The following is a 230,686-nucleotide window of genomic DNA, read 5'->3' as shown; positions in this document are numbered from 1 at the left end:
CGTGGTCAGCCGCGCCTCGGTGGGACCTGCTCCCACGCGCTGACCCCGGCGTCGCCCTCGACCAGCAGTTCGGCGGCGTCGCCCGGCCGGCGGTAGACCCGTTCGGTCACCGTCGCCCGGTCCGCCACGAACAGTTCGAGCAGCGAGCCGTCGGCGAGGACGCGCACGGGGAGGTCCGGCCCCGGCGGCACCGCCACCGTCACCGGTTCCGCTCCCCCGGCACCCTCGCGGGGCCACCCGGAGCGGTCCAGGACGGCGGTGCCGGCGTCCGGGTCCAGCCGGAGCGTCAGCGCCCGGTCCGCCGACCGCAGCAGGGTGACGGTGGTGACGCCGTGCGCCGTCACCGTCAGGTCGTACGCCGGCGGAAGCGGCACCGCCCGGCCCGGCCCGGTAGCGAACGGGGCGCCGGCGCGCAGGAGTTCCAGCTCCGGGGCCGGTGCGACCCGCAGGGTGCCGTCGGGGCCGGCGTCGACGACCCGGGGAGCGGTGAGCGTGCCCGCCCAGCCGGCCGCCAGCACCGCCGTCTCGTCCCGCGCCTCCCAGGACCAGCCCCACATCAGGGCCCGGCCCGGCTCCTGCAGGACGGCGGGGGCGTAGAAGTCCCGTCCGTGGTCGAGCCGGCCGCCGGCGCGGGGCACGAACCGGGGCTGCGCTCCCGGCGTCAGCCGGCCCGTCAGATAGCCGGTGGTCCGGGGGTTGCCGTCCCACAGGGACACCACCAGGACGTGGTCGCCGGCGGACGTCCCGAACAGCTGCGGGCACTCCCAGCCGACCGCCTTGTCGCCGAACGCGCCGGCCGCGACGGGGTCGTGGCCGTCCAGCAGGACACCCGCGAACCGCCAGTCGGTCAGCTCGTCGCAGCCGTACAGCAGCACCGACGCGGTCCCGTCGGCGTGGCCCGCTCCGACCAGGGCCCAGCGGTGGCCGGCGTGCCGGAAGACGAACGGGTCGCGGAACATCACCACGTCGAGCCCCGGGGGCGGCCCCGGGACCACCGGGACGGGCAGCGGCCGCCAGGCCAGCAGCCGGTCGTCGGCCGGGTCGGCCGCGCGCGCCAGACAGATGGTGCCCAGCCCGGTGTGGGCGTGGTCCACACCGGTGTACACCGCCGTGGGCACACCTCCGTCGTCCACCACGCAGCCCGACCAGCAGCCGGCCTCGTCGGGGCCGCCGGGGGTCGGGGTGAGGGCGATCGGGTGGTGCTCCCAGCGGACCAGGTCGGGGCTGGAGGCGTGGCCCCAGTGGATGTCGGCGTGCACCGGGGCGGCCGGGTTGTACTGGTAGAAGAGGTGGTGACGGCCGCGCCAGCGGAAGGGGCCGTTGGGGTCGTTGATCCAGTGGGCGGGCGGGCGGACCCGGAAACGGGGGGCGTCCGGGTCCGGGGCGGGAGCGGCGGGGCTCAACGGTTGACTCCTGCGGAGGTGATGCCCTCGCGGAGAGGGCGCTGGCCGACGACGAACACGGCGACGGCGGGGATCATGGACAGGACGACACCCGCGAGGACCACCGAGACGGAACCGGTGCCGAGGTTGCCCTGGAGGGAGACCAATCCCAGCGGAAGGGTGTAGTTCTGGCCGGAGGTCTCCAGGATCAGCGGGCGGAAGAACTCGTTCCAGTGGTAGTTGAAGGCGAGCACCCCGACGATGGCGAGGCCCGGCCGGGCCAGCGGGGCGTACACGGAACGGAAGATCCGCCAGGGCCCGGCGCCGTCCAGCATCGCCGCCTCGCCCAGGTCCTTCGGCATGCCGAGGAAGTACTGGCGCATCAGGAAGGTGCCGAACGCCGTCGGGAACGCCGGAACGATCAGACCGAGCAGGGTGTCGGTCAGGCCCGTCGACTTGAGCACCAGGAACACCGGGACGATCGTGACCTGCAAGGGGACCATCATGGTCGCCAGGACCAGACCGAACAGCGGCTTCTTGAAACGGAAGTCGAGCCGGGCGAAGGCGTAACCGGCGAGCCCCGCGGTGATCATCTGGCCGACCGCGATCAACGCGGTCACGAGCGTCGAGTTCAGCGCGAGCAGCCACACGTCGATCTGCTCGAACACACCGTGGTAGGCGGCGGCGCTGGGATGCGCGGGAATGATCTGCGGCGGCAGGTCGAACGACTCCGCCGGAGTGCGCAGCGAGGTGGACACGGTCCACACGACCGGCCCGAGGGTCAGCAGCGCGCACACCGTCAGCCCGGCGATCCGCGCCCACGGTCCGAGCGCGTACCGGGCACGGCTGAGGGTCGGAACTGCTTGGCTCATGGGACTCACCCGGCTCACTGGTAGTGGACGAAACGCCGGCTGAGCCGGAACTGGAGGGCGGTGACCGCCATGATCAGCACGAACAGCAGCACGCCCACCGCGGACGCCTCGCCGAACCGCAGCTGCTCGAAGGCCTTCTCGTAGATGACCATCACGACCGTGCGGGTGGAGTCGCCGGGGCCGCCGTCGGTGAGGACGTACGGCTGCTCGAAGACCTGGAGCGCGTTGATGATGCCGACCACCGAGGCCACCAGCAGGGTGGGGGAGAGCAGCGGCAGCGTGATGGCGAGGTGCTTGCGCGGTCCGGTCGCGCCGTCGAGCGCGGCGGCCTCGTGGATCTCCTTGGGGATGTTGTTCAGTCCGCCCACGAACAGCAGGAACGAGAACCCGAACTGCTGCCACACGTAGACGATGACCACCGTGGCCATCGCGCCGTGCTCGGAGGTCAGCCAGGGCACGGGAGCGATCCCGAACAGGCCGATCAGCCAGTTGACCACTCCGAAGTCCTGGTTGAACAGGTACTTCATCACCACCGAGATGGACGCGGCGGACAGCACGAGCGGGAAGAAGAACGCCGAGCGGAACACCGACCGCAGCCACGTGGGCATCCGGCCGTTCAGCGTCAGCGCGAGCGCCAGCGCGATCAGGAGCTGCGCGGCGACCGCGAAGACCATGAAGACCAGGGTGTTGCGGAAGGACACCAGAACGGTCGTGTCGCCGAACACCTCCCGGTAGTTGGCCGTACCGGCGAAACCGGGCGAGTCGATCACGTTCCAGTGGAAGAGGCTCAGCACGGCCGAACCGACGATCGGTACGACCGTGAAGACCACGATCCCGACCACGGTCGGCGCCAGGAACACCGCCGCCAGCAGCCGCGTCCCCCGCTCACGCGCTCCCGGGCGCACGGCCCGCGCGGCCGGGCTCGCGGCCCGCGGCCGCACGGAGGAGATCCGGGTGTCCGTCATACGTCACGCTCCATGGCCTTCTCCAGATCGCCCTGCATCCGGCGCAGCGCCGGCCCGACCGAGCCCGGGCTCGACAGCGCCGTCCCGGTGTGCTTCAGCAGCACCTGGGTCACCTCGGCGACCTGCGGCGGGGCCGGGATGGGCCCGGTGTCGGGGAACCGGTCGAGGGTGTCGTAGAAGACCCGCCAGTGCGCCGGGCCGGTCTCCCGGTAGCGGTCCGCGGTCAGCATCGAACGGCGGGCCGGGGTGGTCTGGTTGGTGGTGAACAGCGTGCTCAGGGTGTCGCGGCGGGCCGAGTACTTGATGAACTCCCAGGCCGCGTCCTGCTTCTTCGAGGTGCGCAGCAGCGCGTAGCCGGCCGCGCCGAACTGGTGGCGCTGGGTGTGCCGGCGCGGGAAGTACTGCACGTCGAAGCCGTCGGCGCGCATCCCGGCCAGATGCAGACCGCCCGCCCAGAAGCCGCCGGCCGGGGTGACCCCGACCCGGCCGGTGGAGAACACGCCGATGAGGTTCTGGCCGTTGCCGCCCTCGGGCCGGGTGCACAGCCCGTCGTGGACCAGGGAGGCGAGGTAGTCGTACGCCTCCACCACCCGGTCGTCCGTCACCTGCGGCGTCGTCCAGCGGAAGCCGCCCCCGCGGCCCCGCCGCCGGTCCGCCGGGTAGAAGGCGTCCCAGAGCCAGGAGCCGCCCGGCGCCTTGGACTCGGCGAGCAGGTTGGTGCCGTTCGCGAACAGCCAGGGGACCACCCCGCCCCAGAGCCGGTTGGTCCAGAAGTACGGCGTGAAGTGCGAGTCGCTCGCCTTCTTCATCCGGCGCAGCAGCGCGGTGAAGTCGTCCCGCGTCCAGTCCCCGGCCGGGAACTCGGCGCCGGCCCGCCGCAGCACCCGGGTGTTGAGGTACATGTCGGCGGCGTTGAACTCGATCGGGAGCTGGTAGAGGCTGCCCTCGTACATCATCGACTCCACCAGTGAGGGGTGGACGTCGGCGAAGTACTCCCGCAGTTCGGCCGCGTCCCGCCGCACCCAGCGGTCCAGGGGCACCCCCAGGTGGCGGGCGAACAGCTGCACCCCCTCGGTGGCCACATAGACCAGGTCGGGCGCGGTGCCCGCCGCGATCTGCGTGAGGATCTTGGCGAAGAAGTCCGACCAGTCCACGGCCTGCACCGCGTTGACGCGGACCTTGATGTCGGGGTGCAGCCGGCGGAAGCCGTCGACCAGGGCGCGGACCCCGGCCGGGGAGAACGCGGAACCCAGGGTGGCGACGACCAGCGAGCCGTCGTCGCGGCCCGGGATGTCGGCTCCGGTGAGCCGGTCCCAGCTCGCGGCGGTGCCGGCGAGCGCGGCGGCTCCCGCGCCGTAGGCGCCGTACCGCAGCAGGGCGCGGCGGGAGTAGAGCGAGTCGGTCATCCAAGCGTGCCTAACTCGTGTTAGTCGAGGAGTGATGCCCACGATGATGAAAAGCGCGTCACATCCGTGTCAAGGCGCGGGAACACTTGACCTTTAACGAGTTAGGTCTACAGTCCCTTGAGCCGATGACCCGTCAGGAAGGGGACACCGAGAGATGCGTGGTCTGAGCAGAAGGGCCCTGTTCGCCTCCACGGCCGCAGGAGCGGGCGCGGCGCTGCTGCCCGCGGCGCCCGCCGGGGCGAGGCCGCGGCCCGGGGCGGCGGCCGGATGCGCGCGGTACCGCGCCGACTACCACTTCACCGTGCCCGACCAGTGGAAGAACGATCCGCAGCGCCCGGTCTGGATCGACGGCGAGTACCACTGCTACTACCTCTACAACGCCGACTACCTGGACGGCGTGGAGGGCACCGCGTGGCGGCTGGCCACCAGCACCGACCTCGTCTCCTTCACCGACCGGGGCATCGCCGTCCCCAAGGACACGACCGTCAACGGCGACGTGTGGTCGGGCTCGGCGGTGGTCGACACCACCGGCACGGCCGGCTTCGGCGCGGGCGCGGTCGTCGCCGTCGTCACCATGTCACCCGGCGGCGGCACCGACCACCAGGAGCAGTTCCTGTACTACTCGACGGACGGCGGCCGCACCTTCACCCCCCACGGCACCGACCCCGTTCTCCCCAACCCGGGGGTCCTCGACTTCCGCGACCCCAAGCTGATCCGTGACGACGACCACGACCGCTGGGTGATGGCCCTCGCCGAACGGAACAAGGTCGGCTTCTACCACTCGGCGGACCTCAGGTCCTGGACGTACGCGGGCGCTTTCGTCAAGGACGGCCTCGGCGTCCTGGAATGCCCCGACCTGTTCCGCATCACCGCCGACGACGGCGCCGTGAAGTGGGTGCTGGGCGTGAGCGCGGACGGCACCGGCTCCGGGCAGCCCTGTACCTACGCCTACTGGACGGGCTCGTTCGACGGCGCGGGGTTCACCGCCGACTCCGCCGACCCGCAGTGGCTCGACCACGGCTGGGACTGGTACGCGGCCGTCACCTTCGAGAAGCGGAACCCGGACGGCACGGTGGACCCGGCCACCCGCCACGCCCTGGCCTGGCTGAACAACTGGGCCTACGCGCACACCACCCCCACCATCGACGGCGACGGCTTCAACGGCACCGACTCGATCGTCCGCGAGATCACCCTGAGGAGGACCGCCTCCGGCGGCTACCACCTCGCCTCCCGCCCGGTCCCCGCGCTCGACGCCTACGTCTCCAGGACCGTGCGCCTCGGCGACCTGACGGTCGACGGCACCCGCACGCTCGACCACACCGGCATCTCCTACGAGCTGAGCACCGAGATCACCTGGTCCGAACTCACCGGCGCGGGCGTCCAGCTGCGCCGTTCCCGGGACGGTGTACGGCACATCGACGCCGGGGTGTACGGCGACTACGCCTTCCTCAACCGGCGCGGCACGGTCAACCCCGACCCCGGCGGCACCCGGCAGGAGAGCCGCACCCCGTTCGACCGGTCCGCCGGCCGGGTGCGGCTGCGGATCCTCGTGGACCGCACGTCCGTCGAGATGTTCGTGGACGACGGCCGGTACGTGCACTCCGCCGAGGTGTTCCCCTACCTGGTCGACGACCGTCTGGCCCTGTTCAGCGCCGGCGGCACGGCCGTGTTCCGGAACACGGTGATACGGGAGTTCGCCGTGCCGGGGCAGAGGGTGTCACGATCTCCCCGGTAGCGGACACGGACGAGCACCGGAGGGCGCATGACGACGGACAGGGCGGCCGCGGACGGAACGGGTCACGTCGCGGGCGTGGAGGTGCGGCCGGTCGCCGGGCACATCGGGGCCGAGATCACCGGCGTCGACCTCGCCGGGCCACTGGACGACGCGGTGACCGCGCTCATCAGGGACGCGGTGCTGCGCTGGAAGGTGGTGTTCTTCCGCGGCCAGCGGCTGGACCACGCCGGACACGTCGCCTTCGCGCGCCGCTTCGGCGAACCGGTGGTGCTCCCGCGCCGCGGACCGCACTCCCCGCCCGGCTTCCCCGAGATCGAGACCACCGCCGACCGGCTGGAACTGGGCGGACGGTACGGCATGGACCACGACGAGTGGCTGAGCCGGCGCCGGCACACCCTGCTGCGCGGCTGGCACTGCGACCACGGGGCCCGCGTCGACCCGCCGGCCGCGACCATCCTGCGCGCCGAGACCGTCCCGCCCTACGGCGGCGACACCACGTGGGCCAACCTGGCCGCCGCCTACGCCGGACTGTCCGCACCGGTCCGCGCCTTCGCCGACGGCCTGCGCGCCGAACACCGGCTCGGCGTCGGCTACCAGCCCCGGCCCGGCGACGACGCCTACCTCCGCCACCTGCTGGACCACCAGGTCGCCTCCGTGCACCCGCTGGTCCGGGTGCACCCGGAGACCGGGGAACGGGTGCTGTTCGTGAACGGCTACTACGTCGAGCAGATCGTGGACGTCTCCCGGCCGGAGAGCGCGGCACTGCTTCAGATGCTGCTGGAGCAGGCCGTGCGCCCCGAGTACACGGTCCGCTTCCGCTGGGAGCCCGGCAGTGTCGCCTTCTGGGACAACCGGGCCACGATGCACCTGGCGCCGAGCGACCATGTGCGTGTGGGCTCCCCGCGGGTCATGCACCGGGTGATGCTTCACGGTGAGGTGCCGGTCGGGGTGGACGGGCGGCCCTCCGCACCGGTCACCGGCACGGCAGCGGGCCGCTGGTGACTCAGGCGGCGGGCCGCCACCCCAGCGCCGGGCCCAGCCGCGTCGCCATGTCGGTCAGGATCTGCACGTAGTCCTCGTGCTCGAACGTGAACGGCAGCGCGAACGCCACCTCGTCCACCTCGCGGAACGCGGCGTGCGCGTGCAGCCGTTCGGCGAGCTCCGCGGAGGTGCCGACCAGGTCCGGCGCGAACAGCAGCCGGGCCGGGCCCTGCGGAGAGGCCGTACGGGGCAGGCGCCCGGCGGCGTAGGCCTCGTACTTGGCGCGCTGCTCCGGTGTCGCCGAGTCGGTGGGGATCACCACCAGCCCCTGGGAGACCCGGGCCGCCTCCCCGTCCGGGTGACGGGCGCGGAACGCGCGGATGTGGGACAGCTGGATCTCCGCGAAGTCCAGGGGCGCCTCGGGGTCCTCCGCCTTGACGACACTGCTGGTCAGGAAGTTCATGCCGTGCTCGCCGGCCCAGCGCGCCGAGCCGAGGCTGCCGCCGCCGTACCACAGCCGCCGGCCCAGCCCGGGGGAGTGCGGCTGGACGACGTCGCTGAAGACCTCGATGCCCTCCACCCCGCTGAAGTCGGTGGCGGGCTTGCCGCGCACCAGGTCGAGCAGCCGCCGCACGCGCTCGTAGGAGAAGTCCTCCGCGTCGGCGGTGCCCGGGTAGAGGGCGTCCTTGACCTGGTCGTAGTGCAGGGGCGGGCCCACGCTGACGCCCGGGTTCAGCCGGCCGCCGGACAGCACGTCCACCGTCGCCAGGTCCTCGGCGAGCCGCAGCGGGTTCTCCCAGCCGAGCGGTGTCACCGCGGTGCCCAGCTCGATCCGGCGGGTGCGCTGCGAGGCGGCGGCCAGCACGGCGACCGGGGACGATATGCCGTACTGGAGGTGCCGGTGACGGACCCAGGCGCTGTCGAAGCCGAGCCGCTCGCCCAGCTCGATGATCTCCAGGGTGGACTCGTGGCCCCGGCCCGGGTCCGCGGGGTCGAACAGGCCGATGGTGAGGAAGCCCAGCTTGCGCAGCGGGCGACGGGTGGACGGCACGGGCTCCTCCAGCGGTGGTACGTCGGCTCCGCACCGATTCTCGCAGGCGAGTGTGACAACCGTGTGATCGGTTCGGCCGGCGCCGTGATCACGCGGTCCGGGGCAGCGGGATGACCACCTCGTCCTCCACCGGCGGTTCGAGTTCCTGCGCGCGGTTGCCGGTCGCGGCGAAGCAGCGCAGCCGGACCGCGTCCGGAGCGACGTCCAGCCGCAGGAAGCACTTGAAGAAGGGCGGGCTGTAGGTGGCCGAGGACGGCGAGAACAGCTGGGTGTAGATCTTCCGGACGGGCAGCCGGAACCGGGCGGGACGGCCGGGGCGGCGGCCGGCCCCGAGGAGGCTCGCGACCAGGCGGGCACGGCGGGTGACCCGGACGTCCGGGCCGGGCGCGCGGGCCGGTTCGATGCCCAGCCGCTCGGCGATCACCGCCGTCGCCTCCTGCTCGGTGAGGGTGAAGAAGCGGCGCAGCCGGAGCCTGCGGCCGTACAGACGGCTGTAGAAGGCGAGCGAGTCGCCGCGCAGCGGGTAGCAGCGGAACGCGCCCTCGGTGACCCCGCCGACCGCGACCGGCGGGATGGTGTGCGTGGCGTGCATGAACGCCCCGCCGCCGCCCGCGACGACGTACTGGATCGTGCGCCCGTCCACGTCGACCGGGTACCGCTGGTAGTTGTGGATGTCGCCGCCGATCGCGGCCACGTAGTGGTGCTCGGGGGCCCGGACGATCTCGTCCACCGTGCCGCCGCCCTCGATGGGGCAGGGGTGGTGCTCCCCGTCGACGTACAGCGGCGATCCGGTGACGAGGATCTTCGGGCGGGACCCCTTCGATATCTCCCGCAGCCAGGCGCCCTGTTCGGCGTCGACCGTGCCCAGCAGACCGGTGTCGATCCCGACGATCCGCACCGGCCCCGCGTCGATCGCCCAGTACGGGCCCGGCTGCGCCGCCTGTTGGCCCGGCGCCGCGCGCAATTCCCGTGCCCTGGCCAGCCGTTGCTCGTCGACGGGGCGCGCCCGGTGCCACAGCAGGGAGCGCCACCAGGCGCGGGTGAGCGGGCGGGGCCGGGGCTCAGGGGCGGGCGGTGGGGGGTCGGCGCAGAAGACGCGCATGAAGGCGCCGAGGTCCTCGTACCAGTCGTGGTTGCCGGGGATCGCGTAGATCGGCGCGGGATAGTCCTGGTACGGCCTGAAGAACTTGTCGCCGTAGTCGTCGGCGCTGCCGACGGGATAGATCACGTCGCTGGCGATGACCGCGAAGTCGGTGTCCCGGCCCACTTCGAGGAAGCCGGGCACGACGGCGTACTGGGAGTCGTCCCCCTCACCCGTGTCCCCGATGACCATGAAGGAGAACCGTTCCGGTACGTCCCGGCGGACCACCTTGTCCGCGGGCGCTCCCGCGGCCGCCCGGGACGCCACCCAGCGGCTGCGGGTACGGCCGGTCGGGTCGCCGAACCAGGACGCCAGCACGCCGTTGCGGGCGGCCCACAGGACGCGCGGGTTCAGCCACGACAGCTTCTCGACGTGGTCCGGCATCAGCCGTCCGTAGGTGCCGGGTTCGGCCGCGCCCCAGCCGGCGCCCTGTGCGGTATCGCGTGAGGAGTCAGACACGCGGTGCACGGTAACAACGCGCCGGTCAGCGGCGGAATGCCGGGGTCACGCCCAACGCGCCCAGGCGCACGGTGGGTTAGGGCACGCTACCCTCTGCGGGACGGGGCACCCCTCCTCCGCACGGGAACGGATCGCATGGAACTCTCCTTCTCCGGCCGGGTCGTCGAGTGGCGGGGACCGTCGCCGTACTACTTCGTCGCCGTGCCCGGACAGGAGTCCGCGGACATCGGCGAGGTGGCCGCCCAGGCCACCTACGGCTGGGGCGCGGTCCCCGTCACGGCCAGGATCGGCGCGACCGGCTTCGCCACCTCGCTCTTCCCGAAGGACGGCGCGTACCTGCTCCCGCTGAAGAGGGCCGTGCGGGCGCCGGAAGGGCTGGCGGTGGGCGACGAGGTGACCGTGGAGCTGACCGTGCGCCTGTGACGCCCACGGCACGCGCGCGCGGCGGTCACGGCTTGCGGGCGAGCCCTCCGTGTTCCGCGACGGCCCGCGGGACCGGGGAGCCGGGCTCCGGGCGCCAAGGGGTGACCGGTACGGCGCCGGGGCGATGAGATCAGACCGTCGCAGGCCTCCCGGGCCCGATCGAGGACTCCCGCGAGGGGGCGACCGCCTCCGTCGACGCCGACGCCAGGGACCCGGACCGCATCCTCGCGGCGGCCGGGACGCCGGACCCGAGAAGGCGAGCGGCGTCCGGGCGTGCGCCAGGGCCGGCGGTCGGCAGACCGGTGCCGACGTACCGGAACTGCCGGATGCCCGCCTCGCGGACCGGGTGGGTGACGTCGGTGCCGCACTCGGCCCGCATCTGGAGCCACCGGCTGGGCGGCGAGGACGACCACCCGGTCGACCAGCAGGCCCGCGACGCGTGTCGATCCGCCGCTGCGCCGCCGGCGTGGGCGGCGTGGCGGGACCGGTCATGGGTCGTGCCCCCTCCTCGGCCGGGACGTGGTTCCGCCACCGCCCGACCTACGGCCCTGGACGCCGCCCGTCCCGCCTCCCTTGTTCGCGCTCGGGGCGATAGGGAAAACCCTCGATTGACCCGCCGTTGGGTGACATGGCTCGGTCAATGCTGTCATTCTCCCTCAGCACGCTGATCCACCCCACACGTTCATGGATCACGGTCCCGCACAGCTCAGCTCACCCCGGGCAGCAGTCCCGTCTGCCCGTCTGTCACCGGCCGCAGACCCGCGGTCGCAGCAGGAGGAGTACGAGTGAGACCCCACAGACCCCTTCCCCACAAGCGGGCCACGGTAGGAGCCGCCCTGGTCTCCACCGCGGCCTTCCTCGCCGTCGGCCTCCAGGCGGTCCCGGCCACCGCCGCACCGGCCGCCCCCCACCCCGGCCCGCTGCGCACCGGCGGCCTGGAGGCCAGGCTCAGCCCGGCCCAGCACCAGGCGCTGGTCAAGAGCGCCCGGCAGCAGACCTCCACGACCGCGCGCACCCTCGGCCTCGGCGCCCAGGAGAAGCTGGTCGTCAAGGACGTCGTCAAGGACAACGACGGCACCCTGCACACGCGGTACGAGCGCACGTACGCCGGACTGCCCGTCCTCGGCGGCGACCTCGTCGTGCACACCCCGCCCGCCTCCCTGGCCAAGGGCACGGTGAGCGCCACCTTCAACAACAAGCGCACGATCAAGGTGCGTTCCACCACCGCGACCGTCAGCAAGGCCGCCGCCGCGACCACGGCCCTGAAGGCCGCGAAGACCCTGCGTGCCGAGAAGCCCACCACCGACAGCGCCCGCAAGGTGATCTGGGCCGGCAACGGCACCCCGAAGCTCGCCTGGGAGACGGTGGTCGGCGGCTTGCAGGACGACGGCACGCCCAGCCAGTTGCACGTCATCACCGACGCCACCACCGGCAAGGAGCTGTACCGGTACCAGGCGGTCAAGACCGGCACCGGCAACACCCAGTACAGCGGCAGCGTCACCCTGAACACCACGCTGTCGGGCTCGACGTACCAGCTCAACGACACCACGCGCGGCGGGCACAAGACGTACAACCTCAACCGGGGCACCTCCGGCACCGGTACTCTGATGACCGACGCCGACGACGTCTGGGGCGACGGGACCGGCTCCAACACCCAGACCGCCGGCGCCGACGCCGCCTACGGCGCGCAGGAGACCTGGGACTTCTACAAGAACACCTTCGGGCGCAGCGGCATCCGCAACGACGGCGTCGCCGCCTACAGCCGCGTCCACTACAGCAGCGGCTACGTCAACGCGTTCTGGGACGACAGCTGCTTCTGCATGACCTACGGCGACGGCTCGGGCAACACCCACGCCCTGACCTCGCTGGACGTGGCCGGCCACGAGATGAGCCACGGCGTCACCTCCAACACCGCCGGCCTGGAGTACAGCGGTGAGTCGGGCGGCCTGAACGAGGCGACCTCCGACATCTTCGGCACCGGCGTGGAGTTCTACGCGAACAACTCCAAGGACGTCGGCGACTACCTCATCGGCGAGAAGATCGACATCAACGGCGACGGCTCGCCGCTGCGGTACATGGACAAGCCGAGCAAGGACGGCGGTTCGGCGGACAGCTGGTACTCCGGGGTCGGCAACCTGGACGTGCACTACTCCTCGGGCCCGGCGAACCACATGTTCTACCTGCTGTCCGAGGGCAGCGGCAGCAAGGTCATCAACGGCGTGACCTACAACAGCCCGACCTCCGACGGCGTCGCCGTCACCGGCATCGGCCGCGACGCCGCGCTGAAGATCTGGTACAAGGCGCTGACGACGTACATGACGTCCAGCACCAACTACGCCGGCGCCCGTACCGCCGCCCTCAACGCCGCCGCGGCGCTGTACGGCACCAACTCCACGCAGTACGCGGGGGTGGGCAACGCCTTCGCCGGTATCAACGTGGGCGGCCACATCAACCCGCCGAGCAGTGGGGTGACGGTCACCAACCCGGGCAGCCAGTCCTCCACCGTCGGCACCGCCGTGAGCCTGCAGATCCAGGCGAGCAGCACCAACAGCGGCGCCCTGACGTACAGCGCCTCCGGTCTGCCGGCCGGCCTGTCGATCAACGGCTCGACCGGTCTGATCTCGGGTACGCCCACCGCGGCGGGCACCTCCAGCACCACCGTCACGGTCAAGGACTCCACCGGCGCGACCGGCACCGCCACCTTCAGCTGGACGGTCAGCACGACCGGCGGCGGCTGCACCTCCACCCAGCTGCTGAGCAACCCCGGCTTCGAGTCGGGCAGCACCGGCTGGACCGCGACCAGCGGCGTCATCACCACGGACAGCGGTGAGGCGGCCCACAGCGGCTCCTACAAGGCCTGGCTGGACGGGTACGGCTCCTCGCACACCGACAGCGTCTCCCAGTCGGTGACGATCCCCGCGGGCTGCAAGGCGACCCTGACCTTCTACCTGCACGTCGACACCGCGGAGTCCGGCAGCACCGCCTACGACAAGCTGACGGTGACCGCCGGTTCGAAGACCCTCGCGACCTACTCGAACCTCAACGCGGCCTCCGGCTACACCCAGAAGACCTTCGACCTGTCCTCGCTGGCGGGCTCGACGGTCACGCTGAAGTTCAACGGCGTGGAGGACTCCTCGCTGCAGACCAGCTTCGTCGTGGACGACACGGCCCTGACGACCGGCTGATCCGGCACTGACGACAGCGGTCCCGCACCCGGCCGTCCGGGTGCGGGACCGCTCGCGTGTCAGCTCAGCGGATCGAGCGTCAGATACGCCTGCTGCGGATTGCCGTCGTGCACCAGCGACTCCTGGTTGCCGACGTCGTCGAAGGCGAACGCGTACGCCTTCCCGTCGGCCGTCTGCGCGTGGATCGCGCGCGCGTAGTGGTTGGTCACCGCGTCCCGGTAGAAGTTCGCCGTCGTCGTGTCCGGCTGGCTGGGGTTCACCAGCAGCGTCGAACGGTTGAAACCGGCGCACAGCGTGCGGGAGATGGGCCCGCGGACGGTGTCGTTGGGTGCGTCCAGCAGCTTGTGGCAGCCGAAGATGCTGGCCGCGTCGGGCTTCTGGAAGCTGGTGACGACCGCGCCGGAGGAGTTGGTGAAGTTCATGACGTTCCCGGAGACACGGCCGTAGTACTTGATGTCCGGCTGGTCGGCGAACGGCGTGACGGTCAGCGTGGAGGTCGCGTACTTCTGCCAGACCCGGCCGACGTAGTCGTCCATCACGTTCGCCGGCAGGGCGCCGGTCTCCACCCCGTACAGCGGGGACAGTGCGCGCAGCACGGTGCCGTCGGGACGGGTCTGGATCAGCTCCGCCCAGCCGCCCGGCTGCGCGCGGAGCGTGCTGAAGAAGCCGTTCCAGCCGCCGGACTTCAGGTGCCCGGTGCTGCCGACGCTGCCGTCGGCCCGCTGCACCCCGACCGCGTACGGCGCCGAGAACATGTCCACCTGGGTGCTGTTGAGCCACAGCCCGGAGTCGTTGAGCGTGTACTCCGACCAGTTGAAGAGGATGTTCCGGTTGGGGTCGGACGGGTTCTGGACGGCCGGCTGCACCAGTCCGCCGGTGGTGAGCCTGAAGTCGAGCTTCTGGCCGTACGAGAAGTAGATGCGGCCGGAGAACTTGGGGATGCGGATGGTCGTGGACTGCCCGGCGGCCGGGCCGGGTATCGCCGCGTCCGGTGCGGGGGTCGGCGGATTGCCGCCCGCCGGCCAGGCGTGGAAGGCGCCGCTCGCGTCGGCCCAGCCCTGCCGTCCCGAGGACAGCTGGGTGCCGAGGTCGTAGAGGTACACCGGCTCGGAACGACCCGAGTTGTTCGTGATCTTCAGCGGGATGGTGTCGGGGACGGCGGCGTCGGCGCGCTGGGGTGCGCCGAGGCCGAGCAGTCCGCCGAGCAGCGCCGCGGCGGCGGCCAGGGGGAGCGCGCGACGGGGAAGCGCGCGGCGGTTGGACCTGTGGGGCACTCTCCACCTCCGTGTGGGGTCGGGGTCGTACGGAATTGGTCCGTACCTGCTTGAGAGCGCTCTCAGGTTGAGGCTGAGACGAGTGCATGTCAATGACATGGACAAGATCGGCCCCGGCGCCCGCCGTCGGGGAGGGCGCCGGGCCCGGCGTCGGGACGTGCCCGAACAGGGTCGGAACGGTGCCCGAACGGGGTCAGAACGTGCGCTTGAGCAGACCGAGCAGCGCGGCCCAGTGCCGCTCGTCGGCCTCCCGGTCGTAGGCCGGGGTGTCCGCCTGGGTGTAGCCGTGGTGGGCACCGCTGTACACCTCGCAGGTGTGCCGCACCCCGGCGGCGGTCAACGCCTCCTCGAAGCGGGCCACCTGCTCCGGCGGCAGCGACGGGTCCTCGTCGGCGTGCCCGAAGTAGAGCTCGGCGGTGATGGCCGGAGCCTGCAGGTGCGGGCTGTCCGGGTCGTCGGTGGCGAGGCGCCCGCCGTGGAAGCCGGCCCCCGCCGCGATCCGGTCCGGGTGGGCGCCCGCGGTCCACAGCACGAGCCGGGCGCCCATGCAGTAGCCGGTCAGCGCGGCCGGGCCGTCGGCCGCGACCGGGCTGTCGGCCAGCCACCGCAGGTAGGCGTCCGCGTCCCGCCTCACCTGGTCCGGCGTCAGCCCGGCCACGATCGGACCGAGCCGCTCCCAGAGGGTCGGGTCGGCGCCCGGGTCGATGAACTCGGGCAGCCGGAGGACCGGTGCCCGGCCCAGACGGTAGAACACGTTCGGCACCAGCACCGTGTAACCGGCGCCGGCGAGCCGGTCGGCCATCGACCGCAGGTACGGCCGCAGACCGTAGGCGTCCTGGTAGAAGAGGACGGCCGGGCGGGGCCGGCCGTCGGCCGGATGGACGAGATAGGCGTCGGCGACGCCGTCCTCGGTGGGGATGTCGACGGCGGTCGCCTGGACATCGGTCATGGTGAGAAGGCCCTCCCTCGGGAACGGGCGCGGGCGGCGGATGCCCGCCCGGCGCCGCGGCTACGGCCATGCTGCCACGCAAGATCCGGTCCGGCGCACCCGGTGCCCCGGGCGCTCACGCGCGGGGCTTGAGTGGGGGCGGGCCCACGCGTGGCCTGGCCGCCGGTGCCGGGGCGCTCGCACGCGGTGGGCAGCGGCTCGGGTGGCTCGCCCGGTGCCGAGGGTGGTGCCGGTGGCGCTGCGTGCGCGGCGGGCGCGGCCGGGTCCGTGCGATGCCGTTGGCGTCCGTGTCGAGCGGCCGGGGTGCTCACCCGGCGGGCCGGTCGCCCCCGGTGCTCACGTGCGTCGGCCGGGGTGCCCGGCCGGTGGGAACCGGCCTCCCCGGCGTTCGCCCGGTGGGTGCCGGTGCCCCCGGCGCTCACTCGAAGCGGCTGGTGTCCCCGGCGCCCCGCCGGACGATCTCCGCCTCGCCGCTGGAGAAGTCGACCACCGTCGTCGGTTCGGTGCCGCAGTCGCCCGAGTCGACCACGGCGTCCACCACGTGGTCGAGCCGGTCCTTGATCTCCCAGCCCTGGGTCAGCGGCTCCTCCTCGTCCGGCAGCAGCAGCGTGCTGGACAGCAGCGGCTCACCCAGCTCCGCCAGCAACGCCTGGGTGACCACATGGTCGGGGATGCGCACGCCCACGGTCTTCTTCTTCGGGTGCTGGAGCATGCGCGGCACCTCGCGGGTGGCTGGCAGGATGAACGTGTAGCTGCCCGGTGTCGACGCCTTCACGGCCCGGAACACGTCGTTGTCGACCCGGACGAACTGGCCGAGCTGCGCGAAGTCCCGGCACATCAGGGTGAAGTGGTGCCGGTGGTCCAGCCGGCGGATGGAGCGGATCCGGTCCGTCCCGTCCCGGCTGCCCAGCCGGCAGCCGAGGGCGTAGCAGGAGTCGGTCGGGTATGCGATGAGCGCGCCCGAGCGGACCGCGTCGGCGACCTGGCCGATGCTGCGCGGCTGCGGGTTCTCGGGGTGCACGTCGAAGTACTTCGCCATCTGCCGAGCTTATGCGGTCCCGGGGCGCGGGACGGACACCTGTGGCCTCATACCTTGGCTTGACCGGCCATCCGGCTTGACCGGCCCGCCGGGTCCGGCCCGGCCCCACCGGCCGTAGCGTTCCCACCGGTCTGACGGGCCCACCGGGCCGGGCCCCACCGGCCTGACGGGCCCCGCTGGCCTGACGGGTCCGCCCGGCCTGACCGGCCGTACTGGCCTGTCCCACCAGGCCGAACCCCACTGGCCTGACCGGCTCGGCCGGCCCGACCGTCCGACCGGGACCGCACCGGCTGGCGGACTCGGCCTGCGGCCTGCCCGCTTGTCGGTCTGTCGGCCTGCGGACACAGCGGGCCCGGTCGGCATTCCGGCCGCCCCGGCGGTGGCTGTCCGGTCGGGCCTGCCCGCCTGGGGCATACCCCAGGGGGCGAAGAGCCGGGCGTGCGGGGTGCGGCTCGCGCCGTCGCGCCAGGCGCGGACGACCGGCGCCGGGCGGCACCGCCATCGTGCCCTCCCGTTGCCGGAAGTCGTGCGCGTACTTCCCGGATTCCCGGGCATCCGACCTCTGAGTCGCCCAGGGCCTTCCCCCCGCCCGGGGCGCGGCGTCTCCGCCGGCGGCCACCCCCCCAGGCCGCCGGCGGAGCCATGTCCGCCGGGACCGGCCCGTGGCCCGTCACGTCTCCAGGGGCCTCGGGCTCGCCGGCCGCGCGTCAGGGACGAGCGGGCCGGGAACCGGCCGGGTTCGCCCTGTCCGGCCGCCGGCGCGGTCGGCAGGTCGCACACGTGCCGTGGGGAGGTGCCCACGGCCACGCCCGGCACGTTCGCCTCGCGCATGATCCACCGTACGGGCGCGTCGAGCCGGCGCCTCACGGCGGGGGAGAGGACGCGGACGTCCGGTTTCGAGACCGACGGACACGGCCGGGCGGCGGCCGGTGCGGGCTCTGCCGTGAGCGGCGCGCGCAGCGCTCCCGCCGGTACGGCGACCCCGGCCACCCGGCGCAGGCGTACGGACGTGAGCTGCATGGGCTGACTCCAGGCACCTGAGAGGCGACCGTGCGCGGGGCGGACGTGGGAGCCCGGACCAGCTCGGCATAGGAGCGCCCCGGCGCGAGCCGGGAGGCTCCCGACCGACGTAATGCTTGTCCGACGGGCGGAAGGTCTCGTTCGGGCGATGGAGTCACCCGACCCGGTGAGCGCGCGGTCCGGGGCGTACCGGTGGCGGGTTCCGGGCGTTGCCCCGGCATGAACCGCTTGGACTGGATGGACCGGATGGAGCGCATGGACCGGATCCGCCGGCTGCGCCAGATGGACCGTACCGGGGAGCCGATCTACGCCGGGCTCGTCGCGGAGTGGCGGGCGCAGGGGCGGACCGTCCCCGCCGAGCCGGACGCGCTGTGGGCCGCCCTCTCCGGCCGCACCCGCGGCGCCCGGCGCGAGGCCAGGCACCTGTGAACCGTCACCGGTACGGCGCGCACAGCGGGGCGAGCACCGCCAGCGTGCCGTTGGCCTGTTGCAGCGCCTCCTCCAGGGCGCCGGGCGCGTGCAGCGTGCCGGTGCCGTCGGGTGGCACGAGCCACTCCAGGGAGCGCGCCGGCCGGTAGGGCGGCGGTACGGTCACCCAGGACCCTTTGGTCGCGTACCGCAGCCCGGCGCCGATCCAGCCGTCGGACGGGTCCGGCGGCAGGAAGAACCCCACCCTGCCCGCCGCCGTGTCCACCAGCGTCGGCCCCGGCACCGGCAGGCCGGGCCGCCACAGCAGGTCCAGGGCGAGCAGTCCCAGCCGGTCCGGGACGCTCAGCACGTCCCAGAAGCGGCCCGCCTCCAGCAGTGCGACGCCCTCGCCGTGGTCCCACTCCCATTTGCAGGCGCGCGGGTCGGCCGACGCCGCCGCCAGCCACTCCACGCCCCGCATCCACATCGTGTTCGTCATGCACTGCTCCGGATGTCCTCGCTCGCCTGCCCGGGCGCAGGGAACGGCCGTGTCCGGGCACTTCGTGCGTCCGCACGCCAACCCGGCATATGCATGGTTGTAGATATTTCTATGTGGCGGAAGGGGTGGCGCGCCCTGGCGTTTGAGTGGGGACGTTCGAACTCCGCGCGGGGGTTCGTCAGTTGGGGTACGGGGATGCGTCACTCGTCCGAGGGGGGAGGCATCCGCGGGACACGTGATTCGAGCGTCCACACAATCGATTCGAGCGTCATCCCTTGAGATACTCGTCGTTTCCGTCGTACGCTCACGGCATTCCCTCCCCGTCTCTGCCGAGGTGTCCCATGGACCGCACGCGTCTGCCCGCCCTTCTGGCCCGCGAGAGCGCCGAGGCCGAACGCCGCAACCCGCGCTCCCGGGCGGCGTACGCGCGCGCCGACCACCTCTTCGGCCGGGTGCCGATGACCTGGATGAACAAGACCGCCGGTGCCTTTCCGCGCTACCTGGCAGGGGCGCGCGGCGCCCGGGTCACCGACGTCGACGGTCACGCGTACATCGACTTCTGCCTCGGTGACACCGGCGCGATGGCCGGCCACTCACCCGCGCCCGTCACCGAGGCGGTGCACCGCCGCTACGCCGAACTGGGCGGGGCCACCGCCATGCTGCCCACCGAGGACGCCGAGTGGGTCGGCGCCGAACTGACCCGCCGCTTCGGCCTGGCCCGCTGGAGCTTCTCGCTCACCGCCACCGACGCCAACCGCTGGGCGATCCGGCTGGCCCGTGCCGTCACCGGCCGGCCGAAGATCCTCGTCAACAGCTACTGCTACCACGGCAGCGTGGACGAGTCGCTGATCGTCACCGGCCCGGACGGCACCGGCACCGCCCGCCCCGGCAACGTCGGCGCGCCCTGCGATGTGACGCTGACCAGCAGGGTCGCCGAGTTCAACGACCTCGCCGGGCTGGAGCGGGAGCTGGCCCACGGCGACATCGCCGCCGTACTGATGGAGCCCGCCCTCACCAACATCGGCATCGTGCTGCCCGAACCCGGCTACCTCGCCGGCGTCCGCGAGCTGACCCGGCGCTACGGCGCCCTGCTCATCAACGACGAGACGCACACCTTCTCCGCCGGGCCCGGCGGCTGCACGGCCGCCTGGGACCTGGAACCCGACCTGCTCACCATCGGCAAGGCGATCGGCGGCGGCATCCCGGCCGGTGCCTACGGGCTCTCCGCCGAACTCGCCGACCGGCTGCTCGGCCGCACCGACCTGGACCTCGTCGACATGGGCGGCGTCGGCGGCACCCTCGCGGGCAACGCGCTGTCGGTCGCGGCCACCCGCGCCACCCTGGAGCACGTGCTGACCGACGAGGCGTTCGCCCGGATGGCGAGCCTCGCCGAGCGCTTCGAGGCGGGGGTCCGGGCCGGCATCGAGGCCCACCGGCTGCCCTGGTCGGTCAGCCGGCTCGGCGCCCGTACCGAGTACCGCTTCACCTTCCCGGCCCCGCGCACCGGCACCGAGTCCGCGGCGGCCTCCGACCCGGAGCTGGAGGACTACCTGCACCTCTACCTCGCCAACCGGGGCATCCTGCTGACCCCGTTCCACAACATGGCGCTGATGTGCCCGGACACCACCGAACGGGACGTCGACACCCACACCGAGGTGTTCGCCGCCGCGCTCGCCGAACTGGCCGCCTGAGGCAGGGGAGCCGGACGGGATGAAGGACATGGACGAGATCGACCGGGCCATCCTGCGCGAGCTGCAGACCGACGGCCGTATCGCCTACGCCGACCTCGGCCCCAAGGTCGGGCTGTCCGCGTCGGCGGCCCGGCAGCGGCTCCAGCGGCTGCTGGACTCCAAAGCGGTCCAGGTGGTCGGCGTCACCGACCCGATGGCCATGGGCGGACAGGCCATGGCCCTGCTCGGCATCGGCGTCGACGGCGACCCCCGGACCGTCGCCGACACCCTCGCCGAGCGCCCCGAGGTCGTCTACTCGGTGCTCACCTCGGGCGGCTTCGACCTCTTCGCCGAGGTGGTCGCGCCCGGCCCGAAGGCGCTGCTCGACTTCGTCAACGACGTGGTGCGGCCCGTCGAGGGCGTCCGCGAGGTGCGGTCCTTCCCGTACTTCGGCATCCACACCCACCGCTTCCTGTGGGACGTGGGCTGACCGGAGGGGACGACGGGGTCAGTCGGCGGACGGCACGGGCGTCAGCACCAGCATGGTGACGTCGTCACGGATCACGTAACGCCGCCGGGCCACATCCGCCCACACCGCACCGGGCAGCTCGGCGGACGGGGCGCCGGACAGGGCGGCCAGCCGCTCCGGCAGCGGGTAGAAGGCGCCGGTGCCGTCCCGCGCCTCCCACACGCCGTCGGACGCCACGAACAGCCGGTCGCCCGGTCCCAGCGTCACGGTGGCCTCCTTCGGCGGATCGACCCCCACCAGCCCGATGCCGAGCGGCGGGCCCGGCGCGACCGTCACCTCCCGGGCCTGTCCCTCGTGCAGCAGGACCGGCACCGGATGACCGCAGGCCACGAGCCGGACCGCGGCCGTGTCCGCCGCGAACTCCAGCAGCAGGGCCGTCGCGAACAGCTCACCGTCCCGGACGCCCGCCGAGTCCACCGCGAGCCGGCGGTCCAGCCGGGCGGCCACCGACTCCAGGTCCGGCTGGTCCAGGGCGGCCTCCCGGAACGCACCCAGCAGTGACACCACCGTCGCGACCGCCGCCAGCCCGTGCCCCCGCACATCACCCATCACCGCGCGCACGCCGTACGGCCCCTTGCGCACGTCGAAGAAGTCGCCGCCCACCAGCGTTCCGTCCTGCGCGGCCCGGTAGAAGGACGCGCACCCCACCCGCCCGACCCGGTCCGGCAGCGGCGGCAGCACGGCCCGCTGCACCGCCTCCCCGATCGCCCGTTCGGTGTCGAGCTGGGCGTCCCGGTGGCTGCGCACATAGGACACGAACACGCTCAGCGCGGCCACGAACACGATGGTGAGCACGTCCGTGTTGCCGGGGAGGTTCAGATGGGTGACCGGGAGGTTCAGCACCACGATCACGCCCACACCGAGCAGGCCGGTCATCAGCGGGCCGTAGGACAGGACCGCCAGCGGCGGGATGGAACCCAGCAGGAAGCCGAGGTCGCGCGCGTGCGACGTGACCATCGTGGCCGAGCCGACGGCCGCGAGCAGCAGCACGGGGAGCACGCGGATCCACCACGGCGGCGGCGCGCCCCGCAGCCACCCGCGACTCTCCCGGTCCCCGCGCGACGACCGGCCGCGCACCGATTCCACATCCCCAAGTTACGCCGCTCCCGGCGGAGCGCGCGGTCCGCCGGGAGCGGTGCGGGAACCGCCCCCGGGAAAACCGGTGGACCCTGGCCGGGCCGAACCCCTAGCCTGTGATCACCACGCCCGAGACGGACGGAAGAAGGAGGCGAGTGTCATGTGGATCACCACCATCCAGCGCTCCCCCCTCCCCGTGCCGCGGGCGTGTCACGTCTGATCAGACCGGGAGCGCACACACCGTACGCATCCCGGAGGACTCCTTGACCGACGTGGTCATCCGCACGCTCGACGAGAGCAGTGCGCACCTTTTCCGCACCATGCCCGACCCGCTCGCGCTGAGCGACAAGCACCGCGACACCCGCTACCGCCCCGACTGGCAGCGCATCGCCCAGCGCGACGGCCGCACCGTGGCCCGCGCCGCCTGGTGGGGCCGCCCCGAGGACCCCGAGCCGCTCGTGATCAACTGGTTCGACGTCGCCGAGGGCGAGGAGGAGGCGGGCGCCGAGCTGCTGCGGACGGCACCCTGGCAGACACCCGAACTCGAGCTCGACCTGCCCACCGGCTGGCGCGACGACCCGCCGCGCCGGGACGCGGTGGCCGTCCGGGAGAGTGCCGCCCGCCAGGCCGGCTACACCCCCCTGGTGCAGCGCTTCCTGTACCGCTGGACCCCGGACAGGGGACTGCCCGAGCGGCCCGGACGGCTGCTGTTCACCCCCGAACCGGACGACGACGTGTTCCTCGGCCTGCTGCGCCGCATCGCCTCCGGCACCCTCGACGCCCACGCCCGCCGGGCCATCGAGCAGGGAGGCGTGGACCAGGCGGCCCGGGAGGACCTGGAGATCCTGCGCTGGTTCCCGTCACCGCGCGAGTGGTGGCAGATCGCGCGCACGCCGCAGGGCGACCCGGTCGGCATCCACATCCCGGCGCGCAACCCCGGCGGGCCGTGCGTCGCCTTCGTCGGCGTGGTGCCGGAGCACCGGGGCCACGGCTACGCCTACGACCTGCTCGCCGAGTGCACCCACTTCCTGGTCGGACAGGGCGCCGAGTTCATCGCCGCCGCCACCGACCAGGGCAACGTCCCGATGGCCGCGCACTTCACCAGGGCCGGCTATCCCGTCGTACGGGAACGCGTCAACTACTGGAGCGACCACGAGGCCACGGCCGGGTGACGCGCTGAGGGCGCGGTGACCGCCCGGCGCCGGGGAGCGGGACCGGTCCCCTCCCCGGCGCCGCGGGCGGTCACTCCCTGCCGTCCGCCAGCCGTGCCTCCGCCGTGGCCAGGATCTCGGTGACGCGGAGGCCGAACGCGGCGTCGCAGGTGTGCGGACGGCCCGTGCGGGCCGCCCGCACCAGCGCGTCGGCGGCCCGGGCGAGCGCGGGTACCGCTCCCTCGGAACTCCCCGGCAGGACCGTCACACCCGCCTCGCCGCGCAGTTCGACGTCGGCCCCGGCCGCCGCCGGCGGGGCGGTCAGGCTCAGCGTGAGGGTGCTCGACGCGCCGGTGGAGTGGTCGAGCACCAGGTGCACGGTGTCCGCCGGACCGTGCGCCGCCGCCACGACCTGCCGTACGTCGCCGAGGACCGGCAGCAGCACCGACAGGGCGTGCGGGCCGACGTCCCACAGCGCACCCTTCTCCCGCCGCCACGGCGAGGCCGCGAACGGGCTGTCGCTCGTGAACACCGCCCCCAGCCACTGCGCCCGCGCCGTGAACCAGCCCGCCACGGCGGCCTGTTCCTCGATCCAGGCCTCCGGCTCCTTCTGGAAGCGCGCGGTGAAGAACACCACCGACGCCACCCCGGCCTTCTCCACCGCCTCCACGACGGCCCGCCCCTGCGCGGCCGTCACCGCCAGCGGCTTGTCCAGCAGCAGATGGCGGCCCGCCCGGGCCGCCCGCACCGCCAACTCGGCCTGCACGGAAGGCGGCAGGGCCACCGCCACCGCGTCCACGTCGGCCAGCAGCGCGTCCACGTCGGCGTACGCGGCGACGCCGTACTGCTCCGCGAGCCCCGTGGCCGCCTCCGGTCGGCGCCCCCACACCCCGGCGAACTCCAGGCCGGTGTGCCCGGCGAGGGCGGGGGCGTACGCCGCCTTGGCCCAGGGGCCCGTTCCCAGCAGTCCTATGCGCATGTCGCGTTCCTTCCTCGAAGCCGACGCCGGCACCCTCACGATGCCGCGCTCCGGTCGCCGTCCGCACACCCGCGGCCGGCACCACTCTCTTCCGCGAGCCACCGGGCGATGGCCGCGGCGATCGGCTGGCCGGTGTCCATCTCCACGAAGCCGAACTGGCCGGACTGGTTGCACTCCAGGAACCACCAGATCCCGTCGGCGTCCTCCGCGAAGTCGAAGGCACCGTAGGCCAGTTCGGCGCCCGCCATGTAGCGCCGCACGCCCTCGGCGACGCGCGGCGGCACGTCCTCGGGCAGCCAGGGGGAGACCGACGGGGCGAAGCGGACGTCCACGTCGTCCGGGTGGGCGTCCGGGTCGGCGGGCTTGCGCGCGGCCAGCAGCGTGCCGCCGACGACGGTGAGCCGGATGTCGGCCCGCTTGGCGATCCGCCGTTGCAGCAGGGTCGGGCCGAAGGCGACCGCCGTGAAGTCGGCGTCCGGCGCGACCCTGCTGGTCGGCACCGCCCGGGGCGGCTCCTGCGGGTGCGCCCCGGAGACCGGCTTGACCACCAGGTCCGGGAAGCGCTCCGCGAACTCCCGCGCCGCCTGCGGGAACGTCGTGATGAGGGTGGCCGGCACCGCGAGGCCGCTGCGCTGGGCCAGGTGCAGCTGCCAGGGCTTGTGCCGGGCCCGGCGCGCGGCGTCCGGGTGGTTCATCCAGCGGGCGTCGGTGCAGCGCAGCATGCCGTACAGCGCCTGCGCGGACTCCTCGGTGAGCCAGGCGGACGGCTGGGCGGCGCGGGCGGCCGGCTCGCCCGGTCTGCGCACCCAGACGGAGCGCAGGCCGTTCATGCTCACCAGGCGCCCGCCGACGGACAGATGCCCCCGGCAGGCGCCTCGCACGTACTCGCCCGACAGCGCCACCCCGTTCGTGAGATCGGCGGGGTCGAGCCGGACGACGGGCACGCCCGCCTCGCCCAGCCGGAGGACCACCATGTCCGCCGTCACGTCCTCTTCGCTTGTCAGGATGAGCACGGTCATCTGTGGGAGCCCGCGGGTCAGTCGTCGAAGTGCGTCTTGGAACCGGCGGTCGAGGTCGTGGTCCCGAGTGCTCTGAGGGTCGCGTGGTCGGTGGCGGCGATCCGCCCGTCCGGGAGGACGTTCAACTGCAGTCCGGAGTCGTACGCATACGGAGCGGTGACGTCCAACTGCACTGCGGGCCGCGCGTAGTTGAGCGTGAACGGTTGCATGGTCTCTCCCTGATTCGGCTTTCACGTCCTTATACGAGTCGAACGGGTGATTGGTTTCCTCACGCTGCGTGAGCACGCTTCGGAGGGATTCCTTCCGGGTCATCGCGCGAGCGCGTCCCGTGCCGCCGCCAGCGCCTGTTCGGCGTATCCCCGCCCGAACAGCACCGCGTGCACCAGCAGCGGGAACAGCTGGTGCAGCCCCACCCGGTCCCGCCAGCCGTCGGCCAGGGGCGCCGCCTGCCGGTAGCCGTCGAGGACGTGGTCCAGATGGGGGCAGCCGAACAGCAGGAGCATCGCCAGGTCGGTCTCCCGGTGTCCGCCGTGCGCGGCCGGGTCGATCAGCCGGACCTCGCCGTCCGCGCCCCACAGCACGTTGCCGTTCCACAGGTCGCCGTGCAGCCGGGCGGGCGGCTCGGCCGGCCCCGCCAGCTCGGGCAGGCGCGCGCAGACCTGGTCGAACACCGCCGCCTCGCCCGGTCGCAGCGTGCCCCGGTCGACCGCGCCGCGCACGTACGGCAGCACACGGTGCTCGGCGTACCAGCGGGGCCAGTCGGTGCCCGGTGCGTTGCGCATGGGGGCGAGGCCGATGAAGGCGTCCTCGGGACCGTCGGGCGGCGGTGCGCCGAAGCGGGGTGCGCCGGCCGCGTGCAGCGCGGCCAGGGCCCGGCCGAAGCGCAGTGCCGCCGCGGGGTCCGGGGAGCCGGTGGGAACCCGCTCGGTCACCATCCAGTGCTCGTCGTGTCCGAGCACCGCCGGTACCCGGACCGCGTCCGCCGCCGCCAGCCAGCGCAGTCCCGCCACCTCGGCGCGGACCGCCCCGGGGCCGTCGCCACGCTTGACCATCACCGGTGTCCCGCCGTCCAGCAGCACTTCGGCGGGCGAGCCCGAAGACCGCCGGGCCCCGCTGACCGGGCGCCCGGTGAGCCGGGCCGCCACCTGTCCTGGATCCTCGTCTCGGTTGACCACGGCCCCAGCGTACGGCCCGCGACCGAGGCCGCTCACCAGGCGTTTCACGCAGCGGTACGGCTGTTCTCGGCCAAGGCCGGCCGCGTACGGCCGGTGCGAGGGCGCCGCGTCGCCGCACCGGGTGCCCTGGGCGCCGGTGCCGTACCCGCGCCCGCGTTGCCCCGCGGTGCCCCGCCCGGCTGCCGGCCCTCGCCCACGCCGTCCCGCCGGGGCGCGACTCCGGCCCGGAGCGCCCTCAGTGGCCGGCGGGGTACGTCATCCGGGTCAGCCCCACCGGGTTCGCGGGCGGCAGCAGGCCCGACTCGCCGACCGTGCGGGCCAGCGGCTCCAGCAGCCCGGCCAGCCGCCCCGTCCGCTCGGTGCCCAGCGCGGTCCACGGTCCCTCGGCCGCCGCGTCGGTGAGCGCCTCGGCCTCCGCGCGCAGGGCCGCGCCCGCCGGCGTCGGCGTGCCGTCCGCCGTCAGCCGGCCGTCCGCGCGGAGCCGGGCCACGGCCGCCGCCCACTCGTCCCGCGGCCACTTCCGGGTCTCGCGCAGGAAGGCCTCGTCGGACTCGCCGGCCGCCGCCTTGAGCACCATGGCCTCCACCGGTCCGAGGCCCAGGCCGACCAGCACCGCCACATGGGAGTCGCCCCGCTGCTCGCGCAGGGTCGTCAGGGCCTGCCACAGGCGGGCGGCCGGTTCCCGCGGCCGTTCCAGCGCCTGGTTGGCGGCGCCGAGCACCCGGCCCGCGGTGTCCGCGCCCGCGGCGGCCTCCCAGGCGAGGTCCGCGGCCTCCGCGAACGCGGCGGAACCGACGGTGTCCGCCCCGAACAGGCGGGTCATCGCCGCGTCCATCGCCGCCAGCCGGGCCGACAGCGCCTCCGCCGGGGTGGCGTACGACCAGGCGTCCGGCAGTGCCCGCTCGACCCGGGCCCGGTGAAAGACGTAGAAGCAGCTCGTCACCACGGCCGGGGGCACGGTGCCGAGCGGGGCGGCGCGCAGCGCGAAGTAGCCCATCCAGAACCCCCGCAGCCCCAGCCCGTCCGCGGCCCGGCGCGCCTCCGGTGCGAAGTACACGAGGCTGTGCACCGGCTCGTACCGCTCCCACAGGGCCCGCGCCATCCCGTCCGCCACTGCTTCCTCCCGCCGCTCCGTCCTCGGTCTGCTGTCGGCACCAGCCTGCGTTATGACAGGCGTCATAACAAGGGGTGGCACCCGGGAGAGGACCGGAGGCTCACCGGGCGGGGACGCGGATCCGGCCGACGGCGTTGCCGAGCAGTTCCGTGAACCACACGGTTCCGCCGGGCCCCGACGCGAGCCGCAGCGGCACCTTCTCGCCGCCGTCCGGCACCGGGAAGGTGGTGATGGCGCCGGTCGCGGTGATCCGGCCGACGCGGCCGGCCTGGTCGGCGTACCAGACCAGGCCGTCGGGCCCGCGCGCGATGCCGCCGGGCAGGCTGTCCGCACCGGGCAGCGGGAACCGGGTGACGTGCCCGGTGTAGTCGACGCGCAGCACCGCACGCCCGCCGGACGCGGTGAGCCACATGCCGCCCGGCCCGGCGACGATGCCGCCAGGGAAGCCGGAGGCCCCGCCGGGCAGCGGGAACTCCGTGAGCTGCCCGGCGGGGGTGATCCGCCCGACCTTGCCGCCGCTCAGTTCGGTGAACCACAGCGCGCCGTCGTCGCCCGCCGCGATGGAGTGGGGAGTGGCGTCCGGCGTGGGCACCGGGTACTCGGTGATCCGGCCCGCGGTCGTGATGCGGCCGATCCGGTTCCCGGTCGCCTCGGTGAACCACAGCGCCCCGTCCGGGCCGGGCGCGATCCCGTCCGGGCCGCTGCCGGCCGCCGGCAGCGGGAACTCGGTGAGCGGCCCGGCGGGAGCGACACGCCCGATCCGCCCGGCGGTCGTCTCCGTGAACCACAGGGCCCGGTCCGGACCTCGGACGATCTCCGACGGACCGGTGTCCGGGCCGGAGGTCGGGACGTCGGTGACCGTGCCGTCGGCCGCCATCCGCCCGATCCGCCCGGCGCCGTGTTCCGCGAACCACAGCGCGCCGTCCGGACCGGCGGTGATGCCGACGGGTTCGGCACCGGCCGCCGTGGTCACCGGATACTCCGTCACCGTGTCCGCCCCGGCGCGGGCGGGAGCGGCTCCGGTGGTGAGGGCGGTGACGGCGAGCAGGGCACCGGCCCACCCGGCGGCCGGCCGCCGGCCCCCTCGCCCGCGGCGGGCGTTCACGGGCATGGGGTGCCTCCTTCGGGCGTACGACCGCGTCGGCGGTTGAGCCGGACGAGGGGCCCAGGAGCCGGTGCGCTGGGGCAGACGGGTGGCGCGGTGACCCGGCTGGGCGGCTCGGATGGTGGGAGTCAGGGGCCTCACTGACGGTGGTTCATGTCGGGGCCGGGTCCATCCAGCTGATGAGGTATCCGCTGCCCGGTCACGTCGGAAGGACATCACTATGCGCTCTGCCCGCATGCTCCTGGCAACGGCGGCTGCCGCCGCCGCCCTATCCTTCGCCGCACCCGGCGCCGCGTTCGCCGTGGCGGCCGGACACGACGGCGGCGGCCGGGACGGCTCCTCGTACAGCAAGGAGAACGACAACGACTCCGGCGAGGACGAGGGGTCCGACAACGGCCAGGACAAGGAGTACGGCAACAAGCGCGGCGGCGGCGGGGAACACGAGGGGCCGCGCGGCGGAATGCACACGGGTGGCGGAGCGCTCGCCACGGTGCGCAGCGAGGACTGGGGTTCCGGCGGCGACAGCCGGTTCGACCCCGAGAGCTACCGCGACAAGGACGAGGGCGGGGGCGAGAAGGGCGACAAGGGCGACAAGAGCGACCGCGGTGAGAAGGGCGACCGCGGCGACAAGGGGGACAAGGGTGACAAGGGCGACTGGGGCGACGACCACGACAAGCCGCGTGGTGGCATGCACACCGGTGGCGGCGCGCTCGCCGCGCCCGGTGTCACCGCGGGCGGTCTCGCCGTCCTGGCCGTAGGCGCCACCGGTGCCCTGGCGCTGCGCCGCAGGAAGGCCCCCCAGCCGGCGTCCTGACGGGCCGTACGTCCCAGGGGCTGCGGACGCCGCCGGCGCGCCCCCGCGCCGGCGGCCCGCGCCCCCTGCGCCCCGCCCCGGACGCCGGTCCCGGCGCCGTCTTCCCCGCCCTGATCCCCGTGCTGCCGTGCCCGAGTGAGGTGGTGTCCGATGGCAGCAGATCCCTCTTCCCCGACCCCGTCAGGACCGGCGACGCACGAGCAGCGCGCCGGCTACGGCGGGCGGCTGACGCTGTGGGGTGTGGCGGCCGTCTTCCTCGCCGTCAGCATGTTCGGCGGTCACCAGCAGCCGGACGACAGACCGGAGGCGCACCGGGCCTCGGGCACCGGCGCCCCGCCCGCGGCCGACTCCCGGCAGCCCGACGAGGCGCTGCCGAGGTCCGCACCGACCCGGCTGCGCATCCCGAAGATCTCCGTGGACGCCCCCTTCACCACCCTCGAGCTCGGCGACTCGGGCCAGTTGCAGCCGCCGCCCGCCGCCGACACCAATCTCGTCGGCTGGTACGCCGACGGGGTCGCGCCCGGTGAGCGGGGCACCGCGATCATCGCCGGGCACGTCGACACGGTGACCTCGGCGGCCGTCTTCGCCAACCTCGACCGGCTGGAGCCCGGCGACCGCTTCTCGGTGCAGCGGGCCGACGGGCGGACGGCGGAGTTCGTCGTGGACAGTGCCGAGACCTTCGCCAAGGACGACTTCCCCAGCGAACGGGTGTACGAGGACGCGTCGCGCCCCGAGGTCCGGCTCATCACCTGCGCCGGGGACTACGACCACACGGTGCGGGACTACACCGACAACCTGGTGGTCTTCGCGCACCTGGTGTGAGGGGGCTGCGGCGCGCGCCGTGGCGCCGGTCACCTCCGGTCAGGCGGCGCGGTCCGCGAAGGGCCCGTCCCCGGCGAACGCCAGCGCCGCGAACCGCTCGCCGATGCGACGGTGCCCGGCGGCGTCCGGGTGGAGGCCGTCGGGCAGCGGCAGCTCGGCGAAGTCGGCCTCCCCGTACAGCTCGCGGCCGTCCGCGTAGTGCAGGGCCGGGTCCCCGGCCGCCCGCTCGCGCACGATCCGGGCCAGCTCCTGCCGGACGACCTCCAGGGTGAGCTTCCCGGCCGCCCGCTCGGCCGGATCGCCGGTGGCCCGGTACCGCAGGCGCCCCTCGCCGAGGGCGGCCAGGTCCATGGCGGTGGGACCGGGCGTGTCCTCGTGCAGCGGGCACAGGACCGGCGAGACGACGAGCAGCGGGGTGTGGGGGTGCCCCTCGCGGACGGTGTCGAGGAAGCCGTGCACGGCGGGGCCGAAGGCGCGCAGCCGCATCAGGTCGGTGTTGACCAGGTTGATGCCCAGTTTGACGCTGATCAGATCGGCGGGCGTGTCACGCAGCGCCCGCGCGGTGAACGGGTCGAGCAGCGCGCTGCCGCCCAGCCCGAGGTTGACCAGCTCCACCCCGCCCAGGGACGCGGCGAGTGCCGGCCAGGTGGTGGCGGGGCTCGCCGCGTCCGAGCCGTGGCTGATCGAGCTGCCGTGGTGCAGCCACACCCGGCGGCCCCGGTCCGGTACGGGTGCGACGGGGGCGTCGGTGCGCAGCGCCACCAGTTCGGTCGTCTCGTTGTGCGGCAGCCAGATCTCCACGTCCTTGACGGTGTCCGGCAGGCCCGTGAAGCGCACGGTGCCCACCGGGCCGGGCCGGTGCTCGGCGGAGCCGGTGCCCAGGTCGATGGTGAGGGTGTCGCCCTCCGTGAGGGAGGCGCTGCCGGCCGGCCGTCCGTCGACGAGCAGGTCGTACACGCCGTCCGGGCGCGGCGGTGCGCCGACGTACACCCGCTTGGTCGGCAGGGTGTCCAGCTCCACGGTGGTGGCGCGGGTGCGCAGCGCCAGCCGTACGCCGGAGGGCTGGGACTCCGCCAGGGCCAGCTGCGGATCGGCGCACTGGGCGCGGGCCCGGGCGGGCAGCCGGTGCGGCAGCAGGCCGCGCGGGGTGCGCTCGAGTTCGAGGGCACCGCGTACCAGGTCGGCGGTGAGGGGAATGGTGAGCATCGTGTCTGCCTGCGTTTCGAGGGGGCGCCGTGGCGGAGCCGTGCGGTCAGGGCTGGGCGGGCCAGTCGCGCAGCAGGGAGTCGAGGGCGTCCAGGATCCGGGTCCAGGACTCCTGCGGGTCCGGCGCGCTGTGGCTGAAGCCGCCGGCCGCCTCCAGGCTGACGTAGCCGTGGAAGACGCTGCCGAGGAGGCGGACCGCGTGGGTCTGGTCCGGCTCGGTCAGGTCGTAACCGCGCAGGATCGCCCGGGTGAGCTGCGCGATCCGCACGCCCGCGCTGCCGGCCGCCGTCTCGGCGTCCAGCGGGTGCCGGGCCGCCGTGTAACGGCCGGGGTGCGCGCGGGCGTAGTCGCGGTAGACGTTCGCGAAGGCGCCGAGCGCGTCCTTGCCGGACCGGCCGGCCAGGGCCTCGGCGGCTCGGTCGGCCAGCTCCCCGAGGGCGAGCAGCGCGATCCGCGTCTTGAGGTCCTGCGAGTTCCTCAGGTGCGAGTACAGGCTCGCTACCTTGACGTCGAACCGCCGGGCCACCGCGGACACCGTCACCTGGTCGAAGCCGACCTCGTCGGCCAGTTCCGCGCCCGCCCGCACCAGGCGTTCGGTGGTCAGCCCCGCACGCGCCATCACTGTCTCTCCCGTCTGTCGGAAAGCCATTGTGCGGCTTCCTAAAGCTTTTAGGCAAACAGGATTGCCGCTTAGGCCGACTCAGCGGCCCACGAACCCCCGGAGGAGGGGGCACGGTGACGACCTGCGGCTTGTGTCCGGGAGGGCACAATGGAACGCTGCGGTCCGCCGGTCGTGCGTGTGGCCGGGGCGGACCGGCGTGACCGGCGACCGGTGCGCGGGCGCACAGGGAACCGGCGGGGAGTGGAGCGATGGAGTTGGAGCTGCGGCACCTGCGGGTGCTGTGCGCGATCGCCGACGCGGGCAGCGTGGGCCGTGCCGCCGCGCAGCTGGGCTACTCGCAGCCGGCCGTCAGCACCCAGCTGCGGCGCATCGAACGCCACCTCGGCGAGCCGCTCTTCGAGCGCGGGCCCGGCGGTGTCCGGCCGACCCGGTACGGCGCCGAGGTCGTCGAGCAGGCCCGGGACGTCCTCGCGCGGGCCGCGGCGATCGGACACCGTCCGCCCGCCGCCCGCCCCGGCCGCACCCTGCGCGTGGCCGCGACGAACTCGCCCATGCTGTCCGGCACGGTCTCCCGGGTCCGCACGCGGCTGCCGGAGCTCTCCCTGGCGGTCACCAGCGTCTACGCGTCCTCGCGGATCGTCGAGCTGCTGGAGGAGGGCGCGGTGGACGCGGCCATCGCCGCCGACTACCCGGGCATGGAACTGCGGCACTCGGCCGCCGTCCGGCACCGCGGCATCGTCACCGAGCCCACCTTCGTCGCCCTGCCCGCCCGCCACCGGCTGCGGCTGAGCGCCCAGGTCCAGCTCGCCGACCTCGCCGAGGACGCCTGGTTCGTGACCCCGGACGACGGGGCCGGCTGGCCGGGGGTGTTCTACGACGCCTGTGCCGCGGCCGGGTTCACGCCGGTGACCGTGCACGAGTGGCTCGGTGACCAGACCCAGTTGCAGAGCATGATCGCCGATGGTCTCGGGGTGTCCCTGGTGCAGCCGACGCTGCGGCCGATCCCGCACGTCACGGTCAAACCGCTGGCGGGCACCCCGCTGTGGTGCCGCTACGTGCTGGCCTGGCGGCCGGACACCGTCACCGACGACGTCGTGGAGACGGTGTTCCGGTCCGCCACGGACGCGTACCGCGACCTCGTCGCGCAGGCCCCGCACCTGCGCACCTGGGCCTCGCGGACCTGGAACGCCACCGGGGCGTGACGGCGGGTCACGGGCGCGCCGCGATGTTATGAGCGGCCAGTGCCATGTGCTATGTCACACGGCATTGTTGGCGGGTGCGGCGCGCTGAGACAGTCCCTCACACGCCTCGACACCCCACAGAGGCGCATCCCTTCGTGGAGGAATCCCGATGCGCTATCGCTTCGCGCTGCCCGGACGCGCGCCGAGGGGCACGGCCGGCCGCATCGCCGGCGCCGCCGCCGTCTGCGTCACCCTGGCCGGCCTGCTCTCCACGCCGGCCCTCGCCGCGCCCCGCCCGCACACCGCCACGGCCACCGCACCCCGGGCGGACCTCTCCGTGCCGTCGCCCGCCGCCGCGTCCACCGGCGCGACCGAGCGCCCCGCGACCCAGGCCCGGCGGCTCGGTCCGGCCCAGCTCCCGCCGCAGCAGCCCGCGTCGACGAAGGACGCAGGGCCGCACGCGGCGACGGCGGCCTCCTGCGCCCCGGCCGACTTCGGCAGCCGCACCGGCTCCGCCCTGGTCGCCTACGTCAGGGCGGCGACCCCGGACTGCGTCGACACCCTCTTCTCGGTCACCGGCACGGACGCGCGCGCCGTCTTCCGCCAGACCCAGATGCTGACCGTCGCCCAGGCGTTCACCCGCACCGCCGGGCAGTACCGGGGCGACAACTCCGGCGGCCTGCTGCAACTGGTCCTCTTCCTGCGCGCCGGCTACTACGCGCAGTTCAACCACCCCGGGGACGTGGGCCCGTACACCTCCCGTCTCACCACCGCCGTCACCGGCGGCATGGACACCTTCTTCGCCCGTCCCCACTCCCGTGACGTCACGGCGGCCAACGGCGACATCCTCGGCGAGACCGTCATCCTGACCGACAGCGCCGACCAGCAAGGCCGCTACCTGGACGTCTACCAGCGGCTGCTGAACGACTACGACAGCTCCTACGACTCGGTCGACAGCATGATCAGGGCCGTCAACGACGTCTACACCCCGCTGTGGCGCGGCAACTGGAACCCGGCGTACGTGCGGGCGGTCGAGAGCGACCCGCGCATCGCCGGAACCCTGTACGACTTCGCGCTCGCCAACACCGACCAGCTCGGCACCGGTCTGGCCTTCCTGGACTCCAACGCCGGGATGAACCTGGCCCGTTACACCGAGCACCCCGGACTGCGGGACACCGTACGCCCGTTGGCCAAGGACCTGCTGGACCGGACGGCGATCACCGGCCCGACGGCCGCGCTCTGGGTGGCCGTGGCCACCCAGGCGGAGCACTACGACGCGGCCGACTGCGACTACTACGACGTCTGCGGCCTGCCGGGGAAGCTCGACAGGGCCGTCCTGCCCGTCACCCGGCACTGCGACGCCGACGTGACCCTCCGCGCCCAGGCGCTCACCGCCGCCGACCTCGACGCCGCCTGCGCCAGCGTGCTCCGCCAGGACGCCTGGTTCCGCTCGGTCGTGGGGGCCGACGGCGCGATACCCGGCCAGTACGCCTCCACGGTCCGGCTCGTGGTGTTCGCCGGCCGCGCCGACTACCGGACGTACGCCGGCGCGATGTACGGCATCAGCACCGACAACGGCGGCATGACGCTGGGCGGCGACCCGGCGGACCCGGCCAACCAGCCGATGTCGATCATGTACCAGAAGGACTACGACGACGGCTTCCCGGCCCGGATCTGGAACCTCAACCACGAGTACACGCACTTCCTGGACGCCCGCGACGACATGCAGGGCGACTTCGCGCGGCAGATCTCCGTACCGGACGTGTGGTGGATCGAGGGCATCGCCGAGTACGTCTCCTACGGCTACCGCGGACTCGCCGACGACCAGGCGGTCCAGGAGGCGGGCAGGCACACGTACCGGCTGAGCACCCTGTTCGAGAGCACCTACGACAACAGCGACGTGACCCGCACCTACCCGTGGGGCTACCTCGCCGTGCGCTACATGGCCGAGCGGCACCCCGACGACGTCCGGCGTATGCTCGCCCGCTTCCGCGTCGGTGACTACGCCGGCGGGTACGCCGTCTACCACGACGGCATCGGCACCCGCTACGACGCCGACTTCGACCAGTGGCTCACGGCGTGCGCCGCGGGCGCGTGCGCGAGGCCCGTCCCGGCCTGAGCGCACCCGCCCGACGCAACGGCCGCCGACCGGAGAACCCGGTCGGCGGCCGTACGCGTCACCAGGGCCGGGGAATCAGACCGCCGGCGCCGGGTACGTCGGGTACTCCACGCCCGACACGTGCTGGACGACGCGGACGACCTGGCAGGAGTAGCCGAACTCGTTGTCGTACCAGAGGTAGAGGATCGCGTTGTCCCCGTCCACCTTCAGCGCGCCGGCGTCAACGATCGAGGCGTGGCGGGAGCCGATGAAGTCGCTGGAGACCGCGTCGGGCGCCGTGATGAAGTCGATCTGGCGCTTCAGCGGAGAGGTCAGAGACACCTCGCGCAGGTAGTCGTGGACCTCCTCGCGGGTGGTCTCGCGGGCCAGCTGGAGGTTGAGGATCGCGATCGACACGTCCGGTACGGGCACGCGGATCGAACTGCCGCTGATCTTCGCCTTGAGGTCGGGCAGCGCCTTGGCGACGGCGGAGGCGGCACCGGTCTCGGTGATGACCATGTTGAGCGGCGCGGAGCGGCCCCGGCGCTCGGACTTGTGGTAGTTGTCCAGCAGGTTCTGGTCGTTGGTGAACGAGTGGACGGTCTCCACGTGGCCGCGCAGCACGCCGTACTCGTCGTCCATCGCCTTCAGCGGCGGGACGATCGCGTTGGTGGTGCAGGAGGCGCAGGACAGGATCTGCTCGTCCGGCTTGACGGTGTCGTGGTTGACGCCGTGCACGATGTTGGGGACGTCGCCCTTGCCCGGCGCGGTCAGCACGACCTTCTCGATGCCGGGGCGCAGGTGCTTGGACAGTCCCTCGCGGTCGCGCCACTTGCCGGTGTTGTCGATGAGGATGGCGTCCCTGATGCCGTACTCGGTGTAGTCCACGTGCGACGGGTCGTCGGCGTAGATCACCTTGATGGCGTTGCCGTTGGCGACGATCGTGCTGCTGTCCTCGTCCACGGTGATGGTGCCCTGGAACTGGCCGTGGATGGAGTCGCGGCGCAGCAGCGAGGCGCGCTTGACGAGGTCTTCGGCCGCCCGGCCGCCGCCGCGCACGACGATGGCGCGCAGCCTGAGGCCGTTGCCCGAGCCGGCCTTCTCGATGAGCAGGCGGGCGACGAGCCGGCCGATGCGGCCGAAGCCGTACAGCACGACGTCGCGCGGCTCGCGGCGCTCGATCTTGTTCGCGCCGGTGGCTCCGGCGACCGCCTCGGCGGTGAACTCCGCCACGCTCAGGCCGCGCTCGTCGGCCTTGTAGGTGGTGGCCAGCATGCCGAGGTCGATCTGTGACGGACCGAGGTCGAGGGCGGTCAGGGCCTGGAGGAACGGCATGGTCTCGGTGACCGACAGCTCGGCGCCGGCGATCTGCCGGGCGAAGCGGTGCGTCTTCAGGATGCTGACCACCGACCTGTTCACCAGGGAGCGGCTGTGCAGCAGGACGGTCACGTCCCGCTCGCGGTGCAGCTTCCCGATGAGCGGGATCATCGACTCCGCGATCTCCTCGCGGATCTTCCAGTTGGTGAACGAGTCGTCGTTGACAGTCACAGATCCATCTTTCGAGCTAGGCAGCGCTCACATGATAACCACACCTCTTGAGGGGCCCTTTTGTGGGGGTGAGCGGTGCCGGAGACGCGTCCGGACGCGTGAAAACCGGGGGAGGGGCGGCCGAAACCCGGGTCGCGCGTTGCACGTCCCCGCGGCTGTGCCCAAGGTCGACGCCGTGAGCACCTCCTCCGTCCCCCGGCCCGAACCGACGGCACCCTCCGGGCCCCTCGGACGCCTCCGGCCGCCCCGGCCGGCCGGTCCCGGCCGGCCGCAGGGCGTCCTGCCGGCGCTCGCCCTGTTCGCGGCCGTCCGGCTCGCCGGGATCCTCACGGTGGTCCTCACCAACGCGCTCCGGGGACACCCGCCGGCCAGGAACCTGGCCCACTCCTGGGACTCCCGCTGGTACCTGCACATCGCCACCCACGGCTACGGCCGCCTCGTGTGGATCTCCCCGGAGGGCGCCGTCCAGACCGACTGGGCGTTCTTCCCCCTGTATCCGGAGCTCATCCGGGCGCTGACCGCCGTCCTGCCGCTCACCCCGGGCCGGTCCGCCCTCCTCATCGCCTGGACGGCCGCGGTCGTGGCCGCGTACGGCGTCTACCTCGTCGGCCACCACCTGTACGGCAGGGGCGTCGCCACCACACTGGTCGCCCTGTGGGCCGTCCTGCCGCACGCCGTCGAACTGACCATCGCCTACACGGAGTCGCTGTTCGCCGCGCTCGCCGCGTGGGCGCTGTACTGCGTGCTCAGGGGCCGCTGGCTGTGGGCCGGAGCCCTGGCCGCGCTCGCGGGCCTGACGCGGCCCAGCGGGTTCGCGGTGGCGGTGGCCGTCGTCCTGGCCGCCGGGCACCAGGTGCTGCGGCAGCGCGGCCGGGCCCCGGTGCGGCTGTGGGCCGGGGCGCTCCTGGCCCCCGTGGGCTGGCCGGCCTTCGTGCTGTGGGTGGGGAGCCGTACGGGAGACCTCCTGGGCGGCTACTTCACGGTCCAGCGCGCCTGGGACTCCCGCTTCGACTTCGGCGCCGGCTCGGTGCGCTTCCTCAGGGCCCTGTTCCTGCACGGCGGGGGCGTCGTCTACCCGGTGGCCCTGCTGATCGTGGCATCGGGCGTCCTGCTGTTCGTCCTGCTCTGCCTGGACCGCCCCCCGCTCGCCCTGGTCGCCTTCTCCGGCGTCCTGGTCCTGCTCGCGGTCGGCGGCTCCGGCTCCTTCTCCTCCAAGCCGCGGTTCCTGCTGCCGGCCTTCCCGCTGCTCGTTCCGGTGGCCCGCGCACTCGCCCGTACGTGGTGGCTGCGCCCGCCGGCGGCGATGGTCGTCTACGGCGCCCTGACCCTGGTCTCCCTGCTGTTCGGCGCCTATGTGACGGCGGTGGCGCACTCCCCGCTGTGAGCCGCCCCGTGCGGCCGGTGTGCGCGGTTCCCGCCGGGACCGTGTCTCAGCACCGCGGGGTCCGGCGGCATCCGATCCCCTGCGCGTGGCCCTGGGAGGACATGGTGCCTGGTGACGGTTCCGGTTTCGGCGAGGGGACGGCGGCCGGCCCGGGGTGACGCACCTCCATGCGGGGCGGGTCCGGCGGCGTGAACAGCTCCTGGGCTCCGAGGAGGCCGAGCAGCCTGTCGGTCATCGGGCTGCCGACACGGATGACGACCGTCTTGCCCTGGCTGCCGGCCAGCTGCCGCAGCTCCATCAGGACGCCCAGGCCGGAGCAGTCGCAGAAGTCGAGGCCGCCCAGGTCCAGGTCGAGGCCGCGCTTCGACGTGGCGAGTGCTTCGCGCAGGCCGGGGCGGAGCCGGCTCGCGGAGTCGCGGTCCAGCTCACCCATGATCCGCACGCGGATCCGGTCCCCGCTCGGTGTGCAGGAGGCGGTGGCCAGGCCGGTCGGCAGGGTGCCGTCCGGCGCCCCACGCGGGCAGGGCAGGTCGGCTCCGCCGGCGAGCTGGGCCCGGTGGACGCGGTTGTACATGGCTTGCTCCCGCTTGTGTGTGCAGGGACTGGGGTCAACGTTGCCCCCTCACCCTGATGTACGTCAACTAATACACGAATAGCAATACGTGTTTTTGGGTGCATGAATGTTCTGTCGGTAGACTCCGGGGCATGGATGGAGTGCCTGAGTCGCACAGCGGGTGGACCTTCCTGACGAACCATGCCCGCGTACTTGCGGCCATCGCGGACAACCCACACGCGCGCATACGGGACATCGCCGCGCGCTGTCGGCTCACCGAGCGCGCTGTGCAGAAGATCATCGCGGACCTGGAGCAGGATGGTTACCTGTCTCACACCCGAGAGGGACGCGGCAACACCTACCGGATCGATCCCAGCAAGACCCTGCGGCATCCGGCCGAGGCGGGAATCGGCCTGACGGTGGCGTCGCTGCTCTCGATGCTCGTCCAGGACGAGGCGGAACGTTCGGGTCAAGGCGATTCGACCAGTGTGATGACCGTCTGAGCGCGGCCACCGCGCTTCGGCCGGGACACGCCGGGACCGGGCCGGCCGAAGCCGGGCCCGGCCGTACCCGCGGTCCGGCGTGCCACGGTGGGCGTGGCCGGGGAGCAGGGCGGGGCTCCGAGCCGCCGTGCGGTCAGCTCCTCGTGCCCTGACGTACTCCGGCGGACGCCGCCCGGACGCCCCTGGCTGGCATCCCGGTACGCCGACGTGCCGACACGGGCGCGCGCCACCAGGATTTCCGCGTCGCGCGCGGGACGATGGACGCCGGCCGGCCACCGGTACGGCGTGAATCCGGCACCGGCCGTGATGACATGACCGGCCGGAGGACGACGGGGAGGCGGCGTCGATGAGGCTGCACACGCACGAGTGGGGGACCGGCGACCGGATCGCCGTCCTCGTGCACGGAATCATGTCCGACCACCGCACCTGGCACCGGGTCGCACCGGTCCTCGCCGGCAAGGGGTACCGGGTCGTCGGCGTGGACCTGCGCGGGCACGGCGCGAGCGGCCGGGGCGAGTACAGCCCCGAGGCCTGGGCGGGTGACCTCGTCGAAACCCTCCCCGAGCGGCCGGAACTGGTGATCGGCCACTCGCTCGGGGCCATGGCCCTGGCCGGCGCCGTCGAACGGCTGGTGCCCGCCCGGGCCGTCTACTGCGACCCCGCCTGGGACATACGCCCCAGAGTGGTCGAGGCGTCCGCGTACTTCGCCGTCTTCAAGTCCGCCAACCGCGCGATGGTCAAGAGCCTCAACCCACGCTGGGACGAAGCCGACGTGGACGTGGAACTGGCCACGCTCGCCGACTGGGACCCCGCCTCGGCCCGAGTCCTCCCCGGCATCTACGCGGTCAGCCGGACACCGGCGCGCCCGGTGGTGCCCTCCCTGGTGGTCCTGGCCGGCGCCGGCGAACTCCTGCGGCCCGGCCAGGGCGAGGAGCTGGTGCGGCGGGGCTTCGAGGTCCGGACGGTCGAGGGAGCCGGGCACTGCGTCTACCGTGACGACTTCGACGGCTTCATGGGCGCGCTCGACGGCTGGATCTGAGAGGACACCCCCCGGGGGGTGTGCGGCACGGTCAGCGCGGGTTGAACACCACGCTGGCGAACCGGGCGTTCGCGGGCGCCGACCGGCCGGGGGCGAGCCGCAGCGCCGGCCCCCGGCACCCCTTCTTCGGGTAGACGACGAGCGGCTTCCTCGTGCCGTTGCGGGCGCCGCGCGCCTCCTGGGCCATGTCGAGGCACGTGTGGTCCGGGGGGTTGTCGATGGCGTACGCCTTGCCGTGGGGCCCGACCCAGACGAACGTGCCCTCGGCGGCGAGCGCGGAACCCGTGGCGGACAGAGCGAGGGCGACACCGCCGAGTACGGCGGCGAGCTGACGGCGCAGGCGCATGGGCGTGGCCTTCCTTGGCATGGCGGGTCCTTAGTCGAGCGGGGCGGGCGGGAGGCGGACCGAGGGGCCGCAGCCGTAATCTCCCACCCCCGCCGCACCGGGGCCCGGAGCCGCCACGGGCACGTCCACCGTCCGGGCGACGCCGGCGGACCCGGGACGACGCGCCCGCGCCGCCCGCTGTGCGAAGTCCGCGAATCGGGGTAGACGGGCGTACGCCCGAGGAAAGGACCGTCTCATGACGACCTACGTGATCAGCGTCCCCGGCACCTTCACCACCGGGATCGAGGCCGACACCCGCACCCGGCTGGCCCAGGCGCTCCGGCCCGCCGATCCGCACGGCACGCACATGGGCAGCGCCGAGGACCTGGACGCGCTCAGCGTCAACGACGACAACACCTTCACCCTGCGCCTGACCGTGGACGCGGACACCGGCCGGCACGCCGAGGAGGAGGCCCGCAGGCTCGCGGACTCCGCGCTCCAGCAGGCGGGGCTGGACGAGCGGACGGCACCGCTCGGACCCGCGGTGATCACCGGCATCGACTCCGAGGTCCGCTGACGGCGAGCCCGTCCGGGACACCGGAGGGCCGGGGGGCCGGGAGCTGCCCGGCCATCCCCGAGGCACGATCACCCTCTTCAGGTAAAATCTAGACGTTTGCCGCGAATCCAGGCGATCGGCCCTCCCAGGGTCACCGTCCCGCCGGAAGTGATCGATGCCCCGCAGACGCACCACGGACGAAGGCGACGAGCTGCTGGCCAGACTCGGCTCGCTCACCGCCCAGGCGCGCCGGCGCGCGGAGCTGCAACGCACCCAGGTCGAGCTGGCCATCGCCCTGCAGCGCGGCATGCTCCCCCGGGACCTGCCGGCCGCGCCCGGGCTCCACCTCGCGGTGCGGTACACCCCCGCCAACCTCGGTCTCAACGTGGGCGGCGACTGGTACGACGCCTTCACCCTGCCCGACGGCCGGATCGGGCTGGCCATCGGCGACGTACAGGGCCACAACATCGAGGCCGCGGCCTTCATGGGCCAGGTCAGGGCCGGACTGCGGGCGCTCGCCTCGGTCACCGGCGATCCCGGGGAACTGCTGGCCCGCACCAACGACCTGCTGCTCTCGCTGGGCAGCGATCTCTTCGCCACCTGCACCTTCATGCGGCTCGACCCGGCCACCGGGGTGCTGGAGAGCGCCCGGGCCGGTCACATCCCCTTCGTCTGGGCCACGGCGGACGGCAAGTCCGGCGTCGTCGATGACGAGGGCGGACCGCCGCTCGGCATCCAGCAGGGATTCGAGTTCCCGGTCGCCCGGCACCGGCTCACCACCGGCGGGGTCTTCGTCCTGCTCACCGACGGCGTGGTGGAGGGGCCGTCGCTGCCCATCGAGGACGGCCTCGACCAGGTGATACGGCTGGCAGGCATCGCCTCCGTGGCCGGCCTGGAGGTGCGCGCGCTCGCCGCGGCCGTGATCAAGGGCGCCGAGAGCGTCGGGCACGAGGACGACGCCGCGGTACTGGTCGTGGGCCTGGACGGCCCGGCGGCCCTGGCCTGACGTCCGGTGCCCGGGGCTTGAGCGGTCTGTTCCGGGGGGCCTGAACTTTTTGGCGCCCCGGGGTCTGAGTGGTCTGCCTCGGGGCGGCGGGCGGTCCGGCTCTCGGGGTCTGAGCAGTCTGTTTCCGGCACGCGTCCGCGATCCGGCACCCGGTTCTGGGCGCGGCCCGGTGTGCGGGGCTGAGCGGTCCGGCGTCGGCACCTGTGCGGAATCCCGCACCCGGCCCTGATCGCTCGGCGCCCGAGGCCGAGCGCGCCCGGGGTTCGGCCGGCCCGCGGCCCGAGCCTCAGGTGCCCGGGGACCCCGCGCGGCATGCTGCGCCCGGGCTTCGAGCCCCGCCCGGCGCCCGGCCCGGTGTCCCGTGCCGGGCCGGTCCGTACCCGCCGGCAGCCGCCATGGGGCCGGGCCGCCGCGCGGCTCGCCTCGCCGACCGGTGGCCGGCGGTGTGAGATTGCTGCTGTGGTGGGTTTCGAGGAGCTGCGCCGGCCGGGCGGCCGTGCCGTCCAGATGCTGGCCGTCGCCGCCTGCTACTACGCGGCGGCCCGGCTCGGCCTGCTGCGCCAGCTGACCGTCGAGGGGGCCGTCGTCACCCCGATCTGGCCGCCGACCGGCGTCGCCGTCGCCGCGCTGCTCATCCTCGGCCTGGGCTGCTGGCCCGGCATCACGGTCGGCGCCTTCTTCTCCGTCCTGTCCCTGACCACACCCGGACCCGATGTGCTCGGCATCCTCCTCGGCAACACCGCCGCACCCCTGTGCGCGGCGCTGCTGCTGCGCCGGGCCGGCTTCCGCACCGACCTCAGCCGGCTGCGCGACGGCCTCGCCCTGGTGTTCCTGGGCGCGCTGGGCGCCATGCTGGTCAGCGCGACCGTCGGCGTCGGCGTCCTCGTCCTCACGGGCAGCGTGCCCCCGCACAGCTTCTGGCCCGTCTGGCTCGCCTGGTGGGTGGGCGATGCGATGGGGGTCCTGCTCGTCACCCCGCTGCTGCTGTTGCTGCGCGGCGCCCGCAGGCCGCTGCCCCTGCGCCGCTGGAAGGAGGCGACCGCGCTGGCCGTCGTCGCCTGCGTCCTCGTCCCGCTGGCCGCCCACAGCTCGCTCAGCCTGCTCTTCCTCGTCTCCCCGCTCATCATCTGGGCGGCCCTGCGGTTCCAGCTGCTGGGCAGTGTGCTCTGCGCGCTGCTGACGTCCGTGGTGGCGACCGTCGCCGCCACGGACGGCGTCGGCGCGTTCGCCGGGCTGAGCCGGATCGAGGTCATGGTGAAGCTGCAGGCCTTCAACGGCGCCATGGCCCTGACCGCGCTGCTGCTGTCGGCCGTGATCATCGAGCAGCGCAACACCCGGGACTCGGTGGAGAAGGCCTGCCAGGAACTGATGGAGGTGCTGCAGCACCTCACCGCGGGCGAGGCACCGTCGCCCCGGCCGCAGCCGGAGGCCGACGACACCGACGACCGGCCGTGGCCCACCGGGGCGCCGTGAGCCTCCCGCGGACGCCGTGGCTCATCCGCAGGCTCCTCTTCACCGCCGCCCGTCAGCGTTCGGAGCGGTTCACCGGCCCCTCGTCGTCACTGCCCGGCTCCGCGGCCGGCGTCCCCGCCGACGTGCTGCGGTGCTCGGGGGACGGCGGGTGGGCGGCACCGGTGGCGCCGGGCTGGCCGCCACCCGTCGTGCCGTAGCCGCCGGGAATCCCCGGCGGTGTGTCCGCGGCGGCCTGCGCCTCGCTGATGTGCCGCCGGGCCCGGACGTTCGCCCGGCGCTCCGGGTACGGGTAGTCGAACGGCTGGGACGCGGCGCGCTCGCGGTCCGCGTCGCGCTGCCGGCGCGCGGCCCGCTCGGCCGCCGTCGCGTTCTCGTCCTGTCGCTTGTCCTCATGGTCCTTCATGCGGCGCCGAGTACCCGGGCGACGGCCACCGCCAACGTACGTTCCGGCGTGTCGGACGGCCCGCCGGGGGCACTGGGAGACGATGGGCCGAGTCCGTACGGGCACAGGGCCGGACCGGGAGGACAGGGGCGGCATGGAACAGCGGCCGGTACCAGGAGGGACAGCCGAGGACGGCACGCGCGGCGCGCCCGTGACCACGGACCCGCCCCGGCAGCGGGACGCGGCCGGCGACGCACGCCGCCGCATCCCGCGCACCGACACCCTCCTGCGCGACCCCCGGCTCGCCGAGGCGGTGGAACGGCTCGGCGCGCACCGGGTGAAGGCCGCCGTACGGCAGGCGCAGGACCGGGCCCGCGCGGGCGGCATCCCACCGGAACAGGTCCCGCGGACGGCCCTGGACCTGCTGCCCGGCACCGCGAGCGGCCTGCGCCCGGTGCTCAACGCCACCGGCGTGCTGCTGCACACCAATCTCGGCCGGGCCCCGTTGTCCGCCGCGGCCCGGCGGGCCGTCCAGGAAGCTGCCGGTCCCACGGACGTCGAACTGGACCTGACGACCGGTGTCCGCGCCCGCAGAGGGCGCTCCGCGCTCGCCGCCCTGCGCGACGCGGTGCCGGCCGCCGGCGCCGTCCACGTCGTCAACAACGGCGCCGCCGCCCTCGTCCTCGCCGCCACCGCCTTCGCGGCCGGCAAGGAGATCGTCGTCAGCCGGGGCGAGATGGTGGAGATCGGCGACGGCTTCCGCCTGCCCGACCTGCTCGTCTCCACCGGCGCACGGCTCCGCGAGGTCGGTACGACCAACCGCACGGTCCCCGCCGACTACGCGGCCGCCATCGGGCCGGACACCGGGTTCGTGCTGAAGGTCCACCCGTCCAACTTCCGGATCACCGGCTTCACCCGGTCCGCCGAGGTCGCCGACCTCACCGGCCTCGGTGTGCCGGTCGTCGTCGACATCGGCTCCGGGCTGCTCGCCCCCCACCCGGCCCTGCCCGAGGAGCCCGACGCCCACACCCAGCTGCGCGCCGGCGCCGCGCTCGTCACCGCGAGCGGCGACAAACTGCTCGGCGGACCCCAGTGCGGGCTGCTGCTCGGCCGGGAGGACCTGGTCCGCGCCCTGGCCCGGCACCCGCTGGCCCGCGCCCTGCGCGTCGACAAGCTGACCCTGGCCGCCCTGGAGGCCACCCTCACCGGCCCGCCCACCCCGACCGCGCTCGCCCTCACCGCCGACCCGGCCCTGCTGCGGGCCCGCGCCGACCGGCTGGCCGCCGGGCTGGCCGCCGACGGGATCGACGTCCTGGCCGTCGGGAGCGCCGCGACGGTCGGCGGCGGGGGCGCCCCCGGCGTCACCCTGCCCAGCGCCGCCCTGTCCCTGCCCGAACCGTACGCCGCCGCGCTGCGCACCGGCCGTGTCCCGGTCGTCGGCCGCCTGGAGACGGGGCGCTGCCTGCTGGACCTGAGGGCGGTGCCACCGCAGGACGACGACCGGCTGGCCGAGGCCGTACGGGCGGCGCGGCCCGCCGCGGAAGGGCGGGGAAGGTGATCCGTGCGCCGCGGGGGATACGCGTGGAGGGGCGGGGGGCGCCCGGGGTCCCCGTGGAAGCGTGGACGGTGTGATGCTGGTCGTCATGGGGCGCGGAAGGCCGGCCCGCTCCGGCGCCCGCGTGCGGTGAACGGCGCGAGGGCGAGCGTCCGGGGTGTGACGCCGGCCCCCTGTGAAAGGGAGGTGTGATGCGCGTTCTCGCCACCGCCGGGCACGTCGATCACGGTAAGTCCGCGCTGGTCCGCGCCCTCACCGGGATGGAGCCCGACCGGTACGAGGAGGAGCGGCGCCGCGGGCTCACCCTGGACCTGGGCTTCGTGTGGACCCGGCTCGGCACGGACCACCTCGCGTTCGTGGACGTACCCGGTCACGAGCGGTTCGTGCCGACCATGCTGGCCGGCGTCGGCCCCGTACCCGCCGTGCTGTTCGTGGTCGCCGCCGACCAGGGCTGGCAGCCCCAGTCGCAGGAGCACCTCGCCGTCCTGGACGCGCTCGGCGTCCGGCACGGGGTCCTCGCGGTGACCCGCAGCGACCTCGCCGACCCCGAGCCGGTCCGCGCCGACGCCGCCGAACGGCTGGCCGGCACCTCCCTGGGCAAGGTGCCGCAGGTCGCGGTCAGCGCGGTCACCGGCGCGGGACTGGACGACCTGCGCGCCGAACTGGCCCGGACGGCCGCCGAGTTGCCCGCACCCGACACCGACGCCGACGTACGCCTGTGGCTCGACCGGGCGTTCACCGTCCGGGGTCACGGGACCGTGGTGACCGGCACCCTCGGCGCGGGCACCCTGCGCGTCGGCGACCGGCTGGTCACCCCGGACGGATCGGCCGTGCGGGTGCGCGGCCTGCAGAGCCTGCACGAGGAGCGGACGGCCGTCGGCGCGGTGGCCCGCGTCGCCGTGAACGTCCACGGTCAGGGGGACACCGCCCTGGGCCGCGGCCAGGTCCTGCTCGCCCCGGACCGCTGGCTGAGCACCGAGGTGGCCGACGTACGGGTCACCGGGGAGCCGGTGGCCGACCTGCCCCGGAACGTCACCCTGCACATCGGGACGGCCGCCGTGCCGGTGACCGTCCGCCCGCTCGGCCCGGACACCGCCCGGCTCACCCTGCGCCGCGGGCTGCCCCTGCGGGTCGGCGACCGCGCGGTGCTGCGCGAACCCGGCGGCACCCGCCCGCCCTGCGGCGTCACCGTCCTCGACGTACGGCCGCCCCGGCTGGCCCGGCGCGGCGCCGGCCGGGCCCGCGCGGCCGAGCTGGAGACGATGACCGGCCGTCCGGACGGCGCCGCCGAACTGCGCCGCCGCAAGCTCGTCCGCCGCGCCGACCTGGAGGCGATGGGCGTCCCGGCGCCCGCCGACCCCGTCGCCGGGGACTGGCTCGCCGACGCGGCGCACTGGAGCCTGCTGAAGGACCGGCTGGCCGGCCATGTCCTGGAGCACGCCCGCGCCCACTCGCTGGACCCGGGCCTGCCCACCGAGGCGGCCCGCCGGCTGCTCGGACTGCCCGACCGCGCCCTGGTCGACGCGCTGGCGGCCGCACAGCCCCGGCTCCGGGCGGGGCAGGGCCGTCTTCACCCCGCCGACAGCTCCGGACCGGCCCTGCCCGCAGCCGTCCGCGCCGCCGTGGACGCCCTGCGCCGGGACCTCGCCCGCACCCCGTTCCGCGCTCCCGAGGCCGGGCGGCTCGCCGAACTGGGTCTCGACCGCCGGGCGTCGGCCGCCGCCGCGGCGGCGGGAGCCCTGCTCCGGATCGCCGACGGGATCGTGCTGCTGCCCGGGGCGGACGCCGACGCCGCCGCCGTCCTGCGCGCCCTGCCCCAGCCGTTCACGCTCAGCGAGGCCCGGCGCGCGCTCGACACCACCCGCCGGGTGGCCGTACCGCTGCTGGAGTTCCTGGACGCCCGCGGGTACACGGAGCGCGTCGACGACCAGCGCCGGCGCTGCCGAACGGTGCCGGGGGAGCAGAACGGAGGCGGACGGGAATCGAACCCGCCTGCCCGAGATCCTCGGGCACCTCGGTTTTGAAGACCGGGAGGGCCACCAGGCACCCACACGCCTCCACCGCCCGTCAGGCTAATGCCCCAGGAGACCACAGGTATGACAACGACACCGGCCCGTCAGGCGCCCGTACGGCTCACGCAGTTCGCCCACGGCGGCGGCTGCGCCTGCAAGATCCCGCCCGGGGAGCTGGAGGAGGTGGTCGCCGGGCTGACCGCGCCGCCGCTCGCCGGCGGCGACACCCCGCTGCTCGTCGGCCTCGCCACCGGCGACGACGCGGCCGTCGTCACGCACCGGGGGACCGCCCTGGTGTCCACGGCCGACTTCTTCACCCCGGTCGTGGACGACCCCTACGACTGGGGCCGGATCGCCGCCGCCAACGCCCTGTCCGACGTGTACGCGATGGGCGGCCGGCCGGTGCTGGCCGTCAACCTGCTCGCCTGGCCGCGCGACCGGCTCCCGTTCGACCTCGCCCGTGAGGTGCTGCGCGGCGGCCTGGACATCGCCACCGAGGCGGGCTGCCACGTCGGTGGCGGGCACAGCGTCGACGACCCCGAGCCCAAGTACGGCATGGCCGTCACCGGCATCGCCGATCCGGCGCGGCTGCTGCGCAACGACGCCGGCCGGCCCGGGCTGCCGCTGTCGCTGACCAAGCCGCTCGGCATCGGCGTCCTGAACAACCGGCACAAGGCCACCGGCGAGCGGTTCGCGCACGCCGTCGCCACGATGGCGGCCCTCAACCGCGACGCGTCCGAGGCGGCGCTGGCCGCCGGCGCCGAGTGCGCCACCGACGTCACCGGGTTCGGCTTCCTCGGCCATCTGCACAAGCTGGCCCGCGCCTCGGGCGTCACGGCCGTCGTCGACACCGCCGCCGTGCCGTACCTGGAGGGCGCCCGGGAGGCCGTACGCGACGGGTACGTCAGCGGCGGCACCCGGCGGAACCTGGAATGGGTGGCGCCGCACACCGACTTCGGGGACACCGACGCGGACACCCGGCTGCTGCTCGCCGACGCCCAGACCTCCGGCGGGCTGCTGGTCGCCGGGGAGGTGCCCGGGGCGCCGGTGGTCGGGGAGCTGGTGCCGCGCGGGGCCCACTCCGTCGTGCTCAGGTAGGACCCGCTCAGCCGCTCACCTCGGCCGCACCGTCCACCCGGCTCACGGTTCCGTGCCGGTGTGCTCGTCGATGCCCGCCCGGATGCGGTAGGCCCGCACCAGCGTCAGGGCCGCCGGACCCCGGGGCCGCCGGCCCGGGCGGATGTCGACGGCGAACGCCTTCGTCTCCTGGATGTGCGTGTTCGGGTCCAGGGACAGGTGCAGCAGCTCGTTGGCCGCGTCCCCGGTGCTGTAGCCGTTCGGACCCCAGTGGTACGGCAGCCCCACCTGGTGCAGCCGGCGGCCGTGCACCGTCAGCGGGGACATCCGGTCGGTGACCAGCACCCGCGCCTCGATCACACCCCGCGCGCTGACGATCGTCGCCCAGCCGGTGTGCGCCAGGCCCCGCTCGGCGGCCAGCTCCGGGGAGACCTCGCAGAAGAACTCCGGCTGGAGTTCCGCGAGGTACGGCTGCCAGCGGGACATCCCGCCCGCCGTGTGGTGCTCGGTGAGCCGGTAGGTGGTGGCCACGTACGGGAACACCCCGGCGCCGGGCTCGTCGCCGCTCGGCTGGTAGCGGTTGTCCGGGTGCGACGGCAGCAACTGCCGTACCGGATTGCGCTGCTGGTCGTAGAGCAGGTTCGGGAACGGGGAGTCCTGCGGTTCGTAGTGCGCCGGCAGCGGCCCGTCGGTGAGCCCGGACGGTACGTACAGCCACGCCTTGCCGTCGGCCTGCATGATGAACGGGTCCGTGCCGGACAGGGCCTCCGGCCCGGACGCGTCCTCGGGCGGCTCGTGGTCCGGCGCCTTGTCCTTCTTGAAGTCGGGCACGTCGTGCCCGGTCCACTCGCCCCGCTCGCCCTTGTCCGGGTCCCACCACACCAGCGCCTTGCGCTCGCTCCACGGCCTGCCCTCGGGGTCGGCGGAGGCCCGGTTGTACAGGATCCGCCGGTTGGCCGGCCAGGCCCACGCCCACTCGGCCGCCACCCAGTCCTGCTCCCGGCCCGGCTTGCGGCGGGCCGCCTGGTTCACGCCGTCGGCGTACACACCGCAGTAGATCCAGCAGCCGCAGGCGGTGGAGCCGTCGGGCTTCAGCTGCTCGTACGACGACAGCGGGTTGCCCTCGGCGTCATGGCCGTTGACCTCGGCGAGGACGGCCTCCGCGTCCGGCTCGGCGTGCCGGCCCCTCGTCGGGTAGTCCCAGGCGAGGTCGAGCACCGGCCGGTCCATCTCGTCGGCGGACCCGGCGAGCTTGTGCCGGATGATCCGCCCGAGGTGGTAGGCGAACCACAGGTCGCTGCGCGCCTCGCCGGGCGGCTCGACCGCCTGGTGGTGCCACTGGAGCAGCCGCTGGGTGTTGGTGAAGCTGCCGTCCTTCTCGGTGTGCGCGGCGGCCGGCAGGAAGAACACCTCGGTGCCGATGTCCTCCGTGCGCAGTTCCCCGGTCTCGATCTCCGGGCCGTCCTTCCACCAGGTCGCCGACTCGATCAGCGAGAAGTCCCGGACGACCAGCCAGTCCAGGTTGGCCATGCCGAGCCGCATCAGCTTGGAGTTGGCGTTGCCCACGGCCGGGTTCTCGCCGACGAGGAAGTAGCCCTTGCAGACGCCCTCCAGCTGGGCCATCGTCGTCTCGTACGTCGAGTGCGAGCCGGTGAGCCGCGGCAGGTAGTCGAAGCAGAAGTCGTTCTCCGCCGTCGCGGCGTCACCCCAGTACGCCTTGAGCAGGCTCACCAGGTAGGAGCGCATGTTGCCCCAGTAGCCCTTGTGCGTGGCCTCGGCCTCGACGAAGGCGTCCAGGTCCTGGTTCTGGTGGGCGTGCGGCATCGGGATGTAACCGGGCAGCAGGTTGAACAGGGTCGGGATGTCCGTGGACCCCTGGATGGAGGCGTGCCCGCGCAGCGCGAGGATGCCGCCGCCGGGCCGGCCGATGTTGCCGAGCAGGGTCTGCAGCACGGAGGCCGCCCGGATGTACTGCACGCCCACCGTGTGCTGGGTCCACCCGACCGCGTAGGCGAACGCGGTCGTGCGCTTGCGCCCGGAGTTCTCCGTGACCAGTTCGCACACCTGCCGGAACACGTCCTGCGGCACCCCGCAGATCTGCTCCACCATCTTCGGCGTGTAGCGGGCGTAGTGCCGCTTCAGCACCTGGAACACGCACCGCGGGTGGGTCAGCGTCTCGTCGCGCTCCGGCTCGCCCTCGCCGATCACCGCGCCACCGGAGCCGTGCGCCTCACCACGGGCCGCCTCGGTCACCGAACTGCCGGCGTCGCCGCGCTCGTCGTGTTCCTGGTCGCGCTCGCCGGAGGGCGCCTGGACCTCGGAACCCTCGTACTGCCAGGTGTGGTTGTCGTACGAGCGGCTGTCGGTGTCCAGGCCGGAGAAGACGCCGGCCAGGTCCTCGGTGTCCCGGAAGTCCTCCCGCAGGATTATCGGGGCGTTGCTGTACGCCACGATGTAGTCACGGAAGTACTTCTCGTGCCGGAGCACGTAGTTGATGATCCCGCCGAGGAAGGCGATGTCCGTGCCCGCGCGCAGCGGCACGTGCAGGTCGGCGAGCGCGCTGGTGCGGGTGAAACGCGGATCGACGTGGATCAGCTTCGCGCCCCGCGCCTTGGCCTCCATCACCCACTGGAACCCGACCGGATGGCACTCGGCCATGTTCGAGCCCTCGATGACGATGCAGTCGGCGTTCTGCAGGTCCTGCTGGAAGGTGGTCGCGCCGCCGCGTCCGAACGAGGTTCCCAGACTGGGAACGGTGGAGGAGTGTCAAACGCGCGCCTGGTTCTCGATCTGGATCGCTCCGAGCGCGGTGAACAACTTCTTGATCAGGTAGTTCTCTTCGTTGTCGAGCGTCGCCCCGCCCAGGCTCGCGATGCCCAGGGTGCGCCGGGTGCGGGTCCCGTCGACCTCCCACTGCCAGCCGTCCCGGCGGGCCGCGATCACCCGGTCGGCGATCATGTCCATCGCCGTGTCCAGGTCCAGCCGCTCCCACTCGGTGCCGTGCGGACGCCGGTACAGGACCTGGTACTCGCGGGCGTCCCCGGTGGTCAGCTGGAGGCTCGCCGCGCCCTTGGGGCACAGCCGGCCGCGCGAGATCGGGGAGTCCGGGTCGCCCTCGATCTGGGTGACCTTCTCGTCCTGCACGTACACGTTCTGGCCGCAGCCGACGGCGCAGTACGGGCAGACGGACTTCACCACCCGGTCGGCCGAGGCGACCCGGGGCGTGAGCCGTGCGCTGTGCCCGCTCTTCGCGGCGGCGCCGCGGCCGAGCGGATCCGTGCCGGTGAGCTGGCGGTAGACAGGCCAGGAGTCGATCCAGGTACGCACGCCCACGACTCCTCCTCCCGCTCGGTGCCCCGATTCTCCCGCACTCCTGCGGTCACGGCATCTCCGGCCGTGACCGACGACGAGGTACCCCCGCCGGGCCCGGCCAAACGGATCCGGCAGGTGTGAGTGAGACGTCCCGGGGGACTCCGCCGCTTGCGGTGTGTCGGCGGAAGGACCGGACGGGGTGCCCGTAATGTCCGGGTGGTCACGGTCCCGAACGAGTGACGGGAGCGATCGCGATGACGATCAGGCGCAGCGGGGCGACGGCGGTCGCACGGTGAGGCAGCGGCACGTCTTCGGGACCGTCTTCACACTGGAAGCCGTCATCGCGGGCGGTGTGTTCCTCGTCGTCCTCGCCGTGCTGGCCTGGTCGCTGGTGCGGCGGCGGACCAGGACGACCGAGCGCTCGGAACGACCGCGCGTGGAGGCGTTCTACGTCGGCGCCCTCGCCGCCTTCGCCGTCTTCCTGGTCGCCTGGACGGCCTGGCAGAACCACGAGGAACACCGCGCCGCCGCCCAGCAGCCCCTGCGCGTCGACGTCACCGGCTTCCAGTGGTGCTGGGACTTCCGCTATCCGCGGTCCGCGGACCACCGCCGGGTCACCGGCACCTGCAAGGGCAGGGACATGCCCACCCTCGTCGTCCCGACCGGCCGCACCGTACAGCTCCGGCTCACCTCACGGGACGTCATCCACTCCCTCTGGATGCCCGGCCTGCGCTACAAGATGGACGCCTTCCCCGACCACGTGAACACCTTCACGCTCACCCTGGACCGGACGGGCCGCTGGCGCGGCCGGTGCGCCGAGTTCTGCGGACAGCGGCACTGGAGCATGGACTTCTGGATCAAGGCGGTCTCCCCCCGCGAGTACGACCGCTGGGCGCACGGCGGGACGGCGACGGCATGACGCTCGCTGCGGACACCGACACCCAGCGCGACGACGCCGGCCGTCCCGTCCCGCCCGGCAGCTGGCTCGGCTGGATCTCCACCACCGACCACAAGCGCATCGGCCTGCTCACCGTCGGCACCTCCCTGGTGCTCCTGCTGGTCGACGGTGTCTTCGCGCTGCTCATGCGCGCCCAGCTCGCGCAGCCCGAGGAGACCTTCCTCGGCGCCCACCTGTACGACCAGCTGTTCACCATGCACGGCTCGGGCATGATCTACACGGTCATGACGCCGTTCGCCATCGGCCTGGGCGTCTACCTGGTGCCCCTGCAGATCGGCGCCCCCGGCATCGCCCTGCCCCGGCTGACCCTGCTCGGCTACTGGCTGTACGTGCTCGGCGCGCTCACCATGCTGGCCGGCTTCGCCACGCCCACCGGAGCGCACGCCGACGGCTGGTTCTCGTACCCGCCCATGGCCGACAGCGTGCACTCGCCGGGTACCGGCCCCGACCTGTGGATCGTGGGCGTCAGCCTCGCCGTGACCGGCAGCATGCTGATGGGCTGGGCGGTGCTGTGGACCGTACTGCGCCGCCGCACCCGCGGCATGACCATGCTGCGCCTGCCCGTCTTCTGCTGGTCGATGATCGCCACCTGCCTGATGGTGATCGGTTCCTTCCCGGCGCTGCTGGCCGCGATGGTGCTGCTCGGGGTGGGCCGCGCCGACCCGGACGTCTTCGCGTCCAACGTCTGGAACATCGGCTACCAGCACATCTTCTGGTTCTACGGCCATCCCGTCGTGTACGTGATGTTCTTCCCGTACCTCGCGGCCGTCGCCGAGGTGCTGGCGGTGTTCTCCGGCCGCCGCTTCTTCGGCTACCGGGGCACGGCCCTGTCCCTGCTGGTGTTCGCCGCCCTGTCGATGAGCGTGTGGGGCCACCACATGTTCGCCACCGGTCAGGCCGCCAACGACTACTACTCCCTGACCTCCATCGCCCTGCTGGTGCCCGCGGGTGTGGAGTACTTCGGCATGCTGGGCACGATCCTGGGCGGCCGGCTGCGGCTGCGCGTCCCCATGCTGTTCGCGCTCGCCTTCGTCCCGCAGTTCCTGATCGGCGGCCTCACCGGCATCATGGTCGGCACCCCGGTGATCGACTACCACGTCACCGACAGCTACTTCGTGGTGGCCCACCTGCACTACGTGCTGTTCGCGGGCAGCGCCTTCGGCCTGTTCGCGGCCGTCTACTACTGGTTCCCGAAGGTCACCGGCACCCTGCTGGACGAACGCATGGGACGCCTGCACTTCTGGCTGCTCGTCATCGGCACCAACCTCACCTTCCTGCCGATGTTCGCCCTCGGCTACCTCGGCATGCCGCGCCGGGTCGTCACCTACGCCACGTTCGACGGCTTCGGCCTGCTGAACCTGCTGGCCGGCATCGGCGCGGCCTTCCTCGCCGCGGGCATGACGGCGTTCGTCGTCAATGTGCTGTGGACGCTGCGCCGCCGCCACCTGGGCCGTGCCGAGCCGGCCGGCGACGACCCGTGGGAGGGCCATACCCTGGAGTGGGCCACCACCTCGCCGCCGCCGCGCCTCAACTTCCCCGCGGACCGCCCGCTGCCACCCGTCACGAGCTTCGCCCCGCTGCTGGACCGCGGGACGGGAGGGGGTACCGCATGAGACGGCACCTGCCCGCCGTCCTGGTCGCCGGCTGGGGCGTGCTCAACGGCCTGCTCCTCGTGGTGCTGGCGATCTACCGCGAGAACGCGATGACGTACTGGCTGTGGGGCGGCGTCGTCCTCGTCCTGGAGCTGTTCGCCCTCGCCGTCCTCGTGTCCTCCCGGGCGAGGGCCGACCAGCACGTCCGCTACCGGGTGCCCGACAGGGGCGCGGGGGGCGTGCTCCCCGGCGCGATCGGCCTGCTGCTGGTCGGGCTCTGCCTGGTCTACGGCCGCTGGCTGCTCGTCGTGGCCGTGCCGCTGCTGATGCTGTCCGTCGCCCTCGTGGTGCACGGGACGACGGCGCGGGAGAAGTGAGGCGCCATGGAGCACCCGGCGCACGCGTCCGTGGCGGCGATGGCCTCGTCGGCCGTCCTCCTCGCCGCGGTCGTCCCGGCGGCCGTCCGGTGCCTTTGGCCCTCTCCGCTGTGGGAGCGGATCAGCGTCCCGGCGGGCGTGGCCCTGCCCCTGCTGGTCCTCACGCACGCCTGGGCCGTCCTCGGCGATGTCGTGGGCCTCGCACCGCCCGGCGGCGCGCGGGTCGCCGAACCCGTCCTGCTCGCGACCGCGGTCCTGTTCTGGCTGCCGGCCGTCGCGCGCACCCGGCACCGGCTGGACGACCCGGGCCGCTGCCTGTACCTCTTCCTCGCCGCGCCGCTGCTCGACCTCCCTGCGGTGGGCATGGTCGCCGCCGGCCACAGCGCGGCCGGGCTCGCCATGATCGTCGGCATGCTGCCGGTCGGCGTCGCGGCCGCGGCGGTCACCTGGTCGTGGGTGAACCGCGAGGAACGAGAAGCGCTGGCCGACCCGGCCCGCCATCCGGGAGGAGGCGATCGCGTTGTCCGGTGACGGACGCCCCCGCGTCCTCGTGTTCGACGTCAACGAGACGCTCACCGACCTGTCCCCGCTCGCGGCCCTGATGGAGCGGGCCGGGCTGCCGCACCAGTCGCTCCCGGCCTGGTTCGCCGGTGTGCTGCGGGACGGGATCGCCCTGAGCCTGGCCGGCGGCCACGCGTCCTTCGGCGACGTGGCCCGTGACGGACTGCGGACGCTCGCGGCCTCGGCGCGGGGCGTGGCCGACCCCGAGGCGGCGGCGGAGCACGTCCTCGCCGCGCTGCCGCGGCTGCCCCTGCACGCGGACGTCCCCGACGGCGTCCGGGCCCTGCGCGCCGCCGGGTACCGCCTGGTCACCCTCACCAACGGCTCCGCCGGCACCACCCGCGCGGTCCTCGAACGGGGAGGACTGACCGACTGTTTCGAGACCCACCTCGACGTCGGGGCGGTGGGCCGCTGGAAGCCCGCCCGGGAGGCCTACGCCCACGCCGTGGCCGCCGTGGGCGTCCCGGCCGACGAGGTCGTGCTGGTGTCGGTGCACCCCTGGGACGTCGACGGCGCGGCCCGCGCCGGCCTCGCCACCGCCTGGCTGCGGCGCACCCCCCAGCCCTACCCGGCCACCTGCCTCCCGGCGGCCATCGAGGCCACCGGCCTGCCCGACCTGGCCGCACGACTCGTCGCCCAGGGGCAGCTGATCGACGGGGAGGACATCGGCTGAGGGATCGGCCCGTGCGCCTGCGCGTGCCGTCAGCCGTTCGCCGCCCGGAGCCTCTCCCGCTGGGGGACGACCGTGTAGCGGGGGTCCTCGGCGGAGGCCACCCCGGCGTGGAAGACGCCGAAGCGCAGCGCTGCCGAGCCGCCCAGGAGGGCCGCTCCCGCCGCGATGGCCGGACGCCGGTCCCGTACCCGGGCCGACAGCAGGGCGAGGGCGGCTCCGCCCGCCGTCAGGACCTCCGCCGCGCGCAGCAGCCGATGCGGCTTCCCCTGCTCGAAGGGCTCCGCGGTGAGCCCCATCCGCTGCTTCATCACCTGGAAGGCGCCCAGTTCCAGCACGGCCCCCAGCGCCGCCATCCGCCGTGCCGGCCCGGCCTGTGCGGGGGGCGCCGCTGCCAGGGCGAGGCCGGCGGCCGACGAGGCCGCCGAACCCGCGAACACGAAGGGCAGCTGCCGGTAGCCCTCGTGCCAGGACGGCACCGCCGTGTCCGACAGCAGCACCGCGGTGTACGTCGCCACGGCCGGGCCGAGAACGGCGGCGCCCGCCGTGGCGGCCGAGCCCACCAGCCGGTACCGGCCCGCCACCTCGGTCGCCGCGGCCGCCAGGGCCAGCGGCGCGTACCCGCTCAGGATCCAGGAGCCGACGCTCATCGGCGAGGTGGGCTTGAACACCCGGAGCATGTTCAGGAACCGGGCCGGGCGCCCCAGGTCGTGCACCAGTGCCGCCAGCGACAACGTGATGCCGCCGGCCGCGCCCAGCCTGGCCACCCTGCCGAGTGCCGGCCGCCCCGTGGCCCCGGCTCCCGCCGCGAGCAGCGAGGAGGCCCCGGCCAGCCCGCCCAGGTACAGATAGCCGGCGATGTCCAGCGGTTCCCAGGTCGGCTTGTTGAGGACGGGCTTGCCGTAGTACGACGAGAACTCGGCCTCCGGCACCATCGGCTGCTCGCCCCGCCCGCGCCGGCGCCGCCGGCGCCCCGCGTGCACCCCCGTCGGCGCCTCCCGGTCGGGCCGCGCGTGCCGCACCCCGTCCCGTGTCACATCGGATTCGCTCATCGCGGCCTCCGCACGAAGCTCCCGGCGGCGAGCGCGACCAGCGAGACGGCGGCCAGCGCCGCGTGCCGCCACATGTCGGGCAGGTCCCTGGTGGTGACCACCGGGTCCGGGGGCAGGCCGTACACCTCCGGCTCGTCCAGCAGGAGGAAGAACGCGCCGTCGCCGCCCACCCCGTCGTCCGGGCTCTCGCCGTACAGGCGGGCGTCGGTCACACCGGCCGCGTGCAGCTGGGCCACCCGGGCCCGCGCACGCTCCCGCAACTCCTCCAGCGGGCCGAACTGGATGGATTCCGTCGGGCAGGACTTCGCACAGGCCGGTTCCATGCCGACGCCGAGCCGGTCGTAGCACAGGGTGCACTTCCACGCCCGGCCGTCGTCCTTGCGCTGGTCGATCACGCCGTACGGACACGCCGGCACGCAGTAGCCGCAGCCGTTGCAGATGTCCTCCTGGACGACGACCGTGCCGAACTCGGTGCGGAACAGCGAACCCGTCGGGCACACGTCCAGGCAGGCGGCGTGCGTGCAGTGCTTGCACACGTCGGACGCCATCAGCCAGCGCAGCTCCGTCCGCCCGTCGGGGGAGACGGGCGAGATCTCCCCGGCGGGCGCGCCGGCGGGAGCCCGCTCCGGCGGGGGAGTGGTGGCGCCCGGCCCCGGGGAGGCGGGGCCGGTGCCGAGCCGGGACGCGGCGGCGAAGACGTCGACGTCCTCGTGGTCGTCGTGCGCGACCCCCGGTTCCTGTCCGGCGAGCGGCTTGCGCTGCTCGATGAAGGCCACGTGCCGCCAGGTGTCGGCGCCGAGGCCCTGGGTGTTGTCGTAGGACATGCCGGTCAGCAGGAGTCCGTCCTCCGGGACGGCGTTCCACTCCTTGCACGCGACCTCGCAGGCCTTGCAGCCGATGCACACCGAGGTGTCGGTGAAGAAGCCCACCCGCGGCGGGGCGTCCGGATAACCGGCCGCCCCGGCCACGTCCGGCTCCGGCCCGTACAGGAGGTTCCGGTGGCCCTCAGCGCCGTCGCTCATGCGGTGCCTCCTCGTTCACGACTCGTCCCCTTGCCCGGGCGCCTCGCCCGGAGCGGCCCGTACGACCTGGATCCGGCGCCTCTCCCAGGCGGTGACCGGCATCTCCACGCTCTTGGCGAAGTACCAGCGGCTGAGGGCGTTGCGCAGCCGGTGCCGGCGGAACCAGCGCCAGGCCTCCGCGCCCTCGGCGCGCGGCCGGGGTGTGTCCCGCACGAGGATGCGGTAGGCCTCCTCGCGGGACAGCAGCGTGTGCGCCTCCTCGTAGCCGCCGCCCGCCGTGCGCCGCACCTCGCCGGTCGCCCCACCCTCCAGGATCCTGCGCCGGTCGGCCGCCTGCAGCCCGAGGCAGGCCCGCTTGGTGACGTGGTAGGTCACGAACGGCACCGCGAACAGCGCGGTGCGGAAGGTCCGGGCCAGCAGGTCCACGTCCAGGGAGAACCGGTAGGCCAGCACGTCCTGCCCGCCCGCCAGCAGCAGCACGCCGTACGCCGAGACGGCGGCCGCGCCCAGGGCGGTGCGCGTGGGCTGGTTCCGCGGCCGGTCGCACGGGTGCTGCTCGGGCCGTGGCCCGGTGAGCCAGCGCTCGAAGAACGGGTAGCCGTACAGGGCCAGGAACAGCACCGCGGGCAGCGCCACACCGGGCAGCAGCACGTCCCAGGCGATCGTGTGCCCGGCGAAGTCCGTCTCCCACCCCGGCATCAGCCGCAGCGCGCCCTCCAGATAACCCACGTACCAGTCGGGCTGCGCGTCCAGGGAGACGTGGTCGGCGCGGTACGGACCGAAGCTCCACACCGGGTTGATCTGGAACAGCGCCGCCATCGCCGCCAGCACACCCGACAGGACGAAGAACAGGCCCACGGACTTGGCCGTGTACTGCGGGACCAGGGGCTTGCCGATCACGTTGCGGTTGGTGCGGCCGGGCCGCGCCCACTGGGTGTGCTTGTGGTAGACGACGAAGGTCAGGTGCGCGGCGACCAGCGCCAGCAGCAGCCCGGGCACCAGCAGGATGTGGGTCACGTAGAGCCGCGGGATGATCTCGTGCCCGGGGAACTGGCCGCCGAAGACGAGGAACGACAGGTACGTGCCGATGACGGGGATCGACAGCACGATGCCCTGCGAGGTGCGCAGACCGGTGCCGGACAGCAGGTCGTCGGGGAGCGAGTAGCCGCAGAACCCCTCCAGCAGGGCGAGCAGGAACAGCGTCACCCCGATGGTCCAGTTGACCTCCCGGGGCCGCCGGAACGCCCCGGTGAAGAAGACGCGCAGCAGGTGCACGCCGATCGCCGCGACGAACACCAGCGCCGCCCAGTGGTGCAGTTGGCGGACCAGCAGCCCGCCGCGCACGTCGAAGCTGATGTGCAGCACCGACGCGTACGCCTCGCTGGTGAGGGTGCCGCGCAACGGCAGGTACGAGCCGGTGTACGGCAGTTCCGTCATGCCGGGATGGAAGAAGAACGTCAGCCAGACTCCCGTCAGCACCAGCAGCAGCAGGCTGTACAGCGCCAACTCGCCCAGCAGGAACGACCAGTGGTCGGGGAACGCCTTGCGCAGGAACTCCTTGCCGGCCGACGCGACCGGCAGCCGGCGGTCCAGCGCGGTCACCAACCGCTCGCCTCGCCCCGCCTGCCGCTGCTCGGACACCGCCACCGCGCGCTCGCCTTCCGCCCGTGCTGGAACCCTCACTCCCGGTGCTCTGCTCCGAGCCTGGCACGGGTGCCCCCGCTCCGCGCGTTCGAAACGGTCCGGCCGGCGCGCGGCCCGGTTTGCGGGGGCCGGCGCGCGGCTACCCGGTGGCGCGGACGAGTGGGCGCCGTGTCCCCGGGGAGGCCTTCGTGGTGAACGTGTCCGAGGTGGTCGCCGCCCGGCTGCGGCACATGGGTGTGGACCGGGTGTACGGCACACCGGGGCTCGCGGTGGACCCGCTGGTCGGTGCCCTGCGCGGCGCGCCCGCGGCCCCCTGGTTCGTGCAGGCGCGCGGTGCGGAGTCCGCCGCGCTCATGGCCTGCGCGCAGGCCAAGCTCACCGGCGGCGTCGGCTGCTGCCTCGCCCCGCCCGGCGCGGGAGTGCTGCGGCTGCTGGGCGGGCTGTACGACGCGGCGGCCGACCGCGCCCCCGTGCTGGCCCTCGTCGGCGCCGACCCGGCCGCGCGGCACATCGGCGGCCGGGCGGTGCGCCATCTGGCGGAGGTCTCCGTGTACTGCGAGGAGGTGTCCGCGCCGGAGCTGATGGACGACGCCCTGTACCGGGCGGCGCGGGCCGCGCTCACCGACCGGGGAGTGGCGAGCCTCGTCGTGCCCCGTCCTGTCCTCGCCGCCCCGGCGCCCGGAACACCGCCCGCCGCCCCGCCCGGTCCACCGCACCCGCGACCGCCCGCCGAGGAGGACCTGCGCCGCGCCGCCGACGTGCTGGACGGCGCCCGGAAGCCCGTCGTCGTGGGGAACGCGGGCCGACAGGCGTCCGGCCAGGTGGCCGAAGTGGTACGGCTGCTGGGTGCCGGCGTCGTCACGACGGCCCTGGCCCGGGACGCGCTGCCCGACGACCTGCCGTACCTGGCCGGTGTGGCGGGCCCGCTCGGCAGCGAGGCCGCCGCGACCCTGCTGCGGGAGTGCGACACGCTGCTGCTCGCCGGCGCCGAGGACCTGGACCCCGCCCTGCTGCCCCGCCCCGGCCGGTGCCGGATCGTCGCCGTGGACCCGGAGCCCGGCGACTGCCCGCTGCCGGGCGGGGCCCCGGCCGTCCGGGTGACCGGCGACGTCACGGCCTGCCTGGAAGCACTCGCCCCGCTCCTGCGCCTCGCCACCGACCGCTCCTGGCGCGGCCGGGTCGAGCAGCTCGTCGGCGCCTGGCGCGACGAGGGGGCGGCCAGGTCCCGCCGCTACTTCGGCACGTCGGTCAATCCGCGTTCGGTCGTCGCCGAGCTGTCGGAGCGGCTGCCCGACCGGGCCGTCGTCGTCACCGACTCCGGCACCTCACTGGACTGGTGGACCCGCCACCTCCGGCTCCGGGCCGGCATGCGGTCCCTGCTCTCGGCCCACCTCGGCCTGCCCGGCGCGGCCGTCCCCTACGCCGTGGCCGCCCGGTTCGCCGCCCCCGACCGGCCGGTGATCGCCCTGGTCGGCGACGGCGCCCTCCAGGGCGGCGGCCTGAACGAACTGCTCACCGTGCGCCGCCACCTCGAACAGCTGGCCGGGCTGCCCCCGCTGGTGTTCTGCGTCTTCAACAACGGCGACCTGAACCGGCTGACCTGGCAGCGCCGGGCCGCCGCCGGCGACCCGCTCATCCCGCTCTCCGCAGAGGTCCCCGCCCTGCCGTACGCCGAGTGGGCGCGCCTCGCCGGACTGCCCGCCGTCCGCTGCGACCGGCCCCGGCACGTCGGCTCGGTCTGGGCGGACGTGCTCGCCGGGCGCGGGCCGCTGCTGCTGGAGTTCGTGGTGGACGGCGAGACGCCACCGGACTGGGCGTCCGCGGTGGGCCGGGCGGACGAACCCCGCCCGGCAACGCCCGGCACGCCCCTGACGAGATTCCTGCGCGTGTCCGGCTGACCGCGCCCTTGGGCAAAACCCATGCGCGTACCCGCTCGACGCGCCTTCACACCTGTGTGGAGCCGGTGAATTCCATGGGTGCCGAGGGTTGGCCGGATGCTTTGTCCGAGGCCGTGATGGTGGGTTAGCCTGCGACGTATTTTTCTCATCATGCAAATCCGTGAACTGCGGAAATGCACACACCACCGGCCGGGCCGCGCTGTGCTCCCGGCCGCGGTTCCGAGCCCTCGCCGCGGGGGCTCTAGGGGAGCGGATCGAGGGTGCGCATGGCCGGCAAGGCGACCGGGACGACCGAGGCTGTCCCGGGTGACCACGAACTGAGAATGCTGCTCGCGGGACTGACCGCGGTGCGCGACGGGGACTTCGGCACCCGGCTGCCGGACGACTCCACCGGGCTCATGGGCGACATCGCCACCGTCTTCAACGGCATGGTCGACCAGCTGTCCGTGTTCACCTCCGAAGTCACCCGGGTGGCCCGCGAGGTGGGCACCGAGGGCACCCTCGGCGGGCAGGCGCAGGTGCCGGGCGTCTCCGGGACCTGGGCCGACCTCACCGACTCCGTGAACGCGATGGCGGGCAACCTCACCACGCAGGTCCGCGACATCGCGCAGGTCGCCACGGCCGTGGCCAAGGGCGACCTGTCCCAGAAGATCGACGTGCCCGCACGCGGTGAGATCCTGCAGCTGAAGGAAACCGTCAACACGATGGTGGACCAGCTGTCCGCCTTCGCCGACGAGGTCACCCGGGTCGCCAAGGAGGTCGGCACCGAGGGCCGGCTGGGCGGCCAGGCCCAGGTCCCCGGCGTCGCCGGCGTGTGGCGGGACCTGACGGACTCGGTCAACTTCATGGCCGGGAACCTGACGGCGCAGGTGCGCAACGTGGCGCAGGTCACCACCGCGGTGGCGCAGGGTGATCTGTCGCAGAAGATCACGGTGGACGCGCGGGGCGAGATCCTGGAGCTCAAGAGCACCATCAACACGATGGTGGACCAGCTCTCCGCGTTCGCCGACGAGGTGACCCGGGTGGCCCGCGAGGTGGGCACCGAGGGCAGACTCGGCGGTCAGGCGGACGTCAAGGGGGTCAAGGGCACCTGGCGGGACCTGACGGACTCGGTCAACTTCATGGCCGGGAACCTGACGGCGCAGGTGCGCAACGTGGCCCAGGTGGCCACCGCGGTGGCGCAGGGTGATCTGTCGCAGAAGATCACGGTGGACGCGCGGGGCGAGATCCTGGAGCTGAAGAACACCATCAACACGATGGTGGACCAGCTCTCCGCGTTCGCCGACGAGGTGACCCGGGTGGCCCGCGAGGTGGGCACCGAGGGCAGACTCGGCGGTCAGGCGCAGGTGCGCGGGGTCGCCGGCACCTGGAAGGACCTCACCGACAATGTCAACGTGATGGCCTCCAACCTCACCGGCCAGGTCCGCTCCATCGCCCAGGTCGCCACCGCCGTCGCCAAGGGCGACCTCTCCCAGAAGATCACCGTGGAGGCCAAGGGCGAGGTCGCCGCCCTCGCCGATGTGATCAACACCATGGTCGACACCCTGTCGGCGTTCGCCGACGAGGTGACCCGCGTGGCCCGCGAGGTGGGCACCGAAGGCCGGCTCGGCGGACAGGCGCACGTGCCCCACGTGGCCGGCACCTGGAAGGACCTCACCGACAACGTCAACTCCATGGCCAACAACCTCACCGGCCAGGTCCGCAACATCGCGCTGGTCACCACGGCCGTGGCCAAGGGCGACCTGTCGAAGAAGATCGACGTCGACGCCCGCGGCGAGATCCTCGAACTGAAGACCACCATCAACACGATGGTGGACCAGCTCTCCGCGTTCGCGGACGAGGTGACCCGGGTCGCCCGGGAGGTGGGCACCGAGGGCCGGCTCGGCGGGCAGGCCGAGGTCGAGGGCGTCTCCGGCACCTGGAAGCGGCTCACCGAGAACGTCAACGAACTCGCCGGCAACCTCACCCGTCAGGTTCGCGCCATCGCCGACGTCGCCAGCGCCGTCGCCGAGGGCGACCTGACCCGCTCCATCACCGTCGACGCCTCCGGTGAGGTCGCCGACCTCAAGGACAACATCAACTCCATGGTGGAGTCCCTGCGCGAGACCACCCGGGCCAACCAGGAACAGGACTGGCTCAAGACCAACCTCGCCCGGATCTCCGGCCTCATGCAGGGCCACCGCGACCTGCCGGTCGTCGCCGAGCTCATCATGGACGAGCTGGTGCCGCAGGTGTCCGCCCAGTACGGCGCCTTCTACCTCGCCGAGGAGCACGAGTCCGGGCCCGAGCTGCGGCTCGTCGGCTCCTACGGCCGGCCCGAGGAGGACACCCGGCCCGTCCGCATCGCGTTCGGCCGCTCCCTGGTCGGCCAGGCCGCGCGCAGCCGCCGCACCATCGCCGTGAACGAGCTGCCGCCCGGGTACGTCACCATCTCCTCCGGGCTCGGACAGGTCGAGCCGACCGCGCTGCTGCTGCTGCCGATCGTCTTCGAGGAGCAGGTCCTCGGCGTCATCGAGCTGGCCGCCGTCACCCCGTTCACCACCGTCCAGCGGGACTTCCTCCAGCAGCTGGTGGACACCATCGGGATCAACGTCAACACCATCGTCGCCAACGCCCGCACCGACGAACTGCTCGAGGAGTCGCAGCGGCTGACCAGCGAACTGCAGTTCCGCTCGGAGGAGTTGCAGGCCCGGCAGGAGGAGCTGCAGCGCTCCAACGCCGAACTGGAGGAGAAGGCCTCGCTGCTGGCGGAGCAGAACCGGGACATCGAGGCCAAGAACCTCCAGATCGAACAGGCCCGGCAGGAACTGGAGGCGCGCGCCCAGCAGCTGTCGCTCGCCTCCAAGTACAAGTCCGAGTTCCTCGCCAACATGAGCCACGAGCTGCGCACACCGCTCAACAGCCTGCTCATCCTGGCCCAGCTGCTCGCCCAGAACCCCTCCCGCAACCTCACCCCGAAGCAGGTCGAGTACGCGGGCATCATCCACTCGGCCGGCTCCGACCTGCTCCAGCTCATCAACGACATCCTGGACCTGTCCAAGGTCGAGGCCGGCAAGATGGACGTCAGCCCCGAACGGGTCCCGCTGCGGCAGCTGATCGACTACGTCGAGGCCACCTTCCGCCCGATGACCTCGCAGAAGAGCCTGGACTTCACCGTCACCACGGCCCCCGGCGCCCCCGCCGACCTGCTCACCGACGACTCCCGGCTCCGGCAGATCCTGCGCAACCTGCTGTCCAACGCGGTGAAGTTCACCGAGCAGGGCAGCGTCGAACTGCGCGTCGAACCCGCCGGCGACGACGAGGTGCCCGGCGGCGTGGTACGCGGCGGAGCGGTCGTCGCCTTCCGGGTGAAGGACACCGGCATCGGCATCCCCGAACAGCAGCTGGAGACCATCTTCGGCGCGTTCCAGCAGGCGGACGGCACCACGAGCCGCAAGTACGGCGGCACCGGGCTCGGTCTGTCCATCACCCGGGAGATCGCCCACCTGCTCGGCGGCGCCGTCACCGTGGACAGCACCCCCGGCCGGGGCAGCACCTTCACCCTCTTCCTCCCCGTGGCCCGGCCGGACTTCGACGAACTCCTGCGCAACGGCCGCGCCGTCCCGAAGGCCGAGCACGGGGCCACGGACGCACCGGACGGCGGTCCCGTCCAGCAGCGGCCGCCGGTCCTCGCGCGGCGGGAGCGGCCACGCCGGCTGCTCGTCGTCGAGGAGCGTCCGCGCGGACTGCTGACGCTCGTCGCCGAGAGCGTGGTCCGGGACCTGGAGACCGGCCGCGCCGACGGCGACGGCGCGCCCGTCGACATCATCACCGCGGTCGGCGCCCAGGAGGCGGCCGGTGCCCTCGCCGCCGAACCCTGCCACTGCGTCGTCGTGGAACTCGGCGTGCCCGACGGGGAGTCGGCCCGGTTCCTTGAGGCGCTGCGCGCCGACTCGGCCCTGACCGGCGTCCCCGTGCTGGTGCACGGCTCGCACCGCACCGAGCCCCCCGTGGAGGACACCGCGGGCGGTTCGCTGGAGTACCTGTTCAGCCTGGACGAGCTGCGCGAACGGATCGCGCTGCACCTGTCCGCCGAGGAACCCGGTGAGGTGCTCACCCTGGTCCGCGGGGACGAGACCCAGCACACCGCACCCCAACCGGTCGACGAGCACACCCGCGGCCGTACCGTCCTCGTCGTCGACGACGACGCCCGGAACCTGTTCGCGCTCAGCGGCATCCTCGAACTGCACGGCTTCCGCGTCCTGCACGCGGAGAACGGCCGCAAGGGCATCGAGACGCTGCTGCACAACCCGGACGTCGAACTCGTCCTGATGGACGTCATGATGCCCGAGATGGACGGCTACACCGCCACGGCCGAGATCCGCAAGATGCCGCAGTACGCCGACCTGCCGGTCATCGCCGTGACCGCCAAGGCCATGCAGGGCGACCGGGAGAAGAGCCTCGCCTCCGGCGCCAGCGACTACGTCACGAAACCGGTCGACACCCATGACCTCATCGCCTGTGTCCGACGCTGGCTCCCCGCATGATCACGGCCACGAGCACGGTACAGTGCGCCCGCCCCACCGCAGGCCGAGGAGTACCGATCCGGTGAACGCGTACGAACCGGGCACGCCGGCAGACGTGCCCGCCCAGCTCCCCGCCGCCGACGCGCCGTCGTCCGGCGTGCCCGCCACCACCCCGGTCGGCCGGCTCGCCGCCACCGTGGAGCGGCTGCGCCACGAGGTACGGACGGCGCAGGCCGAGGCGGAGGGCCGGGCGCTGATCGAACTGGCCAAGGGCATCCTGATCGAACGCCTCGGCTGCGGCCCCGCCCAGGCCGCCCGCCAGCTCGCCGAACTCACCGAGCAGGCACAGGTGACCCCGCTGGAGTTCGCGGTGGACGTCATCAACCAGGCGGCCCGGGACCGCGTCGCGGAGGTCACCGAGGCGTTCCTGTCCGCCGCCGCGGACCCGTCCGGGCCCGTGGAGGGGTCCGCCGCCGTACGGCTGCGCGCCGCCGAGAGCGGTGTCCTGGCCGCGCACGACACCCAGGCGATGGCAGATTCCCTGCTCGACCACGCCCTGCGCCCGCTGGGCGCGGTCGCCGTCGCCATCTGGTCGGCCGGCTCCGACGGCTCGCTGACCCTCGCGGGCAGCGCCGGTTTCCCGCCGGGCGAGGCGGCCCGCTGGCACTACGTCCCGCCCGACGTGGCCACCGTGGCCCGGCGGGGCCTGACCGAGCCCGACGGGCAGTGGCTGCCGTCGCTCGCCGGGTCCGGGCTGCCCACGATCGGCCGCCGCGAGTACGCCGACGGCGCCCGGATCGCCGTACCCGCGGGGGCGGGCGGCCGGATCCACGGCGTCCTGGAGATCGCCTGGCCCAAGCCGGAGGAGCCGCTGCCGCGCCCCGTCGTCCGGCAGGTCGAAGCCCTCGCCGAGCTGTGCGCGCACTCCCTGGAGAGCTTCGTGCCGCCGCCCGGCACCTCCCCGGAACCCGGGCTGCTGCCCGACGTGGTCGAGCTGATGGACCTCGCCGACGGGCTGCACGACCCGGCCCTGGTGCTCGTGCCGCACCTCGACGACACCGGACAGCTGGTCGACTTCCGCATCCAGCACGTCAACAGCCGCTTCCTGGACCCGGCGGGCCGGCCCCGGGCGGTGGTGGGCGGCGCCCTGCTGCTGGAGGCCTACCCGATGGCCGCCGGTGACAGCGAGCTGTTCCAGCGGGTCGAACGGGTCTACGCCACCGGCGAGCCGTTCCGCGCCCGCCGGATGCGGCTGACCGCGCTGGTCGACCAGGTGCCGCTGTCCGCCGTCGCCGACATAAGCATCAGCCGGCACGGCACCAGCCTGCTGCTGATCTGGCGCATCGAGGACGAGACCGCGCGGCTCGCCAGTCTGCTCCAGCACGCCCAGCGGCTCGGCCGGATCGGCGGTTTCGAGGAGAACCTGCTCACCGGCGAGATCACCTGGAACGGCCAGCTGTTCAGCCTGTACGGCCGCCCGCCCACGAGCCCGCCGGTCGCGCTCCAGGACCTGCCGGCCCACGCCCACCCCGACGACGCCGTCGTGCTGCGCCGCTTCCTGCGCACCGTGATGCACCACCGCAGGCCCGCCTCCGCCGCCTTCCGGCTGCTGCGCCCGGACGGCGTGACCCGGCACATCCGGGTGGTCGCCGAGCCCGTCCTCGACACCGCCGGCCAGCTCTTCGGCCTCCGCGGCGCCTACCAGGACATCTCCGCCCAGCACTGGACCGAGGTCGCCCTCGCCGCGACCCGCGACCAGCTGGCCCACACCGAGCAGCAGGCCCTGGAGCGCAACCGGCTCACCCTCCAGCTCCAGCACGCCATCATGCCCCCGGCCCAGGCCCCGCTGCAGGTGTCCGGCCTCCAGGTGGCGGTGCGCTACCGGCCCGCGGAGACCGAGCACCTGGTCGGTGGCGACTGGTACGACGCCGTGGTGCTGCCCTCCGGGCTGGTCCTGCTGTGCGTCGGCGACGTCGCCGGGCACGGCATCGAGGCCGCGACCAGCATGGTCGTCCTGCGCAACGCGCTGCGCGGCCTCGCGGTGACCGGCGCCGGCCCGGCGCAGCTGCTGTCCTGGCTGAACATCGTCGCGCACCATCTGACGGGGGCCGTCACCGCGACCGCCGTGTGCGGCCTGTACGACGGCGAGCGGCGCACCCTGCGCTGGGCGCGGGCGGGCCATCTGCCGCCGGTGCTGGTCCGGGAGTCGGACGCCACCGCGCTGCCTCCGGTCAAGGGCCTGCTGCTGGGTGCCGTCCCGGAGGCGCGCTACGAGGAGACGGAACTGCAGCTGGCCGCCGGGGACACCCTGCTGATGTACACCGACGGCCTGATCGAGCGCCGGGACCGCTCGGTGGAGGAGTCGGTGTCGCACCTGCTGGAGACGGCGCGCGCGGCGCCCAGCACCCTGGACCAGCAGCTGGACCGGCTGCTGACCTACAGCAGGTCGGACACCGACGACGACACCTGCATCGTCGGCATCAGGGTCGCCTGACGGCCCGGCGACCGCCGGCCGTCAGGCGGTCGCCGGACCGAGCGGCACGGTCGCGGTGACCCGCTTCCCGCGGGTCAGCCAGGTCACGTCCAGGCCGCGGGAGATCATCGCCACCAGGTGCAGGCCGTGGCCGCCGACCCGCCGGGGATCGGGGGGACGCCGCCGCGGCGGTTCCCCGGAGGTGTCCGTGACGGTGATGCGCAGCGCGGTGGCGTCGGGCAGCAGCTCCAGGCCCAGTGCGCACGGGCCGGGCGCGTGCTTGGCCGCGTTGGTGACGAGTTCGCTGACGACGAGCTGGGCATCCTGCAGAGGGCGGCGCCCGGGTGCCGGCCGCGCCCGCGCCAGCAGCGCCGCGACGGCGTCTCTCGCCTCGGCGATGCTGGAGATGCCGGTGTCCCAGGTGCGGCTGTAGCGCAGCGGCCTGGGGCGGTCCTGCGTCGTCACGTGGGTCCTGAGCGGGATGTCCATACCTCGTTGCCCTTTTCCTCTGGGGTCAGGGGCCCTTCCTGTGCACAGGGGGGTCGTGCCGTCCCTGGTCGGTTACCCCCTGGGCCGCCGGTCAAGGGGACGTCGCCCAGGAATCCTCCGGATGCTCACGAACGCCTGGTGGGGGCGGCGCGGGCGCACAGCGCAACGGGCCCGGAGGCCCGCTCGCGCGGGATCTCCGGGCCCGTGGCGCCGCCGGACCGCTTGTCAGTGCTTGAAGACGTCCTTGATCTTCTCCTTGGCCTGCCGGGCGTCGCCCTTGGCGCCCGTCGCGCGGCCCTCGGCCTCGACGCTCTCGTTGCCCACGGCGCGGCCCGCGGCCTCCTTGGCCTTGCCCTTCGCCTGCTCCGCCTTGGCCTTCGCCTTCTGGTTGCCGGCCATCACGTGTCACATCCCCACATAGACGTGGTCTTCGGTCGCCATTCGAATTGCCGCTGTGCCGTCGTCCAAACCACTGTCCGGATCAGGTCTCGCGGCGCCGCCGCACGACGTGCCGCAGGACGAACGCCGCGACGAGGACGGCGACGGCGATGAGGACGTACAGCTGGTACCGCCGGATCTCGTCGTAGATCGCGGTGATGTGGCTGCCCGCGAGATAGGCCAGGGTCGTCCACAGGCCGACCCACAGGGCCGCGCCGAGGGCGTTGAAGGCGAGGAAGCGGCGCCAGCGCATGCCGGTCGTGCCCGCGATGACGCCGTTGGCCTGGCGCAGGCCCTCGACGAACCGGGCCACCGTCACGATCTTGCCGCCGTGCCGGGTGAAGAACGCCTCGGCGGCCTCGAACCGCTTGGGCGTCAGGAAGACGTACCTGCCCCAGCGGTGCACGAAGGGCCGCCCGCCGACCCGGCCGATCAGATAGCCGAGGTTGTCCCCGGCGACGGCCGCGACGAACGCGATGACCGCCACGGCCACCACGTTGAGCCGCCCGGTGCCCGCGTACACGCCGGCCGCGAGCAGGATGGTCTCACCCGGGGCGGGGACGCCGAAGTCCTCGACGAAGACCACCGCTCCCACGGCCCAGTAGCCGTAGTGGCCGAGCAGCGGCTCCAGGTGGGCCAGCGGACCCGGAAGCGGAGGCGACATGCCTCAACGGTACGTCGGTGCGGAAGTGCGGCGATCAGGGCCGGCTGACGGAGGCTTCCTGGTCGTGCTGGTCGTGACGGTCCGGCGCGGCGGTGTCCGGGCCGGCTTCGGCCTCCGGTGCCGCGGGCCGGTCCCGGCGGCCGGTCAGGCGCCGGGCGAGCGGTTCGGTGTACCGGGCGGTGAGGGGGCCGAGCACGACCAGGAGCAGCACGTAGGCGGTGGCCAGCGGGCCGAGGTCGGAGTCGATGCCGGAGGTGACGGCGAGCCCCGCGATGACGATGGAGAACTCGCCGCGGGCGACCAGGGTGCCGCCGGCCCGCCACCGGCCGCGCGCCGAGATGCCCGCGCGGCGGGCCGCCCAGTAACCGGTGGTGATCTTCGTGAGGCTGGTGACGATCGCCAGGGCGAGTGCGGGCAGCAGCACCGGCGGGATGCTCGCCGGGTCGGTGTGCAGGCCGAAGAAGACGAAGAACACCGCCGCGAACAGGTCCCGCAGCGGGGCGAGGAGGTGGTGGGCGCCCTCGGCGACCTCCCCGGACAGGGCGATGCCCACGAGGAACGCGCCGACCGCCGCCGAGACCTGGAGCTGCTGGGCGACACCGGCCACCACCAGCGTCAGCCCGAGCACGACCAGGAGCAGCTTCTCGGGGTCGTCGGTGGAGACGAACCGGGAGATGTGCCGCCCGTAGCGGAGCGCGACGAGCAGCACCAGGCCCGCCACGCCGAGCGCGATGGCCAGCGTGACGCTGCCGGCCGCGAAGCCGGTCCCGGCCAGCAGGGCCGTCACGACGGGCAGGTAGACCGCCATGGACAGGTCCTCCAGGACCAGGATGCTGAGGATCACCGGTGTCTCCCTGTTGCCGATCCGGCCGAGGTCGCCGAGGACCTTGGCGATGACACCGGAGGAGGAGATCCAGGTGATGCCGGCCAGGACGACGGCGGCGATCGGACCCCAGCCCAGCAGCAGGGCCATGGCGGCGCCGGGGAGCGCGTTGAGGGTCGCGTCGACGATCCCGGCCGGGTACTGGGTCTTCAGGTTGGAGACCAGATCGCCGGCCGTGTATTCGAGGCCCAGCATGAGCAGCAGCAGGACCACGCCGATCTCGGCGCCGATCGCCACGAACTCCTCGCTGGTGCCGAGCGGCAGCAGACCGCCCTCGCCGAAGGCGAGTCCGGCCAGCAGATACAGCGGGATGGGCGAGAACCGGAGGCGGGCGGCGAGCCGGCCCAGCAGCCCGAGGCCCAGGATGATCGCGCCGAACTCGATGAGGAAGACCGCGGAGGAGTGCATCCGGATCACTCCCGCCCGAGTATCGCGGCGGCGGCGTCGACACCCTCGCGGGTGCCGATGACGATCAGCGTGTCCCCGCCGGCCAGCCGGAAGCCGGGGCCGGGGGAGGGGATCGCCTCGGCGCGGCGCAGGACGGCCACGATCGACACGCCGGTGTCGGTGCGCATCCGGGTCTCGCCGAGCAGCCGTCCGTTCCAGTGCGAGGTCCCGGACAGCTCGATCCGCTCGGCCACCAGGCCCAGCTCCGTGGTGGACAGGAGCGTGGGGCTGTGGTGGGTCGGCTTGAGGGCGTCGACCAGCGCCTCCGCCTCCTGGCCCGTGAGGTGGACCGACAGGGCGCAGGCGTCCGGATCGTCGCGCCGGTAGGCACTGAGGGTGCGCGAACCGTCCCGGTGGGCCACCACCGACACGTGGCGGTGTTCGCGTGTCGTCAGGTCGTACCGGACCCCTATACCCGGCAGCGGAGTCCTGCTGGTGCGTGCGGCGCTCATGGTGCCCCCCAGTCCGGCTTGAATGTTTCTTGGTGAAACTTTTAGCCGAACCCTACCCCGGAGTCTGATCGTCCGGGGGAGGAGGCCCGAGCGGGCGGGGGGCGGAGCGTCAGGATCCGGAGGCCGCCGCCCCCTGGTCGCCGGAGGGATCGGGCTGGCACGAGTGGCACAGTTCGTGGTCCCCGTCGCGGGTGACGACGGTCCCCCACCCGAGGCACTGCTCGCAGTCGCGGGCGAGGGTCAGGTCGGGGTGGGGAGGCAGGAGGGGGTTGCGGTGGGCTCCGTGCGCCATACGGGGAGCGGCTCCTTGCGGTCGCGGGGCGTGGTGCGCGGGGGCGGTGGACTGGGGGGCGGAGTGGACTGTGGGGAACGACGTCCATTATGTCCTATTTATTCCTCCATGTCAGTGAAAAATGTCATGGAGTGCCACCGCGTTGTCATCCAGTGCCCCCGCGCGATCCCGTCGGGCGCGAGCGCGGACCGCCCCCGGCGCCTCAGTCGAGGTTCCCCAGCCGGGCGTCGCGCCACAGGTCCACGCCGCCCTCGGTCGCGTACCGGTCGATCTCGGCCAGCTCCTCGTCGCTGAAGGACGGGTTCTCCAGCGCGGCGACGTTCTGCTCCAGCTGTTCGACCCGCGAGGCGCCGATGACGAGCGAGGTCACCCGCTCGTCCCGCAGGGCCCAGGCGAGCGCCAGCTGGGCCAGGGTCTGCCCGCGCCGGGCCGCGATGTCGTTCAGGGCACGCAGCCGGCCGCGCAGGTCCTCCGTCAGCCAGGCGGCGTCCAGGGACGTGCCCCGCGCTGCCCGGGAGTCCGCCGGTACGCCGTCCAGGTAGCGGCCGGTGAGCAGGCCCTGGGCGAGCGCCGTGAAACCGATGACCCCGAAGCCCTCCTCCTCGGCCGCGTCGAGCAGGCCGTCGGTCTCGATCCAGCGGTTGAGCATGCTGTACGACGGCTGGTGGATCAGCAGCGGGGTGCCGAGCTCGCGCAGGATCGCGGCGGCCTGCCGGGTGCGTTCGGCGTCGTAGGAGGAGATGCCGACGTACAGGGCCTTGCCCTGGCGGACGGCGGTGTCGAGCGCACCCATGGTCTCCTCCAGCGGCGTGCTCGCGTCCAGCCGGTGGGAGTAGAAGATGTCGACGTAGTCCAGGCCCGTCCGGGACAGCGACTGGTCCAGCGAGGCCAGCAGGTACTTCCGGGAGCCGCCGCCCTGCCCGTAGGGGCCGGGCCACATGTCCCAGCCGGCCTTGGTGGAGATCACCAGCTCGTCCCGGTACGGCGCCAGGTCCTCGCGCAGCAGCCGTCCGAAGTTCAGCTCCGCCGCGCCGTACGGCGGGCCGTAGTTGTTGGCGAGGTCGTGGTGGGTGATCCCCAGGTCGAAGGCGCGCAGCGCGATCTCGCGCTGGGTCTCGAAGGGGCGGTCGTCGCCGAAGTTGTGCCAGTAGCCGAGGGACAGGACCGGCAGGTCCAGTCCGGAACGGCCGGTGCGCCGGTAGCGCATGGTGCCGTCGTAGCGAGCGGGGTCCGCGACGTACGTCATCGGGTCTTCTCCGGGTGGTGCCGTAGGGGGTGTCCCGCGTGGGCGTGCGGGCCCTCCACCCTGCTCCGCGGCGCCGCGCAAGTCCAACCGCCGTCCCGGATGGGATTGAGCGGTTCCGTTTCTGAATCGGCCACAGGGGCAGGCGGTGATCAACGGAGAGCGGAGCAAGGAGGCGCTCATGAGCGATGCGCGGACCGGTGGGGAACGGGAGGACCGGGACAGGCGGCGGGTGACCGGGGCGGTGGCGCGGCTGCCGCGCCAGGTCCGCGAGGAGCTGACCCACAGGCTCCGCCGCAACCGGGGGGCCTTCCGCGCGGACGACGTCCAGGTCGTCGAGCGCCCGCTGCTCCGGCGCGCCGTCGGTGCCTCCGCGCTCGGCAACTGCATGGAGTGGTTCGACTTCGGTGTCTACAGCTACCTCGCCGCCACCATCGGCAAGGTCTTCTTCCCCGGCGCCTCCCCGGCCGCCCAGGTCATCTCCTCGTTCGCGACCTTCGCCGCCGCCTTCGTCGTACGGCCGCTCGGCGGACTGGTCTTCGGGCCGCTCGGCGACCGGATCGGGCGGCAGAAGGTGCTCGCCACCACCATGATCATGATGGCGGCCGGCACCTTCGCCATCGGCCTGATCCCCGGCTACGCCACCATCGGCATCGCCGCGCCCGCGCTGCTCCTGCTGGCCCGCATGGTCCAGGGATTCTCGACCGGCGGCGAGTACGGCGGGGCCACCACCTTCGTCGCCGAGTACTCCCCGGACCGCCGGCGCGGCTTCCTCTCCAGCTGGCTCGACTTCGGCACCTTCACCGGCTACGCCCTCGGCTCGGCCCTGGTCACCCTGCTCAACCTGTCCCTGACGGACGAGCAGATGCTCTCCTGGGGCTGGCGCGTGCCGTTCCTGATCGCCGGGCCGCTCGGCGTGATCGGCCTCTACATGCGGCTGAAGCTGGAGGAGTCCCCGGCCTTCCAGCAGCAACTGGACGAACACGAGAAGGCGCTGGCGCAGGAGTCGGCGGGCAGCGAGTTCAAGGACATCATCGGCAACCACTGGCGGGCCCTGCTCGTCTGCATGGGCCTGGTGCTGCTCTACAACGTCACGAACTACATGGTCACCGGCTATCTGCCGACCTACCAGACCGAGACCCTGCACCGCTCCAGCGGTTCCGCCGACGTCCTGGTGCTCGTCGGGATGGTGTGGATCGTCGTGCTGATCACCTTCCTCGGGCGGCTCAGCGACCGGGTCGGCCGACGCCCGCTCTACGCCGTCGCCGCGGCCGCGATGATCGTGCTCGCCGTCCCCGCCTTCCTGCTCATCAAGGCGCACGGCACCTGGCCGCCGGTCCTCGGGGTGCTGCTCCTGGCCACGCTGCTGGCCTGCTTCGCCGCCCCCAGCGCGGCCACCCTGCCCGCCCTGTTCCCGACCGCCGTCCGCTACGCGGCCATGGGCATCGGCTTCAACATCGCCGTCGCCGCGTTCGGCGGCACCACCCCGCTGGTCACCGCCGCGCTGGTCGACATCACCGGCGACGACCTCATGCCCGCCTACTACCTGATGCTGGCCGGCGCGATCGGCCTGCTCACCGTCCGGTTCCTCCCCGAGAGCGCCCAGGTCCCGCTCAAGGGCTCGCAGCCGATGGTCGGATCGCGGGAGGAGAGGCGCGAACTCATCACGACCTCACGGGAGTTGTACGCCCTCGCGCAGGAGCGGGGGAAGGCGCGGCACGGCTGAGTCATGGCCGCGTCGGCCGGCTTGTCCGATCCTACGAACTTCTCGTCTGCCGGGTTACCGGCCCGCACCGGGTTTGATAGGAAACTTTCCTACCAGTACCGGTACGGACCAACCTCCCACCCCCCACTCCCTCTTGGAGTCCCTGTGGTGTACGCAGACCGCGAAGCGGCAGCCCCCGCGAGCCCCGCCGGCCCCACCCGTCTCTCCCGCCGGACCGTCGTCGCCGCCCTCGGCGCCGTCGCCTCCGGCGCCCTGCTCGGAGTCTCCCGCGCCGGCACGGCCTCGGCCGCGGCGCCGGGGCTGGACGACCCGGCGAAGAAGGAGATCGCCATGAAGCTGGTGTCGAGCGCGGAGAACTCCTCGCTCGACTGGAAGGCCCAGTACAAGTACATCGAGGACATCGGCGACGGGCGCGGCTACACGGCCGGCATCATCGGCTTCTGTTCCGGGACCGGCGACATGCTCGACCTCGTCCAGCTCTACGCCGACCGCAAGCCCGGCAACGTCCTGGCCAAGTACCTGCCCGCCCTGCGGAAGGTCAACGGCACCGACTCGCACCAGGGCCTGGACCCCGACTACCCCAAGGACTGGCGCAAGGCCGCCCAGGACACCGCCTTCCAGCAGGCCCAGAACGACGAACGCGACCGCGTCTACTTCAACCCCGCCGTCGCCCAGGGCAAGACCGACGGGCTGCGCGCGCTCGGCCAGTTCGCCTACTACGACGCCATCGTCATGCACGGCGACGGCGACGCCCCGACCAGCTTCCGCAACATCCGCAAGCGCGCCCTGCGCAGCGCCAAGCCGCCGGCCCAGGGCGGCGACGAGACGGCGTACCTGAACGCCTTCCTGGACGCCCGGGTGTGGGCCATGAAGCAGGAGGAGGCCCACAGCGACACCAGCCGCGTCGACACCGCGCAGCGGGTCTTCCTGCGCAAGGGCAACCTCGACCTGAACACCCCGCTCGACTGGAAGGTCTACGGCGACAGCTACCACATCGGCTGACCTCCGCCAGGATCACGGCAGGCCGGCGGGCACGGACTCCGGTGCCGGAGCACCGTCCCGCGGCCTGCCGTGCCGCGCCGGCCGCCGCGGCGGTCACCAGGACCGGAGCACAGGCCCGGCGGGCCGGATGTGTCCCGGTCGACGGGGGCGCACTCGCATGGCACGCCCCTGACAGGAAAGATGGGCGGTGAGCGAACTACCCCATCGAGGAGGAACCGACTCATGGCGCACGAGCGCGCCGGCCGGCCGGCCGGTCCCGAGGACCTTGTCGACGTGGCCCGGCTGGTCACGGCGTACTACACGCTGCACCCCGACCCGGCCGACCCGGGACAGCGGGTGGCGTTCGGCACCTCGGGCCACCGCGGCTCGTCCCTGGCGAGCGCCTTCAACGAGGACCACATCGCCGCCACCAGCCAGGCCATCTGCGAGTACCGGGCCGCCCAGGGCACCGACGGGCCGCTCTTCCTCGGCGCCGACACCCACGCCCTGTCCGAGCCGGCCAAGGCCACCGCGCTGGAGGTGTTCGCCGCCAACGAGGTGACCGTCCTCGTCGACAGCGCGGACGGCTACACGCCCACCCCCGCCGTCTCGCACGCGATCCTGACGTACAACCGGGGCCGCACCACGGGCCTGGCCGACGGTGTGGTCGTCACCCCGTCGCACAACCCGCCCGCCGACGGCGGCTTCAAGTACAACCCGCCGAGCGGCGGCCCCGCGGCCTCCGACGCCACCTCCTGGATCCAGGACCGCGCCAACCAGATCATCACGGGCGGCATGAAGGACGTGCGCCGCCTGCCGTACGCCCGCGCGCTCGCCGCGGACACCACCCAGCGGTACGACTTCCTCGGCACGTACGTCACCGACCTGCCCAGTGTCCTGGACCTGGACGCCGTCCGCGCCTCCGGCGTGCGCATCGGCGCAGACCCGCTCGGCGGCGCCTCCGTCGCCTACTGGGGGCGGATCGCGGAACAGCACGGCATCGACCTGACGGTGGTCAACCCGCACACCGACCCCACCTGGCGGTTCATGACGCTGGACTGGGACGGCCAGATCCGCATGGACTGCTCCTCGCCGTACGCCATGGCCTCCCTCATCGAGCAGCGCGACCGCTTCCGCATCGCCACCGGCAACGACGCCGACGCCGACCGGCACGGCATCGTCACCCCGGACGCGGGCCTGATGAACCCCAACCACTACCTCGCCGTCGCCATCTCCTACCTCTACCGGCACCGCGACCAGTGGCCGGCCGCCGCGGGCATCGGCAAGACCCTCGTCTCCTCCACCATGATCGACCGGGTCGCCGGCGACCTCGGCCGCCGGCTCGTCGAGGTGCCCGTCGGCTTCAAGTGGTTCGTGGACGGACTGGCCGGCGGCGACCTCGGGTTCGGCGGCGAGGAGTCGGCCGGCGCGTCCTTCCTGCGCCGGGACGGCTCGGTGTGGACCACCGACAAGGACGGCATCATCCTCGCCCTGCTCGCCTCGGAGATCACGGCCGTCACCGACAGGACCCCCTCGGAGCACTACGCCGACCTGACCGCCCGCTTCGGCGCACCCGCCTACGCCCGCATCGACGCCCCCGCGACCCGCGAACAGAAGGCGCTGCTCGGCAAGTTGTCGCCGGCGCAGGTCACCGCGGACACGCTGGCCGGGGAGCCGGTCACCGCCGTCCTCACCGAGGCGCCCGGCAACGGCGCCAAGATCGGCGGGATCAAGGTCACCACGGAGAACGCCTGGTTCGCCGCCCGGCCCTCGGGCACCGAGGACGTCTACAAGGTGTACGCCGAGTCCTTCCTCGGTGCCGACCACCTCGCCCGGGTGCAGGAGGAGGCCCAGGCCGTGGTGCTGGGAGCGCTCGGCGGCTGAGCGGACGGTGGGGCGGCCTCCCGGTCCGGAAGACCGCCCCGCCGCCCCGGCCCGGTTCCGTCCGCCTCCCGGGCTCGGTGCTGTCCGCGTCCCCGGCTCAGTTCCGTCCGCGTCCCCGGTCCAGGCGGTCCAGCACGGCCTCGGCCATGGCGGCCTCGCCCTTGGCGTTGGGGTGTGCCGGGGCGGCGGGGGAGGCCGGCTGAAGGGGCTCGATCCAGCGGTCCGCCGGCGCCTTGCACATGTCGTGGCCGACGGTGGGGCCGTAGGTGTCCGCGTACTCGGCCCGGTTCACGCCCGCCACCAGCCGCAGCATGAGGTTCAGCCGCTTCTCGGTGTCCCGCAGATAGGCGAAGTCCTGCTGGGCGAAGGGGACCTGCGGGAAGCAGCCGCTGCCGTCGTCGGGCAGGAGGTCCGGGTAGCCGACGACGACCACCCTGGCGTGCGGCGCCCGGGCGTGCACCGCCCGCAGCACCCGGTCGACCTTCGGCGCGGTCCGCACGATGGTGAGCGCCAGCTGGTCGAGGCCGGAGGCCGTGTAGGAGCGCTCGCAGGGGTTGCCCGCCGGGTCCTGGACGGCCAGGCGGGCGCAGGTGGCGATGATGGAACCGAAGCCGACGTCGTTGCCGCCGATCTGCACCGTCACCAGGTCCGTGTGCCGGTCCAGGGCGTCGAGCTGGGGCGGGTTGGTGCCCTGCGCCTGCCACATCTCGGCGGTCGTCGCCCCGCCGCAGCTCACGTCCGTGAAGGCGGCCACCTGCCGGCGACCGGCCACGATCGAGGGGTAGTTGTGGTCCGAGCGCGCGCAGCCGGCGTCCACCTGCCGGGGGATGCCCGGACCCGAGGTGTAGGAATCGCCGAGCGCGACATAGGCGCTCGCGCGGCCGGGTCCGTCCGGGTGCGCCGCGGCCGGTGCCGTGCCGGCGGCGACGAGGGCGCAGCCGCCCAGCACCGCTGCGAGCACGGCGCCGCGCCGCCGGCCTCTCGCCCCGCCCGCCGGACGCGTCCCGTTCGTCATGAGTCCTCCCCCTGAGCCCGCTGCGGCGCGCGGCGGCTCCGCCGGAGAGCGGCCCGCGCGCGTTCGACCGGGCCTGTATACCGTCCGGTAGGTCCCGCCGACCAGAAGCGGGACGCGACGAGTTCAGGGGGAGCGGCGGCGACAGCCCCGGGGGAGGGGCCGGTTCAGACCGCGGACACCTCTTCCGTGCGGGCGGACGTACGGAGCGTGGACGCCGGCTCGGACGGGGGCGACGTCTGGAGCAGGGAGTCGTCCTCCGGGCGGGCGCCGGAGAGGCGGTGGCGCGCGGCGATGAGGGCCATGTCCACGTCCCGGGTACCGGTGGCCACGCACAGCGTGTAGGAGATGTCCGCCAGCCGCTGCCGGGCCTCCGGTGTGCTCTCCTCGGCGCCGAGCAGTGTGAGGGCCTCGTACTGGGCGATGAGGTCCTGCAGTACTGCGGGGTGGGCCATGAGCATGCGATCCGCCTCCCTGAATGGGTCGCCGATGTACGAAGTCGGAGCGCGAATACCCCCGCATCCGTCACGCATTCCACCCGGTCCCGGGCGAGCGGTGCGGCTGGAGCCCCTCCGCCGGTATCCCGCACGGCCGGAACGACGCCCAGTCCGCCCGGATCGGGATCACGCCGGCGGTCACGGCACCGTCACGTACGGCCGGCGGCGCCCGGCTGTGCGGCGGAGCCGTCTTCGGGCCCGCCGCGCGGCTCCGCCGAGGACAACGGCCGCCTCTTCACTGGCGTGCCCGACTTCGTCGGTCTGTCCCGCCGGGTGCCGGCCGGTCTTCGCGTCTCCTGGATCCCGGACGGCGTGTTCCCGGGGAGCACGGAAGGGGACGCCGCGCGGATCGGGATCACGCCGGCGGTCACGGGTCCGTCACGTACGGCCGGCGGTGCCCGGCTGTGCGGCGGAGCCGTCTTCGTGCCCGCCGCGCGGCTCCGCCGAGGACGACGGTTGCCTCTTCACCGTCGTTCCCGACTTCGTCGGTCTGTCCCGCCGGGTGCCGGCCGGTCTTCGCGTCTCCTGGATGCCGGACGGCGTGTTCCCCGGGGAGCACGGAAGGGGACGCCGCGCGGATCGGGATCACGCCGGTGGTCACGGGTCCGTCACGTATGGCCGGCGGCGCCCGGCTGTGTGGCGGAGCCGTCTTCGTGCCCGCCGCGCGGCTCCGCCGAGGACGACGGTTGCCTCCTCAGCGTCGTCCCCGACCTAGTCGGCCTGTCCCGCGCCGGGTGCCGGCCGGTCTTCGGGCAGCGCGCTCCCCGGGGAGCACGGGAAGGGACGCCCGGACGGTCCGCGGCGCCGGCCGGCGGATGCCTGGCGGTGCGTCACCCGGTCGGGTGCTCTCCGCCCCGGATGTCCCGGATCAGGGCACGTTGCCGTGATCTTTCCGTGATCATGCCCCCTGTGAGTCTGCAACGTCGAAGTGCCCTGGGCCGGCGGGTCGTTCCGGCCGTACTCGGCACCCTCAGTGTCCTGTCCCTGCTGTCCGCCCTGCCGGCCGCGGCCCAGCCGGCACCGCCGGACCGCCGGTCCGCCGCACCGCCGCCGCGGCAGGTCACCGCCGCGGAGGCGCGCACGGACGCCCGTCTCCGCTCCCTCCACGACCGGCCCGCGGCCCTGCGGGAGTTCTTCCGGCAGCTCCCCAAGGGCGGAGACCTGCACAACCACCTCTCCGGCGCGGTGTCCACGGAGTACCTGATCGAGCTGGCCGGCGAGGACGGGCTGTGCGTCGACACCGCGACGCTGACCGCGGTCACCCCGCCCTGCGGCGCCGGAACCCGGCCCGCCGCCGACGCGCGGACCGACCGTGCCTTCCACGACGCGCTGGTGCGCGCCTGGTCCATGGAGGACTTCCCGCCCGGCGGGAGCGGGCACGACCACTTCTTCGACACCTTCGGCAGGTTCGGCGAGGTCACCTGGCGGCACCGGGGCAAGCTGCTCGCGGAGGTCGCCGACACCGTTGTCCGCAACAACCAGTCCTACCTGGAGACGATGGTCACCCCGGCCTCCGACGGCGCGAAGAAGCTCGCCGCCGAGGTCGGCTGGGACGACGACCTCGCCGCCCTGCACCGCAGGCTGGTCGCGGGCGGCAAGCTGGACAAGCTGGTCGCCCAGGCCCGCGCGGAGGCGGACGACGGCGACGCCGAGTTCCGCGCCACCGAGCGGTGCGGCACCCCGCGGGCGCGGCCCGGGTGCGGTCTCACCGTCCGCTGGATCTCCCAGGCGTCCCGGGGCAGTGCGCCGGAGCGGGTCTTCACCCAGCTCGCCCTCGGGCTGCGGCTGGCCGAGGCCGACCCGCGGTTCGTCGCCGTGAACCTCGTCCAGCCCGAGGACTCGGAGACCTCCCTGCGCGACTACGGCCTGCAGATGCGCATGGTCGGTTACCTGCGCACCCAGTACCCGAAGGCGCACGTCACCCTGCACGCGGGCGAGCTGTGGCCCGGGCTGGTCAAGCCGGAGGACCTGAGGTTCCACATCCGTCGGGCCGTGGAGGTCGCCGGCACCGAACGGGTCGGGCACGGCGTCGACCTGGTCCACGAGGACGACTGGCGGCGCACCGCCCGCACGATGGCGGACCGTCAGGTGGCGGTGGAGGTCCCGTTCTCCAGCAACGCCCAGATCCTCGGCGTCAAGGGAGCCGACCACCCCTTCGGCACCTACCGCCGCTACGGCGTCCCGGTCGTCCTCGCCACCGACGACCCCGGGGTGTCCCGGACCGACATCAGCCACGAGTACCAGTACGCCGCCGCCACCTACGGCCTGCGCTACCCCGAGCTGAAGGACCTCGCCCGCGCCTCCCTGGAGTACGCCTTCCTGCCGGGCGCGAGCCTGTGGCAGGGCGACCCCACCGCCAAGGGCTACCGGCCGGTCCAGGCGTGCCGTGCCGAGCGCCCCGGCCTGCCCGTGCGCGGCGCGGCCTGCCGGCACCTGCTCGCCGACAGCGCCAAGGCCCGCCTCGAATGGCGTCAGGAGGCCGCCTTCGCCGCCTTCGAGAGGACGCACGGGGGCTGACGCACGGGGGCCGGCCCCACCCGCCCGGCACCCTCCCCGATCCGGTGAACCCTCCGGTCCCCAGGGCCGGTTGGGTCCGGCGGTGTCCGGCGGGGAGGGTGTGGAAGGCTGGGCGGGTCAGCGTCCGCGCAACGGGAGGCAACGACCCGCATGGCCGTCATCCACCGCACCACCCTCAAGCCCGGCAAGACCGAACTGCTCGCCGACTGGCTGCCCGGCCGCCCCTGGTACCGCGGCGGCCCGGACGCTCCCGTGCTGGAGAAGTCCGGCGGCTTCCGGCTGGACGACCCCGAGGGCGAGGTCGGGATCGAGTTCATGGTGGTCACCGACACGTCGAGCCCCGGCCGTACGGCCTATCTGGCACCGCTCACCTACCGGGGGGCGCCCCTGGAGGGCGCCGAGCACGCGCTCGTCGGCACGGCGGAGCACGGGGTGCTGGGCACGCGCTGGGTGTACGACGGCTGCCACGACCCGGTGCTGGTCACCGAACTGCTGGCGCTGATCGAGGGCAGGGCGCAGGCGATGGCCCAGAGCGTCACGGACACCCCGGACCACGAGGTGACCCGCTCCTACGACGGCGCGCCCCTCGTCCCGGACGGCTTCCGGCCCGAACCGTCCGACGGCGAGGACGGCACCCGCCTCCCGGTACCCGGGGACCTGACCCTGCTCGTCCACCGTGTCCTCACCCCCGTCCCCGGGAACCCGCCGCTGCCGCCGCAGGACGCCCTCGGCCATGTGGCGACCGGCTGGCCGGGTCCGGACGGCACCCGTCTGCGGGCCGTCTTCATGACGCTTCGCGCCCGCTGATCCCGGCCGGCGCCGCCGGGGGACCGGCGGCGCCGCGCCTGCGACGGCCCACCCAGGGCCCCGTCGTCCGCCGGTCTGGCATGGCCCGGTCAAATCTGTCACGCTTTCGGCAGCCCGCGCCCCGACCCACAGGGGCGCGCGCCGCACCGGTGCACAGCGATCGCGCACAACCCCACCCGGACCGCCCCGGCGCACCCCGGCCGGGCGGTCCTTCGAGCAGGCCGGACCCCGGCCGCCGCAAAGGAGCAGCGTGTGAGACCGACCCCCCACAGGACCCTCGGCGTCGGCGCGGTCACCGCCGCCGCGCTGGCCGCCCTCTTCCTCCCCGGCACCCCCGCCGCCGCCCGGCCCGCCACGGCTCCCGTGGCCGCCGCCTGCACCCCGGCGCAGGTGGTCGCCAACGGCGGCTTCGAGAGCGGCACTTCGCCGTGGACACAGTCCGCGTCCACCGTGATCACCAGCCGCTCCGGGCAGACCCCCCACGGTGGCGGTTCCTACGCCTGGCTGGACGGCGTCGGCAGCACCCACACCGACACCCTCGGCCAGAGCGTGACCGTCCCGTCCGGATGCGGCGCCGCCACCCTCACCTTCTGGCTGCACATCGACACCGCCGAGACGACCTCGTCCACCGCCTACGACAAACTCACGGCAAAGCTCGGCGGCACCACGCTGGCCACCTACTCGAACCTGGACGAGAACACCGGCTACGTGAAGAAGTCGATCGACGTGTCCGCGTTCGCCGGCCAGACCGTGAACCTGTCCTTCACCGGCACCGAGGACTCCAGCCTCCAGACGAGCTTCGTCCTGGACGACATCGCCCTCGACACCTCGGACGGCACCACACCACCGCCGGCCGACTCCGCACGGACCCCGGCGGCCCCGTCGTACACCGTGAACCTGAGCAGCGACACCAGCGGCACCGTCTGGACCGGACGCGAGAGCGTGACCTTCACCAACGCCTCGCCCACCGCGCTCGGCGAGGTCTACCTCAGGCTGTGGGACAACTACCACGGCAGCTGCGACGCGATGCCCGTCAAGGTCGGCAACGTCACCGGCGGCACCGCCGGCGCCCTCTCCGTCGCCTGCACCGCCCTGAAGATCGACCTGCCGAGCCCGCTCGCCCAGGGGCAGAGCGCCACCATCGGCTTCGACCTCGGCATCACCGTGCCCAGCGGCGCCGACCGCTTCGGCCACGACGGCGCGTTCAGCTTCGTCGGCAACGCCCTGCCCGTCCTCGCCGTCCGCGACAGCGCCGGCTGGCACCTGGACCCGTACACGAACAACGGCGAGTCCTTCTACTCCCTGGCCGCCGACTTCCGGGTCACCCTGGACCACCCCAGCACCCTGCTGGTCCCGGCCACCGGTACCTCCACGGACACGCCCGGCTCCAGCGGCCGTACCGTCACCACGGCCACCGCCTCCAAGGTCCGTGACTTCGCCTGGGCGGCGGGCCCCTTCACCAAGATCTCCGGCACCTCGGCCGCCGGCGTCCCGGTGAACGTCTACTCCGTCTCGGGGATCAGCTCCACCAGCGCCCAGTCGATGCTCAGCACCGCCAGGAGCGCGGTCGACGCCCACGCCTCCCGGTTCGGCGCCTACCCGTACGGCGAGCTGGACGCCGTCATCGACAACAACTACTGGTTCGGCGGCATGGAGTACCCCGGCTTCGTCCTCGACGTGGTCAGTACCACCGCGCTCACCCACGAGATCGCCCACCAGTGGTGGTACGGCATCGTCGGCGACGACGAGTACACCAGCCCCTGGCTGGACGAGTCGTTCACCGACTACGCCACCGACCTCGCCCAGGGCAAGACCGGGACCAACTGCTGGAGCGGCGTCTCCTGGGCCTCCAGTGCCGAGAAGATCACCAACTCGATGGCGTACTGGGACGCGCACTCCTCCCGGTACTCCACGGTCGTCTACGGCTACGGCAAATGCGCCCTGCACGACCTGCGCCGCGTCCTCGGGGACACCGCCATGGCCAAGCTGCTGAAGGACTACGCGACCGCGCACTGGTACGGCGTGTCCACCACGGCCGAGTTCAAGGCGGCGGCCCAGGCGGCCACCAGCACGGACCTGACCTCCTTCTGGACGCAGCACCGCATCGAGGGGTGACGGACACCCACACGGGTTGAAACCGGCCGCGGACGGCCTCGTTGGGCGCAGTCCGGAGTGCGCGAGGACCCGGCCCCGGGTCGGATGGATCGCGTGCGAACCCCTATATTCCGCTTCCGCGGCCGGTCCCGCCCGTGCCTGACCGGGGCCCTGACCTGCCTGCTGCTGTTCCTGTCCGGCCCCCCGGCCGCGTCCGACGCGACCGGGGGCGCACCCGAGCGCGGCAGCGCCTACATGGGCATCGGCGTCCTCGCCCACGACGGCGAGTCCGGCGCCCCGCCCCCGGACCCCCGCGCCTCCCAGACCGAGGGAGTGGACGTCTCCAGCCACCAACGCGACGTCGACTGGCCGACGCTGTGGAACAGCGGCACCAAGTGGGCGTACACCAAGGCCACCGAGGGCACGTCCTACACCAACCCCTACTTCACCCAGCAGTACGACGGCTCGTTCGACGTCGGCATGGTGCGCGGCGCCTACCACTTCGCCACCCCGGACACGGCCGGCGGTGCCGCCCAGGCCGACTGGTTCGTGCAGCACGGCGGCGGCTGGTCCAACGACGCCCAGACGCTGCCCGGCGCTCTCGACATGGAGTGGAACCCGTACGGCGACTCCTGCTACGGCAAGTCCAAGAGCGGCATGGTCGGCTGGATCCGGGACTTCCTGGAGCGCTACAAGGCCCGCACCGGCCGGGACGCGGTCATCTACACGGCGACCAACTGGTGGATCGAGTGCACCGGCGACTACGCCGGCTTCGGCGCGACCAACCCGCTGTGGATCGCGCGCTACGCCTCGACGGTCGGGCCGCTGCCGGCCGGGTGGACGTCGTACACGATGTGGCAGTACACCTCCAGCGGCCCGACGGTCGGCGACCACGACCGCTTCAACGGCTCCCAGGACGGGCTGCGGAAGTTCGCCACCGGTGACGCACCGGACGCGGAGGCGCTGCGCGCACCCGGCTCCGGGCCGGCGTCACGGACCTGACCTCCGCGTCAGGGCCGGATGACAGGGCGCCGGGGACCGGGCACGCGCCGGCGCTGGTTAGGCTCGGAGCGTGCCGCATGTCGAGATAGTCCAGCTGCTGGTGTCCCCGGTGCACCGCCTCGCGGGCCGGCCGGGCGACGGCCCGCCCGAGCTGCCGCCCGGCGAACTCGTGACGAGCGCCGAGGTCCGCGCGGGCCTCGGCATCGTCGGGGACCGGTACTTCAACCACCCCGCCCACCGCAACGCGTCGATCACCCTCATGGCCGCCGAGCGGCTGCCGCAGCCGTACCCGGCCGACCTGCTGCGGACCCGGCGCAACGTCCTGCTGCGCGGGGTCGACATCGACGCCTACATCGGCAGGACCGTCTTCCTCGACTCCGGTTCCGGACCGGTCGAACTGGAGGTGCGCAGCGCCGCCCGGCCCTGCGCCTGGATGGACACCACCCTCGGCCCCGGTGCCCAGCGCGCCCTGCGCGGCGGCGGCGGAGTGCGCTGCCGGCCGCTGACCGACGGCGTCCTCACCGTGGGCCGCGCCGAGTTCGGGGTCCGCGAACCGGGGGACACGGCGCCCGGCACGTGAGCAGCCGCGCTCACCCGGCCGAGGCGGCCAGCTGGCCGGCCAGCCGGTGGGCCTGGGCCAGCAGCGCCCCGTAGGTGGCGACCTCGTCGGGGTCGTCCGTCGTGGAGCGGACCAGGTCCCGGCGCAGCTCGCCGAGGGTGTCCCGCAGCCGCGTCACCGCCTCGCGCAGCTCGTCCTCGCACTCGTCGCCGAACCGGCTGTGACTGTAGAGCCGCAGCGCGCGGGCGGTCTCGTACAGGAACTCCGCGTACCGCTTGGCGAGTCCCGGGTTCGGCCGGGGCGCCGAGCGGTCCTCGGCGGCGGCCTCCAGCACCGTGCGGGTCACCCCCGCGGTGTGCACGGCCGCGTAGTCGAGCACCACCAGCGCGTCGTCGTACCCCTTCCCGGGCAGCGGCAGGGCCGGCCTGCGGCGCCCGCGCAGGTTGGCGCGCAGGCTCTCCCGGCTCCATTCGACCGTCGAGCGGGCCTCCTCCACGAGCCCGTGCAGCCGCAGCGCGCGCTGGTGCCAGGCGTCGGCCTCCTCCGCGTCCCAGCGGCTGTCGGCCAGTCCGTCGGCCACGTCCCGCAGGATGTCGTGGGCCTCCTCGGTCGCGTCCCGCAGGACGGCGCGGGTGTCGCGCAGATACAGCGGCGGCCGGACCAGCGCGTTCACGGCGATGCCGACCACCGCCCCGAACAGGGCCTCGGCGAGCCGGGCCGCGGAGGTGGCGACGGCGACCGACCCGTTGGTCAGGACGAACAGGGCGCCCGTGGCCGCGTAGATGCCCTGACTGCCCAGGCGGCGCCACTGGCCCAGCAGCATCGCCAGGGGGAGCACCACCGCCATCGCGGCCACCGTGCTGGGCATCAGCAGTCCGACCGCGGTCGCCGCGACGGTGCCGGCCGCGATCGCCGCGAGCTGTTGCAGACCGTGCGCGATCGAGCGGTACACGGTCGACTCCACCAGGACGACCGCCACCCACGGCGCGACGAACGCGACCGGCGCCCGCAGCCACCAGCCCGCGACGGCCCACGCCACCCACGCGGCCAGCGCCGCCTTCGCCGCCTGGACGGCCAGGTCCCGTTCCCGGCACGGTCCCGCCCAGGCCCGCCGCACCGCACCCACGGCGCCCGCCACGTCACTCCGTACTCCTTGCCAGGTCAGTCGTATCCCACGCACGGCGCCCCGGGTGCCACCGTTGGCACGACCTCATGCCTCCGGGGCGCTGTCGATGTGACGGGGCCGGACGGGTGTGTGCCGCGCGAGCGGCCGTCGGCGCGGGCGTTGCACGGGGCGGTGGGTCAGGCGGGGGCCGTGTCCGTCCGCGCCGCCCTCCTCCAGGCGGTCTCGCGCAGCAGGCGCAGACCGTTCAGGCCGACGAGGACCGTGGAACCCTCGTGGCCGAGGACGCCCAGCGGCAGCGGCAGCGTGCCCGCGAGGTCCCAGACGACCAGGCCGGAGATGAACGCCGCCGCGATGACGAGGTTCTGCACGACCAGGCGGCGGGCGCGGCGGGAGAGGGCGACGACAGCGGGCACCGCGGCCAGCTCGTCGCGCACGATCACCGCGTCGGCGGTCTCCAGCGCCAGATCGGAACCGGCGCGGCCCATCGCGACGCCGGTGTGCGCGGCGGCGAGCGCGGGCGCGTCGTTGACGCCGTCCCCGACGACCAGTACCCGGCGGCCGGCGTCCTGCCGCTCCCGCACGGCGGCCACCTTGTCCTCGGGCAGCAATCCGGCCCGGACGTCCCGGATGCCGACCTCGCCGGCCAGCCGGGCGGCGGCGCGCGCGTTGTCCCCGGTCAGCAGCGTCGGACGGGTCCCGGTCAGCGCGGTGAGCGCGGAGACGGTGACGGCCGCGTCCGGCCGCAGCCGGTCCGCGATCCCGAGCACCCCGGCCGGAACGCCGTCCACCACCACCAGCACGGCGGTACGGCCACCGGCTTCGAGGCGTGCGACGAGGGACGCGGCGGCGCGGCCGGCCGCCTGCCGGGTGGTGACCGGGGAAGCGGCGACGGGGGAGCCGTGCCGGTCCGTGCGCGCCGGGCCGGTCGCCGCGCCGTCGTCCGGCGTCCCGGTCAGCAGACGGGCCGGCGTGCCCACCGCGACCACGTGCTCCCCGACCGTGGCGGTGACGCCGACGCCCGGTGCGGAGCGGAAGCCGCGGGCGGTCGGAACGGCGAGGTCACGGGCGCGCGCGGCCTCCACCACGGCCCGGGCGAGCGGGTGCTCGCTCGGATGCTCGGCCGCCGCCGCGAGCGTGAGCAGCTCGCGCTCGCCGGGGCCGGTTCCGGGCAGCGGTACCACGTCCGTCACCCGTGGCGTGCCCTCGGTCAGGGTGCCCGTCTTGTCCAGCGCTACCGCGTCGACCTGCCCGAGGCGTTCCATCACCACCGCCGACTTGACCAGCACCCCGTGCCGGCCGGCGTTGGCGATCGCCGACAGCAGCGGCGGCATGGTCGCGAGCACCACCGCGCACGGCGAGGCGACGATCATGAAGGTCATGGCCCGCAACAGCGATCCGGTCAGGGCGGCGCCGAAGGCGAGCGGCACCGCGAACACGGCGAGCGTCGCGGCGACCATGCCCAGCGAGTAGCGCTGTTCGACCTTCTCGATGAACAGCTGGGTCGGGGCCTTGGTCCCGGACGCCTCCTGCACCATGCGCACGATCCGGGCGATCACCGAGTCGGCGGCGTCCCTGCCGACCCGCACCCGCAGCGCGCCGGTGCCGTTGAGGGTGCCGGCGAAGACCTCGTCGCCGGGCTCCTTGGCGACGGGCAGCGGTTCACCGGTGATGGTGGCCTGGTCGACCTCGCTCGTCCCGTCCAGCACCCGGCCGTCGGCGCCGATCCGCTCGCCGGGCCGCACCAGGACGGTGTCGCCGACGGTGAGGTCCGCCGGCGTGACCGTCTCCTCGGTGCCGTCCGCGCGCAGCCGGGTGGCGGTGACGGGGGCGAGGTCGAGCAGGCCCCGCACCGAGTCGGCGGTCCGGGCGGTGGCGAGCGCCTCCAGTGCCCCGGAGGTGGCGAAGATGACGATCAGCAGGGCGCCGTCCATCACCTGGCCGACGGCCGCCGCGCCCAGCGCCGCCACGACCATCAGCAGGTCCACGTCCAGGGTCCGGTCGGCCAGCGCCCGCAGCCCCGCCCACGCGGGCTCCCAGCCGCCGGCCGCGTAGGCGAGCGCGTACGGCACGCCCCAGGCCCAGCCGGGCGCGCCGGTGAGCTGGAGGGGGAGGGCGAGCAGGAACAGCACCGTGGCCGCCGCCGCCCAGCGGGCCTCGGGCAGCGCGAGGACCCGGGTGCGGCGCCGGGGCGCGGCGGGCTCGGCGCGGGCCGCCCCGGTGGGGAGGGGGCGGCGGTCGGTGAGGACGGAGGGCATGGCGAGGGAACCCTTCGGCAGGGTGGACGACAGGGCAGCATGGCCCACCATACAGGTACATATGAAGAACCTTTCAAGTGTCGTCTGTATGATGGCCGGTATGGGCCATGGAGCAACTCCCGCGCGGACGGCGGTTCCCCGTACGCGCCTGGACGCGGACAGCGCCACGCGCGTGGCGACCACGCTGCAGGCCCTCGCCACTCCGTCCCGGCTGCTGATCCTGTCCCGGCTGCGGGAGGGGCCGTGCGCGGCCACCGAACTCGCCGCCGAGGTCGGCATGGAGCAGTCGGCGTGCTCGCACCAGTTGCGGCTGCTGCGCAACCTCGGCCTGGTGGTCGGCCGCCGCCAGGGCCGCTCGGTGATCTACGCCCTGTACGACGGCCATGTCGCCGAACTCCTCGACCAGGCCGTCTATCACATCGAGCACCTGCGCCTCGGCCTGAGCGACGGCGCGGACGCCGGTCCGCCGGAGGAGGCGCCGTCCGGCGCCGCGCGTTAGGGGTTCACCGGAGGCACTTCGCGGGAGGGGGATGCGGACGATGGGCTGGGGGACACGGCGCGCCGAAGCGGACGAGGAGGCGCTGCGCAGGGCGGAACAGGCCGCCGCCGCCCACGGGTTGGGCGAGCGGACGCACACACAGCGCATCGGGAGCCGGCTCACCGGCCTGGGGTGCGCGTCGCTGATGCCGGCGCTGCTCTGTCTGATCTTCGGTGCCGGCATGGTGGCCGGCCCCTACGGCCTCGGGGTGAAGACCGTCGCCGTCGGCCTCCTCGTCCTGGCGGTCGTCCTCCCCGTGGCCGGCTTCGTCGTCGAGGGCCGGCTCACCCACCGGGACACCCGTCTCCACGTGTTCGCCGGGGGCGTCGTCGTGACCGCGGGCGTGACCCGCACCCACGCCCTCTCCTGGCCCGAACTGTCCGTCACCGAGCGGACGGAGACGACCTCCTACGGCCAGAACAGCCACGGTCCCACCATCCACTGGCTGTACCTGGCCGACCCGGACGGCACCCCGCTGGCCCGGATCAGCACCCGCTACCCCGCCGGCGTGGCCGTCGCCCGCGCGAAGGCCGAGCGGACCGGAACCTGATCGGTCGCACCGGCGCGGGGGCGGCCGTGCGGGGCCCGTCGGCTCTCCGGCCCGGCACGAGGCGGCTGTCCGTCACCCCAGGCGCGGCGGCGTCCAGTCGGCGTGGCGCAGGATCGCCCGTATCGTCACGCGGGACGGGGCCAGGCGCAGCCCGGTGTTGCGCAGGGCCACGGCCAGCGGCCGGGACAGTTGCTGGCCCAGCCGGCCCGCCTGCCGGGCCGCGCGGGCGACCGCCTGGGCGCGGGGGCGGCGCTCGGCGTCGTACCGGGCCAGGGCCGCGCCGACCGAGCCCTCCGCGGCCAGCGCGGCGGCCAGGGCGACCGCGTCCTCCAGGGCCTGGCAGGCGCCCTGGCCGAGGTGCGGTGTCATGGCGTGCGCGGCGTCGCCCAGCAACGCCACCCGGCCCGCCGCGAACGACGGCAAGGGCGTGGCCAGTTCGTGGATGTCGTGGTGCAGCACCGCCTCGGGCCGGGTGGCGGCCAGCAGCGCCGGGACCGGGTCGTGCCAGTCGCGGAAGCGACGGCGGAGCATGCCGAGCGGGTCGGCGTGGCGGACGCCGGGCGGCGCGTTGAGCACCGCGTGCCACTCGGCGCGGCCGTCGGTGAACGCGATGTGCCCGAACTCGGCCCCCGCGCCCCAGGTCAGCTCGAAGTCGGTGGCCACCTCCAGCGGGCCTTCGGTCAGGGCCCGCAGCACCGTGGAACCGGCGTACACCGGGCCGGGATGTTCCGGGAACAGCTGCCCGCGCAGCCGGCTGTGCACACCGTCCGCCGCGACGACCAGGTCGGCCTCCAGGACGCCGTCCCCGACCGGCACGCCCAACCGGCCGGGCGCCGAGAGGTCCAGCGTGTCCACGGTCGCGCCGACGAGCAGGCACTCCTCGGGCAGTGCCGCGCGCAGCAGACGGTGCAGGACCGCGCGCGGGATGCCGACGATGGGGGAGCCCAGCTCGCGCTCCAGCAGCGTCCCGTCCATGCGGGACAGCCACCGGCCCGCCGGGGTGCGCGTACCCCCGGTGTACTGCGGGCGCGCCGCCGCCCGGACCGCCGCGCCGACGCCCACCGCGTCCAGCGCGCGCAGCCCGTTGGCGTGCAGCGAGATGCCCGCGCCCGCGTCGGCGAGGACGGCGGCCCGCTCCACCACCCGGACCTCCCAGCCGATCCGGCGCAGGCCCAGTGCCGCGGCGAGCCCGCCGATGCCGCCCCCGACCACCACCGCCGTACCGCCCATGCCGGCCCCCTCCCGTGGGTTTCTACATCTGTAGAAGCTGTGGGAGCACCCTAGCGTGCCGTTCTACAGACGTAGAAGGCCGGTGTAGAAAGAGGGGTGGCCACAGACCGACGTACCCTCCTCGCCGACACGGCGATCACCGTGCTCGCCGACAGCGGCATGCGCGGCCTGACGCACCGCGCCGTGGACCGCGCGGCCCGGCTGCCGCCCGGCACCACCTCCGCGTACTACCGCACCCGCCAGGCCCTCCTCACCGCGCTGGTCCGGCGACTGGTGGCACTGGACCAGGCGGAGCTGGAGGAGAGGGGCGCCGCCGTCCCCGTGCCGCGGACCGCAGGCGAGCTGACGGCCGGCATCGCCGCGCTGGTCGAGGCGCGGCTCACCGGAGAGGGGCGCCGGCGGTCCCTCGCCCGCTACGCCTGCGCCGTCGAGAGCGCGCACCACCCCGAACTGCGCGAGATCCTCGTGCCGCGCGAGAACCAGGGGCGACGGGTCGTGCGCGCGTTCCTCGCCGCGCAGGGCGTCGCCGACCCGGAGGAGCGCACGCTGACCCTGCTGACCTGCGTGGACGGGCTGGTATTCGACCGCCTGGTGAACGGCGGCAGCGTCCGGGAGGAGGAGATCGGCGGCCTCGTCACGGCAGCGCTCCGCTGAGCCGGGGGTGCCAGGGGCCCGGCCCCATCGCGTGCGGGGTCGGCGAGGGTGAGCAGCGGTAGTGGGTTGGGCGGCCCCCGGGGGCTCCGGCACTCGCCGCGCCGCCGGGGCCGTCAGGGTGGGACCGCGCGCAGTGCCCGCAGGACCGCCCAGACGACGGAGACCAGGGGGACCGCGACGACGGCGCCGATCACCCCGGCGACGATGCTGCCCGCGATGACCGACACGGCCACGACGAGCGGGTGCAGCCGGACCGCCCAGCTCATCACCAGCGGATGCAGCACGTGCCCCTCCAGCTGGCCGATCACCACGATCAGCACCAGCACGCCGACTGCCGTCAGCGGACCCCGGCCGGCGAGCGCGACGATCGTGGCGACCCCGAGCGCCACCGGTGAGCCCACCAGCGGCACGAACGCCGCGAAGAACTCCAGCAGGGTCAGCGGCAGCGCGAGCGGTACCCGCAGCACCAGCAGGACCACTCCCACCAGGACGGCGTTGGTGGCGGCCACGATGATGATGCCGCGCGTGTACCCCGCGAAGGTCCGCCAGGCCGCCCGCCCCGCCCGGTCCCACACCGGGCGGGCAGCGCTCGGCAGCAACTGGTCCCGCGCCCAGCTCCACAGGCGCTCGCCCGAGTGCAGGAAGAACACCGAGGCGAACAGCGCGAGCGCGACGCCGGTGATCAGCTCCACCACCCGGCCCAGCTCGTCGACCGCGCTGCTGAGCAGAGCCGCCCGGTGCGTGGAGACGTAGTGCGTCACCTGGCGCTGCAGCCCGGCGAGCGCGTCGGAACTGAGCCGGAACGGCGGCCGGCGCAGCCACAGCTCGATACGGTGGACCCCGCCCCTGAACTCGTCCGCCAGCCGCGCGGACTCACCCGCCACCGCGCTGCCCACCAGCGCGAACAGGCCCAGCAGCAGCACCAGACTGCCCACCAGCGCGATCGCCACGCCGAGCGGCCTCGGAAGGAACCGGCTCAGCAGATCGGTCAGCGGGTGCAGTACGGACGTCACGACCAGCGCCAGGAACAGCGCGACGGCGATGAGCTGGAAGCTGCCGAGGACGCTGAAGACGCCGTAGACGACGATGCCGACGAGGATCAGCCGCCAGGCGTAGGCCGCGGCGACCCGGAGCCACTTCACCGTGCGCTCGGCCGGCGCCGCCCGCTGCTCCGGGCGGGTCACGGACGGCAGCCGCACGGAGTGCGCCGGCCGGCTGCCGAGCACCGTGCGCCCGGCCCGGCGTCCGCCGCTCCGCCCGGCCGCCCGTCGGTGCGCACCCTCCACCACCGCTCCCGCCTCCTCTCCGCACCGAGAGGCGTCCCCGCCGACAGCCGGTCACCTCCACAGCACCGTAAGCACACGACGCGGAAGGGGCGCGCGGAACGCACCCGCGGGTCGGGCCGGCGGTGGGAGCGGGTGCCCTCGGGGCGCGGTCGCCGGGGCGATCAGGGCGGGACGCGGCGGACACCGGGTTCCCGGCGACCAGCGGGGGGCCGCCCGAGGGGTCGCCGGCAGGGGCGGGGTGCCTCCAGGCCCTGTCGTCCCCAGCATGACCTGAGGCCGCGCGGCCCGCCCTCCGGGCCGGACGACGGGAGTTCGACGGCAGGGCCTAGCGGGCGCTCCCGTCACCGTCGGCCGACGCGTGCAGGCCCTCGCCGAGCACCGCGGGCTCCTCGCAGCGGCGGTAGCGGACGATCGCCTTCCCGAGCTCGATCCGTTCCGGATCGGGAAGCGTGCCCCCTTGGGCGTAGGCCAGGATGTGCTCGGCGACCGTGCGCAGCTTGACGTTCGTGCGCTGGGAGACGTCCCGCAGCGCACGCCATGCCTCCTCCGGGGCCATCCGCCCGAGGACGACGACGGCGCCGATCGCCTGGTCGATCACGGCGTGCGAGGTCACGGCGCGCTGGAGCTGCCGGTTCTCTTCCTGCAACCGGTGGTACTCCGACGCCAGATCGGTGGCCGAGAGCAGGACCAGCGGCTGATGCCGGGAGAGGGCGAAGAAGGCCATGGAGCACCTTTTCGGGTGGGGGGCGTCACTGCTACGCCTGCCCCCAGCGGGCGTTTGCACACGAATTGAAGCAGTGTCGCCCACCCCGGTCACGGTGTGCGGCCCGCGCGGTGCGGCGCACCCCGCCCAGGACGCCTTCTCCCGGCGCCGGCCAGTGGGGAGCCGGGCATCGTGTCAGTCCGGCCGCCCCGTGTCCTGGACCGCGCGCTCCACCGGCAGCAGTTCGCGGATGTCGGCCGGCAGCGCCCCGTCCATCCGCTCGGTCAGCTCCGGGGCGAGGGCCGCGTCCAGCACCTCCATCACGGCGGCGGCCTCCCGCAGCGCCGTCTCCTCGTCGGTTCCGGCCCGGACGGCGATGCGTCCGGCGAACGCCGTCAGCCCGAACGGCTCGGCCGCCGTGCCGGAGTCCGGCCCGGCGGACGCGTCGGCCGCCTCCCGCATCGCCGCCGCCATGTCCGGCGGCAGCTGGGCGGCCACGTGCCGGGCCAGCCCGGCCGGCAACCGTTCCGCCAGGGTGCTCACGACCGCGTGCGCGGCCCGCTCGGCCGTCCCGCGGTCGGGCAGCTGGGCCAGTGCCTGCACCTTCCCGATCATCTCGTCGTGCCGCATGAGACCGGTCCCTTCCGCACGAAGTGCCGACGGTACGCCCGCCCGTCCCCCGGCGTAGCGGCACCGGGCGAGTACCCCGTGCCCGCCGGACTACGAACGCCCGGCACCGCCGACCGGCCTCAGCTCTCCGCCGTCTGCTGGGTCCACGTCCACGCGTACTGGAGCCAGTCCGCCACGGTCAGCGCGCCGAAGCCCCCGCACACCAGCCGGGTGAAGCGGGGCGCCGCCGCGTAGGAGCAGACCAGGGCGCCGGTGGTCCAGGCGGCGACGCAGAACGGGCAGGACACCAGGTCGCCGACGGCGCGCCGGAGCCCGTCGCCGCGGGGCTCGTCCATGACCTCGCTCGCCTCGCCCTCGTCCGCGCGGCGGGTGAACGGTGCCCGAAGGAAGCTGGTGATCTTGTCCTTGGCCAGGACCCGCGACGTCTTGTACGCGGCGGCGCCCAGCAGCGCGACATCCCAGGGCGGCACCTGCTGCGGCAGGCGCACACCCCGGCGCCGGGCCAGCAGCGCGAAGGCGCCGGTGCCCGCCAGGAACACGGAGGCGAGGACGGCGTAACCTCCCAGCGGTACCTCGCCCTGGTCGTCGTAGCGTGCGGCGTCCGTGGCCATGCGACCTCCCAGCCTCCCGGTGCGTCTCCAGCCCTGCTCAGGGCGCGCAACGGGTTCCCCCGTCCACCACGGCGACACGTGACGTTCCGGTCCGCGGGGGAGTACCCTATTCATCAGTCGATGAATTAATGAGCCGGTCACTGCTCTCGTACTGCTCTCGAGAGGAAGGGCGGACCGCCATGGAGAAGACCACCTGCTGTGTCGTCGGCGGCGGCCCCGCGGGCATGGTGCTCGCCCTGCTCCTGGCCCGGGCCGGGATCGCGGTGACCGTGCTGGAGAAGCACGCCGACTTCCTGCGCGACTTCCGCGGCGACACCGTCCACCCGTCGACCCTGGGGCTGCTGGACGACCTCGGCCTGGCCGGTGAGTTCGCCCGGCTCCCGCAGCGCCGGGTCCGCACCCTCCAGCTCCCGCTGGGCGCCGGCCGCTCGCCGGTCACCGTGGCGGACCTCTCCGCACTGCCCGGTCCCCACAACTACGTGGCGATGGTGCCCCAGTGGGACCTGCTCGACCTCCTCGCCGACCAGGCCCGCCGTGAGCCGTCCTTCGAACTGAGGATGAACACGGAGGCCACGTCCCTCGTCGTCGAGTCCGGCCGGGTCACCGGGGTGCGCTACCGCGGCTCCGACGGCCGCACCGGTGAACTGCGCGCCCTCCTCACCGTCGCCTGCGACGGCCGCGGATCACTGGCCCGCGCCCTCCCCGAACTGGGCCTGCGCCACTTCGCCTGCCCGATGGACGCCTGGTGGTTCCGCCTGCCGCGGCGCGAGGACGACCCGAGCGGGCTCGTCGGCGGCGCCGGCGAGGGCTTCCTCACCGCGATGATCGACCGCGGTGACTACTGGCAGTGCGCCGCGCTCATCCCCAAGGGCACCGACGCCGAGCGCCGCGCCGCCGGCCTGGACCGCTTCCTGGCCGCCTTCGCCGACGCCGCCCCCTGGATCGCCGACCGCACACACGCCCTGCGCTCCTGGGACGACGTCAAGCTCCTCGACGTCCACCTGGACCGGCTGCGCCGCTGGCACCGCCCCGGTCTGCTGTGCATCGGCGACGCCGCGCACGCCATGTCCCCGGTCTTCGGCATCGGGATCAACCTCGCCGTGCAGGACGCCGTGGCCACCGCGCGCCACCTGGCCGGGCCGCTGCGCCGCGGCACCGTGGGGCTGCGTGACGTACGCGCCGTGCAGCGCCGCCGCCGTCCCACCACGGTCGTCACCCAGGCGCTTCAACGGGCGGCCCACGCCCGCGTCATCGAACCGGTCCTGCACGGCCGGCCGCCCCTGGGCGGCGCGGAGCGCGCCCAGCGCCTCGCGGCCCTGCTCGGCGAGGCGCCGTGGCTGCGCCGCGTCCCCGCCTACTTCATCGCCTACGGCGCCCTCCGGGAACGCCCACCGAAGGAGGCGACGCGCCGACACCCGGCGTCCGCACCGACGCGCGGGCCCTCCCGGTGAGCGGCCGCACCGGGGCGCGGGTGCTCCGGGTGAGCGGGTGGGGCAGGTGCTCCCGGCGCGTGGGCGAGGCGGGGGGCGGGCCCTGCCGGTGAGTGGCTGTACCGGCGCGCGGGCCCTCCTGGTGAGTGCGCCGGGTGGGGGCGGGGCCTTCCGGTGAGGGGGCGCACCGGGGCGCGGGTTCCGCCGGTGAGCGTGTGGGGCGCGGGCGGGTGCTCCCCGCGTTTGCGCGAGGCGGGGGCTGCCGGTCGGTGCGTGGGCCGTGGGTGGGTGCTGCTGGCGTGTGGGCGGGGTGGGGGCGGGGCCCTGCCGGTGAGTGGCTGTACCGGCGCGCGCCCCCCTGGTGAATGCGTGGTGAGGGGGCGCACCGGAGCGCGGGTTCCGCCGGTGAGCGCGTGAGGCGCGGGCGAGCGCTCCCCGTGAGTGGGTCAGGTCACATATGACCTGGTACGCACCCCCTCCCGGCCGTGACCGGCGCCGGGCTACCGTGGCGTGGAGCCCTGTACCCCTTCGCACCTCGGACGGCCCGGCTGTGCTCACTGATCTGTCCCCCCTGATAGCCGCGACGGCACGATGGCTGACGGTCGCCTACCCGCCGTGCGGCGGCGCGCTGGCCTCCGCGCTGTGCGAGGCGCAGGCCCGGCAGGCGGTGACGGTCGCCGCCTGGCTGCGGTACCCCACGGCGATCGACGCCGGCCTGGTCACCATGGCGGGCCCCGGAGGCGCGGCCCGCCTCGACTGGATCGCCGGCGCCGAGCGGACCGGCGAGCACCCGGCCGAGGACTGGGCCTGGCGCACCTGGGTGGACGAGGTCGTGGCCAGCTGGGCCGCCGCCCTGCTGACCGACCCCGAGCTGGCCGTCCTGGCCGTCGCCGCACTCGCCGGGAGCGAGCACGCGGCGACGCCGATGGAGTTCCGCCGGCTGCTCGCCCCCGACGACGGCGACCGCGGCGCGGCGGCCCTGCTCCGCCACCCCGACCTGGTGTGGCCGGTGGCCGAGCTGCACCACGACCAGCTCGTGGACCGTCTGGCGCCCGGGGAGACCCTCGCGGCCTGAGACGGCGCGACCGCTCCGCGGGTACGGCACGACCCCCGGCCGGGCGCCGGTGTCGTAGGCCCCCACAGGGGTACTGCGGAGCCGGCGCGTCAGCCGCCCTTCGCGGGAAAGGCTCGGCCATGACGTTCAAGAACCCCGTTCACCGCGGCGGCCCGCGCCGCGGCCGTTTCGAGCAGCTCGCCGAATACGCCTCGAACTTCACCAGCTCACCGCTGTTCTTCCTGTTCTGCCTGGGCCTGGTCAGCTTCTTCGTCGCCTCCCACGTCACCCATCTGCCGCTTGAGGTGCTGCTCCTCGCGGGCGAGTCCATGACGGCCGTCACCCTGCTGCTCCTGGCCCTGCTGAAGAACTCCGAGATGCGCGCCGAACACGCGATCCAGCGCAAGCTCGACGCGATCGCCGCCGCGTTGCTGGAGGCGCACCAGGACGACCGCAGCCAGGCCTTCGAGGACCTGCGGAACGCGATCCGGATGGAGGAAGAGACCTGAGCCGGGCCGGCGAATCGCCGCAGCGGTACTTCCCGGCACCCCGGCGAGCGGCGAGCATGCCGTGGCATGGACATCCTGCTCGTCGCCAGCGCGTTCAACAGCCTCTCCCAGCGCCTGTACGCCGAACTGTCGGACCTCGGGCACCGGCTGGACGTCGTGCTCGCCGCGCACGGCCCCGACCCGGTCCGGGCCGCCGTGCGCGAGCTGCGCCCCGACCTGATCATCGCGCCGATGCTCCGGACGGCCCTGCCCGAGGACGTCTGGCGGGAGCACACCTGCCTGATCGTGCACCCCGGCCCGCCGGGTGACCGGGGCCCGTCCTCGCTGGACTGGGCCATCGCCGAAGGGGCCGGGCAGTGGGGCGTGACCGTGCTCCAGGCCGAGGCGGCGATGGACGCGGGCCCGGTCTGGGCGGCCGAGCCGTTCCCCGTGCCCCCCGTCGGCAAGAGCGACCTGTACCGCAACGAGGCCTCCGACGCCGCCGTCACCGCCGTCCTGACGGCCGTACGGCGCTACGCCGACGGCGGGTACAAGCCGCAGCCGCAGACCGACGAGTCGGTCACCGTCGTCTGGCGGGACACCTTCCGGCAGCAACGGCGGCGGATCGACTGGGAGCGCGACGACACCGCCACGGTCCTGCGCAAGCTGCGCGGCGCCGACTCCCAGCCCGGCGTCCTGGACGAACTCCTCGGCCACGAGGTGTTCCTGCACGGCGGACACCCCGAGGACGAACTGCGCGGCAGCCCCGGCACCCTGCTGGCCCAGCGCGCGGGCGCCGTCTGCCGGGCCACCCGCGACGGCGCGGTCTGGATCCCGGAACTGCGCCCCCGCAAGAGCTCCGGCGACCCGGCGCCCTTCCGCCGCCCGGCCGCCTCCGTCCTCGCCGGGTACCGGCCCGGCCCCGCCCTCCCGGAGGTCCCCGCCCCGCTGGAGCTCCCGCCCGGGCGGCGCACCTGGACCGACATCCGCTACCGGCAGCGCGGTGACACCGGCTTCCTCGCCTTCTCCTTCCCGGGCGGCGCGATGAGCACCGACCAGTGCCGCAGACTGCTCGCCGCCTACACCGAGGCGCTCACCCGCCCCACCCGCGTCCTCGTCCTCGGCGGCACCCGCGACTTCTTCTCCAACGGCATCCACCTGAACGTCATCGAGGCGGCCCCCGACCCGGCCCAGGAGTCCTGGACCAACCTCAACGCCATGGACGACCTCGTGGAGGCCGTGCTGCGCACCACCGACCGCCTGGTGGTCGCCGCGCTCGGCGGCAACGCGGCGGCCGGCGGCGCCATGCTGGCCCTCGCCGCCGACGAGGTGTGGTGCCGCACCGGCGTCGTCCTCAACCCGCACTACCGGCGCATGGGCCTGTACGGCTCCGAGTTCTGGACGTACACCCTGCCGCGCCGTGTCGGCCCGGAGCAGGCCGGGCGGCTGACGTCGCGGGCCCTGCCGGTCAGCGCCGCCACCGCCGCACGGCTCGGCCTCGTGGACCGGCTGGTGCCGGCCGCGCCGCGGGACTTCGCCGCCGAGGCCGGGCGACTGGCGACGGCGCTCGCCGCCGCCGGGGACCTGGACCGGCGGATCGCCGCCAAGGCGGCGGCCCGCGCCGCCGACGAGCGGGACCGGCCCCTCGCCCGGTACCGGGAGGCGGAGCTGGCCCGCATGCACGCCCTCTTCTTCGACCCCGCGGCCCCGTACCACGCCCTGCGCTCGGCCTTCGTCCGCAAGACACCGGGCGGCTCCGCCCGGCCCCTCGCCCCGGCCGCCGAGGGCACCCGGTGACGGCGCGCCTGCTGGTGGCCGGCGTCGGCAACATCTTCCTCGGCGACGACGCCTTCGGCCCCGAGGTGATCCGCGCACTGGAGCAGCGCCCGCTGCCCGCCGGGGCACGGGTCCACGACTACGGCATCCGCGGCCTGGACCTCGCCTACGACCTGCTGTCCGGCTGCGCCACCGCCGTCCTTGTCGACGCGGCCCCCCGCGGACACCACCCCGGCACCCTCTCCCTCATCGAGGCCGAACCCCCCGACGGGACCGTCGCGCCCGAGGCCCACGGCATGGACCCGGCGAAGGTGCTGGCCCTGGCCGCCCACCTGGGTGACGAGCCCCTGCCCCGGGTCCTCGTCCTCGCCTGCGAACCCGGCGTGCTGCCGGACGACGACGACCTGCTGCCCGGGCTGAGCGCGCCGGTGCGCGAGGCCGTCGACCGGGCCGTCGACGCGCTGCACGCGTTCGTCCCCGCCCTCCTCGCCGACCCCGCCGGTCCCCTGCCCCCGTTGGGCTGCCCGGTGGAATCCGGGACCCCGCACTCGGCTGCGCTGCCCGGTACGGCGCCCGCCGCGGCCCAAGATCGGTGACACCCCCGGGCCGCACCGCACGCGGCCCGGGCACCACCGCACCCGAGGAGCAGCGCCCATGTGCCGGTCCGACGTCAAACAGGCCGTGCTGGCGAAGAACGACGGCCTGGCCGCGAGCCTGCGCGAGGACCTCGCCCGGCAGGGCGTCACCCTCGTCAACCTGCTGTCCAGCCCGGGCAGCGGCAAGACCGAACTCCTCGCGCGGGTCCTGGCCCGCGCCGGGGAGCGGGGCGTCCCGGTGGCCGCGCTCACCGCCGACCTCGCGACCGAGAACGACGCCGTCCGGCTCGCCCGGTCCGGCGCGCCCGTCCAGCAGCTGCTCACCGACGGCCTGTGCCACCTGGAGGCCCGCCAGGTCGGCGCCCGGCTCACCGGCTGGCTGCCGCCGGACACCTCCGTGCTCTTCGTGGAGAACGTCGGCAACCTGGTCTGCCCGGCCGCCTACGACCTCGGGGAGACCCTGCGGATCGTGCTGATGGCGGTCACCGAGGGCGAGGACAAGCCGCTGAAGTACCCGACCGCGTTCGGCTCCGCGCACCTCGTCGTGATCACCAAGACCGACCTGGCCGGACCGGCCGGCTTCGACGAGAGCCTCTTCCACGAGAACGTGCACCAGGTCAACCCGGGCGTGGAGATCATCCGGTCCTGCGCCCGCACCGGCACCGGCGTCGGCGCCCTCCTCGACCGCGCCCTCGCCGCCCGCGACGGCGCCGTGCCGCACCGCCCCCCGCTCGCCCCGCACCCGCACCACCACCCCGCCTCCGCCCCCGTCTCGTGACCGCACCCGTCACCCGCCCGGTCCGCCGCCGGATCACGGTGCGCGGCACGGTCCAGGGCGTCGGCTTCCGGCCGTACGTGCACCGGCTGGCCGCCGGGCTCGCGCTGACCGGGTTCGTGAGCAACACCGCGGACGGCGTCCTCATCGAGGTCGAGGGCCCGCCGGACGACGTGGACCGGTTCGCCCTCCGGCTGACCGAGCAGCCGCCCCCGCTCGCGACCGTCACCGGCGTCGGCAGTGAGGACGTCCCCGCCACCGGCGCCACCGGCCCCTTCACCATCCGCCCCACCGAACGCACCGCGGGCCGCACCCAGCTCCCGCCCGACACCGCGACCTGCGCCGACTGCCTGCGCGAACTCGCCGCCCCGGGCGACCGACGGCACCGCCACCCCTTCGTCACCTGCACCCACTGCGGCCCCCGCTTCACCATCGCCACCGGGATGCCGTACGACCGGCCGGTCACCACCATGGCCGGCTTCCCGATGTGCCCCGCCTGCGCCCGCGAGTACGGCGACCCGGCCGACCGGCGCTTCCACGCCCAGCCCGTCGCCTGCCCCGACTGCGGCCCGCGGCTCTCCCTCGTCCCGGCCGCGGGCCTCGGCGTCCGCCCGGCCCGGGACGCGGAGGCCCTCGCGACGGCACGGGCTCTGCTCGCCGCCGGGCGCGTCGTCGCCGTCAAGGGCGTCGGCGGCTACCACCTGGCCTGCGACGCGACCGACGCCCGGGCCGTCGCCACCCTGCGCCGCCGCAAGGAGCGGGGCGGGAAGGCGTTCGCCGTGATGTGCGCCGACCTGGCGACGGCGCAACGCGTCGCGGTGCTCTCCGCCGCCGAACGGGCCGCGCTGACCAGTGCCCGCCGCCCCATCGTCCTGCTGCGCCGCCGCACACCCCCGGACGGCCTCCGCCTCGCCGACCAGGTCTGCCCGGGCAGCCCGCACGTGGGCCTGCTGCTGCCCTACACGCCCGTGCACACCCTCCTCCTCGGCCTGCCCGGCGACCCGCCCGGCCCCCGGGCCCTGGTCATGACCAGCGGCAACCGCTCCGGCGAGCCCATCGTCACCGACGACGCCGAGGCGCTGACCCGGCTGGCCGGACTCGCCGACGCCTGGCTCACCCACGACCGGCCCATCGCCTCCCCCTGTGACGACTCCCTGCTGCGCGTCCGCCCCGACGGCACCGAACAGGTCCTGCGGCGCTCCCGCGGCTACGTCCCCCGCCCGCTGCGCCTCCCGCTCCCGGTCCGCCCCACGCTCGCCACCGGCGGCGACCTGAAGAACGCGCTGTGCCTGGGGGAGGGCGACCAGGCCTGGTTCGGGCCGCACATCGGCGACCTCGGGGACCTGGCCGGCCTCGCCGCCGCGGAACGCGCCGAACGGCACCTCACCGTCCTCACCGGAGTCACCCCCCGGCTGGCGGCCGCCGACCGCCACCCCGGCTACCACTCGACCCGCCGGGCCGCCCGCCTCGGCCTCGGCGAACCGGTGCTGGTCCAGCACCACCACGCCCACATCGCCTCGGCGATGGCCGAACACGGCCTCGACGGCCGCACCCCCGTGATCGGCGTAGCCTTCGACGGCACCGGGTACGGCGACGACGGCACGGTGTGGGGCGGCGAGATCCTGCTCGCCGACTACAGCGGCTACCGCCGCCTCGCCCGTCTCACCCCCGCCCCGCTGCCCGGCGGTGACACCGGCGTCGCCAACCCCTGCCGGCTGGCCCTGGCCAGGCTGTGGGCGGCGGGACTGCCGTGGGACCCCGCACTGCCGAGCGTCCAGGCGTGCACCGCGACCGAACTCGCCGTGCTGCGGCAGCAGTTGGGGCGCGGACTCGCGTGTGTGCCGACCTCCGGCATGGGGCGGCTCTTCGATGCCGTGTCGTCCCTCGTGGGGCTGTGCCACCGCGCCGGCTACGAGGCGCAGGCGGCGCTGGAACTGGAGGCGGCGGCGCTGCGGGCCTGGGACGCGGACACCGGCGCCTACCCGTTCGGCCTCACCCCGCTCCCCGGCAGCGGGACCGGCACCCCGTGGCGCCGGTCGCCCGGCCGGCGGATCACCGCCCCCGCCTGGGAGATGGACCCGGCCCCCGCTCTCCGCGCCCTGCTGCACGACCGGACCCGCCACACGCCCGTACCCGTCCTGGCCGCCCGCTTCCACCGGGGCGTCGCCCGGGCGGTGGCACGGCTCTGCCGCCGGGCCCGGGCGGAGACCGGCCTCACCACCGTCGCCCTGACCGGCGGTGTCTTCGCCAACGCCCTGCTGGAGGAGGAGACCGCCGCGCTGCTCGGCACGGCCGGTCTCACCGTCCTCCGGCACGGGGAAGTCCCCCCGAACGACGGCGGTCTGGCGCTCGGCCAGCTGATGGTCGCGGGAACAGCAGTCCACGACGAGACGGAGTGACCCATGTGTCTGGCAGTGCCCGGCAAGGTCGTGTCCATCGACCACCGCGCCGACCCGCTCACCGGCCTGATCGACTTCGGCGGCGTACAGAAACAGGCCTGTCTGGAGTACCTGCCCGACATCCAGGTGGGGGAGTACGTCATCGTCCACGTCGGCTTCGCGCTCCAGCGCCTCGACGAGGAGTCGGCCCGCGCGTCCCTGGAGCTGTTCGGCCAGCTGGGACTGCTGGAGGAGGAGTTCGGTGACGCCTGGGAGCAGGCGGCACGGCAGGAGAGCGGGACGGAGGCCCGGTGAAGTACATCGACGAGTTCAACGACCCCGCTCTGGCGCGGCGGCTGCTGGACGAGATCCACGCCACGGTCACCCGGCCCTGGGCCCTGATGGAGGTCTGCGGCGGCCAGACCCACTCCATCATCCGCCACGGCATCGATCAACTCCTGCCCGAGAAGGTCGAGTTGATCCACGGTCCCGGCTGCCCGGTGTGCGTGACCCCTCTCGACGTCATCGACAAGGCCCTGGAGATCGCCGCGCGCCCCGACGTCGTCTTCTGCTCCTTCGGGGACATGCTGCGCGTGCCCGGCACCGGCCGGGACCTGTTCCGGGTCAAGGGCGAGGGAGGCGACGTACGGGTCGTCTACTCGCCGCTGGACGCCGTGGAGCTGGCCCGCAGACACCCCGACCGGCAGGTCGTGTTCTTCGCCATCGGCTTCGAGACGACCGCCCCGGCCAACGCCATGGCCGTCCACCAGGCCCGCCGCCTGGGCCTGGCCAACTTCAGCCTGCTGGTGTCCCACGTCCGGGTCCCCCCGGCGATCGAGGCCATCATGGCCGCCCCCGTCTGCCGGGTGCAGGGCTTCCTCGCCGCCGGGCACGTGTGCAGCGTGATGGGCACCGCCGAGTACCCGGACCTCGCCGAGCGGCACCGCGTCCCGATCGTCGTCACCGGCTTCGAACCACTCGACATCCTCGAAGGCGTCCGGCGCGCCGTCCACCAGCTGGAGCGCGGTGAGCACCGGGTGGAGAACGCCTACCCCCGCGCCGTGCGCGACCAGGGCAACCCGGCCGCCGTCCGCATGATCGAGGAGGTCTTCGAGGTCACCGACCGCAACTGGCGGGGCATCGGCCGCATCCCGGCCAGCGGCTGGCGGCTGTCCGACGCCTTCCGCGCCTACGACGCCGAACACCGCTTCGACGTCACCGGCATCCGCACCGAGGAACCAGCCGTGTGCCGCGCCGGCGACGTCCTGCAAGGGCTCATCAAGCCCACCGAGTGCGCCGCGTTCGGCACGACCTGCACCCCGCGCACCCCGCTCGGCGCCACCATGGTCTCCAACGAGGGCGCCTGCGCGGCCTACTACCTGTACCGCAGGATGACCGACAGCCCGGCACCACAGGGATCCCGCATCCCGCGCGAGGAGATGAACCCCGTTGGCTGACCTCGCCACCCCGGACACCGCCCCCGTCGACCCCGCGAACTGGACCTGCCCCGCACCCCTGCGCGACCAGCCGGTCGTCGTCATGGGCCACGGGGGAGGCGGCGCCCTGTCGGCGGAACTGATGGAGCAGGTCTTCGCCCCCGCCTACGGCAACCCCATGCTCGCGGCGCTCACCGACTCGGCCGTCCTCGGCCTCGGCGGCGCCCGCCTGGCCTTCTCCACCGACTCCCACGTCGTGCGCCCGCTGTTCTTCCCCGGCGGCTGCCTCGGCGACCTCGCCGTCAACGGCACGGTCAACGACCTGGCGATGAGCGGCGCCCGGCCCACCCACCTCTCCGCGGCCTTCATCCTGGAGGAGGGCGTGGAACTGGCCGTGGTCGAGCGCGTCGCCCGCGCCATGGGCGACGCGGCCCGGGCCGCCGGGGTCACCATCGCCACCGGCGACACCAAGGTGGTCGAGTCCGGGCACGGCGACGGCGTCTACGTCACCACCGCCGGCGTCGGCCTCGTCCCCGAGGGAGTCGACATCCGCCCGCAGCGCGCCCGGCCCGGTGACGCCGTCCTCGTCAGCGGACCGATCGGCCTGCACGGGGTGGCCGTCCTGAGCGTCCGCGAGGGCCTGGAGTTCGGCGTCGAGATCACCTCCGACACCGCACCGCTCGCGGACCTGGTGGCGGCCATGCTGGCGGTCACCCCGGACCTCCACGTGCTGCGCGACCCCACCCGGGGCGGGCTGGGCGCGTCCCTCAACGAGATCGCCCGCGCCTCCGGCACCGGCGTACGGCTGTGGGAGCGGGCCGTGCCGGTCCCGGACGAGGTCGCGAACGCCTGCGGCTTCCTGGGCCTCGACCCGCTGTACGTCGCCAACGAGGGCCGGCTCGTCGCCTTCGTCCCCGCCGAGCACGCCGAGGCCGTCCTGGCGGCCATGCGCGCCCACCCGCGGGGCACCGGCGCCGCCCGCATCGGCGAGTGCGTCGCGGAGCACCCCGGCATGGTCGTCGTCGCCACCGGCCTCGGCGGCACCCGCGTGCTGGACCTGCCGCTGGGTGAGCAGCTGCCCCGGATCTGCTGAGAGAGCCCCCGGCCCCGCCGTCAGGCCGGGGCCGGGACCGCCTCCACGTCCGTGATCTCCAGCTCCCGTCCGCCGCGCAGCTCCTGCGAGGGCCGGTCGCAGCGCGGGCACCAGAAGAACGGCGGCATGCCGAGCGCGAACTCCTCGGCACACCCGCCGCACCATGCCCGCGCCGTCACCTGCTCCACGATCAGCCGGGCCCCGGCGAGCGCCGTGCCGTCGCGGGCCACCTCGAACGCGAAGTGCAGCGCGTCCGGCACGACTCCGGCCAGCTCCCCGACCCGGACGGTCACCGAGGCCACACCGGCCACACCGTCCGCGCGGGCGATCTCCGCCGCCTGTTCCACGATCGCGGTCGCGATCGACAGTTCGTGCACGGCCGGCTCAGCGCGGACGCTTGGCGCCGGACCGCAGGTTGACCATGCGCCAGATGCGCACCTCGCGGACGATGCCGGGGAGTTCGATGACGAGCAGCCCGAGCGTGAGAGCGCCGAGCGCGACTCCCTGTGCGATCAGCACGCGCCGTGCCGTCGTTCCCGTCCGCACCGGGCCGGCCGCCATGCCGGCCGGCCGCCTCCTCGTCGCGATGCCCTTGTGCTGTCTCATCCTGTCCTCATCCCGGGGAGATGTTCGGCATGATCTTCATGATGGCGTCGTGCCGCTTCCAGTGGATCCCGGTGGAACGGCGCGCGTCGGACGTGCCGTCCCGGTGGTGTCCGGTCTGGTGCCGGTACGGCCCCTTGTTGCCCTGGTGCAGCCCGCGCACATGGACCGGTGTGTCGGGCTTCGCCTGGGGGCGGCCCACTCGGATGGCGCTCATCGGTGTTCTCCTCTCCTGCCGGGTCCTCACGGCCGCTCGGTGAGCTCCGCGAAGAACCGCTCCACGGCCGGCCAGACCCGGCCGCCTCCGGCGAGGCCGCGCCACTCGCGGCGGACCAGCGCGACCATCCGGAAGCAGTCGTCCACCGGCACGATCCAGTGGTGGTCCATGCCCCGCACGGTGTTCACCAACAGAGCCTCCACCTCGGGTGCCATGGTCGCCAGCGGAGGACACGCGGCGCACATCTCCGTCCACCGGTCCGCCTCCACCTCCCAGCGCATCGCCCCGGCCGGGCTCGGTCCCTGCGCGGTGACCGTGCCGTCGGCGCGCGGCACGAAGAACACCAGCCCGACCGGCACCCCGAGCGGCCCGGTGTCCACCGGGGACAGCCGCACCCGGCGGCCCGGCACCAGCAGGTACCGGCCGCCGCCCGCACCGTCGCCGGCGAACAGCACCGCACACGCCCCGCAGGCGCACAGCAGCTCCTCGCGGTCGGCGGCGTACAGATGGCGGTGCTCCTCCGGCACGGCCTGTGCGCACAGGTCGCACCGCTCGGGGCCGTCCCGTTCGGCGGCCGAGCGGATGACCCGGGCCAGCGCACCGTCCGCCCTCACCGCGCCTCCCGTACCAGCAGCGAGTCCAGCGGTACGAAGGCGGGCGCGGCCGGCGCGGTCAGCTGCTCGACCGCCGTCAGCTCGGGGGCGGCCGTCAGCACGGCCTCCCGTACGGCGTCGGCGATCGTGGGCCCGCCGCCGCAGCCGGACCCGCAGCCACCCGCCTCGGTGACCCGCACCCGGGCCACCTGCCCGTCCACGCCGACCAGTTCGACGTCGCCGCCGCGCGCGCGCACCGCCGGCCGGAGCCGGTCCACGGCGCGCTCGGCCCGCCGCGCGGGCGGCTCGGGGTGCAGCCCGTGCAGCACCAGCAGATGCCCCAGCAGCTCGTCCTCGGCCAGCCGCCCGGCCGGCTGTCCACCGGTCACGTCGAGCACCCGGGCCAGGGCCTCGCCGTACACCTCGGTCAGCAGGCGCACGGCCTCGACGGCGTTGCCCGCCGCGGGGCCGGGCGCGGACTCCAGCCCGGCCAGCAGCTCGTCCAGCCGGGCCAGCCGCGCCTCGACCGCCGCGTCCGCGAGCCGGCCGGCGTCAGCCATGGTTCGCCCCGTACGTCGGCGAGTGCACGGTGGTGAGCGTCCTGCCCTTGCCCATGTACATGTGCACTCCGCACGGCAGACAGGGGTCGAAGCTGCGCACGGTGCGCATGATGTCGACGCCCTTGAAGTCGTCGGGACCGTTCTCCTCGAAGATCGGCTGGCCCTGGACGGCGTCCTCGTACGGTCCCGGGGTGCCGTAGATGTCACGCGGGCTGGCGTTCCACGGGGTGGGCGGGTACGGGTGGTAGTTGGCGATCTTCTGGTCCCTGATCACCAGGTGGTGCGAGAGGACACCGCGCACCGCCTCGTGGAAGCCGCAGCCGATCGCCTCGTCCGGCACCTCGTAGTTCTGGAAGATCTTCGTCTCGCCGGCCCGCAGCAGCTCCATCGACTCCTCCAGGAACTGCAGGGCCATGGCGGCGGCGTAGGCGACGAAGTAGGGGCGGGCGCGGTCCCGTTCGATGGTGTTGCTCCACTGGGGGATGCGCCACTCCAGGGTGGTCTCGGGCAGTTCCTGCCCCCGGGGCAGGGAGATGCGCACGCTGTCGCCGGTGGCCTTGACGTACGGGGTGTCGACCAGGGCGCTCAGCGCGGTCGACCACAGCCGGGCGAGCGGGCCGCCGCCGGTGTCCAGCGCCAGGTGCTGACCGGTCTCGGGGTGGTACCAGCGCGGGCTCATCACCCAGCTGTAGTTGCCGGCGAAGTCCCGTTTCTGCGGCACCGGGACCGTGGTCTGGTTCCAGGGGTGCCGCATGTCGACGGGGTTGCCGAGCGGGTCGTGGGTGACGAACGGCTGCTCGTTGACCCAGTCGTCGTAGAAGGAGCTGCCCAGCAGGACGCGCAGGCCGAGGTTGATGTCGATCAGGTTGTTGGTGACGAGCTTGCCGTCCACGATGATGCCCGGGGTGACGTACATCGCCTTGCCCCAGCGGTTCATGTTCTCGTACCGGTAGTCGACCACGTCCGGGTTCTGCCACGCGCCCCAGCAGCCCAGCATGATGCGGCGCCTGCCGACCTCCTCGTAGCCCGGCAGGGCCTCGTAGAAGAAGTCGAAGACGTCGTCGTTCATCGCCACCGCCTTCTTCACGAAGTCGATGACGCGCATCAGCCGGGCGAGGTAGTCGGTGAAGGTGTTCGGCTGCGGCATCGTGCCGACGCCCCCCGGGTACAGCGTGGAGGGGTGGACGTGCCGCCCCTCCATCAGGCAGAACATCTCCCGGGTGACCCGGCTGACCTTCAGTGCCTCCTTGTAGACCTCGCCCTCGAAGGGGTTGAAGGCCCGCATGATGTCGGCGATGGTCCGGTAGCCGTGGATGTTCCCGCGGGGTGCGTCGGTGCGCTCGGCGCGGGCCAGCACACCGGGGTTGGTCGCCTTGACCATCGCCTCGCAGAAGTCCACGAAGACCAGGTTGTCCTGGAAGAGCGTGTGGTCGAACATGTACTCGGCCGCTTCGCCCAGGTTGGTGATCTGCTCGGCCATCCGCGGCGGCTTGACGCCGTAGGCCATCTGCTGGGCGTAGTTGGAGCACGTGGTGTGGTTGTCGCCGCAGATGCCGCAGATCCGGGAGGTGATGAACCCGGCGTCGCGCGGGTCCTTGCCCTTCATGAACACCGAGTAGCCCCGGAAGAGCGACGAGGTGCTGTGGCACTCCACGACTTCCTGGTTGGCGAAGTCGATCTTGGTGTAGATGCCGAGGTTGCCGATGATCCGGGTGATCGGGTCCCAGGACATGTCCACGATCTGCGCGGGCTTGCGCCCCGTGACCCGGGTCGGGTCCTCGGTGGTCGTCATGTCGCTTCCTGCCCCTCGTTCGTCGTAGGCGTGGGTGGGCGCCGGCGCTCAGGCACGCCAGTGCGGGTCGTAACCGGTGGTCAGTTCCGGTCCGTTGTGGTGCCACTTGGGTTCGCGGTTCACCGCCATGCTGGTCAGGCCGCGCAGCCGGCGGACGACGGCGCCGTACGGCTTGAGCAGCGCGGACGACAGGGCGCCGCCGGTCGGCTCGTCCATGAACGGCATGAACGCGTCCGGGAAGCTCGGCATGGTGCAGCCGATGCAGATGCCGCCGACGTTCGGGCAGCCGCCGATGCCGGCCATCCAGCCGCGCTTGGGCACGTTGCAGTTCACGACCGGACCCCAGCAGCCGGTCTTCACCAGGCACTTGGGGGAGTTGTAGTCCTTCGCGAAGTCCGCCTGCTCGTAGTACGCGGCCCGGTCGCAGCCCTCGTGCACCGTCTTGCCGAACAGCCACTGCGGACGCAGCATGTGGTCCAGCGGGGGAGGCGGGGCGGCACCGGCCGCGTGGTAGAGCACCCAGATGAGGGTCTCCATGAAGTTCTCCGGCTGGATCGGGCAGCCCGGTACGTTCACCACCGGCAGCGCGCCCTGTGACCTGAAGTCCCAGCCCAGGTAGTCCGCGAGGCCCATGCAGCCGGTGGGGTTGCCCGCCATGGCGTGGATGCCGCCGTACGTGGCGCAGGTGCCGGCGGCCACCACCGCCCAGGCCTTGGGTGCCAGTTGGTCGATCCACCAGTTGAGGGTCTGCGGTTCGCCCGTGTCCGGGTCGTTGCCGAACGACGTCCAGTAGCCGTCGCCCTCGATGATGTTCTGGTTCGGGACCGACCCCTCGATGACCAGGATGAACGGGGCCAGCTCCCCGCGTGCCGCCGCCCGGTAGGGAGCGAGGAAGTCCTCGCCGCCCAGGCTGGGGGAGAGCACCTTGTTGACCAGGTTCACCTTCGGCAGGCCCGGGATGAGCCCGGCGACCAGGTCCTCGATGCCGGGCTGTCCGGCGGCCGTCATGGACACCGTGTCGCCGTCGCAGCTCATGCCCTCGGAGATCCAGAGGATGTAGATCTCGTCGAACCCGTTCCCGCGCGCCTCGGACCGGCTGGGTTCACGCGTCACTTCGGTGGTGCCGCTCTGCGTGGTCATGTCGTCGGCCTCCGCTGCAGTCGGTCTCGGAGTCGGTCGTAGGCCGCGGCCAGGGGGGCCGCGAGGGTCAGGGCGGGCGGCTGGTCGGGGGCGTGCGGGTGCGGGCGGGTCGGCGCGCCGGCCTTGGCCTGCCCGATCAGCTCGCCCAGCCGGTCCAGCTCCTGCTGGGAGACGGCCTCCCGCAGCCGGGGCATCAGGGTGCCCTCCTCCTCCCGGATGTGCTCCGCCAGGTCACGGCGCAACTGAGCCACCAGCTCGCCGGTCCGCTGGTCGCCCTCGCCGAGCCGGTCGAGCGCGAGGAGGGTCTGCTTCACCCCCATGTGCTCGCTCAAGTGCTCGTCGACCTCCCGGTCGCCGTCCGGCAGCACCTTCCTGGCCAGCGGATACAGGAGCATCTCCTCCACAGCCGCGTGCCTGGACAGCTCGCGCACCAACAGCTCCACGACACCGCGCCGCTGCCGGTCGGAGGCCGCGGCCTCGTAGTCGCGGAACAACTGCTCGACCATCCGGTGGTCGTGCATGAGGACGTCAAGGGCGTCCATCGAACCGTCCCTCCTCCGGCCCGCCGGCCGGACGCTCGGGTGGCCGCGGGGACTGCGGCCGGGTCGGCCGGCCCGGACCCGGTGGGGCGTCGGGGCCGAGCGTTTCGACCTCGTCGGGCCGGAAGTAGTGGAAGCGGCCGTACCAGCCGTGGAGTTCGGCGGCCGGATCGTCGTCGACCGTGACCGCCAGGTGCGTGCTGCCGTCCACGTCGTGGAAGACGGCGGCCACCCGCGCGGTGCGCCCGGCCAGGAACATGTCCTGGGCGTCGGCACCCCGGCCGCGCGGACACAGCCGCACCCGGCTGCCGCCGCCCACGGGCACGCCGCCCACCAGCACGGTGTCCGTCGACGGGGACAGCCCGTCGTCGCCGCCCTCCTGCCACCAGGCGGGCCGCCCGGCCGAGGGGGCCGGGCTCGGTCCGGTGGCGGGGGTGCGCGGGGTCAGGGAACGGATGGCGCCGTGCAGCCGGGAGAAGACCTCCCGGGGCATGGTGTCCACCCGGTCGAGGATGCGCGCGGCCCGCGGGTCGGTGGCCCGGGCCTCCGCCTTCTCCTCGTCGGTCAGCAGCATCGTGCGCAGCGTCAGGATCTCGTCGATCTCCGCCGCGTCGTGCAGGTCGCCCGGGCTCTCCGGCGCCACCTGGGGGTGGTCGGGGAGGATGATCGGCGCGGAGAGCAGCAGCGTGCCGGTCGCCCCGTCACCGTTCGTGGACCGGGGCGGGGCCCCGCCCAGCACCGGGAACGTGAACGCGTTGCGGCAGCCGCGGACCTGCTCCGCGTAAGCGGCCGGCGGATCGATCAGCGACACGAACTCCACGCCCTCGCCGGTGAGGAGGGTGTGGGTGGCGAGCAGGGCCTGTCCCAGCACCGCGTTCCGGGACGCCCGCGGGTCCGGCGCGTCACCGGTGTTCTCGGTGCGCACCCGCAGCCGGTACAGCCCGGGCCCGAGCGGCTCGGCCGTGACCGTGGTCGCGGCGCGCACCTCCCGGCGCCGGCGCACCGTCCGCCCCGCCCCCGCCGGCAACGGCTCGTACTCCGTCCCGGCCGGCGCCCCCACGGCGACGGTGCGGCCGCCCGGCGGCGACTCCTCCAGCGGCAGCACCAGTTCCGTCTCGCGGGGTACGGCCTCCTCGAACGACAGGTGGGCGGTCCCGTCGGCCGTCCGCAACGACTCGACCGGGCGGTGCGCCCCGTCCCCGTCGGCCGCCTCCACCTGCTTGTGCTGGAGCTGCAGGTACCGCACCCGCACCCGGACGGCCGCGCCGGCGCGCCGTACCCGCAGCAGACACTCGGTGTGCTGGTACCAGGAGTCGGCGGAGCCGGAGACACCGGGCGTCACCGGCCCCTCCCGCTCCACCCAGTCGCGGGGCAGCAGCACGCCGAACTGCCAGCGGACCCGGTTCTTCGCCGAGGACCGGCGGTAGGGGTAGAGCAGATACCCCTCGTACAGCACGGCGTCCGCGACGGCACTCAGCTGCGCACAGGCCCCGCCGGTTCCGTTCGCCATGCCCTCTCCTCGCCACTGGTGCGTCCGTGCACTCCACCCCCCACGGTCACACCGGTCACGCGCGCCCGCCCCTCCGGCGCACCGTCATTGCGCCGGACAGGGGAGGACACACGTCCGTCACGTGGTGCGGGCCAGGTCCAGGCAGCAGCCGACGAAGTCCCGGACGACCGGGTTGCGGTCGTCGGCCGGTGCCCAGGCCACGGCGACCCGGGTGGGGCTCACCCCGGTGACCGGGCGGTAGACCACACCGGGGCGGGCGTAGAACCGGGCGGCGGACGCGGGCGCGAGGGCGACGCCGTACCCGCTGGCGATGGCGCTCAGCCAGTCGTCGGGCTGCTCGGTGACCGCCCCGATGCGGACCGGACGGCCCTCGCGCTCACCGGCGGCCAGCCAGTGGTCGCGCCAGGCGCCGGTCTCGGGCGGGGCGGCCGCGAACGGCTCGTCCCACAGCTCCCGGAAGGCGATCTCCGCGCGTTCCGCGAGCCGGTGCGTGCTCGGCAGCGCCACCCAGCGCTCCTCGCTGAACAGCACCTCGCACCGCAGCGCGTCCTGTCCCGGGAACGGCAGCCGCAGCAGCGCCGCGTCCACCTCGCCGTCGGCCAGGCCCGCGCTCGGGTTCGTCCAGGCCGCCTGCCGCAGCTCGGCACGCCATCCGGGCCGCCGCCGGGCGAACTCGGCGACGATCCCCGGCGTCGCCTCGTTGGCCGCGCTGGCGACGAAGCCCACGCGCAGCACCCGGGCCGTGCGCCGGCCGGCGGCCCGCGCGGCGCGCAGGGCGTCGTCCCAGGCCGCGAGGACGTCCGGGGCGCGGCGCGCGAGTTCCCGGCCCGCGTCCGTCAGCGCCATGCCGGCGCGCGAGCGGTCGAAGAGGCGTACCCCGAGCCGGCTCTCCAGCTGCCGGATCTGCTTGGTCAGCGCCGGCTGGGACACGTACACCCGCTCGGCGGCGCGGACGAGGCTGCCCTCCTCGGCGACGGCCAGGAAGGAGCGCAGCAGACGCGAGTCGACGTCCATTCCAGAAGGTTATGGACGCCGGTATTGGACGTCGCGGCGACCCTCCGGCGAGCGTGGACGGCATGAACCTCGCCTGTCTCACCGTCACCTGTGCGACCGTCCTGGCCAACGCGGGCATCGCGGCGGCCGACCTGGCGAAGGCGCCGTTCGTCCTCGCCAACGCGGCCCGGGTCGGCGTGCCGCCGCGCGGGCTCCCGGTGCTGGCGCTGCTGAAGGCCGCCGGAGCCTTCGGGCTGCTCCTCGGGCTGCTGGGCGTACGCCCCCTGGGCATCGCCGCCGGCACCGGCCTGGTGCTGTTCTACGTCGGCGCGGTGGCCGCCCATGTACGGGCCCGGGCGCTGCGCACCATCGCCTTCCCGGGCGTGTTCCTGGCCCTGGCGACCGGGTCGCTGGCCCTGGCTGCGGCCCGGTGAAAGGGCGGGCGTTCGACCCTCTGTCCGGTATGCGCCCGCGCCCGTACACTGCGAATCCACAGACATGCGGGCGGAGTTGACCGGGGGGAGCCATCATGTCCGGAGGTCCGTACGGTCCGGGTCAGGGTTTCGGCGGGCCACCGTTGCCGCCCATGCCGCCGGGTCCGCCATCCGTACCGGCGGGCCCGCCGCCCGCGCCGCCGGACGTCTGGCGGGCCGTCGCGGTCGCCCTGCTCAACCTGAGCGGACTCGGCCTCGGTTACGCGCTTCTGCGCCGCTGGGTGGCGACGGCCGCCTGCTGGGTCGCGACCGGCCTGCTCCTGCTCTTCGCGCTGCCCGCCGACGCCGACGGCCTGCCCGGAGCCGTGCTCGCCTGCTACGCCGCGGTGCTGCTGGTGGCGGCCGTCCACGGCGGCATCGCCGGACTGCGCACCCGGCTCGCCCGGCCGCACAGGGCGCCGCCGGCGCTCCTGCTCGGCGTGGTGCTGCTCGCCGTTCCGGCCGGCGGCGCCCTCTGGTACGAGGACGCCCACGACGAGGCCGTGGAGCAGGCACTCCTCGGCCGCCTGGAGCGCGCCGACGACCTGGTGGCCGAGAGCGGCCGCCAGTCCTTCAGCGCCGCCCGGCCCGGCTACGGGACGGCCCTCGGGGTCTACCGCGACATCGCCGTGCACCACGCCGGTTCCCGCGCGGCGCGGCAGGTCCCCGACCGGCTGCGGACCTACTACGCGACGGTCGGCGCGGCCTACGGCCACCAGCAGTACTGCGACGCCGTGGAGCCGCTGAAGTACCTCCGCACCGTGCCGGACACGATGCCGGAGGACCAGCTCGGCTCGCTGGCACGGTGGCCCGACGACCGGCTCGCGAACGCCCTGTACGAGTGCGGTGCGCGGCACCTGGCAAGCGGCGACACGGACTGGGTGGACCGCTTCGGGGACCTGCTCGGCACCTTTCCGCGGTCCGGGGCGGCGGCCAAGGTGGTACCCGCCGTGGACGCGGCGGTGACGAGGACGGAGAAGGCCGTCGGCGGGGACGAGCCCTGCACGGCCGTCGAGAGGCTGCGCGACCTCGACACCCGGATCGCCGACCTGTCCCGGTCGGCAGGTGACGCGGACGGCCGGCTGGCGAAGGCCGCGGGCCGGGCCGGCCGCGGCGGCGACGCCGGCGCGTACGCCTGCGGTGTCGACCAGTACCGGGACGGGGACTTCGACGCCGCGCAGAAGACCATGGAGCAGTTCGCCGCCGGCCACCCGCACGACAGGAACCGCGCCCGCGCCCGGAAGATCGCCATCGCCGCCGAGGTCGCCCAGACCCTCCCGGCGGCCGGCAGGAAGCTGCCCACCCTGGCCTCCGGCGGCAGCATCTCCGTCACGGTCAAGAACGACAGCCCGGACGACATCACGGTCCTCTACACCGGCCCGGTCACCGGCAGCTTCACCCTCAAGGGCTGCGGCGGCTGCAAGGCGTACTCGCTCGTCGACACGGCGTTCTCCACCTTCAAACCCTGCAACGACAGCGGCAGGAACTACCCGCAGCGCACCATCAGCCTGCCCGTCGGCACCACGTACTTCGTGCACAAGCCACACGGCGGCAGCACCGCGACCCCGGCCTCGGACACCGCCAGGCTCCGTTCGGGCTACATCTACACGGAGTGCGCGTACTCGACCCAGCGGCTGGGCTCCGGCTACTGACCGGCGGGCCGCAAGGCCGGCGTGCCCGGGGTTCTTCGTCCGGATCGGGCGTGATCCGGACGAAGAACCCTAGAGCCCCTCGCCGAGGGCGGCGATCACGGCCGGTCCGTGGCCGGCGGCCGTCAGCGGGGCCCGGATGTCGTCGTCCAGGTCGGGCACGTAGCCGAACAGGACGTCGGCGGGTCCGCTCACCCGCACCCGCCCGAGCGCGGCGGGCAGCAGCAGGGTCCTGGCCCGGCCGAGCCGGCCGGTCCAGCCGCCGCAGGTGACGGTCACGGGGGCGCCCGCGTTGCTGAGGACCTGCGCGGTCGCGAACGTCCGGACGAGGGGGGCGGTGCCGCCGGCCGTCCAGCGTTCCAGCGCGAAGTACGGCCCCGCGCACAGCACCGTCCGCTCCACCGAGTCGTCCACCGGCACGCCGAGACCCGGCTGGAACCGCGGCCGGGGCTCCGGACGCCACTCGTCCAGCAGCCGCTCGATGTTCGCCTCCCGCTCCTCCTCGGCGAGCGGTGCGCCGTCCTCCATCCGCCAGGGCATGGCGTGCTGCTGGATGTCGGAGGTCTGCTCGATCTCGTACACCAGGGTGCCCGGCCCGAAACTGTGCAGGGTCCCGCCCGGCACGTACACGGTCTGCCCGGCGCGCACCGGCAGGCGGCGCATCACCGCGTCGAAGTCCTGCGCGAGCAGCGCCCGGCGCAGCCGCTCCCGGTCCACCCCGGGCCGCACGCCGACCAGGGCGCTCGCGCCGGGTACGGCGTCCAGCACGTGCCACGCCTCGGTCTTGCCGTTCGGCTCGCCCTCCAGGCGGCGGGCGGCGGCGTCGTCGGCGTGCAGGTGCACGGGCAGCGCGCCGGTGCCGTCGATGAACTTGGTGAGCAGCGGGAAGCGCGGACCGTGGGGGCGGTCGCCCAGCAGTCCGCCGGGGTCCCGCGCCATCAGCTCCCGCAGCGACCGCCCGGCCAGCGGCCCCTCGGTCACCGTGGCGCCCTCCCCGTCGACGTCGCTGACCTCCCAGGTCTCGGCGACCGGGCCGTCCGGCAGATCCGTCCGGCCCAGCCGGTCGGCGAGGGCCCGGCCGCCGAAGACATGCTGCTTGACGGGCGTGCTGAGGCGCAGCGGGTACCAGCTCACCGGGTGCGCCATGTCAGCCGGCCGCGTTGTCGACCCGCATCCGCACCTGTTCCTCCAGCCGGCGCAGGCTGCCGTCCAGGGCGTCGCAGACCGCCCGCTCGCCCGGATCGTGGCCCTCCTCGAAGAAGGACAGGTGCACGGTCACCTCGCTGGCCCCGCTGCCGATGCCGGCCACCTGGAGCCAGCCGGCGTAACTGCCCTGCTCGCGGGTGCCCCACTCCAGGCGCATCTGGTCCGGTTCGGACCGCAGCAGGGCGGGCGTGTCCTCGCCGGACCGGTCCTCGTGGACGGTCACGGCGGGCGGTTCCTGTACGTCCACGTGCAGCTCGCCCGGGAGCCAGGCGTCGAGCTGGGCGGTATTGGCCGCCTGGTCGAAGACCTGCTCGGGCTGTGCGGGCATCGTGCGGGAACGTTCGTACTCGGCCATCGTGGTCTCGCCCCTCCGGTCGGAAGTCGTACCCCGACCGCGTGCCCCTTCCACGGCTGCCGAAAAGCCCCGGCGGCACCTTGCCTCCCCGGACGCCCGGCTGATCACCGGTGCGGGCGGGGGCCGCGCGGCGGTCGCTCACCCCACGGCCGCGCGCGCCGTCCGTTCCACCAGGGACACGCCGTCGCTCATGGAGGCGCTGCCGTCCGACAGGACCGCGACGAGGTACCGGTGACCCTTCACGGTGATCTGGCCGACGCTGTTGACGTCCCACAGGCCCGTCGTGTCGCGCTGGAGCCAGCCGTTCTTCAGGGCCTTGCGGGAGCCGCCGGTGCCGGCCGCCGGGACACCCCAGGTCTGTCCGGGCACGACCCGGCTCATCAGGGTGCGGATGTAGGCGCGGGAGTCCGCGTCGAGTCCGCCGGAGCCCGCGCGGACCGCTCCGCCGGTGTCGAACACGGCCCGCAGGAGCCGGATCTGGTCGCGCACGGTCGTCCGGGTCAGGCCCCACTTGGCGCCGGGCCCGCCCGTCGTCGAGGTCAGGCCGAGGCGCTTGTTGGCCGCCGCCAGCCCGGGGGCCCGGCCGATCTGCCGCCACAGGGCGTTGGCCGCCGCGTTGTCGCTGCGCCGGATCATCGGCTCGGCGCGCTCCCGTTCTTTCGCGGTGAGGTGCCGTCCGGCGTCCTGCGCCTGGAGCAGCAGGGCCGCGAGGATGTCGACCTTGACGATGCTCGCGGTGTCGTACGCCCGGTCCTCGCCGTGGACCGCGGGCGTGCGGCCGGTGCCGTCCAGGTCGAGCACGGCAGCCGTGGCCTGGGCCGAGGCGGCCGCGGCCGGGGTGGGGTGCAGGAGCCCGGTGGCGAGGAGGGCGGTCGCCGAGGCCACGAGGGCGCAGGCCTTGGCGCGTGCTGTGCGGGAGAGGCGGGACGACATGGGTCACGAACGTAGACAACTACGGCGCCCGGCGACGTGGCGCCCGTCACCTCAAGGCCCTGTTCGGCCCGGATTGTGAGAAGAGCCACCGATGGGGCGCATTGTCCCGGCCGGTTCGCCGGGGCGCGGCGTGTGCGCGCGGCCCGGGCGTGCTCCTCGCTTATCGTCGGCCAGACACCGACATCCGGAGTGAAAATGGATAAATCGGATGAGCTGGTTGGTGTGACGGAGGGTGTGGCGGTCGTGCCCCACCCCGGCCCGTCCGCGCGCCGGGTCCGGCCGTGGCCACCGGGCGCCGGCCCCAGGCCCTGGCCGCCCGGCACCGTCCCCCGGCAATGGCCCCGCGGTGTCGCCCTCGCGCTCGCGGCCGCGCTCCTGCTGGCCGGCACGCCCTGGCTGGACCATCCCGCCGTCCAGGCCTGGCGCACCGTCTGCCTGGCCATCACCGTCCAGGCACTCCCCTTCCTGCTCCTCGGCACCGCCCTGTCCGGCGCCATCAACGCCTTCGTGCCGGCCGACCTGTTCACCCGGGTGCTGCCGAAGCGGCCGGCCCTCGCCGTCCCGGTCGCCGGCGTGGCCGGCGCGGTCCTGCCGGGCTGCGAGTGCGCCTCCGTACCCGTCGCGAGCAGCCTGATCCGCCGGGGCGTCACCCCGGCCGCCGCCTTCGCCTTCCTGCTCTCAGCGCCCGCGATCAACCCCGTCGTCCTCACGGCCACCGCCGTCGCCTTCCCGGGCGACCCCGCGATGGTCGCCGCCCGGCTGCTCGCCTCCCTCGCCACGGCGGCCGTCATGGGCTGGCTGTGGCTGTGGCTCGGCAAGGAGGAGTGGCTGCGGCCGCTCCTGCGCCACCGGCACACCGGCCACCGGCACGGCCACAGCCGCTGGACCGAGTTCCGGCTCGGCTTCCAGCATGACTTCCTGCACGCCGGCGGCTTCCTCGTCCTCGGCGCCATGGCCGCCGCCACCTTCGACGTCACCGTGCCGGGCTCCGTCCTCGACGCCTTCTCCGGCACGCCCTGGCTCTCGGTGCTCTTCCTGGCCGTCCTCGCCGTACTGCTGGCCGTCTGCTCGGAGGCCGACGCGTTCGTCGCGGCCTCGCTCACCGGCTTCCCGCCGACCGCCCGGCTCGCGTTCCTGGTGGTCGGCCCGATGGTCGACCTGAAGCTGATCGCCCTCCAGGCGGGCACCTTCGGCCGCGCCTTCGCCTGGCGGTTCTCCACGGCGACCACCGTCGTGGCCGTCACCGCGAGCGTCCTCATCGGAGGCGCGCTGCTGTGAAACGCCCCCTCCAGGCCCTGCTCCTGGCCCTGACCGGCACCGGCCTGCTGCACACGGCCCTCCTCACCGACACCTACCTGCGCTACGTCAAGGCCGGACTGCGCCCGGCGCTGATCGTCTCCGGCGCCGTCCTGCTGCTGCTCGGTCTGGCCGGAGCGCTCACCCGGGACCGCGGGCACACGGCCGGCGGAACCGGGCACGGCCACGACCACAGCGGCATGCCGCGCGTCGCCTGGCTGCTGTCCCTGCCCGCGCTCAGCCTGCTCCTGCTGCCCCCGCCGGCGCTCGGCGCGTACACCGCGGCCCGCGCCGACACCAGGCCCGTCGCCGTGCAGAAGGGGTTCGGGCCACTGCCCGCGACCTCGCCGCTGCCGCTGACCCTCACCGACTTCACCAAGCGGGTCCAGCAGGACCGCGGCCGGGCCATCGAGCACCGCACCGTCCGGCTGACCGGCTTCGTCACCCCCGCCCGCGAAGGCACCGGCTGGTACCTGACCCGGATCGTCTTCTCCTGCTGCGCGGCGGACTCCCAGACGGTCAAGGTGCGCGTCTACGGCGGTGAGGCACCGCCCGCCGACGCCTGGGTGGAGGTGACCGGCACCTGGCACCCGCGTGGCACGCTCGGCACGAAGACGGCGGAGGCGGCGCTCGACGTCAGAGGCGTGCGCCCTGTCGCCCGGCCCGTGAACGCCTACACCGACGACCTGCCGCTCACGCCTTCCTAGGCCCGGCCGTCGAACCGCCGTGTCCGGGGAGTGCCGGGCCCGGCCCCGCGGCGGACTCCCAGACGGTCAAGGTGCGCGTCTACGGCGGTGAGGCACCGCCCGCCGACGCCTGGGTGGAGGTGACCGGCACCTGGCACCCGCGTGGCACGCTCGGCACGAAGACGGCGGAGGCGGCGCTCGACGTCAGGGGCGTGCGCCCTGTCGCCCGGCCCGTGAACGCCTACACCGACGACCTGCCGCTCACGCCCTCCTAGGGCCGGCCGTCGAACCCCCGTCGTCCGCCAGGGGCGCGGGCCGCGCTGCGTCAGGTGCGTGCTCTGGGGGAGTGCCGGGCCCCTGCCTCGCACTGGCCGGGGCCCGGCGCGGCGAGGGCCGCCGGGCGGCAGTGGTCCGCCACGGCCGGCTCGCAACGCGGCCACCCGCCGTTCGCGGGGTCCCGCGAGCCGGTCGGGCCTGTCGCGCCCGCTCGGCGTCGCAGGCCCGGCTCCCGGCGGACGACCGGCCAGGAGAGGTGCAGGATGGTGTCATGACCCGCGCCCGGGCGACCGGGTCCGGGAGACCGCGGGGGCCACCACGGTCCCGGCCGCCGGTGGGCGAGAGGAGGCGGTGACGATGACACGGACACCTCCCGCGACGGTCACCCCGGTACGGCTGTGGCGCTGGCGGCGCAACCCGCTGCGGCGGCACAGCGATGTCGTCGAGGCCTGGATCGTCCTCGCCGGCTGGGTGCTGGCCCTGGCGGTCGGGGTCTTCGCGGGCCTGTGGGCGGCCCAGGCCTCCGAGTCCGCGTTCGCGGCACGGCTGGCCCACGTGCACCCCGTGTCCGCGGTGCTCACCGACGACGCGGCGCGGACCCCCGCCGCGGGCAGCGGCTACGACGACGGACGGGTCTGGGTCGCCGTGCGCTGGACGGAACCGGACGGCTCGGCGCACACCGACCGGGCGAAGGTCTTCCCCGGCGCCCCCGCCGGTACCCGGGTGACGGTGTGGACGAACCAGGCGGACCGGATCGTGCCCGCCCCCCTCACCGGAACGACGGCCGACCTCCAGTCGGCGCTCACCGGCGTCCTCGTCGCCCCTGCGGCCGGCGCGCTGGTCTGGGGCGCGGGCCGGCTGGTCCGGGGCCGGCTCATCCGGCGGCGCCTGGCCGAGTGGGACGCGGAGTGGAGGCAGATCGGACCCCGGTGGGGGAACCTCAGCGGAGGGCGGGGCTGACGGCGCCCGCGCCCGGCGCGCGCGCCCCGTGTGCCTACCCCGCAGGTTGTACACCGGTCCGGCCCTACCGCGGCCGTTGGAGCCGGGCGTCAACTCCCGGGTTGGCGACGTGCGCACCCCCGGCACGTAGCTTTGGGTGCCGTGCCGAGAGGCACTCGTCAACCAGGGGGAAACACATGCGGACGAACATCTTCACCAGGACACTCCTCGCCACCGCGACCACGGTGGCGCTGGCCGCGGGCAGCCTCGCCGCCGCGGGCACCAGCTTCGCGGCACCCGCGGCCCACCCGGCGGCGGCCACCGAGGCCGTCACCCCGCAGGCGGTGAACAACCTCGGCCTGAGCGCCACCCAGGCGAAGAAGGTCCAGCGCTGGCTGAAGACGTACTGGAACTACCGGAACTCCATCGACGGCAAGCTCGGCACCAACAGCTGGAAGGCCTTCCAGCGCTGCCTGAAGAAGTACTGGGGCTACACCGGCCCGATCGACGGGATCGTCGGCAAGGGCACGATCAAGGCGCTCCAGCGGCTCCTGAAGGACAGCTACGGCTACCGCGGCCCCATCGACGGCATCGCCGGCTCCGGCACCAAGGCCGCCTTCAAGCGGTTCGCCGACGCGCACTGAGCCCCGGCACCGCGGCCCGGCCGCACGCCCTCCGTCCCGCCTCCGGGGCGGAGGGCGCCGGGCGAGGAGGACCGGGACGAGGAGACCGACGGGTGAACCGGGGGCGTGATCACGCCCCGCGGGGTTACCCGACGGGCATGGCGAAGCTGCACGTACCACGGATGCACCACAAGCAGGCCGCAGACGAGACCCCGGCGCCGCGCATCCCCGCGCCGGACGAGGCAGGACCCGGCGAGGACGTCGAGCGACGGGCACCGGACACCCCCGTGCAGCTGCCCCGGCGCGCATGGCCGGCGGTGTTCAAGGGCGCCCTGCGCGAGTTCCGCGACGACGAGCTCACCGACCGGGCCGCGGCGCTCACGTACTACGCCGTCCTGTCCCTGTTCCCGGCCCTGCTGGTACTGGTCTCGCTGCTGGCCGTCGCCGGCCGGTCGGTCACGGACAAGGTCCTGGCCAATCTGCGCAACCTCGCCCCCGGCCCCGCCCGCGACATCATCACCCGGGCGGTGGAACAGCTCCAGCACGGCGCCGGGACCGGCTCCCTCGTGGCCATCCTCGGCCTCGTGCTGGCCGTGTGGTCGGCCTCCGGCTACGTGGCCGCGTTCATCCGCGCCGCCAACGCCGTCTACGACATGCCCGAGGGGCGCCCCATCTGGAAGCTCCTGCCCGTGCGCGTCGGCGTCACCGTCGTCCTGATGGTCCTCGCCGTGGCCAGCGCGCTCATCGTGGTCTTCACCGGCGGCCTGGCCCGCCGGGCCGGGGACGCGCTCGGGGTCGGCGGCACGGCGCTGACCGCGTGGTCCATCGCCAAGTGGCCCGTGCTGGTCCTGCTCGTCACCGTGATGATCGCCATCCTGTACTGGGCGACCCCGAACGCCAAGGTCAAGGGGTTCAGGTGGATCACCCCCGGCAGCGTCCTCGCCCTGCTGATCTGGATGGCCGCCTCCGCCGGATTCGCGTTCTACGTCGCCAACTTCGCGTCCTACAACAAGACCTACGGCACCATGGCCGGCGTCATCGTCTTCCTGGTGTGGCTGTGGATCACCAACCTGGCCGTCCTGCTGGGGCTGGAGTTCGACGCGGAGACCGTGCGGCAGCGGGCCATCGCCGGCGGACACCCGCCGCGGGCCGAGCCGTACACCCAGCCCCGGGACACCAGGAAGTGGGACGAGGAGGACGTACGCCGCCTGGACGAGACCTGACGCGCCCGCCCTCCCCGCTCCGTCAGGCCGCGTAACCACCGTCCACCGAGAACTCCGCGCCCGTCACGTACGCCGCCCCCGGCCCCGCCAGGAACGCCACCATGGCCGCGACCTCCTCGGCCGTACCGAACCGGCCGAGGGCGGTCGCGGCCGCCTGACCGGAGGCGTACGGGCCGTCCGCGGGGTTCATGTCCGTGTCCGTCGGCCCCGGATGCACGACGTTCGCCGTGATCCCGCGCCCGGCCAGCTCCCGCGCCAGAGCCTTCGTCAGCCCCACCACCGCCGCCTTGCTCATCGCGTACAGCGTGGCCCCCGGCCCCGGCACCCGCGCGGTGACACAACTGCCGACCGTGATGATCCGCCCGCCCTCGCCCATGACCGCGGCGGCGGACCGGGCGGCCAGGAACAGCCCGCGCACGTTCACCGCGAGGAGCCGGTCGACGTCGGCGGCGGACAGGCTCTCCAGCGGTCCCATCAGCCCGACGGCCGCGTTGCCCACCAGCACGTCCAGCCGGCCCAGTTCCTGCGCCGCGCGCCGCACCGCGTCCGCCGCCTCCGCCGCGTCCCCCGAGTCCGCGCGCAGGGCCACCGCCCGCCGCCCCAGCGCCTCGATGTCCCGCACGACCTCCTCGGCCGCCTCCTTGCCCCGCACATAGGTCACGGCCACGTCCGCGCCCTCCCGCGCCAGTCGCCGTGCCGTCGCCGCGCCGATGCCCCGGCTGCCACCGGTCACCAGTGCCGTCCTGCCCCGCAGATCCGTTCCCGAAGTCATGTGTCCATCCCAGCCGACGGCCCCCGGGAGCACCGGCGGCGAACGGACACCGACCTCGGCGTGCGGCCCGCGGCCGGCCCGGCGGGTCACACCGGCCGGTCCTGCCGTAAGCCGATGGCGCGTCCAGGTGTCCTTCGGCAGGCTGACGGCATGACACAGCCACAGCCACTGCTGCCGCCCCCTGCCCCGGCGCAGGCCACCGAGCAGCTCCCGTACCACCGTCTGGCCCGCCTCTCACCGCGCTACCGGTGGTGGCGTCCCCTCCTCGGGACCCTGGTCGCGGCCGTGGCGTACATGATCACCGTGGTCGTCCTCATGGTCGTGCTCGCGGCCCTGGGCTCGGGCCTGGGCTACCCCCAGGACGACGACGGCTGGCCGGAGTTCGGCCCCGTCTCCGGCACCGCCGTGGACCTGCTCTGCATCGCGGTCGGCATACCCGTGGTGCTGCTGGTCGCGCGCTGGATCGGACGACGCCCGGCCGGCACGGTGTCGTCCGTGACGGGCCGGCTGAGATGGCGCTGGCTGCTGCTGTGCGTGCTGACCGCCGTGCCGGTCCAGGGGCTCGCGATGGGCTGCGTGTTCCTGCTCCCCGCGGACGGCGGGCCGGAGAGCCAGTGGGCGGGCTGGCCGGCCTTCGCACGGGCCCTGATCATGCTGGTGCTGCTGGTGCCGGTGCAGGCCGCCGCCGAGGAGTACGTGTTCCGCGGCTGGCTGACGCAGACCGCCGGGGCCTTCCTGCGCTCGCCGTGGGCCGCTCTGCTGCCCCAGGCGGTCCTGTTCGCCGCCGCCCACGGCTGGGGCACGCCCTGGGGTTTCGCCGACCTCGTGGTGTTCGGCATGGCCGCGGGCTGGCTCACCTGGCGCACCGGCGGACTGGAGGCGTCCATCGCCCTGCACACCGTCAACAACCTGGTGGCCTTCGGCATCTCGGCCGCCGTCGTGGACGGGCTCACCAGCGACGACACAGCGGCGGACGCGGGGTGGCAGCTCGTGGTGTTCGACGTGCTGAGCATGGCGCTGTACACGGCGGCCGTGGCGTGGTGGCTGCGCCGCCGCCGACTGGACCGCACGGCTCCGGCCCCGGCCCCACAGCCACCGGCTCCCCTGCCGTGGCCCCCGTACGGCACCGCTGTTCCGGTGCCGCGGCAGTGGGCGGGGCAGCCGGGGCCGGGGGTGGCGGGTGCGCCGTGGGCGGGGCAGCCGGGGCCCGGTACGGCCGGTGCCGGGCCGTGGGCCGGTCAGGCCGGACCGGGGGCGGGTGTTTCCCCGACGGCACCTGACGGGGCCGCCCCGCCGCCACCGGCCTCGGCCGGTCGGCCGGAGGCCGGTACGGCCTTTCCGCCCGCCTCTCCGGGCACCGGGGGAGACGGCACGGACCGTCCGTAGACCGCGGCCGGCTCGGGCGCCCGGGCGGGCTCGGCAGTGTGCCTGCCGCGCAGAGCGCTGAGCGTCACGGAGCCGCTTGTCGGCGTACGCCTCGCCCCGCACGGCCCTCGGCGGGGGCGGTGCGGGCCGCGGGCCCGGCCAGGGCGCGGTCGGCCTGGGGAGGCTGCGGCTCCGCCCCCGTCACGGCCCCGTGTCTTCGGCGAGGTCGGCGGCCAGGGCGGCCAGCGGGAAATCCCTGCGGGTCGCCGCACGCGCCGCGACGAGGGCCAGGGCGGACGGCAGCCGGCCGCACCTGCGAAGGATCTCCGTCACGGCCTCCGGCTCGGCGGCCAGCCGCGCCGCGCCGATCCGCCGGGCGAGCAGCTCACGGGCGTCTTCTGCGGAGGGCAGCCCCAGACGGAGCGTACGAAGGCCCGCGGCGGCCCGCTCAAGGGGCGGGGGCAGCCCGAGGTGCCCTGCCGGCCCGGCGGGGTCGCTCACGGTGGCCGTGGCGGGCGCGACGGCGACGGCGGGTGTGGTCGGTCCGGTGGGTCCGGTCGCCCCCGTGGCTTCCTCCGCCCCGGTCTCCCCAGCGGCCCCGGTGCCTGCGGTCACCGCGCCCGGTCCGGTCGAGCCGCCCCGGCTCGTGACCACCGTCAGGCAGCCCGGCACCTCCGGCAGCAGCGGACGGATCTGGCCGAGGCAGGCGGCGTCGTCCAGCAGGACCAGCAGGCGGCGCCCCGCCAGCGCACCGCGGTACCGCGCGGCGAGGGCGGTCACGCCCGCGTGCAAGTCCCGCGCCGGCGCACCGAGGGCCGCGAGCAGCCGGCGCAGCGCCTCGGCCGGCTCCAACGCGGCCTGATCGAGGGCCGATCCGCCCAGCTCCAGGTGGAGCCGGCCGTCCGGAAAACGGTCGGTGACCCGGTGCGCCCAGTGGACCGCCAGCGCGGTCTTGCCGACCCCGGCCGGACCACTGATCAGCACGGCCGACGCGGGGCGGGCACCGGTCGACGCGTCCGCGTCGCCCAGGGCATCCGGCGTTGCCCGTGCGGACGCCCCGTCACTTCGGGACCCCGGCGGTGAGCCCACGGGCGCCCCGCCCAACAGCCTGTCCAGCGCGGCCAGTTCTCGGCCACGGCCGATGAAGACGGGGAGGTCCGGGGGGAGTTGGGCCGGGCGGACGAAGGGCCGGGCGGGGGACGGTGGGACGGTGGGGAGCCGGTGACGGGCGGGGCGTATCTGCTGGCGCAGGACCCGGGCGTGCGCCGCGGCCAGTTCGGCGCCGGGCGCGGCCCCCAGCTGTGCGGCGAGGCCGCGGCGCGCGTCCTCGTAGGCGGCCAGCGCGTCCGCCTGCAGCCCGCACGCCGCCAGCGACAGGATCAGGCGGGCCAGCAGCGGCTCGTCGAGCGGGTTCAGGGCGACGGCCCGGCGCAGGCTCGGCAGCACCTGGTCCGCGCGCCCGCACAGCAGCGCGGCGTCCGCCGCCATCCGCGCCGTGCGGAGGACCTCCCGGTCCACGGCCGCGAAGTGCGGATGCGCGCGCACCGGCCCCGGCAGGTCGGCCACCACTGGGCCGCGCCACAGCCGCAGGGCCGAGACGAAGTGCCGTACCGCCTGCTCGGGGCGCGCGGTGGCGGCGGCCCGCATGCCCCGCCGGCTGAAGGCGCGGAACCGCAGCAGGTCGGCCTCGTCGGCCGCCGCCTCCAGCAGATAGCCGCCGGTTCGGCCGAGCAGGCGCCGCCCGGGTGAGCGCGGCGGCAGCCCGGGCTCCAGCAGCCTGCGGAGCGTGCCGACGTGGCGCCGTACCGCGTTCCGCGCGCTGACGGGTGGCCGGCCCGGCCAGAGCACGTCGACGATCGTGCCGGTCCGCACGGTCCGGCCCGGCCACACCACGAGCACACCGAGCAGGGTCCGGGCCTGCGGATACCCGAGATCCAGCTCGGTTCCCGCGCGCAGCACCCGCAGCGGGCCGAGCACCTCGAACCGCAGCGTCCCGGACCGCGTCCCGTCACCGGGTCCGTCGGGCAGCGACGCCATCCCGTCGCCGGTCAGTGGACGTGGGCCGCGATGGTCCGCGCGCACATCAGGGACTCGGTGTGGGTGGTGTCCACCTCCAGGTCGTACGACACCCCGTCGTGGACCACGTCGGCCTGGGCCGCCGCCATGCCGCGGGGCCGGTCTCCCCGGGCGATCTCCCGGGCCTCGGCGACCTCGGCGTCGCACCGCACCCCCACCCACAGGACGTCCAGTCCGGCGAGGGCCGTGCGCCACCGCTGCTGGGAGGCCGCCCCGCCGAGGAAGACGTCGTCCACGACGACCCTGGCGCCGGCGCGGGCCGTCGCCGCGATGCCCTCCATCCAGGCCGCCTCCAGCGCCCGGAAACCCGCACCGACCCGCACCTCGCCGTCCTCGGCGAACTCGATGCCCCCGTCGTCCCCTTGGAGCCCCGGGGGCAGCGCGTCGACCAGCGAGTCGATGCCGAACACCAGCCAGGGGTCGGGCAGTACGGCTTGCAGGCACCGCCCGATCCCGGACTTGCCCGCGCTGGAACCACCGTTGAGAAGGATCACCCGAGTCGTCACCGTGCCACCTTACGGAGCCGCCCGGCCGCGCGGCCAGCCGGTTCCGCGCGCCGGGCCCGGGCGCCGTCATCCCGCACCGGACCGCTCCTCCCGCCCGGCGAGCCGTTCCCGGACCCGCTCCGCGTCCGGATGACCGAGCCGGGTGAGCAGGGCGAGGGCCTGTTCCCAGGCGGCCCGCGCACCCTCCCGGTCACCGGTGGCCAGGTGTGTGTCGCCCATGCGGACCAGCGTGTCGGCCTCCGGGTACGGCGCCCCGAGCGCCCGGTACAGCGTGAGCGCGTTGCGGTAGCCGAGCAGGGCGTGCGGGTGGCGGCCGAGGCAGTGGTAGGCGTAGGCGATGCTGTCCCAGGCCGCCGCCTGGCCGTACCGGTCGCCCAGGTCCTGGAGCAGGGCCAGGGCCTCGAAACAGCGCGCGAGGGCCGGCCGGTACTCACCGCGCAGCGCGTGGTACCAGCCCACGGAGTTGAGGACGCTGGCCTGCGCCGGCCGGGACCCGGCGGTGCGGTACAGCTCCAGCGCGAGCTGGTTGTGCCGCAGGGCCCCCGCCAGGTCGCCCTCCTGCTCGCACGCCCAGCCCAGACTGCGGTGGGTGCCCGCCAGGCCGACGGTGTCCGCGGCGAGGGTGAAAAGCGTGAGCGCCCGCCGGAGACGGGCCCGGCTCTCGTCGGACAGGCCCAGCCTGCCCTCCGCCCGGCCGAGCCCGCGCAGCGCGCGCGCCTCCAGGACGGGATCGCCGAGCCGCAGCGCGGAGTCGAGCGCGGTGCGCTGGGCGGCCAGCCCGTCGTGCCAGTGACCGCGCCGCTCGAAGTACGGCTCCAGGGCCCAGGCCAGCAGGCACGCGTACCGGTCGTGACCGGTCGTGGCCGCCGCCTGGACGACGGCCGGCAGCGCCGGGTGTTCGGCGGTGAGCCAGGCCAGGGCCGCGCTGTCGTCGGCGAACGGCGGGGCCCCCGTGTCCGGCGGCGCCGGGGCGTCTCCGCTGGGGTCGAGCAGCGCGCCGGCGGCGTGGGCGCGCTCCGCGTAGTGCCGGAACAGCCGGTCGCGGGCCTCGTCCCGCTCGGCCTCGGTGTGGTGCTCGGCGAGGAGGCCGCCGGCGTGGGCGCGGAGCAGGTCGTGCAAGCCGTAGCGTCCGGGCGCCGGTTCGGTGACGAGGTGGACGGCGGCGAGTTCGCCGAGCAGCGAGCGTGCCCGGTGCCGCGGCAGCCCGGCGAGCGCGGCGGCGGTGGGCGCCGACACCTCCGGGCCGGGGTGCAGCGCGAGCAGCCGGAACAGCCGGGCGGCGGCGGACGACACGGCCCGGGCGGACCAGGAGAAGACGGTGGCGACGTCCACCGGGGTGCCGGGCCGGGTGAACCCGTCGAGGGTGCCGCGGGCCTCGCGCAGTTCGGCGGCCACGGCCGTCAGCGGGAAGTCCGGGCGCAGGGCGGCGCGGGCGGCCACGCAGGCCAGGGCGAGGGGCAGCCCGGCACACCGGGCGATGATCTCGTCCACCGCCCGCGGCTCGGCGGCGATCCGGCCGGCGCCCAGCCGTCCGGCGAGGAGGTCCCGCGCCTGGCCGGCGTCGAACGGCCGCAGGGTCAGCGAGCGGGCGCCGTGCGCGGCCACCAGCCCGGTCAGGTCGTCCCGGCTGGTGACGATGGCGAGGCAGCCGGGCGTGCCGGGCAGCAGGGGCCGTACCTGCTCGGCGTCCCGGGCGTTGTCCAGCAGTACGAGCACCCGGCGCCCCGCCAGCACACTGCGGTACAGCGCGGCCTGCGCGGCCAGGCCCTGCGGGACGTGCTCGGGCGGCACCCCGAGCGCGTGCAGGAAACCGCGGACGGCCTCACCGGGGTCGGTGACCGTGCCCGAGGGGGCGAAGCCGCGCAGGTCGGCGTAGAGCTGCCCGTCCGGGTAACGGCCGGCGACGCGGTGGGCCCAGTGGACCGCCAGCGTGGTCTTGCCCACCCCGGCCATCCCGCCGAGCGCCGAGATCAGCACCGTGCCGACGGGCTCCCCAGCGGCGAACGGGTCCAGCAGCTCGGCCAGTTCGGCGTGCCGGCCGGTGAACGCGGGAAGGTCGTGCGGCAGTTGGGCGGGTACGACGGGACGCGCGGCGAGGGCGTGCGCGGGCGGCGGCTCCGCCGGGTCCCCGTCCCCCGTCGTGCCGAGCGCCGTCCGGTGGGCCTCCTGGAGCTCGGGCCCGGGGTCGATGCCCAGCTCCTCGGCGAGACGGCGGCGGGCGTCCCGGGAGGCGGCGAGCGCCTCGGCCCGCCGGCCGGTGGCCGCGAGGGCCTGGACCAGCCGGGCCAGCAGGGGCTCGTCCAGCGGGTGCGCGGTGGTGGCCTCCCGCAGCCGGGCCAGGACCGCGCCGGGCAGGCCCGCGTGCGCGGCCGCGTCGGCCGCCTCCCGCAGGACGGCGAGCCGCTCGCGCTCCAGTGCGTCCGCTCCGAGCCGTTCGCGCACGTCCGGGGCGACCGCGGAGGCGACGGGACCGGCCCACAGCGACAGGGCCCGTTCGAACAGTTCCACGGCCCGCCCGGGCGCACCCTCGGCGACGGCCCGCCGGGCCTCCTGCCGCAGCTCCCGGAACCGTACGAGGTCCACGTCGTCCCCGTCGGTGAGCAGCCGGTAGCCGCCCGCGCCGCGCACCAGCCGGTTCCCCGGCGTCCGCGCGGGCAGCCCCGGCTCCAGCAGCCGCCGCAGCGAGCCGACGTGCCGGCGCACCACGTTGACGGCGGTGGGCGGCGGGCCCGGTCCCCACAGCACGTCGACGATCTCGGACACGGGGACGGGCTGACCGGCCCGGAGCAGCAACAGGGCCAGCATCGTCCGCGCCTGCGGACCGCCGGCGTCCAGCTCCTCGGCCCCCCGCCAGACCCGCACCGGCCCCAGCACCGTGAACCGCACCGGCACCCGCTGTGGCATCCCGCCCCCTCCGCTCACTCCTCCGGTCCTCGACTGTACGTGTCCGGAGAAAACCGGCAGGAGCGGCGGACCGCGGGACAGCGGCGCGCTCCCGGTCCGGGGGTACGGCGGAGGGTCTCCCGGCCCCCGGCTCGCACCGGGGCCGGTCTCCGCGCCGGGGCGCCGCACCAGGAACACGGTGTTCCGCGGGGCCGCTTCCGGTTCGCGGAGCAGGGCCAGCCGGCGGTCCCGGGCCGGCTGCGGCTCGCGCGGGGACCGCCCGAGCCGTCGTCGGAGGAGATGCGGACCGGTCGGCGGCACAGGGCTCCGGGGCTCGGGCCGGAGCGCCGGGGGCGACGACCAGGTCGTGCAGACCCACGGCAACCGCGCCGGGCCGGCGAGACGCACGGCACGGCCCGCGGGGCCGGCGGGGCGGCGCCCTCCAGGGCGGCGGACGCGTCCGGCGGACCCGCGAGCCGGTGGGCGAACGGGGCGGGTTCCCCACCGCACGGCAGTCGCGGGCACCGGCCGGGGACGTGCCGGGCCGGCTGTCCTGGACGGGCCGGCAGGACGGCACGCCGGGGGAGCGCCTCGGCGTGCCGCACGCCTGGCTGGTGGAAGATCTCCCTGGCGGCCGGGCCCGTATCCTCACCCGGAGACGCAGACAGACCGGCCGGCCTGCCGCCGCACCGGCCCGGCAGACGCCGACCCGATGGCGAACGGTTGCCGGGCGTGGCCGGACGGGCCGGTCCGCGCCGCCAAAGCCGCACAGCCACCTGGGAGTTGACGTCATGACCGACAAGCTCACCGTGAGTGTCCTGGGCACCGGCATCATGGGTGCCGCGATGGCCCGCAACCTCGCGCGGGCCGGACACACCGTCCGCGCCTGGAACCGTACCCGCGCCAAAGCCGAACCGCTCGCCGCCGACGGCGCGCACGTCGCCGGCACGCCCGCCGAGGCCGTCGAGGGCGCCGATGTCGTCCTCACCATGCTCTACGACGGCCCGGCCACCCTCGACGTCATGCGCGAGGCGGCCCCCGCGCTTCGCTCCGGCACCGCGTGGGTGCAGTCCACCACCGCCGGTGTCGCCGCCGTCCGCGACCTGGCCGCCTTCGCCCGCGAACACGACCTCGTCTTCTTCGACGCGCCGGTGCTGGGCACCCGCGAGCCCGCGGAGGCCGGCCAGCTCCTCGTCCTCGCCGCGGGGCCGAGCGAGCACCGCGCGACGGTGGCCCCGGTGTTCGACGCGGTCGGCTCCCGCACCGTGTGGACCGGTGAGGACGGCGCGGCAGGCACGGCGAGCCGTCTGAAGCTCGTCGCCAACAGCTGGGTCCTCGCCATCACCGCGGCGACCGGTGAGGTGCTGGCCCTGGCCCGGGGGCTCGACGTGGACCCGCAGAACTTCTTCGACGCGATCGAGGGCGGCCCGCTGGACATGGGGTACCTGCGCGCCAAGTCGAAGCTCGTCCTCGAAGACCGGCTGACGCCGGCCCAGTTCGCGGTGGCGACCGCGGCCAAGGACGCCCGGCTCATCGTCCAGGCGGGTGAGGAGAGCGGTGTGCGCCTCGACGTGGCCGCCGCGAGCGCCGAGCGCATGGAGCGTGCCGCCGGACAGGGCCACGCCGACGAGGACATGGTCGCCGCCTACTTCGCCAGTTTCGGCTCCGCCGACCGGTGACGGCCGCCCCGCGTGCCGGTGGCGCACCGGTGTCCCCGGCGAGGCCGGGCGCCGGCGCGGCGGGGGCCCGCTGAAGGGCGGCGACGGGGTTTCCGCCTGGTAACCGGCGGTCCCGGCCGTGGAGGCCGGCCGAGGCGCGGATCTCCGCGTGGCCTTCCTCGGCCGCCGCCGGCCACTGCGCGTGGCGGGCGGTCACGCGCCCGTCTCGGCGCCCTCCGTCGTCTCCCGCGCCGCTTCGCCCGGCACGACGTAGAAGACGGACGTGCCCTGCTTGGTGCGCTGGGCGCCGTTCCTCGCCACGAGGTTCTCCAGCGTGGTGCGCACGACCTTCGCCTGGATCCCCCGGTCGGGGTACGCCTTGCCCAGGGCCTCGCTGATCTCCGCGGCGGAACGGGGCTCCGTCTGCTCCGACAGGTGCCGGCGGACGAGTTCGACCAGAGTGGGCTGAGCGGGCTCGGACGGCGCCGGCTTCGTGGCCGCGGGCTTCCCGGCGGCCGCCTTCTTCGTCGCCGCCTTCTTCGTCGCCGCTTTCTTCGGTGCCGTCTGTTTCGGTGCCGTCTTCCTGGCCGCCGTCTTCGTGGCCGCCGGCTTCTTGTCGTCGGCGGGGCGCGTGCCGCCGCTCTTCTCGCGCGGGGCGGGTACGACCGCCCGCGCGGCCGGTGCGGCGAGGCCGAGTGCCTGCCGCATGTTCAGCAGAATGGCGTGGTCGTGCTGCAGAGTGGCCAACTGCTCCTGGAGCACGGCGATTTCAGCCGTGATACGTTCCTGCTCCTTGAGGTTGTGTTCGAGGTCGTTGGTCACCTGGCTGACGTACTGAGAGGTCAATTCGGTGATGGGCCCGGCGCTTTCCGGCATCAGTTCCTCCGCTCCTGACGGTGCGACACCTGGATGATACGGGTGGGTCAACCCGTTTTCTCCGTCGGTGAGGCGGCAGCGGGTGACCGGCGACACGCTCCGGGCCGCTACCGGGCGCGCCAGCATACCGTCGCCGAGGCCGGGCGCGAGTCCGGCCGCGCAGGTGTGGCTGCCGGCGGCGCGGGGTTCGACGGTGACGGCGGTGTTCCGGCCCGCTTCCCGGCCGTCGGCGTACAGCACGGCGGTGCCGGAGCGTGCCGGTGTCGCTGAGCGGGCTCAGAGACATGTCGTCGCCGGCCCGGCCCGGAGGTCTCGTCGAAGCGGTGCTGGGCCGCCGACTCCGGTAGCCGAAGCGAAGGTTGACCCGTGAGTCAGTAGACGAACCGGTGGTGGACACGGGCGACCGGCAGCAGCGTGACCGGCTTCCCGTCGGCAGGCGCCGTGAACCGCGGCGGGTCCGCCAGGACCCCGACCCCGGGGCACACCCGGCCCGGTGACTACCATGCCTGCCCATGCCCGTGCGCGAACCCGCCGGTACCTCCCGGCCGAGACGGCTCACCCGTACGGCGTCGCTGCTGGCGGGTGGCCTGTTGCTCCTCGCCGGCGGCGAGGACCGCCTGGGCGAGCCCCCACCGCGCCCGACGGGTCCGCCCGCCGTCACCGCCTGCCTGACGCCGTCGGGCGACCTGATCGCCGACGTGGACAACGACGGTCTGCCGGACCGGATCACCGACCCGTCCCACCGGGGTGCCCGGCTGGCCATCACCTTCGGCATCGGCTCACCCCGCCAAACGACGGTCGGGGCACGGGGGTTGGCCGACCGTACCGCCGGCCGGCAGGAGTACGTGAGCGCCGCCGTGGCGGACTTCGACCGGGACGGGTGGACCGACCTGGTCGTCGTGGCGGGGCAGGAGCAGGGCGGCGACGACCCGGTGCAGCCCCGGGTGGCCGAACTGAGGCTCGGACCCTTCTCCGACACCGGCCGCAGCCGGCGGACCGTCCCCCTCGACCTGCGGGCCACGAAGGACATCGCGGTGGCCGACTACAACCACGACCGGTATCCCGACCTCACGGCGTACACGTACTCCGGTGACGGCACCTACGAGATCCAGGCCCGCCTGGGCGACCCGCACCGGGGCCTCGCGCCCGACACCCGCACCTACACGACGGACGTCCCGGCCACGGGCTACCACCCCCCGTCCCCGCTGCCCCACGCGGGCCTCAGCCCGTTCCACCCGCGCTGCGGGACACGGGCGCGGGCCGGCTGACACCTGTGCCGTGCGCTCATCCGAGGACGAAGGGGAGTTCCCCGGCCAGTGGACCCAGTCGGATGCGCTCGCCGGCGGTCAGGGGCCGGCGCCCCGTTCCGACGCGCAGGACGTCCTGATCGGACCATGACGGGGGGAAGGCCGACCCGGCGATCTCCTCCAGCATGGCGCGGGACCGGGCGAGACATTCGGCGGGGGGATCCGCCGCGCCCGTGAGGTGGGCGATCAGATCCAGGTGGTGCAGGGTCCACTCCAGGACGTACGCGGAGAGGTAGTCGCCCACGGTGAGGACCATGTCCTGCGTGTGCACCCGTCGCTCCGGGTCGGCGAGTCCGGCCGCGCGTCAGGCCGCCGAACCGACGTCGTCCAGGTGGAACTTCAGCAGCCGCGGCTCCTCGTACGCGGCGGCCAGCCGGACGGTCAGCGCGTCCAGCGGGTCGTCGCCGGCGGGCGGGGTGTCACCGACGTTCCAGTACGTCACCGCGTCGTGCGTCGGCTCCGCCGTGGTGGGCGTCGCCAGGGTGATCAGCACGTCCTGGGCGTCGATGACCAGATGGCACGCCAGGTCACGGACCAGCCAGCCGGTGCAGCCGGACGGCCGCGCGAAGTCCTCGTCGGCGAGGCCGGCGACCGCGGCGCGCAGGGCCGTCCACGAGCGCGAGAAGAGATCCACGGCCGCAAACTAGCAGCGGGCGGCCCGCCCTTCGAGCGGATTCCCGACCGGCCCGTCCGGGCGTGCCCTTGACGCCGGTCGCCGGACCGCCGGCCGTCCGCGCCGGCACCGGTACGCCGCACGCACCCTGCCCGATCCGGCAGCGCCAGTGGGGTGCGCCCCGGTGGTGGGGGCGCCCACGGCGGCCATGTCACATACCGGAGGGCCGTCCCGTCGTAGGGGGCGTGGAAGCGAGTACGAAGCCGACGACTCGCGCCGACCCGAGGAGCCGGCCCATGCCGACAGCCCAGGAAGCACGCAACAAGGCGACGTTCCGCCGCCTGCACGACGCCGTCCGCACCGGTGACCTGGAGGCCGTTTCGAAGGCGATCGACGAGGCCGTCGCGCCGGACCTGGTGTTCCACGCGCCGGTGCCTGCGGGGGTGACGGGCGGGCAGGCACTCAAACGGGTGTGGGAGGTGCTGCTGCGCGCGTTCCCCGACCTGCGTGTCGAGATCGAGGACGAGATCGCCGAGGGGGACAAGGTCGTCTTCCGGAACACGGTCACCGGTACGCACCTGGGGGAGTACCAGGGCCTCGAGGCCACCGGGAGGGCCGTCAGGTACAGCGAGATCTTCATCCTGCGGTTCGCGGACGACCGCGTCGCCGAGATCTGGGGTGTCGTCGACGTCCTCGCGCAGATGCGGCAACTGGGCACGGCCCCCGGCGGCCCGTCCTGAACCCGCGTCCGGGATCCGGCCCGGTCGCATAGGGTCGGCACCCATGGATCTGCTTCCCTGCGCTCCCGTGCACGCGGCACTCGTCGCCGGCTGGCCGACGTCGGCGGCGGAGGCCGTGATGTGGTGCGGGAGCCGGGAGTTCCCCGTGGCCGCGGAGACGGTCGCCGGATGGCAGCAGGCGGACGACGTCGAGGCCCACGTACTCGTGGACGGGCGGAGGGTGCTCGGCTACGGCGAGGTGTGGCGGGACGCCGAGGAGGACGAGGCCGAACTGGCGCGGATCATCGTGGCCCCCGGGGCTCGCGGGGCGGGACTGGGCCGCCTGCTCGTCCAGGGCCTGCTCGCGCGCGCCGTCCGGGCCGGGTTCACGGATGTCTCCCTGCGGGTGCACCCCGGCAACGACCGCGCGCTGCGGTGCTACCTGGGCGCCGGGTTCCGTCCGGTCTCCCCCGAACTCGCCGCGAGCTGGAACACCGCGCAGCCGGTCGACTACGTCTGGCTCCGGCACGACTCCGGCGCCCCGCACCACTGACTCCGTTCCCCGTTCACGCTGATGAACTCCGCACACATGGGTGTACACCGTCAAGTCCGGTGTGCAAGGCTCGGTCAACTTCTCTCGTTCACAGTGGAGTTGGAGGACGAGCATGAGCGTTTCCCGGCGTGCGTTGCTGGCGACGGCGGCCGGCGCGGCGGCTGCGGGGGCCTGCGCGGTACCGGCCGTCGCGGCGCCGGACCGGCAGCCGTCAGGAGCGACCTCGCGGACCCTGCGCGCCGCGGCGGACTACGCCGTGGAGAAGGTCCGTGCCGTCGCGCCCGGAGTGACGGGTTTCCCGGTCGGGACCAAGTTCGAGAAGTGGACGTACTCGCGCAACGGGGACTGGGTCGGCGGCTTCTGGCCCGGCACCCTGTGGATGGCCTGGCTGTACAGCGAGGACGACGCCTTCCGCACGTGGGCGGTCGAGTCGGCCCGGAACCTCGCCCCCCGGCAGTCGGATACGAGCACGCACGACCTGGGGTTCCTCTTCACCCCTTCCTGGGTCACCGCCTGGCGCCTGACCGGCGACGACGAGTGGCGTACGGGGGCGATCCGGGCCGCCGACTCCCTGATCCAGCGGTACAACCCGCGCGGGAAGTTCATCCGGGCCTGGGGCGCGCTGACGGACCGCGCCAACGCGGGTCGCGTCATCATGGACACGATGATGAACCTCGATCTGCTGGCGTTCGCGAGCCGGCAGACCGGCGACGACACCTACCTGGACATCGCCGTCGAGCACGCGAGGACCGCGCAGCGCGTCTTCCCCCGGCCCGACGGATCCACCCCGCACGTGTTCGACTTCGACCCCGACACCGGTGCCCCCCTCGGGCCCGGCACGGTGCAGGGCTACAGCCCCACCTCGTGCTGGTCGCGCGGGCAGGCCTGGGGCATCTACGGCTTCACCACCATGTACCGGCGGACCGGGCACACGGAGTTCAGGGACACCGCTCGCCGGCTCGCCGACTTCGCCATCGGAGCGCTGACCCCGGACCACGTGCCGGTGTGGGACTACCGCGCGCCGCAGCAGCCGCACGACATCAAGGACGCCTCCGCCGGCGCCATCATGGCGTGCGGCCTGCTCGACCTGCACGCGGCCACCGGCAGGCACACCTACCGGGAGGTGGCGCTGCGGCTGCTCACCGCGCTCGCGGACACCTGCCTGACGAGGAACTCGGCCCGCGCCGACGCGGTCGTGGCCCGCTGCACCCGCAACCGGCCGGCCGAGGACGGCATCGAGGTCTCCCTGCCCTACGCGGACTACTACCTCCTCGAAGGCATCCTGCGCGTGCTCCGGCCCGACGCCGTCGACCGGGCGATCGACCTGTCGCAACCGGCGTGAGCCGGCGACGCGGCGACCTCTGGACCACCCCGCCGACGATCCCCGTGCCGCCGCCGGCACCCCACCGGCGGCGGCTCGGCGGACACCCCGGTGCCCCGGCCAGGCCCTGGCGCGCCGGGCGGGCGTCAGCGCATGTCACCTACGGGAGCCGTGCCCGTACGCCCGTCTCCGGGTGAGCTCGAACCTCTGACGGGGCACCGGTGCCGGTGAGCGTCCCGCCGGCGGCCGGCTGCCCGGACCGCGCCTCCCGACCCCGAACGCCCGCCGGAGCGGGACCTGTTGTCATCATCACCGGGATTCCGGGTACGGCCGTCGGTATGGCCCTGTGCACCGCTGTCCCGCCGCCCCGGGAGGCCCTGCCGCCGTCGCCGGCGGGAGGCGCCCGTGGGTGAGGCGCTCGCGCTGGCCTCCGCGCTCTGCTTCGGTGTGACCCACTTCGTGAACGGCCTGGTCGCGCGCAGGAGCGACGGCATCACCGTGGCCCTCCACGCACAGCTCGCCGGGACCGCGGTCGCGGTGGTGGCGGCGCTCGCGTCCTCCTCCGGCGGCGGGACGGCGGGCGACTGCTGGTTCGGGGCACTGTCGGGCATCGGTACGGGCGTCGGGGTCGCGTTCCTGTACCGGGCGATGGCGCAGGGGCAGATGAGCGTCGTCGTCCCGGTCAGCGACGTGGGGGCCGTCGCCCTTCCCGTCCTGGTGGGCGTCGCCTTCCTCGGTGAACGGCCGGCCGCCGTCGCCTGGGCCGGGATCGCCGTCGCCGTACCGGCGCTGTGGCTCGTCGCCCAGGCCGCGGGGCCGGGTACGGACCGTCACGGCGCCGGACCGGTGACCGCCGGCGTGCCTGACGCGCTGGCCGCGAGTGCCGGCTTCGGGGTGCAGTTCCTGGCGATGGCCCAGGTGGGGGCGGACGGCGGCCTGTGGCCCGTCGTCGTCAGCCGGGTCGCGTCCGTGGTGGTGATCGCCGTGGTGCTCGCCCTGTACCGGTCCCCGGTGACGCTGCCCGGCACGCTCGCGGCGGTGGCCGGCGCGGGCGGTGCGGTCGGGACCGTGGCCATCCTCCTCTACCTCGCCGCGACGCGGCACCAGCTGATGGCCGTGGCCACCGTGCTGTCCGCGCTCTACCCGGCCGTCCCGGTGCTGCTGGCACTGGCCTTCCTGCACGAGCGGCTCACCCGCCGGCAGACCGCCGGGCTGGTGTGCGCGGCCGCCGCCATCGCGCTCATCGCCCTGCGCTGAGCACCGTGGCGGACGGCCCCGCCGCGAAGGACCGGCCCGGGAGATCCGCCGGTCGCCGGGGTGCGCGTGCCGTGGGACCCCTTAGTCGCCGCGGGGGCCCTGGGGGCTGTAGGGGTGTCCCGCGTCATCGGCGCCTGCCTAGCCTCCGACAGCGGAGGGGAAGCGGACCGGAAACCGTCCGGAGGCGATCCGCACGGCCGAGGCCCTCACTTCGATCTCGATCGGATGGCGCGCTGGTGAACAACGAAGAGCAACTGCTCGACTATCTCAGGCGGACGACCGCGGATCTGCGGGAGGCGCGGCGACGGCTGCGCGAGAACGAGCAACGCGCACACGGCCCCGTCGCCGTCGTCGGCATCGGCTGCCGCTACCCGGGCGGCGTCACCACCCCCGAGGAGCTGTGGGAGCTGGTCGCCACGGGCACCGACGCGGTGTCGGACTTCCCCGCCGACCGCGGCTGGGACGTGGACGCCCTGTACGACCCCGACCCGGCGCGGCCCGGCCGGACCTACGCCCGCACCGGCGGATTCCTGTACGACGCCGCCGACTTCGACCCGGACTTCTTCGGCATCAGCCCCCGCGAGGCCCTCGCCATGGATCCGCAGCAGCGGCTCCTGCTCGAGACCTCCTACGAGGCCTTCGAGCGGGCCGGTATCGTCCCGGCCTCCCTGCGCGGCAGCCGTACCGGCGTGTTCGCCGGCGTGATGTACAACGACTACGCCACCCGCCTCAGCTCCGTACCCGACGACCTCGACGGCTACCTCGCCAACGGAAGCGCCGCCAGCATCGCCTCCGGGCGCGTCGCCTACACCTTCGGCCTCGAAGGCCCGGTGGTCACCGTCGACACCGCCTGCTCCTCCTCCCTGGTCGCCCTGCACTGGGCGGTGCGGGCGCTGCAGTCGGGGGAGTGCTCGCTCGCCCTGGCCGGCGGTGTCACCGTGATGTCCACACCGGAGACGTTCATCGACTTCAGCCGGCAGCGCGGACTCGCGCCGGACGGCCGCTGCAAGGCGTTCGCGGCCGGGGCCGACGGCACCGGCTGGGGCGAGGGCGCCGGCATGCTGCTGCTGGAACGGCTCGCCGACGCCCAGCGCAACGGGCACCCGGTGCTCGCCGTGATCCGGGGCAGCGCGGTCAACTCCGACGGCGCCAGCAGCCGGCTGACCGCGCCCAACGGCCCGTCCCAGCAGCGGGTCATCCGGCAGGCGCTGGCCGGTGCGGGGCTCACCGCCGCCGACGTCGACGTGGTCGAGGCACACGGCACCGGCACCTCCCTCGGCGACCCCATCGAGGCGCAGGCGCTGCTCGCGACGTACGGCCGCGAACGCCCCGCCGACCGGCCGCTGCTGCTGGGCTCGGTGAAGTCCAACCTCGGGCACACCCAGGCCGCGGCCGGTGTCGCGGGCGTCATCAAGATGGTGCTGGCCATGCGGCACGGCGAGGTGCCGCCCACCCTCCACGTCGACGCCCCCACGGACCAGGTCGACTGGGAGGCGGGCGCCGTCGAACTGGCCCTGGAGCGGCGCCCGTGGCCCGTCACCGGACGGCCCCGCCGCGCCGCCGTCTCCTCCTTCGGCATCAGCGGCACCAACGCGCACGTGGTGCTGGAGGAGGCACCCGCCGAAGCTCCTTCCGGCGCCGTGGTTTCCGCCGACCCGGCTTCCAGCGACGCGGCCGCTGCCGAGGACGGTGCCAACTCCACAGCAGCAGAGGGCGGTTGCGTGCCCTGGATCGTCACCGGCCGCACCCGGCAGGCCCTCGCCGCCCAGCTCGCGCGCCTGCGCGACCACGTCGACGCGCGCCCCGGCCTGCGCCCGGCCGACCTCGGGCTGTCGCTGGCCACCACCCGTGCCCACTTCGAGCACCGCGCCGTCGCGGTCGGCCGGGACACCGGCGAACTGCTCACCGCGCTCGCCGCCGCGGCCCCGCTCACCCCCGTCGGCGGCAAGACGGCGTTCCTGTTCACCGGCCAGGGAGCGCAACGCCCCGGCATGGGCCGGGCCCTGTACCGGGCCTTCCCGGTGTACGCCGAGGCCTTCGACGCGGTGTGCGCGCTCGCCGACCGGGGCCTCCCCCGGCCACTCGCCGAAGTGATCGATACCGACGCCGAGTCGCTGACCCGGACCGACTACGCGCAGACCGCCCTGTTCGCCACCGAAGTGGCCCTGTACCGCCTCCTGGAGTCCTGGGGCGTGACCCCGGACTACGTCGCCGGGCACTCCGTCGGCGAACTCGCCGCCGCCCATGTCGCCGGGGTGCTGTCCCTGCCGGACGCCGTCCGGCTCGTGCTCGCGCGCGGCACCCTGATGGCCGCCCTGCCCCCGGGCGGCGCCATGGCCGTGCTGCGCGCCGGTGAGGACGAGGTCACCCCCCACCTGGACGACCGGGTCGGCCTCGCCGCCGTCAACGGCACCCGGTCGGTGGTCGTCTCCGGCACCGAGGAGGCCGTCGACGCCCTCGCCGCCCGCTTCGGGAAGGGCAAGCGGCTGACGGTGTCGCACGCGTTCCACTCGCCGCTGATGGAGCCGATGCTCGCCGACTTCGCCAGGGCCGCCGCCGCGTGCACCTACTCGGAGCCGCGCATCCCGGTCGTCTCCACGCTCACCGGTGCCCTCGCCGGACCCGGCCGGCTGACCACCCCGGACCACTGGGTGGACCACGTCCGCCGCACCGTCCGCTTCGCCCCCGCCCTGACCGCGCTGCACGAGCTGGGGGTGCGGACGTTCCTCGAAGTCGGCCCCGACGCGGCCCTGACCGCCCTGGCCGCGGACTGCCTGCCCGAGGACAGCGTGACCGTCGCCGGGCTGCGCCGCGACGGCGACGAGGAACGCGACCTGGTCACGGCCGTGGCCCGGCTGCACGCGGCCGGCACCGCCGTCGACTGGGCGGCGTTCTTCGCCCCGCACGGCGCCCGCCGCACCGAGCTGCCCACCTACGCCTTCCAGCGCGAACGCCTCTGGCTGGAGGCCGCCCCGAGCGGCAGCGGCGACGCCGACGGCCTCGGCCAGAGCGCCACCGGGCACCCGCTGCTGAGCGCCGCGACCGACCTGCCCGACACCGGGGGAGCGGTCCTCACCGGCCGGCTCTCCCTCGCCTCCCACCCGTGGCTGGCCGACCACGCCGTCCACGGAACCGTGCTGCTGCCCGGCACCGGCTTCGTGGAGATGGCCCTCCAGGCCGCGGAGCGCACCGGCTGCGCCACCGTCGAGGAACTCACCCTGCACGCCCCGCTGATCCTGCCCGAGCAGGGCGCGCTCGCCGTACAGGCCGCCGTCGGGCCCGAGCGGGACGGACGGCGGGAGCTGACCGTGTGGTCCCGCCGCGCCGACGGGCCCGACGCCCCGTGGACCCGCAACGCCGCCGGCGTCCTTTCCACCGCACCCGCCGACGCGGAGAGCCCGGCCGGCCTGCCCGACTGGCCGCCCCGGGACGCCGAACCCGTCGACCTGTACGGCCTCTACCCGGGGCTGGCGCGCACCGGTTACGGCTACGGCGAGGTCTTCCAGGGCCTGCGCGCCATGTGGCGCCGCGGTGACGAACTGTTCGCCGAGGCGGCACTGCCCGAGGGCGCCCGCGCCACCGCCGCCGCGTTCGCCGTCCACCCGGCGCTGCTGGACGCCGTCCTGCACGTCAACCTGCTGGACCTGCCCGGCGGCCAGGCGGTGCTGCCGTTCGCCTGGGGCGGTGTCACCCTGCACTCGGCGGGCACCGACACCCTGCGCCTGCACCTCGCCCCGTCCGGTCCCGAGGCCGTCACCCTCAGCCTCGCCGACGCCGCCGGGGCGCCCGTCGCCACCGTGCGCAGCCTCGTGGCCCGCCCCGTCTCCGCCGAACAGCTCGCCGGGGACGGCGACGACCCGCTGTACCGCGTCGACCTCGTCCCGGCACCGGCCCCGGCGGCCACCGAGATCCCGGCCCCGGCGGTGTGCGGCTTCGGCGGCACCGGCTCGGGCGACGCAGCCCTCGACGCCCCCCGCCACCCCGACCTGGCCGCCCTCACCGCCGCCGGTCCCGTGCCCGGCCTGGTCGTCCTGCCCGTACCGGCCGCCCCCGGCCCCGTGCCGGACCTCCCCGCCCTCGTCCGCGACCGCGTGAACGCCCTGCTGGACGCCCTCCGCGCCTGGCTCGCCGACGACCGCTGCGCCGGCAGCCGGCTCGCGGTGCTGCTGCGGACCGGCGACCTGACCCACGCCCCGCTGTACGGACTCGTACGCGCCGCCCAGGCCGAGAACCCCGGCCGGTTCCTGCTGGTCGACAGCGACGGCAGCGCCGCCCCGGGCCCCGCGCTCGCCACCGCGCTCGGCGCCGGTGAGCCGGAGGTCGCGGTGCGGGACGGCGAGGTGCGGGTGCCCCGGCTGGCCCGCGCCAAGGCCGGCGAACCGCTCGTCTGGGACCCGGACGGCACCGTCCTGATCACCGGTGGCACCGGTGGCCTCGGCGCGCTGATCGCCCGCCACCTGGTCACCGAGCACGGCGTACGGCACCTGGTGCTGGCCGGCCGGCGCGGCGCGGACGCCCCCGGCGCCGCCGGACTCCGGGACGAGCTCGCGCGGTCCGGCGCCGAGGTGACGCTCGCCCGGTGCGACGCCGCCGACCGGGACGACCTGGCCGCGCTGCTCGCCGCGTACGAGGTGCGGGCGGTGGTGCACGCCGCCGGTGTCGTCGACAACGGTGTGCTGGCCACCCTGGACGCGGACAAGGTCGACCGGGTGCTGCGGCCCAAGGTGGACGCCGCCTGGAACCTGCACGAACTGACCCGCGACACCGGCCTGTCGGCCTTCGTCCTGCTGTCGTCCACCGCCGGTCTGCTGGTCGGCGGCGGCCAGGCCAACTACGCCGCCGCCAACACCTTCCTCGACGGCCTCGCCGCCCACCGCCGTTCCCTGGGCCTGCCCGCCGTCTCCCTCGCCTACGGACTGTGGTCCGGCTCCGGCGGCATGAGCGCCGGCATCGACGCCGCCGACCTGGAGCGGCTGCGCCGGCTCGGCCTGCCGCCGCTCACCCCGGCCCAGGGACTGCGCACCTTCGACGCCGGCCCCGGCGCCGAGGACGCGGTCCTGGTGCCCGTACGCCTGGACGCCGCCGCCGTACGCGCCCGGCCGGACGGCGTCCCCGCGCTGCTGCGGGGCCTGGTCCGGCCGGCCCGGAGGCGCGGCACCGAACCCGCCGCGGGCACCCCCGCCGGCTCCTGGCGTGAGCGGCTGGCACCGCTGCCCGACGCCGACCGGGACCGCGTCCTGCTGGAGCTGGTCCGCACGCACGTCGCCGGCGTCCTCGGGCACCCCTCGCCGGAGTCGGTCGACCCGGGACGCGCCTTCCAGGAGATGGGCTTCGACTCGCTCGCCGCCGTCGAACTGCGCAACCTCCTCGCCGGCGCCACCGGCCTCACCCTCCCGGCGACGCTGGTGTTCGACCAGCCCACCCCGCACGCCCTCGCCGCCCACCTCAAGACCGCGCTCGTGCCGGGACCGGCCGACCAGGCCCGCTCCGCGCTGGCCGAGCTGGACCGTCTCGAAGCCGCCCTGCACGCCCTGCCCGACCAGGACGGCAGCCACGCCCGCGTCACCGCGCGCCTCGAAGCGCTGCTGCGCGGCTGGCAGGACGGCCACGCGCGCCCCACCGACCCCGGGTCGCCGGCCGACGTCCCCGACGTCCGCGACGCCAGCGACGAAGAACTCTTCGCCAGGATCGACAACGAACTGGGAGCCCTGTGATGGAAGACTCGGCCACGGCCGGCAAGCTCCGCGACTACCTCAAGCGGGCCACGACCGAGCTGGAGCGCAGCCGCCGCCGCGTACGGGAGCTGGAGGAGCAGGACCACGAGCCCGTCGCCATCATCGGCATGGGCTGCCGCTACCCCGGCGGCGTGCGCACCCCCGAGGACCTGTGGCGCGTCGTCGACGAGGGCATCGACGTCGTCACCGAGTTCCCGGCCGACCGCGGCTGGGACGTCGAGGCGATCTACGACCCCGAACCCGGCGCCCCCGGCAAGACCTACGTCCGCCACGGCGGCTTCCTGCACGACGCCGCCGAGTGCGACCCGGCCTTCTTCGGCATCAGCCCCAAGGACGCGCCCGGCACCGACCCGCAGCAGCGGCTGCTGCTGGAGGTCACCTGGGAGGCCTTCGAGCGGGCCGGCATCGACCCCACCACGGTGAAGGGCACCCCGACCGGCGTCTTCGTCGGCCTGATGCACCACGACTACATCGGCGGCACCATCTCGGGCAGCATCGTCTCCGGCCGCATCGCCTACACCCTCGGCCTGGAGGGGCCCGCGGTCACCATGGACACCGCCTGCTCCTCCTCCCTGGTCGCGCTGCACTCGGCGATCCAGTCGCTGCGCAAGGGCGAGTGCACGCTGGCGCTGGCCGGCGGTGCCGCCGTCATGGCCAGCCCCGAGATGTTCATCGAGTTCAGCGAGCGCCGCGCGCTGTCCCCCGACGGCCGCTGCCACTCCTTCTCCGACGATGCCGCCGGCGCCGCCTGGGCCGAGGGCGCCGGCATGCTGCTCGTGGAGCGCCTCTCGGACGCCCTGCGCAACGGCCACGAGGTGCTGGCCGTCGTCCGCGGCTCCGCCGTCAACCAGGACGGCGCCTCCAACGGCCTGACCGCGCCCAGCGGCCCGGCCCAGATCCGCGTCATCCGGCAGGCCCTCGCCGACGCCCAGCTCGCCCCGCACCACATCGACGCGGTCGAGGCGCACGGCACCGGCACCACGCTCGGCGACCCCATCGAGGCGCAGGCCGTCATCGCCGCCTACGGGCAGGACCGGCCGGAGGGCCGGCCCCTCTGGCTCGGCTCCATCAAGTCGAACATGGGCCACCCGCAGGCCGCCGCCGGCGTCGGCGCCGTCATCAAGATGGTCATGGCGATGCGCCACGGCACCCTGCCCCGCACCCTGCACGTGGAGAAACCGTCCACCGCCGTCGACTGGAACGCGGGCGACGTCCGCCTGCTCACCGAGCCCCGCCCCTGGCAGACCCCCGACGGCCGCCCGCGCCGCGCCGGTGTCTCCTCCTTCGGCATCTCCGGCACCAACGCCCACACCATCCTGGAGGAGGCGCCGCCCGCCGGGGCCGACGGGACGCCGGCGGAGCGGGCCGCGCTGCCCGTCGTGCCGTGGGTGCTGTCCGGCAAGGGCGCCGACGCCGTCCAGCGCCAGGCGGAGCGGCTGCTCGCCGTCGCCGGTGACCTCGAACCGTACGACGTCGGGTACTCGCTCGCCACCACGCGCACCGTGTTCACCCACCGGGCCGCCGTCACCGGCCGCGACCGGGACGAGCTGCTGGCCGCTCTGCGCGCCGTCGCCGACGGCAGCCAGGCCGCCGTCGTGGCCCCCGAACCCGGCCGGCTCGGCGTGCTGTTCTCCGGGCAGGGCTCCCAGCGGCCCGGCATGGGCCGCACCCTGCACGCCGCGTTCCCGGTGTTCGCCGCCGCCTTCGACGAGATCTGCGCCGCCTTCGACGCCCACCTGGACCGCCCCCTGCGCGAGGTGATGTCCGACGAGGACACCGACCCCGCCCCGCTGCACCGGACCGTCTACACACAGGCCGCGCTGTTCACCTTCGAGACCGCCTTGTACCGGCTGCTGGAGCACTGGGGCGTCCGCCCGGACCTGCTCGCCGGGCACTCCGTCGGCGAGGTCGTCGCCGCGCACGTCGCCGGCGTCCTGGACCTGCCCGACGCGGTCGCCCTCGTCGCCGCCCGTGGCCGGCTGATGCAGGAACTCCCGGCCGGCGGCGCGATGGTGTCCCTGCTGGCCGCCGAGGACGAGGTCACCCCGCTGCTCACCGACGGCGTCGACATCGCGGCCGTCAACGGCCCGCGCGCGGTGGTCGTCTCGGGTGACGAGGAGGCCGTGGCCGCCGTGGCCGCCCGCTTCGACAAGACCAAGCGGCTGACGGTGTCGCACGCCTTCCACTCCCACCGCATGGACCCGATGCTCGACGCGTTCCGCGAGGTGCTGGCGGGCCTCACCTTCCACGAGCCCCGCCTGCCGGTCGTCTCCAACGTCACCGGCCGCCTGGCCGACGAACTGACCTCGCCCGACTACTGGGTGCGGCACGTCCGCGCGGCCGTCCGCTTCCACGACGGCGTCACCGCGCTGGCCGCCGAGGGCGCCACCCGCTTCCTGGAGGTCGGCCCCGACGCGGTGCTCTCCACCATGGCGCAGGACGTCGTGCCGCACGTCATCGCCACCCAGCGCCGCGACCGCGCCGAGGACGCCGCCCTCGTCGACGCCCTGTGCCGGCTGCACCTGACCGGCACCGGCCCCGACTGGAGGGCCGTGTTCGCCGGGGGCCGCAAGGTCGGCCTGCCCACCTACCCGTTCCGCCGCGACCGGCACTGGGAGGACGCCCCCATCCTCCAGGCCGAGCGCGCCGCCGCGGCCCGCGCGGCCACGGACGCCGCCGACCCGTTCTGGGAGCTGGTCCGGGACCAGGACGTCAGCGCCGTCGCCGCCACGCTCGGCGTCGCCGACGAGCCCTCCGTCGCCGCCGTCGTACCCGCCCTGGCCGCCTGGCACGAGCAGCGGCAGGCCAACGCCGCCGCCGACGGCTGGCGTTACCGCGTCACCTGGGAACCCCTGGCCCCCGCCGCCACGCCCGCGCTCGGCGGCCACTGGCTGGCCGTCGTCCCGGAGGCCGACGACCCGTGGACCACGGCCGTCCTGACCGGGCTCGCCGACCAGGGGCTGCGCATCGACACCCTCACCGCACCCGAGACGGCCGGCCGGGCGGAGCTGGCCGCGCTGCTCGCCGGCCGGGGCGGCGTGGACGGCGTGCTGTCCCTGCTGGCACCGGCCGGCCCGCTCACCACGACGGCCGCCCTCGTGCAGGCCCTCGGCGACGCCGGGATCACCGCCCCGCTGTGGTGCGCCACCCGCGACGCCGTCGCCCACGGCACGGCCGCCACCGTCAGCGGCTTCGCCCAGGCCCCGGTGTGGGGCCTCGGCCGGGTCGCCGCCCTGGAACACCCCGACCGCTGGGGCGGACTGGTCGACCTGCCCGCCGAGACCGGCCCGCGGACCGCGGCCCGGCTGGCCGCGCTGCTCGCCGACGCCGGCGGCGAGGACCAGGTCGTCGTCCGCGAGTCCGGCGCCTACGGCCGCCGCCTGGAGCACGCCCCGGCCCGCGCGGGCGCCCCCTGGAAGCCGTCCGGCACGGTGCTGGTCACCGGGGCCACCGGCGCCGTCGGCGCGGCCGTCGCCCGCTGGCTCGCCGCCGAGGGCGCCGACCACCTGCTGCTGACCTCCCGCCGCGGCCCCGACGCACCCGGCGCCGCCGACCTCGTCCGCGAACTCACCGACGCCGGCACCCGGGTGACCCTCACCGCCTGCGACGTCGCCGACCGGACGGCACTGGCCGCGCTGCTGGACTCCGTACCGGAACAGCACCCCCTCACCGCCGTCGTGCACCTGGCCGGCGTCCTCGACGACGGCGTCCTGGACGCGCTCACCCCGGACCGGTTCGCCGGTGTGCTCGCCCCCAAGGCCGACGCCGCCCGCCACCTGCACGAACTCACCGCGGACCGGGACCTGTCGGCGTTCGTGCTGTTCTCCTCGCTGACCGCCACCGTCGGCGGCGCCGGACAGGCCAACTACGCCGCCGCCAACGCCTTCCTCGACGCCCTCGCCGAGCACCGGCGCGCCGCCGGACTGCCCGCCACCTCGATCGCCTGGGGACCGTGGGGCGGCGACGGCATGGCAGCCCACGGCACCGTCCGCTCGGCCGCCCGCGCGATGGGCATGTCCCTCCTCGACCCCGGTCGCGCGCTGACCGCGCTGCGCCGCGCCCTGGACGGCGGCGACACCACCGTCACCGTCGCCGACGTCGACTGGTCCGCGTTCGCGCCCGCGTTCACCGCGACCCGGCCCAGCGCCCTGCTGTCCGCGCTGCCCGAGGCGCGGCGCGGCACGGCCGGGCCCGCCGAGCCGGGCGCGGCCGACGGCTTCGCCGAGAAGCTGGCCGGACTCACCGGCGGCGAACGCGAACGCGCGCTCCAGGAGCTGGTGTGCGGCCAGGCCGCCGCGGTCCTCGGCTACGGCGGCGCCGACGCGGTCGAGCCCACCACCGCCTTCCGCGACCTCGGTTTCGACTCGCTCACCTCCGTCGACCTGCGCAACCGGATCAGCGGCGCCGCCGGGGTGCCGCTGCCGGCCACGCTGATCTTCGACTACGCCACCCCCGCCGCCCTCGCCAAGTACCTGGGCACCGAACTCGCGGGCGCCGACACCTCCGTCGACTCCGTCCTCGCCGACCTCGAACGGGTCGCGGCCCGGCTCGGCGACCTCACCGCCGAGGACATCGAGCAGGGACGGATCACCACCCGCCTCCAGGCGCTGCTGGGCGACCTGAACAAGACCCTCGGCCAGGACGCCGCCGACCTCGCCGGACGGCTGGAGGAGGCCTCCGCCGACGACGTCTTCGCCTTCATCGACAACGAACTCGGCTCGGCGTGACCCCACCCTCCCACGACACCCCGGCCCCACCGCAGTCCACCTCTTCGCACAGGAGTGGCGACACCCGATGACCAACGACGAAAAGCTGCTCTCCTACCTCAAGCGGGTCTCCGCCGACCTGGCCCAGACCCGGCAGCGGCTGCGCGAGGTGGAGACCCAGGACCGGGAACCCATCGCCATCGTCGGGATGAGCTGCCGCTTCCCCGGCGGCGTGACCACCCCGGAGGAGTTCTGGCGGCTCGTCCACGACGGCACCGACGCCATCGGTGACTTCCCCGACGACCGGGGCTGGGACATCGACGGGCTGTACGACCCCGACCCGGACGCCACCGGCAAGAGCTACGTCACGCGCGGCGGGTTCCTGTCCGACGCGGCCGGGTTCGAGCCGGACTTCTTCGGCATCAGCCCCCGTGAGGCGGTCGCGATGGACCCCCAGCAGCGGCTGCTGCTGGAGGTGTCGTGGGAGGCCCTGGAACGCGCCCGCATCGCCCCCGACTCGGCGCACGGCGCCCGGATCGGGGTGTTCGCCGGCACCAACGGCCAGGACTACAAGGACCTGCTGGCGAGGATGCCGGAGGACAGCGAGGCCGCGCTCGGCACCGGCGTGCTGGCCGCCGTGATCTCCGGCCGCATCTCCTACACCCTGGGCCTGGAGGGCCCGGCCGTCACCATCGACACCGCCTGCTCCTCGGCGCTCGTCGCCGTGCACCTGGCCGTGCAGGCGCTGCGCAACAAGGAGTGCACCCTCGCCCTCGCGGGCGGCGCCACCGTGATGGCCACACCGGGCAACTTCATCGCCTTCAGCCGGCAGCGCGGCCTCGCCGCCGACGGCCGCTGCAAGTCCTTCGCGGACGCGGCGGACGGCACCGGCTGGAGCGAGGGCGCGGGCATGCTGGTGCTGGAACGCCTCTCCGACGCCCGCCGCAACGGCCACGAGGTGCTGGCCGTCGTCCGCGGCTCCGCCGTCAACCAGGACGGCGCCTCCAACGGCCTGACCGCCCCCAACGGGCCCTCCCAGCAGCGCGTCATCCGCGCCGCGCTCGCCGGGGCACAGCTCACCACCGCCGACGTGGACCTGGTGGAGGCGCACGGCACCGGCACCACCCTCGGCGACCCGATCGAGGCGCAGGCGCTGCTGGCCACCTACGGCCAGGACCGGCCCGCCGACAGCCCGCTGTGGCTCGGGTCGGTGAAGTCCAACATCGGGCACACCCAGGCCGCGGCCGGTGTCGCCGGCATCATCAAGGCCGTCATGGCGATGCGGCACCGCGTCCTGCCGAAGACGCTGCACGCCGACGAGCCGTCCACCAAGGTCGACTGGGGCCAGGGCCGGGTACGGCTGCTGACGGAGAACCGGCCCTGGCCCGACCCCGGCCGCCCGCGCCGCGCCGCCGTCTCCTCCTTCGGCGCCAGCGGCACCAACGCGCACACCATCCTGGAAGAGGCCCCCGCCGGGGAACCGGCCGGGACCGAGCCGCGCACGGCACCACCGCTGGTGCCGTGGGTGCTCTCCGGCCGCACCGAACGCGCCCTGCGCGAACAGGCCGCCCGCCTGGTGGCCGCCGCCGGTGAGCCGGACCCGGTGGACGTGGCGCACTCCCTGGCCGCCACCCGCACCGCCCACCCCTACCGGACCGTCGTCCTCGGCGCCGACCGGGACGCGCTCCTGGCCGGTCTGGCCCGGGTCGCCGACGGCGGTCCGGGCGCCGCCTCGGGCCGGGTCCGCAAGGGACAGACCGCCTTCCTGTTCACCGGGCAGGGCGCCCAGCGCGCCGGCATGGGCCGGCAACTGCACGCGCACTTCCCCGTCTTCGCCCGCGCCTTCGACGAGATCTGCGCGCTCTTCGGCGACGACGACCTGCGCGACCTCGTCCTCGGTGACGACCCCGAGCCGCTGCACCGCACCGCCCGCACCCAGACGGCGCTGTTCGCCTTCGAGGTCGCGCTGTACCGGCTGGTGGAGTCCTGGGGGCTCACGCCCGACTATCTGGCCGGGCACTCCATCGGCGAGATCGCCGCCGCCCACGTCGCCGGCGTGCTGGACCTGAAGGACGCGACCACACTGGTGGCCGCGCGCGGCCGGCTCATGCAGGCGCTGCCCGAGGGCGGCGCGATGATCGCCGTACGCGCCACCGAGGAGGAGGTCCGCCCGCTGCTCACCGAGCGGGTCGGCATCGCCGCCGTCAACGGCCCCGAGTCCGTGGTGATCTCCGGGGACGCCGCCGAGGCCGAGGCGGTGGCCGCCCGCTTCGCCAAGAGCCGCCGCCTGACGGTCTCGCACGCCTTCCACTCGCCGCTCATGGAACCGATGCTGGACGGGTTCCGGGCGGTCGCCGAGTCCCTGACCTACCACCGCGCCACCGTCCCCGTCGTCTCCAACGTCACCGGCGCCCTCGCCACCCAGGACATCGCCGGCCCCGACTACTGGGTGCGGCACGTGCGCGAGGCGGTCCGCTTCCACGACGGGATACGCGCCCTCGCCGCCGAGGGCGTCACCCGCTTCCTCGAACTCGGCCCGGACGCCGTGCTGACGGCCATGGCCCGCGAGTGCCTGGCCACCGACGGCACCGGCACCGACGCCGTGCTCGCCGCCGCCACCCGCCGCGAACGCGACGAGACCGAGACCCTGCTCACCGCCGTGGCCCAGCTGTACACCGGCGGCGCCGCCGTGGACTGGACCGCGCTGTTCACCGGCGCCCGCACCGTCGACCTGCCCACCACCGCCTTCCAGCGCGAGCGGTTCTGGCCCGAGACCACCGCACCGGTCGGCGACGTCGGCTCCGCGGGCCTGGACCCCGCCGACCACCCGCTGCTCGGCGCGGCCACCGTGCTCGCCGACTCCGACGGCGCCGTGCTCACCGGCCGGCTGTCGGTGCGCACCCACGCCTGGCTCGCCGACCACGTCGTCGGCGGCACCGTCGTCGTCCCCGGCACCGCCATGGTCGAACTCGCCGTCCGCGCAGGCGACCAGGTCGGCTGCGGACGCCTGGACGAACTCACCCTCGAAGTACCGCTGGCGCTGCCCCCGGACGACGGCGTGCGCGTCCAGGTCGCCGTCGGGGCGCCCGACCCGTCCGGCGCCCGTACGGTCCAGGTGTACGCCCGCGCCGAGAGCCTGCCCGCCGACGCGCCGTGGACCCTGCACGCCTCCGGCCTCCTCACCGCCGACACCGGCACCCCCGGCAGCCGCCTGGACGTGTGGCCCCCCGAGGACGCCGAACCCCTCGACACCGACGGACTGTACGAGCGGCACGCCGCCGCCGGACTGGCGTACGGACCCGCCTTCCAGGCCCTGACCGCCGCCTGGCGGCGCGGCGAGGAACTGTACGCCGAGGTACGGCTGCCCGAGCGGCCCGCCGCCGACGCGCCCCGCTTCGGCCTGCACCCGGCCGCCTTCGACGCCGCCCTGCACGCCCTGGCCCTCCTCGGCGACGGATCGGCCGACGACACCGCCCGGCTGCCGTTCATGTTCGCCGGCGTCACCCTGCACGCCGTCGGCGCCTCCGTGCTGCGGGCCCGGCTGGTGCCCACGGGGAACCACGCCTTCGCCGTCGACCTGGCCGACGCCACCGGCGCCCCCGTCGCCACGGTCACCTCGCTCGCCTCGCGCCCGCTCACGAACCTGCGCGCCGACCGCGACACGACCGCCGACGCCCTGTTCGCCCTCGACTGGCAGCCGCTCCCGCTGGACACCGACGCCCCCGACGCCGCCCACCGGGTGCTGCACAGCACCCCTGGCACCGACGCCGCCGCCGTACGCGAGGCGCTGCGCACCGCGCTCGCCGCCCTCCAGGACGACGACCCCCGTCCGCTGGCCGTCGTCACCCGGGGCGCGGTCGGCGTCGCGGAGGAGGACGTGCCCGACCTGGCCGGCGCGGCCGTCTGGGGCCTGGTGCGGTCCGCGCAGTCGGAGAACCCGGACCGCTTCGTCCTACTCGACCTCGAACCCGGCGCGGACGCCGACGCCGTCCTGCCCGCCGTCCTCGCCTCCGGCGAACCACAGATCGCCGTGCGGGCCGGCACCGCCCACGCCGCCCGGCTGGTACGCGCCGCGGCGTCCCCGGAAGCGGCCGGGCCGGACCTCGGCCCCGACGGCACCGTCCTGATCACCGGCGCCACCGGCGGCCTCGGCCCGGTGATCGCCCGCCACCTGGTCACCGCCCACGGCGTCCGGCACCTCGCCCTGCTCAGCCGGTCGGGCCGCGCCGACGACCTGATCGCCGAACTCGCCGCCCTCGGCGCCACCGCGACCGCCCACGCCTGCGACGTCGCCGACCGCGACGCCCTCGCCGCCGTCCTCGCCGGCATCCCGGCCGAGCACCCGCTCACCGCGGTCGTCCACGCCGCCGGCGTCCTGGACGACGGTGTCGTCTCCTCGCTCACCCCCGAGCGGATCGACACCGTCCTCGCGCCGAAGGCGCTCGGTGCCCTCCACCTCCACGAACTCACCGGCGGCCTCGCCGCGTTCGTGCTGTTCTCCTCCGTCGCCGGCACCGTCGGCGCCCCCGGCCAGGGCAACTACGCCGCCGCCAACGCCCTCCTGGACGCCCTCGCCGCGCACCGCCATGCCCGGGGCCTGCCCGCGCTGTCCCTGGCGTGGGGGCCGTGGGCCCCGTCGGGCGGCATGACCAGCTCCCTGGACGAGGCGGACCGCGCCCGGATGGCGCGCGGCGGCATGACCGCCCTGTCGGCCGAGGAGGGCACCGCCCTGTTCGACCGGTCGCTGCGGGCCGGCCGTGCCGCCCTGGCGCCGGTGCGGATCGGCCTGCCCGCGCTGCGCGCCCAGGGCAGTGGCCTCGCCCCCGTCCTGCGCGCGCTGGCGGGCCGCCCGGTGCGCCGGGAGGCCGTCGCCGAAGGCGCCGACGCCGGCTTCGCCGAGCGCCTGGCCGGCCTCGGGGAGGAGGAGCGCGCCGAGGCGCTGCTGCACACGGTCCGCGCCCATGTCGCCGCCGTGCTCGGGCACGCGAACCCGCAGAGCGTGGAGACCGACCGGGCCTTCAAGGACCTCGGCTTCGACTCGCTCGCCGCGATCGAACTGCGCAACTCGCTCTCCGCCGAGCTGGGCCTGCGGCTCGCCGCCACCCTCGTCTTCGACCACCCGTCGCCCGAAGCGCTCGCCGCCCACCTCGGCACCCTGGTCGACGGCGGCACCCGGACCGGGACCCGCCGTGGCCGCCGTACCGTCACGGCCCGCGCGGACGAGCCGCTGGCGATCGTGGGGATGGCGTGCCGCTACCCGGGCGACGTCCGCACCCCGGAGGACCTGTGGCGGCTGGTCGCCGACGGCACCGACGCCATCAGCGCGTTCCCCGGCAACCGGGGCTGGGACGTGGACCGCGTCGTCGACCCCACCCGGCGGCGCCCCGACACCTCCTACGTCGGCGAGGGCGGCTTCCTGCACGACGCGGGCGCGTTCGACGCCGCGTTCTTCGGCATCAGCCCCAAGGAAGCCCTCGTCATGGACCCGCAGCAGCGGCTGCTGCTGGAGGCGTCCTGGGAGGCGCTGGAGAACGCGGGCATCGACCCGCACAGCCTCAAGGGCAGCCGCACCGGCGTGTTCGCCGGTGTCCAGTACCACGACTACTTCGGCAGCTTCGGCTCCGGCAGCATCATCTCCGGCCGCGTCGCCTACACCCTCGGCCTCGAGGGCCCGTCGCTGTCCGTCGACACCGCCTGCTCCTCCTCGCTGGTGGCACTGCACCTGGCCGCCCAGTCGCTCCGGCAGGGCGAGTCCGGCCTCGCCCTGGTCGGCGGCGTCGCCGTCATGGCCACCCCCGAGACGTTCATCGAGTTCAGCCGGCAGGGCGCGCTCGCCCCCGACGCCCGCACCCGCGCCTTCGCCGACGCGGCGGCCGGGACCGTGTGGGGCGAGGGCGTCGGCGTCCTCGTCGTGGAACGCCTCTCCGACGCCCGCCGCAACGGCCACGAGGTGCTGGCCGTCGTCCGCAGCACCGCCGTCAACCAGGACGGCGCCTCCAACGGACTCACCGCCCCCAACGGGCCCTCCCAGGAACGCGTCATCCTCGAAGCCCTGGAGAACGCCCGCCTCACCACCGCCGACGTCGACGTGGTGGAGGCGCACGGCACGGGCACGACGCTGGGCGACCCGATCGAGGCGCAGGCGCTGCTGGCCACCTACGGCCAGGACCGGCCCGCCGACAGCCCGCTGTGGCTGGGTTCGGTGAAGTCCAACATCGGGCACACCCAGGCCGCCGCCGGTGTCGCCGGAGTCATCAAGATGGTCATGGCGATGCGCAACGGGGTGCTGCCCAGGACCCTGCACGTGGACCAGCCGTCCACGAAGGTCGACTGGGACGCCGGACAGGTGCGGCTGCTGACCGAGCGGCGGGACTGGCCGCGGCACGGCCGTCCGCGCCGGGCCGGTGTGTCGTCCTTCGGCATCAGCGGCACCAACGCCCACGTCATCCTCGAACAGGCCCCGCCCGCCCCCGCCGCACCGGACCGCACCGGACCGCAGGACCTCGCCGTGCCGTGGCTGCTCACCGCCAAGACGCCCGCCGCGCTCGCCGGCCAGGCCGCCGCGCTCCTCGGCCACCTTGACACCCGTCCCGGGCTCGACCCGTCCGACGTCGGCTGGACCCTCGCCACCACCCGCGCCCGCTTCCCGTACCGGGCCTCGATCACCGGGACCGACACGGCGGAACTGCGCGGCGCCCTCGCCGCGCTGGCCGACGGCGGCACCGCCCGCACCCTCGCCGAGGGCACGGCGCCCGGCCGCGCCCGGCCCGTGTTCGTCTTCCCCGGCCAGGGTTCCCAGTGGTCCGGCATGGCCACCGAACTCCTCGAACAGTCGCCGGTGTTCGCCGCCCGCATGGCCGAGTGCGCCGCCGCGCTCGCGCCGTACACCGACTGGGACTTCGCCACCGAGCTGCGCGGCGGCCTGGACCGCGTGGACGTCGTCCAGCCGTTGCTGTGGGCCGTGATGGTGTCCCTCGCCCACACCTGGAGCGCCTACGGCGTCACACCCGCCGCCGTCATCGGCCACTCCCAGGGCGAGATCGCCGCCGCCTGTGCGGTCGGCGCGCTGTCCCTGGAGGACGGTGCCCGCGTCGTCGCCCTGCGGTCCCGGGCCATCGCCGAACTGCTGTCCGGCTCGGGCGGCATGATGTCCGTCGGCGAGGGCGCCGACGCCGTCCGCGCCCGGCTCGCCGCCTGGGACGGCCGGCTGTCCGTCGCCGCCGTCAACGGCACCGCCTCCACCGTGGTGTCCGGCGACGCCGACGCCCTCGACGAACTGCTCGCGCGGCTCAGGAAGGAGAAGGTCCGCGCCAAGCGCCTTCCCGTGGACTACGCCTCCCACAGCGCCCACGTCGAGACGCTGCGCGAGCGCCTCGCCGAGGTCCTCGACGGCATCGAGCCGCGCGCCACCCAGGTGCCGTTCTACTCGACGGTCACCGGCGGCCCGCTCGACACCACCGAACTCGGCGCCGGGTACTGGTACACCAACCTGCGCGGCACCGTGCTGTTCGAACAGGCCGTGCGCGCCGCCGTCGCCGACGGGCACCACCTGTTCATCGAGTCCAGCCCGCACCCGGTGCTCACCGTCGGCATCCAGGAGACCGACGACGCCGTGGCCGCCGTGGGCTCCCTGCGCCGCGACGAAGGCGGCCGGGCCCGGCTGCTGACCGCCCTGGGCGAGGCGTTCACGCACGGCGCCGGCGTCGACTGGACCGCCGTAGCCGAGGGCCGCCGGCCGCGCCGCGTCCCGCTGCCCGGCTACGCCTTCCAGCGCGAGTGGTACTGGCTGGACTCCACCGCGAGCGGCGCCGACGTCACCTCCGCCGGTCTCGCCCCCACCGACCACGCCCTGCTGGGCGCCGCGATGGTACGGGCCGACAGCGAGGGCGTCGTCCTCACCGGGCGGCTCTCCCCGGGCACCCAGCCCTGGCTGGAGGACCACCGGGTCGGCGGCCGGCTGCTCTTCCCCGGCACCGGGCACCTGGAACTCGCCCTGCGCGCCGGCGACCAGGTCGGCTGCGGCGACATCGCCGAACTCACCCTGCACGCACCGCTGGTCCTGCCCGACCACGGCGCCGTCCAGCTCCAGGTCACCGTCGGTGCGCCCGAGGGGGAGACCCGCCCGGTCACCATCTGGTCGCGGCCGGAGAACCCCGACGAGGACCTGCCCTGGACCCGGCACGCCGACGGCCTGCTCGCCCCCACCGGCACCCTGCCCGCCGCCCCCGCCCCGCTCGCCGCCTGGCCCCCGCGGGGCGCCGAACCGGTTCCGCTTGACGGCCTGTACGACGAACTCGCCGCCCTCGGCCTCGGCTACGGCCCCCTCTTCCAGGGGCTGTGCGCCGCCTGGCGGACCGCGGACGGCCTGTACGCCGAGGTCGCGACCGACGCGGCCCCCGACGGCTTCGCCCTGCACCCCGCCCTGTCGGACGCCGCTCTGCACACCGTCGGCCTCACCGACGCCGCCGGCGACGAGGCGCTGCTGCCGTTCGCCTGGTCCGGGGTACGGCTGTACGCCACCGGCGCGTCCGCGCTGCGCGTCCACGTCCGGCCCGCCGGCGAGGGCACCGTCTCCCTCACGCTCGCCGACCCCGCCGGCGCTCCCGTCGCCACCGTCGACGCGCTCACCCTGCGGCCCCTGCGGACCGAGGCCCTGGCCACCGCGGCGCGATCCGCCCGCGCGGGCGCGCTGTACCGGGTCACCTGGGTGCCGGCCCAGCCGGCCGCGCCCGCCGGCACGGCACCGGAAGTGGTGCGCGCCCCGGCCGGCACCAGCGCCGCCGAGGCGCGGGCGGCCGTCGACACGGTCCTCGACCGGCTGCGCACCGCGCTCGCCGCCGCCGACACCACCCTCGTCGTGGTCACCGGCACCGACCCGGCGGGAGCCGCGGCCGGCGGCCTGGTCCGCTCCGCCCAGTCGGAGAACCCCGGCCGGATCGTGCTCGTCGAGGCGGAGGCGGGGGAGGAGCCGGACGCCGGACGCCTCGCCGAGGCCGTCGCCACCGGCGAACCGCACCTGGCCTACCGCGACGGCACCTGGCAGGTCCCCCGGCTGACCCGCGTCACCGAAGGCACCGACACCGCTACCGCCACCGCCACTGACGCCGGCGGCGGGCAGATCCCCGGCCTCGGCGGCGGCACCGTTCTGCTCACCGGGGCCACCGGAGCCCTCGGGCGGATCCTCGCCCGGCACCTGGTCGCCGAACGGGGCGTGCGGCACCTGCTGCTGGTGAGCCGGGGCGGTGCCCCCGACGACCTCGTCGCCGAACTCACCGCGCTGGGCGCCGAGGTGACGAGTGCCGCGTGCGACGTCGCCGACCGGGCCGCGCTCGCCGCCGTGCTGGACGCCCAACCGGCCGGCCGGCCGCTGACCGCCGTGATCCACGCGGCCGGCGTCCTCGCCGACGGCGTGCTCACCTCCCTCACGCCGGAGCGGATCGACACGGTGTTCCGGCCCAAGGCCGACGCCGCCTGGAACCTGCACGAACTCACCGCCGGCCTGGACCTCGCGGCGTTCGTGCTGTTCTCCTCGTCCGCCGCCACGCTGGGCTCGCCCGGCCAGGCGAACTACGCCGCCGCCAACGCCTACCTCGACGCCCTCGCCGTACACCGCCGTACCCTCGGACTGCCCGCGCACTCCCTGGCCTGGGGCCTGTGGGCGCAGGCCGGCGGCATGACCGGCACCCTCGACGAGACGGACCTCACCCGCATCGCCCGGGGCGGTGTCGCCCCGCTGGAGACCGAGGAGGGCGTCGCCCTGTTCGACGCCGCGCTGCGCGGCGCCGACCCCGCCGTGCTGCCGGTGAAGCTGGACATGGCCTCTCTGCGCGCCCAAGGAGAGGGCCTGGCCCCGCTGTTCCGCGCCCTGGTGCCCGTACGGCGGGCCGGCGCGGCCACCGGGCCGGGCGCCGCCGACGGCCTGCGGGAGCGGCTCGCCGGGCTGCTGGAGGCGGAGCGCGAACCGTTCCTCACCGAACTCGTGCAGAGCCATGTCGCGACCATCCTCGGCTACCGCTCCGCCCAGGACGTCGGCCGCACCCTGGCCTTCCGCGAACTCGGCTTCGACTCGCTGGCCGCCGTCGAACTGCGCAACCGGCTCTCCGCGGCCACCGGCCTGAGGCTGCCCGCCACCCTGGTGTTCGACCACCCCACCCCCGCCGAACTCGCCCGCCACCTGCTCGGCGAACTCACCGGCACCCTCGCCGCGACCACCGCCGCCACCGCCGCCCGGGACGTCGCAGCCGACGAACCGATCGCCGTCGTCGGCATGGCCTGCCGCTTCCCCGGCGGCATCGCCTCCCCGGAGGACCTGTGGCGGCTGGTGGCCGAAGGCCGCGACGCCGTCGGCGAGTTCCCGGCCGACCGCGGCTGGGACGTCGAGAACCTCTACGACCCGACCCTGGACCGGCCCGGCACCAGCTACACCCGGCACGGCGCCTTCCTGTACGACGCCGCCGACTTCGACCCGGCGTTCTTCGCCATGGACGACGAGGAGGCCCTGGTCACCGACCCCCAGCAGCGGCTGCTGCTGGAGACCTCCTGGGAGGCGCTGGAGCGGGCCTCCATCGACCCCGCCACCCTGCGCGGCTCCGACACCGGCGTGTTCGCGGGCGTCATGTACCACGACTACTTCGGCAGCTTCGGCTCCGGCAGCGTGGTCTCCGGCCGCGTCGCCTACACCCTCGGCCTGGAGGGCCCGACCCTGTCCGTGGACACCGCCTGCTCCTCCTCGCTGGTGGCACTGCACCTGGCCGCGCAGGCACTGCGGCAGGGCGACTGCTCCCTGGCGCTGGCCGGGGGCGTGACCGTGATGGCCACCCCGGGCACCTTCGTGGAGTTCAGCCGGCACCGGGGCCTGTCCCGGGACGGCCGCTGCAAGCCCTTCGCGGACGCCGCCGACGGCACCGGCTTCGGCGAGGGCGCCGGCGTCCTGCTGCTGGAACGGCTCTCCGACGCCCGCCGCAACGGCCGGAAGATCCTCGCCGTGCTGCGCGGCACCGCCGTCAACCAGGACGGCGCCTCCAACGGCATCAGCGCCCCCAACGGCCCCGCCCAGCAGCGCGTCATCCGCCGCGCCCTCCAGGCGGCCGGGATCCCGGCGGCCGAGGTCGACGTGGTCGAGGCGCACGGCACCGGCACCACCCTCGGCGACCCCATCGAGGCCCAGGCACTGATCGCCACCTACGGCGCCGAGCACACCGAGGACAGCCCGCTGTGGCTCGGCTCGGTCAAGTCCAACCTGGGGCACACCCAGGCCGCCGCCGGTGTCGCCGGTGTCATCAAGATGGTCGAGGCCCTGCGCGCCGAGACCCTGCCGGCCAGCCTCGGCGTCGACCGGCCCTCCCGGCACGTGGAGTGGGAAGGCGGCAACGTCCGCCTGCTGACCGAGAACCGCCCCTGGCCCGACCCGGGCCGCCCGCGCCGCGCCGGCGTCTCCTCCTTCGGCATCTCCGGCACCAACGCCCACGTGATCATCGAGGCCGCGCCGCCCGCCGGGGAACCGGCCGAGGAGGCCCCGGCGCCGCCGGCCGGGACCGTGCCGTGGCTGCTGTCCGGCCACACCCCCGAGGCCCTGCGCGCCCAGGCCGCCCGGCTGCTGGAGCACCTGGCCGCCACCCCGGACGCCGACCCGCACCGCCTCGCCGGCGCGCTCGCCCACGCCCGCACCCGGCTCGGCCACCGGGCCGCCGTCCTCGGCCGCACCCGCGACGAACTGACCGCGGGCGTCCGGGCCCTGGCCGAGGGCCGCACCCCGCAGGGCGGCGTCCTCGGCACCGCCACCGACGGCCGGCTCGCCTTCCTCTTCTCCGGTCAGGGCTCCCAGCTGCCGGGCATGGGCACCCGCCTCGCGGCGGCCTTCCCCGCCTTCGCCGCCGCCTTCGAGGAGGTCGGGGAGCGACTCGAACCGCTGCTGAACCGGCCGCTCGCCGACATCCTCGGCTCCGCCGAACTGCTGGCGCGCACCGAGTACACCCAGCCCGCGCTGTTCGCCGTGGAAGTCGCCCTGTACCGGCTGCTGGAGTCCTTCGGCGTCCGGCCCGACCTGCTCGCCGGACACTCCGTCGGCGAGTTCGCCGCCGCCCACGTCGCCGGCGTGCTCACCCTGGAGGACGCCTGCACCCTCGTCGCCGCCCGGGGACGCCTCATGCAGGCCCTGCCCGAGGGCGGCGCGATGATCGCCGTACGCGCCACCGAGGACGAGATCACACCGCTGCTCGGCGACGGCGTGGGCATCGCGGCCGTCAACGGGCCCACCTCCGTCGTCGTCTCCGGACCCGCCGGCCCCGCCCGCGCCCTGGCCGCACGCTTCGAGCGCACCCGGGAACTGGCCGTCAGCCACGCCTTCCACTCCGGGCTGATGGAGCCGATGCTCGCCGAGTTCCGCGAGGTCGCGGCGTCCCTGTCGTACGGCACGCCGCGCATCCCGCTGGTGTCCACCCTCACCGGCGCCCCGGCCGCACCGGAGGAGCTGTCCACACCCGAGTACTGGGTACGGCACGCCCGTGAGGCCGTCCGGTTCGCCGACGCCGTCACCGCCCTGCACGCGGCCGGCGCACGGCACTTCGCGGAGGTCGGCCCGGGCAGCGCCCTGACCGCCGCGGCCGGCGAGTGCCTGCCCGACGGGACGGCCGTCGTACCGCTGCTGCGCAAGGACCGCGAGGAGACCGAAGCCCTGCTCACCGGGCTCGCCGCCCTGCACGTGCACGGCAGCGCCGTCGACTGGGCGCCGCTGCTGCCCCACCGGGACGGCTCGGACCTGCCCACCTACGCCTTCCAGCGCGGCCGCTACTGGATGACCGGCGACACCGGCCTGCCCCGCCCGGCGGCCGACCACCCGCTGCTCGGCACCGCCGTCGAACTCGCCGGCGCCGACGGCACCCTCCACACCGGCCGGCTCTCCCTCGCCGAGCACCCCTGGCTCGCCGACCACAGCGTCGGCGGGGTGCCGCTGCTGCCGGGCACCGCCTTCGTCGAGATGGCCCTCGCCGCCGGTGCCCGCGTCGGCTGCGGCACGGTGGAGGAGCTGACCGTCACCGAGCCGCTGCCGCTGCCCGAGGACGGCGCCGTCCGCCTCCAGTGCACGGTCGGCGAACCCGACGCGACGGGCGCCCGTGCCTTCCGCGTGTACGCCGCCGCGGCCGACGGCGACCCGTGGACCACCCACGCCACCGGCACGCTCCGCCCCGCCGGGGACGGACCCGGCCACGACCCGGCCGCCTGGCCGCCGCCCGGCGCCGAACCGGTCGACCTGGACGGCGTCTACGACCGGCTGGCCGCACTGGGCGCCGAGTACGGGCCCCGCTTCCAGGGCCTGCGCGCGGCCTGGCGGCACGGCGACGAGGCGTACGCCGAGGTCGCCGTCCCCACCGACGGCGCCGCGTTCGGCCTGCACCCGGCGCTGTTCGACGCCGCCCTGCACACCATCGGGCTGCGCGCCGGGGCCGAGGAGCGCATGACGCTGCCCTTCGCCTGGACCGGCGTGGAGCTGTACGCGCCGGGCGCGACCGCCCTGCGGGTGCGGATCGCCCCGGCCGGCACCGGCGCGGTGCGCATCGAGGCCGCCGACGACACCGGCCGCCCGGTGGTACGCGTGGCCTCCCTGGCACTGCGGGAGGTCGATCCGGAGCGGATCGCCGCGGCGGCGAGCGGGGGACACGACGACCTGTTCGCCCTCGACTGGGTGCCCGTCTCCGTGCCGGCGGCCCCGCAGGCCGGGCGGTGGACCGTCCTCGGCCCCGGCCGCCGGGAGCTGGCCGGCGCCCTGGCAGGCGAGGTCGCCGAGGTCGCCGTCGCCGACGACCTGGCCGAGGCCGCCGGACAGGCCCCCGACACCCTGGTCGTCGTCCACACCGGCGGCGACGGGCCGGACACGGTCCGGGCCGGCGTCCGGCGGCTGCTCGCCCTGGTGCAGGACTGGCTGGCCGACGCACGGTTCGCCGACACCTCCCTGGTGGTGGCGACGCGCGGCGCGACCGGGCCGGGGGACGTCACCGATCCCGGCGCCGCCACCGCGTGGGGCCTGATCCGTTCCGCCCAGACCGAGCACCCCGACCGGATGGTCCTCGCCGACCTGGACGACACGGACGCCTCCCGTGGCCTGCTGCCCTCGGCCGTAGCCTCCGGCGAACCCCAGCTGGTCCTGCGGGAAGGGGCGATGAGCGTCCCCCGGCTGGTGCGCGCGCCCCGCCTGGCCGAGCCCGCCGCGGCCGGCTTCTCCGGCGGTGTCCTCGTCACCGGCGGGACCGGCGCCCTGGGCCGGCTGGTCGCCCGGCACCTGGTCACCGCGCACGGCGCGGAGCGGCTGGTGCTGCTCAGCCGCGGCGGACCCGACGCCCCCGGCGCGGCCGGCCTGCGCGACGAACTCACCGCGCTCGGCGCCCGGGTGACCGTGGTCGCCTGCGACGCCGCCGACCGGGACGCCCTCGCCCGCGTCCTGGACGAGCACCCGGTCTCCGCCGTCGTGCACACCGCGGGCGTCCTCGCCGACGCCGTCCTCACCTCGCTCACCCCCGAGCGGCTGGACGCGGTGCTGCGGCCGAAGCTGGACGCCGCCTGGCACCTGCACGAACTGACCCGCGAGCGGCCCCTGACCGCGTTCGTGCTGTTCTCCTCCGCTGCGGGCCTGCTCGGCAGCCCCGGCCAGGCCGGTTACGCCGCCGGCAACACCTTCCTCGACGCCCTCGCCGCCCACCGCCGGTCGCTCGGCCTGCCCGCGGTCTCGCTGGCCTGGGGCGCCTGGGCGGGCAGCGGCGGCATGGCCGACCGGCTCGACGACACCGACGCCCGTCGCATGGCCTCCGGCGGTGTGCTCGCCCTCGACGCGGAGAGCGGGCTCGCCCTGTTCGACACGGGCGTGGGCCGTGCCGAACCGGTGCTGCTGCCGGCCCGCCTGGACCTCGCCCCGCGCGAGGCCGCCCGGGTCGCCCCGCTGCTGCGCTCCCTGGTGCGGGCGCCGCGCCGGACCGGGCCCGGGGCGTCCGCCGCCGGGGCGGCGCTGCGCCGCGAACTGGCCGCGCTCGCGCCCGAGGAGCGCACCGAACGGCTGCTGCGGCTGGTGCGGGACGAGGCCCGGGCGGTGCTCGGCGTCGAGGAGTTCGAGGCCGGCCTGCCCTTCAAGGACCTCGGATTCGACTCGCTGACCGCCGTCGAGTTCCGCAACCGGCTCAACGAGGCCACCGGCCTCAGGCTGACCGCCACGCTCGTCTTCGACCACCCCACGCCGGCCGCGCTCACCGACCACCTGGCCGGCGAACTGGCCCCGCGCACCGGCGACGGCCCGCGCGCCGAGGAGGACACCGTGCGGGCCGCGCTCGCCGCCATCCCGGTGGGGCGGCTGCGCGAGGCCGGCCTGCTGGACAGCCTGCTCGAACTCGCCGGGGTGCGGCCCGCGCCGGAGCAGGCGCAGGACGGCGGAACCGGCCGCGCGCCGATCGACGCGATGGACGCCGAGAGCCTGATCAGCATGGCGCTCGACGACCTGGTCGGCGACGACGACGCGCTGTGACGACGAACGGTGAGACCGCGCCGAGACGGCGTGCTGTGACGACGCCCGTGACAAGGAAGAGGACCATGGCCGAGTCCGAGAAGCCGGACACCAGGATGGTCGAGGCGCTGCGCGCCTCGCTGAAGGAGATCGAGCGGCTGCGGGAACGCAACCGCGCGCTGACCGCGGCGGCCCGGGAACCGATCGCGATCGTCGGCATGGCCTGCCGCTACCCGGGCGGAGTGCGGTCCCCGGAGGACCTGTGGCGGCTGGTCGCGGACGGCGCGGAGGGCATCACCGCGTTCCCCGGCGACCGCGGCTGGGACCCGGACCTGTACGACCCGACGCCGGGCGTGCCGGGCCGCTCCTCCACCCGGGAGGGCGGCTTCCTGCACGACGCGGGGGACTTCGACGCCGCGTTCTTCGGCATCGGTCCCCACGAGGCCCTCGTCATGGACCCGCAGCAGCGGCTGCTGCTCGAAGGCTCCTGGGAGGCCCTGGAGAACGCCGGCATCGACCCCGCCGCGCTGCGCGGCAGCCGCACCGGCGTGTTCGCGGGCGTGATGTACCACGACTACTTCGGCAGCTTCGGCTCGGGCAGCATCGTCTCCGGCCGCGTCGCCTACACCCTCGGCCTGGAGGGCCCGACGCTCAGCGTGGACACCGCCTGCTCCTCGTCGCTCGTCACGCTGCACCTGGCCGCGCAGGCGCTGCGCCAGGGCGAGTGCACCCTGGCGCTGGCCGGGGGAGTGACGGTGATGGCCTCGCCGGGCACGTACGTGGAGTTCAGCAGGCAGGGCGCCCTCTCCCCGGACGGGCGCTGCCGCTCCTTCGCCGACGACGCCGCCGGTACCGGCTTCTCCGAGGGACTGGGCGTCCTGGTGCTGGAACGGCTGTCGGACGCGCGGCGCAACGGGCATCCGGTGCTGGCCGTCGTCCGGGGTTCCGCCGTGAACCAGGACGGGGCGTCCAACGGTCTGACCGCGCCGAACGGTCCGTCGCAGCAGCGGGTGATCCGGCAGGCGCTGGCGTCCGCCCGGTTGTCGGCGGCGGACGTGGACGTGGTGGAGGCGCACGGCACGGGTACGACGCTGGGTGATCCGATCGAGGCGCAGGCGCTGCTGGCCACCTACGGCCAGGAGCGCACCGAACCGCTGTGGCTGGGTTCGGTGAAGTCCAACATCGGGCACACGCAGGCCGCCGCGGGAGTGGCGGGTGTCATCAAGATGGTCCTGGCGATGCGCAACGGGGTGCTGCCCAGGACCCTGCATGTCGACCAGCCGTCGACGAAGGTCGACTGGGACGCCGGACGGGTGCGGCTGCTGACGGAGGAACAGCCCTGGCCCCGCACCGGCCGTCCGCGCCGGGCCGGTGTGTCCTCCTTCGGCATCAGCGGCACCAACGCCCACGCCATCATCGAGGAGGCCCCCGAGGAGGAACCGGCGGACGCCGAACCGGACGCCCCGGCGGTCATATGGCCCCTGTCCGCCCGCTCGGCACCCGCCCTGCCCGCGCAGGCCGAGCGCCTGCACGCCTTCCTGGCGGACCGGCCCGAGCTGCACCCGGCGGCCGTCGCCAGGGCCCTCGGCACCCGGCGCACCGCTTTCGGCCACCGCGCGGCAGTCACCGGCACCGACCGGGACCAGCTGCTGGCCGGACTGCGCGCCCTCGCCGAGGGTGCCCCCGCCCCCACGGCCGTCACCGGCAGGGCGCGGACCGGCACCCGTACGGCGTTCCTGTTCACCGGCCAGGGGGCCCAGCGCCTCGGCATGGGCCTCGAACTGCGCGCCCGCTACCCGGTGTTCGCCGAAGCCTTCGACGCGATCGACGCCCGGACCGGCCTGGACCTCGCCGGGGTGCTGGCCGGCGACGACGCCGACGCCGTTCACCGCACGTGGTACGCGCAGACGGCGCTGTTCGCCTACGAGGTGGCCCTCTTCCGGCTGCTGGAGTCCTTCGGTGTGCGGCCCGACGTGCTGGCCGGGCACTCGGTCGGCGAGATCGCCGCCGCCCATGCCGCCGGCGTCCTCGACCTGGACGACGCCTGTGCCCTGGTCAGCGCCCGGGGCCGGCTCATGCAGGCGCTGCCGGAGGGCGGCGCGATGGTCGCCGTACAGGCCGGCGAGGAGCGGGTACGGCCGCTGCTGGACGACCGCGTCGGGCTCGCCGCGGTCAACGGGCCGGCCTCCGTGGTGCTTTCGGGGGAGGAGGCGGCGGTGCTCGCCGCCGCCGAGGGCTTCGCGAAGACCAAGCGGCTCGCCGTCTCGCACGCCTTCCACTCGCCGCTCATGGACGGCATGCTCGACGAGTTCCGTGCGGTGGCCGAAAAGCTGACGTTCCACCAGCCGCGCGTCCCGCTGGTGTCCACGCTCACCGGGCGTCCCGCCGACGGGGAGCAGCTGTGCGACCCCGGCCACTGGGTGCGGCACGTGCGGGAGACGGTCCGGTTCGCCGACGCCGTCGCGGCCCTCACCGCCTCGGGCGTCGGCCGCTTCGTGGAAGTCGGCCCGGACGCCGTGCTGACCGGCCTCGTCCGCGAGTGCCCGGACACCGACGGCGCCGTCCTCGTCGCCCTCGGCCGGCGCCACGGCAGCGAGCCCGCGGCCCTCCTCGCGGGTCTGGCCCGTCTGTACACCGACGGCCTCGCCCCCGACTGGGCGGCGCTCTTCCCCGGCACGGCCCGCGCCGACCTGCCCACCTACGCGTTCCGGCACGAGCGGTACTGGCTGAACGCGGACGCCGCCCTCATCACCCTCCCGGCGGCCGCGCCGGCGCCCGCCGCCGGACCCGTGGCCGCCGAGCCGCTCGGGCAGCGGCTCGCCGGCGCCCCGCCGGCCGAACAGGAGGCGCTGCTGACCGAGGTGATCCGGGCCCAGACCGCCGCCATCCTCGGGCACTCCGGACCGGACGCCGTCGAACCCGACGCCGTTTTTCTGGAGATCGGCATGGACTCCGTCTCCGCGGCCGAACTCCGCGCTGCCCTCGGCGCCGCCCTGGGCAGCACCCTGCCGGCCGGTGCCGTCTTCGACCACCGCACCCCGGCCGCCCTCGCCACCGCCCTGCGCGGGCACCTGGCGGGCGGCGCCCCCGGCCCGGCGGGCGCCGGCGACCTCGAATCGGTCAGCGGGCTGGTACGGCGCGCGGCGGCCGACGGGCGGATGGACCGGGCCATCGACCTGCTGCGCACCGTGGCCGACATCCTCCCCGGCTTCTCCGCTCTGGACGAACTCGGCGCCGTCACGGACCCGGTGCGGCTGGCCACCGGTGACGCCGCCCCCCGGCTCGTCTGCCTGCCGTCACCGATGGCGCTCGGCGGCGCCCACCAGTACGCCCGCTTCGCCCGGCACTTCGACGGCCGCCGTGACGTCGTGGTGCCCGCGGTGCCCGGCTTCGGGCCCGGGGAGGCGCTGCCGCGTTCCGTGGACGCGGTGGTGGACGTGGTCGTCGAGGGCATCCGCCGGGCCTGCGCGGACGAGCGGCCGTACGTGCTCGTCGGCTACTCCTCCGGCGGCCAGTTCGCCCACGCGGCGGCCGAGATCATGGAGAAGGCCGGACAGCCGGCCGCCGGTGTGGTGCTGCTGGACACCTATCTGCCCGGGGACGACGGCAAGGACGACCTGTGGCGGCAGATGTTCGACGGCATGCTGGACCGGGAGTCCTCGCTCGGCGGCTTCGGGACCGCCCGTCTCGCCGCCATGAGCCGCTACAGCGACCTGATCCAGCACTGTCTGCCCGGCGCCCTCGCGGCACCCGTGCTGTTCGTGCGGCCGACGGAGTCCTTCGCCGCCGGCACCGACGACTGGCGGGCGAGCTGGCCGGCGGAACACGAGCCGGCCGATGTGCCCGGCACGCACTTCACGATGCTGGAGGACCACGCGCAGTCCACCGCCGAGGCGGTCGAGACATGGCTCACGGCGGCGCGCTCCGCCGCCACGTCCTGAAATCGCGGGCCGTCGAAAGGGAAAGGGGCGTGGGTGGCCGAAAGGCCGCCCGCGCCCCGATTTTCCTTCACTCGCCGGCCTCGCGGAAATGCGCCAACCAGGCGTGGATATCGCATCGGACACTGGCCGGATCGATACCTAATTGCACGGCGATTTCATCGGCGGCCGATTCCGGCTGCCAGCCGCTGCGCTGGAGCGCCAGCCACATCGTCGTGCCGCGCGGGCCGCATCGGTGGCGCTTGCCGGTGCGCCGGGAGAAGAGCTCCAGATATCCGTCGGGCCGGACCCGTGCGGTCAGTTCGTGGTCAGGCCTCGTGGCCATGGGACTTCCCATCTTCCGTGGATTTCTGCGGACGGTTTCGACGTTACCCGCGCGCAAGCCCCGGGACACGGGTGGCAACCGGCCCTTTCGAAGGGGAGTCAAATATGCGGACAAGGGTGATGGCATCGCTGCACAAAGATGGTGGACACCCGTCGGAACCTGCCGCTTCGAGGTAGAGAAACCTCTACCTCGAACTGGCCGGACAATGCCAATGTGCCGCGGGGCCGGCGTTCCTAATCTGGTCCCAGACACCGCGTGAGAAGCGAAATCTCGTAGGGGAGCCCCCGTGCACACTTCACACGACCTCCGCCGGACGGAGGCGGTACGGCTGGACGCCGTGTCGAAGACCTATGGCCGAGGAGACAGCCAGGTGGCCGCGCTCCGCGGGCTCACCATGAGCTTCGCCGACGGCACCTTCACCGCCGTCATGGGACCGTCCGGATCGGGCAAGAGCACCTTCCTGCACTGCGCCGCGGGACTGGTCCAGCCCACCTCCGGCACGGTCACCGTCGGCGGCACCGACCTCGCCGGCCTGGACGACACCCGGCTGACCAAGCTGCGCCGCGACCGGATCGGCTTCATCTTCCAGTCCTTCAACCTGCTGCCCGCGCTCACCGTCATGCAGAACATCACCCTGCCGCTGCAACTGGCCGGACAGCGGCCCGACAGGAGCCTGATCCGCACCGTCGTGCAGCGCGTGGGCCTGGCCGAGCGGCTCGGTCACCTGCCCTCCCAGCTCTCCGGCGGGCAGCAGCAGCGCGTCGCCATCGCCCGCGCCCTGGTGACCCGCCCCGCCGTGGTCTTCGCCGACGAGCCCACCGGCGCCCTCGACACCCGCACCGCCGCATCCGTGCTCGGCCTGCTGCGCGAGTCCGTCGACACCGCCCGCCAGACGCTGGTCATGGTCACCCACGACCCGGTGGCCGCCTCCTACGCCGACCGCGTGGTCTTCCTCGCCGACGGCGCCTTCGCCGGCGAACTGCTCCGGCCGACGGCCGACGCCGTCGCCGCCCGGATGACCCGGCTCGGCGCCTGGGAGGACGACACCCACCGGCAGAGCGCCGCGCAGCCCTCGGGAGGGCGGTACTGATGTGGCGCCTGGCACTGCGCACCCTGAAGTTCCGCCGGACGAGCTTCATCGCGACCTTCCTCGCCATGTTCCTCGGCGCCGCCATCGTCATCGGCTGCGGCGGCCTGATGGAGACGGGCGTCCGCATGGCGGCCGACCCCCAGCGCCTGAACGGCGCACCGGTCGTCGTCACCGGTGACCAGACCTACGACGCCACCGCCCTGACCGAACGTCACCGCATCGACCCCCGCCTCGTCGGCGAGGTCGCCCGGGTCCAGGGCGTCCGCACGGCCGTCGGCGACGTGTCCGTCCCGGCCACCGTCCTCAAGGACGGCAAGCCGGTGACCGGCAAGTCCGCCTCGTACGGCCACGGCTGGGCCTCCGCCCGGCTCACCCCCTATACCCTCGCCGCCGGTAAAACCCCCGTCGCCGGCGGCGAGGTCGTCCTCGACGCGGACCTCGCCCGGCGCGCCGGCGTGCGCCCGGGGTCCGCCGTCGACATCGTCGTCCAGGGCACGGCCCGGCGGTTCCTGGTCAGCGGCATCGCCGAGCAGCGCGGCGACCGCAACCCCGACGCCGCCGTCTTCTTCACGGACGACGAGGCCCGCGCCCTCGCCGGTGGCCGGATCGACTCCATCGGCGTGCTGCCCGACCCCGGCACGCGGGCCGCCGCGGTCGCGGACGCGGTGCGCGCCGAGATCGGCGACCGCGCCGAGGTCCTGACCGGCGAACGCCGGGGACTGGCCGAACTGCCCGGCACCCTCGCCAGCCAGCGCACCGTCGTCATCCTCGCGGCCGTCTTCGGCTCCTCCGTCGTCCTGATCGTCATGTTCGGCGTCGCGTCCACCCTCGGCCTCTCCCTCCAGCAGCGCGCCCGCGAGATGGCCCTGCTGCGCGCCGTCGGCTCCACCCCGCACCAGCTGCGCCGCATGATCCTCGCCGAGACGGCCGTGCTGTCGGTGGGCTCCGTGCTGCTCGCCCTGCTGCCCGGCTACGCCATCGGACGGCTGCTGTTCGGGGTGCTGACGTCCAGCGGCGTGGTGTCGTCGGCGATCGTGTACCACGCCGGATGGATGCCGATGGCCGTCGGAGCCGTCGTCACCGTGCTCGCCGCGGCCGGCGCCACCCGGTTCGCCGGACGGCGCGCCGCCCGCACCGAACCGGTCGCCGCGCTGGCCGAATCCACCGCCGGCACCCGGTGGTTCAGCGTGCCGCGGCTGCTGCTCGCGCTGTTCTTCCTCGCCAACGGCATCGGCCTGGCCGTCGCCACCGCCACCGTCATGGACGACGGCCCCACCCTCGCCAGCACCGCCGGGCCCGCCTCCGTGCTGTTCTGCATCGGCCTCGCCCTGCTCGCCCCCGGCATCACCAAGGTCATGGTCGCGCTGCTCCGCCTGCCGGTGCGGGCGTTCTCCGGACTCTCCGGTCAGCTGGCGCTGCGCAACGCCGCCACCGCCAACGTCCGCATGGCGGGCGCGGTCGCGCCGATCGTCCTGCTCATCGGCATCGCCACCGGCACCCTGTACATGCAGTCGACCGAGGACCACGTCTCCCGGACCTCCTACGACCGCAACATCCTCGCCGACTACGTCCTCGACTCCACGACCGGCGGATTCGCACCCGGTGTCGTCGACCGGGTGCGCGCCACGCCCGGGGTGGCCGCGGCCTCCGAGTTCGTCACCAGCCGCGGCTTCGTGGACCGCGCCGGCGGCCCGGACCAGGTCGACCTGCGCGGCGTCTCCGCCGACGGCGTGCGGCAGAGCCTGGACCTGCCCGTCGTCGCCGGCTCCCTCACCGGCCTGCGCGGCGACACCGTGGCCCTGTCCGACAAGAAGGCCCGGGAGTACGGGGTGAAGGTCGGCGAGCGACTGCCGATGCACCTCGGGGACGGCACCGCCGTACGCCCCACCGTCGTGGCCCTCTACCGGGACAACCCCAAGCAGGAGTACCTGACGCTGCCCGCGGCCACCCTCGCGCCGCACACCGGTGACGGGCTGCCGCACCAGATCCTCGTCCGCACCGCGCGCGGCGCCGGAGCCGGCGTCCACGAACGCCTCACCGCGCTGGCCGCCGGGGTGCCCGGCACCGAACTGGACGACAGCTCCTCGCTGGCCGGCCGCAACAACCAGATCCAGCAGATCCTGGTCTCCGCCAACTACACCATCGTCGCCATGATCGTCGGATACGCCGCGATCACCGTCGTCAACACCCTGGTGTCCGTCACCCGGAAACGGCGCGCGGAGTTCGGCCTCCAGCGGCTCACCGGCGCCACCCGCGCCCAGGTGCTCGGCATGCTGACCGTGGAGGGCCTGCTGACCGGCGTCGTCGCCACCGTCCTCGGCACCGTCGCCTCCGCGACGACCATCGTCCCCTACAGCCTCGTCAAGAGCGACTCCTACCTGCCCTCCGGATCCATCGGCATCTACCTCGCCATCGTCGGCGGATCGCTGCTGCTGGTGTTCGGCGCCACGCTGCTGCCGTCCTGGCGCGGCATGCGCAGCCCCGCCGTGGAGACGGTGAAGGCGGCGTGAGCCACCCCCTGGCCGGGCCGTCCCCGCTTCCCCCGGGCGGGGGCGGCCCCTCCTTGGCGGGCGGCCGGGAATGGGAGCATGAGGACATGAAGACTGTGCCGGTCACGTGGCGCGGCCGACTCGGCCGCGCCACCGTGGACACCCTGGTCGGCGTGGCCATCGCCTGCGGAGCGCTGCTGTCGGTCGTCCTGTTCGTCACCACCACCTACTTCATCGTCCTGTGCCTCATCGGCATCGGCTTCCTGGCGCTGCCCTACCTCACCCGGGCCGTGCGATGGCTGTGCGACCTCAACCGGCGGGCCGCCGCGCGTTCCGGCGTCCCGGTGGAGCGGCCCTACCGGCCCGAGCCGGAGGAGATCGAGAAGGACATCGTCGGCTGGACGCGGCGCTGCAAGTGGATCCTCGCCGACCCCGCGACCTGGCGGGACCTGCTGTGGCTGCTCCTCAACTGCGTCGTCGGCCTCGTCGGGTTCGTCCCGGCCGCGCTGCTCTACTACGCGGGGGAGGGGCTGTTCCTCGCCTGCGGCCTGTGGCGGCCCCTGGCGCGGGACGGGCACGGCCGCTGGTACTCCTTCGTCACCGTCGACAGCTGGCCGGCGGCGCTCGCCGCGGCCCTGCTCGCGTTCGTCGTGCTCACCGGCTGGGTGTTCCTCGGCCCGCTCGTCCTGAAGGGCTACGCCTACTTCGTCCGCCTGCTGCTCGGCCCCACCCGCCAGTCCCGACTGGCCTCCCGTGTCCAGCACCTGTCCGAGACCCGCTCCGGCGCCCTGGACATCCAGGCCGCCGAACTGCGCCGCATCGAACGCGACCTGCACGACGGAGCCCAGGCCCGGCTCGTCAGCCTCGGCCTCCAACTCGGCGCCGTGGACCGGAAGATGAACCAGGACCCGGAGGAGGCCCGGCGGCTGCTGCGGCAGGCCCGCACCTCGTCGGTGCAGGCGCTGCGCGAACTGCGCGACCTGGTCCACGGCATCCACCCGCCGGTCCTCGCCGAACGGGGCCTGCCCGACGCCCTGCGCGCCCTGGGCCTGGCCAGCCCGCTGCACGTCACCGTGGTGGTGGACCTGCCCGGCAGACTGCCCGACCCGGTCGAGTCCGCCGTGTACTTCGCGGTGTCCGAGCTGCTCGCCAACGCCCTCAAGCACGCCGACGCCCGGCGCGTGGAGGTCGTCGCCTGGCGCGAGGAGGACATGCTGCACGCCCGGGTCACCGACGACGGCCGCGGCGGCGCCGACGCGTCGGCCGGGAGCGGCCTCGCGGGCATCCGGCGCAGGCTGGCATCCTTTGACGGGGTCCTGGAGATCGACAGTCCACCGGGCGGTCCGACCGTGATGAAGATGGAGTTGCCGTGCGCGTTGTCCTCGCCGAAGACCTCTTCCTCCTGAGGCAGGGGATCATCCAGCTGCTGGAGGCGTACGACTTCGAGGTGGCCGCCGCCGTCGACAACGGCACGGACCTCGCCGCCGCGATCACCGAGCACCGGCCCGACATCGCCATCGTCGACGTACGGCTCCCGCCCACCTTCACCACCGAGGGCCTCCAGGCCGCCCTGCGTGCCCGCCGGGAGCGGCCCGGCCTGCCGATCCTCGTCCTCTCCCAGCACGTGGAGCAGATGTACGCCCGGGAACTGCTGGCCGACGGCACCGGCGGCATCGGCTACCTGCTCAAGGACAGCGTGCTGGACGACGAGCAGTTCATCGACGCCGTGCGCCGCGTCGCGGCCGGCGGTACCGCCATGGACACCGCCGTCGTCGCCCAGCTGATGACCAGTCACTCCCGGGACGAGCCGCTCGCCGCGCTCACCGCCCGCGAGCGCGAGGTGCTGGAGCTGATGGCGGAGGGCTGCTCGAACACGGCGATCGCCCAGCGGCTGACCATCACCGAGGGCGCGGCGGCGAAGCACATCTCCAACATCTTCACCAAGCTGATGCTGCCGCCGTCGAGCGACAGCAACCGCCGGGTGCTCGCCGTGCTGGCCTACCTCAACGCCTGAGCGGGCCGGTTGGGGCGGGTAGGGGTGGTCCGCCCCCGCCCCGGGCGTGAGACTGCTGGGGCACCGCCCCGCGCCGAGCGCCCCAGCCCAGGAAGGGAACGCCCGCCCCCATGACCACGCTCACCGAGCAGGACAGCCTCTGGATCCGCCGCTACCATCCCCGCCCGGACGCGGCGGCCAGGCTGGTGTGCCTGCCCCACGCGGGCGGCTCGGCGACCTTCTACCACCCGGTGTCGGCGAAGATGCCGGCCTCCGTGGACGTGCTCGCCGTGCAGTACCCGGGGCGCCAGGACCGCCGTGGCGAGCCGTGCGCCACGACCATCGGCGAACTCGCCGACCAGGTCACCGCCGTGCTGCTGCCCTGGGCGAACCGCCCCCTGGTCCTCTTCGGGCACAGCATGGGCGCCACCCTCGGCTTCGAGGTCGCCCGCCGGCTGGAACGCGACCACGGCATCGTCCCGCGCGCACTGTTCGCCTCCGCCCGGCGTGCCCCTTCCTGCCCGCGCCACGAGACGGTCCACCTGAGCGACGACGACGGACTCGTCGAGGAGATGCGCCGGCTGAGCGGCACGGACGCGTCGATCCTCGACGACGAGGAACTGATCCGCATGGCCCTGCCCGCGATCCGCGCCGACTACCGCGCGGCAGAGACCTACGTCTACGAGCCGGGCCCGAACCTGGCCTGCCCCATCGTCAGCCTGGTCGGCGACGACGACCCCAAGGTCACCGTGGACGAGGCCCGCGCCTGGTCCCGCCACACGGACACGGCGTCCGAGTTCCACGTGTTCCCGGGCGGGCACTTCTACCTGACGGCGCACGCCCAGGACGTCCTGGGGCTGCTGGCGAAGTGGACGGTGCGCTCGTGACGTCGGTGCTGATCACCGGGTGCAGCAGCGGCATCGGCCTGGAGACGGCGCTGGCGTTCGCACGGCGCGGTGACCGCGTCCACGCCTGCGTCCGGGACCCCGCCGGCGCGCAGGAGCTGCTGCGGCGCGCCCGCGCCGAGGACCTGACCCTCGACGTCCCCCGGCTGGACGTCACCGACGACGCGTCCGTCACCGCCGCCGTCACCGCCGTGCAGGACCGGCACGGACCCGTCGAGGTGCTGGTCAACAACGCGGGCATCGACCGGACCGGCCCCGTCGAGACGATGCCGCTCGACCGGGCGCGGGAGCTGATGGAGACCAATCTCTGGGGCCCGCTGCGCGTGTCCCGTGCCGTGCTGCCCGGCATGCGGGCCCGGGGCAGCGGGGTCATCGTGAACGTCTCGTCCCTCGCCGGACGGACGTTCGCCGTGCCGCACGGCGGGTTCTACGCGGCGAGCAAGGCCGCCCTGGGAGCGCTCAGCGAGGCCCTGTACGCGGAGGTCCAGCCCTTCGGCGTCCGGGTGGTGTGCCTGGAACCCGGCAGCTTCGCCTCCCGCATCCAGGGCAGGTCCGTCGCCGGCGCCACCGGCGCGGAGCGGTGCGAGGACGATCCGTACCGCGCGGACCACGCCTGGCTGGCCCGGTTCCTCACCCGCGTCGCGGAAGGCGCCGCCGACTGCGCGGAGGCGGCCGAGGCCGTCGTCGCCGCCGCCGACGACCCCGGCACCGCGCTGCACACGGTGGTCGGCAAGGACGCGGAGGCGGCCCTGGGCTTCCTGGCGGGCGTCTCCTACGAGGAGTGGCTGCCCCGCTTCCTCGGCCGGGCCGAGTCCCTGGCGGGGCCCCGGCCCGCCCCGTGAACGAGCGGCCGCCGGTACGACGCGGGCCTCGGAGGTGGCAGCCACCTCCGAGGCCCGCGCCGTACCGGCGGACGCTCAGCCGTGCACGCGGATCGACTGCGCCGGGCACAGGTCGGCGGCCTGGTGGACCGCCTCGTGGTGATCCGCGGCCGGCTCCTCCCGCAGCACCAGGACGAGGCCGTCGTCGTCCTGGTCGAACACCTCGGGGCTGAGCATCGCGCACTGGCCCGAGCCCACGCACCGGTCCCGGTCGGCGGTGACACGCATGAGGGGGACTCCGTTCGGGTCGGCCGTCACCAGGTGACGGGGAGTTCGTAGACGCCGTAGACCATGGCGTCGTCCTTGAAGCGCAGTTCCTCCGGCTCGGCCGCCAGCCGCAGTCCCGGGACGCGGCGCAGCAGCGTGCCGTAGACCGTCTCCAGCTCCACCCGGGCCAGGTTGGCGCCGATGCACTGGTGGATGCCGTAGCCGAAGGCCAGGTGGCTGCGGGCCTCCTTGCGGCGGATGTCGAGGGTGCCCGGGTCGGGGAAGACGGACTCGTCGTGGTTGGCGGCGTTGTTCAGGGCGAGGATGCCCTCACCGGCGCGGATGGTGACGCCGCCGACCTCGATGTCCGCCACCGCCACCCGTGCCGTGCCGGAGTCCGAGATGGAGAACACCCGCAGCAGTTCCTCGATGGCGTTGGGCAGGAGCGCGGGGTCGTCCCGCAGCGCCGCCATCTGCTCGGGGTGCTGGAGCAGGGCCAGCACCCCCAGGGCGATCATGTTCGCCGTCGTCTCATGGCCGCCGACCAGCATCAGCCGGGCCATCGTCACCACGTCGGCGTGGTCGGCGACCTGCTCCGTGCGGTTCTTCTCCAGGAACCGGCTGATGAGGTCGTCGCCCGGCTCGTTCTCCTTGAGGGTGACGAGCTTGTCGAGGTACGTGTCCAGGGCCTGCACCGCCGCCCCGTACTCCGCCGGGCTCAGATCGTGGTTCATCATCGCCGCCGACCACTCCTCGAACTGCGCGTGGTCCTCGTAGGGCACGCCGAGCAGTTCGCAGATGACGAGGGACGGCACCGGCAGCGCGAGCGCGGTGACCAGGTCCACCGGGCCCCCCTTCGCCAGCATCGCGTCCACGTGCTCGTCCACGATCTGCTGGATGCGCGGGCGCAGCTCCTTCACCCGCCGCGCGGTGAACTCCGGTATGAGCATGCGCCGTTGGGCGGTGTGCTCCGGCGGGTCCATGTTGAGCATCATGAGCCGGACCTGCGCCAGCATCTCCTCGGGGATGTGGAACTGGTGCGGGTAGCCCGGCAGTTTCAGGTTGGAGCTCACCCGGCTGTCGCCCAGCACCTGCCGGACGTCCTCGTGCCGGGTGACCAGCCAGGCCGGCTTGCCGTTCACCTTCAGCGCGGCACGCGAGACGGGGTCGTCCGCGCGCATCCGGGCGTACTCGCGCGGCTCGCTGAACGGGCAGGTGCGCCGCATCGGGAACCGCGGGAGCGGCTCGTCCGTCTCGGGCAGGGCGTCGGCGGACTGGGTCATGGCTGCCTTTCGGAACGTGTCGGTGACGGAAGCGGGGTACGGGGGCGGGGTCGCGGTGTCACCAGGTGACGGGCAGCTCGTACAGGCCGTAGACGATCGCGTCGTCCTTGAACCTCAGCTCCTCGACCGGGGCGGCCAGGCGCAGCGTGGGCACGCGCCGCAGGAGCGTCGAGTACACGACGTCCAGTTCCATGCGCGCCAGGTTCTGCCCGATGCACTGGTGGACGCCGTAGCCGAACGCGAGGTGGCTGCGGGCCTCGCGCCGCACGTCGAGCCGGTCGGGGTCGGGGAACACGCGCTCGTCGTGGTTGGCCGCGTTGTTCAGCGGCAGGATGCCCTCGCCGGCCCGGATGGTCACCTCGCCCAGCTCGATGTCCTCCAGGGCGACCCGGGCGGTGCCCGCGTCGGAGATGGAGAAGAAGCGCAGCAGCTCCTCCACCGCCTTCGGCATCAGCTCGGGCTCCTCGCGCAGGGCCGCGAGCTGGTCGGGGTGCTCCAGCAGGGCCAGCACACCCAGGGCGATCATGTTGGCGGTGGTCTCGTGCCCGGTGACCAGCATCAGCTTGGACATGCTGACGATGTCGGAGTGCTCCACCGCCGGTGTCTGCCGGTTGAACTCGATCAGCCGGCTGATCATGTCGTCGCCGGGCTCGTTCTCCTTGGCGGTGACCAGCCCGTCCACGTACCGGTCGAGCTCGTAGTGCGCGAGGCCTCGGTCCTCGTCGCTGATGTCGTGGTTCATGATGGCCCACGCCCACTCCTCGAACCGGCCGTGGTCCTCGTAGGGCACGCCGAGCAGTTCGCAGATGACGAGGGACGGCACCGGCAGGGCCAGCGCGGTGACCAGGTCGACCGGACCGTCCGCGCCCTTGGCGAGCATCTGGTCGATCTGCTGGTCCACGATCTGCTGCACCCGGCCGCGCAGCTCGCGCATCCTGCGGACGCTGAACTCCGGTGCCAGCATGCGGCGTTGCACGGTGTGGTCCGGCGGGTCCATGGAGAGGAAGGTCAGCGGCACCGACTGGAGCGTCTCCTCCGGGACCGGCACCTGGAGGGGATATCCGGGCAGCTTCAGATTGGCGCTGACCCGGGAGTCGCCCAGGATCTTCTTGTACAGGTCGTGGCGGGTGACCAGCCAGGCGGGCTTGCCGTTCACCTTCAGCCGGGCCCGGGAGACCGGCTCGGTCTCGCGCAGCCCGGAGTAGGCGGCCGGCGGGCTGAAGGGGCAGGCCCGCCGCATCGGGAACTCCGGCAGCGCGGCCCCGTCGGCCGGTTCGGCAGGTGCAGTCATCATGTCCTCATCGCACGGAGGGAGCGGGACACGCCGGTATCGGAGCGGGTCCGGGCCCGGCGCCGGTGCGGCGCTGTCAGCCGCCCCTCGCACGCTAAGCAGCCACGACCGGGGCCCCAACCCCTAGGCGCCCCTAGGCACCGCTGCCCGTGACATGCGGGTGCGCGCGACGACACCCAGGGCCGGGGACGGCCGCGGCTCCTGGTGACGGGAGCCGCCGAGGGCGCCCATGCCGCTGGCCGGTGAGCCATTCGAGTGGGTGGTGGGCGCGGCCGGTGTGGGCGAGCTCGCCGCCGGTGGTGGTGCCGGTCGTAGGCGAAGGCGGACGCGCTGCGTGTGGGTGAGGTTGTCGGCGTGGGGGAGGCGGGTGCGCTTCGTGTGGGCGAGCTTGCCGCCGTGAGCTAGGCGGGCCCTTCCGTGTGGCGAGGTTGTCGGCGTGGGGAGGCGGGTGCGCTGCGGGTGCGGGGTGGATGCCTTCCGTGTGGGCGAGCTTGCCGCCGTGAGCTAGGCGGGCCCTTCCGTGTGGCGAGGTTGTCGGCGTGGGGGAGGGGGGTGCGCTGCGGGTGGGTGGGGTGGACGCCTTCCGTGTGGGCGAGCTTGCCGCCGTGAGCTAGGCGGGCCCTTCCGTGTGGCGAGGTTGTCGGCGTGGGGGAGGCGGGTGCGCTCCGGGTGGGCGAGTGGACGCCTTCCGGGTGGGCGAGGTTGCCGCCGTGGTGGAGGCGGACGCCTTCCGGGTGGGCGAGGTCGCCGCCGTGGCGGGGCACATGCGGCCCGTGGGCGTGAGCCTGCCGCCGGTGGGGTACCGGCCGTGGGCAGGGTGGGCCCCCCGGCGGGCGGCGTCCCGGCCGGGGCGCACGTCCCCGCGCTCACCTCGCCGCTCGTCCGGCCGCGCGGAGCCGCAAGCACGCCGCGGCTCGCGGCCGGGCCGTGGCCCCACCGCCCGCCGACCCCTAGACGCCGCCTCCCGGACGGCCCCCGCCTAGGGGCGGCTAGGGGTCCGGCGGCGGCACGGCGGCGGTTAGCGTCGGCTGCGGAACACGGGCAGAGACACGGCGCACCGGACGGGGGCACGGACCCCGCCGCCCCGGCTCTCCCGGTCCCGGCCGGCGTCCCGTCCCCGGCCGCCGCCGAAGTCCCGCAGCCGAGCAGAGGTGATCAGCGTGTCCCCGGATCCCAGCGCGAAGGGCACCGTCCCCTTCGGGGAGTACCGGACCTGGTACCGGGTGACCGGTGAACTCGGCGCGGGACGCCCGGCGGTCGTCGCCGTGCACGGCGGCCCCGGCAGCACCCACGACTACCTGCTGCCGCTGGCCAGGCTCGCCGAGGACGGCTGGCCCGTCGTCCACTACGACCAGCTCGGCAACGGCGGATCCACCCATCTGCCCGACAAGGGCGCCGAGTTCTGGACCGTCGAGCTGTTCGAGAGGGAACTCGCCAACCTGATCGAGCAGTTGGGAATCGGCGACGACTACGTGCTGTTCGGCCAGTCCTGGGGCGGCCCCCTGTGCGCCCGGCACGCCATGACCGCCCCGGCCGGACTGCGCGGACTGGTCATCGCCAACGCGCCCGCCTCGTACCCCGTCTGGCTCCAGGAGATGGCCCGCCTGCGCGCCGAGCTGCCGCCGGACGTGCAGGAGGCGCTGCTGCGGCACGAGGCCGCCGGCACCTACGACAGCGAGGAGTACCTGGCCGCGATGCGGGTCTTCTACGACCGCCACGTGTGCCGCGTGACGCCCTGGCCCCGGGACTTCCTGTCCTCCTTCATGGAGATCTACAACGACCCGACCGTCTACTACGCCATGAACGGACCCAACGAGTTCCATGTCATCGGTTCGCTCAAGGACTGGTCGATCGTCGAAGACCTGCACCGCGTCCGCACGCCGACCCTGCTGATCAGCGGTCGCCACGACGAGGCCACGCCGGCCGTCGTCCAGCCGTACCACGACGGCATCCCCGGAGCGCGCTGGGAGATCTTCGAGGAGTCCAGCCACCTCCCCCACCTGGAGGAACCGGAACGGTTCTTCGAAGTGATGACCGACTTCCTCAAGAGCCTCTGACATCCACGCGTCCGTGAAAGGGGGCGGAGAACCCGCCATGGCACACGACACCGCGCTCGTCTTCCCCGGCATGGGCCCCGTCCCGTTCGCCGAGGTCGGCAGGTTCATGGTGGCCAACCCCTTCGCCCGGGACCTGGTCGACGTCGCCGACGAGGCGCTCGGCTACTCGCTCGTGGACGCCTTCCGGACCTCCCCGGGCGACTACTCCGAGGCCGCCCAGGTCGCCTTCCTCGTCAACTGCCTGGCCTGCGCCCACTGGGCCCGGGACCACCTCGGCGTGGAACCCGGCATCGTCGCCGGGCCCAGCTTCGGCGAGAAGGCCGCCCTCGCCTGGTCCGGCGCCCTGGAGCTGCCCGACGCGATCCGGCTGACCGCCGAGATCGCCCGCTGCCTGGAGGAGTACTTCGCCGAGGAGCACCAGGACAAGGTCACCCTGTCCTTCGTCCGCGCCCCCCGCGACGGACTCGACGCGATCCTCGCCGACCTCGACGCGGCGGGGGAGTGGCACGAGATCTCCTGCCACGTCGACGACGGCTTCTACATGGTCTCCCTGTCCGAGCACCGCGTGGAGTGGATGCAGGAGCGGCTGCGCGCCATCGGCAGCCTCCCGCTGTACACCATGCGGCCCCCCATGCACGCGTCGGCCTTCCGCCCCCTGCGCGACAAGGCCGCGCGCGAGGTGGTGTCCCGCTACACCTTCGCCGACCCCGAGCTGCCCGTCGTCGCCGACCAGGACGGCAGGCTGCTGCGCACCGGCGAGGAACTGCGCACCATGCTGCTCGACGGCTTCGACCACGCGATGAACTGGCCGAGCGTCACCACGGCCCTCAAGGACGCGGGCGTCCGCCGCGTGTGCGTCGCCGGGCCCGACAGCCTCTTCGGCCGGGTCCCCAGCACGACCCGCCAGTTCGACGTCGTCGCCGCGCAGCCGCGGCTGGCGATGACCCCCCGGCGCCGCTCGCGCGCCGCCTGACCCCCCGACACGTTGGAGGCACCCATGTGGGACGACCGGTTCGAACAGATACTCCGCCCCTTCCTGCCGTTCCTTCCGCCGCAGGAGGAGCTGACGCCGGAATCCGACCTGAAGGACCTCGGCCTGGACTCCCTCGGCACCGTCCAGCTCCTCGGCACGCTGGAGGAGGACTACCAGGTCCGCTTCCGCGACAGCGCGCTGACCATGGACACCTTCCGCACCGCCGGCGTGCTGTGGGACACCGTGCGCGGCATGCTCCAGAGCACCGCGAGCTGACGGGACGGCCACCGTGCACCCCACCATGGACGGCACGCTGTCCGGCCGGTTCGCGCGCGGCCTCGCCCTCGCCCCGGACCGGCCCGCGCTGCGCGCCGACGGCGTCGAGCTCACCTACCGCGAACTGCACGAGCGCGCCCTGCTGCTGGCCGGCTCGCTGCTGGCCGGGCTCCCCGGGCGGCAGCGAGCCGTGGGGGTCCTCGCCGGCAAGGGACCCACGGCGTACGCGGCCCTGCTGGCCGGCCTGTACAGCGGCGTCACCGTCGTACCCCTCCAGCCGGCCTTCCCCGCCGCCCGCACCCGGCAGATGATCGAGGCCGCCGGGGTCGGCGCGCTGCTCGCCGACGACGACGCCCTGCCCGCCCTGACCGCGCTGCACGAGGCCGGGGTCACCCTGCCGACCCTGTTCGCGCCCGGCGGGCACCCCATGCCGGCACTCGCCGTCGACCCGGACAGCGCCCTGAAGGCGCCCCTGCCGGCCCGGCCCTCCGACATCGCCTACGTGCTGTTCACCTCCGGCTCCACCGGCCGGCCCAAGGGCGTTCCGGTCACCCACGCCAACACCGCGCACTACTTCCGCCTGCTCGACGAGCGCTACGACTTCGGGCCGCACGACGTCTTCTCGCAGACCTTCGACCTCAATTTCGACTGCGCGATGTTCGACCTGTTCTGCGCCTGGGGCGCCGGCGCCGCCGTCGTACCGGTCCCGGCGCGGGCGTACGCGCGCCTGCCGGAGTTCGTGGCCGAGCAGCGGATGACCGTGTGGTTCTCCACGCCCAGCGCGATCACCCTGGCGCGCCGCACCGGCGGACTCGGGCCGGGCGCGCTGCCGTCGCTGCGGTGGAGCTTCTTCGCGGGGGAGGCGCTCAGCTGCAAGGACGCCGAGGACTGGGCCGCCGCCGCACCGGGCGCCACCCTGGAGAACCTGTACGGCCCCACCGAGCTCACCATCACCGTCACCGCGCACCGCTGGACGCCGGGCCGCTACCCGAACGACATGGTGCCCATCGGCGCCGTCCACCCCGGCCACGCGACGCTGCTGCTGGACCCCTCCGGCGCGCCCACCGCCCGGGACGAGGGCGAACTGTGCGTCGCCGGACCCCAGCTGACCCCCGGTTACCTCGACCCGGCCGACGACACCGGACGGTTCCTGGAACACGACGGCCACCGCTTCTACCGCACCGGCGACCGCGTCCGGCGGGCCGGTGACGGCGGCTGGATCTACCTGGGCCGCCAGGACGCCCAGGTCCAGGTGCACGGGGTGCGGGTGGAACTCGCCGAGGTGGACGCCGCCGTGCGCACCTGCCCGGGCGTCGAGGACGCCGTGACCGTGGCGGTGCCCGTGGACGGCACGGTGGAGCTGGCCGTCTTCCACACCGGCGAGCCCGTGCCCCCGGCCCGGCTCGCCCGGCACCTGCGGGAGCTGCTGCCCGCCGGGGTCGTCCCGCGCGCCTTCCACCACCTGGACGCGCTCCCGCTCAACTCCAACCGCAAGACCGACCGCAGGAAGCTCGCCTCCCAGGCCACGGCCATGCGGCAGACCACCGGGGCGGGACGCACACACGAAAGGCGGCAGGAGTCGCAGTGAACGGTCAACCCACAGCCCAGGCCCGTACCGACGCCCGGGTCCACGACCTGCTCGACGAGGCCACCGCCGAGCGCCCCGACGCCCCGGCGGTCACCGACGGCACGGGCCGCTGGACCTACCGGGAACTCGCCGCCCACAGCCACGCCGTCGACGCCTGGCTGGAGGAGCGCGGCATCGGCCACGGCGACCGGGTCCTCGTCCAGCTGCCCAGCACCCGCGAACTGGTCGCGCTGCTGTACGGCACCGCGCGCCGGGGCGCCGTCCTGGTCCCCGTCAACACCGGCATGAAGGACTACCACCTGCGGTCGGTCGCCGAGAACGCCGACCCCGCGCTGGTCGTCGTCAGCGACCCGGCCGTCGACCGGATCACCGCCCTCGCCGGCGGCGTCCCGGTCCTCGGCCTCGGCGAGGCGTGGCGGGAGATCACCGCGCTGCGGGTGCGGGGCGCCCGCTCCGGCGGAGCGGACGTCGACCCCGAGGACATCGCCGTCCTCGTCTACACCTCCGGCTCCACCGCCGCGCCGAAGGCCGTCATCTGCCCGCACGGCCGGATGGTCTTCGCCACCGAGGCCATCAACCTGGAACTCGGCTACCGCCCCGACGACGTGGTGTTCTGCCGTTTCCCCATCTCCTGGGACTACGGCCTGTACAAGGTGCTGCTCACCGCGGCCGGCCGCTGCGAGATCGTGCTCGCCGACGGCGAGTCCGACCTGGTGCTGCTGCGCCGCATCCGCGAGAGCGGCGCCACCATCGTGCCCATCGTGCCGTCCCTGGCCACCATGATCTGCGCCCTCGCCGAACGCGAAACCGGCCGGGAGTCCCGGGTGCGCATGTTCACCAACACCGGTGCCGCGCTGCCGAAGTCCGCCGCCGACGGGCTGCGCACCGCGTTCCCGGGTGCCGAGGTGATCATCCAGTTCGGGCAGACCGAGTGCAAGCGCGTCTCCGTGCTGCCGCCCGCCCACCAGGACGCCAGACCGGACTCGGTCGGCCGTCCGCTGCCCGGCACCCGCGCCTTCGTCGTGGACGACGAGGGCAACGCGCTGCCGCCCTGGCAGACCGGCGAGATCGTGGTCGAGGGGCCGCACGTCATGCCCGGCTACTGGCGCGCGCCCGAACAGACCGCACGCGCCTTCCGGCCCGCGCCCGGCGGCGGACTGCGGCTGCACACCGGCGACTTCGGCCATGTGGACGAGGACGGCTTCCTGTACTACGAGGGCCGCCGCGACGACATGTTCAAGCACAAGGGCGTGCGCATGAGCACCACCGAGATCGAGAGCGCCGCCACCGACGTCCCCGGCGTCCGCGCCGCCGCCGTCCTGCCGCCCGCCCCCGGCCGCGACCTCGCGGTGTTCGCCGAGGGCGACATCGACCCGCACACCCTGCTGAAGGAGCTGTCCCTGCGGCTTGAGCCCGCCAAGGTGCCCGGCGTGAGCCGCGTCGTGGCCGAGCTGCCGCTGACCCCGCACGGCAAGCACGACCGCAAGCAGCTCGCCCGTCTCCTGGAAGGAACCACCCCGTGACCGGCCTCACCGAGCTGGCCGAACGCTTCGGCACCCCGTCCTACGTGTACGACCTGGACCGGGTGGCGGCGGCCCGCGACGACCTGTTCGCCGCGCTGCCCGACGAGGTCGAGGTGTTCTACGCCGCCAAGGCCAACCCGCACCCCGAACTGCTGCGCGAGCTGCGCTCCGGCGGCACCCGCGGCTGCCGCGTCGAGATCAGCTCCGTCGGCGAACTCGACGCGGCCCTGCGGGCCGGCTTCCCCGGCGACCGGATCCTCTACACCGGCCCCGGCAAGACCACCGGGGAACTGACCGAGGCGCTGACGCGCGGTGTCCGCCTGTTCTCCACCGAGTCCTACGGCGACCTGTGCCGCGTCGGCGAGAGCGCGCTCGGACTCGGCGTCACCGCCGACTGCCTGATCCGGGTCAACAACGCCACCGGCGCCGCCGCCACCAGCATCCGCATGACCGGCGTCCCCTCGCAGTTCGGCTTCGACAGCGAGACCCTGCCCGGCCTCGCCGCCGCACTGCGCGAGGTACCCGGCACCAGCATCGCCGGGCTCCACTTCTTCCCGCTGAGCAACGCCAAGGACGAGGCCAGCCTCGTCGCCGAGTTCCGCCACACCGTCGCCACCGCCGCCGCCCTCCAGGACGCCCTCGGCGTCAGCTTCCGCCTCCTCGACATCGGCGGCGGGTTCGCCGCGCCCTACGCGGTGCAGGGCGAGCGGCCCGTCTACGGCGGGCTCCGCGACGCCCTGGCCGAGGCACTGGACGAGCACTTCCCCGGCTGGCGGGACGGCGCACCGCAGATCGCCTGCGAGTCCGGCCGCTACCTGGTCGCCGACAGCGGCACGCTGCTGACCTCCGTCGTCAACGTCAAGGACAGCCGCGACACCCGCTACCTCGTCCTCGACGCCGGCATCAACACCTTCGGCGGCATGTCCGGACTCGGCCGCATCCTGCCCGTGTCCGTCGAGCCGTACGAGTCCGTCGGCGCGGACGGCACCCCGGCGAGCCTCGCCGGACCCCTGTGCACCCCGGGCGACCTGCTCGGCCGGAACGTCCCGCTGCCCGAGCTCGCACCGGGCGACCTGCTCACCGTGCCCAACGCCGGCGCCTACGGCCCCACGGCCAGCCTGCTGATGTTCCTCGGCCGGCCCGCTCCCGCCGAGATCGTCGTCCGCGGTGACGCCCTCGTCTCCGTCTCCCGCATCCAGCACACCCGCACCTACGACCACGGACAGGCCCTGTGATGAGCCCCTTCCCGACCGCCCCCGCCCCCGGCGACCAGCCCGTGCTCGTGGCCGGCGGCATCTCCGACTCCCACACCTGGAACCTCGTCTACCTCCAGCTCCTCCTGGAGGAGCACGGGCACCGCGTGGTCAACCTCGGCCCCTGCGTCCCGGAGGACCTGCTCATCACCGAGGCCCTCGCGCACCGCCCGGCCCTCATCGTGATCAGCAGCGTCAACGGCCACGGCTACCACGACGGCATGCGCACCGTCACCCGGCTGCGCGAACGCCCGGAGCTCGCCGGTGTGCCCGCCGTCATCGGCGGCAAGCTCGGCATCGCCGGCCCCTGCGGCGACGACGAGGTGGCCGCGCTGCGCGCCGCCGGCTACGACGCGGTGTTCGACGACAGCGCCGAGGGCGTCGCCGCCTTCCGGCGGATGCTCGACACGCTGCCGCAGCGGGCCCTGGTGTGACCGGCGTCGGGTTCGGCGCGTTCGTGCGCCGGGCTCACGACGCCGGCCACCTGGTGGTCCAGCCCCGGATGGGGATGAGCAGCCCGGCACGGATGCGGGCCGGGCTGCTCGCCACCCGGAGCGCCGCGGCGACCACCGTCGGCACGATCACCCTGGACAGCTACACCCGGGTCGGCGACCTGGAGTCGGCCGAACTGGCCGTCCTGGAGGGTGTCGCCCTCAACGGCTACCCGATCGTGAGCCACGAGACGACCACGACCCTGAGCGTCCTCGAAGGGATCCACGGACCCGACTTCCCGGTCCAGGTCCGGCACGGCTCGGCCGCGCCGCAGGACATCTTCCGGGCGCTGACGGCCGTCGGACTCGACGCCTCCGAGGGCGGACCGGTCTCCTACTGCCTGCCCTACGGCCGGGTCCCGCTGCGCGAGTCCGTCGCCCACTGGGCCGTCTCCTGCGAACTGCTCGCCGCACAGCGGGAGTCGGGCGGCGAACCACACCTGGAGACCTTCGGCGGCTGCGTCCTCGGCCAGCTCTGCCCGCCCGCCCTGCTCGTCGCGGTCAGCGTGCTGGAGGCACTGTTCTTCCGCCGGCACGGCATCCGCAGCATTTCCGTGAGTTACGCCCAGCAGACCGACCCGGGCCAGGACGCCGAGGCCGTGGCCGCGTTGCGCAGCCTATGCGCGCGACTGCTTCCGGACACCGAATGGCACGTCGTCGTCTACGCCTACATGGGGCTGTTCCCGGAAACCGAGCAAGGCGCCTACCGGCTGCTCGGAAAAGCGGCCGAACTCGCCGTCGCCAGCGGCTCCGAACGGCTCATCGTGAAAACCGTCGCGGAATCCCGCCGCATTCCGTCGATCGCGGAGAACGTCGCCGCCCTCGAATACGCCGCGGCCGTCGCGGCGCGCACGCCCCGCACCCCGCTCGACGGCACCGCCACCCAGACCTACGCCGAGGCGTCGGCCCTGGTGAACGCCGTGCTGGAGCTGGACGACGACCTCGGCGCCGCGCTGCTCACGGCGTTCGCCAGGGGATATCTCGACGTTCCCTACTGTCTGCATCCGGACAACGCCGGATTCAGCCGGAGTTACATCGCCGCGGACGGCCGGCTGTGCTGGGCCGACATCGGCAGGATGCCGCTGAACGGCGTCGCCGACGTACGCCCGGCCCGGGCCATCACCTCCACGGACCTGCTCGACTCGCTGTCCTATGTGCGCCGTTCGTTCGACCGGCACCACCCCGGGGACAGATGGCCGGTCGAGCTGCCGGCCCCTAGGGGTGCTTAAGGGTGTGGCCTTTCTGGGGCCGTCACTACGGTGTGGAAAAAGGAGAGGAAAACCGGTGTCGGCCGAAAGCGGAGATGCGTGGATGAACGGGCCCGGAACCGACTCAGCTCTGGCACGGCGGCTCGCCACGGCCGTACCGTCCCAGCACCGCAGGCTGGTGACCGAACTGGTGCGCACCGCCGTGACCGAGGCGATCGAAGCGGCCCGGCCGGGCACGGTGGACGGCCTCGACCCGGCCGCCCCGTTCGCCGCGCAGGGACTCGACTCCCTCGCCGCCGTCGACCTGCACCGGCGGCTGACCGAGCGGACCGGGCTCGACCTGCCGGTCGGTGTCGCCTACGACTGCCCGACCGTGCACGACCTCGCGGCCCGGCTGCTCGCCGAGGTCCACGGCACGACGGACGTCGCCGACGAGCCCGCCGTCGACGGCGGCGCCGACGAACCGATCGCGGTCGTCGGCATCGGCTGCCGCTTCCCCGGCGGCGTCTCCTCGCCCGCCGACCTGTGGCGGCTGCTCACCGAGGGCGGCGAGGTGCTGTCCGGCTTCCCGCAGGACCGCGGCTGGGACCTGGACGCCCTCTTCGACGAGGACCCCGAGGTGCCCGGCAGCGCCTACGTCCGCAACGGCGGATTCCTCGACACCGCCACCGAGTTCGACGCCGACTTCTTCGGCATCAGCCCGCGCGAGGCGCTCGGCATGGACCCCCAGCAGCGGCTCGTCCTGGAGACGTCCTGGCAGGCCCTGGAGGACGCCGGTATCGACCCCACGGGGCTGCGCGGCACCCCGGCCGGCATGTTCTTCGGTGCCGAGGTGCAGGAGTACGGGCCGCGCCTGCACGACGCCCCCGACGGGCTCGACGCCTACCTGCTCGCCGGTAACGCGGGCAGTGTCATCTCCGGCCGTGTCGCCTACGTGCTGGGCGCCGAGGGACCGGCCGTCACCGTCGACACCGCGTGCTCCGCCTCCCTGGTCGCCGTCCACCTGGCGTGCCGCTCGCTGCGGCAGGGCGAGTCCTCGCTGGCCCTCGCGGGCGGTGTCGCCGTCATGGGCGGTCCCGGTGTGTTCACCGCCTTCAGCCGGCAGCGGGGCCTCGCGCCCGACGGCCGCTGCAAGGCGTTCGCCGCCGCCGCGGACGGCACCGGGTTCGCCGAGGGCGTCGGTGTGCTCGTCCTGGAACGGCTGAGCGACGCGCGCCGCAACGGGCACCGCGTCCTGGCCCTCGTGCGCGGGTCGGCCGTCAACCAGGACGGCGCCTCCAACGGTCTCACCGCACCCAACGGCACCTCCCAGCAGCGGCTGATCCGCCGGGCGCTCGCCGACGCCGGCCTCACCGCCGCCGACGTCGACGTGGTCGAGGCGCACGGCACCGGCACCCGGCTCGGCGACCCCATCGAGGCGACCGCGCTCCTGGCCACCTACGGCCGGGGCCGGCCCGCCGACGCCCCGCTGCTGCTCGGCTCGGTCAAGTCCAACCTCGGCCACACCCAGGCCGCCGCCGGCGTCGCCGGCATGATCAAGACGATCCTCGCCATGCGGCACGGCCGGGTACCGGCGACCCTGCACGTCGACGCGCCCACCCCGAACGTCAACTGGGCGTCCGGCGCCGTCGAACTCGTCACCGAGGAACGCGCCTGGCCGCAGACGGGCCGGGCCCGGCGAGCGGGCGTGTCCTCGTTCGGCGTCAGCGGCACCAACGCCCACGTCATCCTGGAGGAGCCGGACCCCGCGGACGCCGGTTCGCCGCGGCGGCCGCAGTCCGGGGCCGAGAACGCCGGCACCGGCACCCGCCCGGCCCTGCCCGCCGGCACCCCCCTGCCCTTCGCCCTGTCCGCCCGCGGCGAAGCCGCCCTGCGGGCCCGTGCCGCCGAGCTGCTGCCCCTCGTGGACGAGACCGACCCCCTCGACCTCGCCCACTCGCTGGCCACCACCCGGGCCGCCCTCGACGACCGGGCCGTCCTCGTCGCCGCCGACCGCGACGAACTGCGCGCCGCACTGGAGGACCTGGCCTCGGGCGCCACCCCGCTCACCGCGCGCGTCGACGGCGAGCTGGCCTTCCTCTTCACCGGGCAGGGCAGCCAGCGGATCGGCATGGGCCGCGAACTGGCCGCCGCCCACCCGGTGTTCGCCGACGCCCTGGACGAGGTCTGCGCCCATTTCGACCTCCAGCTCGACCGGCCGCTGGCGGACGTCCTGTTCGCCGAGGCCGGCACCCCGGAGGCCGGGCTGCTGCACCGTACCGAGTACGCGCAGCCCGCCCTGTTCGCCGTGGAGGTCGCCCTCCACCGGCTCCTGGAGAGCTGGGGCCTCGTCCCGGACCAGCTCGCCGGGCACTCCGTCGGCGAGATCGCCGCCGCGCACGTGGCCGGCGTACTCACCCTCCAGGACGCGACGATCCTGGTCGCCGCCCGTGGCCGGCTCATGCAGGCGCTGCCCGAGGGCGGCGCCATGGTCGCCGTACGCGCCGCCGAGGACGAGGTCGCGCCGCTGCTCACCCCGCGCACCGGCATCGCCGCCGTCAACGGGCCCGCCTCCGTCGTGGTCTCCGGCGACGCGGACGACGTCGAGCGCATCGCCGCAGAACTCGCCGCGCGCGGTCACGACACCAAGCGGCTGAGGGTCAGCCACGCCTTCCACTCGCCGCTGATGGAACCGATGCTGGACGCGTTCCGGCGCGTGGTGAACGTTCTCGACTTCGCCGAGCCGCGACTGCCGGTGGTCTCCACCGTCACCGGCGGGCCCGTCACCACCGAGCTGTGCGACTCCGAGTACTGGGTGGAGCACGTACGCGCCCGGGTCCGCTTCCACGACGCCGTCCGCGCCCTCGCCGACGCCGGGGTCCGCACCTTCCTGGAGGTCGGCCCCGACGCCGTGCTGACCGCGATGGGCCCCGACTGCACCGACGTGCCCGACGCCGCCTTCCTGCCGGTGCTGCGGCGCGAGCGGCCCGAGGCCCGCGAGGCCGTCGGCGCGCTCGTCGCCGCCCACGCCCGGGGCGTCCCCGTCGACTGGCGGCGGCACTTCACCGGCCTCGGCGGGCGCCGGACCGACCTGCCGCCCTACCCGTTCCAGCGCCGCCGCTTCTGGCTGGAGCAGCGCGCCGCCACCGACGCGGCGGGCCTCGGCCAGCTCCCCGCCGGCCACCCGCTGCTGGCCGCCGTGGTGGCCGTCGGCGCCGAGGGCGTCGTACTGACCGGGCGGCTGTCCACCCGGACCCAGCCCTGGCTCGCCGACCACGTCATCGCCGGGCGGGTGCTGTTCCCGGGCACCGCCTTCGTCGAACTCGCCCTGCGCGCCGGCGAGCACGTCGGCGCGCACACCCTGGAGGAACTGACCCTCGGCGCCCCGCTCGTGCTGCGCGCCGACGAGGACGTGGCCGTCCAGGTCGCCGTGGGTGAACCCGACGAGGCCGGCCGCCGTCCCGTCACGGTGCACACCCGCGCCGACGACACCGCCCCCTGGACCCAGCACGCCGCCGGCGTCCTCACCGCCGCCGCCCCCGCCGCCACGGCCGGCCTGACCGAGTGGCCCCCGCCAGGCGCCCGGCCGCTCGACACCGCCCGCGTCTACGCGGACCTCGCCGACCAGGGCTACGGGTACGGCCCCGCCTTCCAGGGCCTGCGCGCCGCCTGGCGGCACGGCGACGACGTCTACGCCGAGGTCGCCCTGCCCGAGGAGGCCGCCGCCGACGCCGCGCGGTTCGGCCTGCACCCGGCCCTGCTCGACGCCGCCCTGCACGCCGCCGACCTCGACGCCCCGCCGCGCCCCGAGGTCCTGGTGCCGTTCGCCTGGAGCGGCGTCACCCTGCACGCCACCGGCGCCCCCGCCCTCCGCGTGAAGATCACCCGCGCGGGCGGCGACACCATCACCCTGCGCCTCGCCGACGCCACCGGCGCCCCGGTCGCCGACATCGAGGCCCTGGCCTCCCGTCCCGTACCGGCGGGCGACGTCCTGTACGCGGTGCGCTGGTCGCCGTACCCCCGACCGGCGACCAGCGCACCACCCCTGCGCACCGCCGTCCTCACCGGCTCCGTGGACGCCCTGCTCGACGGCCCCGCCCCGGACGCCGTCGTGCACCGCGTGCCCGGCCCGGCGGACGCCGACGCCACCACGGCGCGCGCCCACGTCCACCACGTCCTGCGGCTGCTGCGCACCTGGCAGGAGGACGAGCGCCTGGCCGGCACCCGGCTCGTCGTCGTCACCCCGCCCGGCAGCCCCGCCCACGCCGCCGTCCGCGGCCTGGTCCGGTCCGCCCAGGCGGAGAACCCCGGCCGCTACGTCCTCATCGAGCACGAACAGCTGCCCGGCGAGGCGGGCCTGCGCCAGGCCCTCGCCACCGGCGAACCCGAACTCTCCCTCGCCGACGGCGGGTTCACCGTGCCCCGGCTGACCGCCCAGCCCTCCGGCGACGAAGCCGCCGCCGACTGGGGCACCGTCCTCGTCACCGGCGGCACCGGCGGCCTGGGCGCGCTGCTCGCCCTGCACCTGGTCCGCGCCCACGGCGTGCGCCGCCTGGTGCTCGCCGGCCGCCGCGGCACGGCCCCCGGCCTGCACGCCGAACTCACCGCGCTCGGCGCCGAGGTGACCGTCGCCGCCTGCGACGTGGGCGACCGCGAGGCGCTGCGCCGGCTGCTCGCCGAGCACCCCGTCGACTCCGTCGTCCACGCGGCGGGCACCGTGCGCGACGGCGTCGTGGACAGCCTCACCGACGCGATGGTGGACGAGGTCTTCCACGCCAAGGCGCTGGGCGCCTGGCACCTGCACGAGCTGACCCGGGACCGCGACCTCGCCCACTTCGTGCTGTTCTCCTCCCTCGCCGCCGTCCTCGACGGCCCCGGCCAGGGCAACTACGCCGCCGCCAACGCCTACCTCGACGCCCTCGCCGCACACCGCGCATCCCTCGGCCTGCCCGCCACCGCGCTCGCCTGGGGCCTGTGGGACACCGACAGCGGCATGGGCGCCGCACTGGACGACGCCGCCCGCGAGCGCATCGCCGCCTACGGCGTCCCCGGCCTGTCCGCCGCCCGCTCCCTGGAGCTGTTCGACGCCGCCGTCCGCTCCCGCGCGCCCCACCTCGTCCCCGTCGAGATCGACGCCGCCGCCGTACGCCGCCGCCCCGACGGCGTACCGCCGCTGCTGACCGGCCTCGTCCGCCCGGTCACCCGCCGCGCCGCCGCCGGCGCCACGCCCGCCACGGCCACGGACGGACAGCTCGCGGCGCTGCCCGCCGCCGACCGTGACCGCGCCCTGCTCGACCTGGTGCGCACCGAGGTCGCGGCCGTCCTCCGGCACGACGGGCCGTCCGCCATCGACCCCGGCCGGGCCTTCACCGACCTCGGCTTCGACTCCCTGGCGGCCGTGGAGCTGCGCAACCGGCTGGGCACCGCCACCGGGCTGCGGCTGCCCGCCACCCTCGTCTTCGACCACCCCACCTCCCGCGCCCTGGCCGAGCACATCCGCGACACCCTCTTCGGCACCGGCCCGCAGCACACCCCCGCCGTCGCCACCCGCACCGCACCGGACGACGACCCGATCGCCATCGTCGGCATGAGCTGCCGCTACCCCGGCGGGGTGCGCTCCCCGGAGGACCTGTGGCGGCTCGTCGCCGACGGTGTCGACGCGGTCGGCGGCTTCCCGGCCGACCGCGGCTGGGACACCGAGGCGCTGTACGACCCCGAGCCGGGCACCCCAGGCCGCACCTACACCCGCGAGGGCGCCTTCCTCTACGACGCGGCCGAGTTCGACTCCGGCTTCTTCGGCATCAGCCCCCGCGAGGCCACCGCCATGGACCCGCAGCAGCGGCTGCTCCTGGAGGTGTCCTGGGAGGCGCTGGAGCGCTCCGCCATCGACCCGGACCGGCTGCGCGGCTCGCGCACCGGTGTGTTCGCGGGCGTCATGTACCACGACTACGGCACCTGGCTCGCCGAGGTGCCCGAGGACCTCGCCGCCTACCTCGGCAACGGCAGCCTCGGCAGCGTCGTCTCCGGCCGGGTCGCCTACACCCTCGGCCTGGAAGGACCGGCCGTCACCGTCGACACCGCCTGCTCCTCCTCCCTGGTCACCCTGCACCTGGCGGCGCAGGCCCTGCGGCAGGGCGAGTGCGACCTCGCCCTGGTCGGCGGCGTGACCGTCATGTCGACACCGGACACCTTCGTCGACTTCGCCCGGCAGCGCGGGCTGGCCGCCGACGGCCGCTGCAAGTCCTTCGCCGCCGCGGCCGACGGCACCGGCTGGGGCGAGGGCGTCGGCGTCCTCGTCGTGGAACGCCTCTCCGACGCGCGCCGCAACGGCCACCGCGTGCTCGCGCTGGTCCGCGGCTCCGCCGTCAACTCCGACGGCGCCTCCAACGGTCTGACCGCGCCCAACGGCCCCTCCCAGCAGCGCGTCATCCGCGCCGCGCTGGCCGCCGCCGGGCTCGGCCCCGCCGACGTCGACGCGGTCGAGGCGCACGGCACCGGCACCACCCTCGGCGACCCGATCGAGGCGCAGGCCCTGCTCGCCACCTACGGCCAGGACCGCGCCGAACCGCTGTGGCTCGGCTCGGTCAAGTCCAACATGGGGCACACGCAGGCCGCCGCCGGTGTCGCCGGTGTCATCAAGATGGTGATGGCGATGCGCAACGGGGTCCTGCCGCGGACCCTGCACGTCGACGCGCCGTCCCCCCAGGTCGACTGGGACGCCGGCGCGGTGCGGCTGCTCACCGAGCGGCGCCCGTGGCCCGCCCCCGACCGGCCGCGCCGCGCCGGTGTGTCCTCCTTCGGGATCAGCGGCACCAACGCCCACGTGATCCTGGAGGAGTTCGCCGAGCCCGAGCCCGCCGAGCCCGGACCCGCCACCGCCCCGCCGCTGCTCGCCCTGCCCGTCTCCGCCCGCTCGCCCGAGGCCCTGCGCGGCCAGGCCCGGCGTCTGCGCGAGCTGACCGGCACCACCGCGGCCGACCTCGGCCTGGCCCTGGCCACCACCCGCGGCACCCATCCGCACCGCGCCGTGCTCCTCGCCGGCGGCGACGACGAGGCCACCGCCGCGCTGGACGCCCTCGCCCACGGCACCGAGGCACCCGGGCTGCTCGTCACCGGCTCCGCCACCGACGGCACCCTGGCCTACCTGTTCTCCGGTCAGGGCGCCCAGCGCCCCGGCATGGGCCGCGACTGGTACGACGCCTTCCCCGTCTACGCCGAGCACTTCGACCGCGCCGCCGCCCTCTTCGACAAGCACCTCGAACGGCCCCTGGCCGAGGTCGTGTTCGGCGACGACCCGAAGACCCTGGAGCAGACCGCCTACACCCAGGCCGCGCTGTTCACCACCCAGGTCGCGCTCTACCGGCTGCTGGAGTCCTTCGGGCTGCGCCCCGACTGGCTGGCCGGCCACTCCGTCGGCGAGTTCGCCGCCGCGCACGTCGCGGGCGTGTGGTCGCTGCCGGACGCCGTCACCGCGGTCGCCGCCCGCGGCCGGCTCATGCAGGCGCTGCCCGAGGGCGGCGCGATGACCGCCGTACAGGCCACCGAGGAGGAGGTGGCGGCGCTGCTGGACGCGCGGTGCGGGATCGCCGCCGTCAACGGCCCCCGCGCCGTGGTCGTCTCCGGCGACGAGGACGCCGTCGCCCAGGTCGCCGCGCACTTCCCGACGGCCCGCCGGCTGCGCGTCTCGCACGCCTTCCACTCGCCCCGCATGGAACCCATGCTGGCCGCGTTCCGGGAGGTCATGACCGGCATCGAGGCCGCCGAACCGGACGTGCCGATCGTCTCCACCCTCACCGGCGACCCGGCCACCGCCGCCGAACTGGGCTCCGCCGACTACTGGGTACGGCACGTGCGGCAGACCGTGCGTTTCGCCGACGCCGTCACCACGCTGGCCGCGAAGGGCGCGGGCACCTTCCTCGAACTCGGCGCCGCTCCCGTGCTCACCGCCCTCGGCCCCGACTGCCTGCCGGACGCCGCGGACACCGCGTTCGTCCCGGCCGGCCGCAAGGACACCGACCCGCTGCGCGGCCTGCTGACCGCCCTGGCCACCGTGCACACCCGCGGCTTCGACGTCGACTGGGCGGCGCTCTACACGTCCTACGAGGGCCGCCCGGCCGAACTGCCCACCTACGCCTTCGAGCACCGCCGGTACTGGCTGCCCACGCCCGCCGTCGCGGTCGGCGACGCCGCCGGACACGGGCTCGCCGCGGCCGGCCACCCGCTGGTCAGCGCCCGCCTGGACCTGCCCGGGGACGCCGGGGTCCTGCTCACCGGCCGGATCTCCACCGCCACCCACCCCGTCCTCGCCGAACACGCCGTACTGGGCACGGTCCTCGTGCCCGGCGCCGCGCTGGTCGACCTCGCCCTGCACGCCGGACGCCTCACCGGACGCCCCGTCGTGGAGGAGCTGACCCTCCAGGCCCCGCTGGTGCTGGCCGCGGACACCGCCGTCCACCTCCAGGTCGCCACCGGACCCGACGGCACCGTCGAGATCCACTCACGCCCCGAGAACGCCCCCGCGGACGAGGGCTGGACCCGGCACGCCACCGGCACCCTCACCGGCTCCGCCACCGCGCCCCGGCCTACGCCCGGCGCCTGGCCGCCGCCCGGCGCCTGGCCGCCGCCCGGCGCCACCCCGCTCGACGTCACCGGCCTCTACCCCCGCCTGCACGCCGAGGGATACGACTACGGCCCCGTCTTCCGCGGCGTCAAGGCCGCCTGGCGGCACGGCGACTCGCTCCTCGCCGAACTCGAACTGCCCGACTCCGCACGGCAGGACGCCGCCCGGCACGCCCTGCACCCGGCCCTGCTGGACTCCGCCCTGCACGTCACCTCCCTCGCCGACGGCGAACCGGGCGAGACGGCCGACGGCATCGCCCTGCCCTTCGCCTGGACCGGCGTCGCCGCGCACGCCCAGGGCGGGCTCACCGCCCGCGTCCGCGTCACCCCCGGACCCGACGGCACCCGCATCGACCTCGCGGACGGCGAGGGCCGGCCCCTCGCCACCGTCGAGTCCTACGTCACCCGGCCGGTCACCGCCGACCGGCTCACCCAGCGGCAGCGCCACCTCTACGCCGTCACCGACGAACCGCTGCCCGAGGCCGCCGGACGCCCCGACCGCCGCACCTGGGCGGTCCTCGGCGACGACGACCTCGGCCTCGGCGTCCCCGTGCACACCGGCCTGGACGCGCTCGGCACTCCCGTGCCCGACGTGGTGATCCTGCCGGTCAGCGCGCCGCCCGCCGACGGCGAGCGACTGCCGGGCGCCGTGCGGGCCGTCCTCGGCCGCACCCTCCCGGTCCTGCGGGCCTGGACGGCCGACGACCGGTACACCGGGTCCGTGCTGGTGGTCCTCACCGGCGGCGGCCTCGCCGACGCCGCCGTGCACGGCCTGGTGCGGGCCGCGCAGGCCGAGGACCCCGGCCGCATCCTGCTCGTCGCACGGACCGGCCCCGAGGGCCCCGTACCGGACCGGGCCGCGCTCGCCGCCCTCCTCGACTCCGGGGAGCCGGAGGTCCGCTGGCGCGAGGGCCGCGCGCACGCCCCGCGCCTGGTGCGCGCCGACGACTCCCCGGCACCGGACCGCCCGTGGGGCACCGTCCTCGTCACCGGCGGCACCGGCGGACTCGGCGCCCTCGTCGCCCGCCACCTGGCCGCCCGGCACGGCGTCACCCGCCTGGTGCTCACCAGCCGCCGCGGACCCGGCGCGCCGGGCGCCGCCGGCCTGCGCGCGGACCTGGCGGAACTGGGCGCCGAGGCGGAGATCGTCGCCTGCGACGTGTCCGACCGCGCCGCGCTCGCCGCCCTGCTCACCGCACACCCCGTGGACAGCGTCGTGCACACCGCCGGCGTCCTGGACGACGGCCTGGTGGCCTCGCTGACCCCGGAGCGGCTGGACACCGTGCTGCGGCCCAAGGCGGACGCCGCCTGGCACCTGCACGACCTCACCCGGGACCGGGAACTGTCCCGCTTCGTGCTGTTCTCCTCGGCCGCCGGCACCCTCGACGCCTCCGGCCAGGGCAACTACGCCGCCGCCAACGTCTTCCTCGACGCGCTGGCCGCCCACCGCGCCGCCCTCGGCCGGCCCGCCACCTCCCTCGCCTGGGGACTGTGGTCCGGCGGCGGCATGGGCGCCACCCTGGACGAGAGCGGGGTCCAGCGCATCGAACGCTCCGGCATCGGCGCGCTCGACCCGGACGAGGCACTGGAACTGTTCGACGCCGCCGTGGCCACCGGCAGCCCCGCCCTGGTACCGGTACGGCTGGACACCGCGGCCCTGCGCCGGCGCGGCGACGACGTCCCGGCCGTGCTGCGCACCCTGGCCGGCGTCACCGCCCGCACGGACGGCGACGACCGGGACCGCACCCTGGGCGAGCGGCTGGCCGGACTCCCCGCCGCCGACCACGAGCACACCGTCCTGGAGGCGGTCCGCACCGAGGTCGCCGCCGTCCTCGGCCACGCCGGACCGTCCGCCGTCGAACCGCGCCGCGCCTTCACCGAGCTCGGCTTCGACTCGCTCGCCGCCGTCGAACTGCGCAACCGGCTGAACGCGGTCTGCGGACTGCGCCTGCCGTCCACGCTGATCTTCGACTACGCCACCCCGGCGGCCCTCGCCGGCCACCTCCTCGAACGGCTCCGCCCGGACACCGCGGAGCCCGAGCCCCCGGCCGCGGCGCACGGCGACGACGAACTGCGCGCCCTGATCTCCCGCATCCCCGTCGCCCGCCTCCGGGAAGCCGGGCTGCTCGACAGCCTGCTGAAACTGTCCGAGCGGGCCCCGGACCCCGCCCCCGCCGACCGGGCCCTGGACATCAAGTCCATGGCCGTCGCCGACCTGGTGCGCGCCGCGCTCGACCGCAGCGCCACCCAGTGACCCCGCCCCGGTGCCGGACGACGCGCCGCGTCCGGCACCGGGCCACCCGTACCGGCGCACCTCCACCGCGTCACCAGCGCCGCCGAACCAGCAGGGAGCGACACCGACCGTGGACACATCCGTCGAGCAGATCGTCGAGGCGCTGCGCGAGTCATTGCTCGAGAACGAGCGGCTGCGCCAGCAGAACGCCCAGCTCACCGAGGCGGCGCAGGAGCCCGTCGCGATCGTCGCCATGAGCTGCCGCTACCCCGGCGGCGTCACCACCCCCGAACAGCTGTGGGAACTGGTCGACACGGCCACGGACGCCGTCGGCGACTTCCCCGCGGACCGCGGCTGGGACGTCGAGGGCATCTACGACCCCGACCCCGACGCCCCGGGCAGGACCCACGTCCGCGAGGGCGGGTTCCTGTACGACGCGCCGCGGTTCGACCCCGGATTCTTCGGCATCAGCCCCCGCGAGGCCATCGCCATGGACCCGCAGCAGCGGCTGCTGCTGGAAACGTCCTGGGAGGCCTTCGAACGCGCCGGCATCGACCCGCACACCCTCAAGGGCAGCCGCACCGGCATCTACGCCGGCGTGATGTACCACGACTACGGCAGCTGGCTCACCGAGGTCCCGGAGGGCGTCGAGGGCTACCTCGGCAACGGCAACCTGGGCAGCGTCGCCTCCGGCCGCGTCTCCTACACCCTCGGCCTGGAAGGCCCCGCCGTCACCGTCGACACGGCCTGCTCCTCCTCGCTCGTCGCCCTGCACCTCGCCGTGCAGGCACTGCGCACCGGCGAGTGCGACCTCGCCCTCGCGGGCGGCGTCACGGTCATGTCCACCCCGGACACCTTCATCGACTTCTCCCGCCAGCGCGGGCTCGCGCTGGACGGCCGCTGCAAGTCCTTCGCGGAGGGCGCGGACGGCACCGGCTGGGGCGAGGGCGCCGGCCTGCTCCTGCTGGAACGGCTCGGCGACGCCCGGCGCCACGGCCACCACGTCCTGGCCGTGGTGCGCGGCTCGGCCGTCAACCAGGACGGCGCCTCCAACGGCCTGACCGCCCCCAACGGCCCCTCCCAGCAGCGGGTCATCCGCGCCGCCCTCGCCGACGCCCGCCTGGAACCCCGCCAGGTGCACGCCGTCGAGGCGCACGGCACCGGCACCCCGCTCGGCGACCCGATCGAGGCCCAGGCCCTGCTCGCCACCTACGGCCAGGACCGCGCCGAACCGCTGTGGCTCGGCTCGGTCAAGTCCAACATCGGGCACACCCAGGCCGCCGCCGGTGTCGCCGGCGTCATCAAGATGGTGATGGCCATGCGGCACGGCCGGCTGCCCAGGACCCTGCACGCCGAACAGCCGACCTCCCAGGTCGACTGGGCGGAGGGCGCCGTCGAACTGCTGACGGACGCCCGCGACTGGCCCGCCGACGGCGAGCCCCGCCGCGCCGCCGTCTCCTCCTTCGGCATCAGCGGCACCAACGCCCACGTCATCATCGAGGCCGCCCCGGAGCCAGAGCCCCGCGCCGAGGAGCCCTCCTGGACCGGACCGCTGCCGCTGGTGCTGTCCGGCCACGGCGAACAGGGCCTCGCCGCCCAGGCCCGCGCCCTCCTGGACCACCTCACCACCGGCACCGACCCCGTTCCCGACGTCGCCCACACCCTCGCCACCGGACGCGCCGCACTCACCGAACGGGCCGTCGTCACCGGCGCCGGCCTGCCCGCCCTCACCGCGGGCCTGACCGCCCTCGCCGAAGGCGGCACGGCGCCCAACGTGGTGCGCGGCAGGCCCGCGGCCGAGTCCCGGATCGCCTTCGTCTTCCCCGGACAGGGCTCCCAGTGGGCCGGGATGGCCGCCGACCTGCTCGACACCTCAGCCGAGTTCGCCGCGCGCATGACCGACTGCGCCGCCGCCCTCGCACCCGTCACCGACTGGGACCTCATCGAGACCGTGCGGGCACGGCAGCCGCTGGAGCGGGTGGACGTCGTCCAGCCCGTGCTGTGGGCGATCATGGTGTCGCTCGCCGAGGTGTGGCGCGCCCACGGCGTCCGGCCCGCCGCCGTCATCGGCCACTCCCAGGGCGAGATCGCCGCCGCCTGCGTGGCCGGCGCGCTCTCCCTCGCCGACGGCGCCCGCGTCGTCGCCCTGCGCAGCCAGGCCATCGCCCGCGAACTCTCCGGCCGCGGCGGCATGATGTCGGTGGCGCTGCCCGAGGCCAGGGTGCGCGACCTCATCGCCCGCTACGACGGCCGGGTCTCGGTGGCAGCCGTCAACGGCGCCTCCTCCGTGGTGCTGTCCGGCGACGCCGACGCCCTCGACGAACTCCGGGAGACGATCGTGGCCGGCGGCGACCGCGCCAAGCGGCTCCCCGTGGACTACGCCTCGCACTCCGCGCACGTCGAGTCGATCCGGGAGCGGCTGCTCGCCGACCTGGCGGGCATCCAGGCCCGGCCCGCCGAGGTGCCGTTCTACTCCACCGTCACCGGCGCCCGGCTCGACACCACCCGCCTCGACGCCGGTTACTGGTACACCAACCTGCGCCAGAGCGTGCTGTTCGAGCCCACCACCCGCACCCTGCTCGACGCCGGGTACGGGGTCTTCGTGGAGTGCAGCCCGCACCCCGTGCTGCTGCACAGCATCGAGGAGACCGCCGACGCCGCGGGCACCGACGTCACCGGCCTGGGCTCGCTGCGCCGCGACGACGGCGGCCCCGAACGCGTCCTGACCGCCCTGGGCGAGGCCTTCGTCGCGGGCGTCCCGGTCGACTGGTCGGCCGTGTTCGACGGCATGCAGGTCCGCACCGCCGACCTGCCCACCTACGCCTTCCAGCGCGAGCGGTACTGGCTCGGCCGGTCCGCCGCCACCGGTGACGTCACCGCCGCCGGCCTGGACACCACCGGCCACCCGCTGCTGGGCGCCGCCGTCCCGGTCGCCGAGGGCGGCACCCTGTTCACCGGCCGTCTCTCCACCGCCACCGCCCCCTGGCTGGCCGACCACGCCGTGTCCGGCACCACCCTGCTGCCCGGCACCGCCCTGGTCGAGCTGGCGCTGGGCGCGGGCCACCACCTCGGCTGCGGACACCTCGCCGAACTGACCCTCCAGGCACCGCTGCCGGTGCCCGGGCGGGGCGCGGTCCAGCTCCAGCTGCACGTGGCCGCCGCCGACGCCGACGGACACCGCGCGCTGACCGTCCACTCCCGCCCCGAGGGCGCCGACGACACGGCCTGGACCCTGCACGCCACCGGCCTGCTCGCCCCTACGGCCGCCCCGCCGTCCTTCGACCTGACGGCCTGGCCGCCCCGGGGCGCGCACCCCGTACCGGTCGAGGACGCCTACGACCGCCTCACCGGCCTCGGCTACGACTACGGGCCCGCCTTCCAGGGGCTGCGCGCGGTCTGGCGGCGCGGCGAGGAGACCTTCGCCGAGGTCGAACTGCCGGTCGAACGCGAGGGCTTCGCCCTGCACCCGGCCCTGTTCGACGCCGCCCTGCACGCCGACGGCCTCGCGACGGACGGTTCCCCCGCCGACGGCCGGCTCACCGCCCGGCTGCCCTTCGCCTGGACCGGGGTCTCGCTGTACGCGGCCGGGGCCACCGCTCTGCGGGTCCGGCTGCACGGCGGGGAGACGCTCTCCCTCCAGCTGGCCGACCCCACGGGCGCCCCGGTCGCCGAGGTGGCGGCCCTCGTCTCCCGGCCCGTCGACCCGGCCGCCCTCGCCCCGGCCGCCCGCCCGGACGACCTGTACCGTCTGGGCTGGCCGGCCCTGCCCGTGCCCGAGGCGTCCGCGCCCGGCTTCGCCGTCCTGGACGAGCACGGCCCGGCCGCGCTGGACACCGTGCCCGCCTGGGTGGTGCTGCCGGCCGGCGACCCCGACCCGGTCACCGGCGCGCGCCGGGCGACCGAGCGGGTGCTGGCCGCCGTACAGCACTGGCTGGCCGACGAACGCACCGCCTCGGCACGGCTGCTGGTCCTCACGCGGGGCGCCGTCGCGGTCGGGGAGGAGGACGTCTCCGATCTTGCGGGGGCCGCCGTGTGGGGCCTGGTCCGGGCCGCGCAGGGCGAGCACCCGGAGCGGTTCGTGCTCGTGGACGGCGCCGACGCCGGCGCCGCCGTGGCCGCCGCGGCGGCCACCGGAGAACCACAGCTCGCCCTGCGCGACGGCGCCGTGCACGTGCCCCGGCTCGCCCGCGCCACGCCGGCGGGACGGGCGCCCGCCCTCGACCCGGACGGCACCGTGCTGATCACCGGCGGCACCGGCGTGCTCGGCGCCCTGGTCGCCCGTCACCTGGTCGCCGCGCACGGCGTGCGCCGCCTGGTGCTGGCCGGGCGCAGCGGCACCGCCGCCGACGACTTCGCCGGCCTGGACGCGGACATCGTCGTGGCCCGCTGCGACGCCGCCGACCGCGGCCAACTGGCCCGGCTCCTCGCCGGCGTACCGGCCGAGCACCCGCTGACCGCCGTCGTCCACCTCGCCGGAGTCCTCGACGACGGACTGGTGACCGACCAGACGCCCGAGCGCCTGGACGCCGTACTGCGCCCCAAGGCCGACGCCGCCTGGCACCTGCACGAACTGACCCGCGACCTCGGCCTCGCCGCGTTCGTGCTGTTCTCCTCCGCCGCCGGCACGGTCGACGGCGCCGGACAGTCCGGCTACGCCGCCGCCAACGCCTTCCTCGACGCGCTCGCCGCCCACCGCAGGCACCAGGGCCTGCCCGCGCACTCGCTGGCCTGGGGCTTCTGGGAGCAGCGCACCGGACTGACCGCCCACCTCACCGACGCCGACGTGGCCCGCATGGCCCGCGCGGGCGTCCGGCCCCTCTCCACCGAGGAGGGCCTGCGGCTGCTCGACGCCGCCCTGGGCGCCGCCGAGCCGCTGCTGCTCCCGGTCGGCCTGGACCTGGCCGTCCTGCGCCGCGCCGGTGACGTCCCGGCCGTGCTGCGCGGCCTGGTGCCCGTGCGCGCCCGCCGAACCGCGGCCTCCCGCGCGCAGACCGGGTCGCTCGCCGACCGGCTGGCCGCCCTGGGCCCCGCCGAACGCGACGCGGCCCTCACGGAACTGGTCCGCACCCACGTCGCCGCCGTCCTCGGCCACGGCGGCGACATGGCGCTCGATCCGCGCCGCTCCTTCCGCGAGCTGGGCTTCGACTCGCTCACCGCCGTGGAACTGCGCAACCGCCTCGGCAACGCGGCCGGCCTGCGCCTGCCCGCCACCCTCGTCTTCGACTACCCCGACGCGGGCGCCCTCGTGGGCTTCCTGCGCGGCGAACTCCTCGGGGACCAGGCCGAGGCCGCCGTCGAGGCCACCGCGCGGGAAGCCGACGAGCCGGTCGCCATCGTCGCCATGGCCTGCCGCTACCCCGGCGGCGTCGGCACCCCCGAGGACCTGTGGCGGCTGCTCGCCGACGGCGGTGACGGCATCGGCGCCTTCCCCACCGACCGCGGCTGGGACCTGGAGGGCCTGTACGACCCGGAGCCGGGCAAGGCCGGCCACTCCTCCACCCGGGCGGGCGGATTCCTGTACGACGCCGCCGACTTCGACCCCGACTTCTTCGGCATCGGCCCGCGCGAGGCCCTCGCCATGGACCCGCAGCAGCGGCTGCTGCTGGAGACGTCCTGGGAGGCGCTGGAGCGGGCCGGCATCGACCCGCACTCCGTGCGCGGCTCCCGCACCGGTGTCTTCGCGGGCGTCATGTACCACGACTACGGCAGCCGGCTGCGGCACGTCCCCGAGTCGGTCCGGGACTACCTCGGCAACGGCAGCCTCGGCAGCGTGGCCTCCGGCCGGGTCGCCTACGCCCTCGGTCTGGAGGGCCCGACGCTCACCGTCGACACGGCCTGCTCGTCGTCCCTGGTGGCCCTGCACCTGGCCGCGCAGGCGCTGCGGCAGGGCGAGTGCACCCTGGCCCTGGCCGGCGGTGTCTCGGTGATGTCGACCGTCGACACGTTCGTGGACTTCAGCAGGCAGCGCAACCTCGCCGCCGACGGCCACGCCAAGTCCTTCGCCGACGCCGCCGACGGCACGGCCCTGTCCGAGGGCGCCGGCGTGCTCGTCCTGGAACGGCTGTCGGACGCGCGGCGCAACGGGCATCCGGTGCTGGCCGTCGTCCGGGGTTCCGCCGTGAACCAGGACGGGGCGTCCAACGGTCTGACCGCGCCGAACGGTCCGTCGCAGCAGCGGGTGATCCGGCAGGCGCTGGCGTCCGCCCGGTTGTCGGCGGCGGACGTGGACGTGGTCGAGGCGCACGGCACGGGCACGACGCTGGGCGACCCGATCGAGGCGCAGGCGCTGCTGGCCACCTACGGGCAGGAGCGCACCGAACCGCTGTGGCTGGGTTCGGTGAAGTCCAACATCGGGCACACGCAGGCCGCCGCGGGAGTGGCGGGTGTCATCAAGATGGTCCTGGCGATGCGCAACGGGGTGCTGCCCAGGACGCTGCACGTGGACCAGCCGTCGACGAAGGTCGACTGGGACGCCGGACGGGTGCGGCTGCTGACGGAGGAACAGCCCTGGCCCCGCACCGGCCGTCCGCGCCGGGCCGGTGTGTCCTCCTTCGGCATCAGCGGCACCAACGTCCACACCATCATCGAGGAGCCCCCGGCGGAGGAACCCGCACCGGACACGGACGCGGCACCGGCCCCGCTGCTGCCCCTCGTGATCTCCGGCGCCACCCCCGAGGCACTGGCCGCGCAGGCCGCACGGCTGCGCGCGGTCGCCGACCGGCCCCTGCCCGACCTCGCCCGCTCCCTGGCCACCGGACGCGCCGCGCTCACCCACCGGGCCGCCGTCGTCGCCCGCGACCGGGACGAACTCCTCGCCGGACTCGCCGCGCTGACCGACGGCACCGCCTCCGACACCGTGGTCCGCGGCCGGCCCGCCGACGGCAAGGCCGCCGTCCTGTTCACCGGCCAGGGCGCCCAGCGCCCCGGCATGGGCCGCGCCCTCCACGCCGCCCACCCGGCCTTCCGCCAGGCCCTCGACGAGGTCTGCCAGGCACTCGACACCCACCTCGAACGCCCGCTGCGGGACGTGATGTGGGCGGAGCCCGGCACCGAGGAGGCCGGCCTGCTGGACCACACCCTCTACACGCAGTGCGCCCTGTTCGCCGTCGAGACCGCCCTGTACCGGCTGCTGGAATCCTGCGGCGTACGGCCCGACTGGCTCGCCGGGCACTCCATCGGCGAACTGACGGCCGCCCACGTCGCCGGAGTCTGGGACCTGGCGGACGCCGCCCGGCTGGTCGCCGCGCGCGGCCGGCTGATGCAGGCCCTGCCCGCCGGCGGCGCGATGCTCGCCGTCGACGCCACCGAGGAGGAGGTGCTGGAGCACCTCGGCCCCGAGGTGTCCGTCGCCGCCGTCAACGGACCCCGCGCCGTGGTCGTCTCCGGCACCGAGGCCGCCGTCGCCGCCGTCGCCGAGGCGTTCTCCGGCCGCCGCACCAAGCGGCTGCGGGTCAGCCACGCCTTCCACTCCCCGCTGATGGACCCGATGCTGGCGGAGTTCGAGAAGACGGCCCGCGAGCTGCGGTACGCGCCGCCCGCGATCCCCGTCGTCTCCAACGTGACCGGCGCACGCGCGAGCGAGGACGAGCTGTGCGCGCCCGAGTACTGGGTCCGGCACGTCCGCGAGGCGGTCCGCTTCGGCGACGGCGTCCGGACGCTGGAGGCCGACGGCGTGCGCACCTTCCTCGAACTCGGCCCCGACGCCGTCCTGTCGGCCATGGGCGCGCAGGCCGTCGCCGACGCCGAACGGTCGGCGTTCGCGCCCGCGCTGCGCCGCGACCGCGACGAGGAGCGGACCTTCGCGACGCTGCTCGGCACGGCCCACGTGCGCGGCGTGACCGTCGACTGGCAGCGGGTCTTCGCCGGCACCGGCGCACGCCGCACCGATCTGCCGACCTACGCCTTCCAGCGGCGGCGGCTGTGGCTGGACGACGAGCCCGGCGCGGTCACCGACGCCGGCGGGCTGGGCCAGGCACCGGCCGGGCACCCCCTGCTGGGCGCCGCCCTCGAACTCGCCGGCGACGACCGGGTGGCCCTCACCGGCCGGCTGTCCCTCGCCACCCACCCGTGGCTCGCGGACCACGCCGTCGCCGGGGTCGTCCTCGTCCCGGGCAGCGCCTTCGTCGAACTGGCCGTCCAGGCCGGCGACCGCACGCACTGCCCGCGCGTGGACGAACTCACCCTGGAACGGCCCCTGGTCCTGCCCGAGCGGGGCGCCGTCCACCTCCAGGTGGCCGTCGCGGCCCCCGACGCCGAGGGGCGCCGGCAGTTGACCGTGCACGCCCGCCCGGAGGGCGCGGACGGCGAGTGGACCCGGCACGCCACCGGCGTCCTCGCCCCGCACACCGCCCCCGAACCGGCCCCGGTCACCGACTGGCCGCCCGCCGGAGCCGAACCCGTGGACGTCACCGGCACCTACGGCCACCTCGCCGACCAGGGCTACCACTACGGCCCGTCCTTCCGCTGCCTGCGCGGCGCCTGGCGGCTCGGCGAGGAGGTCTGGGCCGAACTCGCCCTGCCGGACGCCGGGGCGGCCGACGGTTTCGCACTGCACCCCGCGCTGCTCGACTCCACGCTGCACGCCATCGACCTGCTCGAAGGCCAGGACCCCACCGTGATGACCCTGCCGTTCTCCTGGGAGGGCGTCACCCTGTACGCCACCGGTGCGACGGCCGTGCGGCTGCGTCTCACCCCGCACGGCACCGACCACATGACCCTGCGCCTGTACGACGGCACGGGCGCCCCCGTCGCCGAGGTGACCGCGCTGCGCGTCCGCCAGGTCACAGCCGAACAACTGAACGCGGCCACACCCGCCCCCGGCGACCTGTTCCGGGTCCGCTGGACCGGACTCCCGCTCACCGCCGACTCGGCACCCGAGCCCCGCACCCTCACCGTGACGGCGGAAGGTGAGCCCGGTGACGACCTGCCCGCGCTGGCCCGGCGGACCGCCGTGCGGGCACTGGCCGCGCTGCGGCGGGACCTCGCCGACGCGCCGGACGGCGCGCCGCTGGTGGTGGTGACCCGGTCCGCCGTCGCCGTCCACGCCGATGCCGTGCCCGACCCGGCGCAGGCCGTGCTCTGGGGCATGGTGCGCGCGGCGGCGGTCGAGCACCCCGGCCGGTTCGTGCTCGTCGACACCGATGACGACCCCGCCTCGGCCGCCGTCCTCCCGGCCGCCGTCGCCACCGGCGCGGCCGAACTCGCCCTGCGGGCGGGCGCGGTGTACGTGCCGGAACTGGCCAAGGCCACGGACGCCGAGCCCGGCCCGGCGCCCGTGCTCGACCCGGACGGCACCGTGCTCGTCACCGGCGGCACCGGCAGCCTCGGTCGGCTGCTGGCCCGGCACCTGGTCACCCGGCACGGCGTACGCCACCTGCTGCTGACCGGCCGGGGCGGGCGGCTGCCCGAACCCGGCGCGCTGGACGACCTGGCCGCCCTCGGCGCGAAGGTGACCGTGGCCGCCTGCGACGCCACCGACCGGGACGCGCTCGCCGCCCTGCTGGCGTCCGTGCCGGCCGGGCACCCGCTGACCGCCGTCGTGCACGCCGCCGGCGTCCTCGACGACGGGCTGCTCAGCGACCTCACGCCCGAGCGGCTGGAGGCGGTCATGCGGCCCAAGGCCGACGCCGCCTGGCATCTGCACGAGCTGACCCGCGACCTCGGCCTCGCCGCGTTCGTCCTGTTCTCCTCCGCCGCCGGCACCCTGGGCGCGGCGGGGCAGGCCAACTACGCCGCCGGGAACGCCTTCCTGGACGCCCTCGCCGCCCGGCGCCGCGCCGAGGGACTGCCGGCCCTCTCGCTGGGCTGGGGACTGTGGGACACGGGGGAGGGCATGGCGGCCGGTCTCGGTGAGACCGAGCTGCGCCGGCTGGCCCGCGACGGCATCCTGCCGCTGCCCGCCGACCGCGCGCTGGACCTGTTCGACCGCGCGCTGACCGAGGCCGGCGCCGCCGCCGCCGACCGCGCCCTGCTGCTCCCGGTCCACGTCCAGGTCACCGCCGACGCCCCCGCCCTGGTGCGGGGCCTCGCCCCGGCGGCCGTACGCCGCACCGCCCGGGCGGCGTCCACCGAGGCGCCGGCGGCCGCCGAGCCGCTCCCGCGGCGGCTGGCCCGGCTGAGCGCCGCCGACGCCCTGGGGCTGCTCGTGGAGACGGTGTGCGGGCATGTCGCCGACGTCCTCGGACACGGCTCCGGCAGCGCCGTCGACCCCCAGCGCTCCCTGGGCGACCTGGGCGTGGACTCGCTCGCCGCGCTGGACCTGCGCAACCGGCTCAGCGCCGACACCGGCCTGAGGCTGTCCACCACGCTCACCTTCGACTATCCGACCTCCGAGGCCCTCGCCCGGCACCTCTACGAGGAACTGGGCGGGGACGCCTCCGGCGACCCGGTCGACATCGAGGCCGAAGTGGTGCGTCTGGAGGCGCTGTTGGGCACGGCGCTGGACTCCGCCGCGCTGGACGAGGAGCAGCGGGCCCGGGTGGCCGCAAGGCTGCGCACCCTGAGCGCACGCTGGGACGGCACCGGCGAGTGGCGGGAGAGCGGCACCGGGTCCACCGGGTCCACCGGGGACACGGCACTGGAGACGGCCACGGCCGACGAGCTGTTCGGCATCCTGGACGACGAACTGGGCAGCTTCAGCTGAGGCACGCGCCCGACGGAGCGCGGCCCCACCGCAGGACACCTGCGGTGGGGCCGCGCTCCGTCCTATGATCGCGGTCGGCGTATGGCGAGCCGCACGCTCCTAGCCCGCGGACGAGTGGGTGCTGGCCCAGCGGTCCGACAGCTTCGGTATGCGGTGGTCCAGCATCTTCGACGGCAGCTCCGAACGGTTGGCCACGTTGAGCTTGCGGTAGACCCGGGTGAGGTGCTGCTCGACCGTGCTGATCGTGACGTGCAGGCGGGCGCTGATCTCCCGGTTCGTGTACCCGAGCGCGGCCAGCCCGGCGACCCGGCACTCCGCGTCGCTCAGGATGGCGGGGCCGGCGTCGGACTCGGCGCCGTCGGTCCGTACCGGGTCCTCCAGCAGGTGCGCGTCGACCGGCGACTCGATGCGGCACGCCTCGGCCTCGCGCGCGGCCTGCCGCGCCACCAGTCGTGCCCGGGCGTACTCGCCGAGTTCGTAGTGCGCCGCGGACAGGTCGGCGTACGCCTGGGCCAGTGCGTACCGGTCGCCGCACGCCTTGAGCAGGTCGATTGACTCGCGCAGCAGCGAGGCCCGGCGGTGCGGCTTGCAGGTGGCGGCCAGCAGGCGCAGCGCCATCGCCCGGGCCCTGGAACTGTGTCCTCCGGGCAGCCTCAGCTGTTCCTCGGCCCACTCCCGGGCGGTGCGGGCCTTTCCGATCCGCAGGTTGGCCAGGGCCAGGTCGGACCGCCAGGGGATGCCCTTCTGCAGGCTGGGGTTGCCCTCCCGGAGCAGCCGCCCGCAGGTCTCGAAGTCGCCCAGCGCCGCGAAGGGCCGGTCGGTGGCGAGGAAGTGGTGACCGCGGGAACGCAGGTACTGGATGCCGAACACGGTGCGGAACATCGGTTCGGGCACGTCGTGCTTGAGCAGTTCCTCGGCCTCGTCGTAGGAGCCCATGGCGGTGTACGCGGAGATCGCCGTCGACAGCGGGAGGCCGATGAGCACCCCCCAGCTCTCGGCGCGCAGGGTGCCGAGTGCGGTGAGCGCGCCCCGCGAGGCGGTGGTCACGTCCCCCTGGAGCAGGGCGATCTCCGCCCGGATGCTGCCGAGCAGGGCCTGCCAGGTGGTCGCCCGGCGTTCCTCGGCCCGCTCCAGCAGTGCGTCGCAGGCCTCGGCGGCGATCGCGGGCCGGTCCGCGTGGGCGACCGCGAGCAGCGACATGGCGACCAGCTCCAGGTTGAGGTGGTCCAGTTGGTGGCCCTGGAGAGCCTGGGCGACGGCCGCGGCGGAGTCGTCGGTCGCCTCGCCGCCGACGAGCGCGGCCACCCGGGCGGCTAGTCCGCCGGCACCGGCGTGCGCCTGCCCGCGGCGCGGGTCGAGGCCGGCCACGGGGGCGCCCTTGCCGGGGAGCGCCACGCCGTAGAACCACTGCCGCACGAACTCGACCTCGGCGACGATCTGGGCGTCGGCGGCCGAGTGCGCGTGGACGAGGGTGGCGACGGCCTGGGCGGCCAGTTCGGTGTCGCCCTGCCACAGCAGGTAGCGCAGGACGGTGGCGGCGTCGCGCATGCTCAGGTCGCCGGCGAGCGCGGCCTCGCGCAGCGGTTCGAGATGGGGTGCGGCCGCCGCCGGGTTGGTGCGCCACTCCGCGCGCGCGAGGGCCACCGACAGCGCGTGGCGTTCCTGTTCGTCGGTGCAGTCGCGCAGGACCAGGCCGAGGTAGTCGGTGCAGCGCTCCACGTCGTCCGCGGCCAGGGCCTGTTCCGCGGCGGTGCGCAGGACGCCCGCGCCCCAGCCCGCCGGGACGAGGTCCGCGAGCCGGAGATGGTGCGCGACCTCGACGGCGGGCGCGCCGGATCGGTACAGCATCTGGGCGATCCGGTCGTGCAGCCGGGTGCGGGCGGCGGCTTCCATGTCCTCCAGCACCGCGGCGGCGGCGGTGGGGTGCCGGAAGGCGTGGCCGTCCAGCAGGCCGGAGGAGTTGAGGACGTCCACGGCCTCCTGGGTGCCGGCCGGTGTGGTGCCGGCCAGGTCTCCCACGGGGACGGTTCCCGCCAGGGTGCCGAGCGCGGCCAGTGCCCGGGCCACCCGGACGTGTCCCGGCTCGCCGCGGTGCAGCAGGGACAGCACCGCCTGGCGGTAGGCGGCGCCGGCGATGGGCGGGCCGATCTCCGGGGCGAAGTGGGCGCTGTCGTCGAGCAGGGCGTGGACGAGGAGCGGGCTGCCGGCGGTGGCCCGGTGGTAGGCGTCGCGGACGTGTCCGGGCAGGGTACGGCCGGCCTGTGCGGCGAGCAGTTCGCCGACGCTCGCCGCGGACAGCGGAGTCAGGCGCACGCGCCGGTGGGGCTGGCGGAGCAGCTCCGTGTGCGCGGGCGAGCGGGTCTCGCCGAAGTGCCCCGACGTGGCGCACACCACGAGGACCCGCCGGGAGCGGCCGCGGTGCAGCAGGTGGACGAGCGTCTGTAACGAGGCCGGGTCCATGGCGTGGGCGTCGTCCACGGCGACGACCAGGGGCCGGTCGCCCCTGGCGAGACGCAGAAGCGTTTCGGTCGCGTTCTCGTGTCCGTCGGACGCGCCGACGGGCCGGTGCCCGGTGTCCACGGGCCGGCGGACGTCTGCCGCGGAGTGCGCCGCCGGCCGGGCGTGGTGTGACATCGCGCACTCCGCTTCGGCGTTGCGGAGCAATTGCCCGGCCAGACTCATCGGCCGATCTCGTTCGGCCGAGCCGGCGGTAGCGGTCAGTATGCGGGCGCCGGTGCTGTTCAGCGTGGTCAGGAATTCGTGCACCAGCTGGGTCTTGCCCGATCCTGGACCACCTGTGATGATCACGAGACGGCCGTGTCCTCGCGCGCTGTCAGCGAACGCCTCACCCAAGGCCTGCAGTTCTCGCGTACGGCCGAAAAGGTGCATCGAGGATCCCCCTAGATTCATATTTTCGAGCGAGATGGTGCCCCGTTTCCCCCCGGACGAGGCGGCGTCGTACGACGCGGCGTGGAGAGTTTGTAAGGCGACGGCACTGTCGCAAAGGCGGCGCGCCGGGCTGGCCTGGATTCGGTCGGAATGGCCCCTGACCGGCGGCGAAGAGTATCGCATCGATGACCCGAATGATTTCGGCCAATTTATGGCTGACTTTGGTTCGGATGTTCGCAGCTTTGCTGGTGAAGTACCGAATAAAGATTAGGTGCCCATAGCAGGCAGAAACGCTATCTGTCCAGGCCAACGTTGTCAACTGTCACCCGGGATGGCTCTCCGGCCTACTGTGCGGGTGGTCCGCCGAGGCGTCCTTTTACAGTCTGTTGATTTACTGGTCGGTTAAAGAAAGGGGCCGGACGCGGTCAATCGTGACATCGGTCACGGGAAAGCGCTTCCGCTGCCCGTTCGGGCAAGGACCATTGCGCGGGGAACCCGCTGAGCCCTTTAGGCAGGGACGGTATACGAAGTGGGTGTGCAGGTGTCCCTCCTGTCCCGTGCCCGAGATGCGCCCCGGTTGCCCGCGGCCTCCCGCTTGCGCTGGTCACGCGCGGTTTCCCCGGCAGGGAGGCGATGGGCGACGGGAAACCCGTCGACCGCGTCGCGCCGGGGCGGGAACGTGGTGGCGTCCACACCAGACACGACCTGCGACGACGCAGGAGAATCACAAGGGGGAACCGATGCGCAAGACGATGCGCGGAGCCGCCGCGTTCGCGACCGCCGCGGCGGCGGTACTGGCGATGAGCGGCGCGGCCCACGCCGGGCCGGCCGCCGACCCGTGGGCCGGCTGCCCGGACGGGGCGGTGTGCGTCTACCCGCAGAACCAGGACCCGGCCCAGTCGCCGAGCCTGGCCCTCTACAGCTACGGACCGCACAACCTCCGCAACCAGGTCGGCCGGCACTGGGTCCTCAACAACCAGTACGGCGGCGCGACCGCGAGCCTGTGCACGGGCTACAACGGCACCGGCTGCGGCGAACGCATCCCCGCGGGAACGGGCGTGTACGCCGACCTCACGCCGATCAACTCCATCACCCTCTACCGGCCGTGACCCGCAGCCGGCCGTCCCGCGACGACCGGCGCACCCGTCCGCGGACCCCGGCCCGCCGGGGACCCGCGCACGGCTGACCGAGGAACACACGGGGGAAGCTTCCGGAACCGCTCCCGCGGTTCCGGAAGCTCGTTTTCGGCCAGTCCGCACACATGGCTGGGCCACCTGTCACACCCCGGCAGTAGCCTGGGCTCCCGCCGTCTCACGGCCTGGGCACGCTTGCCATGGGGGACGCCTTGGGGGAGCCGCACGAGGGAGCCGACACCGGCAACCGGAACTCGAACGACGGGGAGCGGACGGTACCGACCACACCGTCCTTCCCCGCACAGCTGCGCCGGCTGAGGCAGCAGCGCGGTCTGTCGCTCGCCGACCTGGCCAGACAGACCCACTACAGCAAGGGGTACCTGAGCAAGATCGAGACAGGCGCCAAGCGCGCCACCGTCGACGTCGCCCGCCGCTGCGACCAGATCCTGGGCGCCGACGGCGCGTTGCTGCGCCTGGTCGCACCACCGCGCCCGGCGGAGCCCGGCGCCGCCACGGAGGCGGCCCGCCGCGCCGCCGACGGCACCGGCCCCGCCTGCCCCTACCCGGGCCTGTCGGCCTTCACGGCGCAGGACGCGGGCCGCTTCTTCGGCCGGGAGCGGGCCACGGCGGCGCTGGTGGAGCGGGTCTTCGGCAGGGTCGGCCAGGGGCCGCTGCTGCTCGTCGCCCCCTCGGGCGCGGGCAAGTCCTCCTTGCTCAACGCCGGTCTCGTGCCCGCTCTCCGACGGCCCGGAGGCTTCCCGATGGCGGGTGCCGACCGCTGGCCCGTCGTCACCTTCACACCGACCGCCCGCCCGCTGGACGAACTGCTGGAGCGCACCGCCAAGGTCCTCGGCGGCGACCTGGACCTCACCGCCGGCCGGCTGGGCGAGCGCCCCGAGGCCCTGCTCGCCGCCGTCCGGAGCCGCGCGGGCACGGCCCCCGGCGGACGCCGGCCACCTCCGCCGCCCCGGCTGGTACTCCTCGTCGACCAGGTGGAGGAACTGTTCACCCTCTGCGCCGACGAGACCGAGCGCCGTACGTTCGCCCGTGTGCTGTGCGCGCTCGCGGCGCCCGCGCCGTCACCCGGCCACGATCCCGCGCTGGTCGTCCTCGGCCTGCGCGCCGACTTCTCCGGCCGCTGCCTCGACCTGCCGGAACTCGCCCCGGTCTTCACCGACGGCCTGCACGTCCTGCCGCCGATGACCACGGCGGAGCTGACCGAGTCCATCACCCGCCCCGCCGAACTCGCCGGTGTCCGCCTGGAACCAGGGCTGGTCCCGCTGCTGCTGCGGGACGCCGGACTGACCGGCGCACCCGGTGCGCAAGCCGTCCCCTCCGGCGTCCTCCCCCTCGTCTCCCACGCCCTGCTGGCCACGTGGCGGCACCGCGAGGCGGACACCCTGACCGTCGCCGGGTACGAGGCCACGGGCGGCATCCGGGGAGCCGTGGCCCGAACCGCCGAGGACGCCTTCGCCCAGCTGTACCCGGCGGAGCAGCGGACCATCCGGCGCGTGCTGTCTCGCTTGGTGCAGGTCTCCGACGGCACCGGCGCCACCCGCCGCCGGGTCGGCCGCAGCGCCCTCGTGACGCAACTGGCCGACGCCGAGGGCGCCGACACCGCGCTCGACGTCTTCGTCCGCGCCCGGCTCATCACCGTCGACAGCGACACCGTTGAGATCACGCACGAGGCCCTGCTGCACAGCTGGCCCCGGCTGCGGGAGTGGATCAGCGCCGACCGGGAGGGACTCCTCGTCCGCCAGCAACTCGCCCTGGCCGCCGCCGCGTGGGAACGCGAGGGCCGCGACCCGTCGGCGCTCTACCGTGGCGCACGGCTGGACACCGTACGCTCCTGGACCGAGGAGACGGACCGCCTCGGCCCGCCGGACCCCGTCGAGGAGGCGTTCCTGCGCGCCAGCGGGGCGGCGGAGGAGGACCGGCGGCGTCAGGCACGACGTCAGACCCGGCTGCGGCAGGCGCTGGTGGCCACCCTGGTCGTCCTGCTCGGCTGCGCCCTGGCCGCCGGCGGCATCGCCCACCGGCAACGCGCCGACGCGCTCGCCCAGGAACGCCTCGCCCGCTCCCAGGCCCTCGCCGTCCGCTCCACCCTGCTGGCCGGCGGACGCCCCGAGGCCTCCATGCTGCTCGCCGCCGAGGCCTACCGCACGGAACCCACCGCCACGACCCGCGGCGCCCTGCTGAGCACCCAGGCCGAGCCGTTCGCGGCACGGCTCGGCGGCCACCGCGGACCGGTCAACACGGTCGCCTTCGCACCCGGTGGCCGGCTGCTGGCCACCGGCAGCTCCGACGGCACGGTCCGGCTGCGGCGCCTGGCCGACCGCCGCACGACCGCGACGCTCACCGTCCCCGGCCGGGTCCGCGCCCTGGCGTTCAGCCCGGACGGCCGTACCCTCGCCGTCACGGCGACCGGCGGGCCGGTACGGCTGTGGTCCCCGGCCCGCCCGGCCCGCACCACCCCGCTGCCGGGCACCGGCGCGGCCCGCGCGGTCGCCTTCACACCGCACGGCCACACCCTCGCCGTGGCCGCCGCCGACGGGGCCGTCCAGCTCTGGGACACGGCCCGAAGCCCCCGGCGCACGGCCCGCCTCACCGGACACTCCGGGCAGGTCGACGCGCTCGCGTTCGCCCCGGACGGCAGGACGCTCGCCTCGGCCGGCGCGGACGGGGCCGTACGGCTGTGGGACCCCGGCCGGGCCCGGCAGGTCGCCGTCCTGCGCGGTCACACCGGCGGCGTGCTCGGCCTCGCGTTCGCCCCCGACGGCCACGGCCTGGCCAGCGGGGGAGTGGACCGCACGGTACGGCTGTGGGACATCGGCCGCCGCAGCGCCACGGCGACGCTCACCGGGCACGGCGACGACGTCAACGCCGTCGCCTACACCCCCGACGGCACCACCGTGATCAGCGCGAGCGGGGACGGCACGACCAGGCTCTGGGACGTCCGGGCCGGCCGGCTGGTCAGCACCCTCACCGGCCACACCGACTACGTGATGTCCGTGGCCGTCGACACCACCGGCACCCTGCTCGCCACCGGCGGATTCGACCAGTCCGTGGTCCTGTGGGACCTGCGCCGCCGCATCCTGGCCGCACGCCCGTTCACGGAGGTCTCCGCCGTCGCCTACCGCCCCGACGGACGGCTGCTGGCCACCGCGGACGCCGACCGCACCGTACGGCTGTGGGACCCGGCCCTGCGCCGGAGCACACCCACCACCCTGACGGCACATCAGGGCAGCGTCACCACCGTGGCGTTCGCCCCGGACGGCACCGCCCTCGCCTCGGCCGGCTCCGACGGCACGGTGACGCTGTGGGACCTGGCCGCCCGCCGCCCGCGCACCCTGCCCGACGGTCACCGCGGAGCCGTGTTCGCGGTGGCGTTCGCGCCCGACGGCCACACCCTCGCCTCAGCGGGCGCCGACCGCACCGTGCGCCTCCAGGACGTCTCCGGCCACCACCGGCCCGCCGTCCTCACGGGTCACACCGACTACGTCAACGACGTCGCCTTCAGCCCCGACGGACACACCCTGGCCAGCGCCGGCGACGACCTGACGGTCCGTCTGTGGGACGCGCGCACCCACCGTCCGCTGACCACCCTGACCGGACACACCGGCGCCGTCCGCGGCGTCGCCTTCAGCCCCGACGGGCGCACCCTGGCCAGCTGCGGCAACGACGGCACCGTACGGCTGTGGGACGTGGCCCGGCACCGGCTCCTCGGCTCCCTGACGGGCCACACCGGCTCGGTGCGCGGCCTGGCGTTCTCACCGGACGGACGGCTGCTCGCCAGCGGCGGCACCGATCGCACGGTCCGCCTGTGGGACGTGCCCGGACGACGGCCGTGGGCCACGCTCACCGGGCACACCGAAGCCGTGTGGGGCGTGGCCTTCGCACCCGGCGGGCGGACGGTGGCGAGCAGCGGTACCGACGGCACGGTCCGTCTGTGGGACCTGGACACCGGGGCCCGGCTGGACCGGATCTGCCGCATGGACCGGGCGACGGACCCGGCGGCCCGCCGCGCCCTCCTCCCCGGCGAACCCGCTCCCGCCGCCCCCGCCTGCCCGGAACACTGAACGGCCCCGCCTCGCCGGGGGTTTCCCGGGTGTTTCCCGTTGCCCGTCCCAGGAGGTCCGCGCGGCGTCCTCGACGCCCCCACCGCCGCCGGGGAACGCTGTGCACCGCGCCACCTCTCACGACCAGACCAGGAAACGGGGGTCCCGGTATGCTCCGGCGGACCGGTGCCATCGGCACACTCATCGCCCTGCTGACAGCTCTCCTCCTCACCGCGTCGGCGAACGCCGCCGACCCGCCCGCCCGTCCGGCCGGGGCGGCGGACGCCGGCTGCGGCGTCCGCGCCCCGGGCGCCACCGCCGCGGCCGAACGGGCCGTCGACACCGCCTGCGCGCAGGTCGCGGCCGGTGTCTGGTACACCTGGGGCGGCGGCCACGGCGCCCAGCCGGGCCCCACCTACGGCAGGAAGGACCCGACCGACCCGGCCAGCGAACACGACCCCGAACGCCTCGGTTTCGACTGCTCCGGACTGGTCCGCTACGCCTACGCGCAGGCCACCGGCGCCGACATCCTCAACGGCGACGCGAGCGCCCAGTACTACACCCACCGCACCGCCGCCCGCTTCACCGCCGCCGACGGCCTCGCCCCGCTGCGCCCCGGGGACCTGCTCGCCTACGGCACCTCCGCCGACCTGCACCACATCGCCCTCTACCTCGGCGCGGGGAAGATGGTGGAGGCCCGGCAGTCCGGCACCAGGCTGATGGTCAGTGACGTCCGCCTGGGCGGCGACTACTTCGGCGCGGTCCGCGTCAACACCGGCACCGTCGACGGGCCCGTCGTGCGCACCTGGGGCACCGGCGTCTGGACCAAGGCCCAGCCCTCCGTCCGGTCCGCCCGCGTCTACGCCTTCCCCGGCCCGACGACCGTCCGCGTCGCCTGCCAGAAGCACGCCGAACCCGTCACCGCCGAGGGCTACACCAACGACGCCTGGTCCTACCTCCCCGACTACCGCGCCTGGGTGACCAACATCTACATCCAGGGCCCGGCCTGGCTGGACGGCGTACCGACCTGCACCGACTGACCCGCCCCGGCGGGTCCTCGGGTCAGGGACTCGTGAGGACGACCAGTTGCCGCGTCGCCCGGGTCATCGCGACGTAGTGGTCGACCGCCCCTTCGACGCCCTCGCCGAACCTCTCCGGATCGACGAGCACGACCAGGTCGAACTCGAGTCCCTTCGACAGCTCCGGCGTCAGGGAACGGACCCGGGCGGTCGGCCGGAACGCGGGATCGCCGATGACACAGGCGATCCCGTCGGCGTGCGCGGCGAGCCAGGTGTCGAGGACCGCGTGCAGCTCGGAGACCGAGCCGTGGACGACGGGGACACCGCTGCGGCGGATGGACGTCGGCACGTTCGCGTCCGGCAGCACGGCCCGGATGACCGGCTCGGCCTCCGCCATGATCTCCTCCGGTGTCCGGTAGTTGACGGTCAGGGACGCCAGCCGGATCCGGTCAAGCCCCACCCGGGCCAGCCGCTCCTGCCACGACTCCGTGAACCCGTGCCGGGCCTGGGCGCGGTCCCCGACGATGGTGAAGCTCCGGGAGGGGCTCCGCAGGAGCAGCATCTGCCACTCCGCGTCGGTCAGTTCCTGCGCCTCGTCCACGACGACGTGCGCGAACGGCCCGGCGAGCAGGTCGGGGTCGGCGGCGGGCAGGACGCTGTCGTCGACCAGGGAGTTGCGCATGTCCTGACCGTGCAGCATGACCAGCACGCCTTCGCCGTCGTCGTGGGTGTGGGCCTCCAGCAGGTTGTCGACTACCCTGTCCATGCGCTCGCGTTCGGCGGCGAGGGCGGCGGCGTGGCGGCGCTTTCGCCGGGCCGTCTCCGGGTCGCCGAGCCGCTGCCGGGCCGCGTCCAGGAGCGGCAGGTCGGACACCGTCCAGGCCTGGGGCTCCGGGCGTTGCAACAGCCGTACCTCCTCGCGGCTCAGCCACGGGGCGCACATCCGCAGATAGGCCGGTACCGACCACAGGTCCCCGACGAGATCGGCCGCCTCCAGCAGCGGCCAGGCGCGGCCGAAGGCGGTCAGCAGGTCCCTGTTCCGCAGCAGCGACCTGCGCAGCAGTTCGGGCGGGGCGTCACCGTCGTGCTTGTCCACCAGGATCGTGAGCAGTTCCTCCCACACCTGCTCGCGCGCCTCGTTGTGCGGAGTACCGGGTTCGGCCGCGTCGAACGCCACGGCCCAGTCGTCGGCGCTCAGCCGGATGTCGGACCAGTGCGTGGTGACCGTCATCCCCTCGGCGGGCGGCTCCTCGTAGAACCTCACGGCCTTCTCGATCGCCCGCACCATGTCCGCGGACGACTTCAGCCGGGCCACCTCCGGATCGGCCTCGGGCACGGCCCCGGCGCCCTCGGCGACCAGGTCCCGCAGGGTGCACGTCTGCACGCCCTCCTCGCCGAGGCTGGGCAGGACGTCGGCGACGTAGGCCAGGTACGGCCGGTGCGGACCGACGAACAGGACACCGCCCCGCCGGTGACCGAGCCGCGGGTCGGAGTGCAGGAGGTAGGCGGAGCGGTGCAGGGCGACGACGGTCTTGCCGGTGCCCGGGCCGCCGTCCACGACGAGGGCGCCGCGCGAGCCCGCACGGATGACGGCGTCCTGGTCGGCCTGGATGGTGCCGAGCACGTCCCGCATCCGCGGCGACCGGCTGCCGCCCAGACTGGCGATGAACGCGGACTGGTCGTCCAGCGCGGCGTGCCCGGCCAGCCCGTCCAGGGTGAACACCTCGTCCCAGTAGTCGGTGATCCGGCCGTCGGTCCAGCGGTACCTGCGGCGGCTCGCCAGGCCCATAGGCCGGGCGTGCGTGGCCCCGAAGAACGGCTCGGCCGCCGGGGAGCGCCAGTCGACCAGCAGCCGGCGGCCCGTGCTGTCGGTGAGCCCGAGCCGGCCGACGTAGACGGGCTCCCGGCTGTCCGCGCCGACCATGCGCCCGAGGCACAGGTCCAGTCCGTAGCGGCGCAGGGTGCGCAGGCGAGCGGTCAGCCGGTGGATCTCGGCGTCCCGGTCCATCGCCTGCCGGCCCTTGCCGCCCGGCGCCCTGCGCTCGGCGTCGAGACGGCCGGAGAGGTCGGCGATCGACTGCTCGAGACACTCCGCGATGGCCGTGAAGTGCCGCTCGTCCTCGGCGATCAGCGCCGGGTCGGCCTTGGCGGCGAGGCGGCCGGTGAGGTCGAAGACACGGGTGGGCAGGGGAAGTTTCACGTCAGGGGCTCCCTTGTGAGGCCGGTCGTGGCCGTGGCGGACGGCAGGGCGGTGGGACGGGGGTGGGAAGGGACGGGCACGCGGCATCTACGCGCGGTGGCCCGCGCGCCGGGTGGCCGCTCCCGGTTCAGGCCGACGGGCTCGGCCGCGCGGCGCCGGGCGGCAGCCCCGCGGCCACCGACGCCCCGCCGTCGCGGACGCGGCCGGCCGGGTCCGCCCCGCGGGGTCCCCGTCCGGTGGCGCGCACACCCGCGCCTCCGCGCCGGACCCATACACCGACAGAAGTACACGCACTTCGTTGATCACCCGTTTCCGCAGCTTCCTGGCCTCGGCCGGCAATTCTGCGGCACGACGGGGGCCTTGCCGCAAGCCCCCCGGTGCGCTATAAGTTGAGAGTGGCGAGGAGTGGCTGACTCCTTGCCTTCTTCTTTCTCCGTGACACTCCTCGCCCAGCAAGGTGCCGGATGCCCCGCGGTGGGTGATTCTGTAGGAATGCGGGGTGAGCGAGGTGCGCGGCTCCGGGCGGCCTACGCCGCCTCCGGGCGCCGTGCCCTGCGCGTGACACTCGTGGCCGCAGCCGGCTTCTACGCCTTCCGCTACATCTTCGACCGTCCCGTGGCCGCGACCTATGCGCTGTTCACCGTGGTCGCGCTGGGCGGACTGGCCAGGATTCCGGGCACCGGGCGGCAGCGCGCGGCCGTGATGACGCGCCTGCTGCCGGTGTGCTGGGTGCTGGTGGCCGCGGGCACCTATCTGTCGGTGCGGACCTGGAGCGCGGTCGCCGGCATGCTGGTGGTCGGCTTCACGCTGGCCTTCGCCGCCGTCGGCGGACCCCGCCCGGCCGGCGCGGCGCCGGGCCTCCAACTCCTCTACATCCTCCCCTCCTTTCCGCCCTACGACCCCGGCTCGCTCGGCGACCGGCTGATCGGTACGACGACGGGGCTGGCCCTCCTCGTCGCGGCCGAGGCGCTGCTCTTCCGGGAGCCCGCTCCGCTGCCGTACCGGGAACGGGTCGCCCGGGCGGCGGGGGTCGCCGAGCGGTGCGCGGCGAAGCTCGCGGCACACCGCGACGCCCTGTCCGGCACCGACGTCCTGGCGGCCCAGGAGGCGAGCCAGTCGCTGCGGTCGCTCAGCGTCCCCGAGGCGGAGCGTCCGGCGGGGCCCGGGGTGCGCGCTCGCGCCCTCGCCCACACCGGCCTGGCCACCCGCACCCTGCTCGGCAGGCTGGCCGAGCTGCCGCGGCTGCCGCACCGGGGCCCGGCGCCCGAGGTGACCGCCGTACTGCGGGCGGTGGCGCTCATGGCCACGGCGACCACGGACTGTCTGCGGACCGGAACGTCCCCCGAGACACAGCGCAAGGACCTGACCCGGGCACGGGCAGACCTGTCCGCCGTGTCCGCCGGCCCCCCTGCCACCCCGGCCGACGCCTGCCTCCCGCCCGCCGTCCTGCGCTGCCACGCCGCCGTGCTGGAGATCGCCGACGCGGCGCTGACCATGGGCGCGGCGGCCGACCTGGCCGTGCGGGGCCGGCACCCCTCGGTGGAACCGCAGCCCGGCCGGTTCTGGTACGCCACCACCCGGGCCCCCGTGCTGTGGTGGCACCGGCTGCGCGGCCATGCCGGGCGCCGCTCGGTGTTCTTCCAGAACGCGGTCCGCATCGCCCTGGCCCTGACGGCGGCCCGGCTCGTGGCCGGGGTGGACACGCTGCCGCACGGCTTCTGGGCGATGCTGGCGACCCTCACCCTGACCCGCACCACCCTGGGCGGGACCTGGAGCACCATCCGCCTGGCGCTCGTCGGCACGCTGGCCGGGGCCCTGCTGAGCGCCGGGCTCCTGATCCTCGCGGGCTCCGACACCACCGTCTACGCCGTCCTGCTGCCGCTGTGGATGCTGCTCGGCTTCACGGTGGGGCCGGTCAGGGGCGTGGGATGGGCGCAGGGACTGTTCACCGTGCTCGTGGCCCTGGTCTTCGCGCAGCTCGCGCCGCCGACCTGGCGGCTGGCCGAGGTCCGGGTGCTGAACGTGCTCATCGGCAGTGCGATCGGCGCGGTCTTCGGTGTGCTGGCCTGGCCCCGGGGCGGCCATGAGGAGCTGCGCCGCACGGCGGCGGACCTGCTGCGCAGGGCCGCGGAGATCGTCGTGGCCACCAGTGCCTCGGTGGCGTGCGGCACGGTGTCGCCCCCGCTGTCCAGGGGGCCCGGTCACCGCTGTCTGCAACGTGCCATCGTCCTCGCGGAGTCCGCGTACGCGCAGGTGCAGAGCGAGCCGACGCCGCCCTTCGGAGGCGGCGGGAACCGGGCGCGGACGCCCGCCGTGGACTGGCAGGCGACGCTGATCGCCGGGCACCACACCCTGTGGGGCTCGGCACGGCTGCTGGAGCCGCCGCTCACCCCGCTGAGCCCGGCGGCGGCCCTGTCGGCCGGCATGCTGGGGGAGCGGGTGGCGGGCCGGATGCTGCTCGTCTCGGCGGCGCTGGACCCGGGCGACGACACCCCCGTCGCCGTGACACCGCTGATCGATCCGGCCCTCCCCGGCCTCACCGCCGAGCCGCCCGGCGCTCCCCGCAGGTACTACGCGACCGTGGCATGGCTGGACTCGCTCATGACCGACCTGACCCGCATCACGTACGCCGCCCCGTGGCACCCCTCGGCGAGGACGACGGCGGACACCTCCTGAGCCGGGCCCCGGGGCCCTCGCCGCCTCCCGGGAGCCGGCCGGAAGGCGGCGGGGCCGTTCGCGTCAGGTGGTGCCTTGTGCCGTGACGCAGCCGATGGAACCGGCGGGCACGTTGTTGCCCGTCGACGTGGCGGTGAAGCCGAAGGTGACACTGCCGTCGGCGGGCACGACCCGGTTGTGGTCCGCGTTGCGGACCGTGACCGTGCCGTCCGTACCCGTGGACAGCGTGCCGTTCCACAGGCTGCTGATCCTGGTGCCCGCCCCCGGCTGCCAGGCCACGGCCCACCCGTCGAGCGGTGTGGTGCCGTGGTTCATGACCTCGACGGAGGCCTGGAAGCCGCCGTTCCAGGAGTTCACCACGGAGTACGTGGCCATGCAGGAACCGGTGTGCGGATCCGTGGGAGTCGGCGTGGGCGTGGGTGTCGGCGTACCGCCGGAGGTGCGGATGCCCGTCACCTCGCCGTGGCCTCCGTCGAAGACGATGTCCGAGCAGGAGAAGAAGTTCTCCTGGCTGTCCGAACGCACCCACTGGATGAACAGCAGGGCGTCGCCGGACCGCCCGGAGGGCAGCTTCAGGTCCCAGTAGTAGTGGCCGCCGTCGGTGCCCGGCGAGCCCTGCTGCGGCGGATTGGTGACCGTCTGGATCAGGTCGAGGTCGGCCCAGCGCAGGGTGGAGGCCGGCGACCAGCCCGGCTTGGTGACGTAGACCCGGAAGTCACCCGGGTGCGCCGCCCAGTTGCTGTACTGCGCCTGGATCGTCGCCCCGCTGGTCAGATGGGTGCGCGGCCAGTCCGAGCGGGCCGCGTTGTAGCCGCGGAAGTCGTACGGCGACCGGTCACCCGCACTGCACAGAGTGCCGTCCGGGACGTAACCCGCGCCCCGGCCACCGGCGTTGGAGTCGAGCACGGCGAACCAGTTGTACAACGCCGTCGCACCGCTCTTGGCCAGCGCGTCCCGGCACGCCGGGTTGGTCGGGTCCAGCCCGCCGGTCGTCGTGTGCGCGTCCAGGTAGCACAGGTAGGTGCGGGATCCGGGCAGCATCGCCACCCCGTGCGCCTGGGCGCTGGTCTGTCCCAGCAGGGTGAGGGCGAGTGCCGCCAGCAGCGTCGACAGGGCCGCTGCGACCGACATCAGTCTGTTGCGTCGAGCCACGTTCGGTTCCTTCCGATTCGGGTCAGACGGGCGGTAAACCCCGGGCGGCCGCCGTACCGGAGTACGCGGGGACGGCCGGGGCGTGGGTGTGGGGCATGCCGGTACCGGGCCCGACGGCGGGGTGCGCGGTGAGCTGCCCGGTCAGGCCCAGCGCCAGGGTGGCGAGCGTCGCGCCCAGCGAGGCCGCCCGGTGCCGTCGGCGCCCCGGTCTCGGCCGGTGCGGGGGTGTCCGGCGGGCGGGGTGTGTCATGCGTCCTCCTCGTGCGGGGGTGCGGGTGGTGCGGGGCACGTGCGGTCGGCGGGCGCTCACTCAGCTCCCGGCGCGGTGCGGGTCGGGTGGGCCGGCGGTGCCTTCCGTGGTGAAGCCGGACGACGTGGCGGCACCGGGCCGCAAGGGGCCGTCGAAGGCGGTGTCGCGGACGGTGGTCCGGCCGTCTGACGTGGTCAGGGAGCCGTTCCGGAGGCCGGTGACGCGGGAGCGGCCCAGGTCCCGGTCCACGGACCAGCCCGTCAGCGGCGCGGAGCCGGGATGGAGCCGGGACCCGCCCGATCGGCGGTGCGGGACGAGCGGGTCCCGGTGCTGGTGGGTGTGTCACGCGGCCGGCGCGCCGGGTGCGCGGATCACGCGGTGGCGCAGGCGGCCCCGTTCAGGCTGAAGCCGGAGGGCTTGGCGAACGTGCCGCCGTAGCTGCCCTGGAACCCGAAGGACACCTGACCGCCGGGCGCGATCTGCGCGTTGTAGGCGAGACCGCTCGCCGTGACCGACCCCGAGGACGGCGTCACGGTGGCACCCCAGGCGCTGGTGATCCGCTGCCCCGCGGGCAGGGTGAAGGCGAGCTGCCAGCCGCTGACGGGGGAGGAGCCGGTGTTGGTGACGGTGACCTCGGCGGTGAAGCCGCCCTGCCAGACGTTGGTCCCGTACGCCACCTTGCAGGCCGCCGGGCTCCCGGGGCCGCCCGGGCCGCCGCTGCCGGTGTCGACCGTGGAGGAGAACGAGGTCACGGCCAGGCCGGCGCCGTTCTGCCAGGGCTCGAAGCCCGCCTGCACGCTGGTCAGGTACCAGCTGTCCTGCGCGAGCCCGCGGGACACGGCCTGCTGGACGAAGTCCATGACGTCGAAGCTCCAGCTGGTGATCGCCGACGGCGCGACGAAGGACAGCACGTCGTTGCCGCCGTTGTTGCCGGACCACACCTGCCACTGGCGCCCGGCGACGGTCGCCGTGCCCACCTGTGAGCCCACCGGCTGGATGGGGCCCACCTTGTTGAACCACACCATGATCTCGGTCTTGTTGACACCGTCGGTGCGGGGCGTGGGGTCGAGCCAGATGTCGTACGCGGCGTCGTACACCGCGTTGCTCACATAGCCGTAGGAGATGCTGGTCGGCGCGCGGGAGATGCTGCTGAGCCGGGCCGGGAGGTTCGTGCCGGGCGAGCAGTTGGTGTAGTGGCAGCCGTTGAAGACGGACGGGTAGGACTTCGGGGCACCGTTCGTCGGCACCGAGCCGTCGGCCTGGGTGATGCGGAATCCGGAGTCCGTGACGCCGATGCACTGGGTGTCGGCGGTGCCCCAGCGGTTGTTCTGGACGACGTAGCGGTCCTGGATCGTCGTCGAGCCGTACTGTTCGCAGATCGTGGTGTCGGCCTGGGCGGCGGGAGCGACGGCGAACAGCGCCGCCAGGGCGGCGAGCGCGGTGAGCAGTGCGCCCAGCAGGCCGCGCGCTCCACGGACAGGGTGCTTGTACGGTCGCATGCGGGTCCTCTCCATGACGGTGAGGGGAGTTCGGGAGCGCTCCCGTGCGGCAGCTGGATGGGAGCGCTCCCATTCCCTCCGTTGGGCAGGGACTGTAGGGAGAGTTCATGTCCCTGACAAGACTCCGCGCGGGGTGTGTGTCGAAGAAGTCTCGAAACCGCAGGTGGAGGCGGCCCGGTCGGCACGGGCCCCGCGGGCTGGGAGCGCTCCCGAGAACCGGCCCGGCCGCCGGGCCCCGCGTCCGGTGGCTACGCCGACTCGCGCACCACCAGCTCCGTACGGAGGATCACGTGCCGCCACGCCACGGGCGACTCCTCCAACTCCTCCAGGAGCAGCCGCACCATGGCCCGCCCGATCTCCTCCAGCGGCTGGCGCACCGTGGTCAGCCGCGGCTCGGTCCGCTCGGCCAGCGGGAAGTCGTCGAAACCGATCACGGCGACGTCCTGCGGCACCCGGCGTCCCGCCGCGCGCAGCGCCTCCAGGGCGCCGGCGGCGGTGGTGTCCGAGGCGGCGAGCACACCGTCGATGTCCGGGTGCCGCCCGAGCAGCGAGGCCATGGCCCGCCGGCCGCTCTCCGCGGTGAAGTCACCTTCCGCGACCAAGGACGGCGGGGCGTCCAGCCCGGCGTGGGCCAGGGCCTCACGGTAGCCGCGCAGCCGGCACCGGGTGACGTACATGTCCAGCGGCCCGGTGATCGTGGCAATCGTCCGCCGGCCCTTGTCCAGCAGATGGGTGACCGCGCTGCGGGCGCCGCCGACGTTGTCCGCGTCGACGTAGCTGACGTGCTCGTCGGCCGAACGGCGGCCCAGCAGGACGGTCGGCAGCCGGGCCTCGGCGAGCATGTCCGGCAGCGGGTCGTCGGCGTGCACGGACATCATCAGCACCCCGTCGACCCGGCCGCCACGGGCGTACTCGAGGAAGCGCTCCCGTTCGGTGTCCGAGCGGACCAGGGTCAGCAGCAGCTGCATCCCGGTGTCGGTCAGGGCGTCGCCGAGCGAACGGACGATCTCGGAGAAGAACGGCTCCGCGAACTTCCGCCAGTCCGGCTCCGTCATGACGAGCGCGACGGCGTCGGCCCGTCGCCCGGCGAGCGAACGGGCCGCGAGGTTGGGGACGTAGCCCAGTTCCGCGATGGCCTGCTGTACGGCCCGGCGTGTCGACTCCTTCACGCCGGCCGCGTTGTTGACGACGCGGGAGACCGTGCCCCGGCCCACTCCGGCGTGAGCGGCCACCTCCTCCAGCGTCGGCGAGCCAGGGCGCCGCTTGCCCATGACCACCTCCCCCAAGAGATCACCGATATTACGGGCCCGGCGGCGGCGGGCCCACGGAAAGTTTCGATCGGGCCGCCGGACGGGCGTCGTGACCGGTCACCCCCTTGGCCCGCTCCCGCCCCCGCGCCCTTCCGCCTCGCCTAAGCCGTGTTGCGGATGATCGGGACGAAAGGCGTGTCATGAAGGTCGCGGTCATCGGCGGAACCGGGCTGATCGGGTCGCAGGTCGTCAGGAACCTCGGTGCCGCTGGGCACGAGGCGGTGCCGCACTCGCACTCCACCGGGGTCGACGTCGTCAGCGGCCAGGGGCTCGACGCGGCCATGGCGGGGCCGCCGTCGTGGTGAACACGACGAACTCCCCGACCTTCGACGCGGACTCCCTGGCGTTCTTCCAGACCTCGACGGACACCCTCCTGGCCGCGACCGTCAAGGGCG

161 protein-coding genes, 1 tRNA gene and 5 pseudogenes (2 of these 167 running past the window's edge) are annotated in these 230,686 nt (G+C 74.6%); 93 read left to right on the top strand and 74 right to left on the bottom strand.

What is annotated here, in order from left to right:
- Positions 1-43 carry the final stretch of a LacI family DNA-binding transcriptional regulator gene (locus AB0946_RS15285; RefSeq protein ID WP_366761103.1) on the top strand. 1,022 nt of this gene lie to the left of the window's left edge, so the window shows 43 of its 1,065 coding nt (coding positions 1,023-1,065); its start codon lies beyond the left edge, outside the window; it ends in the stop codon at positions 41-43.
- Here AB0946_RS15285 and AB0946_RS15280 read toward each other — a convergent pair.
- The 4 genes from AB0946_RS15280 to AB0946_RS15265 are packed head-to-tail and all read right to left on the bottom strand — an operon-like array spanning position 6 to position 4,625.
- A complete protein-coding gene (locus AB0946_RS15280) occupies positions 6-1,403 on the bottom strand; it encodes a glycoside hydrolase family 32 protein (protein WP_366761054.1) in 1,398 nt (465 codons plus the stop codon). The two genes, AB0946_RS15285 and AB0946_RS15280, sit on opposite strands and share 38 nt — an antisense overlap.
- The gene (locus AB0946_RS15275) at positions 1,400-2,254 is read right to left on the bottom strand and encodes a carbohydrate ABC transporter permease (RefSeq protein ID WP_366761052.1); all 855 of its coding nucleotides are present in this window, start codon (positions 2,252-2,254) and stop codon (positions 1,400-1,402) included. The genes AB0946_RS15280 and AB0946_RS15275 overlap by 4 nt, the downstream gene beginning before the upstream one ends.
- Before the next feature lie 14 nt (positions 2,255-2,268).
- Positions 2,269-3,219, bottom strand: a complete 951-nt coding sequence (locus AB0946_RS15270) for a sugar ABC transporter permease (protein WP_366761051.1) — start codon at positions 3,217-3,219, stop codon at positions 2,269-2,271.
- Positions 3,216-4,625: an extracellular solute-binding protein gene (locus AB0946_RS15265; RefSeq protein ID WP_366761050.1), complete on the bottom strand. Its 1,410-nt coding sequence runs from the start codon at positions 4,623-4,625 to the stop codon at positions 3,216-3,218. The genes AB0946_RS15270 and AB0946_RS15265 overlap by 4 nt, the downstream gene beginning before the upstream one ends.
- Before the next feature lie 154 nt (positions 4,626-4,779).
- Here AB0946_RS15265 and AB0946_RS15260 point away from each other — a divergent pair, with 154 nt between their 5' ends.
- Together AB0946_RS15260 and AB0946_RS15255 are read left to right on the top strand one after the other, a co-directional pair.
- On the top strand, positions 4,780-6,360 hold the full coding sequence (locus tag AB0946_RS15260; RefSeq protein ID WP_366761048.1) for a GH32 C-terminal domain-containing protein: 1,581 nt from the start codon (positions 4,780-4,782) through the stop codon (positions 6,358-6,360).
- Positions 6,361-6,387: 27 nt separating this feature from the next.
- Complete coding sequence (locus AB0946_RS15255; protein WP_366761047.1) at positions 6,388-7,362, top strand: TauD/TfdA family dioxygenase; 975 nt, start codon at positions 6,388-6,390, stop codon at positions 7,360-7,362.
- Between the two features lies 1 nt (position 7,363).
- Here AB0946_RS15255 and AB0946_RS15250 read toward each other — a convergent pair whose 3' ends face one another.
- Together AB0946_RS15250 and AB0946_RS15245 are read right to left on the bottom strand one after the other, a co-directional pair.
- Complete coding sequence (locus tag AB0946_RS15250) at positions 7,364-8,392, bottom strand: LLM class flavin-dependent oxidoreductase (protein WP_366761046.1); 1,029 nt, start codon at positions 8,390-8,392, stop codon at positions 7,364-7,366.
- A gap of 88 nt (positions 8,393-8,480) precedes the next feature.
- Complete coding sequence (locus AB0946_RS15245) at positions 8,481-9,992, bottom strand: metallophosphoesterase (RefSeq protein ID WP_366761045.1); 1,512 nt, start codon at positions 9,990-9,992, stop codon at positions 8,481-8,483.
- A 135-nt stretch (positions 9,993-10,127) separates the two neighbouring features.
- Here AB0946_RS15245 and AB0946_RS15240 point away from each other — a divergent pair, with 135 nt between their 5' ends.
- Positions 10,128-10,415: a DUF1905 domain-containing protein gene (locus AB0946_RS15240; RefSeq protein ID WP_366761044.1), complete on the top strand. Its 288-nt coding sequence runs from the start codon at positions 10,128-10,130 to the stop codon at positions 10,413-10,415.
- A 25-nt stretch (positions 10,416-10,440) separates the two neighbouring features.
- Here AB0946_RS15240 and AB0946_RS15235 read toward each other — a convergent pair.
- Positions 10,441-10,536, bottom strand: a pseudogene (locus AB0946_RS15235) (SAM-dependent methyltransferase); the annotation flags it as partial.
- Positions 10,537-10,741: 205 nt separating this feature from the next.
- Here AB0946_RS15235 and AB0946_RS15230 point away from each other — a divergent pair.
- Together AB0946_RS15230 and AB0946_RS15225 are read left to right on the top strand one after the other, a co-directional pair.
- Positions 10,742-11,083, top strand: coding sequence for an SAM-dependent methyltransferase (locus AB0946_RS15230; protein ID WP_366761043.1), 342 nt, complete (start codon positions 10,742-10,744; stop codon positions 11,081-11,083).
- Between the two features lie 117 nt (positions 11,084-11,200).
- A complete protein-coding gene (locus tag AB0946_RS15225; protein ID WP_366761042.1) occupies positions 11,201-13,600 on the top strand; it encodes a M4 family metallopeptidase in 2,400 nt (799 codons plus the stop codon).
- A 59-nt stretch (positions 13,601-13,659) separates the two neighbouring features.
- On the opposite strand, the gene AB0946_RS15220 is transcribed toward AB0946_RS15225, so the two are convergent.
- The 3 genes from AB0946_RS15220 to AB0946_RS15210 form a co-directional block, all read right to left on the bottom strand.
- The gene (locus AB0946_RS15220) at positions 13,660-14,874 is read right to left on the bottom strand and encodes a glycoside hydrolase family 64 protein (protein ID WP_366761041.1); all 1,215 of its coding nucleotides are present in this window, start codon (positions 14,872-14,874) and stop codon (positions 13,660-13,662) included.
- A gap of 193 nt (positions 14,875-15,067) precedes the next feature.
- The gene (locus tag AB0946_RS15215) at positions 15,068-15,823 is read right to left on the bottom strand and encodes a dienelactone hydrolase family protein (RefSeq protein WP_366761040.1); all 756 of its coding nucleotides are present in this window, start codon (positions 15,821-15,823) and stop codon (positions 15,068-15,070) included.
- 418 nt (positions 15,824-16,241) lie between these two features.
- Positions 16,242-16,862 carry an L-threonylcarbamoyladenylate synthase gene (locus AB0946_RS15210; RefSeq protein ID WP_366755056.1) on the bottom strand — a complete coding sequence of 207 codons (621 nt, stop codon included), beginning with the start codon at positions 16,860-16,862 and terminating at the stop codon, positions 16,242-16,244.
- A 1,239-nt stretch (positions 16,863-18,101) separates the two neighbouring features.
- On the opposite strand from AB0946_RS15210, the gene AB0946_RS15205 reads away from it, so the two are divergent.
- Positions 18,102-18,311: a hypothetical protein gene (locus tag AB0946_RS15205; RefSeq protein WP_225810782.1), complete on the top strand. Its 210-nt coding sequence runs from the start codon at positions 18,102-18,104 to the stop codon at positions 18,309-18,311.
- A gap of 4 nt (positions 18,312-18,315) precedes the next feature.
- Here AB0946_RS15205 and AB0946_RS15200 read toward each other — a convergent pair whose 3' ends face one another.
- Entirely contained in the window at positions 18,316-18,789 is a 474-nt protein-coding gene (locus tag AB0946_RS15200) for a hypothetical protein (RefSeq protein ID WP_366761038.1), read from the bottom strand.
- Positions 18,790-19,130: 341 nt separating this feature from the next.
- On the opposite strand from AB0946_RS15200, the gene AB0946_RS15195 reads away from it, so the two are divergent.
- Both AB0946_RS15195 and AB0946_RS15190 read left to right on the top strand, forming a co-directional pair.
- Positions 19,131-20,480 (top strand): transaminase, encoded by a 1,350-nt coding sequence (locus AB0946_RS15195; protein WP_366761037.1) that lies wholly within the window; start codon positions 19,131-19,133, stop codon positions 20,478-20,480.
- Positions 20,481-20,508: 28 nt separating this feature from the next.
- Positions 20,509-20,949 carry an Lrp/AsnC family transcriptional regulator gene (locus tag AB0946_RS15190; RefSeq protein WP_366761102.1) on the top strand — a complete coding sequence of 147 codons (441 nt, stop codon included), beginning with the start codon at positions 20,509-20,511 and terminating at the stop codon, positions 20,947-20,949.
- 18 nt (positions 20,950-20,967) lie between these two features.
- Here the strand turns inward: AB0946_RS15190 and AB0946_RS15185 are convergent, their stop codons facing one another.
- On the bottom strand, positions 20,968-22,074 hold the full coding sequence (locus tag AB0946_RS15185) for a PP2C family protein-serine/threonine phosphatase (RefSeq protein ID WP_366761036.1): 1,107 nt from the start codon (positions 22,072-22,074) through the stop codon (positions 20,968-20,970).
- Between the two features lie 254 nt (positions 22,075-22,328).
- Here AB0946_RS15185 and AB0946_RS15180 point away from each other — a divergent pair, with 254 nt between their 5' ends.
- On the top strand, positions 22,329-23,237 hold the full coding sequence (locus AB0946_RS15180) for a GNAT family N-acetyltransferase (protein WP_366761035.1): 909 nt from the start codon (positions 22,329-22,331) through the stop codon (positions 23,235-23,237).
- Positions 23,238-23,307: 70 nt separating this feature from the next.
- Here AB0946_RS15180 and AB0946_RS15175 read toward each other — a convergent pair whose 3' ends face one another.
- The 6 genes from AB0946_RS15175 to AB0946_RS15150 all read right to left on the bottom strand — a co-directional run bounded on the left by AB0946_RS15175 (position 23,308) and on the right by AB0946_RS15150 (position 28,614).
- On the bottom strand, positions 23,308-24,195 hold the full coding sequence (locus tag AB0946_RS15175; RefSeq protein ID WP_366761034.1) for a Gfo/Idh/MocA family oxidoreductase: 888 nt from the start codon (positions 24,193-24,195) through the stop codon (positions 23,308-23,310).
- Positions 24,196-24,230: 35 nt separating this feature from the next.
- Positions 24,231-25,214, bottom strand: a complete 984-nt coding sequence (tgmB, locus tag AB0946_RS15170) for an ATP-grasp ribosomal peptide maturase (protein ID WP_366761033.1) — start codon at positions 25,212-25,214, stop codon at positions 24,231-24,233.
- Between the two features lie 17 nt (positions 25,215-25,231).
- Positions 25,232-25,423, bottom strand: coding sequence for a putative ATP-grasp-modified RiPP (gene tgmA / locus AB0946_RS15165; RefSeq protein WP_014670659.1), 192 nt, complete (start codon positions 25,421-25,423; stop codon positions 25,232-25,234).
- Positions 25,424-25,522: 99 nt separating this feature from the next.
- Positions 25,523-26,359 carry a fructosamine kinase family protein gene (locus tag AB0946_RS15160; protein WP_366761101.1) on the bottom strand — a complete coding sequence of 279 codons (837 nt, stop codon included), beginning with the start codon at positions 26,357-26,359 and terminating at the stop codon, positions 25,523-25,525.
- A gap of 265 nt (positions 26,360-26,624) precedes the next feature.
- A complete protein-coding gene (locus tag AB0946_RS15155) occupies positions 26,625-27,503 on the bottom strand; it encodes a hypothetical protein (RefSeq protein WP_366761032.1) in 879 nt (292 codons plus the stop codon).
- Between the two features lie 100 nt (positions 27,504-27,603).
- Complete coding sequence (locus tag AB0946_RS15150) at positions 27,604-28,614, bottom strand: hypothetical protein (RefSeq protein ID WP_366761031.1); 1,011 nt, start codon at positions 28,612-28,614, stop codon at positions 27,604-27,606.
- 214 nt (positions 28,615-28,828) lie between these two features.
- Here AB0946_RS15150 and AB0946_RS15145 point away from each other — a divergent pair, with 214 nt between their 5' ends.
- Positions 28,829-29,422, top strand: coding sequence for a hypothetical protein (locus AB0946_RS15145; RefSeq protein WP_366761030.1), 594 nt, complete (start codon positions 28,829-28,831; stop codon positions 29,420-29,422).
- Between the two features lie 150 nt (positions 29,423-29,572).
- Positions 29,573-30,244, top strand: coding sequence for a class F sortase (locus AB0946_RS15140; RefSeq protein ID WP_366761029.1), 672 nt, complete (start codon positions 29,573-29,575; stop codon positions 30,242-30,244).
- Positions 30,245-30,283: 39 nt separating this feature from the next.
- On the opposite strand, the gene AB0946_RS15135 is transcribed toward AB0946_RS15140, so the two are convergent.
- Together AB0946_RS15135 and AB0946_RS15130 are read right to left on the bottom strand one after the other, a co-directional pair.
- A complete protein-coding gene (locus AB0946_RS15135) occupies positions 30,284-31,450 on the bottom strand; it encodes a GDSL-type esterase/lipase family protein (protein ID WP_366761028.1) in 1,167 nt (388 codons plus the stop codon).
- Between the two features lie 46 nt (positions 31,451-31,496).
- Positions 31,497-32,069, bottom strand: a complete 573-nt coding sequence (locus AB0946_RS15130; RefSeq protein ID WP_366761027.1) for a WHG domain-containing protein — start codon at positions 32,067-32,069, stop codon at positions 31,497-31,499.
- A gap of 251 nt (positions 32,070-32,320) precedes the next feature.
- Here AB0946_RS15130 and AB0946_RS15125 point away from each other — a divergent pair, with 251 nt between their 5' ends.
- Positions 32,321-33,274, top strand: a complete 954-nt coding sequence (locus AB0946_RS15125) for a LysR family transcriptional regulator (protein ID WP_366761026.1) — start codon at positions 32,321-32,323, stop codon at positions 33,272-33,274.
- 148 nt (positions 33,275-33,422) lie between these two features.
- Entirely contained in the window at positions 33,423-35,372 is a 1,950-nt protein-coding gene (locus tag AB0946_RS15120; protein ID WP_366761025.1) for a collagenase, read from the top strand.
- A 75-nt stretch (positions 35,373-35,447) separates the two neighbouring features.
- On the opposite strand, the gene AB0946_RS15115 is transcribed toward AB0946_RS15120, so the two are convergent.
- Entirely contained in the window at positions 35,448-36,899 is a 1,452-nt protein-coding gene (locus AB0946_RS15115) for a glyceraldehyde-3-phosphate dehydrogenase (RefSeq protein ID WP_366761024.1), read from the bottom strand.
- Between the two features lie 175 nt (positions 36,900-37,074).
- Between AB0946_RS15115 and AB0946_RS15110 the strand changes: the two genes are divergently transcribed.
- Complete coding sequence (locus AB0946_RS15110) at positions 37,075-38,283, top strand: hypothetical protein (RefSeq protein ID WP_366761023.1); 1,209 nt, start codon at positions 37,075-37,077, stop codon at positions 38,281-38,283.
- 46 nt (positions 38,284-38,329) lie between these two features.
- On the opposite strand, the gene AB0946_RS15105 is transcribed toward AB0946_RS15110, so the two are convergent.
- Positions 38,330-38,857 carry an STAS domain-containing protein gene (locus tag AB0946_RS15105; RefSeq protein ID WP_366761022.1) on the bottom strand — a complete coding sequence of 176 codons (528 nt, stop codon included), beginning with the start codon at positions 38,855-38,857 and terminating at the stop codon, positions 38,330-38,332.
- A 131-nt stretch (positions 38,858-38,988) separates the two neighbouring features.
- Here AB0946_RS15105 and AB0946_RS15100 point away from each other — a divergent pair, with 131 nt between their 5' ends.
- The gene (locus AB0946_RS15100; RefSeq protein WP_366761020.1) at positions 38,989-39,339 is read left to right on the top strand and encodes a helix-turn-helix domain-containing protein; all 351 of its coding nucleotides are present in this window, start codon (positions 38,989-38,991) and stop codon (positions 39,337-39,339) included.
- A 346-nt stretch (positions 39,340-39,685) separates the two neighbouring features.
- Complete coding sequence (locus AB0946_RS15095) at positions 39,686-40,378, top strand: alpha/beta hydrolase (protein WP_366761019.1); 693 nt, start codon at positions 39,686-39,688, stop codon at positions 40,376-40,378.
- Between the two features lie 31 nt (positions 40,379-40,409).
- On the opposite strand, the gene AB0946_RS15090 is transcribed toward AB0946_RS15095, so the two are convergent.
- Positions 40,410-40,745 (bottom strand): hypothetical protein, encoded by a 336-nt coding sequence (locus AB0946_RS15090; protein WP_366761018.1) that lies wholly within the window; start codon positions 40,743-40,745, stop codon positions 40,410-40,412.
- Between the two features lie 214 nt (positions 40,746-40,959).
- Here AB0946_RS15090 and AB0946_RS15085 point away from each other — a divergent pair, with 214 nt between their 5' ends.
- The 3 genes from AB0946_RS15085 to AB0946_RS15075 all read left to right on the top strand — a co-directional run bounded on the left by AB0946_RS15085 (position 40,960) and on the right by AB0946_RS15075 (position 43,738).
- Positions 40,960-41,280, top strand: coding sequence for a hypothetical protein (locus tag AB0946_RS15085; protein WP_366761017.1), 321 nt, complete (start codon positions 40,960-40,962; stop codon positions 41,278-41,280).
- 154 nt (positions 41,281-41,434) lie between these two features.
- Positions 41,435-42,265, top strand: a complete 831-nt coding sequence (locus AB0946_RS15080) for a PP2C family protein-serine/threonine phosphatase (protein WP_366761016.1) — start codon at positions 41,435-41,437, stop codon at positions 42,263-42,265.
- A gap of 459 nt (positions 42,266-42,724) precedes the next feature.
- Positions 42,725-43,738, top strand: a complete 1,014-nt coding sequence (locus tag AB0946_RS15075) for an MASE1 domain-containing protein (RefSeq protein WP_366761015.1) — start codon at positions 42,725-42,727, stop codon at positions 43,736-43,738.
- Positions 43,739-43,790: 52 nt separating this feature from the next.
- Here AB0946_RS15075 and AB0946_RS15070 read toward each other — a convergent pair whose 3' ends face one another.
- On the bottom strand, positions 43,791-44,141 hold the full coding sequence (locus AB0946_RS15070; protein WP_366761014.1) for a hypothetical protein: 351 nt from the start codon (positions 44,139-44,141) through the stop codon (positions 43,791-43,793).
- Positions 44,142-44,274: 133 nt separating this feature from the next.
- On the opposite strand from AB0946_RS15070, the gene selA reads away from it, so the two are divergent.
- Both selA and AB0946_RS15060 read left to right on the top strand, forming a co-directional pair.
- Positions 44,275-45,678 carry an L-seryl-tRNA(Sec) selenium transferase gene (gene selA / locus AB0946_RS15065; RefSeq protein WP_366761013.1) on the top strand — a complete coding sequence of 468 codons (1,404 nt, stop codon included), beginning with the start codon at positions 44,275-44,277 and terminating at the stop codon, positions 45,676-45,678.
- 188 nt (positions 45,679-45,866) lie between these two features.
- Positions 45,867-47,600, top strand: a pseudogene (locus tag AB0946_RS15060) (SelB C-terminal domain-containing protein); the annotation flags it as partial.
- A 41-nt stretch (positions 47,601-47,641) separates the two neighbouring features.
- On the opposite strand, the gene AB0946_RS15055 reads toward AB0946_RS15060, so the two are convergent.
- A tRNA-Sec gene (locus AB0946_RS15055) sits at positions 47,642-47,734 on the bottom strand.
- A gap of 37 nt (positions 47,735-47,771) precedes the next feature.
- Between AB0946_RS15055 and selD the strand changes: the two genes are divergently transcribed.
- Positions 47,772-48,785, top strand: a complete 1,014-nt coding sequence (gene selD / locus AB0946_RS15050) for a selenide, water dikinase SelD (RefSeq protein WP_366761012.1) — start codon at positions 47,772-47,774, stop codon at positions 48,783-48,785.
- Between the two features lie 42 nt (positions 48,786-48,827).
- On the opposite strand, the gene fdh is transcribed toward selD, so the two are convergent.
- Entirely contained in the window at positions 48,828-52,097 is a 3,270-nt protein-coding gene (gene fdh, locus AB0946_RS15045; RefSeq protein ID WP_366761011.1) for a formate dehydrogenase, read from the bottom strand.
- 271 nt (positions 52,098-52,368) lie between these two features.
- On the opposite strand from fdh, the gene AB0946_RS15040 reads away from it, so the two are divergent.
- Genes AB0946_RS15040 through AB0946_RS15020 form a run of 5 tightly spaced genes read left to right on the top strand, consistent with a single transcriptional unit; the run spans position 52,369 to position 56,237 of the window.
- Positions 52,369-52,995, top strand: coding sequence for a cytochrome c oxidase subunit II (locus AB0946_RS15040; RefSeq protein WP_366761010.1), 627 nt, complete (start codon positions 52,369-52,371; stop codon positions 52,993-52,995).
- Positions 52,992-54,647: a cbb3-type cytochrome c oxidase subunit I gene (locus AB0946_RS15035; protein WP_366761009.1), complete on the top strand. Its 1,656-nt coding sequence runs from the start codon at positions 52,992-52,994 to the stop codon at positions 54,645-54,647. Before AB0946_RS15040 ends, AB0946_RS15035 begins: the two co-directional genes overlap by 4 nt.
- On the top strand, positions 54,644-55,003 hold the full coding sequence (locus AB0946_RS15030; protein WP_366761008.1) for a hypothetical protein: 360 nt from the start codon (positions 54,644-54,646) through the stop codon (positions 55,001-55,003). The genes AB0946_RS15035 and AB0946_RS15030 overlap by 4 nt, the downstream gene beginning before the upstream one ends.
- 6 nt (positions 55,004-55,009) lie before the next feature.
- Positions 55,010-55,534: a hypothetical protein gene (locus AB0946_RS15025; RefSeq protein WP_366761006.1), complete on the top strand. Its 525-nt coding sequence runs from the start codon at positions 55,010-55,012 to the stop codon at positions 55,532-55,534.
- Positions 55,524-56,237 carry a haloacid dehalogenase type II gene (locus AB0946_RS15020; protein WP_366761005.1) on the top strand — a complete coding sequence of 238 codons (714 nt, stop codon included), beginning with the start codon at positions 55,524-55,526 and terminating at the stop codon, positions 56,235-56,237. Before AB0946_RS15025 ends, AB0946_RS15020 begins: the two co-directional genes overlap by 11 nt.
- A 29-nt stretch (positions 56,238-56,266) precedes the next feature.
- Here the strand turns inward: AB0946_RS15020 and nrfD are convergent, their stop codons facing one another.
- Genes nrfD through AB0946_RS15005 form a run of 3 tightly spaced genes read right to left on the bottom strand, consistent with a single transcriptional unit; the run spans position 56,267 to position 59,955 of the window.
- The gene (gene nrfD, locus AB0946_RS15015; RefSeq protein ID WP_366761004.1) at positions 56,267-57,286 is read right to left on the bottom strand and encodes an NrfD/PsrC family molybdoenzyme membrane anchor subunit; all 1,020 of its coding nucleotides are present in this window, start codon (positions 57,284-57,286) and stop codon (positions 56,267-56,269) included.
- Positions 57,283-58,308 carry a 4Fe-4S dicluster domain-containing protein gene (locus tag AB0946_RS15010; protein ID WP_366761003.1) on the bottom strand — a complete coding sequence of 342 codons (1,026 nt, stop codon included), beginning with the start codon at positions 58,306-58,308 and terminating at the stop codon, positions 57,283-57,285. The genes nrfD and AB0946_RS15010 overlap by 4 nt, the downstream gene beginning before the upstream one ends.
- Before the next feature lie 15 nt (positions 58,309-58,323).
- A complete protein-coding gene (locus AB0946_RS15005; RefSeq protein ID WP_366761002.1) occupies positions 58,324-59,955 on the bottom strand; it encodes a cytochrome b N-terminal domain-containing protein in 1,632 nt (543 codons plus the stop codon).
- Positions 59,956-60,140: 185 nt separating this feature from the next.
- Between AB0946_RS15005 and AB0946_RS15000 the strand changes: the two genes are divergently transcribed.
- The 3 genes from AB0946_RS15000 to AB0946_RS14990 all read left to right on the top strand — a co-directional run bounded on the left by AB0946_RS15000 (position 60,141) and on the right by AB0946_RS14990 (position 68,849).
- A complete protein-coding gene (locus tag AB0946_RS15000) occupies positions 60,141-61,850 on the top strand; it encodes a thiamine pyrophosphate-binding protein (protein WP_366761001.1) in 1,710 nt (569 codons plus the stop codon).
- A gap of 266 nt (positions 61,851-62,116) precedes the next feature.
- Positions 62,117-66,376 carry a HAMP domain-containing protein gene (locus AB0946_RS14995; protein ID WP_366761000.1) on the top strand — a complete coding sequence of 1,420 codons (4,260 nt, stop codon included), beginning with the start codon at positions 62,117-62,119 and terminating at the stop codon, positions 66,374-66,376.
- A 94-nt stretch (positions 66,377-66,470) separates the two neighbouring features.
- The gene (locus AB0946_RS14990; protein ID WP_366761100.1) at positions 66,471-68,849 is read left to right on the top strand and encodes a SpoIIE family protein phosphatase; all 2,379 of its coding nucleotides are present in this window, start codon (positions 66,471-66,473) and stop codon (positions 68,847-68,849) included.
- Positions 68,850-68,870: 21 nt separating this feature from the next.
- Here the strand turns inward: AB0946_RS14990 and AB0946_RS14985 are convergent, their stop codons facing one another.
- The 7 genes from AB0946_RS14985 to mgrA all read right to left on the bottom strand — a co-directional run bounded on the left by AB0946_RS14985 (position 68,871) and on the right by mgrA (position 73,739).
- The gene (locus AB0946_RS14985; protein WP_366760999.1) at positions 68,871-69,293 is read right to left on the bottom strand and encodes an ATP-binding protein; all 423 of its coding nucleotides are present in this window, start codon (positions 69,291-69,293) and stop codon (positions 68,871-68,873) included.
- Between the two features lie 249 nt (positions 69,294-69,542).
- On the bottom strand, positions 69,543-69,716 hold the full coding sequence (locus AB0946_RS14980) for a CsbD family protein (RefSeq protein WP_171159093.1): 174 nt from the start codon (positions 69,714-69,716) through the stop codon (positions 69,543-69,545).
- 82 nt (positions 69,717-69,798) lie between these two features.
- A complete protein-coding gene (locus tag AB0946_RS14975; RefSeq protein WP_366760997.1) occupies positions 69,799-70,419 on the bottom strand; it encodes a DedA family protein in 621 nt (206 codons plus the stop codon).
- 34 nt (positions 70,420-70,453) lie between these two features.
- On the bottom strand, positions 70,454-71,710 hold the full coding sequence (locus AB0946_RS14970; RefSeq protein ID WP_366760996.1) for a cation:proton antiporter: 1,257 nt from the start codon (positions 71,708-71,710) through the stop codon (positions 70,454-70,456).
- Between the two features lie 5 nt (positions 71,711-71,715).
- Positions 71,716-72,201, bottom strand: a complete 486-nt coding sequence (locus AB0946_RS14965; RefSeq protein ID WP_366760995.1) for a TrkA C-terminal domain-containing protein — start codon at positions 72,199-72,201, stop codon at positions 71,716-71,718.
- A gap of 109 nt (positions 72,202-72,310) precedes the next feature.
- On the bottom strand, positions 72,311-72,493 hold the full coding sequence (locus AB0946_RS14960; protein WP_366760993.1) for a hypothetical protein: 183 nt from the start codon (positions 72,491-72,493) through the stop codon (positions 72,311-72,313).
- A gap of 202 nt (positions 72,494-72,695) precedes the next feature.
- Positions 72,696-73,739, bottom strand: a complete 1,044-nt coding sequence (gene mgrA / locus AB0946_RS14955) for an L-glyceraldehyde 3-phosphate reductase (RefSeq protein WP_366760992.1) — start codon at positions 73,737-73,739, stop codon at positions 72,696-72,698.
- Positions 73,740-73,917: 178 nt separating this feature from the next.
- Between mgrA and AB0946_RS14950 the strand changes: the two genes are divergently transcribed.
- The 3 genes from AB0946_RS14950 (at position 73,918) to pgm (ending at position 78,327) form a co-directional block, all read left to right on the top strand.
- Complete coding sequence (locus tag AB0946_RS14950; RefSeq protein ID WP_366760991.1) at positions 73,918-75,462, top strand: MFS transporter; 1,545 nt, start codon at positions 73,918-73,920, stop codon at positions 75,460-75,462.
- Positions 75,463-75,606: 144 nt separating this feature from the next.
- The gene (locus tag AB0946_RS14945; protein ID WP_366760990.1) at positions 75,607-76,464 is read left to right on the top strand and encodes a chitosanase; all 858 of its coding nucleotides are present in this window, start codon (positions 75,607-75,609) and stop codon (positions 76,462-76,464) included.
- 222 nt (positions 76,465-76,686) lie between these two features.
- Positions 76,687-78,327, top strand: coding sequence for a phosphoglucomutase (alpha-D-glucose-1,6-bisphosphate-dependent) (gene pgm / locus AB0946_RS14940; RefSeq protein ID WP_366760989.1), 1,641 nt, complete (start codon positions 76,687-76,689; stop codon positions 78,325-78,327).
- 97 nt (positions 78,328-78,424) lie between these two features.
- Here the strand turns inward: pgm and AB0946_RS14935 are convergent, their stop codons facing one another.
- Positions 78,425-79,342: an SGNH/GDSL hydrolase family protein gene (locus AB0946_RS14935; RefSeq protein ID WP_366760988.1), complete on the bottom strand. Its 918-nt coding sequence runs from the start codon at positions 79,340-79,342 to the stop codon at positions 78,425-78,427.
- 164 nt (positions 79,343-79,506) lie between these two features.
- Positions 79,507-79,800: a DUF5133 domain-containing protein gene (locus tag AB0946_RS14930; protein ID WP_366760987.1), complete on the bottom strand. Its 294-nt coding sequence runs from the start codon at positions 79,798-79,800 to the stop codon at positions 79,507-79,509.
- A gap of 945 nt (positions 79,801-80,745) precedes the next feature.
- Here AB0946_RS14930 and AB0946_RS14925 point away from each other — a divergent pair.
- The 5 genes from AB0946_RS14925 (at position 80,746) to AB0946_RS14905 (ending at position 86,836) form a co-directional block, all read left to right on the top strand.
- Entirely contained in the window at positions 80,746-82,353 is a 1,608-nt protein-coding gene (locus tag AB0946_RS14925) for an adenosine deaminase (protein WP_366760986.1), read from the top strand.
- 150 nt (positions 82,354-82,503) lie between these two features.
- Positions 82,504-83,160, top strand: coding sequence for a 1,4-alpha-glucan branching protein (locus AB0946_RS14920; RefSeq protein WP_366760985.1), 657 nt, complete (start codon positions 82,504-82,506; stop codon positions 83,158-83,160).
- A gap of 252 nt (positions 83,161-83,412) precedes the next feature.
- On the top strand, positions 83,413-85,275 hold the full coding sequence (locus AB0946_RS14915) for a M1 family aminopeptidase (protein ID WP_366760984.1): 1,863 nt from the start codon (positions 83,413-83,415) through the stop codon (positions 85,273-85,275).
- 84 nt (positions 85,276-85,359) lie between these two features.
- Complete coding sequence (locus AB0946_RS14910) at positions 85,360-86,256, top strand: lysozyme (protein ID WP_366760983.1); 897 nt, start codon at positions 85,360-85,362, stop codon at positions 86,254-86,256.
- A 70-nt stretch (positions 86,257-86,326) separates the two neighbouring features.
- Positions 86,327-86,836: a molybdenum cofactor biosysynthesis protein gene (locus tag AB0946_RS14905; RefSeq protein ID WP_366760982.1), complete on the top strand. Its 510-nt coding sequence runs from the start codon at positions 86,327-86,329 to the stop codon at positions 86,834-86,836.
- Between the two features lie 10 nt (positions 86,837-86,846).
- On the opposite strand, the gene AB0946_RS14900 is transcribed toward AB0946_RS14905, so the two are convergent.
- Both AB0946_RS14900 and AB0946_RS14895 read right to left on the bottom strand, forming a co-directional pair.
- On the bottom strand, positions 86,847-87,953 hold the full coding sequence (locus AB0946_RS14900) for an aromatic acid exporter family protein (protein ID WP_366760981.1): 1,107 nt from the start codon (positions 87,951-87,953) through the stop codon (positions 86,847-86,849).
- Positions 87,954-88,117: 164 nt separating this feature from the next.
- On the bottom strand, positions 88,118-90,196 hold the full coding sequence (locus AB0946_RS14895; RefSeq protein WP_366761099.1) for a heavy metal translocating P-type ATPase: 2,079 nt from the start codon (positions 90,194-90,196) through the stop codon (positions 88,118-88,120).
- A gap of 100 nt (positions 90,197-90,296) precedes the next feature.
- On the opposite strand from AB0946_RS14895, the gene AB0946_RS14890 reads away from it, so the two are divergent.
- Together AB0946_RS14890 and AB0946_RS14885 are read left to right on the top strand one after the other, a co-directional pair.
- The gene (locus AB0946_RS14890) at positions 90,297-90,695 is read left to right on the top strand and encodes a metalloregulator ArsR/SmtB family transcription factor (RefSeq protein WP_366760980.1); all 399 of its coding nucleotides are present in this window, start codon (positions 90,297-90,299) and stop codon (positions 90,693-90,695) included.
- Between the two features lie 40 nt (positions 90,696-90,735).
- Positions 90,736-91,284, top strand: a complete 549-nt coding sequence (locus AB0946_RS14885; protein ID WP_366760979.1) for a hypothetical protein — start codon at positions 90,736-90,738, stop codon at positions 91,282-91,284.
- A gap of 72 nt (positions 91,285-91,356) precedes the next feature.
- Here the strand turns inward: AB0946_RS14885 and AB0946_RS14880 are convergent, their stop codons facing one another.
- Positions 91,357-92,514 carry an FAD-dependent monooxygenase gene (locus AB0946_RS14880; protein ID WP_366760978.1) on the bottom strand — a complete coding sequence of 386 codons (1,158 nt, stop codon included), beginning with the start codon at positions 92,512-92,514 and terminating at the stop codon, positions 91,357-91,359.
- A 96-nt stretch (positions 92,515-92,610) separates the two neighbouring features.
- Between AB0946_RS14880 and AB0946_RS14875 the strand changes: the two genes are divergently transcribed.
- Positions 92,611-93,168: a TetR family transcriptional regulator C-terminal domain-containing protein gene (locus AB0946_RS14875; RefSeq protein WP_366760977.1), complete on the top strand. Its 558-nt coding sequence runs from the start codon at positions 92,611-92,613 to the stop codon at positions 93,166-93,168.
- A gap of 113 nt (positions 93,169-93,281) precedes the next feature.
- Here the strand turns inward: AB0946_RS14875 and AB0946_RS14870 are convergent, their stop codons facing one another.
- The 4 genes from AB0946_RS14870 to AB0946_RS14855 all read right to left on the bottom strand — a co-directional run bounded on the left by AB0946_RS14870 (position 93,282) and on the right by AB0946_RS14855 (position 96,398).
- Positions 93,282-94,361 (bottom strand): AI-2E family transporter, encoded by a 1,080-nt coding sequence (locus tag AB0946_RS14870; protein WP_366761098.1) that lies wholly within the window; start codon positions 94,359-94,361, stop codon positions 93,282-93,284.
- A gap of 418 nt (positions 94,362-94,779) precedes the next feature.
- On the bottom strand, positions 94,780-95,178 hold the full coding sequence (locus tag AB0946_RS14865) for an ANTAR domain-containing protein (protein ID WP_366760976.1): 399 nt from the start codon (positions 95,176-95,178) through the stop codon (positions 94,780-94,782).
- 174 nt (positions 95,179-95,352) lie between these two features.
- Positions 95,353-95,787, bottom strand: a complete 435-nt coding sequence (locus AB0946_RS14860; protein WP_366760975.1) for a DUF2267 domain-containing protein — start codon at positions 95,785-95,787, stop codon at positions 95,353-95,355.
- Between the two features lie 119 nt (positions 95,788-95,906).
- A complete protein-coding gene (locus AB0946_RS14855; RefSeq protein ID WP_366760974.1) occupies positions 95,907-96,398 on the bottom strand; it encodes a DUF1360 domain-containing protein in 492 nt (163 codons plus the stop codon).
- A gap of 179 nt (positions 96,399-96,577) precedes the next feature.
- Here AB0946_RS14855 and AB0946_RS14850 point away from each other — a divergent pair, with 179 nt between their 5' ends.
- The 10 genes from AB0946_RS14850 (at position 96,578) to hypE (ending at position 107,424) form a co-directional block, all read left to right on the top strand.
- On the top strand, positions 96,578-97,849 hold the full coding sequence (locus AB0946_RS14850) for an FAD-dependent oxidoreductase (RefSeq protein ID WP_366760973.1): 1,272 nt from the start codon (positions 96,578-96,580) through the stop codon (positions 97,847-97,849).
- 529 nt (positions 97,850-98,378) lie between these two features.
- Positions 98,379-98,903 carry a hypothetical protein gene (locus AB0946_RS14845; RefSeq protein ID WP_366760972.1) on the top strand — a complete coding sequence of 175 codons (525 nt, stop codon included), beginning with the start codon at positions 98,379-98,381 and terminating at the stop codon, positions 98,901-98,903.
- Positions 98,904-99,022: 119 nt separating this feature from the next.
- The gene (locus tag AB0946_RS14840) at positions 99,023-99,391 is read left to right on the top strand and encodes a hypothetical protein (RefSeq protein ID WP_366760971.1); all 369 of its coding nucleotides are present in this window, start codon (positions 99,023-99,025) and stop codon (positions 99,389-99,391) included.
- 66 nt (positions 99,392-99,457) lie between these two features.
- On the top strand, positions 99,458-101,167 hold the full coding sequence (locus AB0946_RS14835; protein ID WP_366760970.1) for an enoyl-CoA hydratase-related protein: 1,710 nt from the start codon (positions 99,458-99,460) through the stop codon (positions 101,165-101,167).
- The gene (locus tag AB0946_RS14830) at positions 101,164-101,742 is read left to right on the top strand and encodes a hydrogenase maturation protease (RefSeq protein WP_366760969.1); all 579 of its coding nucleotides are present in this window, start codon (positions 101,164-101,166) and stop codon (positions 101,740-101,742) included. Before AB0946_RS14835 ends, AB0946_RS14830 begins: the two co-directional genes overlap by 4 nt.
- Before the next feature lie 58 nt (positions 101,743-101,800).
- Complete coding sequence (gene hypB, locus AB0946_RS14825) at positions 101,801-102,520, top strand: hydrogenase nickel incorporation protein HypB (protein ID WP_366760968.1); 720 nt, start codon at positions 101,801-101,803, stop codon at positions 102,518-102,520.
- On the top strand, positions 102,517-104,916 hold the full coding sequence (gene hypF, locus AB0946_RS14820) for a carbamoyltransferase HypF (RefSeq protein ID WP_366760967.1): 2,400 nt from the start codon (positions 102,517-102,519) through the stop codon (positions 104,914-104,916). Before hypB ends, hypF begins: the two co-directional genes overlap by 4 nt.
- 3 nt (positions 104,917-104,919) lie before the next feature.
- A complete protein-coding gene (locus AB0946_RS14815) occupies positions 104,920-105,210 on the top strand; it encodes a HypC/HybG/HupF family hydrogenase formation chaperone (RefSeq protein WP_058079171.1) in 291 nt (96 codons plus the stop codon).
- A complete protein-coding gene (gene hypD, locus AB0946_RS14810) occupies positions 105,207-106,352 on the top strand; it encodes a hydrogenase formation protein HypD (protein WP_366760966.1) in 1,146 nt (381 codons plus the stop codon). Before AB0946_RS14815 ends, hypD begins: the two co-directional genes overlap by 4 nt.
- Positions 106,345-107,424, top strand: coding sequence for a hydrogenase expression/formation protein HypE (gene hypE / locus AB0946_RS14805; RefSeq protein ID WP_366760965.1), 1,080 nt, complete (start codon positions 106,345-106,347; stop codon positions 107,422-107,424). The genes hypD and hypE overlap by 8 nt, the downstream gene beginning before the upstream one ends.
- A 20-nt stretch (positions 107,425-107,444) precedes the next feature.
- Here hypE and hypA read toward each other — a convergent pair whose 3' ends face one another.
- The 10 genes from hypA to AB0946_RS14755 form a co-directional block, all read right to left on the bottom strand.
- Positions 107,445-107,801: a hydrogenase maturation nickel metallochaperone HypA gene (gene hypA, locus AB0946_RS14800; RefSeq protein WP_366760964.1), complete on the bottom strand. Its 357-nt coding sequence runs from the start codon at positions 107,799-107,801 to the stop codon at positions 107,445-107,447.
- Positions 107,802-107,808: 7 nt separating this feature from the next.
- Entirely contained in the window at positions 107,809-108,030 is a 222-nt protein-coding gene (locus AB0946_RS14795; protein WP_366760963.1) for a hypothetical protein, read from the bottom strand.
- Positions 108,031-108,037: 7 nt separating this feature from the next.
- Complete coding sequence (locus AB0946_RS14790; protein ID WP_366760962.1) at positions 108,038-108,244, bottom strand: hypothetical protein; 207 nt, start codon at positions 108,242-108,244, stop codon at positions 108,038-108,040.
- A 26-nt stretch (positions 108,245-108,270) separates the two neighbouring features.
- Entirely contained in the window at positions 108,271-108,858 is a 588-nt protein-coding gene (locus tag AB0946_RS14785) for a DUF5947 family protein (RefSeq protein ID WP_366760961.1), read from the bottom strand.
- Positions 108,855-109,397, bottom strand: coding sequence for a NifU family protein (locus AB0946_RS14780; RefSeq protein ID WP_366760960.1), 543 nt, complete (start codon positions 109,395-109,397; stop codon positions 108,855-108,857). Before AB0946_RS14780 ends, AB0946_RS14785 begins: the two co-directional genes overlap by 4 nt.
- On the bottom strand, positions 109,390-111,189 hold the full coding sequence (locus AB0946_RS14775; RefSeq protein ID WP_366760958.1) for a nickel-dependent hydrogenase large subunit: 1,800 nt from the start codon (positions 111,187-111,189) through the stop codon (positions 109,390-109,392). The genes AB0946_RS14780 and AB0946_RS14775 overlap by 8 nt, the downstream gene beginning before the upstream one ends.
- A 48-nt stretch (positions 111,190-111,237) precedes the next feature.
- The gene (locus AB0946_RS14770) at positions 111,238-112,329 is read right to left on the bottom strand and encodes a hydrogenase expression protein HypE (RefSeq protein ID WP_366760957.1); all 1,092 of its coding nucleotides are present in this window, start codon (positions 112,327-112,329) and stop codon (positions 111,238-111,240) included.
- A complete protein-coding gene (locus AB0946_RS14765; RefSeq protein ID WP_366760956.1) occupies positions 112,326-112,871 on the bottom strand; it encodes a hemerythrin domain-containing protein in 546 nt (181 codons plus the stop codon). Before AB0946_RS14765 ends, AB0946_RS14770 begins: the two co-directional genes overlap by 4 nt.
- Entirely contained in the window at positions 112,858-114,378 is a 1,521-nt protein-coding gene (locus AB0946_RS14760) for a hypothetical protein (protein ID WP_366760955.1), read from the bottom strand. The genes AB0946_RS14765 and AB0946_RS14760 overlap by 14 nt, the downstream gene beginning before the upstream one ends.
- 117 nt (positions 114,379-114,495) lie before the next feature.
- Complete coding sequence (locus tag AB0946_RS14755) at positions 114,496-115,392, bottom strand: LysR family transcriptional regulator (RefSeq protein WP_366760954.1); 897 nt, start codon at positions 115,390-115,392, stop codon at positions 114,496-114,498.
- 62 nt (positions 115,393-115,454) lie between these two features.
- Here AB0946_RS14755 and AB0946_RS14750 point away from each other — a divergent pair, with 62 nt between their 5' ends.
- Both AB0946_RS14750 and AB0946_RS14745 read left to right on the top strand, forming a co-directional pair.
- Positions 115,455-115,805, top strand: coding sequence for a DoxX family protein (locus AB0946_RS14750; protein ID WP_366760953.1), 351 nt, complete (start codon positions 115,455-115,457; stop codon positions 115,803-115,805).
- 152 nt (positions 115,806-115,957) lie between these two features.
- A complete protein-coding gene (locus AB0946_RS14745) occupies positions 115,958-117,496 on the top strand; it encodes a hypothetical protein (protein ID WP_366760952.1) in 1,539 nt (512 codons plus the stop codon).
- A 69-nt stretch (positions 117,497-117,565) separates the two neighbouring features.
- Here the strand turns inward: AB0946_RS14745 and AB0946_RS14740 are convergent, their stop codons facing one another.
- The 3 genes from AB0946_RS14740 to AB0946_RS14730 form a co-directional block, all read right to left on the bottom strand.
- Entirely contained in the window at positions 117,566-118,639 is a 1,074-nt protein-coding gene (locus AB0946_RS14740; protein WP_366760951.1) for a class I mannose-6-phosphate isomerase, read from the bottom strand.
- 1 nt (position 118,640) lies between these two features.
- Positions 118,641-119,054 carry an SRPBCC family protein gene (locus AB0946_RS14735; protein ID WP_366760950.1) on the bottom strand — a complete coding sequence of 138 codons (414 nt, stop codon included), beginning with the start codon at positions 119,052-119,054 and terminating at the stop codon, positions 118,641-118,643.
- Positions 119,055-119,192: 138 nt separating this feature from the next.
- Positions 119,193-119,987: a serine hydrolase gene (locus AB0946_RS14730; RefSeq protein WP_366760949.1), complete on the bottom strand. Its 795-nt coding sequence runs from the start codon at positions 119,985-119,987 to the stop codon at positions 119,193-119,195.
- 222 nt (positions 119,988-120,209) lie between these two features.
- On the opposite strand from AB0946_RS14730, the gene AB0946_RS14725 reads away from it, so the two are divergent.
- From AB0946_RS14725 to AB0946_RS14700, 6 genes and pseudogenes are all read left to right on the top strand, one after another.
- Positions 120,210-121,265, top strand: coding sequence for a permease (locus AB0946_RS14725; RefSeq protein ID WP_366760948.1), 1,056 nt, complete (start codon positions 120,210-120,212; stop codon positions 121,263-121,265).
- Entirely contained in the window at positions 121,262-121,990 is a 729-nt protein-coding gene (locus AB0946_RS14720) for a TIGR03943 family protein (protein WP_366760947.1), read from the top strand. Before AB0946_RS14725 ends, AB0946_RS14720 begins: the two co-directional genes overlap by 4 nt.
- A 47-nt stretch (positions 121,991-122,037) precedes the next feature.
- Positions 122,038-122,244, top strand: a pseudogene (locus AB0946_RS14715) (TIGR03943 family protein); the annotation flags it as partial.
- 358 nt (positions 122,245-122,602) lie between these two features.
- Entirely contained in the window at positions 122,603-123,205 is a 603-nt protein-coding gene (locus tag AB0946_RS14710; RefSeq protein ID WP_366760946.1) for a hypothetical protein, read from the top strand.
- Positions 123,206-123,381: 176 nt separating this feature from the next.
- On the top strand, positions 123,382-123,828 hold the full coding sequence (locus tag AB0946_RS14705) for a peptidoglycan-binding protein (protein WP_366760945.1): 447 nt from the start codon (positions 123,382-123,384) through the stop codon (positions 123,826-123,828).
- Positions 123,829-123,965: 137 nt separating this feature from the next.
- Complete coding sequence (locus AB0946_RS14700; protein WP_366760944.1) at positions 123,966-125,030, top strand: YihY/virulence factor BrkB family protein; 1,065 nt, start codon at positions 123,966-123,968, stop codon at positions 125,028-125,030.
- Positions 125,031-125,052: 22 nt separating this feature from the next.
- Here the strand turns inward: AB0946_RS14700 and AB0946_RS14695 are convergent, their stop codons facing one another.
- Entirely contained in the window at positions 125,053-125,802 is a 750-nt protein-coding gene (locus tag AB0946_RS14695) for an SDR family oxidoreductase (protein WP_366760943.1), read from the bottom strand.
- A 150-nt stretch (positions 125,803-125,952) separates the two neighbouring features.
- On the opposite strand from AB0946_RS14695, the gene AB0946_RS14690 reads away from it, so the two are divergent.
- Positions 125,953-127,188, top strand: coding sequence for a CPBP family intramembrane glutamic endopeptidase (locus AB0946_RS14690; RefSeq protein ID WP_366760942.1), 1,236 nt, complete (start codon positions 125,953-125,955; stop codon positions 127,186-127,188).
- Between the two features lie 180 nt (positions 127,189-127,368).
- Here AB0946_RS14690 and AB0946_RS14685 read toward each other — a convergent pair whose 3' ends face one another.
- The 3 genes from AB0946_RS14685 to AB0946_RS14675 form a co-directional block, all read right to left on the bottom strand.
- On the bottom strand, positions 127,369-129,204 hold the full coding sequence (locus tag AB0946_RS14685) for a BTAD domain-containing putative transcriptional regulator (protein ID WP_366760941.1): 1,836 nt from the start codon (positions 129,202-129,204) through the stop codon (positions 127,369-127,371).
- A gap of 11 nt (positions 129,205-129,215) precedes the next feature.
- Entirely contained in the window at positions 129,216-129,749 is a 534-nt protein-coding gene (gene cpt, locus AB0946_RS14680) for a chloramphenicol phosphotransferase CPT (protein WP_366760940.1), read from the bottom strand.
- A gap of 66 nt (positions 129,750-129,815) precedes the next feature.
- On the bottom strand, positions 129,816-132,653 hold the full coding sequence (locus tag AB0946_RS14675) for a BTAD domain-containing putative transcriptional regulator (protein ID WP_366760939.1): 2,838 nt from the start codon (positions 132,651-132,653) through the stop codon (positions 129,816-129,818).
- A gap of 770 nt (positions 132,654-133,423) precedes the next feature.
- On the opposite strand from AB0946_RS14675, the gene AB0946_RS14670 reads away from it, so the two are divergent.
- Positions 133,424-134,311, top strand: coding sequence for an NAD(P)-dependent oxidoreductase (locus AB0946_RS14670; RefSeq protein WP_366760938.1), 888 nt, complete (start codon positions 133,424-133,426; stop codon positions 134,309-134,311).
- 192 nt (positions 134,312-134,503) lie between these two features.
- Here the strand turns inward: AB0946_RS14670 and AB0946_RS14665 are convergent, their stop codons facing one another.
- Positions 134,504-135,166: a hypothetical protein gene (locus AB0946_RS14665; RefSeq protein WP_366760937.1), complete on the bottom strand. Its 663-nt coding sequence runs from the start codon at positions 135,164-135,166 to the stop codon at positions 134,504-134,506.
- Positions 135,167-135,678: 512 nt separating this feature from the next.
- On the opposite strand from AB0946_RS14665, the gene AB0946_RS14660 reads away from it, so the two are divergent.
- The gene (locus AB0946_RS14660; RefSeq protein ID WP_366760936.1) at positions 135,679-136,434 is read left to right on the top strand and encodes a VCBS repeat-containing protein; all 756 of its coding nucleotides are present in this window, start codon (positions 135,679-135,681) and stop codon (positions 136,432-136,434) included.
- A gap of 16 nt (positions 136,435-136,450) precedes the next feature.
- Here the strand turns inward: AB0946_RS14660 and AB0946_RS14655 are convergent.
- A pseudogene (locus tag AB0946_RS14655) lies at positions 136,451-137,107 on the bottom strand (maleylpyruvate isomerase N-terminal domain-containing protein).
- A gap of 275 nt (positions 137,108-137,382) precedes the next feature.
- Here AB0946_RS14655 and AB0946_RS14650 point away from each other — a divergent pair.
- The 8 genes from AB0946_RS14650 (at position 137,383) to AB0946_RS14615 (ending at position 170,802) form a co-directional block, all read left to right on the top strand.
- Positions 137,383-137,826, top strand: a complete 444-nt coding sequence (locus tag AB0946_RS14650; RefSeq protein ID WP_366760935.1) for an ester cyclase — start codon at positions 137,383-137,385, stop codon at positions 137,824-137,826.
- Positions 137,827-137,869: 43 nt separating this feature from the next.
- Positions 137,870-138,358 (top strand): GNAT family N-acetyltransferase, encoded by a 489-nt coding sequence (locus AB0946_RS14645; protein WP_366760934.1) that lies wholly within the window; start codon positions 137,870-137,872, stop codon positions 138,356-138,358.
- 112 nt (positions 138,359-138,470) lie between these two features.
- Positions 138,471-139,700 carry a glycoside hydrolase family 88 protein gene (locus tag AB0946_RS14640; protein WP_366760933.1) on the top strand — a complete coding sequence of 410 codons (1,230 nt, stop codon included), beginning with the start codon at positions 138,471-138,473 and terminating at the stop codon, positions 139,698-139,700.
- A gap of 384 nt (positions 139,701-140,084) precedes the next feature.
- Positions 140,085-140,936 carry an EamA family transporter gene (locus AB0946_RS14635; protein ID WP_366760932.1) on the top strand — a complete coding sequence of 284 codons (852 nt, stop codon included), beginning with the start codon at positions 140,085-140,087 and terminating at the stop codon, positions 140,934-140,936.
- Between the two features lie 236 nt (positions 140,937-141,172).
- Entirely contained in the window at positions 141,173-146,650 is a 5,478-nt protein-coding gene (locus AB0946_RS14630) for an SDR family NAD(P)-dependent oxidoreductase (RefSeq protein ID WP_366760931.1), read from the top strand.
- A complete protein-coding gene (locus AB0946_RS14625) occupies positions 146,650-151,398 on the top strand; it encodes a type I polyketide synthase (protein ID WP_366760930.1) in 4,749 nt (1,582 codons plus the stop codon). Before AB0946_RS14630 ends, AB0946_RS14625 begins: the two co-directional genes overlap by 1 nt.
- A gap of 67 nt (positions 151,399-151,465) precedes the next feature.
- A complete protein-coding gene (locus AB0946_RS14620) occupies positions 151,466-166,882 on the top strand; it encodes a type I polyketide synthase (protein WP_366760929.1) in 15,417 nt (5,138 codons plus the stop codon).
- Between the two features lie 65 nt (positions 166,883-166,947).
- Positions 166,948-170,802, top strand: a complete 3,855-nt coding sequence (locus AB0946_RS14615; RefSeq protein WP_366760928.1) for an alpha/beta fold hydrolase — start codon at positions 166,948-166,950, stop codon at positions 170,800-170,802.
- 67 nt (positions 170,803-170,869) lie between these two features.
- On the opposite strand, the gene AB0946_RS14610 is transcribed toward AB0946_RS14615, so the two are convergent.
- Positions 170,870-171,124, bottom strand: a complete 255-nt coding sequence (locus AB0946_RS14610; protein WP_366760927.1) for a hypothetical protein — start codon at positions 171,122-171,124, stop codon at positions 170,870-170,872.
- 286 nt (positions 171,125-171,410) lie between these two features.
- Here AB0946_RS14610 and AB0946_RS14605 point away from each other — a divergent pair, with 286 nt between their 5' ends.
- The 6 genes from AB0946_RS14605 (at position 171,411) to AB0946_RS14580 (ending at position 178,443) form a co-directional block, all read left to right on the top strand.
- Positions 171,411-172,214: an ABC transporter ATP-binding protein gene (locus AB0946_RS14605; protein WP_366760926.1), complete on the top strand. Its 804-nt coding sequence runs from the start codon at positions 171,411-171,413 to the stop codon at positions 172,212-172,214.
- Positions 172,214-174,724, top strand: a complete 2,511-nt coding sequence (locus AB0946_RS14600) for an FtsX-like permease family protein (RefSeq protein ID WP_366760925.1) — start codon at positions 172,214-172,216, stop codon at positions 174,722-174,724. Before AB0946_RS14605 ends, AB0946_RS14600 begins: the two co-directional genes overlap by 1 nt.
- An 86-nt stretch (positions 174,725-174,810) precedes the next feature.
- Positions 174,811-176,109 carry a sensor histidine kinase gene (locus AB0946_RS14595; protein ID WP_366760924.1) on the top strand — a complete coding sequence of 433 codons (1,299 nt, stop codon included), beginning with the start codon at positions 174,811-174,813 and terminating at the stop codon, positions 176,107-176,109.
- The gene (locus tag AB0946_RS14590; protein ID WP_366753513.1) at positions 176,073-176,717 is read left to right on the top strand and encodes a response regulator transcription factor; all 645 of its coding nucleotides are present in this window, start codon (positions 176,073-176,075) and stop codon (positions 176,715-176,717) included. The genes AB0946_RS14595 and AB0946_RS14590 overlap by 37 nt, the downstream gene beginning before the upstream one ends.
- A gap of 110 nt (positions 176,718-176,827) precedes the next feature.
- On the top strand, positions 176,828-177,583 hold the full coding sequence (locus AB0946_RS14585) for an alpha/beta fold hydrolase (RefSeq protein ID WP_366760923.1): 756 nt from the start codon (positions 176,828-176,830) through the stop codon (positions 177,581-177,583).
- On the top strand, positions 177,580-178,443 hold the full coding sequence (locus tag AB0946_RS14580; protein ID WP_366760922.1) for an SDR family oxidoreductase: 864 nt from the start codon (positions 177,580-177,582) through the stop codon (positions 178,441-178,443). The genes AB0946_RS14585 and AB0946_RS14580 overlap by 4 nt, the downstream gene beginning before the upstream one ends.
- 75 nt (positions 178,444-178,518) lie before the next feature.
- On the opposite strand, the gene AB0946_RS14575 is transcribed toward AB0946_RS14580, so the two are convergent.
- From AB0946_RS14575 to AB0946_RS14565, 3 genes are read right to left on the bottom strand one after another with little or no spacing between them, the layout of a single operon-like run.
- On the bottom strand, positions 178,519-178,710 hold the full coding sequence (locus tag AB0946_RS14575) for a ferredoxin (RefSeq protein ID WP_366760921.1): 192 nt from the start codon (positions 178,708-178,710) through the stop codon (positions 178,519-178,521).
- 26 nt (positions 178,711-178,736) lie between these two features.
- Positions 178,737-179,972, bottom strand: a complete 1,236-nt coding sequence (locus AB0946_RS14570) for a cytochrome P450 (RefSeq protein WP_366760920.1) — start codon at positions 179,970-179,972, stop codon at positions 178,737-178,739.
- Positions 179,973-180,030: 58 nt separating this feature from the next.
- Entirely contained in the window at positions 180,031-181,263 is a 1,233-nt protein-coding gene (locus AB0946_RS14565; protein ID WP_366761097.1) for a cytochrome P450, read from the bottom strand.
- Positions 181,264-182,423: 1,160 nt separating this feature from the next.
- Here AB0946_RS14565 and AB0946_RS14560 point away from each other — a divergent pair.
- The 10 genes from AB0946_RS14560 (at position 182,424) to AB0946_RS14515 (ending at position 212,105) form a co-directional block, all read left to right on the top strand.
- Positions 182,424-183,320: a proline iminopeptidase-family hydrolase gene (locus AB0946_RS14560; protein WP_366760919.1), complete on the top strand. Its 897-nt coding sequence runs from the start codon at positions 182,424-182,426 to the stop codon at positions 183,318-183,320.
- Between the two features lie 37 nt (positions 183,321-183,357).
- Complete coding sequence (locus tag AB0946_RS14555) at positions 183,358-184,293, top strand: acyltransferase domain-containing protein (RefSeq protein ID WP_366760918.1); 936 nt, start codon at positions 183,358-183,360, stop codon at positions 184,291-184,293.
- Positions 184,294-184,317: 24 nt separating this feature from the next.
- Positions 184,318-184,569 carry a phosphopantetheine-binding protein gene (locus tag AB0946_RS14550; RefSeq protein WP_059255999.1) on the top strand — a complete coding sequence of 84 codons (252 nt, stop codon included), beginning with the start codon at positions 184,318-184,320 and terminating at the stop codon, positions 184,567-184,569.
- 25 nt (positions 184,570-184,594) lie between these two features.
- Positions 184,595-186,157, top strand: a complete 1,563-nt coding sequence (locus AB0946_RS14545) for an amino acid adenylation domain-containing protein (RefSeq protein WP_366761096.1) — start codon at positions 184,595-184,597, stop codon at positions 186,155-186,157.
- Positions 186,154-187,680 carry an AMP-binding protein gene (locus AB0946_RS14540; RefSeq protein ID WP_366760917.1) on the top strand — a complete coding sequence of 509 codons (1,527 nt, stop codon included), beginning with the start codon at positions 186,154-186,156 and terminating at the stop codon, positions 187,678-187,680. The genes AB0946_RS14545 and AB0946_RS14540 overlap by 4 nt, the downstream gene beginning before the upstream one ends.
- Complete coding sequence (locus AB0946_RS14535) at positions 187,677-188,915, top strand: type III PLP-dependent enzyme (protein WP_366760916.1); 1,239 nt, start codon at positions 187,677-187,679, stop codon at positions 188,913-188,915. Before AB0946_RS14540 ends, AB0946_RS14535 begins: the two co-directional genes overlap by 4 nt.
- Positions 188,915-189,367, top strand: coding sequence for a cobalamin-dependent protein (locus tag AB0946_RS14530; protein ID WP_366760915.1), 453 nt, complete (start codon positions 188,915-188,917; stop codon positions 189,365-189,367). The genes AB0946_RS14535 and AB0946_RS14530 overlap by 1 nt, the downstream gene beginning before the upstream one ends.
- Entirely contained in the window at positions 189,364-190,653 is a 1,290-nt protein-coding gene (locus AB0946_RS14525; RefSeq protein ID WP_366760914.1) for a methylaspartate mutase, read from the top strand. Before AB0946_RS14530 ends, AB0946_RS14525 begins: the two co-directional genes overlap by 4 nt.
- Positions 190,654-190,735: 82 nt before the next feature.
- Positions 190,736-201,484, top strand: coding sequence for a type I polyketide synthase (locus tag AB0946_RS14520; RefSeq protein WP_366760913.1), 10,749 nt, complete (start codon positions 190,736-190,738; stop codon positions 201,482-201,484).
- 109 nt (positions 201,485-201,593) lie between these two features.
- Positions 201,594-212,105 carry an SDR family NAD(P)-dependent oxidoreductase gene (locus AB0946_RS14515; protein WP_366760912.1) on the top strand — a complete coding sequence of 3,504 codons (10,512 nt, stop codon included), beginning with the start codon at positions 201,594-201,596 and terminating at the stop codon, positions 212,103-212,105.
- Between the two features lie 99 nt (positions 212,106-212,204).
- Here the strand turns inward: AB0946_RS14515 and AB0946_RS14510 are convergent, their stop codons facing one another.
- Complete coding sequence (locus AB0946_RS14510; protein WP_366760911.1) at positions 212,205-214,994, bottom strand: AAA family ATPase; 2,790 nt, start codon at positions 214,992-214,994, stop codon at positions 212,205-212,207.
- 34 nt (positions 214,995-215,028) lie between these two features.
- Here AB0946_RS14510 and AB0946_RS14505 point away from each other — a divergent pair, with 34 nt between their 5' ends.
- The 4 genes from AB0946_RS14505 to AB0946_RS14490 all read left to right on the top strand — a co-directional run bounded on the left by AB0946_RS14505 (position 215,029) and on the right by AB0946_RS14490 (position 221,225).
- Positions 215,029-215,265 carry a hypothetical protein gene (locus AB0946_RS14505; protein ID WP_366760910.1) on the top strand — a complete coding sequence of 79 codons (237 nt, stop codon included), beginning with the start codon at positions 215,029-215,031 and terminating at the stop codon, positions 215,263-215,265.
- Positions 215,266-215,734: 469 nt separating this feature from the next.
- Positions 215,735-216,103 carry a hypothetical protein gene (locus AB0946_RS14500; protein WP_366760909.1) on the top strand — a complete coding sequence of 123 codons (369 nt, stop codon included), beginning with the start codon at positions 215,735-215,737 and terminating at the stop codon, positions 216,101-216,103.
- Positions 216,104-216,327: 224 nt separating this feature from the next.
- Positions 216,328-220,206 carry a helix-turn-helix domain-containing protein gene (locus AB0946_RS14495; RefSeq protein ID WP_366760908.1) on the top strand — a complete coding sequence of 1,293 codons (3,879 nt, stop codon included), beginning with the start codon at positions 216,328-216,330 and terminating at the stop codon, positions 220,204-220,206.
- A gap of 149 nt (positions 220,207-220,355) precedes the next feature.
- Positions 220,356-221,225, top strand: a complete 870-nt coding sequence (locus AB0946_RS14490; protein WP_366760907.1) for an NlpC/P60 family protein — start codon at positions 220,356-220,358, stop codon at positions 221,223-221,225.
- 22 nt (positions 221,226-221,247) lie between these two features.
- Here AB0946_RS14490 and helR read toward each other — a convergent pair whose 3' ends face one another.
- Positions 221,248-223,404: an RNA polymerase recycling motor ATPase HelR gene (gene helR / locus AB0946_RS14485; RefSeq protein WP_366760906.1), complete on the bottom strand. Its 2,157-nt coding sequence runs from the start codon at positions 223,402-223,404 to the stop codon at positions 221,248-221,250.
- Positions 223,405-223,896: 492 nt separating this feature from the next.
- Between helR and AB0946_RS14480 the strand changes: the two genes are divergently transcribed.
- Positions 223,897-226,080, top strand: coding sequence for an FUSC family protein (locus AB0946_RS14480; RefSeq protein WP_366760905.1), 2,184 nt, complete (start codon positions 223,897-223,899; stop codon positions 226,078-226,080).
- A gap of 63 nt (positions 226,081-226,143) precedes the next feature.
- Here AB0946_RS14480 and AB0946_RS14475 read toward each other — a convergent pair whose 3' ends face one another.
- The 4 genes from AB0946_RS14475 to AB0946_RS14460 form a co-directional block, all read right to left on the bottom strand.
- Positions 226,144-227,232, bottom strand: coding sequence for a lytic polysaccharide monooxygenase (locus AB0946_RS14475; RefSeq protein WP_366760904.1), 1,089 nt, complete (start codon positions 227,230-227,232; stop codon positions 226,144-226,146).
- A gap of 310 nt (positions 227,233-227,542) precedes the next feature.
- Positions 227,543-227,746, bottom strand: a complete 204-nt coding sequence (locus AB0946_RS14470) for a cellulose binding domain-containing protein (RefSeq protein WP_366761095.1) — start codon at positions 227,744-227,746, stop codon at positions 227,543-227,545.
- A gap of 107 nt (positions 227,747-227,853) precedes the next feature.
- Positions 227,854-228,981 (bottom strand): cellulose binding domain-containing protein, encoded by a 1,128-nt coding sequence (locus tag AB0946_RS14465; RefSeq protein WP_366760903.1) that lies wholly within the window; start codon positions 228,979-228,981, stop codon positions 227,854-227,856.
- 248 nt (positions 228,982-229,229) lie between these two features.
- Positions 229,230-230,252 (bottom strand): LacI family DNA-binding transcriptional regulator, encoded by a 1,023-nt coding sequence (locus tag AB0946_RS14460; protein ID WP_366760902.1) that lies wholly within the window; start codon positions 230,250-230,252, stop codon positions 229,230-229,232.
- Between the two features lie 179 nt (positions 230,253-230,431).
- On the opposite strand from AB0946_RS14460, the pseudogene AB0946_RS14455 reads away from it, so the two are divergent.
- Positions 230,432-230,686, top strand: a pseudogene (locus tag AB0946_RS14455) (SDR family oxidoreductase) (it continues 491 nt past the right edge of the window).

This window comes from Streptomyces sp. NPDC046870 (assembly GCF_040704595.1).
GTDB classification, from domain to species: Bacteria; Actinomycetota; Actinomycetes; order Streptomycetales; family Streptomycetaceae; genus Streptomyces; species Streptomyces argyrophylli.
Note: the sequence above shows the minus strand (reverse complement) of the source record. Positions and strands in the feature narration are given on the sequence as shown.

Coding starts and splice junctions, on each gene's coding strand:
- AB0946_RS15275 (WP_366761052.1), bottom strand. CDS start 2,254: ATGAGCCAAGCAGTTCCGACCCTCAGCCGTGCCCGGTACGCGCTCGGA.
- AB0946_RS15270 (WP_366761051.1), bottom strand. CDS start 3,219: ATGACGGACACCCGGATCTCCTCCGTGCGGCCGCGGGCCGCGAGCCCG.
- AB0946_RS15265 (WP_366761050.1), bottom strand. CDS start 4,625: ATGACCGACTCGCTCTACTCCCGCCGCGCCCTGCTGCGGTACGGCGCC.
- AB0946_RS15260 (WP_366761048.1), top strand. CDS start 4,780: ATGCGTGGTCTGAGCAGAAGGGCCCTGTTCGCCTCCACGGCCGCAGGA.
- AB0946_RS15255 (WP_366761047.1), top strand. CDS start 6,388: ATGACGACGGACAGGGCGGCCGCGGACGGAACGGGTCACGTCGCGGGC.
- AB0946_RS15240 (WP_366761044.1), top strand. CDS start 10,128: ATGGAACTCTCCTTCTCCGGCCGGGTCGTCGAGTGGCGGGGACCGTCG.
- AB0946_RS15230 (WP_366761043.1), top strand. CDS start 10,742: ATGCCCGCCTCGCGGACCGGGTGGGTGACGTCGGTGCCGCACTCGGCC.
- AB0946_RS15215 (WP_366761040.1), bottom strand. CDS start 15,823: ATGACCGATGTCCAGGCGACCGCCGTCGACATCCCCACCGAGGACGGC.
- AB0946_RS15210 (WP_366755056.1), bottom strand. CDS start 16,862: ATGGCGAAGTACTTCGACGTGCACCCCGAGAACCCGCAGCCGCGCAGC.
- AB0946_RS15205 (WP_225810782.1), top strand. CDS start 18,102: ATGAACCGCTTGGACTGGATGGACCGGATGGAGCGCATGGACCGGATC.
- AB0946_RS15200 (WP_366761038.1), bottom strand. CDS start 18,789: ATGACGAACACGATGTGGATGCGGGGCGTGGAGTGGCTGGCGGCGGCG.
- AB0946_RS15195 (WP_366761037.1), top strand. CDS start 19,131: ATGGACCGCACGCGTCTGCCCGCCCTTCTGGCCCGCGAGAGCGCCGAG.
- AB0946_RS15190 (WP_366761102.1), top strand. CDS start 20,509: ATGGACGAGATCGACCGGGCCATCCTGCGCGAGCTGCAGACCGACGGC.
- AB0946_RS15175 (WP_366761034.1), bottom strand. CDS start 24,195: ATGCGCATAGGACTGCTGGGAACGGGCCCCTGGGCCAAGGCGGCGTAC.
- tgmB (WP_366761033.1), bottom strand. CDS start 25,214: ATGACCGTGCTCATCCTGACAAGCGAAGAGGACGTGACGGCGGACATG.
- tgmA (WP_014670659.1), bottom strand. CDS start 25,423: ATGCAACCGTTCACGCTCAACTACGCGCGGCCCGCAGTGCAGTTGGAC.
- AB0946_RS15150 (WP_366761031.1), bottom strand. CDS start 28,614: ATGCCCGTGAACGCCCGCCGCGGGCGAGGGGGCCGGCGGCCGGCCGCC.
- AB0946_RS15145 (WP_366761030.1), top strand. CDS start 28,829: ATGCGCTCTGCCCGCATGCTCCTGGCAACGGCGGCTGCCGCCGCCGCC.
- AB0946_RS15140 (WP_366761029.1), top strand. CDS start 29,573: ATGGCAGCAGATCCCTCTTCCCCGACCCCGTCAGGACCGGCGACGCAC.
- AB0946_RS15135 (WP_366761028.1), bottom strand. CDS start 31,450: ATGCTCACCATTCCCCTCACCGCCGACCTGGTACGCGGTGCCCTCGAA.
- AB0946_RS15130 (WP_366761027.1), bottom strand. CDS start 32,069: ATGGCGCGTGCGGGGCTGACCACCGAACGCCTGGTGCGGGCGGGCGCG.
- AB0946_RS15125 (WP_366761026.1), top strand. CDS start 32,321: ATGGAGTTGGAGCTGCGGCACCTGCGGGTGCTGTGCGCGATCGCCGAC.
- AB0946_RS15120 (WP_366761025.1), top strand. CDS start 33,423: ATGCGCTATCGCTTCGCGCTGCCCGGACGCGCGCCGAGGGGCACGGCC.
- AB0946_RS15105 (WP_366761022.1), bottom strand. CDS start 38,857: ATGTACAACCGCGTCCACCGGGCCCAGCTCGCCGGCGGAGCCGACCTG.
- AB0946_RS15100 (WP_366761020.1), top strand. CDS start 38,989: ATGGATGGAGTGCCTGAGTCGCACAGCGGGTGGACCTTCCTGACGAAC.
- AB0946_RS15095 (WP_366761019.1), top strand. CDS start 39,686: ATGAGGCTGCACACGCACGAGTGGGGGACCGGCGACCGGATCGCCGTC.
- AB0946_RS15090 (WP_366761018.1), bottom strand. CDS start 40,745: ATGCCAAGGAAGGCCACGCCCATGCGCCTGCGCCGTCAGCTCGCCGCC.
- AB0946_RS15085 (WP_366761017.1), top strand. CDS start 40,960: ATGACGACCTACGTGATCAGCGTCCCCGGCACCTTCACCACCGGGATC.
- AB0946_RS15080 (WP_366761016.1), top strand. CDS start 41,435: ATGCCCCGCAGACGCACCACGGACGAAGGCGACGAGCTGCTGGCCAGA.
- AB0946_RS15070 (WP_366761014.1), bottom strand. CDS start 44,141: ATGAAGGACCATGAGGACAAGCGACAGGACGAGAACGCGACGGCGGCC.
- selA (WP_366761013.1), top strand. CDS start 44,275: ATGGAACAGCGGCCGGTACCAGGAGGGACAGCCGAGGACGGCACGCGC.
- selD (WP_366761012.1), top strand. CDS start 47,772: ATGACAACGACACCGGCCCGTCAGGCGCCCGTACGGCTCACGCAGTTC.
- AB0946_RS15035 (WP_366761009.1), top strand. CDS start 52,992: ATGACGCTCGCTGCGGACACCGACACCCAGCGCGACGACGCCGGCCGT.
- AB0946_RS15030 (WP_366761008.1), top strand. CDS start 54,644: ATGAGACGGCACCTGCCCGCCGTCCTGGTCGCCGGCTGGGGCGTGCTC.
- AB0946_RS15025 (WP_366761006.1), top strand. CDS start 55,010: ATGGAGCACCCGGCGCACGCGTCCGTGGCGGCGATGGCCTCGTCGGCC.
- nrfD (WP_366761004.1), bottom strand. CDS start 57,286: ATGAGCGAATCCGATGTGACACGGGACGGGGTGCGGCACGCGCGGCCC.
- AB0946_RS15010 (WP_366761003.1), bottom strand. CDS start 58,308: ATGAGCGACGGCGCTGAGGGCCACCGGAACCTCCTGTACGGGCCGGAG.
- AB0946_RS14995 (WP_366761000.1), top strand. CDS start 62,117: ATGGCCGGCAAGGCGACCGGGACGACCGAGGCTGTCCCGGGTGACCAC.
- AB0946_RS14980 (WP_171159093.1), bottom strand. CDS start 69,716: ATGGCCGGCAACCAGAAGGCGAAGGCCAAGGCGGAGCAGGCGAAGGGC.
- AB0946_RS14975 (WP_366760997.1), bottom strand. CDS start 70,419: ATGTCGCCTCCGCTTCCGGGTCCGCTGGCCCACCTGGAGCCGCTGCTC.
- AB0946_RS14970 (WP_366760996.1), bottom strand. CDS start 71,710: ATGCACTCCTCCGCGGTCTTCCTCATCGAGTTCGGCGCGATCATCCTG.
- AB0946_RS14965 (WP_366760995.1), bottom strand. CDS start 72,201: ATGAGCGCCGCACGCACCAGCAGGACTCCGCTGCCGGGTATAGGGGTC.
- AB0946_RS14960 (WP_366760993.1), bottom strand. CDS start 72,493: ATGGCGCACGGAGCCCACCGCAACCCCCTCCTGCCTCCCCACCCCGAC.
- mgrA (WP_366760992.1), bottom strand. CDS start 73,739: ATGACGTACGTCGCGGACCCCGCTCGCTACGACGGCACCATGCGCTAC.
- AB0946_RS14950 (WP_366760991.1), top strand. CDS start 73,918: ATGAGCGATGCGCGGACCGGTGGGGAACGGGAGGACCGGGACAGGCGG.
- pgm (WP_366760989.1), top strand. CDS start 76,687: ATGGCGCACGAGCGCGCCGGCCGGCCGGCCGGTCCCGAGGACCTTGTC.
- AB0946_RS14935 (WP_366760988.1), bottom strand. CDS start 79,342: ATGACGAACGGGACGCGTCCGGCGGGCGGGGCGAGAGGCCGGCGGCGC.
- AB0946_RS14930 (WP_366760987.1), bottom strand. CDS start 79,800: ATGCTCATGGCCCACCCCGCAGTACTGCAGGACCTCATCGCCCAGTAC.
- AB0946_RS14920 (WP_366760985.1), top strand. CDS start 82,504: ATGGCCGTCATCCACCGCACCACCCTCAAGCCCGGCAAGACCGAACTG.
- AB0946_RS14910 (WP_366760983.1), top strand. CDS start 85,360: ATGGATCGCGTGCGAACCCCTATATTCCGCTTCCGCGGCCGGTCCCGC.
- AB0946_RS14895 (WP_366761099.1), bottom strand. CDS start 90,196: ATGCCCTCCGTCCTCACCGACCGCCGCCCCCTCCCCACCGGGGCGGCC.
- AB0946_RS14890 (WP_366760980.1), top strand. CDS start 90,297: ATGGGCCATGGAGCAACTCCCGCGCGGACGGCGGTTCCCCGTACGCGC.
- AB0946_RS14885 (WP_366760979.1), top strand. CDS start 90,736: ATGGGCTGGGGGACACGGCGCGCCGAAGCGGACGAGGAGGCGCTGCGC.
- AB0946_RS14880 (WP_366760978.1), bottom strand. CDS start 92,514: ATGGGCGGTACGGCGGTGGTGGTCGGGGGCGGCATCGGCGGGCTCGCC.
- AB0946_RS14865 (WP_366760976.1), bottom strand. CDS start 95,178: ATGGCCTTCTTCGCCCTCTCCCGGCATCAGCCGCTGGTCCTGCTCTCG.
- AB0946_RS14860 (WP_366760975.1), bottom strand. CDS start 95,787: ATGCGGCACGACGAGATGATCGGGAAGGTGCAGGCACTGGCCCAGCTG.
- AB0946_RS14855 (WP_366760974.1), bottom strand. CDS start 96,398: ATGGCCACGGACGCCGCACGCTACGACGACCAGGGCGAGGTACCGCTG.
- AB0946_RS14850 (WP_366760973.1), top strand. CDS start 96,578: ATGGAGAAGACCACCTGCTGTGTCGTCGGCGGCGGCCCCGCGGGCATG.
- AB0946_RS14840 (WP_366760971.1), top strand. CDS start 99,023: ATGACGTTCAAGAACCCCGTTCACCGCGGCGGCCCGCGCCGCGGCCGT.
- AB0946_RS14835 (WP_366760970.1), top strand. CDS start 99,458: ATGGACATCCTGCTCGTCGCCAGCGCGTTCAACAGCCTCTCCCAGCGC.
- hypB (WP_366760968.1), top strand. CDS start 101,801: ATGTGCCGGTCCGACGTCAAACAGGCCGTGCTGGCGAAGAACGACGGC.
- AB0946_RS14815 (WP_058079171.1), top strand. CDS start 104,920: ATGTGTCTGGCAGTGCCCGGCAAGGTCGTGTCCATCGACCACCGCGCC.
- AB0946_RS14795 (WP_366760963.1), bottom strand. CDS start 108,030: ATGAGACAGCACAAGGGCATCGCGACGAGGAGGCGGCCGGCCGGCATG.
- AB0946_RS14790 (WP_366760962.1), bottom strand. CDS start 108,244: ATGAGCGCCATCCGAGTGGGCCGCCCCCAGGCGAAGCCCGACACACCG.
- AB0946_RS14780 (WP_366760960.1), bottom strand. CDS start 109,397: ATGGCTGACGCCGGCCGGCTCGCGGACGCGGCGGTCGAGGCGCGGCTG.
- AB0946_RS14775 (WP_366760958.1), bottom strand. CDS start 111,189: ATGACGACCACCGAGGACCCGACCCGGGTCACGGGGCGCAAGCCCGCG.
- AB0946_RS14770 (WP_366760957.1), bottom strand. CDS start 112,329: ATGACCACGCAGAGCGGCACCACCGAAGTGACGCGTGAACCCAGCCGG.
- AB0946_RS14765 (WP_366760956.1), bottom strand. CDS start 112,871: ATGGACGCCCTTGACGTCCTCATGCACGACCACCGGATGGTCGAGCAG.
- AB0946_RS14760 (WP_366760955.1), bottom strand. CDS start 114,378: ATGGCGAACGGAACCGGCGGGGCCTGTGCGCAGCTGAGTGCCGTCGCG.
- AB0946_RS14755 (WP_366760954.1), bottom strand. CDS start 115,392: ATGGACGTCGACTCGCGTCTGCTGCGCTCCTTCCTGGCCGTCGCCGAG.
- AB0946_RS14750 (WP_366760953.1), top strand. CDS start 115,455: ATGAACCTCGCCTGTCTCACCGTCACCTGTGCGACCGTCCTGGCCAAC.
- AB0946_RS14745 (WP_366760952.1), top strand. CDS start 115,958: ATGCCGCCGGGTCCGCCATCCGTACCGGCGGGCCCGCCGCCCGCGCCG.
- AB0946_RS14740 (WP_366760951.1), bottom strand. CDS start 118,639: ATGGCGCACCCGGTGAGCTGGTACCCGCTGCGCCTCAGCACGCCCGTC.
- AB0946_RS14735 (WP_366760950.1), bottom strand. CDS start 119,054: ATGGCCGAGTACGAACGTTCCCGCACGATGCCCGCACAGCCCGAGCAG.
- AB0946_RS14730 (WP_366760949.1), bottom strand. CDS start 119,987: ATGTCGTCCCGCCTCTCCCGCACAGCACGCGCCAAGGCCTGCGCCCTC.
- AB0946_RS14710 (WP_366760946.1), top strand. CDS start 122,603: ATGACACGGACACCTCCCGCGACGGTCACCCCGGTACGGCTGTGGCGC.
- AB0946_RS14705 (WP_366760945.1), top strand. CDS start 123,382: ATGCGGACGAACATCTTCACCAGGACACTCCTCGCCACCGCGACCACG.
- AB0946_RS14700 (WP_366760944.1), top strand. CDS start 123,966: ATGGCGAAGCTGCACGTACCACGGATGCACCACAAGCAGGCCGCAGAC.
- AB0946_RS14695 (WP_366760943.1), bottom strand. CDS start 125,802: ATGACTTCGGGAACGGATCTGCGGGGCAGGACGGCACTGGTGACCGGT.
- AB0946_RS14690 (WP_366760942.1), top strand. CDS start 125,953: ATGACACAGCCACAGCCACTGCTGCCGCCCCCTGCCCCGGCGCAGGCC.
- AB0946_RS14685 (WP_366760941.1), bottom strand. CDS start 129,204: ATGGCGTCGCTGCCCGACGGACCCGGTGACGGGACGCGGTCCGGGACG.
- AB0946_RS14675 (WP_366760939.1), bottom strand. CDS start 132,653: ATGCCACAGCGGGTGCCGGTGCGGTTCACGGTGCTGGGGCCGGTGCGG.
- AB0946_RS14670 (WP_366760938.1), top strand. CDS start 133,424: ATGACCGACAAGCTCACCGTGAGTGTCCTGGGCACCGGCATCATGGGT.
- AB0946_RS14665 (WP_366760937.1), bottom strand. CDS start 135,166: ATGCCGGAAAGCGCCGGGCCCATCACCGAATTGACCTCTCAGTACGTC.
- AB0946_RS14660 (WP_366760936.1), top strand. CDS start 135,679: ATGCCCGTGCGCGAACCCGCCGGTACCTCCCGGCCGAGACGGCTCACC.
- AB0946_RS14650 (WP_366760935.1), top strand. CDS start 137,383: ATGCCGACAGCCCAGGAAGCACGCAACAAGGCGACGTTCCGCCGCCTG.
- AB0946_RS14645 (WP_366760934.1), top strand. CDS start 137,870: ATGGATCTGCTTCCCTGCGCTCCCGTGCACGCGGCACTCGTCGCCGGC.
- AB0946_RS14640 (WP_366760933.1), top strand. CDS start 138,471: ATGAGCGTTTCCCGGCGTGCGTTGCTGGCGACGGCGGCCGGCGCGGCG.
- AB0946_RS14625 (WP_366760930.1), top strand. CDS start 146,650: ATGGAAGACTCGGCCACGGCCGGCAAGCTCCGCGACTACCTCAAGCGG.
- AB0946_RS14620 (WP_366760929.1), top strand. CDS start 151,466: ATGACCAACGACGAAAAGCTGCTCTCCTACCTCAAGCGGGTCTCCGCC.
- AB0946_RS14615 (WP_366760928.1), top strand. CDS start 166,948: ATGGCCGAGTCCGAGAAGCCGGACACCAGGATGGTCGAGGCGCTGCGC.
- AB0946_RS14610 (WP_366760927.1), bottom strand. CDS start 171,124: ATGGCCACGAGGCCTGACCACGAACTGACCGCACGGGTCCGGCCCGAC.
- AB0946_RS14600 (WP_366760925.1), top strand. CDS start 172,214: ATGTGGCGCCTGGCACTGCGCACCCTGAAGTTCCGCCGGACGAGCTTC.
- AB0946_RS14595 (WP_366760924.1), top strand. CDS start 174,811: ATGAAGACTGTGCCGGTCACGTGGCGCGGCCGACTCGGCCGCGCCACC.
- AB0946_RS14585 (WP_366760923.1), top strand. CDS start 176,828: ATGACCACGCTCACCGAGCAGGACAGCCTCTGGATCCGCCGCTACCAT.
- AB0946_RS14575 (WP_366760921.1), bottom strand. CDS start 178,710: ATGCGTGTCACCGCCGACCGGGACCGGTGCGTGGGCTCGGGCCAGTGC.
- AB0946_RS14570 (WP_366760920.1), bottom strand. CDS start 179,972: ATGACCCAGTCCGCCGACGCCCTGCCCGAGACGGACGAGCCGCTCCCG.
- AB0946_RS14565 (WP_366761097.1), bottom strand. CDS start 181,263: ATGACTGCACCTGCCGAACCGGCCGACGGGGCCGCGCTGCCGGAGTTC.
- AB0946_RS14555 (WP_366760918.1), top strand. CDS start 183,358: ATGGCACACGACACCGCGCTCGTCTTCCCCGGCATGGGCCCCGTCCCG.
- AB0946_RS14550 (WP_059255999.1), top strand. CDS start 184,318: ATGTGGGACGACCGGTTCGAACAGATACTCCGCCCCTTCCTGCCGTTC.
- AB0946_RS14545 (WP_366761096.1), top strand. CDS start 184,595: ATGGACGGCACGCTGTCCGGCCGGTTCGCGCGCGGCCTCGCCCTCGCC.
- AB0946_RS14530 (WP_366760915.1), top strand. CDS start 188,915: ATGAGCCCCTTCCCGACCGCCCCCGCCCCCGGCGACCAGCCCGTGCTC.
- AB0946_RS14520 (WP_366760913.1), top strand. CDS start 190,736: ATGAACGGGCCCGGAACCGACTCAGCTCTGGCACGGCGGCTCGCCACG.
- AB0946_RS14510 (WP_366760911.1), bottom strand. CDS start 214,994: ATGCACCTTTTCGGCCGTACGCGAGAACTGCAGGCCTTGGGTGAGGCG.
- AB0946_RS14505 (WP_366760910.1), top strand. CDS start 215,029: ATGGTGCCCCGTTTCCCCCCGGACGAGGCGGCGTCGTACGACGCGGCG.
- AB0946_RS14500 (WP_366760909.1), top strand. CDS start 215,735: ATGCGCAAGACGATGCGCGGAGCCGCCGCGTTCGCGACCGCCGCGGCG.
- AB0946_RS14495 (WP_366760908.1), top strand. CDS start 216,328: ATGGGGGACGCCTTGGGGGAGCCGCACGAGGGAGCCGACACCGGCAAC.
- AB0946_RS14490 (WP_366760907.1), top strand. CDS start 220,356: ATGCTCCGGCGGACCGGTGCCATCGGCACACTCATCGCCCTGCTGACA.
- AB0946_RS14480 (WP_366760905.1), top strand. CDS start 223,897: ATGCGGGGTGAGCGAGGTGCGCGGCTCCGGGCGGCCTACGCCGCCTCC.
- AB0946_RS14465 (WP_366760903.1), bottom strand. CDS start 228,981: ATGCGACCGTACAAGCACCCTGTCCGTGGAGCGCGCGGCCTGCTGGGC.
- AB0946_RS14460 (WP_366760902.1), bottom strand. CDS start 230,252: ATGGGCAAGCGGCGCCCTGGCTCGCCGACGCTGGAGGAGGTGGCCGCT.